Origin of the sequence: Amycolatopsis sp. NPDC049253 (genome assembly GCF_040678995.1) — a bacterium.
In the GTDB taxonomy this organism is placed as follows: Bacteria; Actinomycetota; Actinomycetes; order Mycobacteriales; family Pseudonocardiaceae; genus Amycolatopsis.
In genome coordinates this window covers 1-212094 of sequence record NZ_JBFAQX010000013.1, presented here as the reverse complement: position 1 = coordinate 212094, position 212094 = coordinate 1, and the positions used below count along the sequence as shown (strand labels likewise).

General features: G+C 70.8%; 221 protein-coding genes and 2 tRNA genes. 135 read left to right on the top strand and 88 right to left on the bottom strand.

Features of this window, described 5'->3' with window-relative positions:
* Positions 1-180: 180 nt before the first annotated feature.
* Both AB0K15_RS27990 and AB0K15_RS27985 read right to left on the bottom strand, forming a co-directional pair.
* Positions 181-831, bottom strand: coding sequence for an NAD(P)H-dependent oxidoreductase (locus AB0K15_RS27990; protein WP_364056569.1), 651 nt, complete (start codon positions 829-831; stop codon positions 181-183).
* Positions 832-851: 20 nt separating this feature from the next.
* Positions 852-1544 (bottom strand): DsbA family protein, encoded by a 693-nt coding sequence (locus AB0K15_RS27985; RefSeq protein ID WP_364056565.1) that lies wholly within the window; start codon positions 1542-1544, stop codon positions 852-854.
* Between the two features lie 110 nt (positions 1545-1654).
* Here AB0K15_RS27985 and AB0K15_RS27980 point away from each other — a divergent pair, with 110 nt between their 5' ends.
* Positions 1655-2086, top strand: coding sequence for a helix-turn-helix domain-containing protein (locus tag AB0K15_RS27980; RefSeq protein WP_364056562.1), 432 nt, complete (start codon positions 1655-1657; stop codon positions 2084-2086).
* A 31-nt stretch (positions 2087-2117) separates the two neighbouring features.
* Here the strand turns inward: AB0K15_RS27980 and AB0K15_RS27975 are convergent, their stop codons facing one another.
* Positions 2118-3305: an MFS transporter gene (locus AB0K15_RS27975; protein WP_364056558.1), complete on the bottom strand. Its 1188-nt coding sequence runs from the start codon at positions 3303-3305 to the stop codon at positions 2118-2120.
* Positions 3306-3425: 120 nt separating this feature from the next.
* Between AB0K15_RS27975 and AB0K15_RS27970 the strand changes: the two genes are divergently transcribed.
* Positions 3426-3746 (top strand): transcriptional regulator, encoded by a 321-nt coding sequence (locus AB0K15_RS27970; RefSeq protein WP_364056556.1) that lies wholly within the window; start codon positions 3426-3428, stop codon positions 3744-3746.
* A 24-nt stretch (positions 3747-3770) separates the two neighbouring features.
* Here AB0K15_RS27970 and AB0K15_RS27965 read toward each other — a convergent pair whose 3' ends face one another.
* From AB0K15_RS27965 to AB0K15_RS27955, 3 genes are all read right to left on the bottom strand, one after another.
* A complete protein-coding gene (locus AB0K15_RS27965; RefSeq protein ID WP_364056553.1) occupies positions 3771-4208 on the bottom strand; it encodes a helix-turn-helix domain-containing protein in 438 nt (145 codons plus the stop codon).
* Positions 4209-4678: 470 nt separating this feature from the next.
* Positions 4679-5260: an NAD(P)H-binding protein gene (locus AB0K15_RS27960; RefSeq protein WP_364056550.1), complete on the bottom strand. Its 582-nt coding sequence runs from the start codon at positions 5258-5260 to the stop codon at positions 4679-4681.
* A 39-nt stretch (positions 5261-5299) separates the two neighbouring features.
* Complete coding sequence (locus tag AB0K15_RS27955; RefSeq protein WP_364056546.1) at positions 5300-6535, bottom strand: MFS transporter; 1236 nt, start codon at positions 6533-6535, stop codon at positions 5300-5302.
* Positions 6536-6654: 119 nt separating this feature from the next.
* Here AB0K15_RS27955 and AB0K15_RS27950 point away from each other — a divergent pair, with 119 nt between their 5' ends.
* Positions 6655-8127 carry a PLP-dependent aminotransferase family protein gene (locus AB0K15_RS27950; RefSeq protein WP_364056543.1) on the top strand — a complete coding sequence of 491 codons (1473 nt, stop codon included), beginning with the start codon at positions 6655-6657 and terminating at the stop codon, positions 8125-8127.
* Here the strand turns inward: AB0K15_RS27950 and AB0K15_RS27945 are convergent.
* Positions 8122-8940: an HAD hydrolase family protein gene (locus tag AB0K15_RS27945; protein ID WP_364056540.1), complete on the bottom strand. Its 819-nt coding sequence runs from the start codon at positions 8938-8940 to the stop codon at positions 8122-8124. The genes AB0K15_RS27950 and AB0K15_RS27945 overlap by 6 nt on opposite strands.
* A 146-nt stretch (positions 8941-9086) precedes the next feature.
* Between AB0K15_RS27945 and AB0K15_RS27940 the strand changes: the two genes are divergently transcribed.
* Together AB0K15_RS27940 and AB0K15_RS27935 are read left to right on the top strand one after the other, a co-directional pair.
* Positions 9087-9569: a carboxymuconolactone decarboxylase family protein gene (locus tag AB0K15_RS27940; RefSeq protein ID WP_364056537.1), complete on the top strand. Its 483-nt coding sequence runs from the start codon at positions 9087-9089 to the stop codon at positions 9567-9569.
* Between the two features lie 79 nt (positions 9570-9648).
* Entirely contained in the window at positions 9649-10605 is a 957-nt protein-coding gene (locus AB0K15_RS27935) for an SDR family NAD(P)-dependent oxidoreductase (RefSeq protein WP_364056534.1), read from the top strand.
* A gap of 4 nt (positions 10606-10609) precedes the next feature.
* Here the strand turns inward: AB0K15_RS27935 and AB0K15_RS27930 are convergent, their stop codons facing one another.
* The gene (locus tag AB0K15_RS27930) at positions 10610-11086 is read right to left on the bottom strand and encodes a DUF2000 domain-containing protein (protein ID WP_364056530.1); all 477 of its coding nucleotides are present in this window, start codon (positions 11084-11086) and stop codon (positions 10610-10612) included.
* 113 nt (positions 11087-11199) lie between these two features.
* Between AB0K15_RS27930 and AB0K15_RS27925 the strand changes: the two genes are divergently transcribed.
* Positions 11200-11658, top strand: a complete 459-nt coding sequence (locus tag AB0K15_RS27925) for an Lrp/AsnC family transcriptional regulator (RefSeq protein ID WP_360594616.1) — start codon at positions 11200-11202, stop codon at positions 11656-11658.
* 27 nt (positions 11659-11685) lie between these two features.
* On the opposite strand, the gene AB0K15_RS27920 is transcribed toward AB0K15_RS27925, so the two are convergent.
* A complete protein-coding gene (locus AB0K15_RS27920) occupies positions 11686-11832 on the bottom strand; it encodes a CGNR zinc finger domain-containing protein (protein ID WP_364056598.1) in 147 nt (48 codons plus the stop codon).
* 443 nt (positions 11833-12275) lie between these two features.
* Between AB0K15_RS27920 and AB0K15_RS27915 the strand changes: the two genes are divergently transcribed.
* Together AB0K15_RS27915 and AB0K15_RS27910 are read left to right on the top strand one after the other, a co-directional pair.
* Positions 12276-12770 carry an NAD(P)H-dependent oxidoreductase gene (locus tag AB0K15_RS27915; protein WP_364056525.1) on the top strand — a complete coding sequence of 165 codons (495 nt, stop codon included), beginning with the start codon at positions 12276-12278 and terminating at the stop codon, positions 12768-12770.
* 89 nt (positions 12771-12859) lie between these two features.
* Complete coding sequence (locus AB0K15_RS27910; protein ID WP_364056522.1) at positions 12860-13669, top strand: polysaccharide lyase family 7 protein; 810 nt, start codon at positions 12860-12862, stop codon at positions 13667-13669.
* A gap of 315 nt (positions 13670-13984) precedes the next feature.
* Here the strand turns inward: AB0K15_RS27910 and AB0K15_RS27905 are convergent.
* A tRNA-Arg gene (locus tag AB0K15_RS27905) sits at positions 13985-14057 on the bottom strand.
* A 116-nt stretch (positions 14058-14173) separates the two neighbouring features.
* Between AB0K15_RS27905 and AB0K15_RS27900 the strand changes: the two genes are divergently transcribed.
* The 4 genes from AB0K15_RS27900 (at position 14174) to AB0K15_RS27885 (ending at position 18065) form a co-directional block, all read left to right on the top strand.
* Complete coding sequence (locus tag AB0K15_RS27900; protein WP_364056519.1) at positions 14174-15298, top strand: epoxide hydrolase family protein; 1125 nt, start codon at positions 14174-14176, stop codon at positions 15296-15298.
* A 175-nt stretch (positions 15299-15473) separates the two neighbouring features.
* On the top strand, positions 15474-16394 hold the full coding sequence (locus tag AB0K15_RS27895) for a cation diffusion facilitator family transporter (RefSeq protein WP_364056516.1): 921 nt from the start codon (positions 15474-15476) through the stop codon (positions 16392-16394).
* Between the two features lie 174 nt (positions 16395-16568).
* Positions 16569-17384 (top strand): MBL fold metallo-hydrolase, encoded by an 816-nt coding sequence (locus AB0K15_RS27890; protein ID WP_364056513.1) that lies wholly within the window; start codon positions 16569-16571, stop codon positions 17382-17384.
* 75 nt (positions 17385-17459) lie between these two features.
* The gene (locus AB0K15_RS27885; RefSeq protein WP_364056510.1) at positions 17460-18065 is read left to right on the top strand and encodes a flavin reductase family protein; all 606 of its coding nucleotides are present in this window, start codon (positions 17460-17462) and stop codon (positions 18063-18065) included.
* 45 nt (positions 18066-18110) lie between these two features.
* Here AB0K15_RS27885 and AB0K15_RS27880 read toward each other — a convergent pair whose 3' ends face one another.
* On the bottom strand, positions 18111-18830 hold the full coding sequence (locus tag AB0K15_RS27880) for a DUF305 domain-containing protein (RefSeq protein ID WP_364056507.1): 720 nt from the start codon (positions 18828-18830) through the stop codon (positions 18111-18113).
* A 7-nt stretch (positions 18831-18837) separates the two neighbouring features.
* Complete coding sequence (locus AB0K15_RS27875; RefSeq protein WP_364056595.1) at positions 18838-19662, bottom strand: DUF3105 domain-containing protein; 825 nt, start codon at positions 19660-19662, stop codon at positions 18838-18840.
* 249 nt (positions 19663-19911) lie between these two features.
* Here AB0K15_RS27875 and argS point away from each other — a divergent pair, with 249 nt between their 5' ends.
* The 8 genes from argS to prfA all read left to right on the top strand — a co-directional run bounded on the left by argS (position 19912) and on the right by prfA (position 30376).
* Positions 19912-21576 carry an arginine--tRNA ligase gene (gene argS, locus AB0K15_RS27870; protein WP_364056504.1) on the top strand — a complete coding sequence of 555 codons (1665 nt, stop codon included), beginning with the start codon at positions 19912-19914 and terminating at the stop codon, positions 21574-21576.
* Between the two features lie 3 nt (positions 21577-21579).
* A complete protein-coding gene (gene lysA, locus AB0K15_RS27865; protein WP_364056501.1) occupies positions 21580-23010 on the top strand; it encodes a diaminopimelate decarboxylase in 1431 nt (476 codons plus the stop codon).
* A 12-nt stretch (positions 23011-23022) separates the two neighbouring features.
* A complete protein-coding gene (locus AB0K15_RS27860) occupies positions 23023-24333 on the top strand; it encodes a homoserine dehydrogenase (RefSeq protein WP_364056592.1) in 1311 nt (436 codons plus the stop codon).
* An 11-nt stretch (positions 24334-24344) separates the two neighbouring features.
* Positions 24345-25400, top strand: a complete 1056-nt coding sequence (gene thrC / locus AB0K15_RS27855) for a threonine synthase (RefSeq protein WP_364056589.1) — start codon at positions 24345-24347, stop codon at positions 25398-25400.
* Positions 25397-26305, top strand: coding sequence for a homoserine kinase (gene thrB, locus AB0K15_RS27850; RefSeq protein ID WP_364056498.1), 909 nt, complete (start codon positions 25397-25399; stop codon positions 26303-26305). The genes thrC and thrB overlap by 4 nt, the downstream gene beginning before the upstream one ends.
* A gap of 419 nt (positions 26306-26724) precedes the next feature.
* Positions 26725-28758: a transcription termination factor Rho gene (gene rho, locus AB0K15_RS27845; protein ID WP_364056495.1), complete on the top strand. Its 2034-nt coding sequence runs from the start codon at positions 26725-26727 to the stop codon at positions 28756-28758.
* 220 nt (positions 28759-28978) lie between these two features.
* Positions 28979-29203: a 50S ribosomal protein L31 gene (rpmE, locus tag AB0K15_RS27840; protein WP_220243829.1), complete on the top strand. Its 225-nt coding sequence runs from the start codon at positions 28979-28981 to the stop codon at positions 29201-29203.
* 102 nt (positions 29204-29305) lie between these two features.
* Entirely contained in the window at positions 29306-30376 is a 1071-nt protein-coding gene (prfA, locus tag AB0K15_RS27835) for a peptide chain release factor 1 (RefSeq protein ID WP_364056491.1), read from the top strand.
* A 51-nt stretch (positions 30377-30427) separates the two neighbouring features.
* Here prfA and AB0K15_RS27830 read toward each other — a convergent pair whose 3' ends face one another.
* The 4 genes from AB0K15_RS27830 to AB0K15_RS27815 form a co-directional block, all read right to left on the bottom strand.
* On the bottom strand, positions 30428-31879 hold the full coding sequence (locus tag AB0K15_RS27830) for a hypothetical protein (RefSeq protein WP_364056488.1): 1452 nt from the start codon (positions 31877-31879) through the stop codon (positions 30428-30430).
* Between the two features lie 92 nt (positions 31880-31971).
* Positions 31972-33234, bottom strand: a complete 1263-nt coding sequence (locus tag AB0K15_RS27825) for a hypothetical protein (protein WP_364056485.1) — start codon at positions 33232-33234, stop codon at positions 31972-31974.
* Positions 33231-33668 carry a GtrA family protein gene (locus AB0K15_RS27820; protein ID WP_364056482.1) on the bottom strand — a complete coding sequence of 146 codons (438 nt, stop codon included), beginning with the start codon at positions 33666-33668 and terminating at the stop codon, positions 33231-33233. Before AB0K15_RS27820 ends, AB0K15_RS27825 begins: the two co-directional genes overlap by 4 nt.
* A complete protein-coding gene (locus AB0K15_RS27815; RefSeq protein ID WP_364056479.1) occupies positions 33668-34714 on the bottom strand; it encodes a glycosyltransferase family 2 protein in 1047 nt (348 codons plus the stop codon). The genes AB0K15_RS27820 and AB0K15_RS27815 overlap by 1 nt, the downstream gene beginning before the upstream one ends.
* A 217-nt stretch (positions 34715-34931) precedes the next feature.
* Between AB0K15_RS27815 and prmC the strand changes: the two genes are divergently transcribed.
* The 17 genes from prmC to AB0K15_RS27730 all read left to right on the top strand — a co-directional run bounded on the left by prmC (position 34932) and on the right by AB0K15_RS27730 (position 49915).
* Positions 34932-35798, top strand: a complete 867-nt coding sequence (gene prmC / locus AB0K15_RS27810; protein ID WP_364056476.1) for a peptide chain release factor N(5)-glutamine methyltransferase — start codon at positions 34932-34934, stop codon at positions 35796-35798.
* Between the two features lie 41 nt (positions 35799-35839).
* On the top strand, positions 35840-36238 hold the full coding sequence (locus AB0K15_RS27805) for a VOC family protein (RefSeq protein WP_364056473.1): 399 nt from the start codon (positions 35840-35842) through the stop codon (positions 36236-36238).
* A 200-nt stretch (positions 36239-36438) separates the two neighbouring features.
* A complete protein-coding gene (locus AB0K15_RS27800; protein WP_364056471.1) occupies positions 36439-38445 on the top strand; it encodes a M6 family metalloprotease domain-containing protein in 2007 nt (668 codons plus the stop codon).
* A 64-nt stretch (positions 38446-38509) separates the two neighbouring features.
* Positions 38510-39160: an L-threonylcarbamoyladenylate synthase gene (locus tag AB0K15_RS27795; RefSeq protein ID WP_364056468.1), complete on the top strand. Its 651-nt coding sequence runs from the start codon at positions 38510-38512 to the stop codon at positions 39158-39160.
* Positions 39161-39267: 107 nt separating this feature from the next.
* Complete coding sequence (locus tag AB0K15_RS27790) at positions 39268-40425, top strand: MraY family glycosyltransferase (protein WP_364056465.1); 1158 nt, start codon at positions 39268-39270, stop codon at positions 40423-40425.
* Between the two features lie 215 nt (positions 40426-40640).
* Positions 40641-41012, top strand: a complete 372-nt coding sequence (locus AB0K15_RS27785; protein ID WP_364056462.1) for a hypothetical protein — start codon at positions 40641-40643, stop codon at positions 41010-41012.
* Positions 41013-41226: 214 nt separating this feature from the next.
* Complete coding sequence (locus AB0K15_RS27780) at positions 41227-41676, top strand: hypothetical protein (RefSeq protein ID WP_364056459.1); 450 nt, start codon at positions 41227-41229, stop codon at positions 41674-41676.
* A 511-nt stretch (positions 41677-42187) separates the two neighbouring features.
* Positions 42188-42973 (top strand): F0F1 ATP synthase subunit A, encoded by a 786-nt coding sequence (gene atpB / locus AB0K15_RS27775; RefSeq protein WP_364056456.1) that lies wholly within the window; start codon positions 42188-42190, stop codon positions 42971-42973.
* Positions 42974-43030: 57 nt separating this feature from the next.
* Positions 43031-43285 carry an ATP F0F1 synthase subunit C gene (locus AB0K15_RS27770; protein WP_364056453.1) on the top strand — a complete coding sequence of 85 codons (255 nt, stop codon included), beginning with the start codon at positions 43031-43033 and terminating at the stop codon, positions 43283-43285.
* A 32-nt stretch (positions 43286-43317) separates the two neighbouring features.
* Positions 43318-43872: a F0F1 ATP synthase subunit B gene (locus AB0K15_RS27765; RefSeq protein WP_364056450.1), complete on the top strand. Its 555-nt coding sequence runs from the start codon at positions 43318-43320 to the stop codon at positions 43870-43872.
* A gap of 7 nt (positions 43873-43879) precedes the next feature.
* Positions 43880-44704, top strand: coding sequence for a F0F1 ATP synthase subunit delta (locus AB0K15_RS27760; protein ID WP_364056447.1), 825 nt, complete (start codon positions 43880-43882; stop codon positions 44702-44704).
* Between the two features lie 63 nt (positions 44705-44767).
* The gene (atpA, locus tag AB0K15_RS27755) at positions 44768-46405 is read left to right on the top strand and encodes a F0F1 ATP synthase subunit alpha (RefSeq protein ID WP_364056444.1); all 1638 of its coding nucleotides are present in this window, start codon (positions 44768-44770) and stop codon (positions 46403-46405) included.
* 11 nt (positions 46406-46416) lie between these two features.
* On the top strand, positions 46417-47352 hold the full coding sequence (locus AB0K15_RS27750; protein WP_364056441.1) for a F0F1 ATP synthase subunit gamma: 936 nt from the start codon (positions 46417-46419) through the stop codon (positions 47350-47352).
* Positions 47352-48779, top strand: a complete 1428-nt coding sequence (gene atpD / locus AB0K15_RS27745) for a F0F1 ATP synthase subunit beta (protein ID WP_364056438.1) — start codon at positions 47352-47354, stop codon at positions 48777-48779. Before AB0K15_RS27750 ends, atpD begins: the two co-directional genes overlap by 1 nt.
* 128 nt (positions 48780-48907) lie before the next feature.
* Positions 48908-49273: a F0F1 ATP synthase subunit epsilon gene (locus AB0K15_RS27740; protein WP_364056435.1), complete on the top strand. Its 366-nt coding sequence runs from the start codon at positions 48908-48910 to the stop codon at positions 49271-49273.
* Positions 49274-49298: 25 nt separating this feature from the next.
* Complete coding sequence (locus AB0K15_RS27735; protein ID WP_220243810.1) at positions 49299-49733, top strand: DUF2550 domain-containing protein; 435 nt, start codon at positions 49299-49301, stop codon at positions 49731-49733.
* A gap of 20 nt (positions 49734-49753) precedes the next feature.
* Entirely contained in the window at positions 49754-49915 is a 162-nt protein-coding gene (locus AB0K15_RS27730; protein WP_285972848.1) for a hypothetical protein, read from the top strand.
* A gap of 6 nt (positions 49916-49921) precedes the next feature.
* Here AB0K15_RS27730 and AB0K15_RS27725 read toward each other — a convergent pair whose 3' ends face one another.
* Complete coding sequence (locus AB0K15_RS27725) at positions 49922-50488, bottom strand: cob(I)yrinic acid a,c-diamide adenosyltransferase (protein WP_360594672.1); 567 nt, start codon at positions 50486-50488, stop codon at positions 49922-49924.
* A 61-nt stretch (positions 50489-50549) separates the two neighbouring features.
* On the opposite strand from AB0K15_RS27725, the gene murA reads away from it, so the two are divergent.
* The gene (gene murA, locus AB0K15_RS27720) at positions 50550-51824 is read left to right on the top strand and encodes a UDP-N-acetylglucosamine 1-carboxyvinyltransferase (protein WP_326565740.1); all 1275 of its coding nucleotides are present in this window, start codon (positions 50550-50552) and stop codon (positions 51822-51824) included.
* On the opposite strand, the gene AB0K15_RS27715 is transcribed toward murA, so the two are convergent.
* The gene (locus AB0K15_RS27715) at positions 51825-52427 is read right to left on the bottom strand and encodes a TetR/AcrR family transcriptional regulator (protein ID WP_364056429.1); all 603 of its coding nucleotides are present in this window, start codon (positions 52425-52427) and stop codon (positions 51825-51827) included.
* Positions 52428-52518: 91 nt separating this feature from the next.
* Here AB0K15_RS27715 and AB0K15_RS27710 point away from each other — a divergent pair, with 91 nt between their 5' ends.
* Entirely contained in the window at positions 52519-53736 is a 1218-nt protein-coding gene (locus AB0K15_RS27710) for an alpha/beta fold hydrolase (protein ID WP_364056426.1), read from the top strand.
* Here the strand turns inward: AB0K15_RS27710 and AB0K15_RS27705 are convergent.
* Positions 53733-54359 carry a LysE family translocator gene (locus AB0K15_RS27705; RefSeq protein ID WP_364056423.1) on the bottom strand — a complete coding sequence of 209 codons (627 nt, stop codon included), beginning with the start codon at positions 54357-54359 and terminating at the stop codon, positions 53733-53735. The genes AB0K15_RS27710 and AB0K15_RS27705 overlap by 4 nt on opposite strands.
* A 20-nt stretch (positions 54360-54379) precedes the next feature.
* The gene (locus AB0K15_RS27700) at positions 54380-55006 is read right to left on the bottom strand and encodes a LysE family translocator (protein WP_364056420.1); all 627 of its coding nucleotides are present in this window, start codon (positions 55004-55006) and stop codon (positions 54380-54382) included.
* Positions 55007-55128: 122 nt separating this feature from the next.
* Between AB0K15_RS27700 and AB0K15_RS27695 the strand changes: the two genes are divergently transcribed.
* The 8 genes from AB0K15_RS27695 (at position 55129) to ehuA (ending at position 60345) form a co-directional block, all read left to right on the top strand.
* Positions 55129-55659, top strand: coding sequence for a hypothetical protein (locus tag AB0K15_RS27695; RefSeq protein ID WP_364056417.1), 531 nt, complete (start codon positions 55129-55131; stop codon positions 55657-55659).
* A gap of 71 nt (positions 55660-55730) precedes the next feature.
* On the top strand, positions 55731-56264 hold the full coding sequence (locus tag AB0K15_RS27690) for a hypothetical protein (protein ID WP_364056414.1): 534 nt from the start codon (positions 55731-55733) through the stop codon (positions 56262-56264).
* Positions 56265-56328: 64 nt separating this feature from the next.
* Entirely contained in the window at positions 56329-56862 is a 534-nt protein-coding gene (locus tag AB0K15_RS27685; RefSeq protein WP_364056411.1) for a hypothetical protein, read from the top strand.
* 3 nt (positions 56863-56865) lie between these two features.
* The gene (locus AB0K15_RS27680; RefSeq protein WP_364056408.1) at positions 56866-57168 is read left to right on the top strand and encodes a DUF6191 domain-containing protein; all 303 of its coding nucleotides are present in this window, start codon (positions 56866-56868) and stop codon (positions 57166-57168) included.
* Between the two features lie 137 nt (positions 57169-57305).
* Entirely contained in the window at positions 57306-58199 is an 894-nt protein-coding gene (gene ehuB, locus AB0K15_RS27675) for an ectoine/hydroxyectoine ABC transporter substrate-binding protein EhuB (protein ID WP_364056405.1), read from the top strand.
* Between the two features lie 13 nt (positions 58200-58212).
* On the top strand, positions 58213-58923 hold the full coding sequence (gene ehuC / locus AB0K15_RS27670; RefSeq protein ID WP_364056402.1) for an ectoine/hydroxyectoine ABC transporter permease subunit EhuC: 711 nt from the start codon (positions 58213-58215) through the stop codon (positions 58921-58923).
* Positions 58920-59576, top strand: coding sequence for an ectoine/hydroxyectoine ABC transporter permease subunit EhuD (gene ehuD / locus AB0K15_RS27665; RefSeq protein WP_364056399.1), 657 nt, complete (start codon positions 58920-58922; stop codon positions 59574-59576). Before ehuC ends, ehuD begins: the two co-directional genes overlap by 4 nt.
* A gap of 4 nt (positions 59577-59580) precedes the next feature.
* Positions 59581-60345, top strand: a complete 765-nt coding sequence (ehuA, locus tag AB0K15_RS27660; RefSeq protein WP_364056586.1) for an ectoine/hydroxyectoine ABC transporter ATP-binding protein EhuA — start codon at positions 59581-59583, stop codon at positions 60343-60345.
* On the opposite strand, the gene AB0K15_RS27655 is transcribed toward ehuA, so the two are convergent.
* Positions 60342-60884: a cysteine hydrolase family protein gene (locus AB0K15_RS27655; RefSeq protein ID WP_364056396.1), complete on the bottom strand. Its 543-nt coding sequence runs from the start codon at positions 60882-60884 to the stop codon at positions 60342-60344. The two genes, ehuA and AB0K15_RS27655, sit on opposite strands and share 4 nt — an antisense overlap.
* Before the next feature lie 71 nt (positions 60885-60955).
* Here AB0K15_RS27655 and AB0K15_RS27650 point away from each other — a divergent pair, with 71 nt between their 5' ends.
* Both AB0K15_RS27650 and AB0K15_RS27645 read left to right on the top strand, forming a co-directional pair.
* The gene (locus tag AB0K15_RS27650) at positions 60956-61954 is read left to right on the top strand and encodes a helix-turn-helix domain-containing protein (protein WP_364056393.1); all 999 of its coding nucleotides are present in this window, start codon (positions 60956-60958) and stop codon (positions 61952-61954) included.
* Complete coding sequence (locus AB0K15_RS27645) at positions 61927-62700, top strand: enoyl-CoA hydratase-related protein (protein ID WP_364056390.1); 774 nt, start codon at positions 61927-61929, stop codon at positions 62698-62700. The genes AB0K15_RS27650 and AB0K15_RS27645 overlap by 28 nt, the downstream gene beginning before the upstream one ends.
* 36 nt (positions 62701-62736) lie before the next feature.
* Here AB0K15_RS27645 and AB0K15_RS27640 read toward each other — a convergent pair whose 3' ends face one another.
* Positions 62737-63276, bottom strand: a complete 540-nt coding sequence (locus tag AB0K15_RS27640; protein ID WP_364056387.1) for an NUDIX hydrolase — start codon at positions 63274-63276, stop codon at positions 62737-62739.
* A gap of 37 nt (positions 63277-63313) precedes the next feature.
* On the opposite strand from AB0K15_RS27640, the gene nucS reads away from it, so the two are divergent.
* The 7 genes from nucS (at position 63314) to dhaM (ending at position 69659) form a co-directional block, all read left to right on the top strand.
* A complete protein-coding gene (gene nucS, locus AB0K15_RS27635) occupies positions 63314-63973 on the top strand; it encodes an endonuclease NucS (RefSeq protein WP_360594697.1) in 660 nt (219 codons plus the stop codon).
* Between the two features lie 276 nt (positions 63974-64249).
* Positions 64250-65950, top strand: coding sequence for a sodium:solute symporter family protein (locus AB0K15_RS27630; RefSeq protein ID WP_364056383.1), 1701 nt, complete (start codon positions 64250-64252; stop codon positions 65948-65950).
* Between the two features lie 14 nt (positions 65951-65964).
* Positions 65965-66261 (top strand): hypothetical protein, encoded by a 297-nt coding sequence (locus tag AB0K15_RS27625; RefSeq protein ID WP_364056380.1) that lies wholly within the window; start codon positions 65965-65967, stop codon positions 66259-66261.
* A gap of 47 nt (positions 66262-66308) precedes the next feature.
* Entirely contained in the window at positions 66309-67289 is a 981-nt protein-coding gene (locus tag AB0K15_RS27620; RefSeq protein ID WP_364056377.1) for a hypothetical protein, read from the top strand.
* 71 nt (positions 67290-67360) lie between these two features.
* The gene (dhaK, locus tag AB0K15_RS27615; protein ID WP_364056374.1) at positions 67361-68362 is read left to right on the top strand and encodes a dihydroxyacetone kinase subunit DhaK; all 1002 of its coding nucleotides are present in this window, start codon (positions 67361-67363) and stop codon (positions 68360-68362) included.
* On the top strand, positions 68362-68988 hold the full coding sequence (gene dhaL, locus AB0K15_RS27610) for a dihydroxyacetone kinase subunit DhaL (protein WP_364056371.1): 627 nt from the start codon (positions 68362-68364) through the stop codon (positions 68986-68988). Before dhaK ends, dhaL begins: the two co-directional genes overlap by 1 nt.
* The gene (gene dhaM, locus AB0K15_RS27605; RefSeq protein WP_364056368.1) at positions 68985-69659 is read left to right on the top strand and encodes a dihydroxyacetone kinase phosphoryl donor subunit DhaM; all 675 of its coding nucleotides are present in this window, start codon (positions 68985-68987) and stop codon (positions 69657-69659) included. Before dhaL ends, dhaM begins: the two co-directional genes overlap by 4 nt.
* A 329-nt stretch (positions 69660-69988) precedes the next feature.
* Here dhaM and AB0K15_RS27600 read toward each other — a convergent pair whose 3' ends face one another.
* Both AB0K15_RS27600 and AB0K15_RS27595 read right to left on the bottom strand, forming a co-directional pair.
* On the bottom strand, positions 69989-70444 hold the full coding sequence (locus AB0K15_RS27600) for a transposase family protein (protein ID WP_364056365.1): 456 nt from the start codon (positions 70442-70444) through the stop codon (positions 69989-69991).
* A gap of 430 nt (positions 70445-70874) precedes the next feature.
* The gene (locus AB0K15_RS27595; RefSeq protein WP_364056362.1) at positions 70875-71054 is read right to left on the bottom strand and encodes a hypothetical protein; all 180 of its coding nucleotides are present in this window, start codon (positions 71052-71054) and stop codon (positions 70875-70877) included.
* 157 nt (positions 71055-71211) lie between these two features.
* On the opposite strand from AB0K15_RS27595, the gene AB0K15_RS27590 reads away from it, so the two are divergent.
* Entirely contained in the window at positions 71212-71973 is a 762-nt protein-coding gene (locus AB0K15_RS27590; RefSeq protein WP_364056359.1) for a hypothetical protein, read from the top strand.
* Here the strand turns inward: AB0K15_RS27590 and AB0K15_RS27585 are convergent.
* A complete protein-coding gene (locus AB0K15_RS27585) occupies positions 71876-72361 on the bottom strand; it encodes an Lrp/AsnC family transcriptional regulator (protein WP_285972876.1) in 486 nt (161 codons plus the stop codon). The genes AB0K15_RS27590 and AB0K15_RS27585 overlap by 98 nt on opposite strands.
* A gap of 60 nt (positions 72362-72421) precedes the next feature.
* On the opposite strand from AB0K15_RS27585, the gene AB0K15_RS27580 reads away from it, so the two are divergent.
* A complete protein-coding gene (locus tag AB0K15_RS27580) occupies positions 72422-73534 on the top strand; it encodes a PLP-dependent transferase (protein WP_364056356.1) in 1113 nt (370 codons plus the stop codon).
* Positions 73535-73537: 3 nt separating this feature from the next.
* Here AB0K15_RS27580 and AB0K15_RS27575 read toward each other — a convergent pair whose 3' ends face one another.
* Positions 73538-73741: a zinc ribbon domain-containing protein gene (locus AB0K15_RS27575; RefSeq protein ID WP_220243781.1), complete on the bottom strand. Its 204-nt coding sequence runs from the start codon at positions 73739-73741 to the stop codon at positions 73538-73540.
* 44 nt (positions 73742-73785) lie between these two features.
* On the opposite strand from AB0K15_RS27575, the gene AB0K15_RS27570 reads away from it, so the two are divergent.
* Both AB0K15_RS27570 and AB0K15_RS27565 read left to right on the top strand, forming a co-directional pair.
* The gene (locus tag AB0K15_RS27570; protein ID WP_364056353.1) at positions 73786-74907 is read left to right on the top strand and encodes a nucleotide pyrophosphatase/phosphodiesterase family protein; all 1122 of its coding nucleotides are present in this window, start codon (positions 73786-73788) and stop codon (positions 74905-74907) included.
* Between the two features lie 99 nt (positions 74908-75006).
* Positions 75007-75312, top strand: a complete 306-nt coding sequence (locus AB0K15_RS27565) for a hypothetical protein (RefSeq protein WP_364056350.1) — start codon at positions 75007-75009, stop codon at positions 75310-75312.
* 306 nt (positions 75313-75618) lie between these two features.
* On the opposite strand, the gene AB0K15_RS27560 is transcribed toward AB0K15_RS27565, so the two are convergent.
* Positions 75619-76158 carry a GNAT family N-acetyltransferase gene (locus AB0K15_RS27560; RefSeq protein WP_364056347.1) on the bottom strand — a complete coding sequence of 180 codons (540 nt, stop codon included), beginning with the start codon at positions 76156-76158 and terminating at the stop codon, positions 75619-75621.
* Between AB0K15_RS27560 and AB0K15_RS27555 the strand changes: the two genes are divergently transcribed.
* Positions 76157-76885: an alpha/beta hydrolase gene (locus tag AB0K15_RS27555; RefSeq protein ID WP_364056344.1), complete on the top strand. Its 729-nt coding sequence runs from the start codon at positions 76157-76159 to the stop codon at positions 76883-76885. The genes AB0K15_RS27560 and AB0K15_RS27555 overlap by 2 nt on opposite strands.
* On the opposite strand, the gene AB0K15_RS27550 is transcribed toward AB0K15_RS27555, so the two are convergent.
* Positions 76882-77709 carry a phosphotransferase gene (locus tag AB0K15_RS27550; protein WP_364056341.1) on the bottom strand — a complete coding sequence of 276 codons (828 nt, stop codon included), beginning with the start codon at positions 77707-77709 and terminating at the stop codon, positions 76882-76884. The two genes, AB0K15_RS27555 and AB0K15_RS27550, sit on opposite strands and share 4 nt — an antisense overlap.
* 136 nt (positions 77710-77845) lie before the next feature.
* Between AB0K15_RS27550 and ctaD the strand changes: the two genes are divergently transcribed.
* Positions 77846-79618, top strand: coding sequence for a cytochrome c oxidase subunit I (ctaD, locus tag AB0K15_RS27545; protein ID WP_360594725.1), 1773 nt, complete (start codon positions 77846-77848; stop codon positions 79616-79618).
* An 81-nt stretch (positions 79619-79699) separates the two neighbouring features.
* Here the strand turns inward: ctaD and AB0K15_RS27540 are convergent, their stop codons facing one another.
* A complete protein-coding gene (locus AB0K15_RS27540) occupies positions 79700-80083 on the bottom strand; it encodes a hypothetical protein (protein ID WP_364056338.1) in 384 nt (127 codons plus the stop codon).
* 290 nt (positions 80084-80373) lie between these two features.
* Between AB0K15_RS27540 and serB the strand changes: the two genes are divergently transcribed.
* The 3 genes from serB (at position 80374) to AB0K15_RS27525 (ending at position 82847) form a co-directional block, all read left to right on the top strand.
* Complete coding sequence (gene serB, locus AB0K15_RS27535; protein ID WP_364056335.1) at positions 80374-81603, top strand: phosphoserine phosphatase SerB; 1230 nt, start codon at positions 80374-80376, stop codon at positions 81601-81603.
* Complete coding sequence (locus AB0K15_RS27530) at positions 81600-82364, top strand: peptidyl-tRNA hydrolase (protein ID WP_364056332.1); 765 nt, start codon at positions 81600-81602, stop codon at positions 82362-82364. Before serB ends, AB0K15_RS27530 begins: the two co-directional genes overlap by 4 nt.
* A gap of 78 nt (positions 82365-82442) precedes the next feature.
* Positions 82443-82847, top strand: a complete 405-nt coding sequence (locus AB0K15_RS27525; protein ID WP_364056329.1) for an OsmC family protein — start codon at positions 82443-82445, stop codon at positions 82845-82847.
* Between the two features lie 58 nt (positions 82848-82905).
* Here AB0K15_RS27525 and AB0K15_RS27520 read toward each other — a convergent pair whose 3' ends face one another.
* From AB0K15_RS27520 to AB0K15_RS27510, 3 genes are all read right to left on the bottom strand, one after another.
* Positions 82906-83238, bottom strand: a complete 333-nt coding sequence (locus AB0K15_RS27520; protein ID WP_354885329.1) for a hypothetical protein — start codon at positions 83236-83238, stop codon at positions 82906-82908.
* Positions 83239-83296: 58 nt separating this feature from the next.
* Positions 83297-85348 (bottom strand): ATP-dependent DNA helicase, encoded by a 2052-nt coding sequence (locus AB0K15_RS27515; RefSeq protein WP_364056326.1) that lies wholly within the window; start codon positions 85346-85348, stop codon positions 83297-83299.
* Positions 85349-85428: 80 nt separating this feature from the next.
* Positions 85429-86019 (bottom strand): biotin transporter BioY, encoded by a 591-nt coding sequence (locus AB0K15_RS27510; RefSeq protein ID WP_360594733.1) that lies wholly within the window; start codon positions 86017-86019, stop codon positions 85429-85431.
* Between the two features lie 178 nt (positions 86020-86197).
* On the opposite strand from AB0K15_RS27510, the gene AB0K15_RS27505 reads away from it, so the two are divergent.
* Complete coding sequence (locus AB0K15_RS27505; RefSeq protein ID WP_364056322.1) at positions 86198-86869, top strand: hypothetical protein; 672 nt, start codon at positions 86198-86200, stop codon at positions 86867-86869.
* A gap of 46 nt (positions 86870-86915) precedes the next feature.
* On the opposite strand, the gene AB0K15_RS27500 is transcribed toward AB0K15_RS27505, so the two are convergent.
* Entirely contained in the window at positions 86916-87500 is a 585-nt protein-coding gene (locus tag AB0K15_RS27500; RefSeq protein ID WP_364056319.1) for an isochorismatase family protein, read from the bottom strand.
* A gap of 13 nt (positions 87501-87513) precedes the next feature.
* Positions 87514-88818: a nicotinate phosphoribosyltransferase gene (locus AB0K15_RS27495; protein ID WP_364056316.1), complete on the bottom strand. Its 1305-nt coding sequence runs from the start codon at positions 88816-88818 to the stop codon at positions 87514-87516.
* Positions 88819-88892: 74 nt separating this feature from the next.
* Between AB0K15_RS27495 and clpS the strand changes: the two genes are divergently transcribed.
* Genes clpS through AB0K15_RS27480 form a run of 3 tightly spaced genes read left to right on the top strand, consistent with a single transcriptional unit; the run spans position 88893 to position 90735 of the window.
* The gene (gene clpS / locus AB0K15_RS27490) at positions 88893-89192 is read left to right on the top strand and encodes an ATP-dependent Clp protease adapter ClpS (RefSeq protein ID WP_220243765.1); all 300 of its coding nucleotides are present in this window, start codon (positions 88893-88895) and stop codon (positions 89190-89192) included.
* Entirely contained in the window at positions 89189-89746 is a 558-nt protein-coding gene (locus AB0K15_RS27485; protein WP_285972895.1) for a DUF2017 domain-containing protein, read from the top strand. The genes clpS and AB0K15_RS27485 overlap by 4 nt, the downstream gene beginning before the upstream one ends.
* On the top strand, positions 89743-90735 hold the full coding sequence (locus AB0K15_RS27480) for a P1 family peptidase (protein WP_364056313.1): 993 nt from the start codon (positions 89743-89745) through the stop codon (positions 90733-90735). Before AB0K15_RS27485 ends, AB0K15_RS27480 begins: the two co-directional genes overlap by 4 nt.
* On the opposite strand, the gene AB0K15_RS27475 is transcribed toward AB0K15_RS27480, so the two are convergent.
* The gene (locus tag AB0K15_RS27475; protein WP_364056310.1) at positions 90732-90986 is read right to left on the bottom strand and encodes a hypothetical protein; all 255 of its coding nucleotides are present in this window, start codon (positions 90984-90986) and stop codon (positions 90732-90734) included. The genes AB0K15_RS27480 and AB0K15_RS27475 overlap by 4 nt on opposite strands.
* A 200-nt stretch (positions 90987-91186) precedes the next feature.
* Between AB0K15_RS27475 and AB0K15_RS27470 the strand changes: the two genes are divergently transcribed.
* The 11 genes from AB0K15_RS27470 (at position 91187) to rdgB (ending at position 99307) form a co-directional block, all read left to right on the top strand.
* Positions 91187-91603: a M67 family metallopeptidase gene (locus AB0K15_RS27470; protein WP_364056307.1), complete on the top strand. Its 417-nt coding sequence runs from the start codon at positions 91187-91189 to the stop codon at positions 91601-91603.
* Between the two features lie 66 nt (positions 91604-91669).
* Positions 91670-91948 (top strand): MoaD/ThiS family protein, encoded by a 279-nt coding sequence (locus tag AB0K15_RS27465; RefSeq protein ID WP_220243760.1) that lies wholly within the window; start codon positions 91670-91672, stop codon positions 91946-91948.
* A 4-nt stretch (positions 91949-91952) separates the two neighbouring features.
* On the top strand, positions 91953-92903 hold the full coding sequence (locus AB0K15_RS27460) for a cysteine synthase (RefSeq protein ID WP_364056304.1): 951 nt from the start codon (positions 91953-91955) through the stop codon (positions 92901-92903).
* The gene (locus tag AB0K15_RS27455) at positions 92900-93610 is read left to right on the top strand and encodes an aspartate/glutamate racemase family protein (RefSeq protein ID WP_364056301.1); all 711 of its coding nucleotides are present in this window, start codon (positions 92900-92902) and stop codon (positions 93608-93610) included. The genes AB0K15_RS27460 and AB0K15_RS27455 overlap by 4 nt, the downstream gene beginning before the upstream one ends.
* 130 nt (positions 93611-93740) lie before the next feature.
* The gene (locus AB0K15_RS27450) at positions 93741-94901 is read left to right on the top strand and encodes an NAD(P)/FAD-dependent oxidoreductase (protein WP_364056298.1); all 1161 of its coding nucleotides are present in this window, start codon (positions 93741-93743) and stop codon (positions 94899-94901) included.
* A 10-nt stretch (positions 94902-94911) separates the two neighbouring features.
* Complete coding sequence (locus tag AB0K15_RS27445; protein WP_364056295.1) at positions 94912-95247, top strand: HEAT repeat domain-containing protein; 336 nt, start codon at positions 94912-94914, stop codon at positions 95245-95247.
* A 411-nt stretch (positions 95248-95658) separates the two neighbouring features.
* A complete protein-coding gene (locus tag AB0K15_RS27440; protein WP_364056583.1) occupies positions 95659-96306 on the top strand; it encodes a rhomboid family intramembrane serine protease in 648 nt (215 codons plus the stop codon).
* Entirely contained in the window at positions 96303-97109 is an 807-nt protein-coding gene (gene murI / locus AB0K15_RS27435; RefSeq protein ID WP_364056292.1) for a glutamate racemase, read from the top strand. The genes AB0K15_RS27440 and murI overlap by 4 nt, the downstream gene beginning before the upstream one ends.
* Positions 97110-97119: 10 nt before the next feature.
* Complete coding sequence (locus AB0K15_RS27430; protein WP_364056289.1) at positions 97120-97887, top strand: MBL fold metallo-hydrolase; 768 nt, start codon at positions 97120-97122, stop codon at positions 97885-97887.
* A gap of 38 nt (positions 97888-97925) precedes the next feature.
* Positions 97926-98702, top strand: a complete 777-nt coding sequence (rph, locus tag AB0K15_RS27425; protein ID WP_285972903.1) for a ribonuclease PH — start codon at positions 97926-97928, stop codon at positions 98700-98702.
* The gene (rdgB, locus tag AB0K15_RS27420) at positions 98699-99307 is read left to right on the top strand and encodes an RdgB/HAM1 family non-canonical purine NTP pyrophosphatase (protein ID WP_364056284.1); all 609 of its coding nucleotides are present in this window, start codon (positions 98699-98701) and stop codon (positions 99305-99307) included. Before rph ends, rdgB begins: the two co-directional genes overlap by 4 nt.
* Positions 99308-99381: 74 nt before the next feature.
* Here rdgB and AB0K15_RS27415 read toward each other — a convergent pair whose 3' ends face one another.
* The 4 genes from AB0K15_RS27415 to AB0K15_RS27400 are packed head-to-tail and all read right to left on the bottom strand — an operon-like array spanning position 99382 to position 102900.
* Positions 99382-99924 (bottom strand): hypothetical protein, encoded by a 543-nt coding sequence (locus tag AB0K15_RS27415; RefSeq protein WP_364056281.1) that lies wholly within the window; start codon positions 99922-99924, stop codon positions 99382-99384.
* Between the two features lie 11 nt (positions 99925-99935).
* A complete protein-coding gene (locus AB0K15_RS27410) occupies positions 99936-101147 on the bottom strand; it encodes an ABC transporter permease (RefSeq protein WP_364056278.1) in 1212 nt (403 codons plus the stop codon).
* Positions 101144-101827, bottom strand: coding sequence for an ABC transporter ATP-binding protein (locus AB0K15_RS27405; RefSeq protein ID WP_364056275.1), 684 nt, complete (start codon positions 101825-101827; stop codon positions 101144-101146). Before AB0K15_RS27405 ends, AB0K15_RS27410 begins: the two co-directional genes overlap by 4 nt.
* A complete protein-coding gene (locus AB0K15_RS27400; protein ID WP_364056272.1) occupies positions 101824-102900 on the bottom strand; it encodes a peptidoglycan-binding protein in 1077 nt (358 codons plus the stop codon). Before AB0K15_RS27400 ends, AB0K15_RS27405 begins: the two co-directional genes overlap by 4 nt.
* Before the next feature lie 182 nt (positions 102901-103082).
* On the opposite strand from AB0K15_RS27400, the gene AB0K15_RS27395 reads away from it, so the two are divergent.
* On the top strand, positions 103083-103781 hold the full coding sequence (locus AB0K15_RS27395) for a response regulator transcription factor (protein ID WP_364056269.1): 699 nt from the start codon (positions 103083-103085) through the stop codon (positions 103779-103781).
* Positions 103771-105537: a HAMP domain-containing sensor histidine kinase gene (locus tag AB0K15_RS27390; RefSeq protein ID WP_364056266.1), complete on the top strand. Its 1767-nt coding sequence runs from the start codon at positions 103771-103773 to the stop codon at positions 105535-105537. The genes AB0K15_RS27395 and AB0K15_RS27390 overlap by 11 nt, the downstream gene beginning before the upstream one ends.
* 241 nt (positions 105538-105778) lie before the next feature.
* Here the strand turns inward: AB0K15_RS27390 and bcp are convergent, their stop codons facing one another.
* The 3 genes from bcp to AB0K15_RS27375 all read right to left on the bottom strand — a co-directional run bounded on the left by bcp (position 105779) and on the right by AB0K15_RS27375 (position 107271).
* A complete protein-coding gene (gene bcp, locus AB0K15_RS27385) occupies positions 105779-106255 on the bottom strand; it encodes a thioredoxin-dependent thiol peroxidase (protein WP_364056263.1) in 477 nt (158 codons plus the stop codon).
* 116 nt (positions 106256-106371) lie between these two features.
* Positions 106372-106908: a hypothetical protein gene (locus AB0K15_RS27380; protein WP_364056260.1), complete on the bottom strand. Its 537-nt coding sequence runs from the start codon at positions 106906-106908 to the stop codon at positions 106372-106374.
* Positions 106909-107088: 180 nt separating this feature from the next.
* Positions 107089-107271, bottom strand: a complete 183-nt coding sequence (locus AB0K15_RS27375; RefSeq protein WP_220243744.1) for a hypothetical protein — start codon at positions 107269-107271, stop codon at positions 107089-107091.
* 74 nt (positions 107272-107345) lie between these two features.
* Here AB0K15_RS27375 and AB0K15_RS27370 point away from each other — a divergent pair, with 74 nt between their 5' ends.
* Positions 107346-108668: a DUF3089 domain-containing protein gene (locus AB0K15_RS27370; RefSeq protein WP_364056257.1), complete on the top strand. Its 1323-nt coding sequence runs from the start codon at positions 107346-107348 to the stop codon at positions 108666-108668.
* 177 nt (positions 108669-108845) lie between these two features.
* On the opposite strand, the gene AB0K15_RS27365 is transcribed toward AB0K15_RS27370, so the two are convergent.
* The 3 genes from AB0K15_RS27365 to AB0K15_RS27355 form a co-directional block, all read right to left on the bottom strand.
* A complete protein-coding gene (locus AB0K15_RS27365) occupies positions 108846-109220 on the bottom strand; it encodes a Fic family protein (protein ID WP_364056254.1) in 375 nt (124 codons plus the stop codon).
* Entirely contained in the window at positions 109217-109420 is a 204-nt protein-coding gene (locus AB0K15_RS27360; protein WP_364056251.1) for a hypothetical protein, read from the bottom strand. Before AB0K15_RS27360 ends, AB0K15_RS27365 begins: the two co-directional genes overlap by 4 nt.
* Before the next feature lie 1175 nt (positions 109421-110595).
* Positions 110596-111501 carry a LysR family transcriptional regulator gene (locus tag AB0K15_RS27355; RefSeq protein WP_364056248.1) on the bottom strand — a complete coding sequence of 302 codons (906 nt, stop codon included), beginning with the start codon at positions 111499-111501 and terminating at the stop codon, positions 110596-110598.
* Positions 111502-111608: 107 nt separating this feature from the next.
* Between AB0K15_RS27355 and AB0K15_RS27350 the strand changes: the two genes are divergently transcribed.
* Both AB0K15_RS27350 and AB0K15_RS27345 read left to right on the top strand, forming a co-directional pair.
* The gene (locus tag AB0K15_RS27350; RefSeq protein WP_364056245.1) at positions 111609-112352 is read left to right on the top strand and encodes an SDR family oxidoreductase; all 744 of its coding nucleotides are present in this window, start codon (positions 111609-111611) and stop codon (positions 112350-112352) included.
* 23 nt (positions 112353-112375) lie between these two features.
* Positions 112376-113386: an alcohol dehydrogenase catalytic domain-containing protein gene (locus AB0K15_RS27345; protein WP_364056242.1), complete on the top strand. Its 1011-nt coding sequence runs from the start codon at positions 112376-112378 to the stop codon at positions 113384-113386.
* Between the two features lie 26 nt (positions 113387-113412).
* On the opposite strand, the gene AB0K15_RS27340 is transcribed toward AB0K15_RS27345, so the two are convergent.
* Positions 113413-114348, bottom strand: a complete 936-nt coding sequence (locus AB0K15_RS27340) for a TetR/AcrR family transcriptional regulator C-terminal domain-containing protein (RefSeq protein ID WP_364056239.1) — start codon at positions 114346-114348, stop codon at positions 113413-113415.
* A 119-nt stretch (positions 114349-114467) separates the two neighbouring features.
* Here AB0K15_RS27340 and AB0K15_RS27335 point away from each other — a divergent pair, with 119 nt between their 5' ends.
* The 3 genes from AB0K15_RS27335 to AB0K15_RS27325 all read left to right on the top strand — a co-directional run bounded on the left by AB0K15_RS27335 (position 114468) and on the right by AB0K15_RS27325 (position 120490).
* Positions 114468-115589 carry an FAD-dependent monooxygenase gene (locus AB0K15_RS27335; protein ID WP_364056236.1) on the top strand — a complete coding sequence of 374 codons (1122 nt, stop codon included), beginning with the start codon at positions 114468-114470 and terminating at the stop codon, positions 115587-115589.
* Positions 115590-115793: 204 nt separating this feature from the next.
* A complete protein-coding gene (locus tag AB0K15_RS27330) occupies positions 115794-117986 on the top strand; it encodes a PQQ-binding-like beta-propeller repeat protein (RefSeq protein ID WP_364056234.1) in 2193 nt (730 codons plus the stop codon).
* A gap of 47 nt (positions 117987-118033) precedes the next feature.
* Positions 118034-120490, top strand: a complete 2457-nt coding sequence (locus tag AB0K15_RS27325) for a CehA/McbA family metallohydrolase (RefSeq protein WP_364056231.1) — start codon at positions 118034-118036, stop codon at positions 120488-120490.
* Positions 120491-120530: 40 nt separating this feature from the next.
* On the opposite strand, the gene AB0K15_RS27320 is transcribed toward AB0K15_RS27325, so the two are convergent.
* Together AB0K15_RS27320 and AB0K15_RS27315 are read right to left on the bottom strand one after the other, a co-directional pair.
* A complete protein-coding gene (locus tag AB0K15_RS27320) occupies positions 120531-121091 on the bottom strand; it encodes a GNAT family protein (RefSeq protein ID WP_364056580.1) in 561 nt (186 codons plus the stop codon).
* A 131-nt stretch (positions 121092-121222) separates the two neighbouring features.
* Entirely contained in the window at positions 121223-122020 is a 798-nt protein-coding gene (locus AB0K15_RS27315; protein WP_364056228.1) for an IclR family transcriptional regulator, read from the bottom strand.
* Between the two features lie 105 nt (positions 122021-122125).
* Here AB0K15_RS27315 and AB0K15_RS27310 point away from each other — a divergent pair, with 105 nt between their 5' ends.
* The 3 genes from AB0K15_RS27310 (at position 122126) to AB0K15_RS27300 (ending at position 125509) form a co-directional block, all read left to right on the top strand.
* Complete coding sequence (locus AB0K15_RS27310) at positions 122126-123313, top strand: FAD-dependent monooxygenase (protein WP_364056225.1); 1188 nt, start codon at positions 122126-122128, stop codon at positions 123311-123313.
* Between the two features lie 112 nt (positions 123314-123425).
* Entirely contained in the window at positions 123426-124013 is a 588-nt protein-coding gene (locus AB0K15_RS27305) for a TetR/AcrR family transcriptional regulator (RefSeq protein ID WP_364056222.1), read from the top strand.
* 86 nt (positions 124014-124099) lie between these two features.
* Positions 124100-125509 carry an amidase gene (locus AB0K15_RS27300; protein WP_364056219.1) on the top strand — a complete coding sequence of 470 codons (1410 nt, stop codon included), beginning with the start codon at positions 124100-124102 and terminating at the stop codon, positions 125507-125509.
* 60 nt (positions 125510-125569) lie between these two features.
* Here the strand turns inward: AB0K15_RS27300 and AB0K15_RS27295 are convergent, their stop codons facing one another.
* The gene (locus AB0K15_RS27295; RefSeq protein WP_364056216.1) at positions 125570-127438 is read right to left on the bottom strand and encodes an FAD-dependent oxidoreductase; all 1869 of its coding nucleotides are present in this window, start codon (positions 127436-127438) and stop codon (positions 125570-125572) included.
* Between the two features lie 1184 nt (positions 127439-128622).
* A tRNA-Leu gene (locus tag AB0K15_RS27290) sits at positions 128623-128696 on the bottom strand.
* A gap of 122 nt (positions 128697-128818) precedes the next feature.
* On the opposite strand from AB0K15_RS27290, the gene AB0K15_RS27285 reads away from it, so the two are divergent.
* Complete coding sequence (locus tag AB0K15_RS27285) at positions 128819-129040, top strand: DUF3618 domain-containing protein (protein ID WP_285972933.1); 222 nt, start codon at positions 128819-128821, stop codon at positions 129038-129040.
* A gap of 114 nt (positions 129041-129154) precedes the next feature.
* Here AB0K15_RS27285 and AB0K15_RS27280 read toward each other — a convergent pair whose 3' ends face one another.
* Together AB0K15_RS27280 and AB0K15_RS27275 are read right to left on the bottom strand one after the other, a co-directional pair.
* Positions 129155-129559, bottom strand: coding sequence for a hypothetical protein (locus tag AB0K15_RS27280; RefSeq protein ID WP_364056212.1), 405 nt, complete (start codon positions 129557-129559; stop codon positions 129155-129157).
* A gap of 220 nt (positions 129560-129779) precedes the next feature.
* Positions 129780-130373 carry a TetR/AcrR family transcriptional regulator gene (locus tag AB0K15_RS27275; protein ID WP_364056209.1) on the bottom strand — a complete coding sequence of 198 codons (594 nt, stop codon included), beginning with the start codon at positions 130371-130373 and terminating at the stop codon, positions 129780-129782.
* Between the two features lie 70 nt (positions 130374-130443).
* Here AB0K15_RS27275 and AB0K15_RS27270 point away from each other — a divergent pair, with 70 nt between their 5' ends.
* Complete coding sequence (locus AB0K15_RS27270; protein WP_364056206.1) at positions 130444-131904, top strand: NAD(P)/FAD-dependent oxidoreductase; 1461 nt, start codon at positions 130444-130446, stop codon at positions 131902-131904.
* 235 nt (positions 131905-132139) lie between these two features.
* Here AB0K15_RS27270 and AB0K15_RS27265 read toward each other — a convergent pair whose 3' ends face one another.
* From AB0K15_RS27265 to AB0K15_RS27245, 5 genes are all read right to left on the bottom strand, one after another.
* The gene (locus tag AB0K15_RS27265; RefSeq protein WP_364056578.1) at positions 132140-132634 is read right to left on the bottom strand and encodes a helix-turn-helix domain-containing protein; all 495 of its coding nucleotides are present in this window, start codon (positions 132632-132634) and stop codon (positions 132140-132142) included.
* Between the two features lie 183 nt (positions 132635-132817).
* Positions 132818-134245, bottom strand: a complete 1428-nt coding sequence (locus AB0K15_RS27260; protein WP_364056575.1) for an LCP family protein — start codon at positions 134243-134245, stop codon at positions 132818-132820.
* 448 nt (positions 134246-134693) lie between these two features.
* Positions 134694-136853 (bottom strand): phospholipase, encoded by a 2160-nt coding sequence (locus AB0K15_RS27255; RefSeq protein WP_364056203.1) that lies wholly within the window; start codon positions 136851-136853, stop codon positions 134694-134696.
* A gap of 237 nt (positions 136854-137090) precedes the next feature.
* Complete coding sequence (locus tag AB0K15_RS27250) at positions 137091-138317, bottom strand: GGDEF domain-containing protein (RefSeq protein WP_364056200.1); 1227 nt, start codon at positions 138315-138317, stop codon at positions 137091-137093.
* 738 nt (positions 138318-139055) lie between these two features.
* Positions 139056-140270, bottom strand: coding sequence for an MFS transporter (locus AB0K15_RS27245; protein ID WP_364056197.1), 1215 nt, complete (start codon positions 140268-140270; stop codon positions 139056-139058).
* 381 nt (positions 140271-140651) lie between these two features.
* Here AB0K15_RS27245 and AB0K15_RS27240 point away from each other — a divergent pair, with 381 nt between their 5' ends.
* Positions 140652-141545: an SDR family oxidoreductase gene (locus AB0K15_RS27240; protein WP_364056194.1), complete on the top strand. Its 894-nt coding sequence runs from the start codon at positions 140652-140654 to the stop codon at positions 141543-141545.
* 45 nt (positions 141546-141590) lie between these two features.
* Here AB0K15_RS27240 and AB0K15_RS27235 read toward each other — a convergent pair whose 3' ends face one another.
* On the bottom strand, positions 141591-143438 hold the full coding sequence (locus AB0K15_RS27235) for an AMP-dependent synthetase/ligase (RefSeq protein ID WP_364056191.1): 1848 nt from the start codon (positions 143436-143438) through the stop codon (positions 141591-141593).
* Between the two features lie 197 nt (positions 143439-143635).
* Here AB0K15_RS27235 and AB0K15_RS27230 point away from each other — a divergent pair, with 197 nt between their 5' ends.
* From AB0K15_RS27230 to AB0K15_RS27200, 7 genes are all read left to right on the top strand, one after another.
* Positions 143636-144316, top strand: a complete 681-nt coding sequence (locus tag AB0K15_RS27230) for a transcriptional regulator (protein WP_364056188.1) — start codon at positions 143636-143638, stop codon at positions 144314-144316.
* Entirely contained in the window at positions 144313-145494 is a 1182-nt protein-coding gene (kynU, locus tag AB0K15_RS27225; protein WP_364056185.1) for a kynureninase, read from the top strand. The genes AB0K15_RS27230 and kynU overlap by 4 nt, the downstream gene beginning before the upstream one ends.
* A 217-nt stretch (positions 145495-145711) precedes the next feature.
* Positions 145712-146035: a hypothetical protein gene (locus AB0K15_RS27220; RefSeq protein ID WP_364056182.1), complete on the top strand. Its 324-nt coding sequence runs from the start codon at positions 145712-145714 to the stop codon at positions 146033-146035.
* A 462-nt stretch (positions 146036-146497) separates the two neighbouring features.
* Positions 146498-148930, top strand: coding sequence for a nitrate- and nitrite sensing domain-containing protein (locus AB0K15_RS27215; protein ID WP_364056179.1), 2433 nt, complete (start codon positions 146498-146500; stop codon positions 148928-148930).
* Entirely contained in the window at positions 148930-149346 is a 417-nt protein-coding gene (locus AB0K15_RS27210; protein ID WP_364056176.1) for a roadblock/LC7 domain-containing protein, read from the top strand. The genes AB0K15_RS27215 and AB0K15_RS27210 overlap by 1 nt, the downstream gene beginning before the upstream one ends.
* Positions 149343-149714 carry a DUF742 domain-containing protein gene (locus tag AB0K15_RS27205; RefSeq protein ID WP_360594819.1) on the top strand — a complete coding sequence of 124 codons (372 nt, stop codon included), beginning with the start codon at positions 149343-149345 and terminating at the stop codon, positions 149712-149714. The genes AB0K15_RS27210 and AB0K15_RS27205 overlap by 4 nt, the downstream gene beginning before the upstream one ends.
* Positions 149695-150291 carry an ATP/GTP-binding protein gene (locus tag AB0K15_RS27200; protein ID WP_364056172.1) on the top strand — a complete coding sequence of 199 codons (597 nt, stop codon included), beginning with the start codon at positions 149695-149697 and terminating at the stop codon, positions 150289-150291. Before AB0K15_RS27205 ends, AB0K15_RS27200 begins: the two co-directional genes overlap by 20 nt.
* Here the strand turns inward: AB0K15_RS27200 and AB0K15_RS27195 are convergent.
* The gene (locus tag AB0K15_RS27195; RefSeq protein ID WP_364056169.1) at positions 150285-150743 is read right to left on the bottom strand and encodes a DoxX family protein; all 459 of its coding nucleotides are present in this window, start codon (positions 150741-150743) and stop codon (positions 150285-150287) included. The genes AB0K15_RS27200 and AB0K15_RS27195 overlap by 7 nt on opposite strands.
* 110 nt (positions 150744-150853) lie before the next feature.
* Here AB0K15_RS27195 and AB0K15_RS27190 point away from each other — a divergent pair, with 110 nt between their 5' ends.
* The gene (locus AB0K15_RS27190; protein WP_364056166.1) at positions 150854-151309 is read left to right on the top strand and encodes an NUDIX domain-containing protein; all 456 of its coding nucleotides are present in this window, start codon (positions 150854-150856) and stop codon (positions 151307-151309) included.
* Here the strand turns inward: AB0K15_RS27190 and AB0K15_RS27185 are convergent.
* The 4 genes from AB0K15_RS27185 to AB0K15_RS27170 form a co-directional block, all read right to left on the bottom strand.
* Positions 151306-151959 carry an HAD-IA family hydrolase gene (locus AB0K15_RS27185; RefSeq protein WP_364056163.1) on the bottom strand — a complete coding sequence of 218 codons (654 nt, stop codon included), beginning with the start codon at positions 151957-151959 and terminating at the stop codon, positions 151306-151308. The two genes, AB0K15_RS27190 and AB0K15_RS27185, sit on opposite strands and share 4 nt — an antisense overlap.
* Positions 151960-151991: 32 nt before the next feature.
* Positions 151992-152792 carry an alpha/beta hydrolase gene (locus tag AB0K15_RS27180; RefSeq protein WP_364056160.1) on the bottom strand — a complete coding sequence of 267 codons (801 nt, stop codon included), beginning with the start codon at positions 152790-152792 and terminating at the stop codon, positions 151992-151994.
* Positions 152793-152806: 14 nt separating this feature from the next.
* Positions 152807-153382, bottom strand: coding sequence for a DUF998 domain-containing protein (locus tag AB0K15_RS27175; protein WP_364056157.1), 576 nt, complete (start codon positions 153380-153382; stop codon positions 152807-152809).
* Positions 153383-153833: 451 nt separating this feature from the next.
* Positions 153834-154970 (bottom strand): metallophosphoesterase, encoded by a 1137-nt coding sequence (locus tag AB0K15_RS27170; RefSeq protein WP_364056154.1) that lies wholly within the window; start codon positions 154968-154970, stop codon positions 153834-153836.
* Positions 154971-155406: 436 nt separating this feature from the next.
* On the opposite strand from AB0K15_RS27170, the gene AB0K15_RS27165 reads away from it, so the two are divergent.
* Positions 155407-155670, top strand: coding sequence for a hypothetical protein (locus AB0K15_RS27165; RefSeq protein WP_364056151.1), 264 nt, complete (start codon positions 155407-155409; stop codon positions 155668-155670).
* Between the two features lie 449 nt (positions 155671-156119).
* Here AB0K15_RS27165 and AB0K15_RS27160 read toward each other — a convergent pair whose 3' ends face one another.
* Genes AB0K15_RS27160 through AB0K15_RS27135 form a run of 6 tightly spaced genes read right to left on the bottom strand, consistent with a single transcriptional unit; the run spans position 156120 to position 162525 of the window.
* A complete protein-coding gene (locus AB0K15_RS27160) occupies positions 156120-157478 on the bottom strand; it encodes an FAD-dependent oxidoreductase (protein WP_364056148.1) in 1359 nt (452 codons plus the stop codon).
* Positions 157475-158164, bottom strand: a complete 690-nt coding sequence (locus tag AB0K15_RS27155) for an isochorismatase family protein (protein WP_364056145.1) — start codon at positions 158162-158164, stop codon at positions 157475-157477. Before AB0K15_RS27155 ends, AB0K15_RS27160 begins: the two co-directional genes overlap by 4 nt.
* Positions 158161-159573 (bottom strand): amidohydrolase family protein, encoded by a 1413-nt coding sequence (locus AB0K15_RS27150; protein WP_364056142.1) that lies wholly within the window; start codon positions 159571-159573, stop codon positions 158161-158163. Before AB0K15_RS27150 ends, AB0K15_RS27155 begins: the two co-directional genes overlap by 4 nt.
* A complete protein-coding gene (locus tag AB0K15_RS27145; RefSeq protein WP_364056139.1) occupies positions 159570-160457 on the bottom strand; it encodes an oxaloacetate decarboxylase in 888 nt (295 codons plus the stop codon). Before AB0K15_RS27145 ends, AB0K15_RS27150 begins: the two co-directional genes overlap by 4 nt.
* A 5-nt stretch (positions 160458-160462) precedes the next feature.
* Positions 160463-161179 carry a GntR family transcriptional regulator gene (locus AB0K15_RS27140; RefSeq protein WP_364056136.1) on the bottom strand — a complete coding sequence of 239 codons (717 nt, stop codon included), beginning with the start codon at positions 161177-161179 and terminating at the stop codon, positions 160463-160465.
* A gap of 26 nt (positions 161180-161205) precedes the next feature.
* Complete coding sequence (locus AB0K15_RS27135; RefSeq protein WP_364056133.1) at positions 161206-162525, bottom strand: MFS transporter; 1320 nt, start codon at positions 162523-162525, stop codon at positions 161206-161208.
* Between the two features lie 249 nt (positions 162526-162774).
* Here AB0K15_RS27135 and AB0K15_RS27130 point away from each other — a divergent pair, with 249 nt between their 5' ends.
* Complete coding sequence (locus AB0K15_RS27130) at positions 162775-164637, top strand: CocE/NonD family hydrolase (protein ID WP_364056130.1); 1863 nt, start codon at positions 162775-162777, stop codon at positions 164635-164637.
* Here AB0K15_RS27130 and AB0K15_RS27125 read toward each other — a convergent pair.
* Positions 164627-165031 carry a DUF1992 domain-containing protein gene (locus AB0K15_RS27125; RefSeq protein WP_364056127.1) on the bottom strand — a complete coding sequence of 135 codons (405 nt, stop codon included), beginning with the start codon at positions 165029-165031 and terminating at the stop codon, positions 164627-164629. The two genes, AB0K15_RS27130 and AB0K15_RS27125, sit on opposite strands and share 11 nt — an antisense overlap.
* Before the next feature lie 126 nt (positions 165032-165157).
* Here AB0K15_RS27125 and AB0K15_RS27120 point away from each other — a divergent pair, with 126 nt between their 5' ends.
* Positions 165158-165976, top strand: coding sequence for a TetR/AcrR family transcriptional regulator (locus AB0K15_RS27120; RefSeq protein WP_364056124.1), 819 nt, complete (start codon positions 165158-165160; stop codon positions 165974-165976).
* Here the strand turns inward: AB0K15_RS27120 and AB0K15_RS27115 are convergent.
* Together AB0K15_RS27115 and AB0K15_RS27110 are read right to left on the bottom strand one after the other, a co-directional pair.
* Positions 165942-167099 (bottom strand): acyl-CoA dehydrogenase family protein, encoded by a 1158-nt coding sequence (locus AB0K15_RS27115; RefSeq protein WP_364056121.1) that lies wholly within the window; start codon positions 167097-167099, stop codon positions 165942-165944. The two genes, AB0K15_RS27120 and AB0K15_RS27115, sit on opposite strands and share 35 nt — an antisense overlap.
* Entirely contained in the window at positions 167099-168157 is a 1059-nt protein-coding gene (locus AB0K15_RS27110) for an alcohol dehydrogenase catalytic domain-containing protein (protein WP_364056118.1), read from the bottom strand. The genes AB0K15_RS27115 and AB0K15_RS27110 overlap by 1 nt, the downstream gene beginning before the upstream one ends.
* 115 nt (positions 168158-168272) lie before the next feature.
* Between AB0K15_RS27110 and AB0K15_RS27105 the strand changes: the two genes are divergently transcribed.
* Complete coding sequence (locus AB0K15_RS27105) at positions 168273-170261, top strand: dehydrogenase E1 component subunit alpha/beta (protein ID WP_364056115.1); 1989 nt, start codon at positions 168273-168275, stop codon at positions 170259-170261.
* Positions 170262-170339: 78 nt separating this feature from the next.
* Complete coding sequence (locus AB0K15_RS27100; protein WP_364056112.1) at positions 170340-170783, top strand: hypothetical protein; 444 nt, start codon at positions 170340-170342, stop codon at positions 170781-170783.
* A gap of 67 nt (positions 170784-170850) precedes the next feature.
* On the opposite strand, the gene AB0K15_RS27095 is transcribed toward AB0K15_RS27100, so the two are convergent.
* Both AB0K15_RS27095 and AB0K15_RS27090 read right to left on the bottom strand, forming a co-directional pair.
* Positions 170851-171510, bottom strand: a complete 660-nt coding sequence (locus AB0K15_RS27095) for a TetR/AcrR family transcriptional regulator (protein WP_364056109.1) — start codon at positions 171508-171510, stop codon at positions 170851-170853.
* Positions 171511-171542: 32 nt separating this feature from the next.
* Entirely contained in the window at positions 171543-172319 is a 777-nt protein-coding gene (locus AB0K15_RS27090) for an enoyl-CoA hydratase-related protein (protein ID WP_364056106.1), read from the bottom strand.
* Positions 172320-172455: 136 nt separating this feature from the next.
* Here AB0K15_RS27090 and AB0K15_RS27085 point away from each other — a divergent pair, with 136 nt between their 5' ends.
* The 8 genes from AB0K15_RS27085 to AB0K15_RS27050 are packed head-to-tail and all read left to right on the top strand — an operon-like array spanning position 172456 to position 180932.
* Positions 172456-172722: a hypothetical protein gene (locus AB0K15_RS27085; RefSeq protein ID WP_360594845.1), complete on the top strand. Its 267-nt coding sequence runs from the start codon at positions 172456-172458 to the stop codon at positions 172720-172722.
* A 29-nt stretch (positions 172723-172751) separates the two neighbouring features.
* The gene (locus tag AB0K15_RS27080) at positions 172752-174782 is read left to right on the top strand and encodes a hydantoinase/oxoprolinase family protein (RefSeq protein ID WP_364056102.1); all 2031 of its coding nucleotides are present in this window, start codon (positions 172752-172754) and stop codon (positions 174780-174782) included.
* 3 nt (positions 174783-174785) lie between these two features.
* On the top strand, positions 174786-176714 hold the full coding sequence (locus AB0K15_RS27075; RefSeq protein WP_364056099.1) for a hydantoinase B/oxoprolinase family protein: 1929 nt from the start codon (positions 174786-174788) through the stop codon (positions 176712-176714).
* 10 nt (positions 176715-176724) lie between these two features.
* Positions 176725-177120, top strand: a complete 396-nt coding sequence (locus AB0K15_RS27070) for a carboxymuconolactone decarboxylase family protein (protein WP_364056096.1) — start codon at positions 176725-176727, stop codon at positions 177118-177120.
* Complete coding sequence (locus AB0K15_RS27065; protein ID WP_364056093.1) at positions 177117-177875, top strand: SDR family NAD(P)-dependent oxidoreductase; 759 nt, start codon at positions 177117-177119, stop codon at positions 177873-177875. The genes AB0K15_RS27070 and AB0K15_RS27065 overlap by 4 nt, the downstream gene beginning before the upstream one ends.
* Positions 177876-177898: 23 nt before the next feature.
* A complete protein-coding gene (locus tag AB0K15_RS27060; RefSeq protein WP_364056090.1) occupies positions 177899-178687 on the top strand; it encodes an SDR family NAD(P)-dependent oxidoreductase in 789 nt (262 codons plus the stop codon).
* Entirely contained in the window at positions 178687-180192 is a 1506-nt protein-coding gene (locus tag AB0K15_RS27055) for a long-chain fatty acid--CoA ligase (protein ID WP_364056087.1), read from the top strand. The genes AB0K15_RS27060 and AB0K15_RS27055 overlap by 1 nt, the downstream gene beginning before the upstream one ends.
* Positions 180189-180932, top strand: a complete 744-nt coding sequence (locus AB0K15_RS27050) for an SDR family oxidoreductase (RefSeq protein WP_364056084.1) — start codon at positions 180189-180191, stop codon at positions 180930-180932. Before AB0K15_RS27055 ends, AB0K15_RS27050 begins: the two co-directional genes overlap by 4 nt.
* Here AB0K15_RS27050 and AB0K15_RS27045 read toward each other — a convergent pair.
* Complete coding sequence (locus AB0K15_RS27045) at positions 180904-182151, bottom strand: carboxypeptidase regulatory-like domain-containing protein (protein ID WP_364056081.1); 1248 nt, start codon at positions 182149-182151, stop codon at positions 180904-180906. The genes AB0K15_RS27050 and AB0K15_RS27045 overlap by 29 nt on opposite strands.
* A gap of 136 nt (positions 182152-182287) precedes the next feature.
* On the opposite strand from AB0K15_RS27045, the gene AB0K15_RS27040 reads away from it, so the two are divergent.
* On the top strand, positions 182288-182875 hold the full coding sequence (locus AB0K15_RS27040) for a TetR/AcrR family transcriptional regulator (RefSeq protein ID WP_364056078.1): 588 nt from the start codon (positions 182288-182290) through the stop codon (positions 182873-182875).
* Here the strand turns inward: AB0K15_RS27040 and AB0K15_RS27035 are convergent, their stop codons facing one another.
* Together AB0K15_RS27035 and AB0K15_RS27030 are read right to left on the bottom strand one after the other, a co-directional pair.
* On the bottom strand, positions 182876-183784 hold the full coding sequence (locus AB0K15_RS27035; RefSeq protein WP_364056075.1) for an SDR family NAD(P)-dependent oxidoreductase: 909 nt from the start codon (positions 183782-183784) through the stop codon (positions 182876-182878).
* A gap of 80 nt (positions 183785-183864) precedes the next feature.
* Entirely contained in the window at positions 183865-184716 is an 852-nt protein-coding gene (locus tag AB0K15_RS27030; protein ID WP_364056072.1) for an NAD(P)H-binding protein, read from the bottom strand.
* Positions 184717-184830: 114 nt separating this feature from the next.
* On the opposite strand from AB0K15_RS27030, the gene AB0K15_RS27025 reads away from it, so the two are divergent.
* The gene (locus AB0K15_RS27025; RefSeq protein WP_364056069.1) at positions 184831-185211 is read left to right on the top strand and encodes a helix-turn-helix domain-containing protein; all 381 of its coding nucleotides are present in this window, start codon (positions 184831-184833) and stop codon (positions 185209-185211) included.
* A 55-nt stretch (positions 185212-185266) separates the two neighbouring features.
* On the opposite strand, the gene AB0K15_RS27020 is transcribed toward AB0K15_RS27025, so the two are convergent.
* Together AB0K15_RS27020 and AB0K15_RS27015 are read right to left on the bottom strand one after the other, a co-directional pair.
* Positions 185267-186517 (bottom strand): lytic murein transglycosylase, encoded by a 1251-nt coding sequence (locus AB0K15_RS27020; protein ID WP_364056066.1) that lies wholly within the window; start codon positions 186515-186517, stop codon positions 185267-185269.
* A 147-nt stretch (positions 186518-186664) separates the two neighbouring features.
* Positions 186665-187165 carry a GNAT family N-acetyltransferase gene (locus tag AB0K15_RS27015; RefSeq protein WP_364056063.1) on the bottom strand — a complete coding sequence of 167 codons (501 nt, stop codon included), beginning with the start codon at positions 187163-187165 and terminating at the stop codon, positions 186665-186667.
* Positions 187166-187240: 75 nt separating this feature from the next.
* Between AB0K15_RS27015 and AB0K15_RS27010 the strand changes: the two genes are divergently transcribed.
* Positions 187241-187825 (top strand): TetR/AcrR family transcriptional regulator, encoded by a 585-nt coding sequence (locus AB0K15_RS27010; protein WP_364056060.1) that lies wholly within the window; start codon positions 187241-187243, stop codon positions 187823-187825.
* Here AB0K15_RS27010 and AB0K15_RS27005 read toward each other — a convergent pair whose 3' ends face one another.
* A complete protein-coding gene (locus tag AB0K15_RS27005; RefSeq protein WP_364056057.1) occupies positions 187826-188791 on the bottom strand; it encodes a helix-turn-helix domain-containing protein in 966 nt (321 codons plus the stop codon).
* Positions 188792-188843: 52 nt separating this feature from the next.
* Here AB0K15_RS27005 and AB0K15_RS27000 point away from each other — a divergent pair, with 52 nt between their 5' ends.
* The 5 genes from AB0K15_RS27000 to AB0K15_RS26980 all read left to right on the top strand — a co-directional run bounded on the left by AB0K15_RS27000 (position 188844) and on the right by AB0K15_RS26980 (position 192064).
* Entirely contained in the window at positions 188844-189239 is a 396-nt protein-coding gene (locus AB0K15_RS27000; protein WP_364056054.1) for a cupin domain-containing protein, read from the top strand.
* A 52-nt stretch (positions 189240-189291) separates the two neighbouring features.
* Positions 189292-189804, top strand: a complete 513-nt coding sequence (locus AB0K15_RS26995; RefSeq protein WP_364056051.1) for a helix-turn-helix domain-containing protein — start codon at positions 189292-189294, stop codon at positions 189802-189804.
* A gap of 88 nt (positions 189805-189892) precedes the next feature.
* Positions 189893-190405 (top strand): SRPBCC family protein, encoded by a 513-nt coding sequence (locus AB0K15_RS26990; protein WP_364056048.1) that lies wholly within the window; start codon positions 189893-189895, stop codon positions 190403-190405.
* Positions 190405-191442, top strand: coding sequence for an LLM class flavin-dependent oxidoreductase (locus AB0K15_RS26985; RefSeq protein ID WP_364056045.1), 1038 nt, complete (start codon positions 190405-190407; stop codon positions 191440-191442). Before AB0K15_RS26990 ends, AB0K15_RS26985 begins: the two co-directional genes overlap by 1 nt.
* Positions 191443-191512: 70 nt before the next feature.
* Positions 191513-192064, top strand: coding sequence for a dihydrofolate reductase family protein (locus AB0K15_RS26980; RefSeq protein WP_364056042.1), 552 nt, complete (start codon positions 191513-191515; stop codon positions 192062-192064).
* On the opposite strand, the gene AB0K15_RS26975 is transcribed toward AB0K15_RS26980, so the two are convergent.
* Together AB0K15_RS26975 and AB0K15_RS26970 are read right to left on the bottom strand one after the other, a co-directional pair.
* Positions 192061-193587, bottom strand: a complete 1527-nt coding sequence (locus AB0K15_RS26975) for an AMP-binding protein (RefSeq protein WP_364056039.1) — start codon at positions 193585-193587, stop codon at positions 192061-192063. The two genes, AB0K15_RS26980 and AB0K15_RS26975, sit on opposite strands and share 4 nt — an antisense overlap.
* Positions 193588-193678: 91 nt before the next feature.
* Positions 193679-194488, bottom strand: a complete 810-nt coding sequence (locus tag AB0K15_RS26970) for a LuxR C-terminal-related transcriptional regulator (RefSeq protein WP_364056036.1) — start codon at positions 194486-194488, stop codon at positions 193679-193681.
* A 108-nt stretch (positions 194489-194596) separates the two neighbouring features.
* Here AB0K15_RS26970 and AB0K15_RS26965 point away from each other — a divergent pair, with 108 nt between their 5' ends.
* The gene (locus AB0K15_RS26965; RefSeq protein ID WP_364056033.1) at positions 194597-195484 is read left to right on the top strand and encodes a hypothetical protein; all 888 of its coding nucleotides are present in this window, start codon (positions 194597-194599) and stop codon (positions 195482-195484) included.
* Positions 195485-195708: 224 nt separating this feature from the next.
* The gene (locus AB0K15_RS26960; RefSeq protein WP_364056030.1) at positions 195709-196806 is read left to right on the top strand and encodes a DNA alkylation repair protein; all 1098 of its coding nucleotides are present in this window, start codon (positions 195709-195711) and stop codon (positions 196804-196806) included.
* A 25-nt stretch (positions 196807-196831) separates the two neighbouring features.
* Here the strand turns inward: AB0K15_RS26960 and AB0K15_RS26955 are convergent, their stop codons facing one another.
* The 3 genes from AB0K15_RS26955 to AB0K15_RS26945 form a co-directional block, all read right to left on the bottom strand.
* Complete coding sequence (locus AB0K15_RS26955) at positions 196832-197563, bottom strand: pyrimidine reductase family protein (RefSeq protein WP_364056027.1); 732 nt, start codon at positions 197561-197563, stop codon at positions 196832-196834.
* Positions 197563-198432, bottom strand: coding sequence for a dihydropteroate synthase (gene folP / locus AB0K15_RS26950; RefSeq protein ID WP_364056024.1), 870 nt, complete (start codon positions 198430-198432; stop codon positions 197563-197565). The genes AB0K15_RS26955 and folP overlap by 1 nt, the downstream gene beginning before the upstream one ends.
* A gap of 117 nt (positions 198433-198549) precedes the next feature.
* A complete protein-coding gene (locus tag AB0K15_RS26945) occupies positions 198550-198849 on the bottom strand; it encodes a hypothetical protein (protein WP_364056021.1) in 300 nt (99 codons plus the stop codon).
* Positions 198850-199063: 214 nt separating this feature from the next.
* Here AB0K15_RS26945 and AB0K15_RS26940 point away from each other — a divergent pair, with 214 nt between their 5' ends.
* Positions 199064-199957: a hypothetical protein gene (locus AB0K15_RS26940; protein WP_364056572.1), complete on the top strand. Its 894-nt coding sequence runs from the start codon at positions 199064-199066 to the stop codon at positions 199955-199957.
* Here the strand turns inward: AB0K15_RS26940 and AB0K15_RS26935 are convergent.
* A complete protein-coding gene (locus AB0K15_RS26935) occupies positions 199933-200496 on the bottom strand; it encodes a TetR family transcriptional regulator (RefSeq protein ID WP_364056018.1) in 564 nt (187 codons plus the stop codon). The genes AB0K15_RS26940 and AB0K15_RS26935 overlap by 25 nt on opposite strands.
* Before the next feature lie 72 nt (positions 200497-200568).
* Between AB0K15_RS26935 and AB0K15_RS26930 the strand changes: the two genes are divergently transcribed.
* Positions 200569-201192: an SDR family NAD(P)-dependent oxidoreductase gene (locus AB0K15_RS26930; RefSeq protein WP_364056015.1), complete on the top strand. Its 624-nt coding sequence runs from the start codon at positions 200569-200571 to the stop codon at positions 201190-201192.
* Here the strand turns inward: AB0K15_RS26930 and AB0K15_RS26925 are convergent.
* Positions 201167-202717 carry a helix-turn-helix domain-containing protein gene (locus tag AB0K15_RS26925; protein WP_364056012.1) on the bottom strand — a complete coding sequence of 517 codons (1551 nt, stop codon included), beginning with the start codon at positions 202715-202717 and terminating at the stop codon, positions 201167-201169. The genes AB0K15_RS26930 and AB0K15_RS26925 overlap by 26 nt on opposite strands.
* A 166-nt stretch (positions 202718-202883) precedes the next feature.
* On the opposite strand from AB0K15_RS26925, the gene pucL reads away from it, so the two are divergent.
* The 8 genes from pucL (at position 202884) to AB0K15_RS26885 (ending at position 211055) form a co-directional block, all read left to right on the top strand.
* Positions 202884-203756 carry a factor-independent urate hydroxylase gene (pucL, locus tag AB0K15_RS26920; RefSeq protein ID WP_364056009.1) on the top strand — a complete coding sequence of 291 codons (873 nt, stop codon included), beginning with the start codon at positions 202884-202886 and terminating at the stop codon, positions 203754-203756.
* Positions 203757-203769: 13 nt separating this feature from the next.
* The gene (locus AB0K15_RS26915; protein WP_364056006.1) at positions 203770-204654 is read left to right on the top strand and encodes an FAD binding domain-containing protein; all 885 of its coding nucleotides are present in this window, start codon (positions 203770-203772) and stop codon (positions 204652-204654) included.
* Positions 204645-205115, top strand: coding sequence for a (2Fe-2S)-binding protein (locus tag AB0K15_RS26910; protein WP_364056003.1), 471 nt, complete (start codon positions 204645-204647; stop codon positions 205113-205115). Before AB0K15_RS26915 ends, AB0K15_RS26910 begins: the two co-directional genes overlap by 10 nt.
* Positions 205112-207421 carry a xanthine dehydrogenase subunit D gene (gene pucD, locus AB0K15_RS26905; RefSeq protein WP_364056000.1) on the top strand — a complete coding sequence of 770 codons (2310 nt, stop codon included), beginning with the start codon at positions 205112-205114 and terminating at the stop codon, positions 207419-207421. The genes AB0K15_RS26910 and pucD overlap by 4 nt, the downstream gene beginning before the upstream one ends.
* A 22-nt stretch (positions 207422-207443) precedes the next feature.
* Positions 207444-207926, top strand: coding sequence for a nucleoside deaminase (locus AB0K15_RS26900; protein WP_364055997.1), 483 nt, complete (start codon positions 207444-207446; stop codon positions 207924-207926).
* Positions 207927-208107: 181 nt separating this feature from the next.
* Positions 208108-209550: an NCS2 family permease gene (locus AB0K15_RS26895; protein WP_364055994.1), complete on the top strand. Its 1443-nt coding sequence runs from the start codon at positions 208108-208110 to the stop codon at positions 209548-209550.
* A 30-nt stretch (positions 209551-209580) separates the two neighbouring features.
* A complete protein-coding gene (locus AB0K15_RS26890) occupies positions 209581-209958 on the top strand; it encodes a gamma-glutamylcyclotransferase (RefSeq protein WP_285973005.1) in 378 nt (125 codons plus the stop codon).
* A complete protein-coding gene (locus tag AB0K15_RS26885; RefSeq protein WP_364055990.1) occupies positions 209955-211055 on the top strand; it encodes a glycerate kinase in 1101 nt (366 codons plus the stop codon). The genes AB0K15_RS26890 and AB0K15_RS26885 overlap by 4 nt, the downstream gene beginning before the upstream one ends.
* Before the next feature lie 175 nt (positions 211056-211230).
* Here the strand turns inward: AB0K15_RS26885 and AB0K15_RS26880 are convergent.
* On the bottom strand, positions 211231-212094 hold an 864-nt coding region (locus AB0K15_RS26880), incomplete at its 5' end, for an IS701 family transposase (RefSeq protein ID WP_364055987.1).

Genomic DNA, 212094 nt, shown 5'->3' with positions numbered 1-212094 from the left:
CGTCCGAAGCGACTGCCCCGGTCACTCAGCGGAGGACAGCGCCGCGAACTGTGCCCGCAAATACCCCAGCCGATCCGGATCCGCGACCGTGAGCACCCCGGCCGCGGTAGCGTGGCCGTGCGGCCGGGGTCGTAGCCGGCGGCACGCAGGCTCGCGCCGGCGCCGGGAGCCGGCTCGTGACTACCCGTGACCGACCGGCTGGTTGAGCTTCTCGGCGTGCCGGCGCGCGAGGTCGTGGGATTCGGCGAGGGACGCCTCGTGCAGGTGCAGCAGGGGGCGCAGCTGGTCGACAGTGGGGGCGAAGGTCAGCTCCGGCGTGATGAAGTGCACGTCGAGTCCGAAGAGGACGGTGTCGCTGAGGATGGTCCGCAAGGCCGGGACGAGGTGGTCCTTGCCGTGCTGGGGTGCGCCCGGGCCGTAGCCGCCGCCGCGGGCGGAGACGACGATCGCGGTGCGCCCGGCGGTGGGTGCGGCGCCCGGGCCGAGCCCGATCGTGCGGCCGGGGACCATGACCTGGTCGAGCCAGGCCTTGAACACCGACGGGATCGAGTAGTTGTACATCGGCACCGCGAACAGGTACGCGCTCGCGCCGAGGAACTCTTCGACGAGCTCGTCCTGCAGCGCCGCCGCGGTGGCCTGTGCCGCCGTGCGGTCGGCAGGGGCGGTGGCGCGCGCCGTGATGCCGGCTGCGTCGAGGTGGGCGACGGGGCTGTGGGCGAGGTCGCGGGTGACGACCTCGCCGGCCCAGGTCTCGGTGAAGGTGTCGGCCACGCGCCGGGAAAACGACGTGTCCGGGGTCGCGGAAGCGTTGACGCGCAAAAGGTACGACATGGTCTCTCCAGAGGGGGCGGTCAGGCGGACGGAGCGGCGCAACCGTCGGGGGTGCACCCGTCGCCCACGCCCAGTGGCGCCGGCCGGCGGGCTTCCCAGGCCGTGCGCAGGGCCGACACGAGGTCGTCGGTGGCGACGGCGCCGGCGAGCGCGTGGGTGCCGCCGAGGACCAGGAAGGGGGTGCCGCGCGCGCCGAGCCGCTGGGCCCTCTCCTGGTCGGCCAGCACACGGGCGCGGTAGCGGCGGCTGTCCAGCGCGTCTGCCGCGGCGTCGACGTCCAGGCCGGCGTCGGCCGCGAAGTCCAGCACTTCCGCGCGGGTCCACAGCTTGCGGGCCTGGCCGAAGTGGGCTCGGAACACGGCGGTCCAGATCTCGGCACCGCGGCCTTGCTCGGCGGCGAAGGCGAGCAGCTCGTGCGCCAGGTCCGTCGGCCCGAGCGTGCGGTCGAGGACGCGGTACGGCGTGAGGCCCTCGGCCTGCGCGAGGAGTTCCAGCGGCCGCAGGACATCGTACTCGACCTGCGGAAGACCGTGCTCGACGAGCAGCTGCCGCTGGCTGACGCCTTCGCGCGGCAGGTCCGGGTGCAGCTGGAACGAACGGTGCACCAGGCGCACCTCGGCGCCGTGCTCGAACCGCTCGAGTGCGGTGTGCAGCCGGTGGTCCATCAGCCCGCAGTACGGGCAGACGACGTCCGACCAGAATTCGACGTCCACTGTGGTCCCTTCGAGATCTGCTTTCCACCGATGGTGCAACAGAAACGAGGGGCTCACAAAAGGCACATCGATGTGCGTGGCAAGGCGGAGCCGGGAGCTACTCTGGAGGGGTGAGAACTGTGGGAACCGACGTGCGGCTGAGGGTCGCGCGAGTGCCCGAGCCCTGTGTGCACTGGGCGAACCGCGACGCGGACTTCGTGCGTGAAGTGCTCGACCTCGTCGGTGACAAGTGGAGCGTGCTGCTGCTCGGCACGCTCTCGAGCGGCCCGCTGCGCTACTCGGACCTGATCGCGGCCGTGCCGGCCATTTCACAGCGAATGCTGACCTTGACGCTGAAACAGCTGCAGCGCTGCGGGTTCGTCGAGCGCACGTCGCACCCGGAGGTGCCGCCGCGCGTGGAGTACACCCTCACGGACCTGGGTTCGTCGCTGCTGGCGGCGGTGCTGGCGTTGGGCACGTGGTCGACCGAGCACCAGGCGCAGATCCGCGGGAACCAGGCCGCGTTCGACGCGGAGTCCCAGGAGACCGAGCAGCCCGGTTGACCCCGCACGGTCGCGGGGTCAACCGGACGTCTCAGCGCTCGACCACGGCCGGGACCGGCGCTGCCGTGGCCGGTCGGCGGGTGTGGACGAACCGGGCCGACACGATCGACGCGACCAGGCCCAGTGCGAGGAAGATCAAGCCGAACGGGCCGAGGTTGTAGGTGCCGAACGCCGCGATCCCGGCCGCGCCCGTCAGCCCCGAAGCGGCCGTCGCGAGGTAGGTGGCGGAGGCGTTGAGGCCGATGCTCACCGGCGCGTGCTCGGGCGAGACCTCGATGAGCCGGTGCTGCAGCGGCACCAGCGTCGCCCAGCCGCAGACACCCCAGACGAACAGTGCGACGGCCGCCGTGGCGAAGGTGCGGCTGCTGAAGGGAAGCAGCGCGAAGTCGATGCCGACGACCACGACCGCCACGGCGATGATGCGCTGGCCGGAGATGCGGTCGGTGAGGTGCCCGGCCGTCACGCTGCCGACGGTGGCGCCCGCGCCCCAGAGGAACAGCAGGGCGGCCAGCGCGAGGCCGTTGCCGCCGGTCGCGCGGTCGAACGACTCGCCGACGAACGTGTAGTTCGTGAACAGTCCGGTGAACACCAGCAACGTCGTGAGCAGCGTGAATCCGATGCGCGCGTCCTTCATGGTCGCCAGCCGTTCGCGCAGGCCGGCGACCTGGGCGGCGGAGACCGCGGGCAGGAGCACGGCGACGCCCACGGCACCCAGCACGGCGAGCGCGGCGACGAACCACAACGTCGTCTGCCAGTTGGTCTGCGCACCGATCACGGTGCCGATCGGTGCGCCCAGCGCGGTCGCGGAGCTCAGGCCGGCCATGACGACGGCCAGGGCACGCCCGCGCTGGTGGGGCTCCACGAGCGACGCCGCCGTCGCGCTGGCGGTCGGGGTGAACATCCCGGCACCGAGGCCGGCGATCACGCGGCTGGCGAGCACCAGCCCGTAGAGCGGCAGGGTGGCGGTGAGGACGTTGCCGACCGCGAGGATCAGCAGGCCGGCGATCAGCAGCCGGTTGCGCGGCCAGTGCGCGGTGGTGGCGGCGATGATGGGCGACGACACCGCGTAGGTGAAGGCGAACATCGTCACCAGGAGGCCGGTGGCGGCCGCGTTCGTGTGCAACGAGCGCGAGATCTCGGGCAGGATGCCCGCGATCACGAAGCCGTCCGTTCCCACGGCGAACGTCCCCAGAGCGAGAACGAGCAGGCGTCGGTACACGGGAGAATCCCTTCGAGGAAGGTTTGATGTACGTCAAACCATAAGAAGTCGAAAAGGATTCCGTCAAGGACGGTTTGATGAATCTGGTACCGTTGTGACCGAGGTCGCCGAGGAGGTGCTGTGGCTCGCTACCTGGAGGAACCGGATGTCGCCGACATCCGGTTCGACGACGTGCTCAACGCGGTCGCGGACGACGCGCGGATGCGCGTGCTGGTCACCCTTGCCGACGGTGAGTTCCACCCGTGCGGGCCGGAAGGTCTGCTGGCCGCGCTGCACAAGTCGACGTTGTCGCACCACAAGAAGGTGCTGCGCGAGGCCGGGCTGACGCGGACGAAGCTGGAGGGCCGCAACTACTTCGTGTGCCTGCGCCGCGAGGATCTCGACGCGCGGTTCCCGGGGTTCCTCGACGCCGTGCTCGCCGGGCTGGCCGAGGTGTACTGATCCGTCCGAAGTGGACGGACTGCGTCACCTGAGTGCACGCGTGTCGCCGGCGTGGACCGGTGTGCCGTCGGGCGTGACGTAGGTGAGCCGCGGGATCGGCTCCTCCGTCTCGCGGTCCACGAGCAGCACGTGGTCTTCGCCCGGTTCGTACGCGTGGTCGCGGCCCCACTGCCGCAGGCTCACCACGAGGTCGAACAGGTCGTCGCCGCGTTTCGTCAGCACGTACTCGCGGTAGGCGCTGCCGTCCGAGGCGGGTTCGACCGACAGCACGCCGACGTCGACGAGGTTGCGCAGCCGGTCGGCGAGGATGTTCTTGGCCACCCCGAGGTTGCGCTGGAACTGCCCGAACCGGCGGATCCCGTCGAACGCGTCGCGGATGATGAGCAGTGACCACTTGTCGCCGACGAGGTCCACCGTCCGCGCGACGGGGCACCGCGGGCTCGTCCACGTGCGCTCGCTCACCGTGGCACCTCCGGTTGCTGTTCGGAACCACCCTGGCCAGTCTGGTTGCAGTTTACTGCCGGTTGGCGAGGTGGCGTCTTTCCGCCACGGCCTCGGTCGCCGACCACGAACACCGACGGAACATCGAGGGCACGCAACGAACTTTCGGCCTCCTGGCCGACGGCGGCCGCCACGAAGGAACTCGGTTTCGGCGGGCCGCGGGGCGAGCACATCGTGTCCGGCGCGGTGCCCGGCGGCGAGGCCGACTCGCGCGCCGAGGCCCTCGCCCTGCGCCCGGCCGGCCACGACCACCTACACCCGGGCGCCGATCACGGCCACGCCCGCCCGTGCCCCGGCGACCGCGGCCGGCAGGATCACGACCGGCCAGTGCCGGTAAGTCGCGCACGCGAGCGTTGCCAGGACACCGGCTGCCCGTGGACGACGCCGGCCGGGCTTTCCCGGCCGGCGTTCTCCCGGATCAATTGCCCAGGTCAATCGACGATCGTCACGACACCCGTGGGCGCGTCGAGCGCTTCGACCGTGAGTTCGGCCGCGCGGTCGATGTGCACGCGGGGCTCGGCGGGCAAGGCGCCCTCGTTGTAGGTGCCGGGGCCGTAGAACTGGCCGTAGCTCAGCACCACGCCGCCTTCGGCCAGCACCGACTGTTCGAGGTCCTTCACCGCGACGGCGTCGGGGCCGTCCGGCAGCTGCCACGCCACGCTCTGCGCGAGGATCTTCGGCGCGCCGGCCGCCTGCGCGGCCGCGATCAGGTTGTGGTTGCCCTCGGTGCGGATGCGGGCGTTGCGCTCGGCGTGCTCGCCGATCTTGGTGACGTCGTCGGGCAGGTCCGTGAGCTCGTTGAGCACGACGTCCGGCTTGAAGTCGCGCACGGACTGCACGAGCGCGTCGCGGTCGAAGACGTCGCACAGGATCGCGACGGCGCCGAGGTCGATCAACGATTCCATCTTGGCGGCCGAGCGCGTCATGGCGCCGACCTCGTGCCCGGCCTCGACCAGCCGCGGGATCAGCCGCTGCCCGAGCACGCCGGAGGCACCGGCGAGGAATACCTTCATCATTTCTCCTTGGTTGTTGTGTAAGTCCACAGAGGACACTCAGGCCGCGGCCGGAGCGAAGCGGGCCGAGCGGGTCGAGGACAGCCGGTCCGCGCCCCACACCAGCAGGGCCACCAGGCTGAACCCGGCGCCGAGGACGCAGACGGCGGTCCAGCCCCACGCGCTGTACACCGTGGTCGCCGCGACGGCGCCGCCGCCGAAGCCCACGGAGTAGTACGCCATGTTGCTGCCGATGAGACGGCTGCTCGCGTTCGGGTCGAGGCCCACGATGAGGTGCTGGTTGGTCACGTGGATGGCCTGGCCGGCGAAGTCGATCACGATGATGCCGATGATCAGCGGGATCAGCGACTTCGGCAGCCACGCGATCGGCAGCCAGGACACCGCGAACAGCACGAGCGTGATGCCGGTGACCCATTGCGCGCGGCCGCGGTCGGCCAGTGAGCCGGCGCGGGCGGCGCCGAACGCGCCCGCCGCGCCGACGAGGCCGAACAGCCCGACCGCCGAGGTCGACAGGTTCCACGGCTCGGCGGAAAGCGGCAGCGCCATCGAGCCCCACAGCGCGCCGAAGCCGGCGAACATGAACAGCGTGATCAGGCTCCGCACGCGGAACACGCGTTCGCGCACGGTCAGCGTGACGATCGACGTGATCAGCTTGCGGTAGGAGACCGACGGCCGGTCCGGCAGCTCCGGCGGCAGTCGCAGGCCGAGCACGACCGCGACGGCGAGCATGAGCACCGCGGAGACGACGAACACCGAGCGCCAGCCGAACGCGTCGGCGAGCAGGCCGGCCACGGTCCGCGCGAGCAGGATGCCGATCACGACGCCGCTGGTCACGATGCCGAGCACGCGGCCGCGGGATTCGGGGCTGGCGAGCACGGCGGAGTAGGCGATGATCACCTGCTGCACCACCGTCGCGAGGCCGACCACGCCGCTGGCGATGAAGAACAGCACCGGTCCGGGTGACACGGCCACGCCGAGCAGTGCCAGCGCGGCGATCACCGAGCCGACGGGGATCAGCACGCGGCGGTTGAGCAGGTCGCCCAGCGGCACCAGCAGGATCAGGCCGGCGAAGTAGCCGACCTGGGTCACGGTCGTCACGAAGCCGAGCCCGGCCGCGCCGACACCGAGGTCGTGGCCGATGTCCTCCAGCAGCGGCTGGGCGTAGTAGATGTTGGCCACCGCGATGCCGCAGACGATCGCGAGCAGGACGGCGAACCCGGTGCTGATGCCGGGGCGTGGTGGTCCGGGGGTTTCCCGGACGTCGAGGGAGGTCATGGCGTTCCTCAGGTGTATCGGGCCGTAGTGGTAGTGAATGGCAACCAGATTGGTGGCCCGCGCGCTGGGCTCAAAACCCACGCTAGGCGGCGATTGGGCCAGGTGTATGGTCCATTTCCATGGCGGGAACACGGGCCACTTCACCCGAGGGCAGGCGCTCCGCCGAGGGCCTCGGCGCTGATCTGCACCTCGATCACCTGGACCTTCGCGGCCGTCACGGGCTGCGGACGTCGCTGATGGACGCGTTGCGCGAAGCCGTGCGCACGGGCCGGTTGCTGCCCGGCGCGCAGCTGCCTTCGTCGCGCACGCTGGCGGCTGACCTGTCGATCGCGCGCAACACCGTGGCCGACGCGTACGCCGAGCTCGTGGCCGAAGGCTGGCTCACCGCGCGGCAGGGTTCGGGCACGCGCGTCGCCCGCCGGGCGGAGCCCCGCCGCACGCCGACGGCCGGCGCCGACCGCGTGGCCCTCCGCCGTCCGACGCCGATCCGCACCCCGGACACGCGGTTCAGCCTGCTGCCCGGCAACCCGGACCTGGCGAGCTTTCCGCGCGCGCAGTGGCTCGCGGCGTCCCGGCGGGCGATCATGGCCGCGCCCCACGAAGCCCTGGGCTACGGCGAACCGCGCGGCCGCGTCGAACTCCGCACGGCGCTCGCCGACTACCTGGCGCGCGCCCGCGGCGTTTACGCGTCGCCCGAGCGCATCGTGATCTGCGCGGGGTTCGTGCACGGGCTGCGGTTGCTCGGCAGTGTGCTGCGGGCGCGGGGAGTCCGGACGGTCGCCGTCGAGACCTACGGCGTGCCGCAGTACTACGACCTGCTCACCGAAACCGGCCTGGAGACCCCGGCTCTGCCGCTGGACGAGGACGGCACGTGCACCGAAGGGCTGCGTTCGCTCGACGCCGGCGCGGTCCTGCTCACGCCCGCGCACCAGTACCCGACCGGCGGCGCGTTGCGTCCGGACCGGCGCGCCGCCGTGGTCGACTGGGCCCGGTCGACGGGCGGGCTGGTGCTCGAAGACGACTACGACGGGGAGTTCCGGTACGACCGCCAGCCCGTCGGTGCGTTGCAGGGCCTCGATCCTGAGCGCGTCTGCTACTTCGGCACGGCGAGCAAGTCGCTGGCGCCGGGGCTGCGGCTCGGGTGGCTGGTGCTGCCGCGTGCGGTGACACACGAGGTGATCGCCGCGAAGGGGCACGTCGACTGGGCGCCGGGTTCGTTCGACCAGCTGACGCTCGCCGAGTTCCTCACGTCCGGCGACTACGACCGGCACGTCCGCGCGATGCGGCTGCGCTACCGGCGGCGTCGGGACCAGTTGGTGGCCGCGGTCGCGGAGCACGCACCGGGGATCCGCGTCTCGGGGATCGCGGCCGGGTTGCACGCGGTGCTCGACCTCCCGCCGGGCACCGAACGGTCGGTGATCGCCGCGGGTGAGCGGGTGGGCCTGGCGCTGGACGGGCTGGGGGATTTCGCGCACCCGTCGGTGCGGGAGGACGGCGGGCGTGACGGGCTCGTCGTCGGGTATGCGACGCCGTCGGACAGCGCGTGGTCGGGGGCGTTGGCGGCGTTGTGCTCGGTGCTGCCGCGGTCATAGCGTCGCGAGCACCTGCGCGAGGCCGTCTTCGAGCACGGTGCCGGTGAGCTCGCCCGCGGCGGCGATCAGCTCGGCGGGGGACTGTCCCATCGCGACACCACGCCCGCGCTCGGCGGCCCAGGTGAGGAGCTCGATGTCGTTGTGGCCGTCGCCGACGGCGAGCACGCGGTGCCGGGGGATCGCGAGCTCGGCGCGGACGCGTTCGGCCGCCGCGGCCTTGTTCACGCCCTCGGCGGCGAGGTCGAGCCACGGGGTGCAGGCGAGGGCGAAGCTCACCTTCCGCAGCTGCATTTTCGTTACCAGGGCGAGGAAATCGTCCATGTCGTGACCCGGCGCGAACGCGACCACCCGGGTGGCGTTCCCGGTCAGCAGCGCCTCGAACGGCACCGCGGCCCGCGCGTCGTCGAGACCGGTCGTGCCGTCAGGGAACGGTTCGGTGCAGCGGTAGCGGCCCAGCTCGTCCTCGACGGTGAAGCGGGCGTTCGGCAGGTACGTGCGGATGGCGCGCAGGACCTCGGCCGGGTCGAACGATTCCACGTGGTGGCGCCGGAAGCCCACGCCGGATCGGCGCAGGGTGACGGCGCCGTTGGAGCAGACCAGGAACCGCGGCGTGATGCCCAGGCGGTCGAGCACGGGGATGGTGCTCACGGCCGAGCGGCCCGTGGTGAGCACGACGTGGTGCCCGGCCGCGTCGAGCCGGCGGACCTCGGTGACCACGGCGTCGCTGAGGGACCCGTCGTCGCGGATCAGGGTGCCGTCGATGTCCAGCGCGGCGAGCCACGGTCCGGTGTCCTTCCAGGACGGTGCGGTCATGACGGGGATCCTCCAGAGGTCGGTTCTTCTCACTGTAGGGACGTTTCCGGGGCTGTCCACTGTGCACTGCGCCATAGGCGATTGGCCCACGATCGGCGGCCGGAATTGGACCACGTGCGCGCGGGACCGGCGCTTAGCGTGGTCTCATGACGACTGAACGCCTGCCTGAGCACACACCGCGCCTGGACTGGATGAAGCTCGCCCCCGACGTGTTCAAGGCGATGCTGCGCCTGGACACCGCGGCGAAGAAACACCTCGACGAGGGCCTGGTGAACCTGGTCAAGATCCGCGCGTCGCAGCTGAACCACTGCGCGTTCTGCCTCGACATGCACAGCAAGGACGCGCTGGCGGCCGGCGAGTCGGCGAAGCGCGTCCTGCAGCTGGGCGCGTGGGCCGAGTCGAAGCACTTCTACACCGCGCGCGAGATCGCCGCGATCGAGCTGACCGAGGCCGTCACCGTGCTCACCGACGGCTTCGTGCCCGACGAGGTCTACGCGAAGGCGGCGCAGCAGTTCGACGAGACCGAGCTCGCCCACCTCATCGCGGCGATCTCGACGATCAACGCGTTCAACCGCTTCGGTGTGTCGACCCGGATGGTGCCGGGCCACTACACGCCGAACGCGTCCTGACGCACCGGCTCGCTTCCGTCTTCCCCGCGGAAGCGAGCGCTCTCACCGTCCACACTGGACCCCGTCCGCGAAGGACCCCATGACTGCCCTCACCACCCCGTTCGGCGCGCGAGCCACGGCCGCCGAAGTCCTCGCCGGAGTGGACCTGTCCGGCCGCCGCGTGATCGTCACCGGCGGCGCTTCAGGTCTCGGCGCCGAGACCGTCCGCGCCCTCGCCACGGCCGGCGCGCACGTCACCATCGCCACCCGGACGCCGGCGCACGCCAAGCAGCTCGTCGAGGAGTTCCCGCGCGTCGACGTCGCCGCGCTCGATCTCGCCGACCTCGGTTCGGTGCGGACGTTCTGCGCGCAGTGGGACGGACCCGTCGACGCACTGGTCGCCAACGCCGGCGTGATGGCGCTGCCCGAGCGCGAGGTCACCGCCGACGGCTGGGAAATGCACCTCGGCATCAACTTCCTGGGCCACTTCGCACTCGTCACCGGTTTGTGGGACGCCCTGCGCTCCGGCGGCGGCGCCCGCGTCGTCGTCCTCAGCTCCGGCGCGCACCTGCTGACCGACTTCTCGTTCACCGACCCGCACTTCGAGCGCCGGCCCTACGACCCGCTCGTCGCCTACGGACAGTCGAAGACGGCCGACGTGCTGCTCGCCGTCGGGATCAGCCGCCGCTGGGCCGGCGAAGGCATCTACGCCAACGCGTGCGCCCCGGGCGTCATCCGGACGAACCTCCTGCGCCACCTCGCTCCCGACGCCCTGCGCCTGCTCGGCGCCCTCGACGCCGACGGCAACGCCACCACCCCGGCCTACTTCAAGACCCCCGGGCAAGGCGCCGCCACGCCCACGTTGCTCGCGGCGTCGCCGCTGCTCACCGGCGTGACCGGCCGCTACTTCGAGGACAACCGGGAATCGCCCACCATCGACGGCGGCGCGCACCTCACCGCCGGCGGTGTGGACGCGATGGCGGGCGTCGCGCGCTGGGCCCTGGACCCCGTCGCGGCGGACCGCCTGTGGGACTACGCCTCGGCGGCCGTGCGCTAGCCGGTCACGCGAGCAACGGCAGCTTCCCGACGATCTTGCCCACCCGGTTGCGCGGCCCGACGATGCTCACCGCGTAGTAGTCGAGCCCCTCGCCGCCGGCTTCCTTCACGCCGGCGAGGTAGTCGGCGTACACCAGCGTGTGCTGCGCCACCACCGGCATGTCCGCCACGAAGCACCCGGGCGACGCCGCGGCCTTGGCGCGGATGGCGCGCAGCGTGGGTCCGTCGGCGGCCAGCACCGAGCACCCCGTCCACGGCAGCCCGGGATGAGTCTGCCCGTCGGCGTCCACGGCGTCGTCGCCGAGCAGCCCGGTGATGTTCGGCGCCGTCGCCGCGGCCGCGCAGATCGCCGCGTTCACCGCGCGACCCGGCGGCAGACTGCCGTCGACCACGACCACCCACTTCAAGCGAGCCGCCCGCGTCGACACGGTCGGATCGAACTCGCCCGGAGCGAACCCGATCGGCGAACTTTCCTCGGTCAAAGCCGGACCTCCCTGACTGTTCGTACTGTGCTCAGGTCTCCAAGCTAGATGAACCGTCAGTAGAATCGCCTATTATCCGTATAAGTATCGGCCAAAGCGGCTCGGAGGCGGACGTGGACGAACTTGATAAGGCGATCCTGCGGGAACTGCAGTCAGACGTCCGGAAGACCAACCGTGACGTCGCCGCCGCCGTCGGCGTCTCACCCACCACGGCCCTCGACCGCACCCGCGCGCTTCGCCGCCGCGGCATCATCCAGGGCGCGACCCTCGACGTGAACCTGCCCGCCATCGGGCGCTCGGTGCAGGCCCTCGTCGCGGTCCGCGTGCGCCCGCCGTCGCGCCGCGTCATCGAAGGCTTCCGCAACTGGGTCACCACGCTGCCGGACATCCTCGGCCTCTACGTCACGACCGGCACCGAGGACTTCATCCTCCACGTCGCGGTCCCCGACAACGCCAGCCTGTACGCCTTCGTGATCGACAAGCTCACCGCGCGCCCCGAAGTGGCCGACGTCCGCACGTCGATCGTCTACGAACACCTCCGCAACACCCGCATCACGCCGGTCGAGCGCTGAAACGGCTCGCTCGTCGGTGATCCGCGGTTACGGAACGTCCTTTGTGGTCCGAGCCCTGAAGCCACGCACTTTGGCGCGGTTCCCGCACGTCGCCATGGAGCACCAGCGGCGACGGTGCGCTTTGGTGCGGTCGTAGAACCACCGAGGGCACTCGGGTCCCTCGCAGTTGCGCACCAGCGCGCGGTCGCCGTGGACGAACAAGTCGGCCGCGGCTTCCGCGACGGGCGCGAGGAGGGAACGGGGGCGGTCCACGTCCACCGGTCCTCCAGGTCGAGGTCGGCGCCCGCCCACGCCCGGACCACCGGACACAGCCGCTCGCGCAGGTCGACCGCTTCGAGTGCCGCGGCGTCGAGTTCGGCGGCGAACCGGCCGAGCACCGCGTTCCGGTCCCGTTCGTCGATCAGCCCGGTCCCCTCGAGCCACTGCGCGAAACCCGATCCGCCGGGGATCAGTTCGGCGCTGGCCGCGGCGTTCCTGGAGGCGTACCAGGACGCCCACCCCGGTACGGTCGTGAAGACGCTGGACCTCTGGGACGGCTCGCTGCCGCAGTTCGGACCGGTCGGTGCGAGCGCCAAGCTCGCCGTGTTCGCAAGGCACCCGAAGGCGAGCAGGCCGAGGTGTGGGCGCAGGCCCAGGCGCTCGCCGATCAGTTCACCTCGGCCGATGCCTACGTCTTCAGCGTTCCCATGTGGAACTCGGGCGTGTCGTACGTCTTCAAGCAGTGGGTCGACATCATCACCCAGCCCGGCATGGTCTTCGGCTTCGACCCGGCGGCCGGTTACTCGGGCCTGGTCCACGGAAAGAAGGCCGCCACGGTCTACACCAGCGGCGTCTACTCCGAGGGTGTCCCGATCGAGTTCGGCGCCGACTTCCACTCCACGTACGTGAAGGACTGGCTGCGCTTCGTCGGCGTCACGGACGTCACCGAGGTCCGCTTCCAGCCGACCATCCTCACGGGCACCCCGGACCAGGACCTCGAGGCGGCCCTGACCGCCGCCCGTGACGCGGGCAAGGCGTTCTGGCTTGTTCCGGTAATCGGAACTCGGCGGTCCGTCGCTCTGTGGGGACGGGCCGCCGACGCGTCCGGCGCATCATGTCAATCCTTGACTTGATGCGATCACAACCTTAACGTTTCCTTTCGCCGCCGGGTTTCCGCAACATTATTTCACATATCTGAATAAATGGCACAGAGGTCCCCACCGTGCGAAAGGAAACTGCGATGCGCATGCGCGCCGCGCTCGTCGTGCTGGCTATTCCCGCTTTTGTGGCTGCTACCGCGTTGTCCGCCGAGGCGGCGCCGGCCACGGGCCAGTCCGTGCTGGGCAGCCCGTCCGTGGCTCCTGGCGGCAACTTCGACCTGTCGACCTGGCAGCTCCAGGAGCCGGTCGGCTCACCGGGCTCGCCGACCACGATCTCGTCGTCCCGGCTGCAGGGGCCGAACGGCTTCCAGGACAGCTATTTCTACACCGACACGCGCGACGGCGCGATGACGTTCTGGGCGCCGGAAAAGGGTGTCACCACGCCCAATTCGAACTACGCCCGATCCGAGCTGCGCGAGATGAACCGCGACGGTTCGGCCGCCAACTGGTCGCTGAGCGGATCGCACAAGCTCAACGCCACGCTGCGCGTGGTGTCGGTGACGTCGAACGTGTGCGTCGGCCAGGTCCACCTCGGCACCGGCGGCTCGTCGACGAAACCGTTGCTGGAGCTGTACTACCGCTCCAGCGGCGACATCGTGCTGGGCACGGAGAACTCGCCCGACGGCGGCCAGACCCTGCACACCGTCGGCCACGTCGCGGTGGGCAAGACCTGGAGCTACACGATCGGGATCTCGGGCGGCAACACCATCGACCTCACCGTGAACGGCAGCACGACGCACTACAGCATCCCGTCGTCGTTCAAGGCGTACAAGCAGTACTTCAAGGCCGGTTCGTACAACCAGTCCTCGTCGAGCAGCACGACGAAGGGCGCTCGCGTCGCCTTCTACGGGCTGACGATCTCGCACAGCTGACCGCTCGGAACATCGGCGCCGCCGGGGTGAACTCGCCCGGGCGGCGCCGCCGGCTCGGCAGCCTTCCCGGCGACGAAGACCCGGCGGAAGCTGTCGAGGTGGCCGGCAAGACCGACCCCCGCGCAGGTCCGGCCGATCCTCGTTGCCGCGAGGGCCCAGCCGCTCGCGCCCGGCCTCGACAAGCCGCGGCGCGACCGGCTGCGGCTGACGCGCGTCAACACCGCGCTCGAAACCCACGGCGGTTGACGGTGGCACAAAAAAAATCGGCGGTTCTCACTCGCGAGTGCGAACCGCCGATTCGTGATGTCGAGAATGTGCCCTTGGCAGGATTCGAACCTGCGACACCTGCCTCCGGAGGGCAGTGCTCTATCCCCTGAGCTACAAGGGCGCATCGCTGCGCGACCACGTCAGCTTAGCGCACCCCGGTTCGCCCGGTGTTGCGCAGGGGGTCACCTTCGGGGTCGACACTGCTAGCGTTGATCTTGCCGACGGAGGGAGCATGAGGTGGCAGCGGAACCGTTCGAGGCCCACGTGACCGAGGCTGACATCGCGGACCTGCGGGAACGGTTGCGCCGCACGCGGTGGCCCGAGGCCGAGACGGTGGACGACTGGTCGCAAGGCCTGCCGCTGGCCTACGCGCAGGAGCTGTGCCGCACCTGGGCCGAGGACTACGACTTCGGCTTCGCCGAGCGGCTGAACGCGTTCCCGCAGTTCCGTGACACCGTCGACGGGCTCGGGATCCACTTCCTGCACGTCCGCTCGCCCGAGCCGGACGCGTTCCCGCTGGTGATCACGCACGGGTGGCCCGGCTCGGTGCTCGAGTTCCTCGACGTGCTGGGCCCGCTCACCGATCCGCGCGCCCACGGGGGAGACCCGGCGGACGCGTTCCACGTGGTCGCGCCGTCGCTGCCCGGGTACGGGTGGAGTGACAAGCCGGCGAAGACCGGGTGGGGTGTGGAGCGCACGGCGCGGGCCTGGGACAGCCTGATGGTCTCGCTCGGCTACGAGCGCTACGGCGCGCAGGGCGGCGACTGGGGCTCGGCCGTCACCGGAGCCTTGGGCGAGGTCGCGCCGGAGCGGGTGGCGGGGGTCCACGTGAACATGGCGGCCGCGCCGCTGGGGCAGTTCGACGACCCGACACCCGAGGAGCAGGCCGCGCTCGCCGCGGCCAAGGAGTTCGGCCGCACCGGCCGCGGCTACTCCGGCCAGCAGTCCACGCGCCCGCAGACGCTCGGCTACGGCCTCACCGACTCGCCCGCCGGCCAGGCCGCCTGGATCGCCGAGAAGTTCTGGGCGTGGACCGACAACAACGGCCACCCGGAAGACGCGCTCACCCGCCGCCAGATCCTCGACGCGATCTCCGTGTACTGGTTCACGGCCTCGGCCACGTCGTCGGCGCGGCTGTACTGGGAGAGCTTCGGCTCGGGGTTCCGGGGCAAGGTCACCGCGCCGTCCGGGATCTCGTTGTACCCCAAGGAGATCACGCGGCCCTCGCGCCGCGAGGCCGAGCTGCGCTTCACCGACCTGCGGTGGTTCGAGGAGCTGCCGCACGGCGGGCACTTCGCCGCGATGGAGGAGCCGGAGTCGCTCGTCGAGCAGGTGCGCGGGTTCTTCCGTCTGGTGCGCTGATCCCACCAGACGGGAGTGCTCATCCGGGGGATGGGTATCCGCCTGTGTGCCCGATTACAGTGAACTTAGGCTTGCCTGTATTGCACGTATGCGCATGCGACTATATATTGCGATGAGGGCCCGGCGACAGGCCCTGTACCGGTGGTGACCTGCGGAAACGACGGGAGGCGAAGCCATGGGCCACGGCCACGGACACGGGCACACTGCCGCCCCGGTCAGCGCCTCCGGCCGCTACCTGCGCGCGTTGCTGGTCGCTCTCGTCATCGGCGCGGGCTTCATGGTGCTGGAGTTCGTGGTGGGGTTCACCACGGGCTCGCTGGCCCTGATCTCCGACGCCGCCCACATGTTCACCGACGTCCTCGGCGTCGGCATGGCGCTCACCGCGATCGTCCTGGCACGCCGCAGCGGGCCGACGCTCAGCCGCACGTTCGGCATGTACCGCGCCGAGGTGCTGGCCGCGCTGGGCAACGCGGTACTGCTCTTCGGCGTCGCCGGGTACGTGCTGGTGGAGGCCATCGGCCGCATCACCGACCCGCCCGAGGTGGCGGGTCTGCCGGTGCTGCTGGCCGCGGGCGCCGGCCTGGTCGCCAACATCGTGGCCTTCTTCGTGCTGCGCTCCGGTGCGCGCGAAAGCCTCAACGTCCGCGGCGCGTACCTCGAGGTGCTCGCCGACCTGATCGGCTCCGTCGGCGTGCTGATCAGCGGCGCGATCACCCTCACCACGGGCTGGCGCTACGCCGACCCGATCATCGGTGTCGCCATCGGCCTGTTCGTGCTGCCCCGCACGTGGACCCTGGCGCGCCGCGCCTTGCGCATCCTGTTCCAGCACGCGCCGAACACCGTCGACGTCGGCGCGATCAGCACGGAGCTCGCGGCCCTGCCGGGTGTCTCCGACGTGCACGACCTGCACGTCTGGACCCTCACCTCCGGCATGGAGGTCGCCTCGGCGCACCTCACGATGGACGACGAGGTCGAGCAGTCCACCGTGCTCACGAAGGCGCAGGACCTGCTGGCCGCCCGGTACTCCATCAACCACGCGACGCTCCAGGTCGAAGGACCGCAGTGTGCGCGCCGGTGCCAGGAGCTGTCCTGGTAGCCGGGTTTCTCCCGGGATGGGCGAACGCCTGCCGTGGCGCTGAACCGAATTCGACGGGATCTGACCCGGTCACCGGTGGCCGGGTCCCGCGGTTCGGGGCAATCTTCAAGTGGCGCGAAGGACAAGCAGGCGGGCATGAGCGCGCCCGCCGGCAGATCACCGAGGGGAATGCTCGTGAGTGAGCGCATCAGTTCGCAGCGGCAGGAGTTCGGGATCGGCGTGATCGGCGGGCCGACCACCGTCGTGGACATCGCCGGCCTGCGGTTCGTGGTGGACCCGACGTTCGACGAACCGGGCTCGCACGCCTACCTGACCAAGCTCGAAGGTCCCGCCGTCGACGAAGCCGCGCTCGGCGACGTCGACGCCGTGCTCGTGAGCCACGCCGCCCACCCCGACAACCTCGACGTCAGGGGCAAGGAATACGCCCTCGCCGCCAAGACGGTCCTGACCGGCGCCAACTCCGCGAAGCTGCTCGGCGCCAACGCCCGGGGCCTCGTGGCCTGGGAGACGGTCACCATCCCCCGCGGCGACGGCGGCGGCGAACTGACCGTGCAGGCGGTTCCGGCCGAGCACGGCCCCGCCGACGGCGACCGCGACGACAGCGGCTACATCAACTCCCAGGTGATCGGCTTCGTGCTCGCGGGCACCGGCCTGCCGACGGTCTACGTCAGCGGCGACAACGCGTCCGTCCGCGTGGCCGCCGAGATCGCGGCCAAGGTCGGCCCCATCGACGTCGCCGTCCTCTTCGCCGGCGCCGCCCGCGTCGCGGCGAAGTTCGACGGCCGCCCCCTCACGCTGACCTCCGAGCGCGCCGCCGCCGTGGCCGCGGTGCTCGGCGCGAAGACCGTCCTGCCCGCCCACATCCAGGGCTGGGCCCACTTCTCCGAGGGCATCGACACCTTCCGGCCCGCCTTCGAGGACGCCGGCCTGGCTTCCGTGCTGGCGATGGCGGAGCCGGGCGAATGGAACGTCGTGGGGCTCCCGTCCTGACGGCTTCTGGTCTCCGAGCGCCAGCCGGTAGCGGTGGACGAGGGTGCACCACGGCCACCTGGTAGACCAAAGGGCATGCGCAAGGACTTCGACCCCGCCGACGTCGCCCCGTTCGCCTTCTACCGGCTGCTGACCGCCACCGTGGTGCCGCGGCCGATCGCGTGGGTGTCGAGCACGTCGGGCGGCGGGGTGGACAACCTGGCGCCGCACTCGTTCTTCACTGTGGCGTCGGCCGCGCCGCCGGTGCTGCAGTTCACCTCGGTGGGGCGCAAGGACACGCTGCGCAACGTGGAGGCCAGCGGGCAGTTCGTGGTGAACCTCGCGCCGGAGCACCTCTTCGAGAAGATCAATGACACGGGCACCGACTTCCCGCCCGACCACAGTGAGTTCGACGCGACGGGGCTCACGCGCGAGCCCAGCACGAAGGTGAAGCCGCCGCGGGTGGCGGAGTCGCCGGTGGCGTTCGAGTGCGAGCTGCACAGCACGGTCGGCTTCGGCACGTCGACGGTGGTGTTCGGCCGGGTCGTGCACGTCGCGGTGGCCGAGGACGTGCTCGACGGCGACCACCCCGTGATCGGGCGGCTGCGGCCGCTGGCCCGTCTCGGCGGCGACGAGTGGGGCACCGTCGGCGACGTCAAGGAGATCCCGCGCATCCGGTTCGCCGACTGGAAGCAGCAATGAAAAGGGCCGCTCTCGACACGCGAGAGCAGCCCCGGAGCAGGAAACTCAGGACGCCGGAAGCGGAGCCGCTCCGCGCGCCTGCAGCATCAGCTTCATCTGGTTGATCTCCGCGCCCTGCGACACGAGGATGCTGCGGCACAACGCCTTCACCGCGGGCATGCTCGTGTGGTCCTGCGCGTACTCCGCCATCGCCGTGCCGCCCTGGTGGTGGCGCAGCATGAGCTGCAGGAAGTCGATGTCCATCGCGCGGCCGGTCAGCGAGCGCAGCTTGGCGATCTCCGCGTCGGTGGCCATGCCCGGCATCGGGGCGCCGTTGGCCGGCGAGCTGGTGGGCATCTGCATGCCCGCGTGGCCCATCGGCTCGGTCATCCACGTCATGTACGCGCCGGGCGCCTGCTCGGGCTGGTCCCACAGCATGAGCCAGCCCTTCATGCGCCCGACCTGCTCGGTCTGGGACGACTCGATGTCGAACGCGAGCTGCCGCACTTCGGGGTCCGTGCTGTGGTCGCGGGCCCAGCTGGCCATGGTCACGGCCTGCAGGTGGTGCGTCGACATGTCCTGCGCGAAGCCGACCTCGACCGAACCCGCGCCGGGGGTCGCCGGCGCGGCGTCGCTGCCGTCGGTGAGCCGCGAGGCGAACACGCCGATCGCCACGCCGATGAGCAGCACGGCGAGCATCGACCCGCCGATGACGACCCAGCGAGACCACGTGGGGCGCTCGCCGGGCTCGTCGACGTCCGGTTCGAGGTCGGCTTCGGTACTCACCGTGAGATCACTGTCCCGCCGGAGCCGACGGCGCCGTCGCCGGAGCGCTGGGCTGGCCGGGAGCGCCCGGCATGCCGCCCTCGGGCACGGCTCCGGAGCTGCCGCCGTAGTTCATCGGCTTCGCGTCGGGGCCCGGCTTGCTCGGGTCGAACGGCGGCGGGTTGCTCGGGTCGAACTGGCCCGGGCCGAGCGCGTCGCACGAGGCGCCGATCTCGGGGTACACGCCGTTGGGGTTCGTCCGCAGCGCGGCGATGAACTCGTCGATGCGCGGGTCGTCGGCCTTGTCCAGCTTGAGCTGGTGGCCCCACGACTGCAGCGAGATCGGCTTGTCCAGGCCGGGGTAGGGCGACATCGAGATGTAGGTCTTGCCCTTCACGCGAGCGGCCAGCAGATCCACCTGGTCACCCTTGACGAGGTCCGGGTTGTAGGCGATCCAGATGGCGCCGTGCTCGAGCGTGTGGACCATGTTCTCGGTGCGCACCGCGGTCGGGTAGACGACACCGTTGCAGGCTGCCCAGTTGCCGTCGTGCGGGCCGCCGAAGGGCGGGCTGTGGTCGTACGCCACGCGCTCGGTCGGCAGCACGTGCACCGAACCGGTGTAGGTCGCGGTGATCACGCCCGGGATCTTCTTGGACGGGTCCGGGTCACTGGCCGTCGGCGCGAACGACGACGCCGCCTCCTCGCGGGACTTCTGGTCGCGCTGCGGAGCGGATTTCACCATGTAGTAGGTGACGACGCTGGCCAGGAGGGCCACCACCACGACGACACCGACGATGGTGCCCCACGGAGTGCCCTTTTTGCCGACGACGGACTTGCCGCGCGCGGCCTTCACCGCGTTGGCGGACTTGCCCCGCGAGCCGGCGGACGTCCCCTTCTTACTGGTTGTCCCTTTCGTCATGGTTTGCCGCGATCTCCTCGTGAGATGATGGAGGGATCCGGACGGACCCTGCCCGTCGGCCAGTGTAGAGACCGGACGTCTGATCACCGTGAACGCCTCTCACGATCACTCCCGGGTGATGTGCGGCAACCGCAGGTCGGACCGGCGTAAGCGTCCGACCTGGGCACACCTAGAATTCAGCGAGTGACTCCCGCCGCTCTCGCCGACCTGGTCCGCGCCTCCGCCGTGCAGGTGCTCGACGCCCGAGGCGTCGACGCCGCCGTGCTGCCGGAGCAGGTGACCATCGAACGCCCGCGCAACCCCGACCACGGCGACTACGCGACGAACCTCGCGCTCCAGGTGGCCAAGAAGGCGGGGCTCAAGCCGCGGGAGTTCGCCGAGGCGCTGGCCGAGGTCGTGGCGGCCGCCGACGGCGTCGACGCGGCCGAGGTCGCCGGTCCGGGGTTCCTCAACTTCCGCCTCGCCGCCGACGCGCAGGGCGAGGTCGTGCGCCAGGTGCTCGCCGCGGGGGAGGCCTACGGCCGCGGCGACGCGCTCACCGGTCGCAAGATCAACCTCGAATTCGTCTCCGCCAACCCGACGGGCCCGATCCACCTCGGCGGCACGCGCTGGGCCGCGGTCGGCGACGCGCTGGGCCGGGTGCTCTCCGCGCAGGGCGGCGACGTCACGCGCGAGTACTACTTCAACGACGCCGGCGCCCAGATCGACCGGTTCGTCCGCTCCCTGATCGCCGCCGCGAAGGGCGAGCCCGCTCCCGAGGACGGCTACGCCGGCGGCTACATCAACGACATCGCCGCCGAGGTCCTCAAGCAGGAGCCCAGCGCGCTGTCGTTGCCCGAGGCCGAGCGGCACGAGACGTTCCGCAGCGTCGGTATCGAGCTGATGTTCACCGAGATCCGCCAGAGCCTGCACGAGTTCGGCACCGACTTCGACGTGTACTTCCACGAGAACTCGCTGCACGAGTCCGGCGCCGTCGACGCCGCCGTGCAGCAGCTCAAGGACTCCGGCAACCTCTACTTCGCCGACGGCGCCTGGTGGCTCAAGTCCAGCGAGTACGGCGACGACAAGGACCGCGTCGTCATCAAGAAGGACGGCAACCCGGCCTACATCGCCGGCGACCTCGCCTACTTCAAGGACAAGCGCAACCGCGGCTTCGACCTGTGCATCTACATGCTCGGCGCCGACCACCACGGCTACATCGCGCGCCTGAAGGCCGCCGCGGCCGCGTTCGGCGACGACCCGGACACCGTCGAGGTCCTCATCGGCCAGATGGTGAACCTCGTCAGCGACGGCAAGCCCGTGCGCATGTCCAAGCGCGCCGGCACCGTGATCACGATGGAGGACCTCGTGGAGGCCGTGGGCGTCGACCCGGCGCGCTACGAGCTCATCCGCTACTCCGTCGACTCCACTTTGGACGTCGACCTCGACCTGCTGCGCAAGCACAGCAACGACAACCCGGTCTACTACGTGCAGTACGCGCACGCCCGGCTGTCTTCCTTGCAGCGCAACGCCGCCGATCTCGGCCTGAAGTCCGAAAAGGACAGCGCGGACGTCGATTTCGGACTTCTCGTACTCCCCGCCGAGGGCGACCTGATCCGCACCATCGGCGAGTTCCCCGCCACCGTCCGCCGCGCCGCCGAGATGCGGGAACCGCACCGCGTCGCCCGCTACCTCGAGGAGCTGGCCGGCGCCTACCACAAGTTCTACACGGTGGGACGGGTGCTGCCGCAGGGTGACGAAGAGGCCACCCCGCTCACGTTCGCACGGCTCGCGCTGTGCGAGGCCGCGCGCCAGGTGCTGGCGAACGGCCTGTCCTTGCTCGGTGTCTCAGCTCCGGAACGGATGTAAGAAATGGCGCACCCCGCGGGCCCCCGCCACGCCGACGTCTACCCCCATGCCGACGCCTCCGGGTTCCCGCCCGCGAGCGCCGACGAGCTCGACAAGCTGCCCGCGAAAGTGTGGCCGCGCAACACTTATCGCGCCGGCGACGGCATCGTGCGCATCGCCGGCATGGACGTGCGCGACCTCGCCGAGACCTACGGCACGCCGCTGTTCGTGGTCGACGAGGCCGACTTCAAGTCCCGCTGCGCCGACTACGCCGAGGCGTTCGACGACCCGGCGCTGGTGCACTACGCGTCGAAGGCGTTCCTGTCGATCGAGATCGCCCGCTGGGTGGCCGAGCAGGGCCTGAGCCTCGACGTGTGCAGCGGCGGCGAGCTGGCCGTGGCGCAGCGCGCGAACTTCCCGGCCGAGCGGATCACTTTCCACGGCAACAACAAGTCGCTCGCGGAACTCGACGCGGCGGTCGAGGCCGGTGTCGGCACCGTGGTGGTCGACTCGTACTTCGAGATCGCCCGCCTCGCCGAGATCGCGGCGCGCCGCGAGGTCGTGCAGGCGGTGCTCGTGCGCGTGACGGTCGGCGTCGAGGCCCACACGCACGAGTTCATCGCGACCGCTCACGAGGACCAGAAGTTCGGCTTCTCGCTGGCTTCCGGCGACGCGGCCGAGGCCGTGCGCCGCGTGCTCAACGCGCCGTCGCTCAAGCTCGTGGGCCTGCACAGCCACATCGGCTCGCAGATCTTCGACGCCGACGGCTTCGAGGTCGCCGCGCGCCGCGTGGTCGGGCTGCTGGCCGACCTCGCGAAGGAACACGGCCGTGAGCTGCTCGACCAACTCAACCTCGTGGACCTCGGCGGTGGCTTCGGCATCGCCTACACCGAGAAGGACAACCCGCCGCCGCCCGCGCAGATGATCACGCAGATCCGCGAGATCGTGCGCAAGGAGTGCGCGTACGCCGACCTGCCCGTGCCGCGCATCGCGGGGGAACCGGGCCGGGCGATCGCCGGCCCGGGCACCATCACGCTCTACGAGGTCGGCACGATCAAAGACGTCGCACTGGGTGACAACAGCACCCGCCGCTACGTGAGCGTCGACGGCGGCATGAGCGACAACATCCGCACGGCGCTCTACGACGCGGTGTACGACTGCCGGGTGGTTTCGCGCTCCGCGAGCGAAGGTGACGAGCCCGTGCTCGCCACTTTGTCCCGAGTCGTGGGAAAACACTGTGAATCCGGCGACATCGTCGTCCGAGACTGCTGGCTACCCGACACTCTTGCTCCCGGCGACCTGCTCGCCGTCGCGGCGACCGGTGCCTACTGCTACTCGATGGCGAGTGGGTACAACCGGCAGCCGCGCCCGGCGGTGGTGGCCGTGCGCAACGGCAGCGCCCGCGTGCTGCTGCGGCGGGAGACGACGGACGACATGCTGCGCCTGGAGGTTTGAGAAGTGTCCACAGTGTCTCCATGGGACGGACGGGCGGTCAGGGTCGCCCTCCTCGGCTGCGGCACGGTCGGCAGCGAGGTCGTCCGGCTGCTCACCGAGCAGGCGGACGAGCTGGCGGCGCGCGCCGGGGCCGCGGTGGAGCTGGCGGGCATCGCCGTGCGCCGCCCCGACAAGCACCCCGAGCTGCCGCAGGAGCTGGTGACCGACGACGCGGCCGCGCTCGTGGTCCGCGACGACGTCGACGTGGTCGTGGAGCTGGTCGGCGGCATCGAGCCGGTGCGCGGCTGGCTGCTCGCGGCGCTGAGCGCCGGCAAGGCCGTGGTCACGGCCAACAAGGCGCTGCTCGCCGAGCACTCGGCGGACCTGTTCGAGGCCGCCGACGCCGCGGGTGTCGACCTGTACTTCGAAGCCGCCGTCGCCGGCGCCATCCCGCTGCTGCGCCCGCTGCGCGAATCGCTGGCCGGCGACCGCATCACGCGCGTGATGGGCATCGTCAACGGCACCACCAACTACATCCTCTCCGCCATGGACACCACGGGCGCGGGCTACGCCGAGACGCTCGACGAGGCCGGCCGCCTCGGGTACGCCGAGGCCGATCCGACGGCCGACGTCGACGGTTACGACGCCGCATCCAAGGCCGCGATCCTCGCGTCGCTCGCGTTCCACACGCGCGTGACGGCGAAGGACGTGCACCGCGAGGGCATCGCCGACGTCACCGCAGCCGACCTGGTCGCCGCGCGCGTGCTGGGCCGCACGGTGAAGCTGCTGGCCATCTGCGAACGCGTGACGGCCGACGACGGCGCCGAGTCCGTCTCGGCGCGCGTGCACCCGGTGATGATCCCGCGCAGCCACCAGCTCGCGGGCGTCAGCGGCGCGTTCAACGCCGTCTACGTGGAAGCCGACGCGGCGGGCGAGCTGATGTTCTACGGCCAGGGCGCCGGCGGCGCCCCCACGGCGAGCGCGGTGCTGGGCGATCTCGTCGCCGTGGCCCGCAACCGCGTGGTCGGCGGCCGCGGCCCGCGCGAGTCCGCGCACGCCGCGCTGCCCGTGCGCCCGATGGGCCAGACGCCCACGCGCTACCACGTGAGCCTCGACGTCGCCGACCGCGCGGGCGTGCTCGCGCAGGTGGCGCAAGCGTTCGCGGGCCACGGCGTGAGCATCGCCGCCGTGCGCCAGCGCGACGCCAACGACACGGCGAGCCTCGTGGTGGTCACCCACCTGGCGCCCGACGCGGCGCTGCAGTCCACTGTGGACGAAATCGCGAAGCTCGATGTGGTGCACCAAGTCGTGAGCGTGATGCGGGTGGAAGGCGAAGATCAGTGACTGCAGCCGGATTGACTGCGTGGCCGGGGATCATCGAGGCGTACCGCGACCGCGTCCCCGTGCCGGAGGGCGCGCAGGTGGTGACGCTCGGGGAGGGCAACACTCCGCTCCTGCCCGCCGCGCACCTGTCGCAGCTCACGGGCTGCACCGTGTACCTCAAGGTGGAGGGCGCCAACCCCACCGGCTCGTTCAAGGACCGCGGCATGACCGTGGCCATCACCCACGCACTGGCGAGCGGGCTCAAGGCCGTGATCTGCGCGTCGACGGGCAACACGTCCGCGTCGGCGGCCGCCTACGCCGCGCGCGCCGGGCTCACCTGCGCGGTGCTCGTGCCGCAGGGCAAGATCGCGATGGGCAAGCTCGCGCAGGCCGTGGTGCACGGTGCGCGAATCCTGCAGGTCGACGGCAACTTCGACGACTGCCTCGAGCTCGCGCGCAAGACCGCCGCCGACTACCCCGTGACACTGGTGAACTCCGTGAACCCGGTGCGCATCGCGGGTCAGAAGACCGCCGCGTTCGAGGTCTGCGACGCGCTCGGCCAGGCACCCGACATCCACTGCCTGCCGGTGGGCAATGCGGGCAACATCACCGCCTACTGGGCCGGGTATTCGGAGTACGCCGAAGACGGTGTGGTGAAGAACACCCCGCGGATGTTCGGCTTCCAGGCGGCCGGCGCCGCGCCGCTCGTGCTGGGTGAACCGGTTTCGGACCCCGACACCATCGCGACGGCGATCCGCATCGGCAGCCCCGCTTCGTGGGGCGGCGCGGTGAAGGCGAAGGACGAGTCCGACGGCCTGTTCGAGGCGATCACCGACGCGAAGATCCTCGAGGCCTACCGCCTGCTGGCCGGGCGCGAGGGCGTGTTCGTGGAGCCCGCGTCGGCGACCAGCGTCGCCGGCCTGCTCGCCACCGCCGCGGACGGCCGGCTGCCGAAGGGCAGCACGGTCGTGTGCACCGTCACCGGCCACGGCCTCAAGGACCCCGCGACCGCGCTCGAGGGCAACGTCGAGGTCGAGCCGCTCGCCGTCGATCCCACGGCGGTCGCCGCAGCCCTGGACCTGCGGTGACGGGCTCCTCGGGCCTGCCGGTGGGCGCGTCGTTCCGGGCCGTGGTGCCGGGTTCGACGGCCAATCTCGGCCCGGGATTCGACGCGCTGGGCCTGGCCCTGGCGCGCCACGACGTCGTCGAGCTGCAGGTGATCGAGGACGGCCTCAAGATCGAGGTGGTCGACGCCGGCGCCGGCGGGGTCGCCGACGTCCCCACCGACGAAACGCACCTCGTGGTGCGGGCGATCCGCCGCGCGTGCGCGCACTTCGACGTGCGTCCGCCGGGTCTGCACCTGCGCTGCTTCAACAAGATCCCGCACGCGCGCGGGCTCGGCTCCTCGGCCGCCGCCGTGGTGTCCGGCGTCGCGCTGGGTTACGCGCTGGCGGGCGTCGCGCTCGACGACGAGGCTTTGCAGCTCGCGGCCGAGTTCGAGGGCCACGCGGACAACGCGGCTGCGAGCCTGCTCGGCGGGCTCGTGGTGGCGTGGTGTGAAAACGGGCGCTTCCACGCCGAGCGCGTCGAGCCCGGCACCAAGATCCGTCCGGTGGTGGCGATTCCGGCGCTGAAGTCGTCCACGGACGCCACGCGCGGCCTGCTGCCCCAGCACGTTCCGCACGCGGACGCGGCGCACAGCGCGGGCCGCACGGCGCTTTCGGTGCTCGCCATGACGACGAGGCCCGAGCTGCTGCTGGCGGCGACGGAAGACCGGCTGCACCAGGAATACCGGGCCAGTGCGTACCCCGCGAGCGCCGAATTGGTGCGCACGCTCCGTGCGCACGGTGTGGCGGCGACGATCTCCGGCGCCGGTCCCACGGTGCTCGCCCTCACCACGACGGGAATATTGCCGCCGGAATGCGACGTTGAGGGGTTCGACGTTGCCGAGCTGGGCGTGGACCTGACGGGTGTTCAGGTTGCGGCTCAGTAAAGCCCCGGTCACGTGGCGGGCGGAACCTGCGCCACGCGGGGGGTGGTTGTTGCACCCGCCCACAGGGCGGTCTACCCTCGGGGGCGTTCGATCACCGTGCGTTTCCGCACCCGATGCCGGTCCTGTTCGCTCCTCGCGAGCCTCCGGTCCGCATCCTTCGTCGATCCGCCAGATCCGCTCCGCCTGGCAAGCGGGACGCGGAGGGACGCAGGCGGGTTTCCGGTTTCGGCGCGGTGCCGAATTCCGTTTCCTCCGTTTGGGGGAGGCAAACACCCCTGTGCTGGCGACGCTCTCGCTGTGTTCCGCACGGCTAGGCGCGACTCGCCCGCATCGGAAGCAAATGCCGTTTCGCGATCAGACGCGATCGGCGGCAGTCCGCTGATCCACCTGGAGGCGTGGATCGGTCAGGAAGGACATGTGTGAGCAACACCGATCTGTTGAGCGGCGACGTGGAGACCCCCGCCGCGGCCGCTGAGACGAATGGGGCCGCGGCCGCTCCGAAGCGCCGCACCGGGGGCCTGTCGGGGATGGTCATCGCCGAGCTCCGCCAGCTGGCGGGCGAACTGGGTGTGGGCGAGACCACGGGGATGCGCAAGGGTGACCTGATCGCCGCGATCCGCGAGCGGCAGGGCAAGACGAAGAAGCGCACCGCCACGGCGGAGACTCTCCCGCTCGACGGTGTCGGCGACGCTCCGGCTCCCAAGGCCTCGAAGGCCGCGAAGACCGAAGAGCCGGCCCGGGCCGAGAAAAAGCGCGAGGAGACCCCGAGCGCCGAGGCGGCGCCGGCTCCCCAGGCCGAGACCAACGGTTCGGCTCCCGTGGCCGAGGCGCCGGCCGAGAAGCCCGCGCAGAATGACCATGGCAGCCAGCAGAACTCCGACGGGCAGCAGGAGGAAGGCGGCCGCAGCCGTCGCCGCCGTGGCTCGAACCGCGCCGCGGGCGCGCCCGACGGCCAGCGTGAGCCGCGCGAGCAGCGTGACGGTGGCCAGCAGCGTGACGGCGGCCAGCGTGGCGACCGTGAGCAGCGTGGTGACCGTGGCGACCGTGAGCAGCGTGGTGACCGCGCTGACCGCGCCGACCGTCAGGGCGGCCGCGACAACAACCGCGGTGGCTCGGACAACCGCGACAACCGCCAGCGCAACAACCAGCAGGACGGCGGCAACCGCGGCCAGCAGGACAACCGTTCGCAGGGCCCGGAGGACGACGAAGAGGGCGGCCGTCGCGGCCGTCGCTTCCGCGACCGCCGTCGCCGGGGCAGCGGGGGCGGTCGCGCCGAAGGCGGTTCGCCCGACACCGAGATCCGCGAGGACGACGTCCTGCTGCCGGTCGCCGGCATCCTGGACGTGCTCGACAACTACGCGTTCGTCCGGACCTCGGGTTACCTCGCCGGGCCGAACGACGTGTACGTGTCGCTTTCGCTGGTCCGCAAGTACGGCCTGCGCCGCGGTGACGCCATCACCGGTGTCGTCCGTCAGCCGCGGGACGGCGAGCAGCAGCGGCAGAAGTTCAACCCGCTGGTGCGCGTCGACTCGATCAACGGGCTGGAGCCGGACGAGGCCAAGCGCCGTCCCGACTTCACCAAGCTGACGCCGCTCTACCCCAACGAGCGCCTGCGCCTCGAGACCGAGTCGTACAAGCTCACGACCCGCGTGATCGACCTGATCATGCCCGTCGGCAAGGGGCAGCGCGCCCTGATCGTGTCGCCGCCGAAGGCCGGTAAGACCACGATCATGCAGGACATCGCCAACGCGATCACCACGAACAACCCCGAGTGCCACCTCATGGTCGTGCTGGTCGACGAGCGGCCGGAAGAGGTCACGGACATGCAGCGGTCCGTGAAGGGCGAGGTCATCGCCTCGACCTTCGACCGCCCGCCGGCCGACCACACGTCGGTCGCGGAGCTCTCGATCGAGCGCGCCAAGCGCCTGGTCGAGATGGGCCACGACGTGGTGGTGCTGCTCGACTCGATCACCCGCCTCGGCCGTGCCTACAACCTGGCCGCGCCGGCGTCGGGCCGGATCCTGTCCGGTGGTGTCGACTCGACCGCGCTGTACCCGCCGAAGCGTTTCCTGGGTGCCGCGCGCAACATCGAGAACGGCGGCTCGCTCACCATCTTCGCCACGGCGATGGTGGAGACGGGTTCCACGATGGACACGGTGATCTTCGAGGAGTTCAAGGGCACCGGCAACGCGGAGCTCAAGCTCGACCGCAAGATCTCCGAGCGCCGCGTGTTCCCGGCGGTCGACGTCAACCCGTCCGGCACCCGCAAGGAAGAGCTGCTGCTCTCGCCGGACGAGCTCGCCGTCACGCACAAGCTGCACCGCGTGCTCCACGCGCTGGACTCGCAGCAGGCCATCGACCTGCTGATCTCGCGCCTGCGCAAGACGAAGACCAACATCGAGTTCCTCATGCAGGTCTCGAAGACGGCCCTCGGCGCGAACGACGAGGACTGAGCTCCACTGGTTCACCGTCCGTGAAGGGCGCCGTGAGGGAATCCGATCCCCCCGCGGTGCCCTTCACGGCGTGAAGGGGCTGACGGCTCCTGGACCGAGGAATACCAGGCCAGGAGGGTTGGTTGAACTCATCGTCAGCCCGTCTGGCACAATGACCCGCTGAAGTCCGGCACCGGTTCACCCCGATCCTGGGGACCCGGGGCCAACGAGAGAGGACACCATGAAGAGCGGTATTCACCCTGAGTACGTGACGACTCAGGTCACCTGTAACTGCGGGAACAGCTTCACCACCCGCAGCACCAAGGACTCGGGCGCGATCCACGTCGAGATCTGCTCGAACTGCCACCCGTTCTACACCGGCAAGCAGAAGATCATGGACACCGGTGGCCGGGTTGCGCGCTTCGAGAAGCGCTACGGCAAGCGGCAGAAGAACGACGCCAAGTAGCTTCGCCCACGGCGCCCACTCGCACGTGCGAGTGGGCGCCGTTTGCTGTCTGTCGGTGAAATTCTGTCGTTGGTGGTACTAGGCCCGGAAGAAGGCACGGAAGTGGATTCGACTTCGCTCAAGGGGCTGCTCGCCGAGCACGCCCAGCTGGAAGAGCAGCTGGCGGACCCGGCCGTGCACGCCGACCAGGCCAAGGCCCGGAAGCTGGGCCGCCGCTACGCGGAGCTGAGCCCCGTCGTGCGCGCGGTGCGGGAGCTCGACCAGACGCGGGACGACCTCGCCGCGGCCAAGGAGCTGGCGGCCGAGGACTCGGCGTTCGCGGAGGAGGCCGACGAGCTGGCCGCGAAGATCCCCGACCTCGAGTCCCGCCTCACGGAGCTGCTGCTGCCGCGCGACCCGTATGACGGCTCCGACGTGGTCATGGAGATCAAGTCCGGTGAGGGCGGCGAGGAGTCCGCGCTGTTCGCGGGCGATCTGCTGCGCATGTACCTGCGCTACGCCGAGCGCCACGGCTGGAAGGCCGAGGTCCTCGACTCCACCGACTCCGACCTGGGCGGTTTCAAGGACGTCACGCTGTCGATCAAGAGCAAGACCGCCGACGTCGACGGCGTCTGGTCGCGCCTGAAGTTCGAGGGCGGCGTGCACCGCGTGCAGCGCGTGCCGGCGACCGAGTCGCAGGGCCGTATCCACACGTCCGCCGCCGGCGTGCTGATCTACCCCGAGCCCGAAGAGGTCGAGGTCGAGATCGATCCCAACGACCTGCGCATCGACGTCTTCCGCTCCTCCGGCCCCGGCGGCCAGAGCGTGAACACCACCGACTCGGCCGTGCGCATCACGCACCTGCCGACCGGCATCGTCGTCTCGTGCCAGAACGAGAAGTCGCAGATCCAGAACCGCGCCCGCGCGCTGCAGGTGCTGCAGGCGCGCCTGCAGGCCATCGCCGAGGAAGAGGCCGCCGCGAAGGCCTCGGACGCCCGCCGTTCGCAGGTCCGCACCGTCGACCGCTCCGAGCGCGTGCGCACCTACAACTTCCCCGAGAACCGCATCTCGGACCACCGGGTGAACTACAAGGCCTACAACCTCGACCAGGTCCTCGACGGCGACCTCGACGGCGTCCTCGACGCCCTGGCGACGGCCGACCGCGAGGAGCGCCTGGCCGCCCAGTCCGGCTGAGCCGGTCCGGCCGTCTCGGCGGCCTCGAACACCTCAGCCGCCTCAGACATCTCAGCCGCCTCGGACGACGGCCGCGATCTTCTCGGTCAGCGGCTCTTCGTCCTCGGGTTCTCGCTGCGGCTTCTGGGGCCCTTCGGCGCGCGGCAGCAGGCTGAGGATCGCGAAAGCGAGCGCGAGCACGGTCGGGAACAGCGTGAGCAGCTGGTGCTTCACGCCTTCCACGCCTTCGCCCAGCGCGGACAGCCCGAGCTGCCCGACGGCGAAGAACGTCAGCATCAGGACCACGAGGCCGTACTCGCGCCGCCTCCGCCGGAAGGCGCGCACGGCGGCCCAGATCATCAGCAGCCACAGGGGGACCAGCACGAACAGTCCCGCGGGCGCGGTCAGCGCGGCGAGCCCGGAGAACAGCGGCACGCGGTACTCCTTCGACAGCCACGCCTGGCCCGAGAGCTCACCGAAGCTGCCGAGGTTGTCCGGCCGCGCGGTGAGCGTGTTCACGCCGCCCTGCTGCAGGATCTGCGCGACGCGCACGGGGTGCGATTCGTAGTACGCCAGCACGTTACGGCGGCTGATCTTGTCGCGGTACCGCGGGTAGAGCGGGTCGGTCTTGGCCGCGCCCGGGGTCCACCAGCCGGTGCCGATGTACTTCGCGAACGATTGTGGCAGCCCGAGTGCGGCCAGATCGGCGTTCGTGTCGTGCCTGCCGTCCACAATGGAGTCGAAGATCGCGTTGTACACGTTGGCCTCGCGGTACTCCGCGTTGGCCGGGTCGCCGTGCGACTGCACCGCGAACGTTCCGCCGCCCACGAGCACGAGCACCGCGAGCGGCAGCGCCCAGCGGGCCCCGCCGCGCGCGCCCTGGGGTTTCACCAGCAGCACGGCCAGCACGAAAAGGGGGATGAGCAACAGGGTCTGCGATTTCGCGTTGATGCCGATCAGTCCGCCGAGGACGGTGATGACGGCGCCGGCGTAGCGCCGGGCGCGGTCGCGGTGCATCAGCACGAGGCCGCCGGCGATCAGCAGCATGCCGAGGAAGGCCGCGCCCTCGCTGAGCGTGGAGGCGAAGTAGCCGAAGAACGCGGAGTCACCCATCACGAGCAGCAGCAGGACCGTCGCGACGACCTTGCCGCGGCGGCCCAGGTCGAGGCCGGTGACCGCGGCGGTGATGGCCACCGCGACGAGCACGCAGGTACCGACGCCGAGGACCAGCAGGTTCAGGATGGCGCTCGAGCCGAAGAGGTGACCGGCTTTGCTCGCGAGCCAGTCGAGCCAGGTCTGGCTCGAGACGTAGTCACTCGTGCACGGGTCCCCGGCGCCGTAGCTGAACCGGACGAAACCTTCCGCCGGGCGGTCGAGCTGCTTGCCGCCGAGTTTGCAGAGCAGCCGCCAGCCGTCGCCGTTGTCGGCCATGCCGATGGGTCGGGGCACGAGGAAACGGACCAGGAGCAGAGCGAGGGAAGCGCCGAAGATGGCGAGACCGAAGCGGAGGTCTTTGGTTCGCACCCGGCCGAGTGTAGGCAGCGCGGTGCCGGGCCGCAGTGTGTGCGGGAACCCCGGTCACCGCCACCGGACCGGTGCCGGGGCGCCGGGCGCGGTCAGCCCGCCCAGTACCCCGACACGAAGCGCAGGAAGATCAGCGCGCCGATCGTCGTGTTCGCGTACAGCACGCCGTAGACCACGCCGCGCAGCTTGGGACGGCGCTCGGCGAACAGCACCAGCGCGATGTACATCACCAGGCACGGCAGCAGGTAGCGGTGCACCGACACCACGTTGTTGTTGATCGTCAGCATCACGATCGACGCGATGCCGAACAGCGCGAGCGGGATTCCCTTGGCGCGCAAGGCGACGAAGATGTACACGGAGGACACGAGCAGCAGCACCAGCCCGAGGGTGGGCAGCACGTGGCTCATCAGCGTCCACCCGTCCATCGGGATGTCGCCGAGCAGCGCGTGGGCTGTCAGCTTCGCCTCGGTCCAGCCGGTGGCGAAGATGTTCGGGTTGAACTTGTGGTACGACCAGGTCGCCACGCCCTTGAGCGCGTTGAAGCTCGCCATGGCACTGCCGGTCTGGATCTTCATGTACACCATGTGCGCGCCGAGGCCGAGGAACGCGGCGGGGAACCACAGCAGCCGCCAGTTCAGCAGGCCGCGCACCTTCCAGTCCTTCGAGCGCCAGAACTCCAGGAAGCACAGGCCCACGAACACCGCCGCGGTGATCCGCGCGGCCGTGAGCGGGATCAGGCACAGGCCCATCCACAGCCACTGGCGCCGCAACGCGAACAGGTAGGCCCAGAAGCCCAGCGCGCAGAAGACCGCTTCGCTGTAGAACGAGTGCAGGAAGAACGCCGTGGGCGCGGTGAGGAACGCGGCGACCACGAGCCACTGGGCGCGGGCGCCGGTGAAGTAGAAGCGGGCGATCTTGAGCAGCGCCGTGGTGGCGAGCCACGTCGCGACCACGTTCACGAGGAAGCCCGCGACGAGGATCCCGATCAGGTGGAAGCTGATCGTCTGCACGAGCCACACGCAGATCGGGAACACCGGGTAGAACGCGCGCAGGGGCACGTAGCTGCTGGTGTAGGCGTGCTGTGCGATGTCGCCGTAGTTGCCGGCGTCCCAGCGGTAGGTGTGCGAGAGCAGGCTCCAGGTCGAGCCGATGCCCGTCTTCGGCACGCCCTCGCTCACCGGGGACGACGGGCCGAACAGCCACGCCACCGCGATCAGCACCACGTTCCACGCGAGCACCACGGCCAGCACGCGGGCGAAGTCGCCGGTGAGCCAGCGCGGCACGCGCGAAACCGCGACGGGCTGCTGGGGTTCGTCCTCGGAGGTGAGCTCCTCGGCGGTCACCGTGGCGGTCATACCGTGCCTCCCGGCTGTTCGGTGGCGGCAACCGGGACCGGGGTCCGCTGCCGGAAGACGACTTTCTGGTACAGCACGTAGTTCCACACCAGACCCACGGCGATGCCGGCGAACTTCGGCACGAGCACCGTGACGTGGGGCAGCAGCGACCCGACCGCGAAGATCACCGCGGCCTGCACCACCCACAGCCCGAACGCGGTGATGGTGAAGAACAGCACGACCTGCTTGCGGACGTCGCCGTCCTTGGCGCGGAAGGTGAAGTTGCGGTTGAGCACGAAGCTCAGCAGCATGCCCGCGGTGGTCGAGCACAGGTTCGCGATGAACAGCGGCAGCCCGACGCTGGAGTACAGCAACGCGAAGCCGACGGCGTCGACGAGGGTATTGGCGACGCCGACCACACCGAAGCGGATCTGCTGCGCGGTCAGGAGCTTCATCAGGCCCTGCTCTCCGCCTGGACCGCGTCGACGGTGTCCACTGTGTCCACGGTCGCGTCCGCGGTGATGCGAGCGTCGGGGGCGAGACCCGTGCGCACCGAGGCGACGCCGTACAGCGGGCGGTTCTGCACCTGCGAGTACGTGCGGCCGATGTAGCTGCCGAGCACGCCGAGCATGATGATCTGGATGCCGCCGAGGAAGAACATCGCGATCGTGATGAACGCCCAGCCGGGCACGGCGGTCGCCGGCGCGAACAGCTTCACGCCGATCACGTAGAGCACGCCGAGGAAGCTGAGCGCGGAGATCAGGTAGCCGAGGCGGCTGATCATGCGCAGCGGCGTGACGGAGAAGCCGAGGATGCCGTCGGCGGCGAAGCGCAGCATCTTGCGCAGCGGGTAGCCGGTGACGCCCGCGTGGCGCTTGTCGCGGTCGAACAGCACCGCGGTCTGGCGGAACCCGATGTAGGAGACCAGGCCGCGCAGGAAGCGGTCGCGCTCCCGGTACTTGCGCAGCTCGTCCACGACCTTGCGGTCGATCAGCCGGAAGTCGCCCGTGTTCTTGGGGATGTCGACGGCCGCCATCTTGCGCAGGAACCAGTAGAACGCGCCGGCGGTGAACTTCTTGAACGCGCTGTCCTGCCGCGAGCGGCGCTGCGCGTAGACGACGTCGTAGCCCTCTTCCCACCGCTCGATCAGCTCGAGCGCGACGCGCGGCGGGTCCTGCAGGTCGCTGTCCATGATGATCGTCGCGTCGGCGTCGACCAGGTCGAGGCCCGCGGTCACGGCCATCTGGTGGCCGAAGTTGCGCGCGAGCTCGATCACGGTCACCCGCTCGTCGCGCCGGGACAGCTCGGTGAGCTTCTCCAGTGACGTGTCGCGGCTGCCGTCGTCGATGTAGAGGAAGCTGAAGTCGTAGCGGTCCGCCAGGGGAGCGGTGACCTCGGCGACCGTGCGGTGCAGGAGGTCGATGTTCCCCTCTTCGTTGTAGATCGGGAACACGAACGCGATCCGGCGTCGCTGGGGCGGCGTGAGCGGGCTCGTCGGCACTGGGTCTCCGGGTGTTCGGCGAAGCGGGCGAAGGGCCCTTGATCCGCGGCCCGGGGAACATCGGCATCTTAGGAGATCTCCGGGAACCGGTTTCCGGGACCCGCGTTGCCCGCTCCTGGTCACAGGCCCCGGGCCGGCCTTCCCGGCCCGGCGCCACCGTCGCGGGCCGCCGGGTGGATACGCTGGACACCAGGCTCGACGACGTGAAGGACGACTAGTGAATCGGCAGCCGCTGCGCCTGGCCATCATGGAGGCCACCCGGATCCTCACCGAGGCGGGCGTGGAGTCGCCGCGGACGGACGCGGACCTGATCGCCGCGCACGTGCTCGGGGTCGATCGGGGGCGGCTGCCGATGGTGCCGCTGGTCGACCCGCCGGTGATCGAGGCGATCGGGCAGCTCGTCGCGCAGCGCGCGAAGCGGATCCCGCTGCAGTACCTCACGGGGTGGGCCGCGCTGGGCAACATCACGGTCAACGTGGGCCCCGGCGTCTTCGTGCCGCGGCCGGAGACCGAGCTGCTGCTGGACTGGGGCCTGAAGTTCCTCCAGGGGCGCGAGTTCCCCGTGGTGGTCGACCTGTGCACCGGATCCGCCGCACTCGCGCTCGCGGTCGCCCACGAGCGGCCGGACGCCGTGGTCTACGCCGTAGACGTCGACCCGCAGGCCCTCGCTTGGGCCCGCCACAACGCCGACGTGCACTCCGACGCCGGCGACACCCCCGTGCGGTTGTATTCGGGCGACATCGCCGACCCGACGATGTTCGCCGAGCTCGACGGCCTCGTCGACCTGGTGCTCTGCAACCCGCCGTACGTCCCCGAAGGCACGCCCGTGCCCCCGGAGGTCGCCGAGCACGACCCGGCGCGCGCGGTGTTCGCCGAGGAGAGCGGCCTGGCGGTGATCCGCCACGCCATCGCGGCCGGCGCCCGGCTGCTGCGCCCCGGCGGCGGTCTGGCCATCGAGCACGACGACACCCACGGGTCGGCCGTGCCGGCACTCGTGCGGGCCCGCCGCGTGCTCACGGGCGTCGAGGACCACCCCGACTTCACGGGCCGGGCCCGCTTCGTCACGGCCCGCCGCCTGGGCTGAAGCCGGGCGAAAACGGCGCGGTTCGCCGTAGTCTTTCGCGCATGGCCTGCCGGATCACCGAACTCGTCATCGACTGCGCCGACCCCCAGCGCCTGGGGGACTTCTGGTGCGAGGTCCTCGGCTACGTCGAGCTCGGCTGGGACGGCGACGACCTGGAGATCGGCCCGCCCGGCGGCTTCGGCGGGCCGCTGCCGACCCTCGTGCTCAGCCGCAGCGACGAGCCCAAGCGAGGGAAGCTGCCGCTGCACCTCGACGTCAACCCGACCGACCGCGACCAGGACGCGGAGCTCGAGCGCCTTCTCGCCGCCGGGGCCCGCCCGGCCGACGTCGGCCAGACGGGCGAGGAGTCGTGGCACGTGCTGGCCGACCCGGAGGGCAACGAGTTCTGCCTGCTCTGCCGCCGGGTCGACGCGGTGGACAGTCCGAGCACCGCCGGCTGAACCAGCCGCGAGCACGCCCGGCTCGTCCCCGTCTGCCGTTCGAACGACCCGTTCGGCCGGTACGGCACCTCCGTCCGACTTTCGTCGTGAGGCAATGGGGCGGATTTCGTTCGCAACCCTAACGATCCGCGGTCGACTGAATACCGTCGATCTTCGGGCCCGCCCGCCCCGGGGCGGCCCGATCGTGAAGGGGAGTGTGGATGAGACCCTCCTGGATCCCTGTCCGGCGCACGACGAGGCGCGTCTCGAAGGTGGCCGCGGTCGTCGCGGCCGTCGCCTTGCTGCCCGGGCTGACCGCCGGCACGGCGAACGCCGACACGTTCACCCGCGGCTGGCCCGCGCCGCTGGACTCCGCGCACTGGGCCGACCAAGCGGCCATGACGTGGAACGACTACCGCAACGTCCCCGGCACGAACTGGGCCGACCCGTCGCTCAAGCCGACCGAGCGCACGTTCAAGGGCGCCGTTGTGCTGGCGGACTACCCGGACGAGGACTTCGTGGTCACGAAGCCGCCGCACTCGACCGTGTTCGGCAACCCCGGTCCGTCGGCCAGCAATCTCGCGCGCGAGAACGTGGCGCAGTACTACCAGGACTTCCTCAACAAGCCCGAGACCCTCAACCACGGCCACACCATCAACGAGTACTGGATGGAGGACTCCGGCGGCCGCTTCGGCGTGGACCTGACGGCGTTCGGGCCCTACCGCATGCCGGGCAAGTCCTTCGAGTACGGCATGGAGTTCCAGGACAACGCGTGCCCGCAGGGCTCGACGTGCGACCGCGACCTGCGCACCGACGCGCGCGCCGCGTGGAAGGCCGACGTCGGCGCACTGGCCGACCAGTTCGACTTCGTCTTCTTCCTGTCCGCGGGCCAGGACGAGAGCTCGACGTGGCAGGAGTTCGGCGAGATGAAGTTCGGCAGCCAGGACGCGGTGCCGGACGAGTTCGGCCCGCCCGGCGACGAGAGCCTGCCCAACTGGGCCGACACGCGCTACGTCCCGTGGACGTCGTGGGCCTCGGCGTCGAGCATCTGGCCGAACGCGCAGAACGGCTCCTCCACGCAGGCCGAATCGTCCGGACAGGGCACCTACGCCCACGAGTTCAGCCACATCCTGGGTATCGGCGACAACTACAACAACCCGTTCGGCGTCCCGCCGCAGCGCGCGTACACCGGCCCGTGGGAGATGCTCTCGCGCGGCAGCTTCAACGGTCCCGGCGGCCCGCACACGCGCTGGCAGATCCCGGCCACCGAGGGTGGCTCGATGGGCGCGCACCACATGCTGCGCAACAAGCTCAAGCTCGGCATCGTCGACCCCGCCGACGTGCTGCAGCTCGACCGCGACCAGCTCGCGAAAACGGGCCCCGTGACGGCGCGGATCACCGCGCGCGAGGCGGCGCCGCAACCGGGCGCGTACACGGGCTTGAACATCGCGCTGCCGGGCGGCGACAAGTCCGCGAAGTGCGACCGCAACACCGACCCGCTGTGCGACGGCGGCGGTTACGACAACTACACGCTCGAGGTCGTCGACCGGATGGGCTCGGACTCCTTCGCGCCCGACTCCGGTGTGCTGCTGGCCAAGACCAAGAACAAGGACGCGGCGCCGTTCGAGTGGATCGTCGACGCGAACCCGCAGGACATCGGCCTCACCGACTACGTGCAGCCGGACGGCACGCCGGTGAAGATCACCGTCGGCGACTACCGGCAGCTCAACGATGCGGCGTTCAAGGCCGGCACGGGCTCCTCGGGCGCGTACGAGTACACCGACGAGGCCAACCGGCTGCACTTCCTCGTCACCGACCTCGCGCGTGACCGCCGCGGGGTGCTGTCGTACACGGTCACCGTCGCCTCGCTCGACGGTTCGGGCCCGCAGGCGCGCGGTGCGCACCTGTGGCCGGCGCTGCCCGCGTTCACCAAGGGCGGGCTCGCCACGTGCGACTTCCGGCTGCTCAACACCGGTTCCGCGCGCGGGGCGAAGGCGCCGTACGACAGCGACACCTACCGCCTGAGCGCGAGCACCGACGCGAAGGGCTGGGAGGTCCGGCTGCCCAACGAGCTGGCAACGGCGAAGTTCGGGCAGACCGCCCAGATCGCCGCCTACGCGAAACGGACACCGGGCGCGTCGTACACGGCGCGGGTCAAGCTCACCGCCACGTCGGTGAGCGACCCGGCGAAGACGAGCACCACCACCTGCACGGCCATCGGGTTCTGACTCGGCGTCCCCGGCACCTGACCACCGCATTCGGGTGCCGGGGACGAGGGCTAGGCTTCGCAGCATGAGTGCGGTGTACGACTGCAGCAAGCGCGAGTCCCGGGCCGAAGGGCTGGCCGCCGCGGCGTCAGCGGTGAGGTCGAGCCGGCTGGTGGTACTGCCCACCGACACCGTCTACGGCATCGGTGCCGACGCCTTCGACGCGGGCGCCGTGCAGGCGTTGCTGCGTGCGAAGAACCGCGGCCCCGACATGCCCGTGGGCGTGCTCGTCGGTTCGTGGTCCACAGTGGACGGTCTCGTGCTCGGCCTGACGCCGCAGGCGCGGGCGCTCGTGGAGGCGTTCTGGCCGGGCGACCTGTCGATCGTGCTCCCGCACGCGCCGAGCCTGCAGTGGGACCTCGGACAGTCGCGCGGCACCGTGATGCTGCGGATGCCGCTGCACCCGGTGGCGCTGGAGCTGCTGCGCGACGTCGGCCCCATGGCCGTGTCGAGCGCCAACGTCTCCGGCCGCCCGCCGGCGTCCACCGCGGCCGAGGCGCAGGACCAGCTGGGCGACTCGGTGTCGGTGTACCTCGACGGCGGTTCGAGCGGCGAGGCCGTGGCGTCGTCGATCGTGGACCTCACGGGCGAGAATCCAGTGGTGCTGCGCGAAGGCGCGGTCACCCGCGCGGCGATCGCCGAGGTCATGGGCGTGCCCGTCGAGTCGCTCGCCTGAGCGGTCCACAGTGGCCCCGCGGACGGGAGGCTCCGTTGAACGGCGTGACACCCGGTCGCGGTAGCGTGACGCGGTGACTCGGACCCCCCGGCAGGCGTGACGCGGTCATGCCCCCTGTGCAAGGACTTCTCCCCATCCGGGAGTACCTCCTCGTCGCGCTGACCGCGACGGCGGTGACCTACCTGCTCACCGGCGTCGTCCGCCGCGTCGCGATCCGCATCGGCGCGATCGCCAACCCGCGTGCCCGCGATGTCCACGTGACGCCGATCCCGCGCATGGGCGGCGTCGGCATCTACCTGGGCGTGGCCGCGGCGATGGGCCTGGCGCACCAGCTGCCCGCGCTGAGCCACGGTTTCGACGCCTCGCTCGACTCCGTCGGCGTGCTGCTGGCGGCCGGCGTCATCTCGCTCATCGGCGCGCTGGACGACCGGTTCGAGCTCGACGCGTGGACGAAGCTCGCCGGCCAGGTGATGTGCGCGGGGATCCTCGTGCTGTTCGGGGTGCAGTGGGTGTCGTTCTGGGTGCCCTGGGGCGGCACCGGCGACTCGTTCGGCTCGGTGCTCGTGCTGGACAAGAACCAGGGCGCGCTGCTGACCGTCGTGATGGTCGTGGTGATGGTCAACGCGATGAACTTCGTCGACGGCCTCGACGGCCTCGCCGGCGGCCTCGGCTTCATCGCCGCGACGGCCACGTGCGCCTTCTCGCTGGGCCTGCTCGACAGCACCGGCGGCGACTTCGGCACCTACCCGCCGGCCCTCATCGCGGCGACCCTGGCCGGCGCGTGTCTGGGCTTCCTGCCGTACAACTTCCAACCCGCCAAGATATTCATGGGCGACTCCGGCTCCATGATGATCGGCCTCATGCTCGCCGGCGCGACCACGTCCGCGAGCGGCCGCGTCAGCTACACCCGCTTCTCGGCCTCCGACGCGCTGGCGCTGCTGTCGCCGTTGGTGGTGGTCGTGGCGGTGCTCTTCGTGCCCGTGCTCGACCTGGTGATGGCCGTCATCCGCCGCACCCGCCGCGGCGAAAGCCCCTTCGCGGCCGACAAGATGCACCTCCACCACCGGCTCCTCGAGATCGGCCACTCCCAGCGCCGCGCCGTCCTGCTCATCTACTTGTGGGCCGGCATCCTGGCCTTCGGCGCGGTGTCGGTGACGCTGTTCGACGACACGGCCGTGTTCTGGGTCATCGGGGCGGGTCTCGTGGTGGCCGTGCTGGTGTCCTTGGTGCCGAGGTTGCGGGCGCGGCACCGCTCTGCGGGCTGAGGGTTCGCGAATTCGGTTCGCTTTTCAGGAATGGCTCCCCGATCGGGGAATGCCGGCGAAGTGTCGACCATGATCACTTCGGGCGGCTAATCTCCGATGCGAGGGGTTTTGAGGGGACTGGGGAGTCCGAGGGTGCCTTTTCGGCGCGTCTTCGGCGTGTTTTAGTTCTGTTCTTTTCGCCTCATTTCGGTTGTCGAATGGGGAGGGAAATCGAAGTGAAGAACGTGTCCAAGGCTGCGCTGGGTCTGCTCGCTGCCGGCGCGATGATGATGGCTGTTCCTGCTGTCGGATCGGCTGCCACGTCGGCGGAGGCCAACCCGGCGTCGAACCTGAGGAACGGGATCGTTTCCTACGTGTCCTCCGATGGTCGCGGCTGTGGGGCGACCGTGGCGGGCTGGGACCGCTACTACCACCACTGCACGAACGACGGACGGTCGATCCAAGTCCTGGCGCGTTTCGTGTTCGTCGGCAACACCATTGCGTGTGTCGGCCCGGGTCAGACGGTGACGGTCAAGGTCACCAGCACCTACAGCATGGACTGGACCGGTCAGACGTGCACCAACCCGGGTCAAACGTGGGCGGCTTGATTTAGGTTGCACGAATTTTCGTGAATCGGTGATCCAAGGAGACCTTCGAGGAAATATCTCGCCGGAAATCGGTCGAATTCGATGAGGCTGCCCCGGGTTCGTGTTTTCGCGAATCCGGGGCAAGCCCCGTCCGCCGGAAGCTGCAGGTTGGGGGCTTGGCTCGCCGCTCACCAGGGTCTCTACACTCGATGCCGAACCGAGTAGGGAGCCAGCTGTGAGCGAAACCGAAACCTCGACCGACGCGACGGAGAACCCGCACGCCAAGGTGGTGCTGCAGGCTGCTCGCGCGATGACGAAGGCTTCGCTGCTGGTCACGCCGCCGGCGGTGATCGTGTGCATCATCGTCTTCAGTATCGTTTTCGGGCTGCACGGCTTCCTCGGGTCGCTGGTCGGCGCGGTGCTCGCGATGCTGGCGGCCCTGTCGACGCTCGGGCTCATGCGCTTCAGTGCGGGTCAGGACCCGATGTTCGTCATGGTGATCGCGCTCGGTGGGTACGTGGTCAAGGTGGTGGTGCTGTTCGCCGCGCTCACGCTGCTCAAGGGTGTGACCGCGCTGCACCCGCTGTCGCTCGGCATCACCATGATCGTGGCGATCCTGGTGTCGGCCGCCGCCGAGTTCGCGGCCTTCCGCAAGACGAAGATCCCGACGATCATCCCGTCCTGAGCCCGTCGGCTACTGGCGGTGAAACCGCACTGCGGCATGTGGGTGTGACCTGAAACACGCGTGCGTGCTTTCGGGTAAGCGTCAACCGGTGCCGAAGCCCCGACCTGTGGTGTTGTGGAACCGGTCGCGCAGGTCCCGGACTTGGGTCCCGGACCGGCCCGGGACCTAAGTCCTGAGCTGATCGGCTGGTGTGGAGTACGCCTGTACGGCACCGAATAACCTGCTGGTATGGTCCGCCTCAAGGGTGGCGGCCTCGGCCGCGCGCTCCCTCAGACGAACCGCGATCAGCAGTGTGGCGACCGTTTGGTTCCGCCGCCGACTGCAGGTCCGAAGTAGACCGCAGGGCAGTGTTCACGCGAGAAAACTCCCGTGCGCAGAACGTGAAGTCGGGTTCAGCGCACGGTGGGTAAGCCGCCTCAGACGTCCCGGTACGTATCGGGTACGTTAAGTCCAGATCGTGACGATTCCCCCGGCGGAGTGAACGCCGGCCGGGAGAACCGGAAGGAGCGCAGTGAGCGCGCTGGTACTGGCTGACGGCGCGGTGTTCGCACCGCCCGGCGCCGAGAGTTTCGAACTGCCGCCGTTGTTCGGCTTCGTCACCAAGCCGATGCTGCTCGTCGTGCTGTCGGTGATCCTCATCGCCGGGTACTTCCTGCTGGCCACGCGCAAGCTCAAGGTCGTGCCGGGCAAGGGGCAGTTCGTCGCGGAGTCGATCTACGACTTCAGCCGCAACAACATCGCGCGCCAGCAGATCGGCTCGAAAGACTTCAAGCCGTTCATCCCGCTGGTTTTCGCGATGTTCACCTTTGTGTTGCTGAACAACCTTTACGGGATCATCCCGGTCCTCCAGTTCCCCACCATGGCGCGTTTCGGCTTTCCGCTCGCGCTGTCGGTCCTCGTCGTGTACCCGGTCTACCACTACGTCGGTTTCAAGCGGCACGGTTTCACGGGCTACTTCAAGAAGGAACTCGCACCGCCGTCGGTGCCGAAGGCGGTCCTGCCGCTGTTCGCGCTGATCGAGTTCGCGGAGAAGTTCGTCCTGAACCCGCTCACGCTCGCCATCCGTGTTTTCGCCGCCATGTTCGCGGGTCACTTGATCCTGGCGGTGTTCACTCTCGGTGGGACGTTCCTCCTGACCGAGACCTCGAGCTGGGCGCTGAAGCCGGTCTCCCTCGTGGCGTGGATCTTCGCCATCGGGCTGACCTTCCTCGAGGCCTTCATCCAGGTCCTGCAGGCCTACATCTTCGCCCTGCTGGCAGCTGGGTACATCGGCGCCGCGCTGGCGTCGGAGCACTGAGAAAACCACAAGCCCCGATCCGCGTGAGTGCGCGGACCGAAGTGAAGGGAAATGCACGTGAGCAGCATCGTTCTTGCCCAGGCCGCCGCGCCCGCCAACATCAACGCCGGCCTCGCCGCCATCGGCTACGGCCTGGGCGCGATCGGCCCCGGCATCGGTGTGGGTCTGATCTTCGCCGCCGTCATCAACGGCACCGCTCGTCAGCCGGAGGCCCAGGGCAAGCTCCAGGGCATCGGCTTCTCCACCTTCGTGCTCACCGAGGTTCTGGCGCTGATCGGCATCGTCATCTACTTCATCGCTTCTGCGGCCTGAGTCATCCCACTCTCGCCATCTAAGGAGACGTTGTGCTGAAGACAGCATTGGTGTTGGCGGCCGAAACGGAGCACGTCAACCCGATCATTCCGGATATTTCGGAACTGATCATCGGCATCATCGCCTTCCTGATCCTGCTGTTCATCCTCTGGAAGTACGTCGTCCCGCGTTTCGAGACTGCGTACGAGGAGCGGGCGCAGAAGATCGAAGGCGGCATCGAGAAGGCCGAGAAGGCCCAGGCCGAAGCCGAAGAAGCGCTGGCCGAGTACAAGGCGCAGCTGACCGAGGCCCGGTCCGAGGCCGCGAAGATCCGCGACGACGCCCGGCTCGAAGCCGAGCAGATCAAGGCGGAGCTGCGGGCCGAGGCCGAGTCCGAGTCCCAGCGGATCGTCGCGCAGGGGCAGGCCCAGCTGCAGGCCCAGAAGGCGCAGATCATCGCCGAGCTGCGGGCCGACATGGGCCGCAACGCGGTGGAGCTGGCGAGCCGCATCGTCGGCGAGTCGCTCGAGGACGAGGTGCGCCGCCGCGGCACCGTCGACCGGTTCCTCTCGGAGCTGGAGACCGCCACCAACGGAGCGGGGAAGTAGACCAGAGATGACGCTGCATGCTGCGAGCCGTGAAGCGCTCGACCTCGCCGAGACCCGTCTCGGCGAGGTTCTGGCCGACGCGGGTGCCGACCCCGCGACGGTCGGGGACGAGCTGCTCTCGGTCGTCGACCTCCTGGACCGCGAAATCGGCCTGCGCCGTGCGGTCAGCGACGCTTCGGCCAGCCCGGAGAGCCGCCAGGGCCTCGTCCGCCGCCTGTTCGACGGCAAGCTGAGCGAGCCGGCCCTGAAGGTTCTCGACACCGTGGCGGGCAGCCGCTGGTCAAGCCCTCGCGAGCTGGTGGACGGGATCGAGTCCCTCGGCCGCTCGGCGCTGCTCACCTCCGCCGAGAAGACCGGGAACGTCGAGACCGTCGAGTCACAGCTGTTCCAGGTCGCGCGGATCGTCTCGGGCTCCTCGGAGCTCGAGGCCGCGCTGTCCGACCTGGCCGCTCCCGCCGACGCCAAGCGGACCCTGGTCCGCGGGCTGTTCGCGGACAAGGTCGACGTGGTCACCGAGACCCTCGTCGAGCAGGTCGTGCGCCGCGCCAAGGGGCGCGGGGTCGGCAACGGGCTCGACAAGCTGGTTGCGCTGGCCGCGGAACGGCGTGAGCGTTCGGTCGCGTACGTGACCAGCGCCAACGCCCTCACCGACGAGCAGCAGGCCCAGCTCGGGTCGAAGCTCAACGGGATCTACGGGCGGACCCTCGCGCTGCACGTCGAGGTGGACCCCCGGCTGGGCGGCGGGCTCGTCGTCCGCGTCGGCGACGAGGTCATCGACGGCAGCACGGCCGGCCAGCTGGCGGCGGTGCGCCGCAGGCTGAGCCGCGCCTGACGGGTGCGCCCGGCACCACAGACTTTGCACACTGGACAGAACAGAAGCGAGAGCGGGAACGAAATGGCGGAGCTGACGATCTCCTCGGACGAGATCCGCAGTGCGATCGAGAACTACGTCTCGAGTTACGCCCCGGATGTGAACCGGGAAGAGGTCGGCGTGGTCGCCGACGCCGGTGACGGTATCGCCCACGTCGAGGGCCTCCCCTCGGCCATGGCCAACGAGCTGCTCGAGTTCCCGGGCGGCGTCCTCGGTGTGGCGCTGAACCTGGACGCCCGTTCGATCGGTGCGGCCATCCTCGGCGACTTCGAGACGATCGAAGAGGGCCAGCAGGTCAAGCGGACCGGCCAGGTCCTGTCCGTGCCGGTCGGCGACGGCTACCTCGGCCGGGTCGTCGACCCGCTGGGCGCGCCCATCGACGGCCTCGGCGAGATCGAGACCACGACCCGGCGTCCGCTGGAGCTCAAGGCCGCCTCGGTGGTCGAGCGCCAGCCGGTGTCCGAGCCGCTGCAGACCGGCATCACCGCCATCGACGCGATGACGCCGATCGGCCGTGGCCAGCGCCAGCTGATCATCGGTGACCGCAAGACGGGCAAGACCGCCGTCGCCGTGGACACGATCATCAACCAGAAGGCCAACTGGGAGACCGGCGACCCGAAGCAGCAGGTCCGCTGCATCTACGTCGCGATCGGCCAGAAGGGCTCCACGATCGCGTCGGTCAAGAAGTCGCTCGAGGACGCGGGCGCGATGGAGTACACGACCATCGTCGCCGCCCCGGCCTCCGACTCGGCCGGCTTCAAGTGGATCGCCCCCTACACCGGCTCGGCCATCGGCCAGCACTGGATGTACGAGGGCAAGCACGTCCTGATCGTGTTCGACGACCTGACCAAGCAGGCCGACGCCTACCGCGCGATCTCGCTGCTGCTGCGCCGCCCGCCGGGCCGCGAAGCGTTCCCCGGCGACGTCTTCTACTTGCACTCCCGTCTCCTCGAGCGGTGCGCCAAGCTGTCGGACGAGCTGGGTGCCGGCTCGCTGACCGGCCTGCCGATCATCGAGACGAAGGCCAACGACGTGTCGGCCTACATCCCGACGAACGTCATCTCGATCACCGACGGCCAGTGCTTCTTCCAGTCGGACCTGTTCAACGCCGGTCAGCGCCCGGCCATCGACGTGGGCATCTCGGTGTCCCGCGTGGGTGGTGCCGCGCAGGTCAAGGCGATGAAGTCGGTCTCCGGCTCGCTCCGCATCGACTTGTCGCAGTACCGCGAGCTGGAGGCGTTCGCCGCCTTCGCCTCGGACCTCGACGACGCGTCGAAGGCGCAGCTCGAGCGTGGTGCGCGCCTGTACGAGGTACTCAAGCAGCCGCAGTACTCGCCGATCCCGGTCGAGGAGCAGGTCTGCACGGTGTGGCTGGGCACCAACGGCCACTACGACTCGGTCCCGACCGAGGACGTGCGCCGCTTCAACCAGGAGTTCCTGGACTCGGCCCGGCGCAAGCACGCCGAGGTCCTCGGTGCGATCCGCGACAGCGGCAAGTTCGAGGACGACACCCGTGACGCGCTCGTGGCCGCGGTGAACGAGTTCAAGAAGGAGTTCACCACCTCCGAGGGCAAGCCCCTGGAGTCGAACGCCGACGCGATGGACGCCGACAAGGTCGGGCAGGAGACCGTCAAGGTCAACAAGCCCGCCCCGAAGAAGTGAGCTGATAGCTCATGGCCGCACAACTCCGGGAACTTCGGTCGCGCATCAAGGCGACCAAGTCGATCGGCAAGATCACGAAGGCGATGGAGCTCATCGCCACCGCGCGCATCACGAAGGCGCGCGCGAAGGTCGCCGCTTCCCGGCCGTACGCGGACGAGATCACCAAGGTGCTCTCGGCGCTGGCCGGTGCGGCGGCGAACCTCGACCACCCGCTCCTGGTCGAGCGCCCCAACCCGAAGCGAGCCGCGGTCCTCGTCGTCACCAGCGACAAGGGCCAGTGCGGTGGGTACAACACCAACGTGCTGAAGGCGACCGAGGAACTCCTCGCCCTGCTCCGTGAGGAGGGCAAGGAGCCCGAGGTCTACGTCACCGGCAACAAGGGCCTGAACTACTACCGGTTCCGGGGCCGCGAGGTCGTCGACAGCTGGACGGGCTTCTCCGACCAGCCGTCGTACACCGACGCGGTCGCGGCGGCGGAGACGCTGGTGGAGTCGTTCCTGTCCGGCACCGACGCGGGCGCGCCCGGCGCGCTCGCCGGGGTCGACGAGATCCACGTCGTCTACACCGAGTTCGTCTCGATGCTGACGCAGCGCCCGATCGCCAAGCGGGTCGCCCCGCTCGAGGTCGAGTACACCGAGGGTGAGGAGCAGAAGCCCGCGGGCGAGCTGCTCCCCAGCTACGAGTTCGAGCCGAGCGCCGAAAAGCTGCTGGGCGCGCTGCTGCCGAAGTACATCAACACGCGCCTGTACTCGGCGCTGCTGGAGTCGGCGGCGTCGGAACTGGCAGCCCGCCGCACGGCGATGAAGGCCGCGTCGGACAATGCGAACGACCTGGTGAACACGCTGACGCGGGAGGCGAACCAGGCCCGCCAGGCGCAGATCACCCAGGAGATCTCCGAAATCGTCGGTGGCGCGAACGCGCTCACCGCAGCAGGAAGTGATGACTGATGACCAGTACTGAAGCCCCGCGCGCCAAGGGGCGCATCGTCTCGGTGACCGGGCCGGTCGTCGACGTCGAGTTCCCGCGCGGTTCCGTTCCCGACCAGTACAACGCGCTCAAGGTCGACATCGAGTTCGAGCAGCTGCGCAAGACCGTGACCCTCGAGGTCGCCAGCCACCTCGGTGACAACCTCGTCCGCACGATTTCGCTGCAGCCGCAGGACGGCCTCGTCCGCGGTGCCGAGGTCACGAACACCGGCGGCCCCATCACGGTGCCGGTGGGCGACAAGGTCAAGGGCCACGTCTACAACGCCCTCGGCGAGTGCCTCGACGAGCCCGGCTACGGCGAGGACCTCGAGCGCTGGGGCATCCACCGCAACCCGCCGGCCTTCGACCAGCTCGAGGGCAAGACGGAGATGCTGGAGACCGGCCTCAAGGTCGTCGACCTGCTGACCCCGTACGTGCAGGGTGGCAAGATCGGCCTGTTCGGCGGTGCCGGTGTGGGTAAGACGGTGCTCATCAAGGAGATGATCACCCGCGTCGCCCGGAACTTCGGTGGTACCTCGGTGTTCGCCGGTGTCGGCGAGCGCACCCGTGAGGGCAACGACCTCTTCCTGGAGATGTCCGAGGACGGCGTCATCAACGACACCGCCCTCGTGTTCGGTCAGATGGACGAGCCGCCGGGCACGCGTATGCGCGTCGCCCTGTCCGCGCTGACGATGGCGGAGTACTTCCGCGACGTGCAGAACCAGGACGTGCTGCTCTTCATCGACAACATCTTCCGGTTCACCCAGGCCGGTTCCGAGGTCTCGACCCTGCTGGGCCGCATGCCTTCGGCCGTGGGTTACCAGCCGACGCTGGCCGACGAGATGGGTCAGCTGCAGGAGCGGATCACCTCGACGCGTGGTCGTTCGATCACCTCGATGCAGGCGATCTACGTGCCGGCGGACGACTACACCGACCCGGCCCCGGCGACGACGTTCGCCCACCTGGACGCCACCACCGAGCTTTCGCGGTCGGTGTTCCAGAAGGGCATCTTCCCGGCGGTGGACCCGCTGGCGTCGACGTCGACGATCCTCGACCCGGCCATCGTCGGTGAGGACCACTACCGCGTGGCCTCCGAGGTCATCCGGATCCTGCAGAAGTACAAGGAACTGCAGGACATCATCGCGATCCTCGGGATGGACGAGCTCTCGGAAGAGGACAAGCTCACCGTTCAGCGCGCGCGCCGCATCGAGCGGTTCCTGTCGCAGAACATGCTGGTCGCCGAGGCGTTCACGCAGATCCCGGGCTCGACCGTGCCGCTGGCGGAGACGATTGAGTCGTTCGACCGCATCTCGAAGGGCGACTTCGACCACTACCCGGAGCAGGCGTTCCTGGGTATCGGTGGCCTCGAGGACCTCGAGAAGAAGTACAAGGAAATCACCAAGAAGTGATTCGTTAGAAGACGCAGTCCGAGCGCGGCGGGGGCAGTGTCCATTATGGACACCCGCCCCCGCCGTTCTCGTAACCGAAGCCGGACCTATTACACTCGGTGGTGACACCCCGAGCGAAGGAGTGCTACGTGGCTGAGATGTCCGTGGAGCTGGTGGCCGTTGAGCGCCGGCTCTGGTCGGGTACCGCCACCTTCGTGGTGGCGCAGACCACCGAGGGCGAGATCGGCATCATGCCCGGCCACGAGCCGGTGCTGGGCCAGCTCGTCGAGGGTGGCGTGGTGAAGGTGACCACGGTCGACGGCGAGATCCTCACGGCCGCCGTGCACGGTGGTTTCCTGTCGGTGACCGCCACCGGGGTGAGCGTGCTCGCCGAGAGCGCCGAGCTTTCCGACGAGATCGACATCGACGCGGCCAAGGCGGCCCTGACCGCGGACGACGAGGCGGAGCGCACCAGGGCAACGGCTCAGCTCCGCGCGGCCGGTCAGTCAGTCTGATCGAGCGACGAGCAGGAGCCGGGCCGTGAAGATCGCCATCGTGGTGCTGGGGCTCCTGATCGTGCTCGCCGTGCTGGCGGCCTGGTACGGCCAGCGGTGGATCCGGATGCGCCGCGGCGGTGGCGTGAGCGTCGCGCTGCGGTGGCGTCCGGACAACCCGCGCGCCAGCTGGCACCTCGGGCTCGGGCGCTACGAAGGCGACGAGTTCGTCTGGTACCGCGTCTGGAGCCTCCGCAGCGGCCCGGACCGCGTGTTCCAGCGCGAGAGCATGCAGATCGCCGACCGGCGGGACCCGTCCGGCACGGAGGCGTACGCGGTGCCGGAAGGATCCACTGTCCTGCGGTGTGAGTCGCCCACGCAGGAAGCGATCGAGATCGCGATGGGGCCCGGTGCGCTCACCGGGTTCCTGTCCTGGCTGGAGTCGGCTCCGCCGGGACGAATGCTGCCGCACGCGTCCTGAGCAGCGGTTATTCTGGGCCGATGGAGCCCGAGGAACAGGCCGACCGCAAGCGTCGCTGGGCGAAGCTGCCCGAGCACGTGCGGCTCGAGGACATGACCACGGCCCAGGACGTCGAGCCCGGGGCCGATTCGACGTGGGACGTCGACTACGAGCGGTACTGGACCGCCCGGGAGATGCGCTGACGCAGCTCAGCCGCCCGGCTTCCACAGCACGTCGCCGTCCGGGTTGGCCAGCCGGCCGAGGATGAACAGCAGGTCGGACAGCCGGTTGAGGTACTTCACGGCGATCGGGTTGGTCGTGTCCGGCTCCGCCTCCACGAGCGCCCACGCCGACCGCTCCGCGCGCCGCGTGACGGTGCGCGCCTGGTGCAGGTAGGCCGCGCCAGGCGTGCCGCCCGGCAGGATGAACGACGTGAGCTTCGGCAGCCGCTCGTTGAACTCGTCGCACCAGCCCTCCACGCGCTCGAGGTAGGCCTCGGTGATGCGCAGTGGCTCGTACGGGGGGTTTTCCTGGATCGGCAGGCACAGGTCAGCGCCGACGTCGAACAGGTCGTTCTGCACGCGCCTCAGCACGGTGGCGATCTCGTCGCTCAGGGAACCCATCGCAATGGCCAGCCCGATGACGGAGTTGGCCTCGTCGGTGTCGGCGTAAGCGCCCAGGCGGGGTGAGGTTTTGGGGATCCGCGAGCCGTCGCCGAGCGCCGTGGTGCCGCTGTCGCCGACCTTCGTGTAGACGCGGTTGATGCGAACGACCATGCGCCCGACTCTACCGGCCCCGCGTGTGCCGAAACTGGGCGAGAGGGCATGATTGGCGGCCATGAGCGAGCACTTCGACGTGCACGGCGGGGCACGGCTGGTCGGCGAGGTCGACGTGGTCGGAGCCAAGAACAGCGTGCTGAAGCTGATGGCCGCGGCCCTGCTGGCCGAGGGCACCACCACCATCACGAACTGCCCGCAGATCCTCGACGTGCCCCTGATGGGCGACGTCCTGCGCAGCGTCGGCTGCGAGGTCGAGATCGACGGCGACACGGCGCGCATCACGACGCCCGCCGAGCTGTCGCACCGCGCGGACTCGGCGGCGATGGGCAAGCTGCGCGCGTCCGTCTGCGTGCTCGGGCCGCTGGTCGGGCGGCTCAAGAAGGCCGTGGTCGCGCTGCCCGGCGGTGACGCGATCGGCTCGCGGCCGCTGGACATGCACCAGAACGGCCTGCGCAAGCTCGGCGCCACGAGCACGATCGAACACGGCTGCGTGGTGGCCAACGCCGAATCCCTCGTCGGCGCCCAGATCTGGCTCGACTTCCCGAGCGTCGGTGCCACCGAGAACATCCTGATGGCCGCGGTGCTGGCCGAGGGCACGACCGTGATCGACAACGCGGCGCGCGAGCCCGAGATCGCCGACATCTGCACGATGCTCGTCGAGATGGGCGCGAAGATCGAGGGGGCCGGCACGTCGACGCTGACCGTGCACGGCGTCGAGCAGCTGCGCCCGACCGAGCACCGCGTGATCGGCGACCGGATCGTCGGTGCCACCTGGGCCTTCGCCGCGGCGATGACGCGGGGCGACCTGACCGTGCGCGGTGTCAACCCGCACCACCTCGACCTGGTGCTGGACAAGCTGCGGCTCGCAGGCGCGGACGTGACCACGTTCGACGAGAAGGGCTTCCGCGTCGTGCAGCCGGAGCGGCCGAAGGCGGTCGACTGGGTGACGCTGCCCTACCCCGGCTTCGCCACGGACCTGCAGCCGTTCGCCGTCGCGCTTTCGGCCGTGTCCGAGGGCACGTCGATGATCACGGAGAACGTCTACGAGGCGCGGTTCCGCTTCATCGAAGAGATGATCCGGCTTTCCGGAGACGCCCGCACCGACGGCCACCACGCCGTGGTCCGCGGGGTCGAGCAGCTCTCCAGCGCGCCGGTCTGGGCCTCCGACATCCGCGCCGGCGCGGGCCTCGTGCTCGCCGGCCTGTGCGCGGAGGGCGTCACCGAGGTCTGGGACGTGTTCCACATCGATCGCGGTTACCCGCATTTCGTCGAGAACCTCAACCGCCTCGGCGCGCGCATCGAGCGCGTGGCAGGCGAGCCCGAGCGCGCATAGTCAGTCCACGGGGCGGGCGTCGAGCGCGCGGAGCACGTGCTCGACGACCCGGTCCAGAAAATCAGGGCCCGGGGGCTCCCGGCGCACCACCAGGCGCCAGTAGATCGGCGCCGCCAGCAGGTCGAGCCCCAGCTCCACGTCCGTGTCGGCCGGTAGCTCGCCGCGCTCGACGGCGCGCTCGAACAGCGGGCGGGCGAGGTCGCGGCGGGGGCCGCCGATGCTGCTGCGCAGGTCCTCAGCCGGCTCCGGGTCGCGGGCGCCCTGCGCGATGAGGTCCGGCAGGATCCGGGCGAACCGCTGGTGCGTGAGCCAGTCGTACACCGCCTGCACCGATTCGCGCAGGTCACCGCGCAGCGTGCCCGTGTCGGGTTCCGGCGCGCGGCTCACGCTGAACTCCGAAACCACCGCCGAGATCATCTCGTGCTTCGAGCGCCAGCGGCGGTACAGCGCGCTCTTGCCGACGCCCGCGCGCTTGGCCACGGCCTCCATCGACAGCCGGCCGTAACCGACTTCGGCGAGCTCGTCGAGCACCGCTTCGGTGATGGCCTGCGTGACGTCGGGCTGCAGCACAGCCGCCCCGGTGGGCGTGCGGCGAGGTGTCATGATCGCATCCTAGCGGGTGGACGAGACGGTACCGTTCCGTGTAACTTCGCGACGGGACGGTACCGTATCGTCCTATGTCAAGGAGGGCCCGATGAAGCAGCTGCTGTTCGAGGACGACCCCCAGTTCTGGTTCGAGACGCTCCGCGTGTTCGGCCACGCGAGTTACGGCGGATCGGACTTCGGCGAGGTCGTCGCCACCGCTTCGCGCATCAAGCCCGGCGACTACGACAGCTGGCACGACGAATGGCTCGCCGCGGCCGAGCGCCTGGCGGCCGAGGCGGACCGGGTTGCCGCCGCGCATCCGATCAGCGCCCGCGACGCCTACCTGCGTGCGTCCACCTACTACCGCTCGGCCGAGTTCTTCCTGCACGGGCTCCCCGCCGACCCGCGCATCGCCTACGCCTACGACCGCAGTGTCGACTGCTTCCACCGCGCGATCGAGGGGTTCGCGGGTGTCGAGCGCGTCGAGATCCCGTATGAGGGGCACGTGCTGCGCGGCTACTTCTACCGCGCGCCCGGCACCGGACCTCGCCCGATTCTGGTGGCGCACAACGGTTTTGACGGCAGTGCGGAGGAGGTGCACTTCTTCGGCGCCGCCGGGGGACAGGAGCGCGGCTACCACGTGCTGGCGTTCGACGGCCCCGGCCAGCCGAGCGCGATCCACCGCGACGGGCTCGCCTTCCGGCCCGACTGGGAGCACGTGGTGGGCCCGGTGCTCGACTTCGTGCTCGCCGACCCGGGCGTCGACCCGGACAAGGTCGCGCTGCTCGGCCTCAGCCTCGGCGGCATGCTCGCGCCGCGCGCCGCGGCGTTCGACGAGCGCGTCAAGGCGGTCGTCGCCGTGGACGGCGTGTTCGACGCCGGCTCGGCGGTCACGGCGTTCCTGCCCTGGGACCGTGCGGAGATCGAGCGCCGCGCCAACGCGCCGCAGGACGAGGAGCTCGACAAGCTGCTGGCCGCCGGGCGCGCCGCGAGCCCCACGCTGCGCTGGGCCACCGACCACGGCCGGTACGTGATGGGCGCGGCGACCGACCGCGAGTTCCTCGCGAAGTACCTGACCTACACGCTCGACGGCGGCGTCGCCGAGCGCATCAAGTGCCCGACGCTCGTCTGCGAGGCCGCCGACGACCTGTTCTTCAACGGCGACGGTGAAACCCAGCCCGAACCCCGCCGGCTCTACGAACGGCTCACCGGGCCGAAGACGCTGCTCTCGTTCACCGCCGAGGAGGGAGCGGACGCCCACTGCCACGTCGGCGCGCAGCGGCTCGCCACGGCCCGCGTCTTCGACTGGCTCGACGAGACGCTCTAGGCCTCGACAGCCAGGCCCACGCCGAAGCCGATCAGGACCGTGCCGGTCACGCCGTCGAGGGTGCGGCGCACGCGGCGGCGCTCGAGCCAGCCGCGCACGCGGTGCACCAGCAGGAGCAGCAGGATCTGCCAGACCGCACCGACCGCGGCGACGGTGTAGGCGAGCAGCAGGGCGTCGCCGGTGGTGGTGACCCCGGGCGTCAGGAACTGCGGCAGCACCGAGAGGTAGAGGACCAGCACCTTCGGATTGGTCACGTTGGACAGGAACCCCTCGCGCCAGCGGCGGAACGCGCTCTGCCGGGCGCGTTTCGCCTCGGCGAGCGACTGGTAGTCACCGCGCCAGGCGCCGCGCAGCGCCTGGAAACCGAGGTAGCAGAGGTAGGCGACACCGAGCCACTTCACGGTTTCGAAGATCGGGCGCGAGTTCGTGATCACGGCCCCGAGGCCGAGCGCGGCGAGAGTGCCCTGCAGGAAGTTGGCCACGGCGATCCCGGCGCACGCCCACGCGCCACCGCGGGCGCCGCCCGACAGTGCGTTCTTCAGCACGACCATGCTGTCGGGCCCGGGCGCCACGGCGAGCACCACCATCATGGCGAGGAACCCGCCGTACACACCCCACGTCATGCGGCGAACGTTAACCCGGGTCAGGACTCCAAGGCCAGGGCCGCCCCGAAGCCGACCAGGGCGGTGCCGGTCACACCGTCGAGCGCGCGGCGCACCTTGCGCTGCTTGAGCCACGCGCGCACGTGGTGCACGAAGAACAGCAGCACCAGCAGCCACACCGTGCCCAGCACCGCGACGGTGTAGGCGAGCACGAGCGCGTCCCACGTCGTGGTGCGCACGGGGTCGAGGAACTGCGGCAGCACCGACAGGTAGAGGACCAGGACCTTCGGGTTGGTCACGTTGGACAGGAACCCCTCGCGCCAGCGGCGGAAGCCGCTCGCCCGCTTGCGCTGCGTCTCTTCCACGGTGGCGTAGTTGCCGCGCCACGCGCCGCGCAGAGCCTGGAACCCGAGGAACACGAGGTACGCCGCGCCGAGCCACTTGAGCGTGATGAACACCGGCTGGGACCGCGCGATGACCACCCCGAGCCCGAGTGCCGCCGCCGTGCCCTGCAACGCGTTGCCGGCGAAGATGCCGGCCGTCGCGAGCAGCCCTCCGCGGGCGCCGCCGGACAGCGCGTTCTTCAGCATCACCATCGTGTCCGGTCCCGGCGCCAGGACGATGAGGACCACGATGACGAGATAACTGCCGTACCCACTCCAAGTCACGTTGTTCCACGGTAATCGCCGCTCACGGCGGAGTCTTGCGGATTTCGGTCACAGCACTTCGCCGCGCGGGGCAACCCCGGCGAACCGGACGACGTGCTCATCTCCGGGAGAGGGAGGGCACGATGAATCCGATCGACGACGGTCAGACGGTGTTGTGGCGCGGCGGGCCGCAGCGCCGCCACCGGCGCTTCCGCGACTGCCTGCCGTGGGCGCCGGCCGTGGTTCTGGTCGTGGGTTTGGGCCTGCTGGTCGCGTTCTACCCGGACCACGAACTGTGGATCAGCTGGTACTTCTCGAGCGTCCTGGCGATCGGCTTCGCGGCAAACGCCGGCTCGGCGCGGTCCAAGCGGTTCGCCGCGCTCTCGTACACCGTGACCGACCGGCGGCTGATCCTCGTGCTGCGCTGGTCGCACGGCGACGATTTCCGCTGGGTCCCGATCGGCCTGCTCGGGTCGCCGCGGGTGCACGAGCTGGGCGACGGGGTCGGCACCGTCGCCTTCGACCGGTCGGTGACGCGGTGGACGCGCCGGCGGGACCCGTGGCGGTCCCCGGGTCTGGCCCCGATCCATCCGGAACTGGTGGCCATCCGCGACGCACAGCAGGTCGCCGAACTCATCTCGCGCAACGCGGAGCAAGCCTCGGCCGTCGGGTGAAGGGAGAAAGTTCGCCGCGCGGGGCAACCCCGGCGAACCGGACGGCGTACTCACCACCGGGGGGAGGCGCGATGTATCCGATCGAGCCGGACGAGACGGTGCTGTGGACAGGCCGCCCGGAGCGGTACTGCTGGCGCTACCGCGACTACCACTGGTTCGTGGTGGTCCTTGTGGTCATCGTCGTCGGGGTCGTCCTGACGAGCATCTTGGCGGCGCCGGAGTACGGCGTCCCGGTCATGGCCGTGGTGGTATCGGGCAGCGTCGGCTCCGCGATCGCGCGGCACCGGGAGCGAGCGAGCCGGGTGGGGGCGACCACCTATGTCGTGACCGATCGGCGCCTGGTGTTCGCCACGTACTGGCCACAGGGCGCGGAGTTCCGCTGGATCCCCTTGGCGTACCTGCGCCGGCCGCGGGTGCGTGACATCGGCGGCGGGCTCGGCATCGTCGACTTCCGGCCGACCGTGGCGCAGTGGCTGAAGGACCAGGGGTACCGGCCGCGGCCCGTGTGGTACCCGAAGCTGCCCGAGCTGATGGGGATCCGCGACGCGCAGGAGGTCGCCGAGCTCATCTCGCGCAACGCGGGGCACTCCTCGGTCCTCGGGTGAGTTCGCCGCGCTGGGCAACCCGGGCGAACCGGGCAGCGTGCTCATTCCGGAAAGGCAGGGCGCGATGTATCCGATCGAAGAGGGCGAGACCGTGTTGTGGTCCGGCCGTCCGCAGCGCTACCACCGGCGGTTTCGCGACTACTACTGGTGGGTCGTGCTCGCGGTCCTCGTGGTGGGCGGGAGCTTCGTGATCGCCGTGCTCGACGTGCTGGACGTGGCCCTGTATCCGTGGGTCATCGTGATCGCGCTCGTGGCCGGGTTCGCCGTCGAACGCCCGAAGGAACGCCGCGCGCTGCTCGCCGTCACGACCTACTTCGTCACCGACCGCCGGCTGGTGTTCGTCGCCCACGGCGGGTCGGGCTCGGAGTTCCGCTCGGCGGCGCTCGCCGGCCTCCGTCCGCCGCGGGTCCACGCCCTCGGCGATGGGCTCGGCACGATCGACTTCCGCCCGACCTGGTGGGAGTGGGTCAAGGACCAGGAGTACCGGCCGCGGCCCGCGTGGCACCCGTTCCTGCCCGAGCTGGTCGCGGTGCGCGACGCTCAGCAGCTCGCGGACCTGATCGAGCGGAACGCGGCCCGCCGGTCGTTCGTTGGGTGAGACGTGCAGATCATCATGTCGATCGCCTTGCCGGCCGCGACGCTGCTGCTGGTGATCGTGGGCGCCTGGGAGGTGCGGCCGGGCCGCAAGCCGTCGCGGCTGAAGCGGCGGCTGTCCTCGACGTACCTCGACGAGGTGACTTCGTTCCTCTACGGAACCAAGCGCAACGAGCTCGAGCACCGCGACTCCGTGGAGATGACCCTCGACCAGGACGCCCAGGGCGCGCCGCCGCTGGGGATGATCGACCTGGACCGCGGCGTGGCGATCGTGCGGCCCGCGAACCAGGACAAACGGGCCACGGACTGAAAGCTTTCGAACACGCATTGTTCCGGCCGGTCAATTTACGGTAACGGCTGACGCTTATCGGCTGCACTTGACGTGCCTCCTTCCCGGTCGGCACCTACGTTCGACGCACGGAAATGTGATCGAAACGAGGTGCTGGGATGAAGCACGACGAATGGTCGCGAAGGCAGTTTTTCCGGGGATCCGTACTGGTGGGAGCAGCCGTCCTGGGTGGCCCGGTGTTGCTTTCCGCATGTACGTCGACGTCGTCCGGTGACACGTTGCAGGCGGCTCAGTCCGCCAAGAAGATCAAAATCGGAATCGCGAACGAATCCCCCTACGGATTCACCGATCAAAGCGGAAAAGTCACGGGCGAGGCCCCTGAAGTTGCGCGAGTCGTATTCCGGAACATGGGGATCGACACCGTCGAGGCGAGCGCGGTCTCCTTCGACCAGCTGATCCCGGCACTCAACGCGAAGCAGTACGACGTCGTGGCGGCGGGCATGAACATCACCGCGAAACGCTGCGGCCAAGCCGCGTTCTCGATCCCTGACTACTCGGCGCTGACCGCGTTGCTGGTGCCGGCGGGCAACCCGCAGCAGGTGCTGAAGTTCGAGGACATCGCAGCCAAGAAGGTGAAGGTCGCGGTGCTCTCCGCCGCGGTGGAGAAGGGCTACGCCACCAGCGCCGGCGTGCCCGAGAGCCAGATCGAGACCCTGGACTCCCAGGACAACATGCTGCGCGCCGTCGTCGACGGCCGCGTCTACGCCGCGGCGCTCACCGACATCTCGCTGAAGGACGTGCTGAAGAAGAACCCCGGCGCGGCCGCCGAGGTGACCCCGGGGTTCGACCCGGTCGAGAACGGCCAACCGGTGATCTCGGCGGGTGGGTTCGTCTTCCGCACCGGCGACAGGACGCTGGTCGACGCGTTCAACACAGAACTGAAGAAGCTGCACGACAGCGGGGAGTGGACGAGGATCGTCGCACCCTTCGGCTTCACGCAGGCGAACCTGCCGAAGCCGGACGTGACCACCGAGAAGCTCTGCGCCGCGTGACGGGTGGTGCGCCGTGTCGAACGTGCCGCACATCGTCTCGGCGATCCTCGCCGGCCTGACCACGACGATCGAGGCCGCGGTCGGCGGGATCCTCCTCACGATCGTCCTCTCGCTGATCGCGGGGCTCGCGCTGCTTTCGCCGAGGCGGTCCGTCCGCGGGGTCGCGCGGGTGTACGTGGAGGTCTTCCGCGGGACGTCCGAGGCCGTGCAGCTGTTCTGGCTGTTCTTCGTGCTGCCGGTGCTGGTCGGCTTCCAGCTGGTGCCGTTGTTCGCCGGCATCCTGGTCCTGGGGCTGAACCACGGGGCGTACGGCGCCGAGGTCGTGCGTGGCGCCGTGCGGTCGGTGCCGCGGGCGCAGTTCGAAGGGGCGGTCGCGCTCAACCTTTCGCCCACGCAGCGGATGGTGCGGGTGCTCCTGCCGCAGGCGTTCGCCGAGATGCTGCCACCGTTCAACAACCTGTTCATCCAGCTGCTGAAGAGCACCGCGCTGCTGTCGTTCATCTCGGCGGGCGAGATCACCGAACGCGGTGAGCTGCTCCGGCCGGTGTTCGGCGCGGACATCGGCTGGATCTACGGCACCGAGCTGGTGCTCTACCTCCTGCTCGCCATCGTGATCACGACCGGCATGCGGGCGCTGGAGCGCTGGGCCGCGCGCCGGCTCGGCCGGACGCCGGTGCGGCGCACGGAGCTGGACCTCACCGTGGGCGGGGGAGGTGCCGGGTGAACTGGGACTGGCAGGCCGCCGCCGACGCGATCCCTCTGCTGCTGGAGGGATTGCTGGTCACGGTGGAGCTCACGCTGCTCGGGTCCGCCCTCGCGTACACGCTAGGCCTGGTACTGGCGTTGCTGCGCCGGGCGCGGATCCCGGTGCTGTCGCGGGTGGCGTGGCTGTTCATCGAGTTCGTCCGCAGCACGCCGTTGCTGATCCAGGTCTTCGTGCTGTACTGGCTGGTGCCGCCGTTGACCGGGTTCACGATGTCGGCGTTCCTCACGGGTGTCGTGGCCCTCGGGGTGCACTACGCGACCTACACCGCCGAGGTGTACCGGGCCGGGATCGAAGCCGTCCCGAAAGGACAGTGGGAGGCGGCGACCGCGCTGAACCTGCCGCGGTCAAGGGTGTGGACGGCCGTCGTGCTGCCCCAGGCGATCCCGCGCGTGCTGCCCGCGCTGGGCAACTACACGATCTCGATGTTCAAGGAAACGCCGCTGCTGCTGGCGATCGGCGTGCTGGACGTGCTCAACCGCGCCAAGGAGGTCGGCGCGGAGACGTTCCGCGTCGTCGAGCCCTACACCCTGGCCGGGGTGCTGTTCCTGCTGGTGAGCCTGCCTGCCTCCGTGCTGGTCCGACGATGGGAACGCCGTGCCGAACGAGTCTGACGCGATGATCCGGTTCTCGGGTGTGGTCAAGAAGTTCGGGGATCACGTGGTGCTCGACGAACTCGATTTCACCGTGGCACCGGGGGAGTTCGTCTCGCTGATCGGCCCGAGCGGGTCCGGCAAGACGACGATCCTGCGGCTGCTGATGACCCTGGAGCGGGTGAACGCCGGCACCATCGACGTCGGCGGCGAGTGCCTGAGCCACGTGCGCCGCGGCGAACGGCTGGTGCCGGCCGACGAGAAGCACCTGCGGGTGATGCGGCGCCGGATCGGGATGGTGTTCCAGCAGTTCAACCTGTTCCCCAACATGAACGTGCTGCGCAACATCACCGAGGCCCCCGTCCGGTCGCTCGGCGTGGCACCGGCCGAAGCCGAGCGGCGGGCCCGTGACCTGCTCGGCCTCGTCGGACTCGAGGACAAGGCGGACGCGCACCCGACGCGGCTGTCCGGCGGGCAGCAGCAGCGGGTCGCGATCGCCCGGGCGCTCGCGATGCGCCCCGACGTGCTGCTGCTCGACGAGGTCACGTCGGCGCTCGACCCGGAGCTCGTCGCCGACGTCCTGCGGGTGCTGCGGAACATCGCGTCGACCACGGACATCACCATCCTGTGCGTGACGCACGAAATGCAGTTCGCGCAGGACGTCTCGGATCGGGTGATGATGTTCGACCACGGCCGGGTGCTGGAGGAGGCGCCACCGGAGAAGCTGTTCACCGCTCCCGAACACGAACGCACGAAGGAGTTCCTCCGTGCCGTGATCGATCGTCGTTAGCCCAGGATCTCCTTCGTGGTCTTCACAGTGGCGAACTGGTTGTGCAGGTTCGCCGCGGTGACGCGGGCGAGCTCGTCGGCCGGCACGGTGGTGCCGTCGACGGCGGGCAGGTCGAACGTGAAGGTCGCGTCGAGCGCGAAGGTCACGTCGTAGCCGAGGTTGCCGCCCATGCGGGCCGTGGTCTCGCAGCAGAAGTTGGTCTGGATCCCGGCGAGGACGAAGCTCGTGATGCCGTGGGTCTTGAGCCACGCGTCGAGGTCGACGTCGCCGAGGAAAGCCGAGTTCACCTTCTTGCCGAAGACCAGGTCGGGGCGGGCGCCGTCGAGCTCGGGCAGGAAGTCGTTGCCCGGCTGGCCGGGCCGCAGCGGCGAATCGGCGTGCACGGAGTCGTGGTGCACGAGGACGACGGGCAGGCGGCGCTGCTGCCACGCGTCGAGCAGGGCCTTGATGTTGGCCTCCGCGCCGGGGTTGTTGCGCGGGCCCCAGTACTGCTCGTCGGAGAACCCGCGCTGGACGTCGATGAGGATGAGTGCGGTCATGCCGTCGAGTCTTGCCGGGCCGCCGGCGTCGAGGGAGTGGCAGAAGGCGCGCGATCCGGTACTTTTCTGCCATGCGGACGATCGGGGTGCTGCTCCTGCCGGGTACGCGCGCGTTCGACCTCGGGGTGATCGCCGAGGTCTGGGCGCAGGACCGCAGCGAGAGCGGGATCGGCCCGTTCACCGTGCGGCTGTGCGGGGCGGGCCGGCGGCGCACCTCGTTGTCCCCCTTCGGGGAGGTCACGCCGACGCACGGGTTGACCGGGCTCGACGGCTGCGACCTCGTGCTCGCGCCCGGCCGCGACGATCCGCACGCACCGGTGCCGCCCGCCGCGTCGGCCGCGTTGCGCCGGGCCCACCGTCGCGGCGCGACGGTGGCGGGCCTGTGCTCCGGCGCGTTCACCCTCGCGGCCGCGGGTTTGCTCGACGGCCGCCCCGCGACCACGCACTGGTGGGACCTCGACGCACTCGCCGTCGCCGCGCCTCTCGCTCAGCTGCACCGCGATGTGCTGTACACCGAATCCGGCGGCGTGCTCACCTCGGCGGGTGTGGTCGGCGGGCTCGACCTCTGCCTGCACCTCGTGCGCCGCGACCACGGCGCCGACGTCGCCGCGAAACTCGCGCGGCGCCTCGTGATGCCGCTCGCACGCGAGGGCGGCCAGCGCCAGTACGTCGAGAACCCCTTGCCCGCGGCGCCTTCCCGGCCGGGTCTGTCGTCCACTATGGACTGGGCGCTGGCCCGGCTGGCCGAGGAGATCGGCGTGGCGGACCTGTGCGGCCACGCCGGGATGAGCGAGCGGACGTTCCACCGCGAGTTCGCCGCGGCCACGGGCGTCACGCCGGGGCGGTGGCTGCGCGGGCAACGGGTGCGGCTGGCGCAACGCCTGCTGGAGACCACCGAGCTGCCGGTGGAGCGCGTCGCGCAGCGGTCGGGGCTGGGTACGGCCGCGAACCTGCGCCGGCGGCTGCGCGTGGAGGTCGGCGTCGGGCCTGATTCGTACCGGCGCACGTTCCGTTCCGCGCCCGGCGGCGTTACGGTCGGGGTATGGCCGAGTACGAGCACCTCCTCGTGAAGCGCGACGGCGACACGATCACCATCACGATGAACCGCGCCGCGCGGCGCAACTCGCTGTCCGCCGACCACCTGACCGAGCTGCTCGCGGCGTTCCGCGAAGCGGGCACCACCGACGCGACGGGCATCGTCCTCGCCGGCGCCGGTCCGGTCTTCTCCGCGGGCCACGACTTCGGCGACGTCGCCGCACGCGACCTGATGGGCGTGCGCGAGCTGCTGACGTTGTGTACCGAGCTGATGCGCACCATGCAGGCCCTGCCGCAGGTCGTGGTCGCGCGCGTGCACGGCCTGGCGACCGCGGCGGGCTGCCAGCTCGTGGCCTCGTGCGACCTCGCCGTCGCCGCGGCGTCCGCGGGTTTCGCCCTGCCCGGCGGCAAAGGCGGCTGGTTCTGCCACACCCCGGCCGTCCCGGTGGCGCGCTCGATCGGCCGCAAACGCCTGATGGAGCTGGCGTTGACCGGCGATGTCGTCGACGCCGCCACCGCGCTCGACTGGGGTCTGGTCAACTCCGTCGTCCCGGACGAGGAGCTCGACGACGCTGTCGCCACCCTGCTCGCGCGGGCCACGCGCGGCAGCCGGGCGAGCAAGGCCATGGGCAAGCAGACGCTGTACGCCCAGCTCGACCGCCCGGAAGCCGACGCCTACGCCATCGCGCTGGAGGTCATGGCCTCGGCGTCGCAGCTGCCGGGCGCGCGGGAGGGCATGGCGGCGTTCCTGGAGAAGCGCAAGGCCGAGTGGCCGGACTGAGCGGGCTCGGCGTCGCGGCTTTCAACGGCGCTGCTTTCAACGACGCTCGTGCAGCAGCAGAAGCGTGTACGCGGCGATCGACTGCGCGTCGGTGATGCCACCCGCCGAGATCATCTTCTCGACCTCGGTGCGGGTGAACCACGCGGTGGTCATGTCCTGTTCTTCGAGCTCGCGTTCCGGTTCGCCCTCGGTGAGGTCGGTGGCGAGGTAGACGTGGCCGCGCTGGCTCGACATGCCGGGCGCGACTTCCAGTAGCCCGATCTCCGTCACGGTCTCGGCGCGCAGGCCCGTCTCCTCGCGCAGCTCGCGGCGGGCGAGCTCGGCGGGCGGCGTCTCGGCGAGGTCGGGGGCCGTGCCCTGGCAGAACTCCCACCGGCGCTCGCCGACGGGGTAGCGGAACTGGTCGACCAGCAGCACGCGGTCGCCGTCCATCGGGATGATCAGGGCGTAGGTCGGTTTGTCGACCACGCCGTAGATGCCTTCGCTGCCGTCGGCGCGGCGGATGGCGTCCTCGCGCACCGTCATCCAGTTGTTCCGGTACACCTTGCGGGTCGCGACACGCTGAATGGGGTCCACTCGCCCAGTATCGCCGAGCCTGTCCTACCCTCGGCGGGTGCGTCTCGTGATCGCTCGCTGCCAGGTCGACTACGCCGGCCGCCTCACCGCCCACCTGCCGATGGCCACGCGCCTGCTCCTCGTCAAGTCGGACGGTTCGGTGTCCGTGCACTCGGACGACCGCGCGTACAAGCCCCTGAACTGGATGAGCCCGCCCTGCTGGCTCATCGAGGACGGCAAGCTGTGGATCGTCGAGAACAAGCAGGGCGAGAAGCTCGTGATCTCGATCGACGAGATCTACCACGACCACGAGCAGGAACTGGGCGCCGAACCGGGCCTGCAGAAGGACGGCGTGGAAGCGCACCTGCAGGAACTGCTCGCCGAGCACATCAAGACCCTCGGCGACGGCTACACCCTCGTGCGCCGCGAATTTCCCACCGCCATCGGCCCGGTCGACATCATGGCCCGCGACGCGGACGGCAAGTCGGTCGCCGTGGAGATCAAGCGCCGCGGCGAGATCGACGGCGTCGAGCAGCTCACGCGCTACCTCGAGCTCCTCAACCGCGACCCGCTCCTGGCCCCCGTGCAGGGCGTCTTCGCCGCGCAGATCATCAAGCCCCAGGCCCGCACCCTCGCGGAAGACCGCGGCATCCGCTGCCTGACCCTGGACTACGACGCCCTGCGTGGCATCGAATCGGACGAGTTCCGCCTGTTCTGAGCCGCCGGGGCCGCGCGCGGCGACCGTCCTCAATGGACCCCATTGCCGGCCCGTGAGCAGGCCTGCGCGTTTGTGAGGTTCCGGTCATCGGGGCGCGAGCCGTCGAGATCACACTCGCCGGCCGGCGGCGTTTCCCCAGCTCACCGTCGTGAGTCGAAGGGTTTTTCCTGGATTCCCCGTGTCGGGGTGCCGCCTCGGAATCCATGCAGTACTGTCCGGATCTAACAGGACGCTGGTGTTTCCTGTGGGAAATTGTTTGATTCGGAGGTGGCTCGCGTGGAGGTCCTTGCCGACGCGAACCTGCGGCTCGACGCGAGTGCGATCGACTACATCGAGCTGGCGTTCTATTTCGTGCTGGTGCTGGGCATCGGCTATCTCGCCCGCAGGCAGGTGTCGAGCAGTCTCGACTTCTTCCTCTCCGGGCGCTCGCTCCCGGCGTGGGTGACCGGCCTGGCGTTCATCTCGGCCAACCTCGGCGCGATCGAGGTCATGGGCATGTCCGCCAACGGCGCCGAGTACGGGCTGCCGACGGCGCACTACTTCTGGATCGGCGCGATCCCCGCGATGCTGTTCCTCGGCGTCGTGATGATGCCGTTCTACTACGGCTCCAAGGTGCGCAGCGTTCCCGAGTTCATGCTCCGCCGCTTCGGCCCGACCGCCCACTGGGTCAACGGCGCCAGCTTCGCGCTCGCGCAGATCCTCATCGCCGGCGCGAACCTGTACCTGCTGGCCAGCGTCGTGAACCTGCTGCTGGGCTGGCCGATCTGGGTCTCGATCATCATCGCGGCCGTCATCGTGCTCACCTACACCGCACTCGGTGGCCTGTCGGCGGCCATCTACAACGAGGTGCTGCAGTTCTTCGTCATCCTCGCGGCGCTGATCCCGCTCACGATCGTCGGCCTGTACAAGGTCGGCGGCTGGAACGGCCTCATCGAGAAGGTGACCAACAGCCCGGGCGGCATCGCGCAGACGCACTCGTGGCCCGGCAACCAGCTGACCGGGTTCAGCAGCAACTTCCTGTCGGTGCTGGGCCTCGTGTTCGGTCTCGGGTTCGTGCTCTCGTTCGGTTACTGGACCACGAACTTCGTCGAGGTCCAGCGCGCGATGGCGTCGAAGAGCATGTCGGCCGCGCGGCGCACGCCGATCATCGGCTCGTTCCCGAAGATGTTCATCCCGTTCGTGGTGATCATCCCCGGCATGGTCGCCGCGATCACCGTGTCCGAGCTGCAGGGCGCGAACAAGCAGGCCCTGCTCGACGGCAAGCCCGCGCCGAGCGGCGCGACGTTCAACGACGCGCTCCTGCTGCTGATGCGCGACGTGCTGCCCAACGGCATCCTCGGCGTCGCGATCGCGGGTCTGCTCGCGTCGTTCATGGCCGGCATGGCGGCGAACCTGAGCTCGTTCAACACCGTGTTCACCTACGACATCTTCCAGACCTACATCGTGAAGAACCGGCCGGACAAGTTCTACCTGAACACCGGCCGCGTGGTGACCATGGTCGCGACGGTCCTGGCGATCGGCACGGCGTTCATCGCGTCGACGTACTCGAACCTGATGGACTACCTGCAGACGCTGTTCTCGTTCTTCAACGCGCCGCTGTTCGCCACGTTCATCCTCGGCATGTTCTGGAAGCGGATGAGCAAGGCGGCCGGCTGGTCGGGCCTGGTGTTCGGCACCATCGCGGCCATCGCGATCTTCGTGATGAGCAAGCTCGAGGTGTTCACGCTGCCGGGACAGGGCGTGAGTTTCGTGGCCGCGATCGCCGCGTTCGTCGTCGACATCGTGGTGAGCGTGGGCGTCACGTACCTGACGCCGCCCAAGCCGGAGTCGGAGCTGGTGGGCCTGGTCTACTCGCTCACGCCGCGCGATTCGCTCAAGCACGAGACCACCGGTGAGGACGCGGGCTGGTACCGCAAGCCGGTGCTGCTGGCCGGCATCGCCGCGGTGATCACCATCATCCTGAACTTCGCCTTCTAGGGAGGATGACCGTCATGGCAACGGAATCCACGCCGCGCTCGCGCAAGGCCGGTGCGTTCGACATCCGCCTGATCATCGCCCTGCTGACCGGCGTGTACGGCATCATCCTCACGGTGATGGGCGCGGCGTTCGACACCGAGGCCGACCGTGTGAAGTCGGCCGGGGTGAACATCAACCTGTGGGCCGGCATCGCCCTGCTGATCTTCACGGCGCTGTTCGTCCTGTGGGCGCGGCTGCGCCCGATCGTCGTGCCGACGCAGACCGAGCAGCCCGACGAGGACGAGACCACCGAACCGCCGTCCGCCGGATAGGCGGGTTGTCCGGACAGCCGGGGCCGGCTGCCGCTACCGTGCTCCGCGTGGCGCACGATCTCAAACTCGGCCGGTTGTTTGCCCTGGTGGTGGCCGGTGTCCTCGTCCTGACGGCCTGTGGCGGCCCGCAGCTGGGCAAGGAGAACCTCCCCCGCACCACCGTCCCCTCCGCGAGCGGGGACGGTGGCAGCGGGCCGATCACCGACGCCTCGGTCACCGCGGCCGCGCTGCGCCCGGTGCTGCCGTGCCAGTTCCTCGACAACACGGCACTCTCCGCGCTGGGCACGCCCGAGGGTGAGCCCTCGGCGTCGAGCGTCCGGTTCGACGAGTGCAGCACCAAGGTGCGCGACGCGGGCGGCAAGGAACTCTCGGTCGACGTGCAGCTCGGGGCGATCGTGTTGTTCGCCTCGGACAAGACCACGGGCCAGGTCGGCGGCCTGCCGCAGGTCGAGGTGCCCGACACGACGGGCGGTTCGTGCGAGGTCAGCGCGCTCACCTCACGCGATCCCAGCCTCGGCATCGCGTTCGAGATCGATTACCCGGGTGGCGATCCGTGCCGTGCTGGACGAACCTTGCTCGCTCCCGCCGTGGACAAGCTGCACAACTCCCCGCAGAAATACCCGGACGTCAAGGGATCCGTGCTCACGGCCGACGCGTGTGCGGTGCTCGACCAGTCCGCCGTGGACGCCGTGCTGAAAGGCACGAAGGGCGGGGCGACCGGGCTGCACAGCTGCCAATGGGGCGACAGCCCGAACATCACGGTGATGTTCTTCCCGGCCTTGCCGCCGCTGGAGGGCGACGGCTGGCTGAAGGCCGACGTCGGCGGCGCGAACCAGGCGTACGCGAAGAAGAGCAGCGCCGGCACGGACTGCAAGGTCGAGTGGCAGCACCGGCCGTGGCAGGGCGACCACGTGGAAGTGGTCCAGGTGGGATTCACCGACTACGACCTCAAGCCGGGAACGGGCGACCCCTGTTCGACGGCGACCACGCTGGCGAAAAGCGTCGTGGGGAACCTCCCGCGGCCCTGAAGCTTGGCGGCAGGCCGGTGTCGGCGGCTAGGTTGGGAGCACCCACCACGCCGACGTGACGGAGGCCCGCCATGAAGAAGATCATCAACGATCCGGCGACAGTGGTCGCGGACTCCTTGAGAGGCCTCGCCGTCGCCCACGCCGACATCCTCCGCGTCCGGGACGACCCGGCCGTCGTGGTGCGGGCCGACGCCCCGGTGCCGCGCAAGGTCGCGGTCATCTCGGGCGGCGGCTCCGGCCACGAGCCGCTGCACGGCGGGTTCGTCGGGCGCGGCATGCTCGACGCGGCCGTCCCCGGCGCGGTGTTCACGTCCCCGACCCCGGACGCGGTCCAGGCCGCGGTCGCCGCGACGACCGGCCCGTCCGGTGCGTTGCTGATCGTGAAGAACTACACCGGCGACGTGCTGAACTTCGAGACCGCCGCCGAGCTGGCCGCGGCCGAGGACCTCGACGTGCGCAGCGTCGTGATCGACGACGACGTCGCGGTGAAAGACTCGACGTACACCGCCGGCCGCCGTGGCGTCGGCGGGACCGTGCTGCTGGAGAAGATCGTGGGCGCGGCGGCGGAACGCGGCGACTCGCTCGACGCCGTGGAGGCGCTGGCGCGCAAGGTCGTCGGGCAGGTGCGGTCGATCGGGGTGGCGTTGAGCGCGCCGATCGTGCCGCACGTCGGCGAGCCGAGCTTCGACCTGGGGCCGGACGAGATCGAGTTCGGCATCGGCATCCACGGCGAGCCGGGTCGCGAGCGCATCCCGGCCGAGCCGGCCGACGCGCTGGTGGCGCGGATGGTCGAGGCCGTCGTTTCGGACCTGCCGTACGAGTCGGGCGACAAGGTGCTGCTGTTCACGAACTCCATGGGTGCCACGCCGTTGGTGGAGCTCTACCTCGCGCACGGCATCGCCGAGCGGCTGCTGGCCGAGCGTGGGATCGTGGTCGAGCGCAGGCTGGTCGGCCCGTACATCACGAGTCTCGAGATGCAGGGGATGAGCCTGACGCTGCTGAAGCTGGACGACGAGCTGACCGAGCTGTGGGACGCGCCCGTGTGGACGCCCGCGCTGCGGTGGGGGATCTGATGGGTTGTTCTTCCGAAGGAATCGCGGCCGCGCTGCGAGCCGCGGCCGAAGTCGTGGCCGAGCACCGCTCCGAGCTGGTGGAGCTCGACCGCGCCATCGGCGACGGTGACCACGGCGAGAACATGAGCCGCGGGTTCACCGCGATCGTGTCGGCCCTGGAGACGGAGGTGCCCGCCACCCCGGCGGGCGTCGCCAAACTGGCGGCCACCACGTTGATCTCGAAGGTCGGCGGCGCGGCGGGACCGTTGTACGGCACGGCTTTCCTGCGCGCGTCGACCCGCCTCGGGGACGCGGCTTCGGTCGACGTGCCGCTGCTGGTGGCCGCGCTGCAGGCCGCTTTGGACGGTGTGCAGGCCCGCGGCAAGGCGGTGGGCGGCGACGCGACGATGGTCGACGCCTTGATTCCGGCCGTCTCCGCGGCCGCCGCCTGCCCCGCGGACACTTCGATCGCGGACGTGCTGACCGCGGCGGCCGACGCGGCCGACCGCGGTGCTGAGTCCACAGTGGACCTGGTGCCGCGCAAGGGCCGGGCTTCGTACCTGGGCGAACGCGCCGTCGGCCACATGGACCCCGGCGCCCGCTCCACGGCGCTGCTGCTGCGCGCGTTCGCGGAGGCCGCCCGGTGACCGTGGGTATCGTGCTCGTCTCGCACAGCGCCAAGCTGGCCGAAGGCCTGGCCGACCTGGCCGCCCAGATGGCCCCCGACGTCCGCATCATTCCCGCCGGCGGCCTACCCGACGACGGCGGCATCGGCACCGACTACGACGAAGTCGTGGCCGCCACCCAACGCGCCGACTCCGGCGACGGCGTGGTGCTGCTGTACGACCTGGGCAGCGCGCAGATGACGGCCGAGCTGGCCGTGGAGTCCCTGTCGGGTGGCCCCGCCGCCCTGGTCGCCGACGGCCCCTTGGTCGAGGGCGCCATCGCGGCCGCCGTCGCCGCCCAGGGCGGCGCGGACCGCAAGGCGGTGGCCGCCGCGGCTGCCGGTGCCGGCCTGGCTCCGGACCTCGCCGCCGTGGACTCTCCCGGCGACGCCCAGGAGAAGGAACTCACACTGACGAACGAGGTCGGCCTGCACGCCCGCCCCGCCGCCGTCCTGGTCCGCAGCCTGGCCTCTCTGGAAGCCGAGGTGACCATCCGCCTGGGCGACCAGGAAGCCGACGCCCACAGCGTTCTGGCCCTCATGTCCCTCGGCGCCCGCCAGGGCGACCACATCGTGGTGCGCGCCCGGGGACCGGAGGCTTCGGCCGCGCTCGCCAAGGTGACTGATCTGGTGGAGTCGAATTTCGGGGAGTAGGGGTGCGCGGGCGGGTGACCGGAGCTGTTGAGCACCACGGCTCAGCAGGCCCGGCAGAAACACCCCCGCTCTCCCAAGGCAGGGGAACTCGATCGTGGGGTACCGAGGAAATCGCCGAGGGGTGCGAGTCGGGTGGTGCGGTGTTCGGCCGCGGTCGCGGTCGTGGGTGGTGTGGGCCGGGATCTCGTGCCAGGGCAGCGTCTGGAGCAGGCCGTGGAGGCGGTGCTGGTTCTGTTTGACGGTGAACACGTAGTAGGTGCTGCGGGTGGGCAGGTAGCGGGCGTGCGCGGCGGTTGTGTGCAGGGCATCGGCGGTGACCACTTTCCCGGTCAGGTCGAGGTGTCCGGTAATGGCTGGAACCAGCTGATTTCGCCGGCCCCGGGCGGGACTTGGCGTTGCCCGAGCACGATGGGGTCCTCGTGGGTGATGGCGGCGAGCAGGTGCACTCCGGCTCCGCCGGTGCGGGCGAAGGTGCCGCCAGGGACTTGCCGTCCACCGCGATCGCTGTCGGTAGCACGTCGGACTTCGGGTTCGGGCTCGGCGCGGTCCTGCCTGTTCAGCCAGGCACCGATCACGTCAGCGAGGACATCACCGTCGAGCCGGCCGGTCACCCGGCGCACCGTCGCCTCGTCCGGGGCGACATACCGGCCCTGACGTGGATCAAGCCGGGCTCCCAGCAACGCCAGCAGGTGTTGCGGGGCATCCGCGGCCCATGCCCCGATCGCAGCGAACGAGCGTGCTCCGGCGACGACCGCGACTGCGGCCAGGGCCAGGATCGAGGCCACGGAATGGCGGACACCGCGCCGGTCTCGCGGGTCTGGCACTTGACGCAGGAATTCGCGCGGGTCCGTGGCCCATTCTGGATCCGTGTGCGGGTGATGCGCGGGGTCAGGCGATCGAGGATGGCGGGGACCAGGCACGGTGGCACAGCGGACTCGGCTCTCTCAAACGATCACGGGGCCTGGACACTCCCATGATCAACGGGAACCGTGCCCGCCCTGCAACCAGGCCACGAGACTGTGCCGGAACCCTGCCCTCCCAACGGGTGGCGTGCCCATCTCCATTCTATCGGCCCACCCCGACAAAATCGGTGACCGAGCGCCGGATCGCTTCAGTTGTCCACACCTCGGCATACCTGTGGACAACTGAAGCAACCCGGCGTTCTCGGCCACTGATCACTCACGCATTCCGGCAATTCACAAACCGGAACACCCCTCACGACGCCAATGCGATCCCCAGCCAGATCGCCCCGATCACGGCCGCCCCGCACAGCGCGGCGAGCAGCAGCATCACCGTGCTGATCCGCCCCGGTTGGCGCGGCAGTCGCATCGGTTGCGTCGGTGGGCCCCAGTAATCGTGGGAATTCTGTGCGGCCGGCCCGGTCGTGCTCGTCATGGCGCTTCCTCCGTCCCTCGACCGGCGAATCCTTTGTGGTCCGGACGTCGGGCCTGCCGCGATTTCCGTTACCGGAATCCGAAGTGGGTTTTTTGACCGAGTTCCGATCGAGAGAAATCGTCGCGGTCGGTATTCGCGCTGTTCTCCGGAGTTGTCGGTGCCGAGCGATACCTTCGTGCGGCGAATCTCCCCGCCGAGTTCGGTGCTCTGGCCGAGTACGCGCACCGCGGTGCGCCTGTACCCCGCGCAAGGCGAGCCCGCCGTGGTCGAAAGCCACCTTCGTGGCCTGCTGCTGTGGCCCACGGATGAGCCGTGGCCGACGTGCCCCGTCACCTGGCCGCCGAAGCCCGAGGCGACCGACGACGGCTGGACCGGCGGCCACCCGGACGACGAGCCCCTGCCGGCGATGGTCGGCGCCGCGCAGCTGTACCGCCGCGACTTCCCGGAGCTGCCGTTCCCCGACGGCAGTGATCTGGCGCAGGTGCTGCTGTGCCCGACCTTTTACGCGAGCAAGCACCACTACGGCCCCGCCGTGCGGTCTGGCGCGACTCGAAAACCGTCGGCGAAGTCGCCGAGCCGCGATGACGTCGAGTACGAGCTCGGCCAGTTCTCGAAAGTCGGCGGCTGGACGGCTTGGTACGCCGGGGATCCGCAAGACCTGAGCTGCCGCGAGCGCCTGCGTCAGGCGGTCGCGCCGGCGACGCCGGAGGACGAGGTGCCCTGCGGGTGCGGGCGGCGAGGCGACGAGGAAGCCGGCTGGGAGTTCGGCGAGCCGGGCGCGCTGAACATCTTCCTGCGCCCCACCGACCCGCGGCACCCGGTCAAGGTGCGGACGGAGTGGGCGGCAACAACGGCCCGCCACTCCAATGCTGGAACACCAGATTCGTGTGCACGCGCGCGACCTCGTCGCGGGCCGTGAGCTCGTCCAGCACCAGGCGCTGGAGTTCGGCGGCCGAGCTGGTGGCCACGTGCGCCAGGAAGTCGTCCGGGCCGGTGAGGTGGTAGACGGCGCGCACCTCGGGTAGGGCGAGAAGGTCGGCGACGAAGGGGTCCACGAGCTGCCGCCGGTGCGGGCGGACCTGCACGAACAGGAACGCCTCCAGCGGCCGCCCGAGCTTGGCGGCGTCGACCTGCGCGTGCTGGCCGGTGATCACGCCCGTCTCGCGCAGGCGCGCCACGCGGTCCAGGCACGTGGACGGCGCGATGCCGACGGCGGCGGCGAGATCCTTGTTCGACGTCCGGGCATCGTTCTGCAGCACACGCAGAATCTCGAGGTCGACCGGGCTCAGTTCGACGGATCCAGTCACGCCCCGAATGATATCCGAAACCATTGCACCGAATCCGCATGATGACCGAACCTTCGGACCATGACGAACGCGCTGCGCACCCGAGCCGTCCACGCCGGCCGCGACGACCTGACCGACCTGGGCCTGCACGCCGTACCTCTCGACTTCTCGACGACGTACCCGTCCCGCGACAGCGCCGCCGAGGCCCTGCGGATCGACGAGTTCTCGACCGGCGGCGAGGTCTCCGGCATCTACGGCCGCGTCAGCAACTCGACCGTCGAGCGGTTCGAGCGTGCCTTGGCCGAGCTGGAGGGGTTCGACCACGCGGTGGCGTTCGCGAGCGGGATGGCGGCGGTGTCCGCGTGCCTGCTTTCCGCGGCGTCGCAGGGAAAGCGGCACGTCGTCGGCGTCCGGCCGTTGTACGGGTCGACCGATCACCTGCTGACGTCCGGGCTGCTCGGCACCGAGGTCACGTGGGCGGCGCCCGGGGAGGTGGCGGCGGCGCTGAGGCCGGACACCGGTCTCGTGTTCGTCGAGACGCCCGCCAATCCGACACTCACCGAGCTGGACGTCAAAGCCCTCGCCGACGCGTGCGGCGATGTGCCCGTGCTCGTCGACAACACCTTCGCCACGCCGGTCCTGCAACGCCCCGGCCGCCACGGCGCGCGCCTCGTGCTGCACAGCGCGACGAAGTTCCTCGGCGGCCACGGCGACGTGATGGGCGGCATCGTCGCGTGCGACGCGGAGGAAGCCGCGCGGTTGCGGGGAATCCGCTTCGCCACGGGTGCCGTGTTGCACCCGCTGGCGGGATACCTGTTGCTGCGCGGGCTTTCGACGCTCCCGCTGCGCGTCACAGCCGCTTCGGCGACCGCGGCCGTGCTGGCGGAGCGGCTCACGCGGCACGAAGCGGTGCGCGCCGTGCACTACCCGAAGCTGGGCGGGCCGCTCGTCGCGTTCGAGGTGGCGGGGGACCCGCACGCGCTGATCGCCGCCGTCCGGCTGATCACGCCGGCGGTGAGCCTCGGCAGCGTCGACACGCTCATCCAGCACCCCGCGTCGCTCACGCACCGGGTCGTCGCCGAGAGCGACCGCGAGGAGGCGGGCATCACCCACGGGCTGATCCGGCTCTCGGCCGGGCTCGAGGATGTCGAGGACCTCTGGTACGACCTCGACCAGGCGCTGAAGGCCTGCTGACCGTCAGCCGCCGCAGCACCCGCCGCCGCAACAGCCACCCGAGGGCGCGGGGCTCGCGGCGGAGCCGGTGAGCGCGACGGTGGTCAGCAGCTTCACGGTGTCGGTGTGCCCCTCGGGACACGGCGCCGGCGCGCCGGACTCGCTCATCGGCCGTTGCAGCTCGAACGTGTCGGTGCAGTCGCGGCAGCGGTAGGCGTAAGTGGGCATGCGTCGATTATCGCTGCCGCGCAGGCGGGTGGGAAGCTGTCTTCGTGGACGTTCCCCAGATCACGGACCTCCCGCACCTCGGCCAGGTCGTCCCCGCGGTGCTGGGCGCGCTCGGTGTCCCGGGTGAGGCGGGTTCGCTGGCGCTGCCGGCGGCTCGCAGCGCGTGCGTGCTGCTCATCGACGGTCTCGGCTGGCAGCTCCTCGCCGAGCACGCGGCCGACGCGCCCGTGCTCACCGAGCTCGCGAAGAGCCCCCTGCGCGTCGGCTTCCCGTCGACGACGGCGGCCGGCGTCGCCGCGATCGGCACCGGCCTGGCGTCGGGGGAGCACGGGATGGTCGGGTACACGTTCGAGGTGCCGGGCACGGGCGTGCTGAACGCCCTGCGCTGGCGCTCCCACGAAGACGGCAGCGACCTGCGCGGCGCCCTCCCGCCCCGCTCGGTGCAGCCGCTCCCGACGACTTTCGAACGCGCCGCCGCGGCCGGCCTCGACGCCGCCGTCGTGTCGTCGGCCCAGTTCGCCGACACGGCCCTGACCCGCGCCACCCAGAGCGGCGCGCGCTACGCGGGCGTCCACGCGCTGGGCGACCTCGCCGCGCGGACGCTGGAGGTGCTCGCGGCGCGGTCGTTCTGCTACGCCTACCACAGCGAACTCGACCTGCTCGGCCACCTCTACGGCCCCGGCTCCACCGCCTGGCGCATGCAGCTGCGGCACGTCGACCGCCTCGTGGAGTCCATTGTGGATGGCCTCCCCGAGGGTGCGCTGCTGGCCGTCGTCGCCGACCACGGCATGGTGACCGTGGACGACAAGCTCGACCTCGAGGACGCCCCGGAGCTGCTGGACGGCGTCCGCGCTTTCGGCGGCGAGGTCCGCGCCCGCCACGTCTACACCGAACCGGGCGCGGCTCCCGACGTCCTGGCGGCCTGGCAGTCCGTGCTCGGCCCGCGCGCCTGGGTCCTGCCCCGCGACGAGGCCATCGCGCAAGGCTGGTTCGGCACCGTGAGCGACCGCGTGCGCCCCCGCATCGGCGACGTCGTCGCGGCGGCCCAGGGCACGTTCGGCATGGTCCGCGGCCTGGCCGAAGCCGTGGAGACGTCGCTTATCGGCCAGCACGGCTCGCTGACGGAGGCCGAGCAGCTGGTGCCGCTGGCCCTCGCCCAGGGCTGACGCGGCCGACGCGCCCTTTTTTGCCCGAGCCGCCAGGTCACCGCGGCAAGGTGGACCACGCTCAGCAGCCCACCGATCGCTCCGGTTAACGTGGTTCCCGTGCCCCGACACAATCGCCCCGGCCGAGACCGGCACGGTCGTGCCGAGCAGCCTGACCTCGGCGCGATCAGCGGCTGGGCACACGCCGAGTCCGGCCCCGACGGCGAGTGGCTGGTGCGCACCGTGCCCGGCTCCCACGCGACCAAGACGTACCGCTGCCCCGGCTGCGACCACGAGATCCGCCCCGGCACACCCCACGTCGTGGTGTGGCCCGCCGACGAAACCGGTTCCGTCGCCGACCGCCGCCACTGGCACCGCACCTGCTGGGACGCCCGCGCCCGCCGGCGCCCGAACCGCCGCTGGTAGCCCGGGAGGGGTGCGGCTAGCGGGTGCCTTGATGAACTCGGAGCCAAGGGGAACTCGCTGCGTTGCCTGCTTCGAAGCCACGGCCCGGATCGGCGCCGGATAGCCCGAGCCCGGTCGCGACCAGAGGACGCGTGACGCGAAGCCCGCCAAGTGGCGCCTGCCTGTCCGCGCCGGCATCGACGAGCCGGGTGCCCGCACTGGATGCGCAACGCCGAGCCGGCGCTGTGGCCCGGAGCGGTGTGAGCCGGTGTGTGCACCCTGCACCCGTCGCCCGAACCAGCTCGGTGACCGCACCGACCCCAAGCCTCACCGGCGGAAATGCCGCGAAACCGCCCCCTCGTACACCTCCTCCTCGAACCGCGTGAACCCCAGCCGGTCCGCCACCCGCAGTGATGGCGCGTTCGTCGCGTTCACGCTGATCAGCACCGGAATCTCCGGCAGCTCCCGTTCGGCCCACTCCACGGCGGCGCTCGCGGCCTCCACGGCGTACCCCCGGCCCCACGCCGACGGCGCGAAGCGGTACGCCAGGTTCAGCATCCGCTCACCCCGGAACAGCCGCAGCCGCACCCCCGTCAGGCCGAGCACCTCGGCGCCGCCTTGCTTTCGCACGGCGCAGTAGCCGAAGCCGTGCTCGGTCCAGTGGGCGAGCCACGAGTCGAACAGCAGGTCGCCGGTCGGGGTGTTCGGTGGGTCCGGGTTGAAGCGGTTCGTCGCCGGGTCGGTCTGGATGGCGACGACGGCGGCGCGGTCCTCCTCGGTGAACGGGCGCAGCACCAGCCGCGAAGTCACGATCTCCCTCAGCACACCCCGCACGCTAGCGGCGGGGTCCGACAGAATCGCCGTCATGACCGAACTGCCGCTCCTGCTGCTGCACGCCTTCCCCCTCGACGCCCGCATGTGGGACCCCGTCCGCGCGCCCCTGGCCGAGCGCCTGCGGCTGATCACGCCGGACCAGCGCGGCCTGGGCCGCAGCCCGCTGCCGGAGACCGGCCGCGAACCGAGCCTCGACGACGCCGCGCGCGACGTCCTGGCGCTGCTCGACCGGCTGGAGCTCGACGAAGTGGTGCTGGGCGGCTGTTCCATGGGCGGTTACCTCGCCCTCGCCCTGCTGAAGGCCGCCCCCGAACGCGTCGCCGGGCTCGTGCTCATCGACACCAAAGCCACCGCCGACACGCCCGAAGCGGCGGAGAACCGCCTCAAGGTCGCCGAACGCGCCGAGGCCGAGGGTGTGCGGGGCTGGCTGGCCGACGCGAACCTCCCGAACCTCCTGCGCAACCAGGAACCCGCCGACCGCGTGCGCGAGCTCATCGACGCCCAGCCGCCCGCCGGGGTCGCGTGGGCGGCGCGCGCGATGCGCAACCGGCCCGATTCGCTCGACGTGCTGCGCAAGTCCGACGTGCCCGCGCTCGTCATCGTCGGCGAGGAGGACAAGCTCACCCCCGTCGAGGAAGCCGGCAAGATGGTCGACGCCCTCGACGTAGCCACGCTCGTCGTCCTGCCCGGCGCCGGGCACCTCACGCCGCTCGAAGACCCGGCGGGCGTCGTCGAGGCCATCCTGGGCTGGTACGCCTAGAAGTAATCCGCCAGGGCCGCTCGCGCTTCGCCGAGGCGTGCGGGCCAGCGCAGCGCGACCAGATACCGCCACACCACCACGAACAGCTCGCGCAACCGAAGACACGCCTCGATGGACGTCGCGTCCACCACGTCCGGATACGCGGCCGAAAAAGACGGTCCGCCTTGTTTCGCCAGGATCGCGAGGTCCCAGGCGAGCGGTCCGCGCCAGGTGTCCTCGAAATCCAGCCAGCACGGCCCTTCCGCGGTCGCGATGACGTTGCCCGGGTGCGCATCGCCGTGCAGGGCCTGGACCCGGTCCGCCGGCAGCGCGGCCGCGAGCCGCAAGGCCTCCGTGCGCAACGAATCCGCGGCACCGTCCATCCTGGCCCCGTGCCGGTCGAGGGCGCCCAGGAGCTCGTCGACGGGCCCGCGCACGGGAAGTTCACCCGGATAGGCCGCCAGTGCCGCGTGGACGGTCGCGAGTGAACCCGCGACCTCGCCCGGGGTGTGCCGATGGTCCGGATCGTGCGGCGTCCAGTGCCAGAGCGTCACCGGCAGCCCGTCGGCGAAATGGGGCCCGGCCGGGGGATCCGTGGTGGGTGAGACGACGAGCACACCACTCTGCGTGAGGTGCCGGGAAACGGCGACGTCGCGCTCGAGCCAGGCCGTCGCGTCGGGTCGCAGCAGGCGCGTCGTCCCGGGCACCCTCGCGACGACGGAACCCAGTCTCACCAGCACGTTCGAGCGTTCGTGGAGGACCTCGGCGGACTCCGTCGCGAGGCCGACGCGGCGAGCCACCGAGAGCGCCGCGGCGAGTGCGGAAGCCGTGTACGAGTCGGCCATGCGGTGATCTAACCAGCCGGTGCGAGCGACGGTGGGTAGCGAGGGCTACCATCCCTCTAGCCGTCGGATCGGGCCCGTCCCGACCCCCGGCGACCCGGACGATGACCACCACAAGGTTTCAGTGTTGGAGGCAGGAGTGACGGCCGTAGCCCCCAAGCCGATCGCAACGCGCCCATACCCCGCGCGCGAGACGGTTAAGGGTTCGTACCTGCTGCGGTTGTTCCGCACGACGGACCACAAGCAGATCGGCATCATGTACCTGGTCACCTCGTTCGCCTTCTTCATGGCGGGCGGAGCGATGGCCATGCTGATCCGCACGGAGCTGGCCCGGCCGGGCCAGCAGTTCCTGTCGCAGGAGCAGTACAACCAGCTGTTCACCATGCACGGCACGGTGATGCTGCTGCTGTACGCGACCCCGATCCTCTTCGGGTTCGCCAACTTCGTGCTGCCGCTGCAGATCGGTTCGCCCGACGTCGCGTTCCCGCGGCTCAACGCGTTCTCGTACTGGCTCTACCTCTTCGGTGGCCTGATCGTCCTTTCCGGATTCCTGACGCCGGGTGGCGCCGCCGACTTCGGCTGGTTCGCCTACACCCCGCTGTCGGACGCGATCCACTCGCCGGGCGTCGGCGCCGACCTCTGGATCTCGGGCCTGATCGTCTCCGGTCTGGGCACGATCCTCGGTGCGGTCAACATGGTCACCACCGTGGTCTGCCTGCGCGCGCCGGGCATGACGATGTACCGGATGCCCATCTTCACCTGGAACATCCTGGTCACGAGCATCCTGATCCTGCTCGCCTTCCCGATCCTGACCGCGGCCCTGTTCGGCCTGCTGGCGGACCGGCATCTCGGGGCACACGTCTTCGACCCGGCCAACGGCGGGGTGATCCTCTGGCAACACCTGTTCTGGTTCTTCGGTCACCCAGAGGTGTACATCGTCGCGCTACCGTTCTTCGGGATCGTGTCGGAGATCTTCCCGGTCTTCAGCCGCAAGCCGGTGTTCGGTTACAAGGGCCTGGTCTTCGCGACGCTGGCGATCGCGGCCCTGTCCGTGGCGGTGTGGGCCCACCACATGTACGCCACCGGCGCCGTGCTGCTGCCGTTCTTCTCCTTCATGACCTTCCTGATCGCGGTCCCGACCGGTGTGAAGTTCTTCAACTGGATCGGCACCATGTGGAAGGGCCAGCTGTCCTTCGAGACGCCGATGATCTTCTCGATGGGCTTCATCGTCACGTTCCTCTTCGGCGGTCTGACCGGCATCCTGCTGGCCGCGCCGGCCATCGACTTCCACGTGTCGGACAGCTACTTCGTGGTGGCGCACTTCCACTACGTCCTCTACGGCACGATCGTGTTCGCCACCTTCGCCGGCATCTACTTCTGGTTCCCGAAGATCACGGGCCGGATGATGGACGAGAAGCTCGGCAAGTGGCACTTCTGGACGACGTTCATCGGCTTCCACGGCACGTTCCTGGTCCAGCACTGGCTGGGTGCCGAGGGCATGCCCCGCCGGTACGCGGACTACCTGGCCAGCGACGGGTTCACCACGCTGAACACGATCTCCACGATCGGCGCGTACATCCTCGGTGCGTCCACGCTGCCGTTCATCTGGAACGTGTTCAAGAGCTACCGCTACGGCGAGATCGTCACCGTCGACGACCCGTGGGGCTACGGCAACTCCCTCGAATGGGCCACGTCGTGCCCGCCGCCGCGGCACAACTTCACCGAGCTGCCGCGCATCCGCTCCGAACGTCCCGCGTTCGAGCTGCACTACCCGCACATGGTCGAGCGCATGCACGCCGAAGGCGAGATCGGCTTCTTCGGCAAGCCGCGCCACCAGGCCGCACCGTCGCAGAAGCTGGTCGACGCGACCATGCCGGGTGACCACAGCAACGACAACTCGGGCGAGCAGTAAAGCCCGTCTGACCATCAGGGGCGCGTGCCCGGCTTGTGCGAAGCCGGGCATGCGCCCTTTTTGCTGGTCCGGGGTGTCGAGCTACTCGTCGGCCTCGGCCAATGCTGCGTCGGCCTGATCGCGCAGCGCAGCGGGGAGCACCTCCGCCTCCGCCGCCGAGCTCAGCAGGTCGGAGACGAGGCGAGAGTCGAAGGACGGCAGAGGCGCCATCCGGATCAACCACGGCACAGCCAGCGCCATCCAATACGGCCGGCGGCGCTCGCACGCGGAGGCCACCGTCAGCTCGACCAACCTGTGCGGGCTGGAAACTCCATGTCCGCCGAGAAGGTGCCAGGAACGCGAAAATTCGTCGAGGCACGCGTCGAGACTTCTCTCGAGGAACGGCCACATCGCCACGTAGCCGGATCCCTCCAGCGTGGCCCTGCCTTCGTCCTCCGTGCCGATGCCGAGCATTTCCTCCGGCATCACACCCAGCCATGCGCCACAGCACCTGTACAGGACTGGATTCCACTCCGTACTGGCCCCCGGGGATCGGTGCACGAATCGGACTCTACGCTCGGGAGCCAGTGCAATTTTCCTCTCCGGCCTCGGTGAAGCGGACAGGTCCTCCGTGCCGGCGGCGCCCACTCCGTTCCCGGCCAGGTCCCTCGTTCGGGCCCGGGCTTGTGTGAAGCCGGGCACCCGCCCTTTTTGCGCCCGGCGTTCCGCGCCAGACTGATCGTGCTCGCACAGCGCCGAACGAGGGATAGAGCCCAGTGACCCAGACGCCCGTCCTGATCACCACGACCGGTCCCGACAAGCCCGGTGTCTCCTCCGTGTTGTTCGCCGTGCTCACCCGCCACGACGTCGACGTGCTCGACGTCGAGCAGGTCGTGATCCGCGGACAGCTCGTGCTGGGGGTCCTGGCCGGCGTCTACCGCGACCCGGAGGGCCTGCAGGAGTCCGTGGAGCAGGCGATGGCGACCGTCGGCATGCAGGTGGAGGTGAAGATCGGCGACGCGATCGGCGCCGACCCGTTCGCCCTCGGCAAGCAGGACTCGTCCCACGTGCTGGTGATGCTGGGCCGTCCGGTCACGGCGCGGTCGTTCTCCGAGGTCGCGGCGCGGCTGGCCGCGCTCGGCGCGAACATCGACTCGATCCGCAGCGTCGCCGACTACCCGGTGACCGGGCTGGAGCTGTACGTCTCGGTCCGCGAGGACACCGAGGCCGCCGACGCCGAGCTGCGCGAGGTGCTGGCCGACGCCGCTTCGACCGCCGCCGTGGACGTCGCGGTCGAGCGCGCGGGCATCAGCCGGCGCGCGAAGCGGCTGGTGGTGTTCGACGTCGACTCGACGCTCGTGCAGGGCGAGGTCATCGAGATGCTCGGCGCGCACGCCGGCGTCGAGCCGCAGGTCCGCGAGATCACCGAGGCCGCGATGCGCGGCGAGCTGAACTTCACCGAATCGCTCGAACGGCGCGTCTCGCTGCTGGCCGGGCTGCCCGCGACGGTGCTCGACGAGGTCGCGGCCTCGATCGAGCTCACACCGGGCGCGCGCACGACCGTGCGCACGCTCAAGCGCATGGGCTTCCGCTGCGGCGTGGTCTCGGGCGGGTTCACGCAGGTCATCGACCACCTCGTGGACGAGCTCGGCCTCGACTTCGCGGCGGCCAACGAGCTGGAGATCGTAGACGGCAAGCTCACCGGCCGCGTCGTCGGCGAGGTCGTGGACCGCGCGGGCAAGGCGAAGGCGCTTCGCCGCTTCGCCGACGACTACGGCATCCCGCTGGGCCAGTGCGTCGCGGTCGGCGACGGGGCCAACGACATCGACATGCTGTCGGCGGCCGGCATGGGCGTGGCGTTCAACGCGAAGCCCGCGCTGCGCGAGGTCGCGGACACCGCGCTTTCGCACCCCTACCTCGACGCCGTGCTGTTCGTCCTGGGCGTCACGCGCGCCGAGGTGGAGGCCGCCGACGCCGCCGACGGGCTGGAGCTGGTCAGGCCGTGAACCACGTGCTGGAGCCGCTGGGCAGCCGCTACGCCTACTGGCTGGGGCTGCCCGCGGAGGACACGTCCGACACCTCGGACGAGGACCCGGCCCAGGTACGCGCGATGCCGGTCATCCTGCGCATCGAACGCGCCGAGCCACCCGGCCGCACGCCGCTGCTCGAGGCGGCGGCCGCCGCGGCGCTGGCCGTGTGCCTCGACGAACGCTCCGAGCCCGGCGGCGAATGGGCCGAGCCGATGCACGCGTGGCTCGACAACCGCATCCGCAAGGTCGCGCGGCGAGCCCGGGGCACGCACTGGCAGGCCGTGCTGGACCTGCCGGGCATCACGGTCGAGGTCGACGGCGCCGAGGCCCGGGCGCTGGTGCCCGGGCTGGTCAGCGAGACGCCGAAGGAGGTGTCTCGCCTGCAGATCTCCGGCAGTGAGCTGCCGCCCGACACCCCGGGACCGGCGCCCGAGGGCGTGCCGCTGCTGCTGCTCAACCCTGAGGTACCGATGACCGTCGGCAAGGCCTCCGCGCAGGTCGGGCACGGGACGATGATCCTGGCCTCGCTGCTGTCGGACGCCGAGCTGGCGGCCTGGGCGGCGAAGGACTACCGCGTGGCCGTGCGGACGCCGTCGCCCGCGCGCTGGAAAGAACTGTGCCCGGTGGACGACCCCGAGGCCGGCTGGCGCGAGGACCGCGTGATCGCCGTCCGGGACGCGGGGTTCACCGAGGTCGATCCCGGCACGATCACGGTCCTGGCGCAGTACCCGGCGTGAGTGCGGTGCGTCTCGGCACGGAACACCGGTGTGCCGCGCGCGGTTGGTGATCAGTAGGAACGTCGGGAGGAGCGGGCGATGACCCTGGAAGTGCAGCGCGAAGGCGAGCACCGGTTCGTGGGGCGCAATGAGCGCGGCGCGGAGGTGCGGATCGGGCGCACGGGAGCCGAAGGCGCGTTCTCACCGGCCGAGCTGCTGCAGATCGCGACCGCGGGCTGCTCGGCCGTGACCGCGGAGAACCTGATCACGCGCCGCATCGGCGAGGACTCGAAGTTCCGCGTCGGCGTCACGGCTGATCGCCGTGAAGGCGCTTCGGAGCTGGACGGCGTGCACGTGACCTTCGACGTCGACGTGTCCTCCCTCGACGCGGAACAGCGCGAAGCTCTCGCGGCCGCCGTGGACCGCGCGATCGACCGCCTGTGCACGGTGAGCCGGACGCTCAAGAAGGCCATCCCCGTCACCGAGTCCTTCCCGACCGCCTGACGCAGCGAGAGCCGAGGCCCCTACGCGTGGGCCTCGGCTCTGCTCTGTGCGGGGAAAGTCAGCTCTGCCAGACCACGTACGCCTGGTCGGCGTCCGTGGTCATGGCCTCGATGAACTTCTCGTTGTCGAAGCCGGGCAGCGACTGGAGCCGCTCGATGAGGGCGTCGGCCGCCGGGTCGCCGCTGGGGACGGCCGTGCCCTTGCCGTCGTTGCCGACGAGCATGAAGAACACGTCCTCGTTCCACGGGCCGTCCGGGATCACTCTGACCATCACGGACGAAAGCTCCGCCCACTGGACGGCCTCTTCGCTGCCATCGGCGAGGCGGCGCCGCACCCCGGTGTCGTCGACACTGACGGTCCGGGATCGTGCGCTGGACGAATCCTGGGTCAACCGGTGCTCCCTGTCGTGTTCGTTCTCTTCACCGTACCCGCCCGGGTTGTGCCCGCCGTCACGCGGGCGCCGCCGCGTCGAGCCGCTTGAGCGCGTCGCGTGCGACCTGGGGATCCGTGGTGGGCCAGAAGGGCGGCAGTGACGCGCGCAGGAATCCGCCGTACCGCGCGGTGGCCAGGCGTGAGTCCAGCACGGCGACCACACCGCGGTCGGAGGTCGAGCGGTGCAGCCGGCCCGTGCCCTGCGCGAGCAGCAGAGCCGCGTGCGTGGCCGCGACCGTGAGGAACCCGTTGCCACCACGGGCTTCCACGGCCCGCTGGCGGGCCGACAGCACCGGGTCGTCGGGGCGCGGGAACGGGATCCGGTCCACCACCACGAGCTGCAGCGACGGCCCCGGCACGTCGACGCCCTGCCACAGCGTGAGCGTGCCGAACAAGCACGTGCGGGGCTCGTCGGTGAACTGGCGCACCAGCGTGGGCATGGAGTCGTCGCCCTGGCACAGGATCGGGTAGTCGAGCCGCTCGCGCATCGCCTCCGCGGCCTGCTTGGCCGCGCGCATCGACGAGAACAACCCCAGCGTGCGCCCACCCGCGGCCTCGACCAGCCCGGCGAGTTCATCCATTGTGGACTCGGCAAGCCCGTCGCGGCCCGGCGGCGGCAGGTGCTTGGCCAGGTAGAGGATCCCGTTGCGCCGGTGGTCGAACGGAGAGCCGACGTCGAGGCCCGTCCACTTCGGTCCCTTGTCCTCGTCGGCCGGCGCTTCCTTGTCCGTGGCCGCACCGGGCGCCTTCGTCACGCGCGCGCCGCCCGGCGGCAGGCCCCATTGACGCGCCATGGTGTCGAACTCGCCGCCCAGCGTCAGCGTCGCCGAGGTGAGCACCGTGGTGTTGAGGTTGAACACACGCTCGCGCAGCAACCCCGCGACGCCCAGTGGTGCCACCTTCAGCGCCGGCGGCCGCGGGTTGGCCGAATAGCGGTCGCCCGTGAGCCACACGACGTCGCGCTGGTGGGCCAGATCCTCGTCGTACGCGTCGAGCAGGCGCGCGGCGGTGTCGTGCACCTCTTCGAGCAGCGACCGCGCCAGTTTGCGCGCGGTGGCCCCGTCGACGTCTTCCTTGCGGTCGGAACCCAGCGCCGTCAGGCAGGCCTTCGCGGCGTCGCGCACCGCGGGAATCGCGCCTTTCAGCGCCTGCGGCAGCGAATCCAGCCGTCCGGCCGGGAGATCGTCGAGGATCAGCGCGAGGCCGTCGCTCGCTTCCAGCAGGCGGTCGGCGACATCCGCGTCGATCAGCCGCCCGCAGCGGCGCGCGGCGGCGGAGACCATGGCGCTGGTCAGCTCGCCCGTGGCGACGGATGTGACGCGGTCGACCAGATCGTGGGCCTCGTCGATGATCACGAGGTCGTGGTCGGGCAGCACCTGGTAGCCCTGCAACGCGTCGATGGCCAGCAGCGCGTGGTTGGTCACGACCACATCCGCGCGCCCGGCCTCGGCCCGCGCGCGTTCGGCGAAGCAGTCGGTGCCGATCGGGCAGCGCGCCGCGCCGAGGCATTCCCTGGCCGTGACGGAAACCTGGCGCCAGGCCTGGTCGGAGACACCCGGCACGAGCTCGTCGCGGTCACCGGTCTCGGTGTCGGAAGACCACTCGTGCAGCCGCGTGACCTCCTTGCCCAGCCGGGAAACGGCGAACGGGTCGAACAGCTGCGCGTCCTCCGGCTCGTCGGGCGCACCCGTGTCCAGCCGGTGCAGGCACAGGTAGTTGCGACGGCCCTTGAGGATCGCGAAGGTCGGTTCGCGGCCCAGCGGCTTCTTCAGCGCCTTCGCCAGGCGCGGCAAGTCGCGGTCCACGAGCTGGCGCTGCAGCGCGATCGTGGCGGTGGAGACCACGACGGTGGCTTCCTTCTCCACCGCGTGGCGGATCGCAGGCACCAGGTACGCCAAGGACTTCCCGGTTCCCGTACCCGCCTGCACGGCGAGGTGTTCACCGGTGCGGATGGCGTGGCCGACGGCGTCGGCCATCTTCACCTGGCCCGGCCGCTCGGCTCCGCCCACGGACTCCACAGCGTGGGTGAGGAGTTCGAGGACGCCGGGGAAATCAGTTCGAGCGGGCACAGCGATACACGATAGCCGCCGGGGGCGACAAGTTCGGCGCTCCGGCCCGAACGGGCCGCTCGTGCCGGAGCGCCGCGCGCTCAGTCTTCCTTGTGCAGGCGCGCCACCGCGGCCCACGCGAGCGGCAGGACACCCGCCGCCACCACGATCTTCAGCGCGTCGCCGATCAGGAACGGCACCACGCCCTTGGCGAACGCCGTCGAGAAGTCGAAGCCGGCGGCGGCCATCAGCCACGGCACGCCGAACGCGTAGATCACGACGTTGCCGAGCACCATGGTCCCCACCGTGCGCAGCGGGGTGCGGTCACCACCGCGGCGGGCGAGCGCACCCACGAGCGCACCGGCGAACACGAACCCGACGACGTACCCGGCCGAAGCTCCGGACAGCCCCGACGTCGCGCCCTGGAACCACGGCACGCCGGCCGCGCCGACGAGCAGGTACAGCAGCATCGAGGCGGCGCCCCGGCGCATGCCGAGCGAGGCGCCCACGAGCAGCGCGGCGAACGTCTGGCCGGTCATCGGCACCGGGCTGCCCGGGACGGGGATGACCAGCTGCGCGGCCGCGCCGGTGAGCAGCGCACCGCCGGCGACCAGAGTCAGGTCGCGCACCAGGGCGCCGGGCACGAGGTCGGCCAGCACCTGGCGGCGGCCGGTGAGGGACAGCGACGACACGGAGACCTCCCACGATCGAAAACGGACGTCCGAGGAGGTTAACGCTCGTTACCCCGGGTTTCCCCGACAAGTTGCGTTCCTCACCACACCACTCGTCCGGGTGGTGTAGGGGTTGTGACGTTTCGCGGGGGTGCCTCGCTGCCGAGGATGCAACCACAGGTCGAAGGGAGCACGGGTGATGCGCGGACGGGTCTTGGTCACGGCGACGGCACTGCTGGGCGCGGCCGCGGCGGGACTACCGGCCCCGGCCCTCGCCGACGGCCCCACCTCCACCGGCTGGGGCTCCTCGGGCAGCGTCGACGTGCTGGTCGACAACCAGCACGTGGTCACCGGCGACCTCGCCCGCTGCGACGCCGACGGGCCCACCACCGCGCGCACCACGGGTGGCGACACCGGCGACGTGGCGGTGTTCGGCCTCGGCGCCACCACGTGCGCCCGCGACGGCGCCGTGGCCACCGTGGCGGCCGGTGGCCAGCGGTTCGAAGCCGACGTGCTCAAGCGCTTCGGCGGCCCCGCGATCACCGTCCGCACCTATTCGGCTGGCTGCTCGACCACGAAGAACGGCAGCAGCGGCACGGTCTCGATCGGCGAGGTCGGCGGGTTCACCGTGCCGTCGTCGATCCCCGCGAACTACCGCGTGCTGATCCCCGGCGGCGAAGCCGGCACGGCGCTGGCGGCGATCACGATCAACGAGACCGTGACCCCGCAGCCCGCCGACGGCAGCCTCGTCACGCACGCCGTGCACATCCAGCTGTTCCCGCAGGGCGGTCCCGCCAGCGGCAACATCTACCTCGGCACCGCCGCCTGCAACCCGTTCGGCAAGGGCGGGGCGCCGCAGCCGCCGGCCTGACGGCACCGGCCCACCCCCGCGCCCGGTCGCGGTCTACTGAGGACGGTCAGGACGCGGCGGGCGGCGGCACCACCGCGGTGCCGGTGTACGTGACACCGGCCTTGTCGAAGTCGGCCAGCGTCGCGTCCACGGTCGGCTGCGAGCCGCCGACGGTGAGGTCCAGCAGCACCTTCACGCCGAACCCGGCCTGCGCGGCGTCGAGCGCCGTGGCGCGCACGCAGAAGTCCGTGGCGATGCCGACGACCTCGACGTCGGTCACGTCATGGGCGTGCAGCCACTCGTCCAGCGAGCGGCCGTCGCCCGACTTGCCCTCGAAGCCCGAGTACGCCGCGGTGTACTCGCCCTTCGAGAACACGGCCGTGATCGGCACGACGTCGAGCGACGGGTGGAACGACGCGCCCGCGGTGCCCGCGACGCAGTGGCGCGGCCAGCTCGTGGAGAAGTTCGGCGTGTCGCTGAAGTGGTCGCCCGGGTCGATGTGGTGGTCGCGGGTGGCGACCACGTGGTCGTAGCCCCCTTCGGCGGCGTGGCGGGAAATGGCCTCCGCCGCGGCCGCGCCGCCGGGCAGGCCCAGCGAGCCGCCCTCACAGAAGTCGTTCTGCACGTCCACCACGATCAGCGCGGTTCCCATTTCTCGGCTCCCTCTACAGAAACGTCGTCGGTATCGCGGGCTCGCCGTGCGAGAGCTTGAGCCCTTCCCACGGCAGGCTGATCTGTGCGCGCCGCAACCGGGCCCGCGCGTCGTCCAGCGTGGGCAGATCATCCACCGCGCGGCCGCCGCGCACCAGGGGGATCTGCAGGTCAAGATCGTGTTCCTCGGGCTTGGGGCGGCCCGAGGCCTCCGTCCACACGACCTCTTCCACGGCCGTGCCGGTGGAGCGGTGCCGCCGCAGCGAGTGCTTGCGCCCGCCGCGGGATTCCTTGTGCGCGCTGCGTTTCGCGACGGGCCGGCCGTCGACCTCCACCAGCTTGTAGACCATGCCGGCGGTCGGCGCGCCCGAGCCGGTGACGACGGAGGTGCCCACGCCGTACGCGTCCACCGGTTCCGCGCGCAGCGCCGCGATGGCGTGCTCGTCGAGGTCGCCGGAGACGACGATGCGGGTGTCCTTCGCGCCGAGGGAGTCGAGCTGGTCCCGCGCCTTGCGCGCGAGCGGGCCGACGTCGCCGGAGTCGATCCGGATCGCGCCGAGCTCGGACCCGGCCACGCGCACGGCGGTCTCGATGCCGGCGGTGATGTCGTAGGTGTCCACGAGCAGGGTCGTGTCCGGGCCCATCTTGTCCACCTGGGCGCGGAACGCCTGTTCCTCGCTGTCGTGCAGCAGCATGAAGGCGTGGGCGACCGTGCCGCGCGTGGGAATGCCGTAGCGGCGCCCGGCCTCGAGGTTCGACGTGGTCGCGAAGCCCGCGATGTACGCGGCGCGCGCGGCGGCGACGGCGGCGTACTCGTGGGTGCGCCGCCCGCCCATCTCGATGATCGGGCGCCCGTGCGCGGCGCCGGCCATGCGCGCGGCCGCCGAGGCGACGGCGCTGTCGTGGTTGAGGATCGACAGCGCCAGCGTCTCCAGCACCACGGCCTCGGCGAACGTGCCGCTCACGGTGAGGATCGGCGAGCCGGGGAAGTACAGCTCGCCCTCGGGGTAGCCCTCGATGTCGCCGGAGAACTCGTAGTCGGCCAGCCACGACAACGTCGGGTCGTCGACCACCGCCGTCTGCTCCAGCAGGGTCAGCTCGGCGTCGGTGAACCGGAAGTCGGCGATCGCGTCGAGGACGCGCGCGGTTCCGGCGACGACGCCGTAGCGCCGCCCGTCGGGCAGCCGGCGCGCGAAGACCTCGAACACGCAGGGCCGCTCGGCGGTCCCGTCGGCCAGCGCGCTGCCCAGCATGGTCAGCTCGTAGTGATCGGTGAGCAGCGCCGTGCTGGCGCTGGTGACCGGCTCGGGTGCACCCATGGGGCCAGCCTATTCACCCACATGGCCGGACCTGGCGCGGCGTACCCCGTGACCCCCGTGACACCATGGGGTGCATGTCCACGCCTGTCGCATCCGAACAGACGCAGGTTGATCCACTCGGGGCAGAGGTCGCCGAGGAGGACAAGCCCTGGCGGACCGTCGTGTGGAACGATCCGGTCAACCTCATGTCGTACGTGACGTACGTGTTCCAGAAGCTGTTCGGCTACAGCCGGGACCACGCCACGAAACTGATGCTCGACGTGCACCACAAGGGCAAGGCGATCGTGTCGTCGGGGTCCAAGGAGAAGGTGGAGACGGACGTGGCGAAGCTGCACGCCGCCGGGCTGTGGGCGACGATGGAACAGCCCTCGTGAAGGCGTGGCGGCGCAAGGGCGACGTGATCCTCGCGGGGTTCGAGCAGCAGGAGGCCGCCGTGCTGCGCGGCCTCGTCAGCCAGCTCGAGGACATGCTGCGCGCGCGGGCCGAGGAGGCGCCGCAGGACGAGCTGGCGGAGCTCACCGGCATCCGCACCGGCCCGTCGGAGTCGCCCGACGACCCGGTGCTCTCGCGGCTGCTGCCCGATTTTCACAAGCTCGACCCCGACAACCCCTCCCGCGAGGACCTCGACTCCGCGGCGGCCATGCGTTCGCTGCACGAGCCCGAGCTGCTGGAGACGAAGGTCGGCGTGGCGAAGGTCGTGCTCGACACGCTGCCGCGCGACGGCGGCGACGTGCACCTGGACGTCGAGCAGGCCGACGCGTGGCTGGGCGCGCTCAACGACGTGCGCCTCGCGCTCGGCACGGCGCTCGACGTCACCGAGGACATGCCCGACGAGCTGCCCGACGACGACCCGCGGGCCCCGCACCTGGGCGTGTACCACTGGCTGACCTGGGTGCAGGAGACGCTGATCCAGGCGCTGACCGCGTGATCACCGACGTTCCCGGTGTCCTTGTCGGGCACCACCACCGCCTCGGCGACGGCTGGGCCACCGGCACCACCGTGGTCCTCGTGCCCGACGGCGCCACGGGAGCGGTCGACCAGCGCGGCGGCGCGCCCGGGACGCGCGAGACGAACCTGCTGGAGCCGGAGAACCTGGTGCAGCGCGTGAACGCCGTGTGCCTCTCCGGCGGCAGCGCCTACGGGCTGGCCGCGGCCGACGGCGTGATGCGCTGGCTTTCGGAGCGCAATCTGGGTTTCCCCGTCGGGCTCGAGCCGCACGAGGTCGTGCCCATCGTGCCCGGCGCGGTGCTGTTCGATCTTCCCCGCAGCGACTGGGGCAACCGGCCGGACTCGGCTTTCGGTTACGCGGCTTGCGAAGCGGCCTCGAAGACGTTCGCCTCGGGCACGGTCGGCGCCGGTACCGGGGCCGTGGTCGGGTCGCTCAAGGGCGGCATCGGCTCGGCGAGCGAAGTGGTCGACGGCGTGACGGTCGGGGCGCTGGCGGCCGTGAACGCCGGCGGCGAGGCCGTGGACTTCGCGACCGGGCGCGCGTTCGCCGCGGACCACGAGGTGGCGGGCGAGTTCGGCGTCCGCTGGCCTTCGCGGCCGGGCGAGGTGCCGTCCGCCCGGACCGACCTGAACACCACGATCGGCGTGGTCGCGTGCGACGCGGCGCTGTCGAAGGCCGAGGCGCGCCGGCTCGCGGTCGCCGCGCAGGACGGCCTGGCCCGCGCCGTGCGCCCGGCGCACACGATGTTCGACGGCGACACCGTCTTCGCGCTGGCCACGGGCGCTCGCGAGCTGCCCGCCGGCGCCGGCACGTTCGCCGACGGGCAGCGGGCGGCGGCGCTCGACGCGTTGTGCTCGGCCGCGGCGCGGGTGTTCGCCCGCGCGATGGTCCACGGGCTGCTCACGGCCACCGCGGCCGGGGGAGTGGTGGCGTACCGGGACGTGTGGCCCGAAGCGTTCGAGGGTTAGAGGTCCGGCAGCGGGTCCCGCGGCGCCCACGCGCCGTCGCGTTCGAGGTCGGCGGCCCGGACCGCGACGATGTCGGCCTCGTCGATCTCCAGCACGAGGTCGGCGAACGAGATCGTCGGCCCCAGCGAGGGGTGCTCCTCCACCGGCCCCAGCTCGGTCGAGCGCGGCAGCACCTCCCACACCGACTTCGGGCGCAGCCGCCGCAAGCGGCCGCACGCGAGCACGACCACGCGGCGGTCGGTGACCACCACCAGGAAGCCCTAGAGCGCCGCCATCCCGTTGAGGTAGAGCGAGTTGCCGGCGAACACGTACTGGATCCGGTCGCCTTCGGGCAGGAACGGCAGGCAGCGGTCGCGGACCTTTGTCGGCACAGGCACGCCCGAAATTGTCCCCGACCAGGTGCCTGAGCGGAAGGTCTCACAGTCTGGACAGGGTGGGTCCACCACCTAAGATGTCCCATGTGCTCCGGATCCGCCGTGAATTCGTCGACGAGATCGTCGCCCACGCCCGCCGTGACCACCCCGACGAGGCGTGTGGGGTGATCGCCGGTCCCGTGGGCTCCGACCGTCCCGAACGGTTCATCCCGATGCTGAACGCGGCGCGGTCACCGACGTTCTACGAGTTCGACTCGGGTGACCTGCTCAAGCTCTACCGCGAGATGGACGCGAACGACGAGGTGCCCGTGGTGATCTACCACTCGCACACCGCGACGGAGGCCTACCCGTCGCGCACCGACGCGAACATCGCCGCCGAACCCGACGCGCACTACGTGCTCGTCTCCACGAAGGACCCCGATTCGCACGAGTTCCGCTCGTACCGGATCGTGGACGCCGAGATCACCGAGGAGCCGGTCGAGATCGTCGACTGAGCTGCCGGAATAAGGGCTGCGTCTCGCGCGTCAGCTTCACAGAACCCACTTCGGAGGTAGAAACCCATGGCCGTGACCGTCTCCATCCCGACCATCCTGCGCACGCACACCGGCGGCGAGAAGTCCGTCGAGGCGGCGGGCAAGACCGTCCTCGAGGTGATCGACGACGTCGAGTCGCGCCACTCCGGGCTCAAGGCGCGCCTGGTCAAGGAGGAGAAGCTGCACCGCTTCATCAACGTCTACGTCAACGACGAGGACGTGCGCTTCGCCGGCGGCCTCGCGGCCGAGGTGAAGGACGGCGACACGCTCACCATCCTGCCCGCCGTGGCCGGCGGCGCGCGCTAACCCCATGGCCCGCTACGAGTCCCTGCTCGACGCGCTCGGCGGTACGCCGCTCGTGGGGCTGCCCCGGCTTTCGCCCACCCGCGACGTGCGGTTGTGGGCGAAGCTCGAGGACCGCAACCCGACCGGTTCGATCAAGGACCGGCCGGCGCTGGCCATGATCGAGGCCGCCGAGCGGGAGGGCCGCCTGCGGCGCGGCTCGACGATCCTCGAGCCGACGTCGGGCAACACCGGCATCTCGCTCGCCATGGCCGCGAAGCTCAAGGGCTACGGCCTGGTGTGCGTGATGCCGGAGAACACGTCCACCGAGCGCAAGCAGCTGCTGCAGGCCTACGGCGCGCGGATCGTGTTCTCGCCGGCGGCGGGCGGCTCGAACGAGGCCGTGCGGCGGGCCAAGGAGCTGGCGGAGCAGAACCCCGACTGGGTGATGCTCTACCAGTACGGCAACCCGGCCAACGCCGACTCGCACTACCGCGGCACGGGCCCTGAGCTGCTGAAGGACCTGCCGACGATCACCCACTTCGTCGGCGGCCTCGGCACGACGGGGACGTTGGTGGGTGTCGGGCGGTACCTGCACGAGGCGAAGCCGGGCGTGCAGATCATCGCGGCCGAACCGCGGTACGGCGAGCTCGTGTACGGCCTGCGCAACCTCGACGAGGGGTTCGTGCCGGAGCTGTACGACCCCAGCGTGCTGAACGGGCGCTATTCCGTCGGCGCCTACGACGCGCTCCGGCGGACGCGGGAACTGCTGGAGCACGAAGGCATTTTCGCGGGTATCTCGACGGGCGCGGTGCTGCACGCCGCGCTGGCCGTCGCCGAGAAGGCCGCCGCTCGGGGGGAGACCGCGGACGTCGCCTTCGTCGTCGCGGACGCCGGCTGGAAGTACCTGTCCACGGGCGCGTACGCGGGTTCGCTCGACGAAGCCGCCGCGCGGCTGGACGGGCAGCTCTGGGCGTGAAGACGATCGGGCTCCTGGGCGGCATGAGCTGGGAGTCTTCGGCGGAGTACTACCGCTTGGTGAACGAGCGCGTGCGGTCGACGCTGGGTGGCTACCACTCCGCGCGGGTGGTGCTGTACTCCGTGGACTTCGCGGAAATCGAGGCGCTGCAGGCTTCGGGTGACTGGGCGGCGGCGGGGGAGCTGCTGGCCACCGCCGCTTCGGCCTTGGCGGCGGCGGGCGCGGACGTGATCGTGTTGTGCACCAACACGATGCACAAGGTGGCGTCGGCGCTGCGGACGCGGGTGCCGTTCCTGCACCTGGGGGACACGACGGCCGCGGCGGTGCTCTCCGCCGGGGTTTCCTCGGTCGGTCTGCTGGGGACGGCGTTCACGATGAGCCAGCCCTTCTACCGCGAACGCCTTGCGGCGCACGGGCTTTCGGTGCTGGTTCCGTCCGAAGTGGACCAGGAGCTGGTGCACCGGGTGATCTACGACGAGCTGGTGCAGGGTGTGGTCCGGCCGTCGTCGCGGGCGGCTTACCGCGAGGTGATCGCGCGGCTGGTCGAAGCCGGCGCGCAGGGCGTGGTCTACGGCTGCACGGAGATCGAGCTGCTCGTAGACCAGTCCGACAGCTCGGTCCCGGTCTTCCCGACCACGCGGCTGCACGCGGAGGTGGCAGTGGACTGGGCGCTGGGGCTTCGGGAGCTGCCGGCGGCTCCGGCCTGAGCTTCTGGCAGCGTGCTGGCAGGCCGTGCCAGGCGGGTGGCAGCGCGGTGTGCGCGCCGTGCCAGTGGATCACGGCACCCTTCGGTTCGAGAGCGGCTCACCGGGCCGCTCCGAACCCGAAGGAGCCACCATGAACACCGTCACGATCATCGGCGCCGGCCTGGGCGGCCTCACCCTCGCCCGCGTCCTGCACGTCTACGGCATCCCGGCTGCGGTCTACGAAGCCGAGGCGTCCGCGGGTGCGCGGGCGCAGGGCGGGATGCTCGACATCCACGACTACAACGGCCAGATCGCCATCGAGGCCGCCGAGCTCATGGACGAGTTCCGCGGACTCATCCTCGAAGGCCGCCAGCAGACGCGGTTCCTGGACCGCGCGGGCACCGTGCTGTTCGACAAGGCCGACGACGGCACCGGAGGCCGGCCCGAAGTCCAACGCGGAGAGCTGAGGCAGCTGCTGCTCGACTCGCTTCCCGCCGGCACGGTTCGCTGGGGCCACAAGGTTCTCGAGGCCTGCACCCGGGAAGACGGCCGTCACGAAGTCACATTCACCGACGGCAGCGTCGTCGTGAGCGACCTGCTGGTCGGCGCCGACGGCGCGTGGTCGCGCGTCCGGCCGCTGCTCTCGTCCGCCGTTCCCGAGTACGCCGGCACCGCGATGGTCGAGACCTACCTCTACGAGGCCGACACCCGCCACCCCGCCACGGCCAAGGCCGTCGGCGGCGGCTCGATGGGCGCGGTCGCGTCGGACGAGGGCATCATGGCCCACCGCGAAAGCGGTGACACCATCCACGCGTACGTGTCGCTGACGCGGCCGCCGGACTGGTTCGCGGCCATCGACTTCACGGACCCGGCTGGTGCTGCCGCCCGCGTCGCGCAGGAGTTCGCCGGCTGGGCCCCGGAACTGACGGCGCTCATCACCGACGGCGACACCCCGCTCGTGCTGCGCCCGCAGTACCTCCTGCCGCTGGAGCACCGCTGGGACCGCGTGCCGGGCGTGACCCTGATCGGCGACGCGGCCCACCTCATGCCCCCCAACGGCGAAGGCGCCAACCTCGCCATGCTCGACGCCGCCGAACTCGCCCAGGCCCTCGCCGCCCACCCGGGCGACGTCGAGGCCGCGCTCTCCGAGCACGAGCAGGCGATGTTCCCGCGCAGCGCCCGGATCGCGATCGGCAGCGCCGAGTTCGAGGCGGCCATGGCCGGCCAGACCGAGGAGGCGACGGCGGAGCACCTCATCAAGGTCTTCTCGGAACTCACGGCGGGCCAGAGCCCGGTCGACCTCAGCCACTAGCCTCGATCCCGTGCCCGGCACCTTCGAGACCGCCATGCGGATGATGCGGCGCCACAACCCGCAGACCCGGGAAGACGGCTTTCAGCTGCTGCTCGCCGAGGTCACCGAGCACGTCGAGGCGCTGATCGCGGAGTTCGAGCGGGAGACCGACCCGGGCCTTCGCCGCTGGCTGCTGGAGCTGATCGGCGAGGCGCAGGCGCCCGAGGCGCTGCCCGTTCTCGCCGCTCAGCTCGACAGCCCCGACGAATCCTTGCGCTCGTGGGCAACCCGCGGCTTGGAACGCCTCGACACACCCGAGGCGCGAACGGCCCTCTGGCGCGCCCGCGCCAACGGCACGATCGCGTAGGTCGGCCTCGGGCGGACGGCGTCGGCGAGGCTCGGGGTCGGGCGGTGGACCGCCAGGCCGCGACCGGCCGTGGCGGCGCCTGGCCCGGACCACCACGTCGCAACGCTTGCCCGCCAGGGCCCGCCGGGTGCCGCACCGGACCAGCACGTCGCAACGCTTGCCCGCCAGGGCCCGCCGGGTGCCGCACCGGACCAGCACGTCGCAACGCTTGCCCGCCAGGGCACGCCGGGTGCCGCCGGCCGAGGCCGCGCCGCCGTGCCTGCCTCCGGCGTGGTGGTCCGGTGCGGCAGCCGAGCAAGCCCCCGGCACCGTCGCGACGACCCTGAGCAGCAACATCAGGGAATTCACCCGAGGCCACCCGCACCGGACGGACGTAACCTGGAACACGTGAGCACACTCCCACCGCAGCCCATGCCGTTCGGGGACCAGCCGGCGGACAAGGCGAAGACCACCGATGTGGCGAAGCGCATCCTGCCGCCCAACCCCAAGGCGGCGGCGATCGTCGCGGTGGGCTTCACGCTCGTGCTCTACCTGGTGGAGCTCGTGGACGTGATCCTGCCCGCGAACCTCGACCACGGGGGCATCGTGTCGCGGCAGCTGTCGGGGCTGGACGGGATCCTGTGGGCGCCGCTGCTGCACGCCGGGTGGGGGCACCTGCTCTCGAACACCGTGCCGGTGCTCGTGCTGTCGTTCCTGGCGATGGCGGCGGGGATCGGGCGCTGGGCGGTGGTCACGGCGATCATCTGGATCGTCTCGGGCGTGGGGGTCTGGCTGGTCGGGCCGTCGAACACCTACACCGTGGGCGCGTCCGGGCTGGCGTTCGGATGGCTGGCGTTCCTGCTGGTCCGTGGCATTTTCAACCGGGCGTTCGGGCAGATCGTGGTGGCGGTCGTGCTGCTGGGCGTGTGGAGCGGGATGTTGTGGGGCCTGCTGCCCGGCAACCCCGGCATCTCCTGGCAGGGCCACCTGTTCGGGGCGCTCGCCGGTGTCCTCGCGGCCTGGCTGACGGCGCGGGGCGACCGCCCCAAGAAGAAGGCGGCCGGTAGCCTCGAGGTGTGAGCACCCCGACCGCCGACGCGCCCATCGGGGTTTTCGATTCCGGCGTCGGCGGTCTCACCGTCGCCCGGTCGATCCTCGAGCTGCTGCCGGCCGAGCAGCTGCGCTACGTCGGCGACACCGCACGCAACCCGTACGGCCCCCTCCCCATCGCGACGGCCCGTCAATACGCCCTCGAAGCCCTCGACGACCTCGTCGAAGGCGGCGTGAAAGCCCTGGTCATCGCGTGCAACACGGCCTCGGCCGCCTGCCTGCGCGACGCCCGGGAGCGCTACGACGTCCCCGTCATCGAGGTCGTCCTGCCCGCCGCTCGCCGCGCCGCGTCGGTCACGCGCAGTGGCCGGGTGGGCGTGATCGGGACCGAGGGGACCGTTCGCTCCCGCGCCTACGACGACGCGTTCGCCGCGGCGCCCGACGTGCGGCTCACGAGCGTCGCCTGCCACCGGTTCGTCGACTTCGTGGAGCGCGGCATCACGTCCGGCCGCCAGATCCTGGGCCTCGCGCAGGGTTATCTGCAGCCGCTGCTCGAAGCCGAGGTCGACACGCTCGTGCTGGGCTGCACGCACTACCCGCTGCTTTCCGGCGTGCTGCAGATCGTGATGGGACAGGACGTCACGCTCGTCTCCAGCGCGGACGAGACGGCCAAGGACCTCTACCGCGTGCTCACCGAGCTCGACCTGCTGGCCGACCGCGACACGGCGCCGCAGCACGAGTTCCTGGCCACGGGCTCGCCGGAGCCGTTCACGCGGCTGGCGGCGCGGTTCATGGGGTTCGCGCCGGGTGTCCTCGCCCCCACCAGCGCTTAGGCTGAACCACGTGCGACTGACGATCCTCGGCTGCTCGGGCAGCGTCCCCGGCCCGAACGCCGCCGCGTCCGGATACCTGCTGGAAGCGGAGGGGTTCCGGCTGGGCCTCGAACTCGGCAACGGCGCGTTCGCCCAGCTCCAGACGGTGCTCGACCCGTTCGACCTCGACGCGCTCGTCCTGTCGCACCTGCATTCGGACCACTGCGCCGACGTCAACTCGCTCACGGTGCTGCGCCGCTACCACCCGGCGCCGCCGTACCCGGCCCGGCCGCGGCAGCTGCCGCTCTTCGCACCGGCGGACGCCCCCACGCGGCTGGCCCACGCGTACGCCGCCGACGCCGACGAGCGCGCCGCCGTGGACCTGTCCGACGTCTACGCCTTCCACACGCTGCGTGAGGAAACGGTGCGGATCGGGCCGTTCGACGTGACGGCCGCTTTGGTGCAGCACCCGACGCCGGCGTTCGGCCTGCGGATCTCCTACGGCGGCGCCATCCTCGCCTACACCGGCGACACCGGTCCCTGCACCGCGCTGGGCGAGCTGGCCGACGGCGTCGACGTGCTGCTGTCGGAGGCCTCGTGGACGGACGCCGCCGACCGGCCCGACGGCGTGCACCTGTCCGGAAAACAGGCCGGTGAGCTGGCGAAGGACGCTCGCGTCGGGCGGTTGCTGCTCACGCACATCGCGCCGTGGACCGACAGCCGCGCGGTGCTCGCGGAGGCCGCGGCGGTGTTCCCGGACACCGAGCTCGTGACGCAGGGCGCCGTCTACGAGATCTGAGCGGCGGACTGTCGGGGCGAGGCCTTAAAGTGCACCCCGTGACGAGGAAAGATGGCAGGAACGACGACCAGCTCCGCGACATCAAGATCACCCGCGGGTTTCAGAAGTGGCCTGCCGGTTCGGTGCTCATCGAGTTCGGCAACACGCGCGTGCTGTGCGCCGCCAGCGTCACCGAGGGCGTGCCGCGCTGGCGGGCGGGCTCCGGGCTCGGCTGGGTCACGGCGGAGTACGCGATGCTTCCGTCGGCCACCAACACCCGCGGCGACCGCGAAGCCGTGAAGGGCCGCATCGGCGGCCGCACCCACGAAATCTCCCGGCTGATCGGCCGGTCGCTGCGCGCGTGCATCGACCTCGCGGCGCTGGGCGAGAACACGATCGTGATCGACTGCGACGTGATCCAGGCCGACGGCGGCACGCGCACGGCCGCGGTCACCGGCGGCTACGTCGCGCTGCGCGACGCCATCACATGGCTCGGCGCGGCCAACCGGCTCAACGACCCGCAGCCGCTGTCGTCCTCGGTGGCGGCGGTGAGCGTCGGCGTGGTCGACGGGCGCGTGCGCCTGGACCTGCCGTACGAGGAGGACTCGCGCGCGGAGGTCGACATGAACGTCGTCGCCACCGACGCCGGCACGCTCATCGAGGTGCAGGGCACGGGCGAAGGCGCCACCTTCGCGCGGTCTACTTTGGACACCATGCTCGACCTGGCGCTCGCCGGCTGCGCGACGCTCACGCAGCTGCAGAACGAGGCCCTGGCGCTGCCGTACCCGGGTGAGCTGCCGCAGCCGCGCCCGGACAAGAAGAAGGGTGCGAAGTGACGAAGCTGCTGCTGGCCACGCGCAACCAGAAGAAGCTCGGCGAGCTGCGGCGGATCCTCGAGGCCGAGGGCATCTCCGGCATCGAGGTGCTCGGCCTCGTCGACGTCGACGAGTTCCCCGAGGCCCCGGAAACCGCGCCGGACTTCGAGGGCAACGCCGTCGCCAAGGCCCGCGACGCCGTGGCGGCCACGGGTTTGCCCGCCGTCGCCGACGACTCCGGCCTGGCGGTCGACGCGCTCAACGGCATGCCCGGCATCCTGTCCGCCCGCTGGGCCGGCCGCCACGGCGACGACGACGCCAACCTCGACCTCGTGCTCGCCCAGCTCACCGACACCCCCGACGATCGCCGCGGCGCGGCCTTCGTCTGCGCCGCCGCCCTCGTGCTCCCGTCCGGCGAGGAAACCATCGTCCGCGGCGAATGGCGCGGCACCCTGCTCCGCGAACGCCGCGGCACCAACGGCTTCGGCTACGACCCCATCTTCGTCCCGGACGGCGAGTCCCGTTCGTCGGCGGAGCTGCAACCGTCCGAAAAGGACGCGGCTTCCCACCGGGGCCGCGCGTTGCGGGCTCTCCTTCCGGCCCTGCGCGACCTCGCCAACGCCTGACGGCTCGGTCCCGAGCACCCCACTGTGGCGTTCGATGCACTGAACGCACCGAACGCCGCATGGGGCGCGGCCGGCTACTTGTCGCTCGGTCCCATCACCTGGACCTCGCACCCCTGCTCGATCTTGTCCGAGTCCGGCGGCTGGTTGTTGCTCGTGTAGTGCCACGGGGACTCGTCGTCGTCCGGGTCTTCGGCGACGTGCATGCCCTGCGACGTCATGCATTCGACCCAGCGGTGCAAGTTGTCCTTGTACGCCGGGTTCGCCGGGTCCTCGCCCCAGGGCAGCAGGGGCAGCTTGGACCGGCACGCGTCACCGGCGGCCTGGTGGTCCTTGGACCACTGTTCGGCGCCCGCGATGCTGTGGGGCTGCTGGTCGACGTCCGCGTCGTGGTCCTTCATGCAGGTGCGCCACGGTTCGATGAGCCGCTGGGAGTCTTCCGGCGACTCGTCGACGCGGTGGCGGGGGCGGCCGCCGTCGGCGTCGGTCGAGGGGGGCGCCGAGGACGACGCGGGAACCGAAGGCGTACCCAGCGAAGCGACCGACGGGCCAGGATCAGCGGGCGACGAACACGCCGCGAGAACCAGCGCCAGCCCCGCCAGCCAGACCACTTTGGACATTCGAAGCTCCCTCACGTCGTCGCCAGCGCCTGCGTCGGGGTGAGCCGCGACGCGCGGATCGACGGGTGGATCCCCGCCAGCGCGCCCACCACGAGCGCGCCCGCCACGCCGCCGGCCACGGACAGCGGCGGGATCACGGGCGGCCACCCTTGGTATGTCGTGTAAAGCAGCGTCACGACGATCCCCAGCACCGTCCCCGCCAGGCCGCCGAGCCCGGACAGCGCCACCGCTTCCGTGAGGAACTGCCCGCGGATCTGCCCCCGCGTCGCCCCCAGCGCGCGCCGCAGGCCGATTTCGCGGCGGCGTTCCAGCACCGAGATGAACATCGTGTTGGCCACGCCGACGCCACCGACCAGCAGCGCAACGCCCGCCAGCCCCAGGAACAGCGCGGAGAACGTCGTCTGGCTCGCCTGCTTGGCCGCCAGCGCGTCCGACGGCCGGCTCACCGAAACCAGCCCCGGCAGCTGCGGGTACAACGTCGCGGGCAGCACGGCGCGCACGTCCGGGATCGCGTCCTCGCGGGCCTTCACGTAGATCACCGTCGGGTGGCCGTCGAAGCCGAGGAACTGCTTGGCCGAACCCCAGCCGACGAGCACCGCGCGCTCGATGTCCGGCGCGAGCGGCATCGGCGCCAGCACACCGGTCACGGTGTACCACTGCTTGCCGATCATGACGATCGGCGCGGGCCGCCCGGGCGTGACCGCGGGAATGCCGAGCCGTGACGCCGCGACGTAGCCGAGCACCACCGCGGGCAGGTTCTGCGTTGCCGCGTCGAGGAACTTGCCGCTCTGCACGGTGCCGTTGAGCGCGGACAGCAGGTCCGGGCTGCTCGCCAGCACGGCGAGGCCGGAGCCGTCCAGCGGGTCGGTCAGATCGGAGCGCCGCACGGTCTGGTGCGTGTTCGCGACGGCCGCCGCCGTGGTCACCGGTCCGATCCGCGCGACGCTGCCGACGGACGACTCCGGCAGCAGCACGGGCGGCGTCTGGTTCGGCTGCGGTTCGGCGCGCAGCATGTTCGTGCCCAGCGCCGTCAGCTTGTCCAGCAGCGCGGCCTGGCTGGAGGCGGGAATGCCGGTGACCACGATCATCGTCGCGATGCCGAGTGAAATCCCGAGCGCCGACAGGGTCGCGCGCAGCCGCCGGGTGCTGATGCCGAGCAGGCCGAGGCGCAGGACGTCGCGCAGGCCCAGGCGCACCGGGCGCGTGTCGAGTGCGGTGCTCACGCGGCACTCACCACGAGGTCCTGCACGATCCGGCCGTCGCGGAACTCGATGCGCCGCGGCAGGCTCGCCGCGATGTCGCGGTCGTGCGTGATGATCGCGATGGTCGTGCCCTCGGCGTTGAGGCCGTGGAGCAGTTCCAGCACGGCGCGGCCGTTGGCGGTGTCGAGCGCGCCCGTCGGCTCGTCGGCGAGCACGAGCGCGGGGTCGTTCACCACGGCCCGCGCGATGGCCACCCGCTGGCGCTCACCACCGGAGAGCTCGTGCGGCCGGTGGTCCACGCGGTGCGCGAGGCCGACCCGCCCCAACGCCTCCAGGGCCAGCGGACGACGTTGCTTGCGCGGCACCCCGGCGTAGAGCAGGCCGGTGGCCACGTTCTCCGCCGCGCTGAGGCCGTCGGTGAGGTGGAACTGCTGGAACACGAACCCGAGCCACCGCCCGCGCAATGCGGACAGCCGCCGGTCGCTCAGCTGCGTCACGTCCTGGCCGCCGAGCTCGACGGTGCCGGAGGTCGGCAGGTCGAGCGTGCCGACGATGTTCAGCAGCGTCGACTTGCCCGAACCGGACGGTCCCACGATCGCCAGCAGCTCGCCCTCGGCGACGGCCAGCGACACGTCGTCGAGCGCCTCCACACCCCCGGGGTAGTGCTTGCTCACCCCGCGCAGGGCCAGCACCGGCGTCACGAGGTCGTCACCACCCGCAGGCCCTCGGTGATGCCCGGGCCGCTGATCTCCACCTGGTCGCGGGCGAACATGCCCGTCTTCACCGGCACGAGCTTCCCGCCCTGCAACTGCACGGCGTAGCCGCCTTCGCGCAACGCGACCAGCGCGGCGATCGGCACGGCCAGCACACCGCTGTGGGTCTCCGTGGCCACCTCGACCTGCACCGACGCCGAGTCGAGGTCGGCGACGTCGGACGCGTTCACGGGCACCACGGTCACGTTGATCTTCGGCGGCCCCTGCGTCGGATCGCCGCCCGACGGGTCGCCGCCACTCACGGCGGTGCTCACCGAGGTGACCTTCGCCGGGATCTCGTTGCCGTCCGGGCGCACCATCGTCACGCTCATGCCGGTCTTCACCGAGCCGACCTCCGCCGCGTCGACGGGCGCGACCACGACCTTCGACGTCGGCGTCGTGGTGAGCAGCGGGCCCGCGGCGGGATCGCCGAGCTGGGCGGTCACGCTGTTCACGCGCGCCTCGCCGGGCAGCACCACGACCTGGCCGACGTCGAGCGTGCCCGTGTCGGGCAGGCCGGCCTTCTTCTCCCACTTCTTCAGGGCGTCGGCGAAGGTGAACTTCGCCTTCTGCGGGTCCTTCGCGCGAGCGCCGACGGAGTAGCCGAGACGGGCGAGGTTTTCGGCCACCGTGGCGACGTCCGGGCCGGTCAGGTCGGGGTTGTCGAGCTTGCGGAACAGCGGGGTGTCGCCGAAGAACACCGGCACCGGGAGGCCGTTCACGGAGTACAGGGCCTTTCCGCGCTGGGCCACGGTGCCGATGTCCGGCAGCTGCGTGACCACGCCGGCGCCCGCGCCCTTGAGCGGCTCGGGCGTGCCGAAACCGAGGGTACCGGTGAACGTCCGCGTGTTCGACAGATCGGTCTTGGCCACGGCCACGGTGGTCACGGCGGGCGGGGGAGCCGCGGCTTCTGCCGTGCCGCGGCCGTGGTCGATGGCCACGTACGCGCCGACGCCGAGCAGCACCACCACGGCGGCCGAGGCTGAGACGGCGATCGCGCGCCGCCGGGACTTACCGGCCACTGACGGCCTCCATCATCGCTTCTCCGCTTCCACTCATCCGGCGCGTCCGAAGTGGACTGAGCCGGCGGGTCCGGAGGCCACTATCGCGGCGAATTGTCAGGAACCCGTCAGGAAGCGGTGCTGATCCGGTGTTCCCGCCGCGCTGGGTCGCCCGCTCCGGCGGAGATCCTTATGCTCGCAGCATGTGCGCAGACATCGTGCTCGCGGAGGACGACCCGAAACAAGCGGAGCTCGTCCGCCGTTACCTCGAGCGGGAACGCCACTCGGTGGTGGTCGTGCCCGACGGCCGCGAGACGCTCGACTTCGTCCGCCGCCGCCCGCCGGACCTGCTCGTGCTCGACGTCATGCTGCCCGGCATGGACGGGCTCGAGGTGTGCCGGATCCTGCGAGCGGAGTCCGACGTGCCGGTGCTGATGCTGACCGCACGGTCCACAGAGGACGATCTGCTGCGTGGCCTTGATCTCGGGGCGGACGACTACATCACCAAGCCGTACAGCCCGCGCGAGCTGATGGCCCGTGTGCGGACTTTGTTGCGCCGCACCAAAAGTACCGTGCCCTCGGGTGGTCCGCTGCGCGTCGGTGCGCTGACGGTGGATGTCGGCCGGCACGAGGTGGCCGTGTCCGGGCAGCTGGTCGAGACCACTCCGGGGGAGTTTCGGTTGCTCGAGGTGATGGCCGCGCACCCGGACCAGGTGTTCACGCGCGGGCAGCTGCTGGAGCACCTGCACGGCTTCGACCGCTACATCACCCAGCGCGCGATCGACGTCCACGTGATGAACCTGCGCAAGAAGATCGAGGCCGCGCCGCGCAAACCCCAGCGGCTGCTGACCGTGTACGGCGTCGGCTACAAGCTCACGGCGGGGCCGCCCGATGCGGCGTAGCCTGCTGGTCCGGCTCATCGCGGTGTCGGCGCTGGTCGCGGTGTGCGCGATCGCGGCCACGGCGTGGCTCGCAGCGCGCACCACCACGGGCGCCATCCGGCAGGAGCAGGGCCAGGTCTTCGCCGACGACGGCACCATCTACCAGGGCCTGCTCGGCTACGCGGCCACGCACCCGAACTGGGACGGCGTCGGCAAGGTCGTGCAGACCTACGCGGAGGGCACCGGCCGGCGCGTGGTGCTGGCGACGCCGAAAGGCCAGGTGATCGCGAGCTCCGACGCCGATCCCGGGCGGTTGCCGCCGCAGCCGTCGGTGGTGATCGACCCGCTGTCGGTCGACCCGGGGCTGGGGGTGCAGTCCACGCCGGACCGGATCGATCCCGCGGCGGTGGGTCCGTATGCCTTGCCACAGAACGAAAAGACGGAACTTTCGGCCATCGCGCAGCGGGTGCTGCGGTGTGTGCAGGAGCGCGGGAGCCTCGGCAGCATCGAGAGGTCGCCCGGCGGGCACCCGCGCGTGGTGGCCCAGGACCCGTACGCGCTGACGCGGTGCAACGGCGCGACCCTGGAGCAGCCCACCGACACCGAGCAGGCGGCGCTCGACAAGCTGTCGGATCTCGTCAACGCGTGCCTCGGCCGCAGCGACAAGAGCGAGCCGGCAGCGCAGCTGTCCCTGTCGTGGACGTTCGTCGGGCCCGAGACCGGCGCGACGGACAACACGACTCAGGCCTGCGTGACCTCCGCGCGTCGCGAGCAGCTGACGCCCTACGTCGCGCCTGCCGCGTGGCTCTACATCACCGAGAAGGGCAGCGACCAGCCGCCGAGCGGGTTCACGCTGTCGTCGGACAACCAGGTGCGCCTGGCCGAGGTGGCGGGCGCGATCCTCGTGCTCACGGTCGTGGCCACTGGGCTCGCGTCGATTCGGCTCATCCGGCCGCTGCACGCGCTCACCGGGGCGGCGCAGCGCATGGAGGCGGGTGAGGCCGGCGCGCGCGTGAAGGTCAAGGGCAAGGACGAGATCGCGCGGCTGGCGCGGGCGTTCAACGACATGTCGGAGGCGCGCGAGAAGCTGGAGACCGCGCGCAAGGCCATGGTCAGCGACATCGCGCACGAGCTGCGTACGCCGCTGTCCAACATCCGCGGCTGGCTGGAGGCCACGCAGGACGGCGTGAGCCGGCTCGACGACGAACTCGTCGCGTCGCTGCTCGAAGAGGCGCTGCACCTGCAGCACATCGTCGACGATCTGCAGGACCTCGCCCTCGCCGACGCCGGGGCGCTGCGCGTGCACCCCGAGCCCATCGACGCCAACTCCCTGCTCACCCAGCTCGCCGCGGCCCACGCCGCCCGCGCCGGCGCGGCGGGCGTGCGGCTGGTGGTGGAGCCGATGCCCGACCCGGCCGTCACGGCGGACCCCGTGCGCCTGCGCCAGGCCATCGACAACTTCGTGTCCAACGCCGTCCGCCACACCCCCCGCGGCGGCTCCGTCACGGTCAGCGCGACGCGTGTCGATGCGGACGTCGTGTTCTCCGTGACGGACACCGGCGTCGGCATCGCCGCCGACGACCTGCCGCACGTCTTCGACCGCTTCTGGCGCGCCGACAAGGCCCGCACGCGCGGCTCGAGCGGCGGCAGCGGCCTGGGCCTCGCCATCGTCCGCAACCTGGCAACGGCCCACGGCGGGACGGTCTCGGTGCGGAGCACGCTGGGTGAGGGATCGACGTTCACGCTGCGCTTCCCCGCCGCCGGCCCGCCCGGGTGAGCCCCCGCACCCGGCGGAGGGGTGGTGTCAGGCGACGATGCCGAGGTCGCGGATGAACTTCGCGACGTGACCGGTCGCCCGGACGCCGGCGTCGCCTCGCGCCGGGTGCCCGCGGTCGTGCACCCGGTTCCGTTGCGTTGGGGTGGCGTGCGCGTTTCTGCGAAGAGCGGCGTCGCGTTGAGCTCGGGTGGTCGTGCAGCCGAGGTCTCGCCCCGGGACCGGAGCCCGAGGCGGGCTGGCGTCAGGCGGCGATGCCGAGGTCGCGGATGAGCTTCGCGACGTGACCGGTCGCGCGGACGTTGTAGAAGGCGTGCGCGATCTTGCCGTCCGCGTCGACGATGAAGGTCGAGCGGATGACGCCCTGGTAGACGCGGCCGTAGTTCTTCTTCTCGCCGAAGGCGCCCCACGCGGCGAGGGCGTGCTTGTCCTCGTCGGAGAGCAGGGGGAAGGTGAGCTGCTCGTTCTCGACGAACTTCGCGAGCTTCGCCGGCTTGTCCGGGGAGATGCCGAGGACCTGGTAGCCGGCGTCGTTGAGCTGGGCGAGGCTGTCGCGGAAGTCGCAGGCCTGCTTGGTGCAGCCGGGGGTGCCGGCGGCCGGGTAGAAGTACACGACGACGGACTGGCCGCGGAAGTCACTGAGGGACACGCTCTTGCCCGTGCTGTCGGGCAGGGTGAAGTCGGGGGCGGCGTCGCCGGGGGAGAGTCGCTGCTCGGTCATGAACGCAGCGTACTGCGCCGATCGTTACTGATCCGACCACAGCCACGGCCGAATGGCTTCGTAGCAACGGTTACGTGCCGCGCGGGGGCCGGCCTGCTCTGGGCCGGATCAGCAACTCAGACGGCTCCGCAGTACGTGGCCACGGCGGGCTCGCCGGCGCTGGGTCGCAGCTGCACCGTGAGCTGCGTGGTGCGGTCGGGCACGGCGAACGCGAGCGTCAGCTGCGCCGAGCGGCCCTGCTGCAGGTCTTTGCCCGCGTCGGTGATGCCGCCGAGGCCCTGTGTGGCGTCGACGACCTGTTTGGTCGGGCGGCCGTCGATCATCGCGACGACGGTGAGGCCCGACAGCCGGTAGGAGTCCGCGCCGTTGTTGGTGATCTCGATGCCGAACGACGCCGCGCGCGAGCTACGCGGGTACGCCGCAGGGCTGGGCTGGAACGACTGCGGAGCGGAAACCGAGATCGTGATGCCGCTGGCGAACCGGTGTTCCGCGCCGAACTGCAGGTCACGCGGTGTCTGCGCGGCCGCGGCCTTCGCGGGGGCGCCGCCACCGCCGAGCGCCGCCGTGCCTTCCTGCGCGTCGACCCCGCAGGCCGCCACCGCCATCAGCAGACAGGCGGAAAGCAACAGCTTGGGGGTGCGCGCGGGCGCCATCTCGGTTTACTCCAGTCGGGGCGGGGGCTCGGGCCGTTCGGCGTAGTGACCGAAGTCGACCCGCTCCACTGTCCCTGCATGTGCACGTGCGCGCGCACGAAGACGCGGACCTGGTGTACAGCCGTGGCCGATCCGTGACCGAAAGGGCACTCCGGGTGACAGTCGTCACCGATGTGCCACTTAAACGGCGAAGGCGAACAAGAGGATGAAGATCGCCACGCCGGCGCCCCACGCGACCATCAGCCACCCGAAGTCACGCACCGGGTCGACCGCGCGGCTCTCCTCACCCGGGATGTACACGCCGCGGTTTTCGAACCAGTCCGTCCACTTGCGCAGCAGGCGCAGCGGATTGCGTGACGGCACGACTCACCTCCCGGATCGGCTCCCCTCCTGCCAGCCTACGGGGGACTCGCCCACCCGGTGAAGGAGCGTCGAGCGTGCGGAAAAGCGTGATCCTGCTGGCTCTCACGGCCGTGTTCGGCCTCGCGGCCGCCGTCCCGGCCAACGCCGCGACCCCGCCGGGGACGGCGCCGCTCGACCACCCGGTGTGGGTGTGCCTGCCCGGCATGGCCGCGAACCCGTGCAACCAGAACCTGGCGGGTGACCCACAGGTCGCGACGCCCGGTGGCAGCTTCACGGTCGGCTACCCCGCGTCGCCTGGCCGGGTGACGTTCGACACCACTCGGGTGGAGTCGGGTGCAAGTGTGGTGGAACCGTTCGAGCCGCCGGCGGCCCCTCCGGTGGACTGCTTCTTCGTCTACCCGACCGTCGATCTGCTCTCGAACCCGGCGCTGCAGATCGGCTCGCTGCCACCCGGCCCGGACGACGCCGCGGCCGCCGTGACCTACGCCCAGATCGGTCCGCTGCTCAGCCACTGCCGGGTGTTCGTGCCCGCGTACCGGCAGGCGCCGCTGGCCGCGCACATCGTCAGCGTGCTCACCGGCACGGCGCCGGACTACGCGCTGGGCCTCGAAGACGTCGAACAAGCGTGGGACACCTACTGGCGCGACTACAACATCGACCCGGTCACGCACCGTCGCCGCGGGGTGGTCGTGATCGGCCACTCGCAGGGCGCCGCCGACGCCGCGAGCCTCCTGCGCGACCGCGTGGACGGTCACCCCGACGTACAGCCCTCCTTGGTGAGCGCGCTGCTTCTCGGCGGCAACGTCCAGGTCCCCATCGACCGCCCGGACGGCGGCGGCTCCGATCCGAACGCGGCTTTCCAGTACCTGCCGGTGTGCGCTCGCGCTTCGGCCGAGGTGCCCGTGCCGATCGGCTGCGTGGCCGGTTACTCGTCGTACAAGCAACCGGCCGGAACGGTCCCACCGCCCGGCTCCACCTTCGGCCTCTCCTCGACGCCGGGCCACCGCATCCTCTGCACCAACCCGGCCGCCCTGCTGACCGGCGCCGCCCCCGAAGCGACGACCCCGCTCGACACCCGGCTCCCCACCCGTACTTTGGTGCAGGGCAACGCTCTTCTCCCCAACGGCCACCTCACCGCCGTCCTGCTCGGCACCTCGCTGCCGACGTTCCCCACCGGCTTCGCCCGTTATCCGGGCGAGTTCAGCGGCGCGTGCGAGTTCCGCACCGTCCCCGGCGGCACCGCCTCGTGGCTCCAGCTCTCCGGCGGCGACTCCTTGGTGGGCCCGCCGAGCAGCGGCGGCCTCGGCCTTCACGTCGACGACTTCTCGCTGACGCTGGGCGACTTGACGGCTCTGGTCGACGCGCAGACCGCACAGTGGGAGGCGGTCTCGCGCTGAGCCGTGGCCGGGTTCGGTTCGGTCCCGCTCGGCTGGGACTCTCTCGTGCCGCCGCTCGGCAGAAGTCCGGCATTGCGGGGGCGAAGCCGTGACTTGCCTGGGGCCGGGGTTTTACGGCCGGCGGTTTGCCCGGGCTGGTGCCGGGAGTTCCGCGCGCCCGTCGTTCGGGCCGGGCGGCTAGGCGAAGTCGGCCAGGCGCGCGGCGATGCGCGGCAGGTCGAGGCGGCCCTGGACGACGTCGTGGACGAAGGGCTCGGCCGCGTCCTCGTCGAGGGGCGTGCGGAGGGGTTTGTCGTTGAGGCCGAGGAAGAACCAGGTGGCGGTCCAGGCGAGGCGTTTGTTGCCGTCGATGAGGGGGTGGCCGCGGCCGAGCGACTCCATGAGGGCGGCCGCCTTCTCCCACACGCTGGGGTAGGCGTCCTCGCCGAACACCGACGTCCGCGGCCGCGCCGCGGCGGCCGCGAGGATGCCCGTGTCGCGCACCGCGAGCTCGCCCCGCACCACCCGGCGCGCGACGACCATCAGGTCGTGGATCGTCAGGTACTCGGTCATCGCGCCAGCCGCTCGTTGAGTCCGGCGCTCGCCTCCAGCACGCGGTCGAGCACCGTCGCGCGCTGCTGGGCGCGCGAAGTCACGGCGGTCATCAGCGTCTCGCGCACGTACTCCTGCAGGCTCCGCCCCTCGGCGGCCGCCTGCCGTTCGATCTCCCGCACCTCGCCGTCACTGAACTCGACCGGCAGTACCTGACTCATGCCTCGAACCATAAGGCCTCACGCCGCCTGGCGAACCCTGGTTTACCCGGCCTGATTTCGCTCAGTGGGGCGGCGGCGGATACGGCCCGGCCGGCGCGTAGTGCTGCTGCGGTGCCTCCGGTCCGGCGGAACCCGGCATCGGCTGCCCTGGCGGCACCGGGCCGGCCGACTCCCGCCCGGGCGGAGCGGCCTTATCCGAGGAGAAGCCGTGCCGCGCTTGCCCGGGCCGCACCGCACCTTGCCTTGCTGCGCGGCGGCGGGCTTCTCGCGGCGGCTGTTCCGGCGGCTAGGTTCCCTGCCCATTCGGCGAGCCGGAACCCTGCGCCGGTCGGCCGGCTTCAGCCGGACCCGGCCACGGCTGCCCGGGAACAGGGCCTTGCACCGGCGGACCGTAGCCCTGCCACGCCTGTCCGGGCTGGCCCTGCGCCGGGGCGTCACCGGACCGCGCTTGGCCGGGTGGCACTGAGTCGGCCGTTTCCTGTCTGGGCTGGCTCTGCGGCGGGGCGGCGCCGGACTACGCCTGCCCCGGTGGCACCGAGCGGGCCGTCTCCTGTCCGGCCGGCCCTGCGCCGGCGGGGCGTCACCGGACCACTCCTGGCCGGACGGCGCCGACCCCTGCCACCCCGGTGTCGTGCTGCCCTGCCGGGCTGGCCCGGCTTCGCCGGCGCCCGGCCAGTGGTGCGCGGGAACGGAGCCTGGCATCGCCTGTCCCGGCGCCGCGCCGGCCGGCCATGCTTGCCCGGTTCCACCGGCACCCGCCCACCCGGGGGAGCCGATCCGGGCATCGCTTGCCCAGGAGTCCCTTGCCACGGTCGCCCGGGAAGCGGTCCGGGCATGGGTTGCCCCGGAGCCCGCTGCCGCTGCTGGCCAGGAACCGAACCGGGAATCCCGGCACCCGGCCAACCGGCTGGTCCGCCGTAGCCCGGCTGCCAACCCGGCCCGTCGGCGAGACGCGGCATCGCCTCCGGCAGAGCGACCGCCACCGCGGGCACAAGAAGCAGCACCGCGATCACCGCCGCCAAGCCGGCCGGCAGGAAGACGTCCCCACGCTGGGCGACAACCGAACGGAAGAGCCGACCTCGGGCCGGCACCACAGTCCGAAAAGGACAGTTCCGGCGAGCAAGCGACGATCATCGCAACGGGAGCGCCGGGCTTCGCCGCACCCGCAGGCCGACTCACGCCGGCGTCGGCCGGGTCACCCGCTTGCTCTCCGCCAGGAGCAGATCCAGCAGCGGGTTCGAGTTCTCCCGCAGCCAGATCAACGCCAGCCCCAACGGCAGCGCGTCCTCCAGTGGCAGCCACACCAGCCGCGGGTACGGGAAGTACGCGGCCGTCGACGCCGGGGCGATCCACGACCCGCGCCCGGCTGCCACGTGGTGCAGGCACTCCTCCGGCGTCCGGCCCTGCGGTCCGTAGACGGCGCGGGTGCCGTCGGGCCGAGGGTCGATGAACCAGAACTTCACCACCGCCTCGGGCATCCCGTCGCGAGGCCCGACGATCGGCTCACAGGCCAGGTCGGACACCTTCAGCGACGTCCTCGTGGCGAGGTGGTGCCCGGGCGGCAGCGCGACCCAGCGCGGCTCGTCGAGCAGCCAGTGCGTGACGAACCGGCGATCGTCGCCGATGGGCAGCCAGAGGAACGCGGCGTCGGCAGTGCCCGCGACCAGGGCGTCGAGCTCGTCGGGCAAGGTGTGGACGGCGAGGGCTTCGACCTCCACGTCGGGCGCGACCCGGCGCAGCGACGACTCGACGTCCGGCAGGAAGTGCGCGGTGCTCTGCGCCTTGAACGCGATCCGCAGCCGCCCGGACAGCCCCGAGCCCACGAGCCGCGCCTCTGCGACCATCGCCGAACACGCGGTGAGGAGTTCGCGCCCCTGCTTCAGGAACACCTGCCCCGCCGCGGTGAGCTCGACGCCGGAGGACCGGCGCCGGACCAGCGGGGTGCCGGCCACGCGCTCGAGCTGCCGGATCTGCCCGCTGACCGCCTGCTGGGTCATCATGAGCCGCCCGGCCGCGCGGGTCATGCTGCCCTCGTCGGCCACGGCTTCGAGGGCTTTGAGCAGGCGCAGATTCAGGTCCACCGCCCGATCCTCGCCACAACGGTTCGTTGTGGCAACCACAAGGATCCGGTGTTTCCCTTTCCCGCGCCCCGGCCGGACCATATCTGTATTGACACAGGGGAGCACCTATGAATCTAAGCGGTAAAGTTGCCCTCGTCACGGGATCGTCGAAAGGCCTGGGCAGGGCCATCGTGCTGCGGCTGGCGGAGCAGGGCGCCGATGTGGTCATCAACTACTCCCGCGACGCGTCCGCCGCGGAAGAGGTGAAAAAGGCCGCCGAGGCCCACGGTGTGAAGGCACTGGTGCACGCGGCCGATGTGTCTCAGGTGGACGGGATCGTCGACCTTTACGACGCGGCCCTCGCCGAGTTCGGCAAGATCGACATCGTCGTGGCCAACGCGGGAATGGAAAAGGTCAACATCCCCGTCACGGACGTCACCGAAGAGGACTTCGACCTCCTCTTCCGGGTGAACACCAAGGGTCCGTACTTCGTGCTCCGCGAGGCCGCCCGCCACATCTCCGACGGCGGCCGCATCATCACCATCTCCTCGAACACCACGACGGTTCCGCAACTGGGCGTCGGTCTCTACGGCACCAGCAAGGTGGCCACCGGTTACCTCGTGAAGGTGCTCGCGATGGAGCTCGGCCCGCGCCGCGTCACCGTGAACACCGTGGTGCCCGGACCGATCGACGGCGCCGGGATTTTCACCGACCCGGCCAACGACGAATACAAGCGCAGTTTGATCGAAATGGTCCCGATCGGGCGACTGGGCACCACGGAAGACGTCGCCGGTGTGACGGCGTTTCTCGCCGGAGACGAAGCCGCGTTGATCACCGGCCAGCAGCTCGTCTGCGACGGCGGAATGCACTGACCATCGAAAGGAATTGTGAGAAAATGACAGGGACAATGCGCGCGGCTCAGGTTCAGCAAGCGGGTGGCCCGTTCGTGCAGGTCGAACTCCCGATCCCCGAGCCGAAGCCGAACCAGGTGCGGGTGAAGGTGCACACGTGCGGCGTGTGCGGTGGCGAGATCATCCCCCGCATGGCGCTGTTCGGCACCAAGCTGCCGCGCGTGCCCGGGCACGAGATCGCGGGTGTCGTCGACGCGGTCGGCGAGGCCGTGACCCTGTGGAAGGTCGGTGACAAGGTCGGGGTCGGCTGGTCCGGCGGTGTCGACTTCACGTGTGAGTACTGCCGCCGCGGTGACTTCGTCAACTGCGAGAACCGCACGATCACGGGCACGTCCTTCGACGGCGGGTACGCCGAGTACATGGTCGCCCCCGAGGACGCGGTCGCCCGGATCCCCGAAGGCCTGACGTTCGCCGAGGCCTCCCCGCTGATGTGCGCCGGCATCACCGCCTTCAACGCGCTGCGCCACGCCAAGGCCGGCCCCGGCGATCTCGTCGCCGTGCAGGGCGTGGGCGGCGTCGGCCACCTCGCCGTCCAGTTCGCCAACAAGATGGGCTTCCGCACCGTCGCGATCAACCGCGGCCGCGCCAAGGAAGAGCTGGCCCGCAAGCTCGGGGCGGACGAGTACATCGACAGCAACGAAGGCAGCGTCGGCGAGTCGCTGAAGAAGATGGGCGGCGCCTCGGTGATCCTCGGCACGGTCGACCGCGCCGAGATGCAGTCGGAGCTGATCAACGGCATCCGCCCCAACGGTCAGGTGATCGTGCTCGAAGGCCAGAACCCGATCCAGGTCACCGGCCACACGCTGGCGGACTACCGGCTGAACCTCTCCGGCTGGTACAGCGGCGTGGCCCGCGACAGCGAGGACACGCTGAACTTCGCCGTGCTGCGCGGGATCCGGCCGGTGTACGAGGTCTTCCCGCTGGAGAAGGCCGAGGAGGCCTACCAGCACATGCCGAAGGCCAACATCCGCGTGGTGCTCCAGATCGCGGACTGACGCCCCGGTCCGAAAACGCGCCCACCTCACCCCGAGGGTGGGCGCGTTTTCCCGCTTGAGCGCAACCGAAGCGCGACGCCGTCGAGCAGTGAGCGCAGGCCGAGCTCGAACAGCTCGTCCAGGTCCAGGTCGTAGCCGTCCTCTTCGAGCGTCGTGAGCATCCGCGTGAAGACGGGGTGGCGCCCGCCGGCCATGATCGCCGTGTGGCCCGGCGCCTGCGTGGCCAGCCACTCGTCCTCGGTCAGCCCGGACGTGCCGGCCGCGTGCCGCTCGCGTTCGAGGTGGATGGCGATGCCCTGGATATAGCTGAAGAACAGCACGTGCAGGTCGCACAGCTGCGTGGCGGACAGGCCGAAGCCGTCGAGCGCCGAGAGTGCCTCCTCCGCGTGGGTGGCCAGGTTGGCCAGTGGCAACGGGCGCGTGATCGGCGACAGCTGCGCGAGCCAGGGGTGCCGCCGGTACAACGACCACAGCGTGCGGCCGGTGAGCTCGAGCCGTGCCCGCCAGTCGCCGGAACGCCGCGCCGGGTACCCGCGTTCGCCGAACGCCGCGTCGGCCATGAGCAGCACCAGCTCGTCTCGCCCGGCGACGTAGCGGTAGGGCGCCATCGCCGCGACACCGAGGCGCGCTGCCACTCCCCGCATGGACAACGCGGCGAGGCCCTCTTCGTCGGCGATCGTGATGGCCGCCCGGACGATCCGCTCGCGCGACAGGCCCGGCGGCCGCGGGCGGGCCTTCGGTTCGGTCTTCCGACCTGCGACGACGGTGCCTGACCGCGGTTCGGCGCGCACCAGCCCTTCCTGACTCAGCGCCGCGAGCGCCTTGGCCGCGGTGACCGTCGCGACGCCCCACTCGACGGCGATCCGGCGCGTCGACGGCACCTTCGCCCCCGGTACGAGCTCGCCTTCGGTGATCCGGCGGCGCAGCTCCGCGGCGATCTCCAGGTAGCGCTGCTCGGCCATCCCCGGCTCCGATCTGTACCAGTACAGCTGACCATCTGTACTAGGTCAGTTTTGGCATGGTTGCCTGGCCGAAGCCAGTGTGTGGTCCGTAAGGATACGACGAACACCTGGAGGAAACCATGCGCAACGTCCTCGTCTCCGGCGCCGGCATCGGCGGCCCGACACTGGCCTACTGGCTGCGCCGGGCCGGGTTCTCCGTGACCGTGGTCGAGCGCTCGCCCGGCCTGCGGGAGGGCGGCCAGGCGGTCGACGTGCGCGGGGTCGCGCTCGACGTGGTCGACCGGATGGGCCTCGGCGAGCAGGTGCGCGCGGCGCGGACGCGGATGCGCGGAATGTCCGTGGTGGATGGTTCCGGCACGGAGCTGTTCCGCTCGGAAGAGCACACCTACAGCAGCGGCCGCCTGGACAGCGCCGACGTGGAGCTGGTGCGCGACGACCTGATTTCCTTGCTGTACCAGGCAACCGAGCACGACGTCGAGTACGTCTTCGACGATTCCGTCACCGCTTTGCAGCAGGACGAGCACGGTGTGCGCGTGGAGTTCGAGCGCGGCGGCTTCCGCACGTTCGACCTCGTCGTCGGCGCCGATGGGCTGCACTCCGCGGTCCGGCGGCTGGCGTTCGGCCCGGAGGAGCGGTTCGCGCAGCACCTGGGGCAGTACCTGGCGATCTTCCCGACACCCAACCTGCTCGGCCTGGACAACTGGCAGATGTGGTTCCGCGACGGCGAAACCGGCGGCGCCGTGTATCCGGTGCGCGACAACACCGAGCTGCGGGTGACGCTCGGGTTCGCGTCCGCGCCGCTGTCCTACGACTACCGGGATGTCCCGGCGCAGAAGGAGATCGTGGCGAAGCGGCTGGCCGGCGCGGGCTGGGAGGTGCCGCGCCTGCTGTCCGAAATGGCCACCGCGCCCCACTTTTACTTCGACGCGATGCAGCAGATCCACCTCGACTCCTGGAGCACCGGCCGCGTGACCTTGCTCGGGGACGCGGGCTACTGCGCGTCGCCGCTCTCGGGCCAGGGCACCAGCCTCGCCCTCGTCGGCGCCTACGTGCTCGCCGACGAGCTCGCGCGCCACGACGACCACGCCACCGCGTTCGCCGCCTACGAAACGCGGCTGCGCCCGTTCGTCGCCGCGAACCAGGCGCTGGCGACGGAGAACCCCGGCGGGCCGGCGGCCGAGGAGTCGGTGGATCGCGCCAAAAACGCGATCAGTCTCACGTACTGTGCCGATCGTCACTGATCCGACCACAGTCACGGCCGAATGGCTTCGTAGCAACGGTTATGTGCCTCGCGGGGGGTCGGCCTGCTTTTGGCCGGATCAGTAACGCGCGCAGGCCCGGCAGAGCTTGGTCCGGCGTTCAACCTCCCCACGGCGGTACGTCAATTCGGCGTTACCCAATCAGGTGAAGGTTGGCAGGTTCAGCTTCACGAATGGAGGAACCTGATGGTCGACGAGCCCTGCCGCCACGACGGACTGCACCGAAGGGCGTTCTTCGGGCTTGCCGCGGGGGCGGTGGCGGCACCGGCGCTGGCCACGCTGCTGGGCGCCGCGCCGGCGGACGCCGCGCCCGGGCGGCCGGATCAGCCGGGGCATCGCCTGAAGTTCGCCGCCGTGTCCGACACGCACGTGAACACCACGAGCCCGCAGTCGACCACGTGGCTCACGCAGGTGTACGCCTCGATCGCGCGCCGCGACCCGGACCTCGTGCTGCACTGCGGCGACATCACCGACACCGGCCTGCCCGACGAGTACGAGCAGTACGGCAAGGTGCTGCCCGCCGCGCTGCGCGGGAAGATCCACTACTCGCCGGGCAACCACGAGACGCGGTGGGACCCGTCGGCCAAGGAGGAGTTCCACAGCCACTTCGGCCCGACGCCGTACTCGTTCGACGCCGGCGGTGTGCACTTCGTCGGCTTCGACCCGACGCAGGTGCTGCAGGAGCCCGGGCACTACGGGCCCGCCGGCCTCGACTGGCTCGAGCGCGACCTGCGCCAGGTGCACCGGGACACGCCGGTGGTGCTGTTCCAGCACTTCCCGTTCGGCAACCAGTTCTACTACGTCGACGACCAGCCGGCGGTGCTCGACGTGCTGGCGGAGCACAACCTGCGCGGTGTCATCGCGGGCCACGTGCACCGCGAGGACGTCACCCGGTTCAACGGGCTCACGCAGGTGACGCTGAACGCCGTGCGCAACGGCCCGATCTACTACTGGGCCGAGCAGACGACGGCCGCCGACGGCACCGCCGTGCTCGACGTGCGGCGCGTGACCGTCGCCGCGGACGGGGCCGACACCGAGGCGCCGTTCGCGACGGTGCCGCTGACCGGCGGCGGGCAGGGGCGCGAGCAGCGGCCGCGATACGTCCACGTGGGCAAGGTCTCCGGTGGTTCGCTGCCGGTCGAGGTGCGCGCTTCGGCCACGCAGCAGGTCGGCGTGCAGCCGTACCCGCAGGCCGTGTTCGGCGGCACGAGCCCCGGCGCGTGGTCGCCGCTCGCCGGTTCGGGCGACCGCTGGACCGGCAGCGTCGACGTCTCGGCGCTGGCGCCGGGACGGCAGCGGCTTCAGGTGCGCGTCAATGCGGCCGACGGCAGCTGGTGGGAGCAGGTCGCCCTGTTCACGGTGCCCGCGGTGGCCGGTGACCCGGTCGGCCGGTGGCAGCAGCAGCTTTCGGGTTCCGTGCAGGGCGGCGTGACCCTCGCGGACGCGCGCAGCGGTCTCGTGCTCGCGGCTTCGTCGGCCGGTGAGGTGACCGCATTGCGGCGCGGCGGCCACCGCGAGTGGCGTACGCAGCTCGGCCCGGTGTACCGGCGTCCGGCGGTGAGCGGGACGCTGGCTTTCGTCCCCTCGGCCGACCACCACCTGTACGCGCTGGATGTCCGGAATGGCCGGCGGGTGTGGGCGTTCGACGCCAAGACCCCGGTCGTCAGCGCGCCTCTGGTCTCCACTGTGGACGGACACGAGCAGGTCGTGTTCTCCGCCGGGCAGGCGTTGTTCGCGGTCGGCACCGACGGCCGCCGCCGCTGGTCCGTGCCCGCGCGCGGGTTCTCCTCCGGCCAGGCCGCGAGCGACGGCGAGCGCGTGTACACCTCGGCGGCCGACGGTTACGCCCGGGCGCACGACGCGCGCACGGGCAAGGAACTGTGGGCGTACCAGATGGTCTCGGGTGTCGAGAACCACGTCGCGCTGTACAGCGGGTGGGACACCGTGGTGGCGCTCGGGGGTGACGTGGTCGTCGTCGCCACCGTGTCGAGTGCGCTCGCGCTGGACCGGGCCACGGGTGCGCTGCGCTGGACGGTGGCCGGCAGCGCCATGTACGCGCCTCCGCTGATCGTCGGCACCAGTGTGCTGCTGACCACCGAGTGGGGCGTGCTGACCCTCGTGGACCTCGCCACGGGGAAGCCGTTGTGGACGACCAACCTCGCGCTGCGCGTGTTCAACGCCGGCGTCGCGATCAGCGACGGCACGGCGTGGGTGCTGACCGTCGACGGCAAGGTGATCGGCGTGCGGCTCGCCGACGGTGCCCGGCTGGGCTGGCTGCAGCAGAGCCTCGTCTACACCTTCGGCCGGCCGGTGATCGACGGCCGGACGCTCGTGGCCGGCGACCAGAACGGTGTCGTGCACGGGATTTCCCTCCCTTGAGTTCCACCGGCGCCCGAGCGGTTCCGGTGCCCGGAAGAAGGACAGAGATGGGCCTCACTCGAAGACAGTTCATCGTGGCGGGCGGCGCGGTCGCGGCGTCCGGCCTCGTGGCCACGCCGGCCGTCGCCGCGACCCAGGGACTCCCGTTCGGCGGGTTTCCCTTCGGCAGTGGCGAACCCCAGGGCCAGTGGCTCGTCGGCGACACGCACGTGCACGACGATCACTCGTCCGACGGCAGCCTGCCGCGCCAGACGTCGAAGCAGGCGCTGCCGGGCAACCTGCCCGTCGGTGACCAGATCGGCCAGGCGGAGAAGACCGGGCTGGACTTCCTACCGCTGACCGACCACCGCACGTACGACCAGCACTGGGATCCACAGTGGACGTCGGACCGGCTGCTGCTGATCCCCGGCGAAGAGGCCAACGGCTCGCCGCACGCGATCGTGCTCGGCGCGGTGGACAACGTCGTGGACGGCGCGAACCCGCCCGGCTCGGCGGCGTTCCGGCACGTGCAGCAGTCCATCTGGGACGCTCGGTCGCAGGACGCGGTGTGGCACATCGCGCACCCCGACGACGGTGAGTACAGTGCCGCGGGCGGCCCCAACGACAACGCCAGCGTGCAGGGCATCCACAACATCGAGGTGCTCAACGTCTCGACGAACCCCGATGCGCAGCTGGACTTCGCCGAGACGCGCTGGAACCGCGGCTACGTCACGGGCGTCACGGCCGCGAGCGACTGCCACTTCCGTGAGCTGTGGGACATCGCGGGCCCCGGCCAGCCGGCCACGCGCGTGTTCGCCGGCGACCGCAGTGTCCGCTCGATCCTCGACGCGCTGAAGGCCGGCCGGACGACCGTGTCCTCCGGCGTGTCGGGACCGTTCGTGACGATCGAGGCCGACCTCGACGGTGACGGCCGGTTCGAGGCCATCGGCGGCGACGAGACGGTGGTCCGTTCGCGGAAGCTGCCGCGGCGCGCGTCGCTGCGCGTGCGGGTCCGCCAGGGTGCCGGGACGCGCCTGCTCGTGTACGGCACGCCGGGCCGCTCCGCCGAGGCCCTGCTGGACACCACCGTGCGGGGGAACGACGACACACGCACTCTGCCGTTGAGCCTGTCCGGCGACCACGTGTGGTTCCGCGCCGAGGTGCGCTCGCCCGGCAGCGCGTCCGGCGCCGACGCCGACCCGACGCTGCCCGACCAGCTGCGCGCGGCGACGTCGCCGGTGTTCGTCTCCGTCGGCCGCGTGGCCACACCCACGCCGGAGATCCCGTTGCCCGCCATGCAAGCCGGGCACGACAACGCGACGGCGGTGCTCGGCGGGACCGGTGAGTTCACAGGGTTCGCCGACGTCGCGGTCACCGGCAACGACGTGCACGTGGTCGCGCAGCGGCACTCCGACGGCCGCAGCCGGATCGTCTACAAGCGCGTGGACCGCCGCGGCTTCGGTCTGTTCGAGGTCGAGCTCTCCAGCGGTTCGGGCACGGCCACGGCGCCGCGCGTCGCCGCTTCCGGGCGCGACGTGTGGGTGGTCTGGCAGGACGAGCGCGGCCACGAGCAGCCGCACCGCCCGGCGATCTACCTGCGCCACAGCAGCACCGGCGGCCTGCTCTTCGGACCCGCGCAACGGCTCGACGCCGGCACCGGCCGCGCCGTGCACCCGGCGATCGCGCTGCTTTCCGGCGGACAGCCCGTCGTCACCTGGGCCGACAACTCCGGCGGCGCGTTCGACGTCTACGCCCAGGTGGTCGGCGTCGACCCGAAGCCGGTCAACCTCTCGGCCGCGGGCAAGACGGTGAGCGCCGGCAACCGCGCGGCCGACGCGCGCTCGCCGCGTTACCCGGCTTCGGTGTTCCCGACGGTCGCGGTGGGCCACGGTGACCGCATTCTCGTTGCGTGGCAGGACGACCGGTACGACCCGGATCCACTGTGGACGGGCCACACACCGCCCGCCGGCCAGGCCGCGTCGGGGGGCACGGACCCGGACAACTGGCAGATCCTCGCCGCCACCAGGGCGGGCACCCGTGGCGGCTGGGGCGCTTCGGCCCAGGTCAGCGCCACCACCGACCGCGCCGACCGCCACCCGAGCGCGGCCGTCGACCACTCGGGCGCCTTCGTCGTCGCGTGGGACAGCGGCGCTTTGCAGAGCTCGGGCGCGAACCTGTCCCTGCGCTCGGCCCGCTCCGCCGACGGCCGGACGTGGTCGGCGGCCACGCCGTTCGCCCTGGAGCCGGCCGCGATGAGCCAGCGGCCCCGCCTGAGCCACGACCCGGACGGCACCGTTCGCGCCGTCTGGTACGACTCCCGCGCCACGGACTGGCGCTGGAAGGTCTTCACGTCGCGCCTCACGCCGGCCGGCTGGGCGGCGCCGGTCCAGCTCACGAAACCGGGCAACGCGACCTACCCCGCGGTGTCCGCCGGCCTCGTGGCTTTCGTCACGGACCGCAATGCGGTCGGGGGTCAACGCGACACTACGCAGCAGATTTGCCTCGTGGACACGGGCGGCCGCTGACGTGGTTGCCGGCCCGGTCGCCGTCCGACGGCGGCCGGGCTCAGTACCGCACGCGAGTCCGCCAGTGGCGTCCCCGTCGCCGGGTTCGCGAGTGCCGGCCCGTCCAAGGGCTGTCGGCGCTGTCCAGGCGCCGGGCGGCGAACGTGTCGGCGGTGAGGCCCATCAGCACCGGGTACGTGATCTGTCCGTGGAGTGCCTCGGTGTCGCGCACCCGGCCTTCTTCGCGGAACCCGAGCCGGGCGTGCAGGGCGAGCGAGGCGAAGTTGCGGCCGTGCACGCTGACCTCGCACTTGCGGTAGCCGCCCGGCCCGAACATCGTGGCGAGCAGCGTCGTGACGGCGTCTTCGGCGTACCCGCAGCGCCGGTGCTGCGCGCCGATCCCGACGCCGTAGCTGAACCGGCTCGCCGCGGGGTCCGTCCGGACCCAGATCGACCCGACGAGCGCGCGGCCGTGCAGCGTCTCGATCGCCAGGTGGCGATCTCCGCCGGACCCGGCCACTTCCGCGCGATGCGTTGCCCAGTGCCGGTAACCACCACCGCCGTCGCGATCGAACCCGACGAGGGCCCGCCGGTCGTCGGGACGGATCTCGCGCAGCCGCACCTGCCGCCCGACCCAGTTCTCCCGCACGGCGGCACGGCTGCCGGACAGCACCGGACGGGCGAGGTTGGCGGTCATCGGTACGGCACGGTACCGGGTTGCGCACTGACGTCTCGCAGGGCCGGCCGGTGTGGTCAGCCCGGTAGCGGGAGGTCGGCGTCGCGCACGTCGAGCCCGGGCCGCCAGCCCAGGCGGCGCGAGATGCTGAACGCGCTGGCCAGCACCGGAGCGACGACCGTGGCCAGGTCGAGCGAGCCGGTGCGCACGACGACCGACAGTGCCGCGACGACGCGGCCGTGGCCGTCGGTGATGCGGGCGCCCACCGAGTCCGCGCCTTCGGTCATCTCGCCGCGCACGGTGGCGGTGCCGGACCGTCGGCAGGCCGACAGCTCGGCCCGCAGGTCCGCCGGGTCGGTCACGGTCCGCGCGGTGAACCGCGCCGGCCCGGCCGCGAGGTAGGCCTCGATCAGGGTCCGGCCGGCGTGCGCGAGCAGCACCTTGCCGACCGCCGAGCTGTGCAGCGGCAGCCGCCCGCCGACGTGGGAGGCCAGGTCGACGGCGTCGCGCGCGGAGAAGCGCTCGATCACCACGGCCTCGTGCCCCTCGCGGACGGCGAGCTGCACGTGCTGGCGGAGCGCGGCGTGCAGGTCCTCCAGGAACGGCAGCGCGACCGTGCGCAGCGGCACCGACCGCGGAGCCAGGGTGCCCAGCTGCCACAGGCGCAGGCCGACGGTGAACCGGCCGTCCGGCGTGCGGTCGAGGGCGCCGGCGATGAGGAGCTCGTGGGCGAGCCGCCGGACCGTCGCGTGGGGGAGCCCCGTGCGGTGGGTCAGGTCCGCGAGGGTCAGGGCGCTGTCCTCGGGCGTGAACGTGAACAGCACCCGCAACAGCCGCGAGCTGACGCTGCGGCCGGGTTCGTTCGTGCGGGGCATGGTGCTCGCAGCCTACGGCGATGTCCATTGGACGAACATCGCCGTTCCTGGACGGCCTCGTGCGCGGTCATGCTCACCGGTACCCGAGACAAGGAGGGAACGCCGGTGCCCGAACTGCGGATCGCCGTCGTCGGAGGGGGAATCGGGGGACTGGCCACCGCCGCGTTCCTCGCGCGGGCGGGGCTGGCGTGCACGGTCTACGAGCAGGCCGCCGAGCTGGGCGAGGTCGGGGCGGGGCTCGTCGCCGGCCCGAACCTGGTGCGCCTGCTGCGCCGCCTCGGTGTCCTGGACGAACTGCTCGCGCGAGCGGTGGCGATCGACGTCGGGTGGGAGTTCCGGCGCTGGGCGGACGGGAGCGTGCTGTCCGCGGAGAACCTCGCCGAGTCGTGCGAACGGCTCTACGGCGAGCGCACGTACACCGTGCACCGGGCCGACTTGCTGAGCGTCGTCCAGGCCGCGGTGCCGCCGGCCGCGCTCCGGCTCGGCGCGAAGTGCGTCGGCGTCGAGATCGCCGACGACCGCGCGGTCCTGTCGTTCGCCGACGGCACCACCACGACCGCCGATGTCGTGATCGGAGCCGACGGCGTGCACTCGACGATCCGCAACGCCCTGCTCGGCCCGTCGCCCGCGACGTTCTCCGGCCTGTGCGCCTTCCGCGCCCTCGTGCCGGCCGCCGCGGCGCCCGCGTTCGCGCTGCGCAAGGCCCACACGCTCTGGCTCGGCCCCGGCCACCACCTCGTCCACTACCCGATCTCGGCGGGCGAGCTCATCAACATCGTCGCGTTCGCCCCGGCCGGTGAGGACGTCGTCGAGTCCTGGACCGCCACCGCGACCCACGCGGAGTTCGCCGCCGAGTTCGACGGCTGGGACCCGCGCCTGCGCGAGCTGATCGCCGCCGCCGGCACCCCGGGCCGCTGGGCGCTGCTGGACCGCGCACCGCTCGCGCAGTGGAGCCACGGCCCCGCGACCTTGCTCGGCGACGCCGCGCACCCGATGTTCCCGTTCTTCGCCCAAGGCGCGGCGCAGGCGGTCGAAGACGCGGCCACCCTCGCGCTGTGCCTGGCCGCCGACACCACCGAACCGGCCCGCGCGCTGCGCCGCTACGAGTCGGCCCGCCGCACCCGCACCGCCCGCCTCCAGACCGTCTCGCACGAGCGAGCTCACCTCAACCACCTGCCCGACGGACCGGCCCAGCAAGCCCGCGACGCGTCGTTGTCCGGGCAGGACCCGCTGGCCGCGAACGCCTGGATCTACGGGCACGACGCGGAACTCGTCCCTCCTTTGTGGACCTGAACGTGCCGGAGCACGGACCTCTTCGCCGTGGGGCACACCGTCGGGCAACGCTCAGAGGGGCGTCCGTAAGACCCTCTAGACGACCGGTCTAATCAGCTGCTACGGTCATGCCATGCCGACCACCAAGACGGAAACACGCCAGAGCATCCTGGACACCGCTCGCCGGATCGTCCTGGCGAAGGGGTATGCCGCGGTCGGTATCAACGAGGTGCTCGCCGACGCCGGGGTGCCGAAGGGGTCGTTCTACCACCACTTCGAGTCCAAGGACGCCTTCGGCGAGGCGATGATGAAGAGCTACTTCGACGATTACTTCGCCACCATGGACCGGATCGTCGCCGACACGGCGAAGACCTCGGGCGAGCACCTGATGCAGTACTGGCAGTACTTCTACGACACGCAGGCCGCGGACAACTGCCAGGGCGGGTGCCTGGTGGTCAAGCTGGGTGCGGAGATCGCCGACCTGTCGGAAGCGATGCGGGTCACGACGAAGGCCGGGACCACGGCGATCGTCGACCGGCTGGAGCGGATGATCACCGACGGTGTCGCGGACGGGTCCGTGTCCGTCGACGACAGTCCGCGTGCGACGGCGGAGAGCCTCTACGACCTGTGGCTCGGGGCGAGCATGATCGCGAAGATCCACGGCAACCCCGGCCAGCTCGACCGCGCCATGGCGGTCACGCGCCAGGTCCTGCACGTCTGACCAACCGAACTCCCTGAGACGTCGGTCTCGGGCGAGATATGGAGTAGACCGGTCTAATGAAGTAGACCGGTCTAGGAGAGGAAATCATGTCCACCGAGCTCACCCGGTCCGACGCGACCGAACTCGCGGAGCTGATCCGCACCAAGAAGGTCTCCTCCGTCGAGGTGGTGCAGGCGCACCTCGACCGCATCGAGGCCACCAACCCGAAGGTCAACGCCATCGTCACGTTGGCCGAAGGTGCCCTGGAGGCCGCGAAGGCAGCGGACGCCCAGCTCGCGTCCGGGGTCGAGGTCGGGCCGCTGCACGGCGTGCCCTTCACGGTGAAGGACTCGTTCGACACCGCCGGGGTGCTCACCCAGCGCGGTTCGCCGATCTTCGCGGGCCGTGTCCCGGCCACGGACGCCACCGCGGTGGCGCGGTTGAAGAACGCCGGCGGAGTCCTGCTGGCGAAGACCAACCTCCCGGAGTTCTCCTACGCGGTCGATTCCGACAACCTCCTGACGGGCGACACGAACAACCCCTGGGACCTCAACCGCACGGCCGGCGGTTCGAGCGGCGGGGAGGCGGGGGCGATCGCGTCCGGCATGTCGCCGATCGGGCTCGGCAGCGACCTGGCCATCTCGGTGCGCGGCCCGGCCGCCAACACCGGCATCGCCGCCCTCAAGCCCACGCACGGGCGCATCCCGATGACGGGTGCCTGGCCCCGTGAACCGCGCCGTGACTGGCACGTCGGCCCGATGGCCCGCACTGTCCGCGACCTCGCCCTGGCCTACTCGTTCCTCGCCGGACCCGACGGTGCCGACGGGTTCTCCTCCACCGTCCCGGCCGCGTTCGACGCCGGCCTGGGCACGGCGCCGACCCGGCCCGTGCGCGTCGGCTGGCTGGTCGACTCCGGGCTCGGCCCGGTCGACCCCGAGGTCGCGGCAACCGTCGCGGCGGCCGCCGAAGCACTGCGCGGCGCCGGGGCGCAGGTCGACGCCGTGAGCATCCCGGCTATCGAGCGCGACACCCCCCTCGAGCTGTTCAACCTCCAGCACGTCATGGAGGTGAAACCGGCCTACGCCGACGCGACCGCCGGGCACGAGGACCAGATGTTCATGGCCACCAAGTTCATGCGCGACGCCCCCGCGACGGCCATCAAGGACTACGTCTCGGCCGAGCAGGGCATCGAGCGCCTCCGCGACGGATTCGCGTCGTACTTCCAGCAGTACGACGCACTGCTGCTCCCGGTGACGACAGTGCCCGCGCACCGGCACGGGACCACGGAACTCACCCTCGACGGCAAGACGCTCAGCATCTTCCACGTCATGTCGACGACGGTGCCGTTCAACCTCACCGGGCTCCCGGCCCTGTCCATGCGGTTCGGCACGACCACCGACGGCTTGCCGATCGGCGTGCAGCTGGCCGCCTCCTGGCACGCGGAGTCGACCATCCTGCACCTCGCCTCAGTGCTGGAAACGCTGAGCCCGGTGCGGGACCAGCACCCCACGCTCTGACCTCGCGGCGCCCTCGAGGAGTTGCCGGCTCCTCGAGGGCGCCCGGGTGCGTTCCGCGCGTCAGCCCTGAGGCTGGTCATCGGTCAGCCGGCCCACCACTTCGCGCAGCTCCGGCAGATGCTTCTCATACACGCCGCGAGGCGTGGTCCCGTGTTTCTTGCAGAGGAAGGCGGCGGCCGCGGTCGCGATCGCGTGCTGGCCGCCGTTGGACATGAACTTGGTCGAACCGCCGGCGACGTGAGTGACGCTGATGTGCTTGCCCGCCATCATGAGGTTCGCGATGTCGGCCGAGTACAGACACCGGAACGGGACTTCGTACGGCAGCCCGTCGCGGGTGTCCCAGGTCCAGTTCTTGAGGCGGAAGTCGTACTTCCGGTTGCCGGCGTGGTGCAGGCAGAACGCACCCGAGTTCAGGACGACGCCGTCGTCGAACGACGTGTGGGCGCGGATGTCGTTCTCGGTGAGGATGTAGTCGCCGAGATAACGGCGGTACTCGCCCTTGGCCGTGACGTGGGCGACCCAGTCGAACTCCAGGTTGGCGTAGGTCACCGGCTCTCGGTCCTTGATGTTGGCCAGCGTGCCGTACAGGGCGCAGAGCAGGTGATCGCGGACGTGCTCGCCACTGGTGTACGGATCGAGCCGCTGGCCGTACTCCCAGAAGTGCGTGCCGGGGAACCGGCCCATGGTCAGGCGGGCGCGCAGCCGGTCCGGAAGCTTGCGCATCACCTTGCCGACTGTTTTCCGGTACGGCGCGCCCTTTTCGGCCGTCCTGGCGAACTGCGCTTTCAGGCTGTTGCCGGCGATGGGGCCGGGGTGGTTGTCGACTCCGGGCCGCGCGACCTGCCCCGTGAGCTTGGCGAAGTCCTTCGCCACCTTCCGCGCCCACGGCACGTCGGGGAAGCCGACCGGGGCGTCGGCCAGGTGGGTGCGGAAGAACAACGTGTTGCCGTGGTGCGACGCGACCCGTTTTCGCGGCGCGAGCGGTTCGCCGAACTCGCTCCGGGCTTCTTGCCCGAAGAGGGTCCGGGCTCCGGTGAGCAGGCCGAGGATCGCGGTACCGGTGCAGTCGATGAACACCGGCGCCCGGTACCGCGACTCGGCGCCGGTGCGCGCGTCCCGGGCGTCGACCGAGGTGATCCGTGAGCCGTCGGACCTCGCGTCGAACACCCGGTGTTCCAGGAACACCGAGACGTTCGGCTCGGTATCGAAGACCTTCGCCGCGTGCAGGTCCCCGTCGTCGGAGCGCTCGACGAGCTCGATGATCAGCGGCGCCGGCCTGCCCTGCGGGGTGAGGCCGATTTCCTTGCTGGCGTTGCCGCCGAGCAGGGGCCGGTCCTGGAGCAGCGCGACCCGGCAGCCCAGCCGTGCGGCCGCGAGCGCCGCGGCGCACCCGGTGACTCCGCCGCCGACCACAACGACGTCGAACTCGCCGCGGTCACCCGGCTCGGGCGGCAGTCCGAGCAGCTGCTTGCGCCACGGGCGTGGAGCCTCGTCGGGTGGCGGTTCGCCGGTCAGGCCCAGGAAAATCGCGTCGCAGCGCCCGTCGAAGCCGGTCAGGTCGTGCAGCGCCAGCCGCACTTCGCCGCGGCGGAGCTCGACGGTGCCGCCAGGCTGCCAGGACCAGTCCCGGCCGTGCGCCCCGAACTCCGCATCCAGCCGGGTCCCGTTCACGGTGAGGGCGAACCGTCCCGGGTGGTGGTCGGGCACCCAGTCCTTCGTGCGGACCCACACGTGGTACCGGCCGTCCTCGGGCACGGCGATCGTCGTGGCCGCGTCGGCGACCGGCCGCCCGAGACCGTGCGCGAGCAGGTACGGCGACCCCATTTCGGACTCGAACTGCGAGTCGACCGTCCAGCCACCGTGGTCGTCGAAACCTTCGGCTTCCACGAGGACCCCGAGCGGGTTCTCGCGGGAGGGCGCGTCCGTCATCGGTGCCGGCTCCCTTCGCAACTCTGCGGGCTCGCAGCGGTCTGACGAGTTTAGTTGCACAACAGGACGGACTGTCAATCGCGACGACGCGCTCACCTGACCTCGGTCACACGGCCGGGAAAACGAAGTCACGCCGAGCTTCGCGTGGGCGCGGCCGGGTCGCCGTGGCGGTCGAGAGCCGCGAAGACCCCCTGTGCAGAGCGGGATCGGGGGTGGGCGAAGATCAAGAAGGCCTTGCCTCGGCGGCCGCCGGTCTGCGAGCGACCGGGTCCGCGCCAGCCCCGGTGGACGTTGCGGCGTAGTAGCCCGTCACCGGGGAATCCACGGGTTGGCCACAGTGCGCCGGCTACCGATGCGTTCGGGGTGTGGGCGTAACACAACGCAATCCGAACTCGTCGATCTTGGTTGAGGGTCCTGAGATCGTCATCAAGGCCGCGGCCGTTCACCCTCGGGCAGTGCGCGTGCGGCTTGTAGCCCTCGCGCCCGGTGCACCGGCGGCTCGTGCTCGGCAGCGGTTGCTCGTCTACGCCGGTGACGCCGGACCCCGGTGATCAGCAGTCCTGTCGCGCGCACGGCCTCGCCCCCGGCGATGGTGGTGTTTGATCTCGTCCCAGCCTGCAACGATCGAGAAGGGTCGGTGCCCGCGCGGCCCTTCTCCCCTTTTGCAGGTCATCCCAAGTCGGGTTGCGGATCTGGTTCGGTGGGGCTCGCGGTGATGGATGCCGGCCACTGCACGGTGATCAGACCGGTGACGAAGATCCCGTGCTCGCCGATCTGGGTGGCGAAGTCCAGTTCGATCCGTGTCGTGGTCTGTCGGAGCCGGTGGGTTTCTCGGAAGCCGTAGCGCCAGGTCCCGCAGCCGCACCGTCGTGATCTCCTCTGCCACAAGGGTGGGTGTGGCGTCGCGGTGTGCGGTGCAGGAGGCGACGAGAAGCTGGTCGTGTTCACCAGCTGCTGTGAGCGGCCGATTGGGACGGATATGAGGCGATGCGGGACCACAGAACTCGCGCCCGGCCAGGCGCACAACCAGCCCGGTGAGGCAGGAGGTGCTCCTCGGACCGAGGAGACTCGCCCGGCGCGATGTTCGTGTCGTGTCACGCTTCGCGCGTTCCGGCCGGCAACCCCTTCGAGTCGCAAATCAGCAGGTGAAGAGACTCGAAGGGGCTACCGATACTGGGGGATTGTGGGGCCGGAGAGACTCGAACTCTCACTGGCACGGACCTAAACCGTGTGCCTCTGCCAATTGGGCTACGGCCCCGGGAAAGCCGGGGGAATCGTAGCGCGCGCCACGTTCGGGGTGGCTCGGCGTGGCCAGTGGCCGTGGTGGGGGTGTCGTCCTCTAACGTGGGCGCCTACAGTCCGACGCGGCGAGGAGGGCACGTGGCTCGCGACCCCGAGACCATCGAGCGTGAGATCGAGCAGGCCAGGACGGCGCTGGCGGCGACGCTCGACCAGCTGGGCACCAAGGCCAACCCCCAGAAGCTCGCGGACCAGGCCAAGAACGGCATCCGCGCGAAGCTGGACGACCCCAAGGTCAAGTACCCGCTCATCGGCGTCGGGGCGTTGATCCTGGCGTTGCTGGTCCGCAAGCTGTTCCGCTGATCCACCCACACGTCTGAGCGGGCCCGGGGAACCGGGTCCGCTCAGACGTATCGGGGTGTGAAAGATCGACAAAGCGACAGCCGGCGTGTCGGACAAGGCCGGCTGAACGCGGTGTCAGGCGCGCGGTGAGACTGTCGGCTTCGAGGCCGGGACGGCGGGCGTCTCCTCGGCCTTGCGGTCCTCGACTTCCTTCGGCAGCTGCTTGCTCGGCGGGAGCTGAGGCTTCGCCGCGGCGGCCGGCTTCGAGGACCCCGAAGGCGGCACCTCCAGCGGCTCGATGTCCGGCAGGGTGAGCCGCGCGGCCATGTAGGAGCTGGTGAACTCCAGGGCGCTCCCGTTGAGCAGGTGCACGACCGTGGGTCGCCCGTCCGGGGCGAGCTCGTCGACGAGCTGGTCCGCACGGTCACGCGCGGCGATGATGCCCGGCGCCTTCGCGGTCCGTTCCTCGCCACGGCCGCTGACGGTGATCGTCCAGTCGTCGTTTTCGTGCGCGTACGTCGCTGTGATCGTCTCCACCACTACCTCACCCCTCTCGCCATCAGCATGCGTCACTGGCCGAGACTCGGCCACCGCACGCTCATGACGCGATTTCTGCGCCCCCGCGCAACCCGCGACTGTCCATCAGTCTTTCTACAGGGTTCTCGATACCGTAAAGAAACTCTGTGTCACAAGACACGGGAGGGGATTCGCACTGAGTGACGACCGAATGGCCTAATGCGCGTGCATGTTCACGCGCACCTCAGCGGGCCCGTCGTGACAGTCCGGACCAGAGCATGTCCATGGCGTAGTCGGTCGCCATCTCGGGTGTCACGTCCGGGAAACGCTCACACCAGATCGCGAGCCGCTCGCACGCGCCGACGACGAACTCGGCCGAGGCCTCGGCGCGGAGCTCGTCGTCGAAGTACTCGCTCATCACCGCCACGATCAGGTCCGTCTGCTGCCGCCGCGTCTGCTCGATCTCGTCGGCCGCAGGCGTGCCGATCAAGGCCATCTCGTGCCGCAGCAGCGACCAGGCCTCCCGGCGCTCGCGGATGAAGACGAAAAACGCCAGCAGCCCGCGGCGCAGCGCGTCCTCCGCCGAAACCGCGCCCACCGTCGCCTGCTCGGTCGCCTCGCGCAGGGCGGCCCGCGACTGCCGGATGCACGCCAGCAGCAGGCCTTCCTTGGAGTGGAAGTACTCGTACAGCATCGGCTTCGACACGCCCACGAGCTCGGCGATCTCGTCCATCGACGCCGCCCCGTAGCCCCGCTCGGTGAACACCCGTTCGGCGACCTCGATCATCTGCCGTTCGCGCTCGGCCCGGGGCACGCGCTTGCGTTTCGCGGTGGTCACCAGAACACTCTACCGCCAGTAACCTACTCGAAGTAGGATGGACTTCGAGTAACACTAAACGGGAGGGCGCATGGGCAACCGCACCGAGACCGGCGTGATCGTGGTCGGGACCGGGTTCTCCGGCCTGGGCATGGCCATCCAGCTGCGCAAGGACGGCCGCGAAGACTTCGTGATCCTCGAGAAGGCCGACGACGTCGGCGGGACCTGGCGCGACAACAGCTATCCCGGCTGTGCCTGCGACATCCCGTCGCACATGTACTCGTTCTCCTTCGAGCAGAACCCCGGCTGGTCGCGCGCCTACTCGCCGCAGCCCGAGATCTGGAGCTACCTGCGCGGTGTCACGGAGAAGTACGGCCTGCGCCGCTTCCTGCGTTTCGGTCAGGAGATGACCGGCGCGCGCTGGGACGCCGAGGAGAACCGCTGGCACGTCACCACCAAGTCGGGCGACGAGTTCGTCGCCAAGGCCCTGGTCGCGGGCGTCGGCGCGCTGCACCGGCCGCAGATTCCGCACCTGCCCGGCATCGAGGACTTCGCCGGCCCGGCGTTCCACTCCGCGCAGTGGGACCACGGCGTGGACCTCACCGGCAAGCGCGTCGCCGTGATCGGCACGGGGGCGAGCGCGGTGCAGTTCGTGCCCCGGATCGTCGGGCAGGTCGCGAACCTGACGCTCTTCCAGCGCACCCCGCCGTGGGTGATGCCGAAGGCCGACCACGACATGCCCGGCTGGGCCCGCGGCCTGTTCAAGGCGGTGCCTCTCGCGCAGCGCGCCTACCGCGACGTCCTCTACTGGATGCTCGAAGCCCGCGCCATCGGCTTCAACGGCCAGCCGTGGGTGATGCAGCTCGGCCAGCGGATCGCGAAACGCAACATCGACCAGGCCGTGGCCGACCCCGCGCTGCGCGCCAAGCTGACGCCCGACTACACCATGGGCTGCAAGCGCGTGCTGATCTCCAACGACTACTACCCGGCCCTGGCCAGGGACAACGTCGAGGTGGTCACCGATGGCGTCGCCGAGGTCCGCGAGCACAGCGTGGTCGACGCCGCAGGTGTGGAGCACGAGGTCGACGTGATCATCTACGGCACCGGCTTCCACGTCACCGACGCGTTCGACACGCTCGAGATCGTCGGCCGCGACGGGCGCAACCTCGCCAAGGAGTGGGCGGCCGAGGGGATGCGCACGCACCTCGGCATCACCGTCAACGGGTTCCCGAACCTGTTCTTCCTGCTCGGCCCCAACACCGGGCTCGGCCACAACTCCGTGGTGTTCATGATCGAGTCCCAGATCTCCTACATCGCGCAGGCGTTGCGGCTGGCCGGCGACCGCGCCATCGACCCGCGCCCGCAGGCGCAGGCGGCGTTCAACGCCGACGTGCAGCGCAAGCTCAAGAAGGGCATCTGGACACAGGGCGGCTGCAAGAGCTGGTACCTCGACGCGAAGGGCGTGAACCGCACCATCTGGCCCGGCTTCACGTGGCGGTACTGGCTGGACACGCGCACGGTCCGCCGGGAGGACTACGAACTGCTGGGCTGATCGAGCACGGGTCGGCAAAGGGGTACGAAGGGGACTTTCGCGGCAGGGGAGGAGGCGCGAAAGTCCCCTTCGTAGTTTGTGGTGAGGGCAGGAAGGCGCGCCGGACAAGCCCACGGACGGCCGTGGGCGTGCTCGGGTCAGGGATGAGGCGTGGCGGGGGCTTTCGCGACCCTCGACAGCGCGAAAGCCCCCGGCCGGGACCGGCGAAACGGCCCGTGTCGGCTCCGCCCGTGGCTCAGGCGGGCGCGAGTTTGCGCAGGTGGCTGATCAGGTCGACGACCGGCAGGTCGCACAGCTCGGCCATCCGCTCGAGCGCGGGCAGGTCGAGCGACACTTCGGCCGGGCCCGAGCTCAACGTGGTCGCGCCCGCTCCCGGATCGCCGCGGCGCAGCCGGTCCTCGGCCCAGCGGCGCAGCGGCAGCAGTTCGGGCGAGGCCTCGGCCACCACTCTCCGCAGGTCCACCCGCACGCGTCCGGGCTCTTCCACGAACACGCGCCGGTGCACCTTGGCCAGCAGGTCCTGGGGCAGTTCGTCCATCGCGACGCACAGCTCGACCAGGCGCACCACGGAACACTGCCGGGTGCCCAGCTCGTACGTCGCCAGCGTCTGCAGGGAGATCTCACTCTGCAGATGCGTGTTCAGCTCCTTGCGCGTCCAGCCTCGCCTGCGCCGGAGCTTGCGGAGCTCGTCACCGAGTATCCGCTGGTAGTGCTCAGCGTCGATCACCACTTCCTCGTCCCCTGCCCTGCTCACGCTCTCACACGCGGCGTTCGCTCTCGTGACTGCGAACGCGTGCGCGTCTCACGTGTATGAAAGTGGGCAGTGCGCTTTTCCTTACGCGGTTTCGGCCAAGTCTTTGGTGACGATTTCGCAGGCTGCTCCGAACGGAGGAACCACGGTGCGCTGAACAGGTCAGTTGACGCAGGGGACGCCGTCGGCCGTGATCGGCTTCTGGTCGTCGCCGGCTGCCGGCGGCGGTGCCGCGGGCGAAGACGCGGGTGCGTTGGCCGAGCCGGCCGGCGCGCCGGAGCCGGCGTTGTCGGCGCTCGGCTGGTAGTCCGAGCCGAGGAAGACCATCACGTGCCCGGCGTCGACGCTCTTGTCCTCCTGCACCGTCGCCTTGGTGCCGAGGGCGTCGGCCACGGCGTTGCCGGAGTCCTCGCCGCCGGAGGGCACCCAGATCACGGTGGTCTTGCGCGAGGTCGCGTTGGCCGTGTCGCCCGGGGTGAAGCCCTTGCCGCTGAGCTGCTTCGACACGCTCGCGGCCAGGCCGGTGCGGCCCGAGGCGTTGCGGACGTCGACGGTGATGGCCTTGTTGGCGTCGTTCGCCGGCGGCGGCGCGGCCTGCTGACCGGGCTGCGGACCGGCGAGGCCCTGCACGAACTTCTTCACGGCCTGCGGGTCGACCTCGATGGCGTCGCCGTCGCTGGGCGTCTTGTACGCGACGTTCTCCACCGGGATCGTGCGGAACTCGAGCTGCCCGCCGGTGAGGCCCTTCATCTGCTGGGCGAAGCTGAAGATGTCCCAGTTCTGGTTGAGGACCACCGACTTCTTGATGGCTTCGATGAGCGCGTTGAGCTTGCCCGGGTCGGTGAGCGTGCCGGCCGAGAGCACCTTGCGGGCCATGCCGGCCATGAACACCTGCTGGCGCACCACCCGGTCGAGGTCACCGCGCGGCAGGCCGTGGCGCTGCCGGACGAACTCCAGCGCCTGCACCCCGGAGATCGTGTGCACGCCCTTGGTGAACTTCGCGCCGGAGTAGGAGTCGTCGACGTTGTTGTTGAGGCACACGTCGACACCGCCGATGGCCTGCGTGATCTCGCTGAAGCCGAGCAGGTTGATGGCCGCGTAGTTGTCGATCGTCGACCCGGTGAGCGCCTCGACGGTCGCGATCAGCTCCTTCGCGCCGGCCTGGTTGGCCTTGACGTCGAGCTCCTTCGGGTCCGTCACGCCCTGCTGCTGCAGGTCCTTGCGCGCCTGCAGCATCGCGCGGGCGTACGCGGAGTTGATCTTGTGCTGGCCGTAGCCAGGAATGTTCACGTAGGAGTCGCGCGGCAGCGAGATGGCGACGGCCTTGCTGCCGTCGTTCGGGATGTGCACGAAGATCAGCGAGTCGGTGTTGAGCTCGCCGTCGGCTTCGCCCGCGCGCAGCTGGGCGAGCAGCTGCGGGGACAGCGGGTTGCCCTGCGCGTCGGTGCGGCTGTCGAGGCCGACCAGGAGGATGTCGCGCGCGCCGTCGGCGGGCTGCTCGCCACCCGACTGCGGGTTGATCACGTCGGCATAGTTCAGGCCGTTGACCAGGCCCTGCAGTGACGCCCACGCGTAGCCGGTGAAGGCCATGACCAGCAGCGACACCACGGCGAGGGTGATCTTCGCGCCCCGGTGCGAGCCGCGCCGGCTCGAGCGGCGCGGCGGCGGGCCGGGCCGGCGTTGCGGCGGACGCGACGGGCGGTGCTCGGCGTCGCGGGGGCCGCGCGGCTCCGCGCGGTCACGCGCGGGTGGCGGCACCCGGCGTCCGCTCGCGCGCCCCGGCGGGTCCTGCCAGGGGCGGGCGGGGCGTCGGCCGCCTTGCCCGTTCCGAGGCGGGTGATCCACGCGGTCCGCTCCTTCTGCTCGTCCGTCTGCCTGCCACTGTCCGGTCCCCCGGACCTGAAGACGCATGGTGCCGGGGCGGGGTTGCGGCGGGTGCGCACCTCCCCCGGCCGGTGTGGCCTGCACCACCCATGGTCCGCCACACCGGGCGCATTCGCCCAACCGGCGGTGTGCGTGTCGCGGTTCGAGTTTCTCGTCAAGAAGTCGCGCTCGCAGCGCGGCGCCGGGGAACCAGACACGAAACGGCCGCGACCAGCGCAAACACCGCCGTAGCCGCGTGCAGGACCACGGTGGGCGGGCCGGCCGGCGTGACCATCAGCGCCGGCCCGCAGGCGAGCGCGCACACGAACCACGTGCCCGCCGACGCGGTGGCGCCCGTGCGGACGGTGTGCAGCAGGAGCACGCCGAGCAGCAGGTGCACGAGGCTCTGCACAGGATCGAGGTGCAGGCCGAGGAAGTCGGCGTCGGCGGCGACGTCGCCGAAGCGGGCCAGCGCGAGGCCGAACACGCCCAGCGTCGCGTAGCCGATGCCGAGCGCGGCGGCCGCTCTCGTGAGCAGCACCGGGTGCCAGCCGGTGGCCGTGCGCGGTCTCGACAGGGGCGGCGCGGGTTCGCCGTGGCCGCGCGGGTGGCGTTCGAACCACCAGAACACGCACCCCGCCGGGACCAGCAACAGCGCGATCGCCATCGCGGTGCGCGGCTGCACGAGCCAGCTCAGCCCGTCGGCGATCGGCCCCGGCAGATAGACGACGGCGACGAGCAGCAGCATCGCCGCCAGGAACGCCAGGTACAGGCTCATCGGCGTCCGCAGCACGAACCCGGCCGCGCGGCTGACCCGCGGCCGCGCCGCGACGCGCACCAGCCGTCCGCCGAGCAGCCCCGCCAGGCCGAGCTGGGTCACGCCGAGCAGCAGGATCTCCCACGGCGGTGCCGACAACGCGGCCGGCGCGCCCGGGCTGCCCAGCAGGATCGGCGACGCGCCGAGCGCGAAGGTGGCCACGGCCAGCACGCCCACCCCGGCCACGGCGGCGCCCGCCAGCACCGGCCTGGACAGGCGCACGCCGTCGGCGTGGGCGAACGCGATCTGCTGGGCCAGCAGCGCGAGCGCCAGCGTCGCGCCGTAACCCGGCAGCGGCGAGCCGGACCACGCCGCGGCGGCCTCACCCGCGACGACGAGCGCCAGCAGCCCGGCCACCGACCACAGGCGCGTGCGCCGGTAGAGCGCGAGCAGCGCGGGTGCGCAGACGATCGTCAGCAGGTACACGCCCAGCAGCCACAGCGGGTGCAGCGCGATCCGCATGACGGTCGCGTTCGTGCCGGCGGGGATGCCGAGCAGCTCCAGCGCCAGCGGGACGAGCAGGGCGACCACGGCGAAGATCGACGCCGGCCGCAGCAGCGGGCTCGCGCGTTCGGCCAGGTAGTGGCGGTAGCCGCGGTCGCGTTCGGCCGGCCAGCCGGTGACGTTCGCGTAGCCGCCGGCGAAGAACAGCAGCGGCGTGAGCTGCGCGAGCCAGGTCAGCGGCCACCACGCGGACTCGGGCGCGCCCGCCCAGTCGGCCAGCGCCGTTGCCGATTCGCCGAGCACCAGCAGCACGGCCGAGGCGGCGCCGAGCACCGCCCAGCGCGTGGGGGGACCGGTGGGTGCGCGGGCCGGTCGCGGCGTGGTGCGCCGTGCCGTGTGCCAGCCGCGCAACCGGAACACGAGCAGGCAGCCGATCACGAGGACGCCGGCGACCAACGGCCCGATCGGGTCGGCGACAGGCGGTCCCCAGCGCTGGTGCCACGAGTTCATGACGAGCCCGGCGGAGTACAGCGTGGCGACGACCTGGCAGGTGCCCGGCGAGCCCATCGGGTTGACCACGCACGCGTGGTGCATGTCCTGCGAAAGCCGCGCGTCCAGCGAGGCCCGCACGCTCTGGTCGAGCGGGTGCCCCTTCTTGTCCGCGTAGCGCAGCAGGTCGTAGCCCAGGTCGTGGGCCTTGCACGGCACCGCGTAGTCCCACTTGGTGTTGTCGTCGCCCCACGGGGTGGAGCACCCGCCGTCGACGTGGACGGCGCGAACGGTCCCGTCGCGCGCCCGCAGCGCACCGGGCGTCACGCCGCTGACGGCGGTGAAGTCCTTGGGCAGGAGCGCGAGCGCGGTGGGTTGCGGCCCGGGGTGGGTCAGCGCGGCGATGGCGTTCTGCGCGGCCAGCACGTCGCCGGTCGGCGGCCCCTGGTCCGGCGGCGAGGCCGGGCGCGAGGCGATGAGCCCGAAGCCGAAGACGACGAAGAGCACCAGCAGCAGCCAGCCCGACGTCGACCACGGACGGCGGACGCGAGCGGCGGCCGGAGGACGGTCGTCGGTGGCTGGCATGCGCTCAAGGGTGCCAGCCCCGCCCGGGCGGCGGCATGGGGATGACCCCCGGAAGGGGTGGGGGATCTCCCGGGTTCGACCCGGTTGCGGCATTTCAGAGGGAGGTGAATTGCATCACAGTCCATTTTCCGCGTCTTCCGGTCACGGAGAGCGAGCCCCAGCTGAATTCGCTGTCCGTTTTCGAAGGACCGTTCACCCAACGCGATTAATCGCAATTGGGGCGGGCGGTGATTTCGCTCAGGCCACGCGGGGTGGCGGATCCGCGTCGGCGAACCGCACTTGATTCCGGCCGCCTTCCTTCGCGGCATAGACGGCGGCGTCGGCCGCGTGCAGCAACTGTTCCACCGTCGATCCGTTCGGCCCGAGCAGCGCCACTCCGATCGACGTGGTCCGGCCGGTGATGCGGGCGCGCCCGCCGCGTTTGTCGGTGGTCACGATCTGTTGTTCGGCGATCGCGAGGCGGATCCGTTCGGCCGCGACCTTGGCGGCCGTTTGGTCCACGTCGGGCAACAGGATCAGGAATTCCTCGCCGCCGAAGCGGCCGATGATGTCCCTGGGGCGCGTGATGTCGTCCAAGGTCTGGGCCACCGTGCGCAGGACGTCGTCGCCCGCGGGGTGGCCGTAGGTGTCGTTGATCCACTTGAAGTGGTCGAGGTCGATCATCAGCAGTGCCAGCATTTCGTTGCCGCGCGCGGCTCGCGTGAGGGCGCGGTCGGCTGATTCGGACCACCCGCGCACGTTGAAGATGCCCGTCTTCGGGTCCGTGCGGGCCTCGGACTGCAGCTGGTTGATTTCGGCGAGCCGGTTGCCGAGCACGGTGATGAGCACCAGGATCACGATCGCCGGCGGGAAGTTCACCAGCAGGATCGTGGCGATGGTGCCGAGGCCGATGGTCGAGAGCTCCAGCAGATTGTCGTCCTTCGTGCCCAGCACGTTGCTCAGCGTGGGCGCGGAAGTTCCGCCCAGTGCGAGCAGGCTGCCGATGACGATCGCCTGCAGTGCCGCGTAACAGAAACCGACCAGCATGAGGATGCCGAAGAGCTTCAGCGAGTTGCCGGGCGTGAGGTTCTCCAGCTCCGCCGAGGCGAAGGTCTGGTAGAGCTCGTGCGCGGCCAAGGCCGACACGGCGTGCGTGAACGAGGTGAACACGAACTTGTGCGGAGGCCGGCGCGAGTTGAACCAGCGCTGCACGCGGACGATGACGATCAGCAGCAGGGTCAGGTGGATCGGTAGCAGCAGTGCGCCGGGGAACACCCAGATCCCCGACAGGTCGATGTGGACGGCCGTCACGCGGTTGCGCCGCCGTTCCTCCTGCCGGCGCGTGAGCTGGATGTGCACCGTGGCGCACACGGCGAGGATGCCGAACCGGGCCCAGTCCAGGACCGTGGTGGGCCCGCCGGTGATGATCCCGAACGTCAGCAGGCCGACGGCAAGCGCTTCCCAGGAAAGCAGGAAAACGATCATCCCCCGTGGCTTGGTCCACAGATCCCACGACCGCACGGGATTGCTGGAAATCAACTCACCGAGCCGTTTGCCGACACCCTGCGACCGCGTGGTCGCGTTTTGTGCATCACCGCGTGCATCACCGCGTGCATCGCCGGAAGAATCATGGAACTTCGGCGCGTGATCATGGGAAGGTGTGGGTACCCCGCGATTGGAGTCCGTCGGTTCACCGTGCGCGTGTCCCTTCTCGGGCATCGGGCTCGGCCTCCTCCGGTCTCTCGGGTGGTTCGGGTCTGGTGGTATCCACTGTCGTGCTGTTATCGCTTACCGGTATCATCGCACTCACCGACTTCCCGGCGGTGAGCCCTCCACGAGGGCTGAATTCGTGTTCCGTCCAACCGTGCGCCTCTTCCCCGGAGGTGCCTTCCCCCGATGGCTGGTGAACCCTGAATGCGAATTGCAGCACCAGTCACTGAGCTGTGCCCTCCAGGAGGTGTTTTCCCGATGCGCGACCGCGAAGCCTGAATCGTTCTTGTCTGATTGCCCGGAAATTGTCAGTGCTCTCAGTGCGAGGAGGTGTCCCACCGTGCGTGACCGCGAGGCGTGATTCCGGTGACCGGCAACCGAGAGTTCGTGACAGCGTGAGCAGAGGAGAGACGCGATGCGTGACCGCGAAGCCTGAGAACGAGTGGCACCTCGAGACTTCGATCCGGATTCCAGTACCGGATCGCCCCGGCCGGTGAACGAGCCGGCCACGACTCAGAGCCCGGTATCGGCTGCGACCGCGTGCCGCACCCGGGTCCACGAGAAGGCGGTGGGGATGGCCAGCGCCACGCCGAGCAGACCGGCGAGCGCGATGGCGGTGATCGCGGACCCGGTCACCTGGGCGACCACCCCACCCAGCGCGACCCCGACTCCCTGCGCGACCCGCAGCCCGGTGCGGTAGAGCCCGCCGGCGCCACCGCGCAGCTCGTTCGGCACCCAGGTGGCGAACGTCGCGGTGACCGTGATGATGTACGCGCCCATCGCACCCGCCAGTGCGAGGAGCACGAGAGCCAGCGCCAGGTTCGGCTGGAGCAGGAACAGCGCGAGCAGCGCCAGCGACGTCGTCGCGAGGATGCCCAGCAGGCGCAGCCTGACCTGTGCGGACGCGAACTTCGAGAGCAGATAGGCGCCGGCCACGAACCCGAGCGGGTCGGCAGCCAGCAGCCAGCCGACGGCCGCGGACGACGCGCCGAGCTGCTGCGCCAGCGGAGCCGCCAGCCCTTCGGGGACCACCGCGAGCCCGACCAGCCACGACAGCGCGATCAGCACCCGCAGCCGGCGCTGCCCGAACACGAACCGAGTGGCCCCGAACCACGTCGACTGCTCGCCGCCGGCGGCCGGGCGATCGTGCACCCACACGCGCACGATGACCGCGGCGACGGCAAAGCTCACGGCGTCGACCGCCAGCGCCCACGACGTGCCCACGAGTGTCACGAGCAGGCCGCCGCCCGCCAGCCCCAGCAGCATCACCGTGTTGGTGGTGATCCCGCGCAGGTCCTGGCTGCGCAGGTAGATCTCGTCGTCGGTGAACACCTCGCGCGTGATGGCGTTCTGCGCGGCGTTGGCGGGTGACGCGGCCAGCTGCACGGCCACGAGCAGGCTGCACAGCACCACCAGCGGCATGCCCGGCAGGCTCATGAGTCCCACGAGCACCGCCTGCACCGCGGCGCTCGCGCTCAGCACCGCGCGCCTCGGGTAGCGGTCGGCGAGGAAGGACAGCCCGAGCCCGCCCGCCAGCGCGGGGAGGAACGTGAGGGCGTAGACGACGGCGGCCCAGAGGGCCGAGCCGGTGCGGTTGTAGACGAGGATGGCGAGCGCCACCTTCGCCAGCTGGTCGCCTGCGCTCGAGATGGCCTCGGCCGCCCACAGAACGCGGTACTCGACGTTCCGCAGTGGCGCCGTCAGCCGTGGCGTGGCGTGGGTCGTCACAGGGTGACCACTTCCCCCTCCCCGATCGGGTGAACGTGTGCGGTGGGCATTCTGCCTGGGCTGTGACGGTGACCCCGAGGGAGTCACAGTTCCCGGGCGGTGGGACAACAATCAGTATGCCGCTGATTACGCGCGAGCGAACAGTGGTTACGAGCGTTCTCCCCTGCTGGGCCGTTCAGGGGAGGCGGCCCGGACCCACTCCCGGTCGGTGCTGACCTGTCCGGAGGTACCGGTGGGCTGATCGTGCGTCACTCGCTCGGCGCATGACGGCCACCGTTCGTCGCCGTCGCCCTGCCCCGTGCATTGAATGGCCCAACACTGGAAAAGAGCGCGGCGGAGCGGTCCCTCGCCCCGCCGTCGCCGGGCAGTGGGGAGAGGGTTATGGACAGGCTCATGCAGGACAAGGCCGTGGTCGTCACCGGCGCCGGCCGGGGACTCGGCGAGGCGTTCGCCGTGCACGTGGCCCGCGCGGGCGGGGCCGTGGTGGTCAACGACGTCGACGCCGGCCTCGCCGAGCGGACGGCGGAGAACATCCGGCAGCACGGCGGACGGGCCGTCGCGAGCGGGCACAGCGTGGCCGACCCGGCGCAGGCCCAGGCCATCGTGGACCTGTGCGTGGGCGAGTTCGGGCGGATCGACGGCCTGGTCAACAACGCCGGCCTCAACTACGAGGCCCTGCCGTGGGACGACGACGTCGACCAGGCCAGGGAGCTGGTCGAGGTCAACGTCCTGGGTGTGATGTACACGGGCCTGGCGGCGATCAAGGCGATGGTCGCCGGGGGGATCCACGGGTCCATCGTGAATATTTCGTCCGGCGCTTCGCTGGGGCAGCGCAAGCTCGGCGTGTACGCGGCTTCGAAGGGTGCAGTCGCTTCGCTCACGTACTCGTGGGCGCTGGACCTGGAGGAACACGGGATCCGGGCCAACGCCGTGTGCCCGGTGGCGCACACGCGGATGGTGTGGAAGTCGGAGCGGGCGCTGCGGGCGTGCCCGCCGGAGCGCACGCCGTCGCGCATCGCGCCGGTGGTGCTGTTCCTGCTCGGCGACGGATCGGCCGGGATCACCGGGCAGATGATCCGGTGCAACGGGCCGCAGCTGCACGTGATGGGACAGCCGTTCCTGAAGCAGCCGATCCTCGAGCGGCAGGTTTGGGACACGGAGACGGTGCAGAACGCGTTCGACGAGGTGTTCTCGGCGCACCTGGAGAACTACGGCCTCGAAAAGCGCGTGCCGCCCCGCCTTCGCAAGTGGACGGACAGCAGCCGCATCGCCTGACGGCCCACCCCGGGCGGCTCACCTCGGACCGCCCGGGGCCGGCGATCAGGACGCCGGGCTGGCAGCTGCGTACAGGTCCTTGATCGCGGCGTCGTAGCGCTCGTTGATGACGCGGCGCTTGAGCTTCAGCGTCGGCGTCAGCTCGCCGGTCTCCGGGGTCCACGCCTGCGTGATCAGGTGGTAGCGCTTGATCTGCTCGATGCGCGCCAGCCGGCTGTTGGCCGATTCCACCGCGCGTTCGATCTCGGCGAGCACCTGCTCGTGGGCGGCCAGCTCGTCGATGCCGGACGCCTCGATGCCGTGAGCCGTGGCCCAGCCGGGCGCGATCTCGTCGTCGAGGACGATCAGGGCCGTGACATACGGGCGGTCGTCGCCGATGGCGACGGCCTGGCCGATGAGCGGGTGTTCCTTGAGCAGGCCCTCGATGCGGGTGGGGGCGATGTTCTTGCCGCTCGAGGTGATGATCAGTTCCTTCTTGCGGTCGGTGATCCGCACGAAACCGTCTTCGTCGATGGTGCCGATGTCGCCGGTGGCGTACCAGCCCTCGGCGTCGGTCGCGTCGGCGATGGAGCCGTCTTCCTGCAGGTAGCCGAGGAAGACGATGGGGCCGCGCACGAGCAGCTCGCCGTCTTCGGCGACCTTCACCTCGACGCCATCGAGCGGCTTGCCGACGGTGCCCGCGCGGAAGCCGCCGGCGCTGTTCGACGTGGCCGCGCCCGTGGTCTCGGACAGGCCCCAGACCTCCTGGATCTCGACGCCCAAGCCGGCGATGAAGTACAGGACCTCCACCGGCAGGGCCGCCGCACCGCTGGAGGCGACGAGCACCTTGTCCAGACCGAGCAGTGCGCGCACGGGGGCGAGCACGGCTTCGTCGGTCTTCGCGATGCGCTCGGCGAGCTCGGCGGGCACCTCTTTGCCGTCGGAGCGCAGCTTGTAACCCTCCTGCAGCAGGGCATTGGCCGAGAGCAGCGCCTCGCGGCGGTCCTCGGGCACGCCGCCGAGCATGTTCTTCATGCCCGCCACCATCTTTTCCCACACGCGCGGCACGCCGAAGAAGCTCTCCGGGTGCACCTGCCCGAGCGCGGCGACGACACCGGCGGCGTCGGCGACGGTGTGCACGTGGCCCGCCCACAGCAGCGGCAGGTAGATCGACAGCTCGCGCTCGGCGATGTGCGCCAGCGGCAGGTAGGCGATGTTCCTGGCGTGCATGGGAGCGTCGTGCAGGTTCTGCACCGCGAGTCCTTCGTGGACGGCGTTGCGGTGCGACAGCACGACACCCTTGGGGTCGCCGGTGGTGCCGGAGGTGTAGATCATCGCGAGCGGGTCGTCCGGCTGGATCGCCTGCCACGAGGCTTCGAACGCGGCGGGGTCCTCGGCGAGCGCCGCGCGTCCGGCCTCGCGCACTTCGGCGAACGAAACGAACCGTTCGTCGCCGGCCGGGATCGCGCCCGCGTCCATCACGACGACGTGGCGCAGCACGGGGAGATCGTCGAGCACCGGCAGCCAGCGCTCCAGCTCACCCGCGCCGCCGAGGACGACGACGGGCGCGGCGCTGTGGCGGGCGACGTAGCGGATCTGGTCCGGGCTCAGCGTCGCGTACGCCGTGCACGGGATCGCGGCCAGGTGCACGGCGGCGAGGTCGGCGATCAGGTGGTCGGGACTGCTCACGGCCATGATCAGCATGCGGTCGCGCTTGCCGAGGCCGAGCCCGGCCAGGCCACGCGAGAACTCGGCGATCGCGGTGCGGAACTCACTCCAGCTCAGCGTCGGGTGACCCTCGAGGTCGAGCGAGGTGACGGCGGGGTGTTCGCCGTACTCAGTGGCGTTGCGGTGTAGCAGGCGGGGGATCGTCTGACCCTCGGCCTGTGCGGCTGCGGACTGCGGGGTGGTCAACGCTGGCCCTCCTCCAGTGGTGCTGATGACCGACCACTGTAGGGGCTCCCGGCCGGTGTGGATAGAGAATCGCGGCCACTCCGCGTGCCTGCGTGGACCTGACCGCGAACTGCGCAAAACAGTCGATTCCCCACCTGGTGAGGAAAGATCCACTTCAGCGGTCCTGCTTGAATGGAAGCCCCGTCGAAGGAGAGCCTGTGCCCGCTCCTGATGCCTCCGCTCGTGAACTGCTCGCCGCGATCCAGCGTGAGCTCGCGCCGCGCGACGAGGACAACCGGCTCTTGCCGCTCGTCGCTTCCGGCTCCGCGCCGCGGGCGGTGTTCGCCGCGATCGCCGCCGAGGAGCGGTGGATCGTGCGCAGTGACTGGCGCAGCTTCCACGCGCTGGCGGCCCGTGCCGACGAACCGCGGGCGCGTGAGTTCTTCGGCGGCCTCGCGCCGGGGGAGCAGCTCGCGCTGGGCAAGCTCGACGCGTTGGCGGCCGCGGCCGGGGACGATCCGGGGACCGAGCTGCCGCGCGCGGGCTGTCAGGCGTATCCGGCGTATTTCGCGTGGCTGGCGCTGAATGGTGAAGCGGCTGAAGTCGCTGTCGCGATCTTCGCGAACTTCGCCGCGTGGGGCCGGTACTGCGCCGCCGTCGCCACGGGGATGCGTGAGCACTACTGTTTTCAGGACGGTGGCTTCTCCGACGACGCGTGCGCGTTCTTCGACTTCTTCGCCGCCGACGTCCCGGAAATCGAAGAGCGGGCGCTCGCCGCGATCCAGGCCGGGCTCGACGCCGGGCGGCTCGATCCCGGCCGTGCGCGGACGTACGCCCGGCTGTTCCAGAGCTACGAGCTGATGTTCTGGAACACCCTCGCCGACGAGTTCCCGGCATGACGCTCGTCCGCAGGGAACTCGGCACGGAAGCCGCCGCCCTCGACGCCGCCGACCCGCTGGCCGCCAAGCGCGCGGAGTTCGACCTCGACCCGGCCGTCGCGTACTTCGACGGCAATTCCCTCGGCGCCCCGCCGCGGCACGTCGCGCAACGGCTCGCCGACGTGGTCCGCGATCAGTGGGGCGGCCGGCTGATCCGGTCGTGGACCGACGGGTGGTGGGACGCGCCGGAGCGGGTCGGCAACCGCATCGCGCCGCTCGTCGGCGCGGCGCCCGGGCAGATCGTGGTCGCCGACTCGACGAGCGTCGACCTGTTCAAGGTGCTCGTCGCCGCCGTGCGCGCGAACCCGGGGCGCGGCGAGATCCTGCTCGACGCCGCGACCTTCCCGACCGACGGCTACGTCGCCGAGCAGGTCGGGCGCCTCACCGGACACGCCGTGCGGCGCGTGCCGGTCGCCGAGCTGCCCGCCGCGTGCGGTGCGGCGACGGCGGCGGTGCTGGTGAACCACGTCGACTACGTGTCGGGCCGGCTGCACGACATGGGCGCGATCACCGCCGCGGCGCACGCGGCCGGCGCCGCGGTGGTCTGGGACCTCTGCCACAGCGTCGGCGCGATCGAGGTGCGGCTCGACGAGCACGAGGTCGACTACGCGGTGGGCTGCACCTACAAGTTCCTCAACGGCGGGCCCGGCGCGCCCGCGTTCGTCTACGTCGCGAGCCGGCGGCAGGAGTCGTTCGACCAACCGCTCGCGGGCTGGGCCGGGCACGCCGATCCGTTCGCGATGGAGGCCGGCTACCGCGCGGGCGCCGGGATTTCGCGAGCGCGCGCGGGCACCCCGGACATCCTGTCGCTGCTCGCGCTCGACGCTGCGCTGGACGTGTGGGACGACGTCGATCTCGCCGTCGTTCGGGCGAAAGGCTTGGCACTGGGCGATTTCTTCCTGCGCTGCCTCGACGAACTGCTGCCCGGCGCCGACGTCCCGACGCCGCGCGACCACGCCCGCGGCCACCAGATTTCGGTGCGCGTACCGGACGCGCCGCGCACGATGGGGGCGTTGCACGAACGCGGTGTGCTCGGCGATTTCCGTCCGCCCGACGTGCTGCGGTTCGGGCTCGCGCCGCTCTACACGCAGTACGCGGAAGTGCTGCGTGCCGTCACGGCGTTGCACGAGCTGAGCTGAACGAAAAGGCGAACCGAATTCATGGAAAATCGCGGTTTTCGCGGCTGAATGGATCCACGAATAGCCCCTTCGGGTGAGCGACGGGGACAGTTCCGCGTGGTTGCCCGCTATGATCGGAGCCTGCTTTTCCGCTGGTGGACGCACCGCGGACGGCGCGATCCCGTGCTCGTGCGGTGCGGGGAAACGTCGGCGCGGTTTCCGGGCGAAGGGGGCGGCGATGGCCGGAGCACGGGTTCGCGAGGTGCCGCTTTCGTATGTCGGCACACTCCTGGTCGGAGTGGTCATCGGAATTCTGCTCGCCGAATTCGGTGGCCTGTTCGTGCGCTTCCCGGTGGAATCCGTGCTCGTGCTGGTGCTGGTCTGCTCCGTGGCCGTGCTCGGCTGGGCGTGCCGGGAGATGCTGCGCGATCTCGTCCGCCGGGGCCGGCGCCGCGGCTCCGCTCGCGAAGCCGACCACGAAGCCGACCTCGACTGGCCCGACGGGCCGCGCTTGATCCTGCATCGCGAAGGCGCCTCGCGTCCGAACGGCGTTCGGCGCTGAAAAGTGGTAATCGCACCGGTTCGAGCAGCGATTCCGCGGCCGGTGTAGCCCATTTCACGCCTTTTCGTCCTCGCGGGGAGTCCGCGGCCGCACGTAAGGTGGCCGTCACGGTCCGTCGGTGCCTTCGGTGATGGACCTCACCGAATGATTTCGGTGTTCCTCACACCTCGTTCACCTCGCCAATAGCGCGTCGCAGGTCGCGGCGGCACCGCCGTCCGGCCCATTACCCGTGCGACCAAGCTCACCCCTCGCGTGGTGGATTTTCCAAAGTACTGCTGGGAGTTGTGAGTGGATCACGGGAACGTGACCTTGATTCGCATCCGGACTTGACGTTGCTGCCCGGCCTGCCTAACGTCGTCGCGGGCGATGGACCACGGTGAGTTGATCCGGCTGGTCGGAACCGGGTGAGAAAACCCTGGGAGACCCGAATACTTTGTACTGCCGGAAGGAAAACGGACCACGGTGAAGCAGAATTCTGTTCGTCGCAGCCGCGGCTCGTCGATTCGGTCACGCGTGCTCGCGATCGCGTTGATTCCGAGTCTCGCTCTCCTGCTCGTCGGCGTCGCGCTGGCCGGCTACCTGATCACCGACGCCCTGCAGGCGCGGGACTACGCGCGGAAGATCCGCAGTTCGGAAGGCCCGGGCATCCCGTTCATCCTCGCCGCCGAGCAGGAGCGGCAGCTGTCGATGAGCGTGCTGGCCGGGCAGGCCGACGCGCGCCAGGCGCTGCAGGCCGCGCGGCCGAAGACCGACGCGGCGGCCGCGCAGATCAGCTCGATCCTCGAAGGCAACTTCGCCGACGACGACACCGTGCCTGCGAGCGTGAAGCAGAACATCGCCACGTTCGCCGGGCTGTACTCGAAGGTGCCGCAGGTGCGCCAGCAGGTGGACGCCGGGCAGCTTCCGCTGCTGCAGACGTTCACCTTCTACAACCAGATCATCGACCAGTTCACGCAGGGCGTCGCCGGGCTCGCGCAGGCCGCGCGAGGTGCGGAGAACGCGTTCGCGCGCCTGTCGGCGATCCCGATCTTCAACGCCGCCGAGGAGATGCAGCGCAGCGACGCCCTGTCGGCGGCCGGGCTCGCCTCGGGCGGCCTGAGCGGCGACGAACAGCGGGCGTACATCGGGCAGATCGGCGCGTACCACGCGCAGCTGGAACAGTCCGTGCCGCAGATGCTGCCGCAGGTGCGCGCGAGCTACGACAAGCTCGTGGCCGGACCGGACTGGCGCACCGTCACGCAGGTCGAAAACGCGTTCCTGGCGGGCGAAAAGCAGCTGCCCGTGCCGCAGCAGCAGTGGCGCGACGCCGCGCACCAGGTCGCCACGACGCTGATGACGATGTTCGTGACGCAAAGCTCGGCCGCCACCAACGCGGCGATCGCCGACGCCGACACCACGCTGACCAACTCGATCATCGCCGGCGCCGCCGCGCTGCTCATCGCGATCATCGTGGTGCTCATCGCGCTGCGCCTGTCGCGCCGGTTCATCGCGCGCCTCGCGCGGCTGCGGGAGGACACGCTCGACGCGGCCGAGGTCCGGCTGCCGGAGCTGGTGGAGCGCGTGCGGGCGGGCGAGCCCGTGGACCTCGAAGAGGGTGGGCACTTCCTCGACCACGGTGACGACGAGATCGGCGAGGTCGCCGAGGCGTTCAACAAGGCGCAGCAGGCGGCCATCGCCGCCGCCGTCGAAGAGGCGAAGACCAGGGAGGGCACCAAGACGGTGTTCCTCAACATCGCCCACCGCAGCCAGGTCATCGTGCACCGGCAGCTGAAGGTGCTCGACGCGGCCGAGCGCAAGCAGGAGGACCCGGACCAGCTGGACACGCTGTTCCAGCTCGACCACCTCTCCACACGCGCCCGCCGCAACGCCGAGAACCTGATCATCCTCGGCGGCGGCCAGCCCGGCCGGCAGTGGCGCAACCCCGTGAGCCTCGCCGAGCTGGTGCGTGGCGCGGCGGCCGAGACCGAAGACTTCTCGCGCGTGAAGACGGCGGCGCTGCCTTCGGTGGCCGTGCGCGGCCCGGTGGTCGGCGACCTCGTGCACCTGCTGGCGGAGCTGATCGACAACGCGACGTCGTTCTCGCCGCCCGAGGCGCGTGTCGAGCTGCGCGGCAACGTCGTCGGCAAGGGCGTGGTGATCGAGGTCGAGGACCAGGGCCTCGGGCTGGAGAAGGAGCAGGCCGACGAGTTCAACGCGATGCTCGCCGACCCGCCGGACTTCGGGATCATGGCGCTGTCGGACGAGCCGCGGCTGGGCCTGTTCGTGGTCGCGCGGCTCGCGTCGCGCCACGGGATCTCCGTGCACCTGCGGGAATCGGCCTACGGCGGCACGCGCGCGATCGTGCTGGTGCGCAGGGATCTGCTGGCGCCGCTGAGCGAGGCGACGCCGGACGTCGCCGAGGAGCAGACCCCGGTACCGGTGCCGGTGCCGGTGCCCGAGCAGCCGGTGCAGGACCCCGTGCGGATGAGCCGGGTCGGACGGCGTGCCGCGCGGCTGCGGCCGGAAGCGGCTCCCGTCGCGCAGGTGGAACCGCCCGCGTACGAACCGCCCGCGCCCCCGGTCGAGCAGCCCGCTCCGCCGCGTGCCGCGCGGCCGCCTCGCCCGCCGCAGCCGGCGTGGCCCGCGCACGAGCCGCGCCCGGCGCCGGAGAACGGCCGCCCCCAGCAGCCGTACCGGCCGGAGGCCCCCGGGCGTCCGCCGCTGCCTCAGCGCCGGCGTCAGCAGAACCTCGTGCCCCAGCTGCGCGAAGACCGTCCTGCGCACGAGCTCCAGGACGCCCGGGAGGACACGCCGGAACTCGCCCGCAACCGCCTCACGGCGTTCCAGCAGGGCACCCGGCGCGCCCGGGAGACGGAAGTCGACTACGACGACAACAGGTACGGAGATCGCGACTGATGGCCAACAACGGCGTCAACGAGCTCGACTGGTTGCTCGACGACCTCGTCAGGCGGGTCGCCGGTGCCGAGCGGGCAGTGGTGCTCTCGTCCGACGGGCTGCTGATCGGCCGGTCGAGCAACCTGTCCGAAGAGGACGGTGAGCACCTTTCGGCCGTCGCTTCGGCGTTCCAGAGCCTCGCGAGGGGCACCGGGCGCCACTTCGGCGGCGGCAACGTGCGGCAGACGATGGTGGAGATGGACCACGCGTTCCTCTTCGTGACGGCCGCCGGCCGCGGCGCGTGCCTCGCGCTGCTGGCGAGCGCCGACGCGGACATGGGGCTCGTGGCGTACGAGATGAACCTGATGGTCAAGCGGGTCGGCGCGGTGCTCACGGCGGCACCGCGGGCCGGAGTGGTCCAGCGGACTTCGCCATGAGCGGCCGGCACGAGTCCTGGTTCGACGACGAGGCCGGGCCGCTGGTCCGCTCCTACGCCGTCACGGGCGGGCGCACCCGCTCGGATACGCTCGGGCTGGACCTGATCACGCTCGTGGTCGCCATGCGCACCGCGCGCGAGGTGGCCGCGATCGAGCCGGAGTACGCGCGGATCCTCAGCCTGTGCCAGAAGCCGACGTCGGTCGCCGAGGTGGCCGCGCGCGTGGACCTGCCCCTGCCTGTGGTCAAAGTTCTGCTGAGTGATCTGATCGAGCAGAACCTGGTGCTGTTCCGCACCGCCGCACCACCGACCGAAGCCCCGAACAAACACGTACTCCAGGCGGTTCTCGATGGCATCCGGAAACTCTGAACCCCGGCGCGCGCTGACCGCGACCGCGGTCAAAGTGCTGATCGCCGGCGGGTTCGGGGTCGGCAAGACCACGATGGTCGGGTCGGTCAGCGAGGTCGCCCCGCTGCGCACGGAAGAGGTGATCACCACCGCTTCCGAAGGTGTCGACGACCTGTCGGGCGTGGAGCAGAAGACCACCACCACTGTCGCGCTGGACTTCGGCCGCATCACGATCAACCCCGATCTGATCCTGTACCTGTTCGGCACGCCCGGGCAGGACCGGTTCTGGTTCATGTGGGACGAGCTGGCCGAGGGCGCGCTGGGCGCCGTGGTGCTGGCCGACACGCGGCGGCTGGAATCGTGCTTCGCCGCGGTGGACTTCTTCGAGCGGCGCGGCCTGCCGTTCATCGTGGGCGTGAACTGCTTCGACGGTGCGTACCGCTACGGCACGGAAGAAGTCCGGGCCGCGTTGGACCTCGACCCGGACGTTCCCCTGTTGCTGTGCGACGCCCGCGAGCGGGAGTCCACCAAGCAGGTGCTGACGATCCTCATGGAGCACGTGATGAAGCACAGCGACCTGGCGGCCGCGGGCTACTGACGGGCCTTCTTGGCGCGGTTGCGCAGGTTGCCGAGTGCGAAGGCGCCCGGGCCGGTGGCGGCGATCGTGAGGAAGATCCAGGAGTACAGCGCGGCCGGCTCACCCATGTTCTGCATCGGCAGCAGGCCCATCGGCGCGTGGACGGTGAAGTAGGCGTAGGCCATCACGCCGGACAGCACGATCGCGGCCGGTCGCGTCGCCACGCCCAGCAGGATCAGCACGGCGCCGACGACCTCGATCACGCTGGCCCAGAAGCCGGGGAAGCTGCCGAACGGCACGGCCCCGCCCTGGCCGTCGATGCCGCCGAAGAAACCGAAGCCGGCCAGGCCGTGGATCAGGAACAGGGCCGACGTGACGACCCGGAACAGCCCCAGCACGACGGGGCGGGCGCGCTCGACGAGCTGCGGCTTCGTGGTGGACGGGGTGATCTGGGTGCGGGTGATGGTGGTCATTTCCGGTTCCCTCCGGGTGTTTTTCCCTTTTGCCGATGCGTCGAACCGGCCCGGCGCGGATCGACACGGGTGCGGAATCTTTTTCGGACGGGTTCCGGCAGACTGTCGCGATGGCTGCCAAACACAGTGCCGGGCTGCTGCTTTTCCGCCGGCGCGACGAGGTCGAGGTGCTGCTCGCGCACATGGGTGGGCCGTTCTGGGCGAAGAAGGACGAGGCCGCGTGGTCGCTGCCCAAGGGCGAGCTCGAGGACGGCGAGGAGCCGGTGGCCGCCGCCCGGCGCGAGTTCGCGGAGGAGCTCGGCCTGCCCGCGCCCGACGGCGAGTGGCTCGCGCTGGGTGACGTGCGGCAGTCGGGGAAGGTCGTCACGGCTTGGGCCGTAGAGGCGGACCTGGACCCGGCGGCGGTCGTGCCGGGCACGTTCGAGCTGGAGTGGCCGCCGCGCTCGGGGCGCAAGCAGGAGTTCCCGGAGGTGGACCGCGTCGAGTGGTTCGGGCTGGACGACGCGCGGGTCAAGCTCGTGAAGGGGCAGCGGGCGTTTCTCGACCGGCTGTCGGAAGCGGTTTAGCCGAGCAGGTCGAGGACCTCGGCCAGCGGTTTGGCCGTGAACGACGGCAGCACCAGGTCGGCGTGGCCGAAGTCGAGCACGGTGGTGATGGCGTTCGGCACGGCGACCGTCGGGATGCCCGCGGCCTTCGCGGCGCTGACGCCGTGGGGCGAGTCCTCGAAGGCGATCGCCTGGTCGGCCGGGACATCGAGCGTGGCCAGCGCGGCGAGGTAGGTGTCGGGGCGCGGCTTGGCGGCGTGGCGGTCGCCGGTCTCGACGGAGCCGAACCGCTCGGCGAGGCCGAGGCGGGCGAGCTGGCCGTGGACCCAGGTGCCCGACGAGCTGGACGCGACGCCGAGCTTGAGGTTCCGGTTCGCGGCTTCGTCGAGGTAGCCGAGCACCCCTTCGCGCGGGCCTTCGGCTTCGAGCAGCTGGTGGACGCGGGCGCGCATGCCTGGGCGCAGCTGTTCGGGGTCGATGTTCGCGACGCGCTCGGCCAGCAGCTCGAACATCGTGGCGGCCGTGTTCTGCGTGCCGATCACGGTGTGCCAGACCTCCAGGGGGAGCTCCGTGCCGTGGTCGCGGAACATCTCCTGCCACGACTGCAGCACTGCGGCTTCGGTGTCGGCCAGCGTTCCGTCGAAGTCGAAGATCAGCGCTCGCGTGGCCACCCGGTCAGCTTGCCGTACGGCCGTTCACGGTGTCAGCGAGGTGTGAAGAACTCCGCAAGCACCGGGGCGAGGGCCTTCGCCTTCACGAGGTGCGTCTGGCCGGGGAGGGTGCGGTAGGTGGCGTCAGGCAGCGTCTCGGCGAGCTGGGCCACGCCGGTGCGCATCCACCGGGGACTCTTGCCGCCGTCGATGACGAGGGCCGGCGCGGTGATGCCCGACCAGCGTCCTTCGGGGAGCGGCCGGCCGGCCTGGGTGCCCTCCATCAGGGCGTTGTCGTAGGGGAGCGTGTGGGCGACGCGCTTGAGCTTCGGCCAGGCGGGCATGAGGCGCATCATGGCGACCATGGGGGCGGGCAGTTCGATACCGACGCGCATGAAGAGGCGGACGGCTTCCGCGCGGTTGTTTTCTTCGACGGCCCGCTCCAGCTTCTCCGTGTAGTCGCGTTCGAGCGGCTTGCGCGACCCGTCGACGACGAACGGCGGCTCGTACACGGCGAGCTTGTTCGTCGGCACCCCGCGGTGCGCCGCTTCGAGCGCGAGCGCGGCCCCCGAGGAGATCCCGAAGAGACCGGCTTCCCCACCTGCCTCCTTGACGACGGCGGCGACGTCTTCCACTTCCCGCTCCACGTCGTAGGGCAGCGTGTTCCCGCTCTCGCCCCGGCCGCGGCGGTCGAAGGTGAACACGGTGAAGTGGCCGGCGAGCTCGTTCGCGATGGCGTCGTTGGGCGTCGAGCCGCGGTAACACATCGCCCCGTCGACGAGCACCAGCGACGGCCCGGTGCCGATGCGGGTGTAGCCGAGGGTGGTGCCGTCGGCGGAAATGGTGGTGGGCATGGGTTTTGCTTCCTTCAGTCGTTGATGGTGCGCTTGGTCTGGACCGCTGTCACGGCGAGCCACGCGAACGCGAGCGCGACGGCCACCCAGAACCCGGCCACGACCACGGGGCTGGCCGACCCGGTGGCGACGCCGGCGAACCCGGCGAGGAACGCGATCCCGGTGCCGCGGGAGTAGCCGGATTTACGGGCGAGGCACGCGGCGGTGAAGGCGAGGAAGCCGATGCCGGCGGTGCCGACGTGGAGCGCTCCGTGCCAGGAGATCGCCGTGCCGGCGGGGTCGGCCACGAAAACGCCGGCCGCGATGAGTCCCGCACCGAAGGTGGCGACCAGCTTGCTCTTGAGGCCCACCGCGCAGGCGATGACGAGCAGACCGGTGACGACGAAGTTGGCTATCTGGATCCAGCCGTTCGGCCCCACGGCGAGCAGGCTGACGTCCGTTCGCGCGGGGTCGAACCCGGGGCGGGTCAGGGCTTGGGCCAGCGCGGTCACGAGGTAGACGGGTCCGGCGGCGACCCCTGCGCTGAGGAGGGCGCGGGTTGTGTTCGCGCTGGTCGGCCGGGCGGCCGGTCGGTGCTCGACGGTGGTCATGGCGGCCTTCTCTGCGGCGGGGACTCCTGGGGTGGGCTGCTGCGGAGTAGGTTGTCACCGATGGTTGTTATTGTCAAGACAAAAAAATTAGTCGGTGGTGCGGATTGGTGGGGTGACCGGGGTCGGCGTGAGTGATTTCGGGCGAAGGTGCGGCAGGTTGCGCGTGACGAGGTCGTGTGCGGCGCGGCTGATTGCTGGGCCGCGCCGAAGCGTTCGCCCGACCTGAAGTTGCTCGGGTCGGGTCGGGGGCCGGTGCTGCTCAGGCCGGGTTGAGGGTGCCGGGCTGCGAGGGCGACGGGCCGTCGCACTTGCCCGGTCTGATGCTGCCCGCGTTGGACCGGGCGGTCGGCGTGCTCAGGCCAGGCGAGGTGGCGGGGTTCGGGTCGTCCAGAGCGCGCCGGTCAGGTGTCGCGATGGGCCGGCGGGTCGCTCCGAACGCGCCCCGCCCAGGTCAGGCGGCGCGGCGCAGAGTCAGAAGGCTGATCTCATTGGGCGCGAACACGCGGAACGGCGGGCCCCAGAAGCCGGAGCCGCGGCTGTTGTAGAGCTGGGTGCGGGGGCCGTGGGGCGTGAGGCCGGAGAGGGTGGGCTGGTCGAGGCGGACGAGCAAGTGGAACGGCCAGATCTGGCCACCGTGGGTGTGGCCGGAGATCTGCAGGTCGACACCGCCTTCGCGGGCTTGCTTGACCTGCTTGGGCTGGTGGGCGAGGAGGACGACGGGGACGTCAGGGTCCGCGCCGGCGAGGGCGGCGGGCAGGTCGGGGCCGTGGCCGGGCAGTCCGGAGGCCGCGCCGGTGGGGTCGTCGATGCCGGCGAAGAGGATGCGGTCGCCGCCGCGTTCGACGAGGGTGCTGCGGTTGTGGAGGGTGTCCCAGCCGAGGCTCTCCATGTGGTCGAGCCAGGCCTGGGCTTCGCCGAAGTACTCGTGGTTGCCGGTGATGTAGAAACGCCCGAGGCCGGCCTGGACGCCACCCAGCGGGTCGACCTGCTTGCGGCGCTTGGCGACCGACCCGTCGGCGAGGTCGCCCGCGTGGCAGACGACGTCGGCCTGCAGCCGGTTCACCTCGGCGACCAGCTTTTCCGACCACTTGGTGCGGTCGAGGGGGCCGTAGTGCGTATCGGTGATGACCGCGATGCGCAGCCCGTCGACGCCCGCGCCCAGCCGCGGGATCACCACGTCCACTTCCTTCACCGGCGGCACCCGCATCGCGACCCGGTTGCCGACGACGAGCAGCACCACCGACACCGCGAGGCTCGCCGCCGCCACGATCCGCGGCCGCGCGGGGTCGTCGACACCCGCGACCAGCAGCGCCAGCCGCAGCACATGCCCGAGGACGCTCCATGTGAACAGCACCCAGACGGTGCCCAGCATGACGTCCCCGGCCCGCGCCGCCGCGTCACTCTGCCGCGGCCCGTGGCCCTGGAACATCAGCACCGGGAACGCCACCATCGCGCCCGCGAACACCACCGTCCCCGCGACGGTCCCCGCCGCCGGCCACCCCGGCAACAGCACGAACACCGACCAGGGCTCCCCGAACAACAACAGCAACGCAACAACCAGGGCGGCCGCCCGACGAACCCGACGCATCACGGTCGCCATCCCTTCGACATGGTCTACCCAGAGTAGCCGGACTCGGAGGCTAACGGCCCAATGGGCTGTTAGGGCTGTTTCGAGCCGCTGGACCAACAGGTCGTCGAGCCGTCGAGCCGCCGGGGCGCTGGGTCCTCGGGTCGGCAGAGTCGAACCGGCCGAGCTGGCGAACCAAGCAGAGCCGAGGCCGCGAACCGAGCCGGCCGAGCCGGTCGAATCGATCGAATCGGCCGACTGGGGCTGAGCGGGCTGAGGGTCAAGTTGGCCGAGCGGGCCGAGTGAGTCGATCGACTGGGTTGAGCGGGCCGAGTGAGTGGAACCGTTCTGGCCGAGTCGAGCCAGTTGTGTTGCCGCTGCTGATCGAGCGACCCGTTCCGAGACCACCCGATTCAGCGACTGCGCTATCGATCAAGTGTTCGATAATGTTCTCGACATGAAGTCATCCACTGCTCACACGGCTACCGAGATCTCCCGACGTCTGTCCCTGTCCCATACTGAAACCGAAGCCGTCACGGCCCTCCACGCCGCCCTCGCTGCCCACCTGCCGACCACCCTCTCCGCCCTGCGCGACGGCACCATCGACGTCATCACCGCCGCCGGGCTCGCTTACCTCGCAGGATTTCTCTCGGCCACGCAAGCTCATCTCGCCACGGAGATCCTCACGCCCGGCCGCCACGAATGGCGGTGGGTCACCTAGCTCCCGGCTGGACCGCTCTCTTGTGGACACTGTGGCCGGCCACAGTGTCCACATGGGAGTGTCGCGCGAATCCCGGGCCATAGCTCGTTTCGCCCAGGGTTGTGAGGGGTGGCGAGGGTGGTGGCCGAACGGGAACCGGCGGGGTCAGGAGAATCGATCAACTCCGAGGATGAGCAAGCGCGCGAATGGCCGCCAAGCCTGCCGGAGTGGCCCTGCGGGTGGGTTTCGCGATGATGTCCCGGTGCGAGAGAGGAGTGGGTGGAGCTGTCGAGAATGTCATCAACGGAGGTGTCAACGAGCTGGACGGAGGTGGTACGGACGAAGAAACGGCGCCGGGAAGACCGGTGAGCCAGCCGGAGGAGTTTTCGCGGCTTTCAGGCGAAGCTCGCGATGGCCCGTCTACGCGATTGGGCCGGCCGAGCGGTGGGGAGGGAAGACATGGGAACTCCTCATCGCAGGAGGGAACCGGCGTGGGTGCCGGCGAGGCGGCCGAGGCCAAGGGCGGCCAGGAGGCCGTTGCCGGAGCTGTAGCCGGCGCCGCCGCTGAAGCCGCTGACGCCGGTGGCGACGCCGCCGACGGCGTAGAGGCCCGGGATGGGGCCGGTTTCGGTCGTCGGCCGGGCGTGCTCGTCGACGAGTACTCCGCCCTGGGTGTGGAACAGGCCGGGGACCGACCGGACGGCCACGTAGGGCGCGTGCAGGGGGCCGAAGCCCCAGTCCGTGCGGCCCCACTCGTCCTTGGTGTCGCCGGAGGCCGCCGACGCCGCCGAGGCCAGAGTCCCCGACAGAGCCGAAGCGTCGACGCCGCAGAAGGTGGCCAGGTCGTCCACCGACGCGCATTCCCGCGCGCCGCCCATGGCCACGAGCTCCGCGAACTCCTCCTCGTTGCCGGCCACGTAGTCGCGGATCTTCGTGTCGAACACGACGTGCCAGGGACCGGGCGTCCCGAGTACGGCGTCGGCGTAGCCGGAGTAGCCGCGGGATTCGTCGCCGAAGCGGTGGCCGGCGCCGTTCACGAGCACGCCGCCCATCTCCACCGTCGTCCAGGACGTGATGGAGCCGTGGGGATACGCGACGGCCGCGTAACCCTGGTACGCCGTCGGGTTGCCCAGGCGGGCGCCCAGGTCGAGCGCCCACTGGAGAGACTCGCCCGTGCTGCCGTAGGCCCCGAAGTACTCGAAGCCGGCGATCGCCGGGGCCCACTCGCGCAGCAGGGCGCGGTTGGCCGCGAAACCGTTGCCGGCCAGCACGACGGCGTGGGAGGTGATCTCGTACGTGCCACTGCGCGGGCCGGAGACCCGCACGCCCGTGACCCGGCCCTCGTCGTGGAGCAACGTGGCGACCGGCGTGTGCACGAGCACCTCGGTGTCCGTCGCCCGCACCGCGCGCAGCAGGTCGGCGACGAGGTCGCGGCCCTTGCGCGAAGGCGGCGCGTGCAGGCGCGGCACGGAGTGGCCGACGTGCTTGTAGTCGGTGATCAGCCGCAGGTCGACGCCGTGCGTGTCGATCAGCCACTCCACGAGCGCGGCCGAACCCCCGGCGAGCAGGCGGGCGAGGTCGTCGGCGTCGTGGCTGCCCGACTGGGCCCGCAGGTCCGTCGCGAGGCGGGCCGCGGAGTCGTCGATGCCCGCCGCCGCCTGGAACCGCGTGCCCGCGCCGGGTACGGAACCCGTGGACAACGCGGTGTTCCCACCCGCGTTCTCCGCCTTCTCCAGCACGACCACACTGGCGCCGGCGTCGTGGGCCGCCAGTGCGGCGGTGAGCCCGCCGCCGCCGGCCCCGACCACGATCACGTCGACATCTGTCATGCCGAGACCTCCGAGAGGGCCGCGAGGATCCGGTCGGTGCTGGCGACGTCCGCGTACTTCTGCGCCATGTCGAACAAGTTGGCCTGGTGCACGGTCGGCGTGCGGTCGTACACGGCGTCGTGCGGCACGGCGACGCGGAAGTTGTACGCGAACGCGTCGACCACACTGGACCGCACACACCCGCTGGTCGTGCACCCGGTGACCACCAGCGTGTCCACGGCCCGGTCGATCAGGTAGGAGACCAGCGGCGTCCCGAAGAACGCGCTCGGGTGTCGCTTCGGCAGCAGCACGTCGCCCTCGGCCGGCGCGACCTCCGCGACGAACTCGTACCCCTGCGAGGGAACGTCCATGATGGACGGAACCTTCGCCCCCAGTCGTCCCGAGTCGTACGAGGCTTTCGGGGCCACATAAGGGTAGAGAACCGGCCAGCCCTGGGCGCGGAACGTCGTCAGCAGCCGGCTGATGTTCGCCACCGCGTCCCAGCCGGCCTGGCCACAGCTCGTGCGGTAGTCCTCGGCCACCGACTGGAAGAACGGCTTCGGCGAGTTCCCGACGGTGCGGTACTGCACGTCGATGATCAGCAACGCCGGCCGCTCGCCCAGGCCGGCGGGCTTGCCGAACCCCGCGGCCTCGTAGCGGGCCTCGTCGTCGGCGGTGATCACGTCGGACCACGGACGGTCGCTCACGCCGAAACCTCCTGCTTCGCACCGACAGCCAGCGCGGCGCGGCCGCTGTTGCGTCGCACCAGGAACTGCCCGCGCGGACCCTGCACCTCACCGTCGCGCACGGTGAACTCACCGCCGAGAATGGTGTGCTGCACGCTCACCTTCGACTCCCAGCCCTCCCACACCGAGTACGCGGCACCGGAATGCTGCGTCGCCGCCGCGACCGTGCTCGGCCGGTTCGGGTCCACCACGGCGAAATCGGCGTCCGCGCCGATCCGGATCGCGCCCTTGCGCGGCCAGAGGCCGAACAGCTGCGCCGGACGCGTGGCGGTGAGGTCGACGAGCCGCTCCACCGGAATGCCCCGGTTGAAGTGACCTTCACTCAGCAGCAGCGGCAAAAGCGTTCCGGTGCCGGGGAAACCGGCCGACGCGCTCCACAGGTCCTTGTCCTTCGCGCTGAAATGCCGGGGCACGTGGTCCGAGCCGATCACGTCGACGCGCCCGTCGGCCACGGCTTCCCACAACGCTTCCCGGTCGTCACGCGTACGCAGCGGCGGGTTGACCTTGCCGCGCGAGCCGAGCCCGGAGTCGATGCCGAGCGTGAGGTAGTGCGGGCAGGTCTCCACGAACACGTCGGGGTACTCCACGCGCTGGCGCTCCAGCGCCGAAAGCGCTTCCCGGCTCGTCACGTGCACCGCGTAGCTGGACGCGCCGACCACGCTCGCGAGGTACGCGACCCGGCCCTCGGCCTCGGCCTCCACGTACGGCGGACGCACGGCGTGCCAAGCGTCCAGGCCGGCGTCGGGGTCCTTGCTCAGGCGCTCGCGCAGCCGCCACACGAGCTCGATGTTCTCGGCATGCTGGGCGATCATCGCGCCGGAGTCGGCGGCGGCCTGCAGGGCGTCGAAGAGGAATGAGTCGTCGTTGCCGGGCAGGTTGAGGTACGCGCCCTCGTTGCCGCGGAAGTTGGTGAACACCTTGAAGCTCGACACGCCGAGGTCACGCGCGTAGTGCCCGATGTTCTCGACGTGCTCGGGCGTCACCACACAGAAGTGGAAGCCGAAGTCGGTGTGCGCGTGCTCGGCCATCAGGTCGCGCGCGGCCGGGAACAGCTCGTCGTAGGGCTGCGGGCTCATCAGGTACGCCAGCATCGTGGTGACGCCGCCCGCCGCGGCCGAAGCCGTCTCCAGCGCGGCGTCCTCGACGGTCTTGGGCACGGAGAGGTCCTGGCCCAGGTGCACGTGGGCGTCGATGGCGCCGGGCAGGACCCAGCGGCCGGTCACGTCGACGGTCTCGGTGGCGGGCAGCTCGTCGGACGGCGAGCAGATCGCGGCGATCTTCCCGTCGCGCACGCAGACGTCGACCTCGCTCAGGCCGGTGCCGGGCAGCACGACCCGGCCGCCGTGGAGTCGCAGATCGTAGGGCTTCATTCGGTGGTCCTTCCCGCGTACTTCTCGTCGAGGGCGTCGAACAGCGGCTTGCGCACCAGGTTCTGCCGGTCGGCCCAGCTGATGATCCGGTCGCCGATCTCGGTGGTGTCGCCGTGCTCCTTGAGGTGGCGCAACGCGATCCGCATCCCGGCGACCGCGCCGCGCATGGCCGTGTTGGCGTAGAGGGCGACCGAGAAGCCCAGCGCGCGCAGCTCCTCCAGCGGCAGGATGGGCGTGAGCCCGCCCTCGACCATGTTGGCGATGTGCGGGCCGGGCACGGTCCGCGTGATCTCGGCCAGCTCCTCCGGCGAACCGGGCGCCTCGACGAACAGGATGTCGGCGCCGGCTTCGCGGTAGAGGTTGGCGCGCTCGCACGCGGCGGTGAGCCCGACCACGGCGCGCGCGTCGGTGCGTGCCACGATCAGGAAATCCTCGGTGGCGCGGGCGTCGACCGCGGCCTGGATCTTCCCGACCATCTCGGACGCCTCGATCACCTCTTTGCCGGTGAAGTGGCCGCACCGCTTGGGGGCGACCTGGTCTTCGAGCTGGATCGCGGTGGCGCCGGCGCGTTCGAGCATGCGCACGGTGCGCTGCACGCCGAGCGCGTTGCCGAACCCGGTGTCGGCGTCGACCACGAGCGGTAGGGACACCGCGTCACGCGTGGCCTCGACGTGGCCGGCCAGCTCGGGCAGCGACAGCAGGCCGACGTCGGGGGCACCGAGGTAGGTGTTGGTGATCCCGGCACCGGAGAGGTAGACGGCTTCGAACCCGGTCTCTTCCGCGACCCGGGCGGTGAGCGCGTTGGGCGCACCCGCCAGGAGCAACGGGGCTTGGTCGCGCGCCGCCACCCGCTCACGCAACCGGGCACCCAGAGAGCTTGTCACAGGGTTTACAACTCCTCGTCTTCCAGCCGCCCCGCCAGCCCCTTCGGGCTGTCGGGCACGGTGTTCTCGAACAGGGACAGGGCGTTTTCGAGCGAGTGCTGCAGGTGCTCGTCCATCAGGCGAGCGGCCACGTCGGCGTCGCCGGCGGCCAGCGCGCGCAGGACCTCGCGGTGCTCCTTGAACGCGTCGCGGGCGCGCCGGGGCTGGCGTCCGGATCGGGACCGGGCCAGCTGGATCTGGTTGTTGGCGTCGGCGAAGGCCCGCAGGATGGACTGGTTGCCCGACAGCGCGACCACGCGGTGGTGGAAGTCGAGCTCACCGGGGTACGCGGTGTCCACATCGGACTCCAGGACCTCTTCGGTCGCCCGGAGGAGGTCGTCGAGGTCCCGCAGGTCCTCGTTGTCCGCGCGCCGGGCCGCGAGCCGCACGGCGTGGGTCTCCAGCGCGGTGCGCAGCTCGTAGAGGTCGCGCAGTTCGTCGGCGTCGAACGTGCGCACGTACGCGCCGCGGTGGGGGACGACGTTGAGCAGGCCCTCACTGGCCAGCCGCTGGATCGCCTCGCGCAGCGGGCCGCGGCTGATGCCGAGCGCGCGGGCGAGCTCGACCTCGTTGAGCCGCTGCCCTGGCTGCAGCTGCCCGTCGCGCACCATGCCGCGCAGTACGTCGAGGCTGCGGCCGGCGTAGGTGTCGGTGCGTCGTTCCAGAGGGGGCGGTGTCGCCATGTCCTGCCTTCTTCGGTTGTCGTGGTTCAGCTGTCGCGCAGCGCGGTGCCGCGGGTTTCCTTCATCCGCGCCGCTGCCGCAAGTGTGATCAACGCTGTCACGAGCAGGAAACCGGCCGGGGCCAGGCTGCTGCCCGTGCGGGCGATCAGCCAGGTGCAGATGTAGGGCGCGGTGCCGCCCACGGCCGTGCTGGCCAGGTTGAACCCGAGCGCGATGCCGCTGTAGCGCACGCGGGTGGTGAACAGCTCCGCGAACGTCGAGAACGCCACCGCCATCAGCGCGGACTCGGGCAGTCCCAGCACGATCTGGGCGAGCAGCGCCGGCACGTAGTGACCCGCGTTCATGACCATGAACACCGGCACGGTGAGGATCAGCGTCGCGATCGTCGCGCCGAGGAACACCGGGCGGCGCCCGATCCGGTCGGACAACGCGCCGAAGAACGGCATCGCCGCGCACGAGACGATCAGCGTCACCGTGGTCGACCAGAACGCCTGCTTCGGGCTGAACCCGCCCACGCGCTGCAGGTGGATCGACGCGTACACGTAGACCACGTAGTAGAGCGCGAACAGCAGGATCGAGAGGCCGAGGGTGCGCACCAGCGCCCCGCGGTGCGCGGAGAACAGCTCACGCACCGGCGCCTTCGCGACCTCACCCTGGGCGGCCAGGTTGTGGAACTGCCGCGTGTCTTCGAGTTTGATCCGGATCCACACGCCCACGGCGCCCAGCGGCAGGCTGAGCAGGAACGGCAGGCGCCAGCCCCAGTCGGTCATCTGCTGCTTGGTGAGCACGGTCGTCAGCGTCGTGACCACGGCCGACGCGAGCAGCGCGCCGCCGAGAGCGCCGAACTGGACGGTGGAGCAGAGGAAGCCGCGGCGGTGCGCGGGGGCGTACTCGGCGACGTACGAAGCGGCACCGCCGACCTCGCCGCCGGCCGCGACACCCTGCACGCACCGGGCCGTGACCAGCAGGAACGCCGCCGCGCTGCCGATCGCCGCGTAGGTGGGCAGCACGCCGACGGCGAAGGTCGCGGCGCACATGGCGAGCACTGTGGTGGCCAGCATGCGCTTGCGGCCGAGCCGGTCGCCGAGGTGACCGAAGATGAGGCCGCCCAGCGGACGCAGCGCGAACGCGGCCGCGAAGGTGGCGAGCGTGGCCAGCAGGGACGCGGTCGGGTCGACGCCGGAGGCGAAGAAGACGACGGCGAGCACGGTCGCGAGGTAGCCGTAGATGCCGAAGTCGAAGTACTCGACGATCGAGCCGACCAGCCCGGCGGCCACGACCCGGCGGTCGATGCTCGCCGGGCCCGCCGAGGCGGCGGTGCCGACCGCTGACGTGCGGTTTTCCATGATTTCCGCCTTCCAGGCAGAACCGGGGGACTCGGATGCGAGAACGATAAGGAGCGTCCTGTCTGCTGTCAACAGTTTGCAGCCGACAGGGGTGGCGCAAGGGGCGCTCTACGCCGGCGGACGGGGTGCGCGCGGGTGAAAAGCATCGGATCCGTTGCCCTGGCGGGAAAACTGCCGCCCACGATCGGTCGACGGCGGCTCACCCCGGCGGCGGTGCCCCGTCCGCCGGGGCCGGCGTTGACTGGCCGCATGCGGCGTTCGACGGCGTTCTTCGGCCTGCTCGTCCTCCTCCTGACCCAGCTCGTCTCCCCGGCACAGGCGGCCACCTGGGAACCAGGCCCGGCCCGGTTCGCCGTGACGGAGGCGAACGACGTGCCCGTCCCGATGGCCGACGGCACCGTGATCAAGGCCGACGTCCTGCGCCCCGACGCGCCCGGCACGTACCCCGTCCTGCTCGCGCAGACGCCGTACGGCCGCGCCGACCTGCACGAAGACCTGTCGTACTTCGTCCGGCGCGGATACGTCGCGGTGATTTCCGACGTCCGCGGCACCGGCGGTTCGGGCGGGCAGTGGGTGCCGTTCGCGCCGATCGAACGGCAGGACGGCGCCGCGCTGGTCCGGTGGGCGGCGGCGCTGCCCGGCAGCGACGGCGACGTCGGCCTCAACGGCGGTTCGTACGTCGGCATCAACCAACTGACCACCGCGGCGGCCGTCGGCCCGAACTCCCCGCTCAAGGCGATCTTCCCCGTCGTCGCGGGCAACGACCTCTACCGCGACCTCGCCGCGATGGGCGGGCTGCCCAACGCCGAGTTCATGCCGCTGTGGGAGCTGCTCACCGGGTTGCGCACCGTCACCCAGCCCGTGCTCGACGCGCTCAACAGTGGCTCACCCGCCGCGCTGCTGGCGGCGCTCACCACCGAGCTGCAGCACCTCGGCGGACTCGGCGCCGGCACGGTGCCCCTGCTCACGGGTGAGTTCACCGGCGGCGAGCAGGCGTTCGACGAGGACTACTGGCAGTCGCGCAACCCCGCGAACGTGCTGGGTGACGTGGTCGCGAACGGCATTCCCGCGTACCTCGTCGGCGGTTGGAACGACCTTTTCCAGCGCGGTGCCCTGATGAACTACGCGGCGCTGCAGAACGCGTGGGCCGGCCGGCCCGTGACCGCGCCGATGGCTCCCGGCCAGGCGGCGACCAGCCGCTACCAGCTCTTGATGGGTCCCTGGTACCACGACCCGACGGGTGAAATCGACCTCCACCCGATCGAGCTGGCCTGGTACGACCACTGGCTCAAAGGCGTCGACACCGGCATCACCGACACCACGAAGCCCCTGCACGCCAACGTGTTCGGCACCGGCGACTGGGTCGACACCGCCACATACCCCTTCACCGGCGCACAAGCCACCACCTACTATCTCGGCGCCGGGCGCACCGGCACCGCACCGCGCTCGGCCAACGACGGCACGCTGACGACCAGCCCGCCCTCGGGCAGCGGCACCGACTGGATCACCTGGACACCGACGTCGAGCACCTGCACGCGGTCCACTGCCCAGTGGCTGGGCGGATTCCTGCCCAACCCCGCCTGCGACACCACGAACCTCGACCGCGAACAGGGCCCCGGCTCGCTCGTCTACACGTCCGCGCCGCTGACCCAGCCGAGCGTGCTCGCCGGGCCGATCACCGCGTCGATCTCCGCGCAGGCCAACACGTTGGACACGATGTGGGTGGTGACCGTGACCGACGTCGGCCCGGACGGTTCGTCCCAGCCGCTCACCGAAGGCGCGCTGATCGGTTCGCAGCGGGAAACCGACTCCTCGCGCAGCTGGTACAGCCCGAACGGGAAGCTCCTGATGCCCTACCACCCCTACACCCGCCAGTCGGAGAAGTGGGTGGTACCGAACGAGATCACGCGGTACGACGTGGAGGTGTTCCCCACGTTCGCGCAGCTCGCGGCCGGGCACCGGATCCGCGTGGTCCTGACCACGGCCGACACCCCGCACCTCACGCCGACGCTCACCCAGCTGCCCCGCCTGCTCGGCGGCATCTACCAGGTGAAGACGCCCGCGTCTTCGATCACGCTGCCGCTGGCGCCGCTCTCGGCGTTCACCGGGTGACGCGCCAGCTCTCCACGACTTCGTCGACGTCCAACGGCATCGCGCGCAGCGGCGGGCCTTCTTGCGGCCGGCGGTGGGTTTCGCGGATGCGCTCGTTGAGGTCTTCCACGATCTCGCGCACGCGCTTCTCGGTGCGCACCTTCGCCAGTTTCGCCGGCAGATCCTGGATCTCGCGCGGGATCGCGAGTGACGGCGGCAGGAACGAGCCCGTGTCCAGGTCGCCTTCGCGGGCGCGGCGCAGGGCCCAGTCCGTGGCGGCGTCGCGGCCCGTCGAGGGTGGCAGCGGCTTGCCGGCGCCGGACAGGTCGTCGAACTCGCCGCGGGACTGGGCGGCGGAGATCAGGCGGTCGACCCACGAGCCGAAGGACACGCCGGGGGGTTTGCGCTCGGTCACTCGAACACCTCCGATCCCCACCCAGCGTAGCCGCGCCCGGAGCGTCGCGGATGGGTCGAAGGTCCCGAACCGGCAGGTAGGATCCCCCGCAACCGATCAGCGCCGGGGAGGGGAGGGGCTGCGACGATGACCGTCGAGCAGAACAGCGACGACCGCGCCGCGGAGGCTGAGCAGATCGACCGCACGCTGGCGTTGTTGTGGCGCGAACGTTCCACGCCCGCCGCCGAACCCGCCCGCGGGCGGAGGCCGACGCTCACCGTCGGGCAGATCGTGGCGGCGGCCATCACCGTCGCCGACGCCGACGGGCTCGTGGCCACGTCGATGCACCGCGTCGCCAAGGAGCTCGGCGCAGGGACCATGACGCTCTACACCTACGTGCCCGGCAAGACCGAGCTCGTCGACCTGATGGTGGACGACGTGCTCGTCGAACGCGGCCTGCCCGGCCCCGGGCAGCCCCGGACGGGTGACTGGCGCGCGCAGGTCCGGTTCTACTCCGAGCGCACGCGCGAAGCCCACCGCCGCCACCCGTGGCTGCGCGAGATGTCGCGCGTGCGCCCGGCGCTCGGCCCGGGCCAGCTCGCCGGCCAGGAGTACGTTCTGTCCACTGTGGATGGTCTGGGACTCGCGCCGCGCGAAACCGTGGCCGCCGCCAACAGCATCACGGCCTACGTGGACGCCAACGCGGCGCTCGAGGCCGAGAGCATCCACCTCGAACGCAGCACCGGCCAGTCGAACGACGCGTGGTGGGACCAGCGGTCTTCCTTCTGGGGCAAGTACTTCGACCTCACCGCGCACCCGGCGATGAACCGCGCGTGGCTCGGCGGCGGCTTCGACCAGGGCGCCGGCGAGCAGGCGGCCGAGGCCTACGAGTTCGGCCTCGACCGGCTGCTCGACGGCATCGAGCTGCGGGTCAAGCGGTGCCGCGCGCCAGAGCCCGAGCGATGACGTTGCGCTGCACCTCGCTCGTGCCCTCACCGATTTCGAGGATTTTCGCGTCGGCGTAGAACCGAGAGATGGTGGACTCGCGGATGAAGCCGTAGCCGCCGTGGATCTGCACGCTCTGGCTGGCCGCGCGGTTCGCGACCTCCGACGCGTACAGCTTCGCCATCGCCGCCGCCGTGCTGAACGGCCGGCCCTGGTCGCCGAGCCACGCCGCGTTGTAGACGAGCCAGCGCGCCGCCGCGATCTCCGTGGCCATGTCCGCGAGCTTGTGCCCCACGGCCTGGAACCGGGTGAGCGGCTGGCCGAACTGCTCGCGCTCGCCCGCGTGGCGCACTGCGAGGTCGAGGGCCTTCTGCGCCAGCGACAATGACAGCGCGGCCACGCTGATGCGCCCGCCGTCGAGGACCTCCAGGAACTGGCGCAGGCCGTTGCCCTCCTCGCCGATGAGGTGGTCGTCGGGCACCCAGCAGCCGGAGAACACCAGTTCGCGCGTGTCGAGCGCGTGCCAGCCGAGCTTCTTCAGCGGCTGGCCTTTGGTATAGCCGGGGGTGCCTTCGGGGACGAAGAAGGTGCCGTAGCGCTTGGCGCCGCCGTCGTTCTCGCCGGTCAGGGCCAGCACGGTGACCCCGAGGCTCATCTCGGTGCCGGCGTTGCTGATGAACATCTTCGTGCCGTCGAGCAGCCAGCCGCCGTCGGCTCGTCGTGCGCGCGTGCGGATACCCGCCGCGTCCGAGCCGGCCGTGGGTTCGGTGAGGCCGAACGCGCCGATCGCTTCGCCCGACGCGAGCGGTCGCAGCCAGCGTTCCTTCTGCTCGTGGGTGCCGAACGTGGCGAGCGGGAGGGTGGCGATCGTCGAGTGCGCGTTCCACGCCGACGCGATCGACTGGTCGGCCGCGCCCAGCTCCTCCATCGCAGCCACATAGGACACGAAGCCGGCGTCAGCGCCGCCGTACTTCTCGTCCACGAGCATGCCCATCAGCCCGAGCTTGCCGAGGTCGTGGAACACCTCCGTGGGGAAGTGGCTGCGCTCGGACCAGTCGGCGGCGTAGGGCGCGATCTCCTTCGCGGCGAAATCCCGGCAGAGCTGTTTCAGTGCGACGGTTTCCTCGGGCAGGTCGAAGTCCATCAGTGCTCCTCGGGCTTCAGCAGGATCTTGAGGTGGCTGCCGCGGTCGGCTTCGAGCTCGGCGAACGCGTCGCGCCCGGCCGAGAGCGGCCGCACCCCGGTGAGCATCGGCGTCGCGTCGAGGCGGCCCGTGGCCATGAGATCGAGCACGCGCGGAATGTCGAAGTTGTAGCCGAGCGAGCCCAGCACCGTGCGCTCGAACGGCACGATCTGCGTGATCGGCAACGACGCGCTGGCCCCGCTGATCCCGCACAGCACCGCGCGCCCGCCCCGGCGCACGGTGTGCACGGCCAGCTCCACCAGCTCCGGCCGGCCGGTCGCCTCCACCACCACGTCGGGCCCGACGCGGCCGGTGCGCAGGAAGACTTCGCGCCGCACGTCGGTCTTCGCCGGGTCGTACACCTCGGTCGCGCCGATCTCGGCGGCCTTGCGCGCGCGATCGGGCACGGGCTCGCTCACGTACAGGCCCGCGGCGCCGGCGAGCTTCGCGGCCAGCAGCGCGGCGATTCCGATCGGACCGGCGCCGAGCAAGAGGACGTGGTCACCCGGCTGGACGTTCGCGCGCCGGACGGCGTGCAGGCCCACGGCGAGCGGCTCGGCCAGGGCCGCGAGCTCGTCGGAGACGCCGTTGGGGATCGGTACGAGGCCCTCGACGGGCACGGTGACCTTCGATGCGAACCCGCCGTCGGCGGCGAGGCCGATCGAGCCGCCCTTCGCGCAGATGTGGTACTCGCCGTGCGTGCACCAGCGGCACACGCCGCAGCGCAGGCACGGGTCGACGGCCACGCGCGTGCCGATGTCGACTCCCGGCACGGCAGAGCCGAGCGCCACGACCGTGCCGCTCATCTCGTGGCCGAGGGTGAACGGCGGTTCGAGACCGGTCAGCGGGTGCGGCCCGGTGCGGATGAGGTTGGGGCCGTGCGCGAACTCGTGCAGGTCGGTGCCGCAGATCCCGCAGTACGACACGGCGATCACCGCTTGGCCCGGCGCCGGCGCCTGCGGTTCCGGCACGTCGTCGAGGCGCAGCTCGCCCTTGGCGTGCCAGCGCAGCGCGTGCACGCGACCACCTCCGAACTGGAGTTGTTTTTTCGAACAGTCGGTACAAGAATCGTGGTTCCCGGCGCGATGTCAAGGGCAGGGGAGAAAACCGGTGAACGGCAAGGGCAGGAGCGTGATGACTTCCACCCGGGTGAGCGACCTGGCAACGGCATTCGACGGCGACCCGAGCGCATTGGCCGAGATGTACCGGCGGATGCGGCTGATCCGGCAGTTCGAGGACCGGGCGTCGAGGCTGTACCGGAACAACGAGATCCCCGGCTTCCTGCACCTGTCCATCGGGCAGGAAGCCTCGGCGGTCGGCGCGTGCCGGCCGCTGGACGACCGAGACGTGATCACGTCCACGCATCGCGGGCACGGCCACTGCATCGCGAAAGGACTCGACGTCGAGGGCATGTTCGCCGAGCTGATGGGCAAGGAGACCGGCACGTGCCGGGGCCGCGGCGGGTCGATGCACATCGCCGACCCGCGCAAGGGGATCTTCGGGGCCAACGGGATCGTCGCGGCGGGGCTGCCGATCGCCGTCGGCGCGGGCACCGCCGCGCAGCTGCGTGCTCAGGGCGGTGTCGTGCTGGCGTTCTTCGGCGACGGCGCCGTGGCCCAGGGCATGTTCCACGAAGCGGCGAACCTCGCTTCGGTGTGGCGGCTTCCGGTCATCTTCTTCTGCGAGAACAACAAATACGCCGAGTTCTCGCCGATCGCCACGCAGACGCGCGCGTCGCTCGAAGCTCGCGCACCGGGGTATGCGATGGACTACCACCACGTGGACGGCAACGACGTCGTCGCCGTCGCCTCGCTCGTCGACGGCTTGGTGAGTGAGCTCCGTGAGGGCGGCGGGCCCGTGCTGGTCGAGGCCGACACGTACCGCTGGCACGGCCACTACGAGGGCGACCCGGAGAAGTACCGCGAGCCGGAGGAGCTGGCGGAGTGGAAGGAACGCGACCCGTTGGTGCGGCTGGCGGCGCGGCTGCGTGAGCTGGGCACGGACGTTGCCCCGATCGATTCCGAGGTGGACGCCCGGATCGAGGCGGCGGTCGAGGCCGCGCGCGCCGCGGACGAGCCGTCGCCGGACACGCTGCACCACTTCGTCGGCGTGCCGCGGGAGCCGGTGCCGGAGCCGGCCGAGGCGACGGGCGAGGTCTTCCGGACGATGGATGCGATCCGCGGCGCGCTGGAGTACGAGCTGGCCGCGGACGAGTCCGTGTTCGTGGCCGGCATCGACGTCGGCGCGGGCGGCAACGTCTTCGGGCTGACCAGGGGACTTGCCGCGAAGTACCCGGGCCGCGTACGGGACACGCCGATCTCGGAAAGCGCCATCATCGGCGCCGGCGTGGGCGCCGCGATGGCCGGGCTGCGGCCCGTGGTGGAGCTGATGTACTTCGACTTCGTCGGTGTGTGCCTCGACCAGCTCATGAACCAGGCCGCGAAGCTCCGCTTCATGACCGGCGGCGCCGTCAGCCTGCCCCTGGTCGTGCGCACGCAGTTCGGCGCGGGGAAGTCGTCGGGGAGCCAGCATTCGCAGAGCCTGGAGGCACTGCTGGCGCACATTCCCGGCCTGACCGTGGTGATGCCGTCGACGCCGGCGGACACCTACGGCCTCCTGCGCGCCGCCATTCGCGATCCGAATCCGGTGGTGTTCGTGGAGAACCGGCTGATGTACGGGCGGAAGGGACCGCAGCCGCCGCCTGCGCACCTGGTGCCGCTGGGCCGCGCCGCCATCCGCCGCCCGGGCACGGACGTGACGCTGGTGTCGTACTCGAAGCTGGTGCACGACTGTGTCGACGTGGCCGCGGAGCTGCAGGCCGAGGGGATCAGCGTCGAGGTGATCGACCTGCGGACCATCGCCCCGCTGGACACCGGCACGGTCCTGCGGTCGCTGGCCAAGACGGGCCGGCTCGTGGTGGCGCACCAGGCTGTCGGCGACTTCGGCGTGGGCGCCGAGCTGGCCGCCGTGGCCGCCCGCGAAGGCTTCTGGACGCTGGACGCCCCCGTGATCCGCGTGGGCGCGCAGGGAACGCCGGCGCCGTACGCACCTTCGCTGGAACGGGTGTGGCTGCCGTCGAAGGAACGCATCGCCTCGGCGGTCCGGGAATCGGCCCGCGCGTGACCAGGCTGCCCGCATGGAGTCCGGCCAGGTCTCGGTGTGGGTCCCGATCGTCGTCGCGGTGCTCGGCCTTCTGGGGTGGTGAGCGGTCAGCTGATCAACGTCTGGCGCGAGGAACGCCGGCGCGACATCGACGCCCACTGGCGCGAGGAGCGCTTCGACGTGCACATCGCGGTGCTCGCGGCCTTCCGCGACTGGGAGCGTGCGCTGGAGAAACCCGTCGCAGCGCGCGAGACCGGCCACGAGCCCGGTGGCCTCGACGAGCTGCGCGCGCTCGACGACCGCGTGCAGCAGGTGCTGTCCGGCCTGATGATCTTCGGCCCGCACACGCTCGCCGCCGCGGCCGACGACGTCTACCTCGAGTTCCGCCAGTGCCACGACTACGCGCTGGACCTGCGGGATTTGCGGGCGCCGGTGAAGAAGCAGCGCTACCTGGGCGTCCTGCTGCTGGGCCTGCGCCAGCAGGTCCGCGAGGCGCTGCAGATCACGGCGGGGCCGGACGTGGAAGTACCCGTCCGCGTGTGACCGAAACCGTGCGTGCCGGTGGTCGGCCGCCGGCACCCGCGAGCGAGCGATCAATCAGCCCGGCAGGTCAGGCGGGCACCCGCGCCCGGAACGCGGCCACCCGTTCCTCCAGGTCCGCCACGTCGTACCCGGGGCTGCAGAACCCCGAGATCAACGTCGCGCAGTACTCCCGCGACAGGAACGCCGCATCCCACGGTCCGTCCGGACGCGCCCACTGATACGTGTGGTTGTGCAGGTTCAGGAACTGCAGCATGGCCAGCCGCGGATCGAGCCGCCGGAACGCGCCCGAGTCCATCGCCGCCGTCAGGAGATCCAGCACGATGCGCTCGAACTCGCGACGCTGACGCAGCAGGCGGGCGCGGTTGGCGCCGCGCAGGTGGCGGTAGTCGTGTTCGTACACCCAGATGTGGTCGAGGCGCGCGAGGATGATGTCGAGCAGCGTCTCCGACAGCAGGCGCAGCCGCAGGACCGGGTCCTCGTCGAGGGTGGCGATGCGGCGGGCGGCGGTGAGCAGCGGGCGCAGCACGCGGTCCTGGATCTCGACCAGGAGGTTCTCCTTGGACCCGATGTAGTAGTACAGCGCGCCCTTCGCGAGGCCCGCGACCTGACCGATCTCGGCGATCCCCGTGGCGGCGTAGCCCTGCTTGGCGAACAGCGCCGCGGCCTGGTCGATGATCTCCTGGCGCTTGACCTCGTAGCCGGGGCCGTGTCCCGGTGGTCTCGGCATGCTTCCCCTCCGCTGCTGGCAGACACACCACTCTAGGCGTCACGGTCGAACGTGGCCTTGCCCGGTCCGTCGCGCAGGAACGACGCCATGCCGGTGTCGCGGTCGCGCGTGGCGAACAGGCCGGCGATGAGCGAGCGTTCCAGGGCCAGGCCTGTCGCGATCGAGGAATCGAGCCCGTGGTCCACGGCCTCCTTCACCGCCTGGATCGCGAACCGGGGCCCGGCCGCGAGAACCCGCGCGTAGTCCAGAGCCGCCGCGAGCGGATCGTCGGCGACCCGATCCACGAGCCCCAGGGAGAGCGCTTCCGGAGCCCGCACGCGCCGTCCGGTCATCAGCAGTTCCTTCGCCCGCGAAGGGCCGATCAGCCGCGCCAGCCGTTGCGTGCCGCCGGAACCCGGGATGATGCCGAGCAGCACCTCCGGCTGGCCGAGCACCGCGCCGGGCGCCGCCACGCGGTAGTCGGCCGCCAGCGCGAGTTCCATGCCGCCGCCGAGGGCGTAGCCGTTGACGGCCGCGACGACCGGCATCGGCAGTTCGGCGAACCGGGTGAACGCCTTCTGCAGCGCGCGGTTCCAGCCGAGCACCTCTTCGAACGAGAATCCCGCCAGCTGCTTGATGTCCGCGCCCGCGGCGAACACCTTCTCGCCGCCGTGCAGCACCACCGCGTGCACGTCGTCCGCGTCCGCCAAGCGCGCCGCGGTGTCGGCCAACGCGTGGCGCATCTCGGTGTCGAAGGCGTTGAGGGGCGGGTGGTCCAGGCGGACGGTCGCGACGCGGCCGGCGGTTTCGACGTGTAGCCGTTCAGTCATCACCGAAGCTCCTCAGCTCACCCGGTCCGGGCTTGTCAGGCCGCGATCAGGGTCCTACAGTGCTTCCCATCACGGTTTCTTAGACCGATTGGTACACGAAACTCGGCAGCGGCACAACACACCGGAGTGATGGCCCATGGACGCAGTCGAATCATCCGTCCCCGAAGGACTTTCGGTAACCCGGGAAGAGGTCACCGAGGCCGATCTGCAGGCACTCGGCGTGAACCTCGAGCGGGATTTCCCCGGTTCCACCGCAGCGGACTTCCGCCGCTACCCGGTGCTCTCGGAAGGCGGTTGGTTCACCGTCGTCAAGCACCAGAAAACGCTCGAATCGGTGAGCCGTGAAACCGGCCCGCTGCTCGGTCCCATCGTCCTCACCTCCGACGGCCTCGACGTCAACTGACCACGAATCACCGAAAGGCGGGTAGTTCCATGATCGGAGTAGACGTCGGCGGCACGTTCACGGACGTGGTGGCGATCGCCGATGGCGAGATCAAGACCGTCAAGGTCGCCACGGACGTGCGCACCACCGAACGCGGTGTGCTGCGCGGTGCCGAAGAGGTCGGCGTGAGCGCGTCGGCGGTGTTCAACCACGCGAGCACCCACGGCCTCAACGCGATCATCACTCGGCGGCTGCCGAAGATCGCGTTCCTGACCACGCTGGGACACCGGGACATCCTCGACATCGGCCGCACCTGGCGCCCGGTCGAGGGCCTGACGAACCCCACGTGGCGCCGCTCCTACGGCGACGCGAACCGGCCGCTCGTGCCCCGGTACCTCCGGCGCGGCATCCGCGAGCGGCTCACCGCCGACGGCGGCATCCTCATCCAGCTCGACGAGGACCACGCTCGCGAAGAGCTGGCCGTGCTGCGCAAGTGCGGCGTCGAAGGCGTGGCCATCTGCCTCATCAACGCGTACGTGAACAACCATCACGAAGAGCGCCTGCGCCAGCTCGTGCACGAAGAGCTCGGCGACATCCCGGTGTCCATCTCCAGCGAGGTCTCCCCGCTCGCCAAGGAATTCGCCCGCGCCTCGACCACGGTCATCGACGTCTTCATGCGCCTGACCTACGACGCCTACACCCAGCGCCTCGACGCCGGCCTGCGCGACCTCGGCTTCACCGGCGACCTCAACTTCGCGGACTGCGCCGCGCAGCTCGTGCGCTCCGACGTCGCGATGGAGCACCCGTTCCGCATCGTGTTCGCCGGTCCCGCGGCGGGAACCGTGTCCAGCGCCCACTTCGGCGGCCTGATCGGCGCCGGCAACCTGCTGTGCGCGGACGTCGGCGGCACCTCGTGCGACATCAGCATGGTCAGCGACGGCAAGCCGTTCGTGAACACGACGTTCGAACTCGAACACGACCTGATCGTGAACGCACTGTCCAACGAGGTCTCCAGCATCGGCGCCGGCGGCGGCAGCCTCGTGACGATCAACCCGGCCGGTGAGCTGAAGGTCGGCCCGGGCAGCGCGGGCGCCGACCCCGGCCCCGCGTGCTACGGCCTCGGCGGGCAGCAGCCGACCACCACCGACACCTGCCTGCTGATGGGCATCATCGACCCCGACGGGTTCGCCGGCGGCCGCATGAAGCTCGACCCGGACCTCTCCCGGCAAGCCTTCGAGGCGCTCGACTCGAAGCTGTCGTTCGAGCAGCGCGTGAGCTACGCGTTCAACATCGGCGTGAACAACATCGCCGAGGGTGTTGTGAACATCGCCATCCAGCACGGTGTCGACCCGCGTGACTACAGCCTCGTCGCCTACGGCGCGGCCGGCCCGATGCTGTTGCCGGCGGTGCTCGACCTGGTGCACGCGGCCGAGGTCATCGTGCCGCCGCACCCGGGCCTGTTCTCCGCGCTGGGCCTCGTCAGCTCCGACCTCGTCTACGCCGACAGCCGCAGCGCCTACACGCTGCTCACGTCGGAAGCGGCCGAGCAGGTCGACAAGGTCTACCACTCCATGGAGGAGCGGCTGCGCGAACGCCTGCAGGAGAAGGACCGCGACAACATCGAGTTCGTCCGCAGCTTCGACGGCCGGCTGGCGGGCCAGACGTGGGAGACGCCGTTCATCGGCGTGCCCGCCGGCACGATCGACGCGGAAGCCGTCGCGACGATGGTCGCGAACTTCCACGAGGCCTACGCCGAGCGCTCGGGCAACAAGTTCGAGGCGCTGCCCGTGCAGGGCGTCACCTACCGCGTCCAGGCCGTCGCGAAGGCCGACAAGGTCGAGTACCCGAAGATCCCGGAACGCGCCGCGGGCGAGATCCTGCAGCCCACTCGCACCCTGAAGATCCGCTACCTCACCGACGACGTCCTCGACGCCGGCGAGTACCAGCGCGCCGACCTGCGCGTCGGCGATCAGGTTCCCGGCCCCGCGGTCGTCCGCGAACCGCTGTCCACCACGTTCCTCGTCCCGGGTCAGATCGCGACCGTCGGGACCTACGGCGAGCTGCGCATCCGGAAGGCGTGAACCATGACCTCTCTGAAGGACCTCGACGACGCCCAGTTCGCCGAGCTGTACGGCTCCGACCGCTTCACCGCGTCGGTCCTGTCGAGCCGCATGCGCTACATCGTGCAGCACATGTGCACCGGCCTGCTCAACAACGCGTTCTCCCTCATCCTGCGCGACTGGTACGACTTCGCGGCGACGATCTCCGGCCCGCCGGAGCAGAACTACCCGATGTCCTCGGTGAGCAACAGCCTCGCGATGTTCCTCGGCACCATGTCCGAGGCCGTCCGCAACACCATCGAGGAGTACGGCCCGGAGAACCTCGAGCCGGGTGACGTGATCATCTGCAACGACCCGTACCGCGCGGGCAACCACGTCAACGACATCTGCTTCATCCGCCCGGTGTTCCACGACGGCAAGCTGATCTCGCTCGTCACGCTGCGCGCGCACCAGCTCGACATGGGCGGCGTGATCCCGGCGGGCTTCTCCGGCACGAAGCGCAACGTGTACGAGAACGGCCTCGTGATCGCGCCGATGCAGCTGTACAGGAACGACAAGCCGGTGAAGTCGGCGTTCCACCTGATCTTCGACAACGCCCGCTACTGCGCGCTGCTGCTGCCCGACATCAAGACGATCTACCAGAACCTGCTGCTGGGCGAGAAGCTGATCAACGAGAGCGTGGAGCGCTACGGCGTCGACGCGTACCTCGGCGCGATCCGCTACTCCACCGACGTGTCGGCCGAGTCGATGAGCAGCGCGCTGGCCGAGCTGCCCGACGGCGTGTACGAGGCCGAGGAAGGCATCGACTGCGACGGCGTCGACGACACCGTCGAGTACAAGATCCGCCTGAAGATCACCAAGGCCGCCGACCGGATGGAGCTCGATTTCTCGGGCACCTCGCCCCAGGCGCGCACCTCGATCAACGCCGGCATCCTCGACACGAAGACCGCCGTCGGCGTCGCGCTGAAGTTCCTCATCGACCCGGCCACGCCGTTCACCTCGGGCGCGTACCGGCCGATCGACATCGTGCTGCCGGCCGGCACGTTCATCAGTGCCACGCCACCGGACGGCGCGGTGTTCCTGTACTGGGAAAGCACCGGGCCGGTGCTGCTGGCGGTGTTCCGCGCGCTGGAGAAGGCCCTGGGCCGCAAAGCCGTCGGCGGTGACTACGGTTCGCTGAACATCCACAACGCCAACGGGGTACTGGCCGACGGCACCCCGTGGGTCACCACCGCGCAGTGCGGCGGCGAGCACGGGCCGTGGGGCGCCACGGAGGCCGGCGACGCGGACAGTTACTCCGTGGTCTACCAGGCCAACAACCTGGACCCGGCCACGGAAGCGATCGAGTCCGAGCTGCCGGCCGTGGTGCTGCGCAAGGAATACGCACCCGACAGCGGCGGCGCGGGTGACAACCGCGGTGGCGCCGCCGTGCTCAAGGACACGCTGTACCTGACCGACGCGGAACACTGGTCGAGCCCGTTGCACACCAAGACCGCGAGTGGCGTCGGGGTCTACGGCGGCGAGGCCGGCGCGCTCGGCGCGACCTGGGTGTTCCACCCGGACTACAAGAACGTCACGAAGGACAAGGACCTCATCGGCACGGAACCCGAGGTCTACGCGGGTGCCACGCCGGTCGCCGGGATGCTCGACCCGGAGACCAAGACGGTGGACCCGAACGGCGAGTACTTCTACTTCGCCAGCACGCCGGTGTGGCACACCAAGCCCAACGCGGTGTTCCGCTACCTCACCAACGGGGGCGGGGGCTGGGGTTCGCCGCTGCAGCGCGATCCCGAGCGCGTGTGCCGCGACGTGCGCGACGAGTACGTGACCATCGAGGGCGCGTACCGCGACTACGGCGTGGTGATCTCCGGCGACCCGCACGGCGATCCGGAGAACCTCGAGATCGACCTGGAAGCCACCGCCAAGCGCCGCGCCGAGCTGGCCGCGAAGTAGGGAGGATCCGTTGTCCGAGAACGGGGCGGTCGTCGACCGGCAGAACAAACTCAGGGATACCTTCCTCGCCGAGCGCGGGTACTGGAACACGTTCTGGGAAGGGCTGCTGAGCCTCGACCCGGACTTCTTCGAGGCGTACCTGAACTTCTCGGCCGTGCCGTGGCGCAAGGGCGTGCTGGAGCCGAAGGTCAAGGAGCTCATCTACACCGCGATCGACGCCTCCACCACGCACCTCTACGAGCCCGGGCTGCGCCAGCACATCCGCAACGCCCTCGGGTACGGGGCCACCAAGGAGGAGATCATGGAGGTGCTGGAGCTCACGAGCGTGCTCGGGATCCACACCTGCACCCTCGGGGTCCCCGTGCTGATGGAGGAACTGGCGGCGCACGAGCAGAAGTCGGCGTGAGCCACGGAGTACTCGACCCGCGCGGCCCGGCCTCCCTGGCCGGGGCGCGCGCGGTCGTGACCGGCGCGGCGCGCGGGATCGGCAGCCGGATCGCGGTCGAGCTCGCGCTCGCCGGGGCCCACGTCACGGTGCTCGACGCCCGGGATCCCGCCGCGACCGTCGCCGAGATCACCGAGGCCGGCGGTTCCGCCGCCGGCCTGGTGGTCGACGTCGCCGACCGCACCGCCGCCGCCTCGGCCATGGCCGAGGCGGCGGGGCCGGGCGAACGGCTCGACGCGCTGGTGACGTGTGCGGCGGTCTACGGCGAGACGATGCGCCTCGACGAGCTGCCGGAGTCCGAAGTGGACGCGGTGCTCGGCGTGAACGTCAAGGGCACGCTGTGGTGCATCGGCGGCGCGCTGCCGTTCCTGCGCGGCCACGACGCGCGGGTCGTGTGCATCGGCTCCGTGGCGGGCAAGGTCGGCGGCGTGCTCGCCGGCCCGCACTACGTGGCAAGCAAGGGCGCGGTCCACGCCGTGGTGAAGTGGCTCGCGAAAACCGAGGCGCGCAACGGGATCATCGCCAACGCCGTGGCGCCGGGCGTGGTGGACACGGACATGATCGTGGGCAAGGGGTATTCCGACGACTACAACCCGCTCGGCCGCCTGGCGCGGCCGGAGGAGATCGCGCGCGTGGCGGCCTTCCTGGCCTCGCCCGCGGCGAGCTACATGACGGGTGCGGTGGTCGACGTCAACGGGGGTTACGCGATGGGCTGACGCCCCGCGGAAGGAGGTCCACTGTGGACAAGACAGGCTGCGCGGTCGTCACCGGGGCGGGCTCCGGGATCGGCCGCGCCTGCGCGCTGCGGCTCGCCGAGGACGGCCGGCCGCTCGTGCTGCTCGACTCCGACGGCGCGGCGGCCGAGCGCACGGTGAAGGAGCTTTCCGTGGCCGCGGCGGCGTTCGCGGTCGACGTCACCGACGAAGCGGCCGTGGCCGACGCGGTGCACCAGGCCGTGGACCGGTTCGGCCCGCCGAAGGTGCTGGTCAACGCCGCGGGGATCATCATCCGCAAGAAGCTGCTGGAGTCCACCGTGGGCGAATGGCGGCGGGTGCTCGACGTGAACCTCACCGGGTACTTCATCCTGCTCAAGCAGGTGATCCCGGCGATGGCCGCGGGTGGCGGCGGCTCGATCGTGCAGATCGCGTCGATCGCCGGTCACACCGGGTACGGCTTTTCGTCCTACACGGCGGCGAAGGGCGGTGTGCTGGCGTTGACGAAGCAGCTGGCCGCCGAGCTGGCCGTGGACGGGATCCGCATCAACTCGGTGAGCCCCGGAGTCGTCCACAGCGGACTGAACCGCGACACGCTGGGCAACGAGAACATCCGCGCGGCGACGGTGGCCAACACGCCGCTGGGCCGCATCGGCGAACCGGACGACATCGCCCGCGTGGTGGCGTTCCTGGCCGGGCCGGGCGCGGACTACGTCACCGGCACCGACCTCGTCGCCGACGGCGGCATGATCAGCACCATCCACTGGGGATCGGCCGGAGGCGAGCTGCACAGCTTCCACGCACAGGAGCGCTGATGTCGAACTTCGCCACGGTCCTCGACCACAACACCGGCCGCTACCCGGACAAGGTGGTGCTCAGCCAGGGTGCACGGTCGTTGACGAACCGCGAGCTGCTCGGCCGGGCCGACGCTTTGGCGTCCGGGCTCGCGGAGCTGGGAATCGGGCGCGGGGACGTCGTCGCGCTGCTGCTGTACAACCACCTCGAGTTCCTGGAGGCGGTCTTCGCGGTGAACCGGATCGGGGCGGCGTTCCTGCCGCTCAATTACCGGCTCTCACCCGAGGAATGGCGCTACGTCCTCGACCACTCGGGCGCGGTGGCGCTGCTGACGGAGCCGGAGTTCCAGCCGTCGGTGGACGCCCTGCCGTTGCCGGGTCTGAAGCAGCGGCTGCTGCTCGGCGGCAGTGCTTCGGGCTGGACGACGTACGAGGACCTCGTGGTCTCGAACCTCGGCCGTTCGGTGTCGCCGGTGTCGGTCGGCGCGGACGACCTGCAGCGGCTGATGTACACGTCCGGCACGACGTCGAGGCCCAAGGGCGTGCGGATCACGCACGGGAACCTGGCGTGGAAGAACCTCGGCCACCTCGTCGAGTTCGGCATCACGGCCGAGGACGTGACGCTGGTGTGCGGGCCGCTGTACCACGTCGGCGGGTTCGATCTGCCCGGTGTCGGGACGCTGCACGCGGGCGGTTCGCTGATCGTGCTCCGGAAGTTCGACGCGGCCGAGGTCGTGGACACGATCGAACGCGAGCGGCCGACCAACATCTGGCTGGCGCCGTCGATGATGAACGCGATCCTGCAGCTGCCCGACATCCTGGAGCGCGACACGTCGTCGATCCGGTTCATCATCGGTGGCGGGGAGAAGATGCCGGTGCCGTTGGTGGAGAAGATCCTCGCCGCGTTCCCGAAAGCGTGGTTCTCCGACGCGTACGGCCTCACCGAGACCGTGTCGGGCGACACCTTCAACGACCCGGAGCACATGCTGGCCAAGGTCGGTTCGGTCGGGCGGCCGGTGGTGCACCTGGAAGTCCGGATCGTCGACGAGTCCGGGGCGCCGTTGCCCCCGGGTGAGCTGGGCGAGATCGCGTTGCGCGGGCCCAAGGTGAGCCTCGGGTACTGGCGTGACGAGGCCGCGACGGCGAAGGCGTTCCGCGACGGCTGGTTCCACACCGGCGACGTCGGGCGGCTCGACGAGGACGGGTACCTCTACGTCGAGGACCGCAAGAAGGACATGATCGTCTCCGGCGGCGAGAACATCGCGACACCCGAGGTGGAGCGCGTGCTGTACGAGCACCCGGACGTCGTCGAGGCGGCGGTGGTCGGGATGGGCCACCCGCGGTGGGGTGAGGTGCCCCAGGCGTTCGTCGTGCTGCGTCCGGGTGCGGCACGGGATCGAGACGCGCTGGTGGCGTTCTGCCGCGAGCGGCTGGCGAAGTTCAAGGTGCCGGCGGACCTGGTGTTCCTCGACGAGCTGCCGCGGACGCCGTCGGGCAAGGTGCTGAAGAGGAACCTGCGCGGATGAGCGAGTTCGACCTGACGGGCAAAGTCGCCTGGGTCACGGGCGCGGGCAAGGGCCTGGGCCGGGCGATCGCGGTGGCGTTGGCCGCGGCCGGGGCGAGGCTGGTCGTGACCTCGCGGACCGAGGCCGACCTCACGTCACTGGCGGCGGAGGTCGGAGGAGCGCTGATACTGCCGGGTTCGGTGTCGGATCCGTCCTTTGCGGACAGTGCGGTGTCGCGGATCGTGGCCGAGCACGGACGGCTGGACGTCTGCGTGACGGCGGCCGGGATCAGCCCGACGTTCCGGCGCAGCGAGCAGGGCAGCGACGACGACTGGGCCCACGTGCTCGACGTGAACCTGTCGGGCACCTACTACTGCGCCCGCGCGGCCGGGCGGCAGATGCTCACGCAGGGGGCGGGGTCGATCATCACGGTGTCTTCGGTGCACGCGCGCACCGGTTTCGACCGCATTGCCGCCTACGCGGCGAGCAAGGGCGGCGTCGAGGCGCTGTCCCGCGTGCTCGCCGTGGAGTGGGCGCCGAAGGGCGTGCGCGTGAACGTGCTGGCGCCGGGCTACTTCCACACCGATCTGTCCGAGGGCCTGGTCACGAGCAAGTGGGGCGAGCGGATCCTGGCGAACATCCCGCAGCACCGTGTGGCCTCGCCACCGGAACTCGGTGGTGCGGCGGTGTACCTGGCTTCGGACGCGTCTTCGTACACGACCGGCTCGACGCTCACCGTGGACGGTGGCTGGACGGCGTGAGCGCCGGCTCCGGGGCGAGCACGAAGTCTTCGCGGCGGAAGACGCCTTCGCGGGAGAACGTCCGGCGTGCCGTGGGCTGCCGCCCGGGCGCGGTCACCACGAGGTCCACGAACTGCTCGGGCAGTCCGCCGACGGCGAAGGCACCCTCGTCGTCGGCGGTGGTCCGTACGAGCTGCCGGCCTTTTCCGTCGGTGACGGTGAGGATCGCGCCGCCGACGCGTTCGCCGGTCGTGGCGCGGACAGTGCCGATCAGCATGGGCACGAGCTCGCCGAAGCGTTGGCCGTGGGTCGGGAGTGCGGTGGGCCGTGGCATCTCGAGCACGGGATCTTCCACAGGCGGTTGGGATTCCGTCGCGGCTTGCCGGCGAACCCACAGCGCGTGCCCAGCGTTCAGGGCGATGCCCAGCGCGAGCCAGGCGCACAGCACCAGCACGTGTCCGCCGACGCCGGCGCCGTGGAAGTAGAAGACGCCGCGCAGTGCGTCGTTGAGGTTGCCCATCGGCAGGATCGGGTGCAGGGCGCGGAACAGCGCGGGCTGCATCTGCGGCGGGATGATGCCGCCGCTGGACGCGGAGCTCAGGATGACGAACAGCGTGACCGCGACACCGGGGAAGAACTGCTTGAAGATCGGCACGAGGCCTTGGGAGACCAGGGAAACCACGAGGCTCGACAGGAACGCGAGCGGGATCGCGGCCGGGTCGCCCGGGATCACGTCCATGGCGTGGGCGATGAGGAAGCCCGCCACGGAGAGGAACGCGGCCCAGCCGACGAACGTGAGCATCCGCGCGCGGCGGCTGAGCCCGACCGCGCGCAGCAGCATCATGACCGCGAAGTAGCTCGGCAGGCCCCACGCGATCAGCAGGTAGAACAGCCCGTTGCCCAGCGGGTCGCCCGCGACGGTCGGGGCGAGGTCGACCACGGTGAGTCGCCCGCCGGCGAGCGGCGTGAACGTCTGGGTCAGCAGGGACTGGAGGGTGAAGCCGTTGGCTTTGGCGACGTAGAGCACGGGGTGCTGTGCGTCCGGTGCGTAGGCCCCGCCGGCGGTGCGGTCGAGGACGGCCTGGCGGGCCGCCTGTGCGTCGGGCACGGCGACGATGTGGAACCCGCCGGGGCTGACCTCGGCCAGCCGGCTTTGGACCTGCGTCGCGGCCGCCGGATCGGCGACGGCCACCGGCACCTCGTGCGGCTGCGGCCGGTGGAAGGCGGCCAGGTAGACCACGGCAAAACCGAGAAAAGGACAACGGGGAACCAAAGGTTCTCGGCGAGGGTGCGAGTGGTCGAGGGTTTGGCCAGTTCGTCCGCCATGGTGGTCACCGTATCTTGCAGTACTGCAAAAGTGCAGTAGTGTAAGAAATATGACAGGGGCGGGACTTCGCGAGCGCAAGAAGGAAGCGACCCGGCAGGCGATCCGCGCGGCTGCCGTCGCGCTGTACCGTTCGCGCGGGCCGCACGAGGTGACCGTCGACCAGATCTGTGACAAGGCCGGCGTCTCGGCGCGCACGTTTTTCAACTACTTCGACAGCAAGGAAGCCGCGGTCTTCTCCCTCGCGCTCACCCCCGACGGTGTCCGCGCGGGCGTCGCCGCGCGGCCCGCGTCGGAACGTCCACTCGCGACCCTGCGCGCGGTCTTCACGGAGCGTTTCACGGAGGCCTCCGCCGATCCCACCTTCGGCGAGCGGGCCCTGATGCTCCGCGAATACCCCGAGTTGTGGGGGCGGCTCGCGCAGGTGAACAAGCTCGTCGAGGAGGCTGCCCTCGAGTCGATCGCGGCGCGGACCGGACTTTCCGCCGACGACCTCTACGTGCGGCTCACGGTGGAGGTTGCGTTCGCCGCGAACCGGGCGGCGTTCAAGAGCTGGTACCCGGGGAGCGACCCCGACCTGGTGGCGTTGCTGAACCAGGTGATGGACGTGCTCGACTCGGGCCTCGAACCGCCGAGTTGATCAGCGGACGTCGAACGTCGTGCCCGTCAGCTTTTCCGACCAGGTCCACAGCTTGGCCGCGCGACCGGGGTCCCGGTCGACCTCGACGGCCGTCTTGGGAACGGGGCGGCCGACGCCGCCGCGGGCGGGGCCGTAGAACTGGCCCCCGGTGGCTTCCGGGTCGACGGCGGCGCGCACGGCGGGCCAGGCGCCGCGGTCCTTGCCCTGGGTGATGGGCGCGAACAGGTGCATCAGCGGCTTCGGGTCGGTGATGCCGTCGCGCCGGGGGCTGGCGCTGCCGAGGCTGAAGCCGGGGTGGGCCAGCACGCACGTGACCTTCGAGCCGGCCGCGCGCAGCCGCCGGTCGAGTTCGAAGCCGAAGGACTGCACGGCGTGCTTGGACTGGGCGTAGGCGCGGAACTCCGAGTACTTGCGTTCGGTCTGCAGGTCGTCGAGGTCGAACGGCTGCAGCCGGGTGATCAGGCTGCCCATCGGCACGACCCGGGCGCCGGACGCGGTGAGCACCGGCATCGCGAGCGCGGTGAGGGCGAAGTGGCCGAGGTGGTTGGTGCCGACCGCGAGTTCGAAGCCCTGCCGCGTCGTCCGGCGTTCGCGGCCGGGGGAGGTGGAGCCGGCGTTCTCGACCAGCCCGTCGATGCGGTCGAGCCGGTTGAGTTCCTCGGCGGCCTCCGCGACGGACTCGAGGTCGGCCAGATCCAGGCGGATCGTGCTGATCTCGGCGTGCGCGTGGTGGTTCTTGATGGCCTCGGCCGCCGTCGTCAGCCGCGCCGGGGTGCGCCCGAGGATCACGACGTGCGCGCCGGCGCCGGCGAGCTGTTCGGAGATGAAATAGCCGATCCCCGCGTTCCCGCCCGTCACCGCGTAGGTGCGACCGGACAGATCGGGCAGCGCTTGGGGGTTCCAGGACACGTTCGCTCCTCGGGCTCGGACCGCGTGCAGCTTATAGCGGTCTCGGCCGGTTCCCGAGGCGGGAGCGCGGGGGACCGGGCTCAACCGAGGAGCTTCGCGATCGTCTCGGCGATCGGTGTCGTCGGGCGGCCGAGGAGCTTCGCCAGCTCGCCGGGGGTGCCGGCGAGGCGGCCGCGGGAGATGGCGTCGCCGACGTCGGCCAGGATCGTCGCCAGCAGCGCCGGCACGCCGCCGCCGGTGAGGACCGCTTCGTACTCCGCGCTGGAGACGGTGGTATGGACCACTGGACCGCCGCTGAGGCGCGCGAGCTCCGCGGCGAACTCGCCGAATGTCCACGCGGTGTCGCCGCCGAGCTCGTAGGCGACGCCGAGGTGGCCGTCGGTGTGCAGGACCGCGGCGGCGGCCGCGGCGTAGTCCTCGCGCGGCGCGGTGGCGATGCGCGCCTCGGCGAGGACGTTGTTGACGACGGCGCCGCGGGCGAGCGAGCCCGTGATGTCGTAGACCGCCATCTCCGAGTACCAGTTGTTGCGCAGGAAGGTATACGGCAGCCCGGAATCGAGGGTGCGCTGCTCGGTCGCGAGGTGCTCGTCGGCGAGGGTGAAGTCGGCGTCCGGCCCGCCGAACACGCTCGTGTACGCGAGTTGCGCGACATCGGCGGCCTTCGCGGCGTCGATGACGGCGGAGTGCTGGCCGACGCGCTTGCCCAGGTCCGTGCCGGACACCAGCAGCACGCGGTCTCCGGTGGCGAACGCTCCGGCGAGCGTCTCCGGCCGGTCGTAGTCGCCGACGTGCACGCGCACGCCCAGGTCGGCCGCCTTCTCCGCGCTGCGCGCCACGGCCGTGATCTCACCCGCGGGCACGCCGGCCGCGAGGAGGTCGGCGACGACCTGACGGCCCAGCAGCCCGGTGGCGCCGGTGATGACGATGCTCATGTTCTTCCTTCGGGTCGGTGGATCTCCTGCCACTCACCGTAGGACTGTTACTCTCTATTGGAAAGTACCCACTTCAGAGTAAGGTACTGGTGTTCGAGTAATGAGGAGGGTGACATGACCGAAGCACTGTCCGAGGCGCCCAACGTCAACCGCGCGACCTGCCCGTCGCGCATCGTGCTGGAGCACGTGACGAGCCGCTGGGGCATCCTCGTGCTCGCCGCCCTGCTCGACCGGTCGTACCGGTTCAGCGAGCTCCGCCGCGAAATCGGCGGCGTGAGTGAAAAAATGCTGGCTCAGACGCTGCAAACCCTCGAGCGCGACGGTTTCGTCAACCGCGACGCCAAGCCCGTCATCCCGCCGCGCGTCGACTACTCGCTCACCTCGTTGGGCCGCGAGGCCGCCGAGCAGGTCTGGGGCCTGGCCCACTGGGTCGAACGCCGGCTGCCCGCCGTCACCGAAGCCCGCGACGCCTACGACGAGGCTCGCGCTTCCTGACGCATCCGGACTCCGTGGGTGGCAGAGCCCGGCTCCGCCACCCACGGCACGGGAATCAGCTGGTCGGCGTGGTGCTCGTCGTCTCCGGGGGCGTGGTGGTGTCCGAGCCCGTGGCGGAGGACGAGTCCGAGCCGGACGAAGACGTGGTGGTGGTCGGTGTCGTGGAGTCGGACGGCGGGGCCGAGCTGTCCGCGGGCGGCGGGGTCGAGCTGTCCGAGGTTGGCGGGGTGGAGCTGTCCGAGGTCGCCGGGGTCGAGCTGTCGGACGGCGGCGTTGTGCCGCCGGAGTCCGACGGGGTGGTGCTGGAGTCCGTGGGCGTGGTCGACGGCGTGCTGCTCGGGGTGGTCGACGGCGGGAGCTGCGTCGGGGAGCCCGGCGGCGTGACGACCGGGGCCGGCGGCGGGGCCGGGTTGCCGAGAGGGCTGCCGGCGGCGGCCGCGATGGCGTCCGGGCCCGGGGGCGCGCCGATGGGGACCTGGCTGTCGGGCAGCTGCGACACGCCGCCGCGGTAGGCCGCCGCGTAGGCCATGACCGTGTCCACATAGGACTGTGAGTTGTTGTACCGCCGCACGGCCACGCGCTGCATCGCGTCGCTGGAGAGGTCCAAGCCGCCCGAGCACAGGTAGCGCGCCGTGGCGAGGGTCTCGTCGTAGATGTTGTTCGGGTCGGACACACCGTCGCCGTTGCCGTCGGAGGCGTAGCCCGCCCAGGTCGACGGGATGAACTGGGTGGCGCCCACGGCGCGGTCCCACACCGCGTTGCCGTCGAACTCGCCGCCGTCGGTGTCGCGGATGGCGGCGAACGGGCCGGACCCGTCGAGTACCGGGCCGAGGATCGGCTCGAGCGTGTTGCCCTGCGCGTCGACGTAACCGCCGCGCGCGTGGTTGGACTCGATGCGCCCGATGGCCGCGATGAGCTGCCAGTCGAGGTGGCAGCCGGGCTGCTCGCGGGACATGATGTCGGCCGCGTTCCGGTACGCCTTCAGCATGCTGCCCGGAATCCCCAGTGGACCGGACGGCGTGGCCGAACCGGCGCTCACGTGGTAGCCCGGCACGGTCAGCGGCAACGGGGTCGGCGGCTGCGGCAGGCTGCCGTCGACGGCGACCGGCGGGAGCACGATGTTCGGCGGGAGCCACGGCACGGCCAGCGGCGGCAGCGAGGTGTCCGAGGCCGCCGGGGCCGGGGCGGGGAGCGGAACCGGCAGACCCGACGCGGCCACCGTCGGCAGCACCACGAGCGCGCCACCCGCGAGGGCGGCCGCAGCCTTGCCGCGGACAGACTTCCGGCGTGGCCGGTGTTTCGCCATCGTTGCTCCCCGTTTCGCCTTTCGGACCCTCTCTTCCGTCAAGCTAGTCGAAGACAGCCGCCTTTTGTGAGGGCCTGCGCCATATCTGTCGGGACAGCGAGGTCTTGTCCATCCACGCTAAATCCGTAGTTGGCCGATCGGACATTTTCACCGGGGTTTAACAGGACATGCGGGTCGGTTCTTTGCCGACTGCGCCGAATGGAGTAATCGCGCGAAGCATCGGGCCAGCGGATCACTGCCGTACGCGCCGAACGCCGGGATCGGTTCGTAGCCTTCCCGCTGGTAGAAGCGGATCGCGTCCGGCTGGCGGACGCCGGTTTCCAGCAGCAGTCGCGTGATGCCGTGCGAGACGGCCTCCTCTTCGAGCGCCCGCAACAACGCCGTCGAAACGCCGGTGCCGCGCGAGGTCGGCACCACGTACATCCGTTTGACCTCCGCCTCGCCGGGCCCGAGAAACCGCAGGCCACCGCAGCCGACCGCGGTGCCGTCGGACCACGCGATGACAAAAACAGCCATACTTTCGGCGGTTGGCGCCGGGCCGGCTTCATGATCGTCGGTCTCGTACCGGGCGTCCAATTCGGCCCGTTGTGCCGCCCGCAGCGCCACCGCCTCCGGCGCGTCCCACTCCGAACGCAGGATCTCGATCACCGGCAGCCCCCAAAATTTCACCCGTGGTTTCGGAACAAGTGTTACCGTAACCGATGTTACGGAATGGAGGCCCGCATGCCAAGACAGCGTGACGTCGGTGCCCAGCGCGAACTGCTCTCGGGCGCGGTCTGGCAGGTGCTGGCCGCCGAGGGGCTGCCCGGCCTCACCGTGCGCGCCGTCGCCGAGCGCGCGGGCTGCACCACGGGCCTGGTCATGCACGCGTTCCCGACCAAGCGGGCCCTGCTCCTGCACGCCCGTGACCTGCTGCACCAGCGCACCGCCGAACGCGCCGACGCCGCCGAAGCCGCCGGCGGCCCACCCGCCGCCGTGCTGCGCGACGTCCTCTGCCACGCCGCCACCCTCACCGCAGAAGCCGCCGACGAAGCGCGGGTCTGGGTCGGCTTCCTCGCCGCCGCGCTGGCCGACCCCGAGCTGGCCGAGCGCCACCGCGCGCACAACCGCTCGTTCGTCAACCGCGTGACGCGTCTCGTCGGCGCGGGTCACCCCCGCTGGGCCCACCCGCGCCGCGAACGGGCCGCGAAACGCCTCATCGCCCTGGTCGAAGGCCTCAACGTCCTGACCGCGGCCGACCCCGCCACCTACCCCCCGGCCGTCCACCGCGACGCGATCGCCGCCGCCCTGCGCGAGCTCGAAGGCTGATCAGGCCGCCGGCCCGAACCGCCGCCGGTACTCCGACGGGCTCAGCCCCGTGTGCCGCCGCAGCTGCGCCCGCAGGTTGGCGGCCGTCCCGAACCCGCACTCGGTGGCCACGCGGTCGAGCCGCAGCTCACCCCGTTCCAGCAGCCGGCACGCGAGGCTCACGCGCTCGGTCGTCAGCCAGGTCAGCGGCGTCGTGCCCAGCTCGCCGCGGAACCGCCGGTGCAGCGTCGCCTGGCTGGTCGCGGCCCGCGCGGCCAGGTCCGCGACGGTCAGTGCCCGGTCGAGATTGCCGCGCGCCCACTCCAGCACCGGCGCCAGCGACGCGTCCGGCACCACGGGCACCGGCCGTTCCACGAACTGCTGCTGCCCGCCGTCGCGGTGGCCGGGGAAGACCAGCCGGCGGCTCACGGCGTTGGCGATCTCCGCGCCGTGGTCGCGCTGGATCACGTACAGGCCCAGGTCCATCGCCGCCGCGCTGCCCGCCGCGGTGAGCACCGTGCCCTCGTCGACGAACAACACGTCGGGCTCCAGCCGCACGTCGGGGTAGCGCTCGCTGAACTCGGCCGCCCACCGCCAGTGCGTCGTCGCGCGCAGTCCGTTCAGCACACCCGCCTCGGCCAGCGTGAACGCACCCGTGCAGAAGCTCATCAGCCGCGCGCCACGCGCGTGGGCCCGCCGGATCGCGGCCAGCACCTCCGGGTCGGCGGGCACCTGCGGATCCGGCCGGTTCGGCACGATCGCTGTGTCCGCGTCGTCGACCGCGTCGAGCCCCGCGACGCCCGAGAGCGTGAACATCCCCAGGTGCATGCCCACGCGCTCGCGCGCCGAGGCCAGCGTGAACGCGTACCACTCCCGCCCGAGCTCCGGGCGGCGCAGGCCGAACAGCTCCGTCGCGACGCCCATCTCGAACGGGTTCGAGCCGTCGTCCACGACCATCACCACGTGGTGCGAGGATCCTTGCGACATGTGCTATTCCTAGCACTCCCGGTGGCCCGGGGACAGGACGACGATCGATCGCATGAACCAGCCCATCGATCTGCAGACCGTGCTCGACGGCTTCGACGCCGTGTGGAGCCCGCGCATCGTCGCGAACATCAACGACTACGACATCCGCCTCGCCCGCTTCTCCGGCGAACACGTGTGGCACGTCCACGAGAACACCGACGAGTTCTTCCTGGTCCTCGACGGTGAGATCCAGATCGGCCTGCGGGAGCCCTCCGGCGAGCGCGTGGTCACGGTGGGGCGCGGCTCGGTGTTCGTGGTGCCGCGCGGGACGTTCCACAAGCCGTCTTCGAAGGACGGCGCGGCCGTGCTGCTCGTGGAGCCCGCGGGCACGCTCTCGGTGGGCGACGAGCACGACGAGGTGCCCGGCCATGTGGACGTGACCGTCGGCCACCGCGTGGAAATCGCCTGATCACAGCTGCCAACAGCTGAGTTTCAGACTGAGACGGCGTACTCTCCCGTCCATGAAACGGACTTCCTTCGCGCAGTGGCCGTGCTCCATCGCGCGGACCATGGACCTGCTCGGGGACTGGTGGACGCCGCTCGTGCTGCGCGACGCGTTCTACGGCGTCACGCGCTTCGACGAGTTCCAGCAGGCGCTCGGCATCGCGCGCAACACCCTCGCCGACCGGCTGCGCCGGCTGGTCGACGAGGGTCTGCTGGAGAAGGTGGCGTACCAGACCGAGCCGGTGCGCTACGACTATGTGCTCACCGACAAGGGCAAGGACTTCTTCGGGGTCCTCATCGCGATGACGGCGTGGGGGGACCGCTGGCTCGCCGGCGAGGCCGGCCCGCCGATCACGACGCACCACGAGAGGTGCGGCCACGACACGCACGCCGAGGTCGTCTGTGCGCACTGTGGCGAGCCGCTCACGGCCGAGGACACGCGGATGCGCCGCGGCCCCGGCTTTCCCGAGAAGATCGCGCACCGGCCCGACGTCGAGGCGCGGTTCGCGAAGCAGGAAGCCGCGCGCTGAGCCGACCTCGCGTTGACACGAGGGTCTCACTACGAAACTATCGTGGTCAGAGGCATCTTGACGGTCGAAGCTGAGGAGGCGCACCACGATGGAGTGGACCGGCGCGCGGTACGCGGACAAGCCCACGGCCGAGGCGGCCACCTGGATCGACGGCGCTCCCGAGGCGGTCTGGCCGTTCGTGTCCGACGTGGCGCGCATGCCCGAGATGAGCTCGGAGCTGCAGCGCGTCGAGTGGTGCGACGGGGCGACCGGCCCGAAGGTCGGCGGCTCGTTCGTGGGCTACAGCAAGCACGACGCGCTCGGCGAGTGGTCGACGACGTCGTTCATCGTCGAGTGCGAGGAGCCACGAGTGTTCGCGTGGGCGGTGGCGGACCCGGAGACGCCCACGGCGACCTGGCGCTTCACGCTCGAGCCCGAGAACGGCGGCACGAAGCTCACGCAGTGGATGCAGATGGGGCCGGCGCGGTCCGGCCTGTCGTTCGCCATCGACCGCATGCCGGACAAGGAGCAGAAGATCGTGTTCGTGCGCATGCGTGAGTTCGAGAACGCGATGATCGCCACCGTCGCGGCGATCAAGGACCGCGTCGAGGCGGCGCGCTGATGCGCACCGCGACCACGGTCGAAGGCTCCGGCGGCTGGCCGGAGACGCTGGAGTTCGTGCTGGAGGCCGAAAAGCTCGGTCTCGACGTGTGCTGGGTCGCCGAAGCGTGGGGCTCCGACGCGCCGTCGGTGCTCGGGTTTCTGGCCGGGCGCACCTCGCGGCTGCAGCTCGGCTCCGGGATCATGCAGGTCGGTGTGCGCACGCCGGTCGCGGTGGCCCAGGCGGCGCTGACGCTCGCCGACATGTCCGGTGGCCGGTTCTCCCTCGGCCTCGGGCCGTCGGGTCCGCAGGTGATGGAGGGGCTGCACGGCGTGCCGTTCGCGAAGCCGCTCACGCGGATGCGCGAGACGGTGGAGATCGTGCGCAGTGCGTTCGCGGGGGAGAAGATCTCGTTCTCCGGCAAGGCTTTCGAGATCCCGCTGCCGGGCGAGGCGCGGCCGATGCGGCTGTCGTCCAAACCCAATGAACACATCCCCATCTACCTGGCCACGCTGTCGCCGAAGATGCTCGAGCTCACCGGCGAGGTCGCCGACGGCTGGCTCGGCACCAGCTTCGTGCCCGAAGGCGCTTCGGCGTACTTCAGCCACCTCGACGCGGGCCTCGCTCGATCCGGCCGCGTGCGCGGTGACCTCGACGTGTGCCAGGGCGCGGAAGTCGCGTTCGCCGCCGACGAGGACGAGCTGCGCACGATGGTCGCCGGCCGCAAGAAGGAACTCGCGTTCTCCCTGGGCGGCATGGGTTCCGCGAGCACCAACTTCTACAACGACGCCTACAGCCGCCAGGGCTGGGCCGAGGTCGCCGCGGAGGTCCGCGACCGCTGGCAGTCCGGCGACCGCGACGGCGCCGCTTCGCTGGTGACGGACGAGATGGTCCTGGGCACCACGCTCATCGGCACCGAGGACATGGTCCGCACGCGGCTGCGCGTCTGGCGCGACGCCGGCGTGGACACGGTCCGCCTCTACCCGTCCGGCGACTCGCTCGACGCGCGGCTGGCGACGCTCGGCCGCGCGCTCGACCTGGTACGGCAAGTGGGTTGATCGTTCGGTTTGTCTGCGCGATCCCGGCCGTCTCCGGGATAGTGGGGCTCCCCGAACGAGGAGCCCTCCGATGCGCAAGATCGTGTCCACGTTGTTCGTGTCGCTCGACGGCGTAGTCGAGGCGCCGGACCGCTGGTCGCTGTCGCACTGGACGCCGGAGCTCGAACGCATCGTCGGCGCCGGCATGTCCGACGCCGACGCGATGCTGCTGGGCCGCGTGACGTACGAGGGCTTCGCCGAAGCGTCGCCCGGCCGCTCGGACGACCCCGGCGCGGAGTTCATGAACAACGTCCGCAAGTACGTCGCCTCCACCACGCTCACCGCCGTCGGCTGGCAGCACAGCACCCTCCTGCCGCGCGACCTCGAACCCGCGATCCGCGACCTCAAGGCCGCCCCCGGCGGCTCCATCCTCACCAGTGGCAGCGCGACGTTCGTGCGCTGGCTGCTCGCCCGCGGCCTCGTCGACGAGCTGGTCCTCCTGCAACACCCCGTGGTCGTCGGCGCGGGCCGCCGCCTCTTCCCGGCCGACGGCCCGCACCTGGACTTCGCGCTGGAACGGTCGAAGGTGTTCGGCAACGGTGTGGTGCAGCTCGTCTACCGGCCGGCCGAACCCCGCGGCTAGTTCACCTGCCGGTCCTGGCCTTCCCAGAACGGCTTGCGCAGCTTGAACTTCTGGATCTTGCCGGTCGCCGTGCGGGGGAGCTCGTCGAGGAATTCCACGCGCTTCGGGCACTTGTAGCCGGCCAGGTGCCGGCGGCAGTGCGTGATCAGGTCCTCGGCGGTCGCGGGCGTGCCGTCGGTGACGACCAGGGCCGTGACGAGCTCGCCCCACTTCGTGTCCGGGATGCCGATCACGGCGGCCTCGCGCACGGCCGGGTGGGAGTTCAGCGCGTCTTCCACCTCGATGGACGACACGTTCTCGCCGCCGGTGATGATCACGTCCTTCTTGCGGTCGGCGATGGAGAGGTAACCGTCCTCGAACCGGCCGCCGTCGCCGGTGTGGAACCAGTTGCCCTCCTGCACGCGGGCGGTTTCCTCCGGGTTCTCCCAGTAGCCCTCGAGGTTCATGTTCGACTGGACGAGCACCTCGCCGTCGGCGTCGATCGACACGCGCACGCCCAGCGCCGGCGCGCCCGCGCGGCCCAGGAGCTTCGCCTGCTCGTGTGCATCGAGGCCCTCCCACTCCGAGCGGAAACGGTTGACCGTCAGCAGCGGCGACGTCTCGGTGAGGCCGTAGATCTGGATGAACTCCCAGCCCAGCTCGGCCCGCACGCGCTCGATGGTGCGGGTGGGCGGCGGCGCGCCCGCCACGACGATCCGCACGCGGTCGCGGCCGGGGATCTCGCCGTCCCACTTCGCTGCGCCGTCGAGCGCTGCGGTGACCACGGCGGGGGCGGCGCACATGATCGTGACGCCGTGTTCCTCCACGCGGCGCAGGATCTCCGTGCCGTCGACCTTGCGCAGCACGATGTGCCGCGCGCCGAGGCCGGTGACGGCATACGGCATGCCCCAGCCGTTGGCGTGGAACATCGGGAGGGTGTGCAGCAGCACGTCGTTGTCGTTGAGCGTGGTGTGCAAGGCGAACGTGGTGGCGTTGAGCCAGAGGTTGCGGTGCGTCAGCTGCACGCCCTTGGGCCGCGCCGTGGTGCCCGAGGTGTAGTTGAGCGTGGCGGTGGCCGATTCGTCCGGCGTCCACGGCCGTGGATCGCCGTCGCCGCCGAAGATCTGCTCGTCGTGCTCGCCGAGCACGAACACGTGCTTCGCGGTGACGGAGTCGAGCAGCGGTTTGAGCTCCGGGTCGATCATCACGACGTCGGCGCCCGAGTGCTCCACGATGTAGCGCACCTCCGCCGGCGCGAGGCGGAAGTTCACCGGCACCAGGATGCGGCCCCAGCCCGAAACCCCGAAGAACGACGTGAGCAGCCGCGCCGAGTTGTGCGAAACGATCGCGACGCGCCCGCCGGCGGGCACGCCCAGCGCGTCGAGGTTCGCGGCCTGCGCGCGGGCCCGCCGGGCCAGCTCGCGGTAGGTGATCGCGCCCCACGACGCCGCGGGCTGGTCGGGTTCGTCCACCACCGCGATCCGGTCCGGGTACACCGTTTCCGCGCGGTCGAGGAAATCGCGGACAGCGAGGTCGTAGAACACGTGCCGATCCCTTCGCGTCGAACGGGCAGCGCTGCCCGTGCGGCGATGATGCCCTTGCCGTGACCACCCGGCCACCCCACAAAGAGGGTGCTCAGCCGAGCAGGCCGGCCGCGCGGGCCCGGTTCACCGCCTGGATCCGGTTGCTGACGTCGAGCTTGCGCATGGCGTGCTTGAGGTACGACTTGACCGTGTTGGGCAGCAGCCCGAGCCGCTCGGAGATCTCGTCGTTGGTGCAGCCCTCGCTCACGTGCCGCAGCACGTCGAGCTCGCGCGGCGACAGCGTGACCCCCCGCGGTGCCTCGGCCGGACGCAGGCGTTCGCACACTTCGAGCAGCCGCGCGCGGGCCTCGTCGTCGTGCATCGACCCGGCGATCGCGAGGAGCTCGGCGTGCAGGTCGTGGTGCCCGCCCGGCGGCGGTGTGCTCACCCGGCGCCGGACTTCTTCCTCCACCTCGATGTCCCGCTCCAGCCGCGCGACGACGGCGCTCGCCGCGCGCAGGATCCGGTCACCGAACGTGATCGAGTCGCGCGTCGCCGCGTACAGCACCGCGCGCGTCGACGCGCCGACGCGCACCGGCAGCGCGACCATCGCCCGCAGCTGCTCCGGAGCGACGGCGCGGTCGTATTTGTGGGTGATGCCCTGCGCGTTGAGGTAGTCGACGACCGTCGACGGCCGCCCGAGCGCCACGGCCTTGCCGCCCAGCCCGGCGCCGGTGTCGACGCGGAGGTGCTGCAGCGAGCCCGTGGCCGTGCCGCGCAGCTGGTCGATCACGAGCGTCCGCGACCCCGCCGACACGGGCCCGCCCATCGCGACCGGCAGCCCGGTCACGCGCTGGAGCGCCTGCAGTGCGCCGGCGACCAGGGGGCTGGCCGTCAGCGCGAGCCTGCCCGATGGCGTCATGGGCACCGTCCCTGGACCTGTCGCTTGACCTGCGGCTTGCGGCATTGCCGAGGCATCCACCGTACGTGATACGTCGCGTTCGGACTACCGGTGTGGTTCCGTGGTGCGGTGGACTTCGACACCGTCGCCGATGACCTCTACGCGGGTGAGCCCGCTGACTTCGTCGCGTCGCGCACCGCCGCGGCCCGTGCGGCCAAGAGCGCGGGCGACGCCGAGCTCGCCCGCCGCATCCAGGCGCTGCGCAAGCCGACGACCGCGGCCTTCTTCGTCAACCGGCTGGCCCGCGACGGTTCTTCGGCGCTGGAAGAGCTGGCCGACCTGGGCGACCGGCTGCGCGCCGCCCACGCGAGCCTCGCCGGCGAACAGCTGCGGGAGCTGGCGCAGCGGCGGGCCGAGCTGGTGCGCGGGGTCCTGCGCGACGCACCGGACCTGAGCGACTCCGTCGCGCGCGAGGTGGAGGAGACCTTGGAGACGGTCGTGGCCGACCCGGACGTCGCACGGCTCGTCCTGGCAGGGCGGCTGACGTCGGTGGCGCATCAGGATGCGGATCAGTGGCTGTCGCTGCCTGCTGCTGCGTCGGGTCGGAGGAAGAAGCCTGCCGTCGCTGCGGCTGCGGCTCCGGCTCCGGCGAAGAAGGCCGCTCCGGCGAAGGAAAACACCCGCCGCAAACAGGCCGACGAGAAGGCCGCTCGCGAAAAGTCCGAAAAGGACCGCGCGGACCGCGAACGGCAACGCGCCGCCCGCGAAGAGTGGCAACGCAAGGCCTCCGCCGCCACCCGCGAACGCGCCGAAGCCTCCCGAACCCTCGTCCGCACCGAACGCATCGCCGAACAAGCCGACGCCCGCCTGGCCGAACTGCGCGAACGTCTGGCCGACGCCGAAGAACGCGCCGCCCGCGCCGCCAAGGACCTCTCCGCCGCGCGCGCGGCCTTCGACAAGGCCGACGAGGCCGTGCAGCAGTTCGCTCACACGAGCACCCCGGCGAGCCGCCGGTAGCCCGTCAGCGGGTCCGGGCCCGGGACGACCGCCTCGTTCCGCGGGCGCCTCCGCCCTCGACCGCGCGGTTTTTGTCGGTCCTCTCCACATACTGGGTGAAGCCGGAGGTGATCACGGCGTCGAGAAGCCGGGCTGCTGCCGAGACCAGCCGGCCCTTCGCGCCGGTGTCCGGCCGGACAAGAACGAATGCGGCACTCCGGTGCTGTGCAGGAGGGGAGAAGCGGATGCCGCTGGCCGACGAGATGCTCAACGACGCCGTCGTCAGGGGGCTGCTCGCGTCGATGCAGGCGGCGGCGCCCGGTGTCGCCTTCGGGGAGCTTCGCCGGGTCCGCCTGGGTGGGCTCGGGCTGCGGCAGCGCACGGACGCCGTGCGCGACGCGCTGCTGGCCGACCTGCCGGGCGGCTACCGCGAGCTGGAAGACGTGGTGCAGCGGGCGCTGGCCGACGAGGCCTTCACCGGCTGGATGATCTGGCCGGTCTCGGAGGCGGCTTCGGCGCGGGCGCTGGCCGACGGCGGGCCGGTCGCGTTCGACGCGGCGTTGGATCTGCTCGCGGCCCTGACGCCTCGGCTGACGGCCGAGTTCGCCATCCGGCCGCTGCTCGACGCGGATCTCGACCGGGCGTTGCCCAAGGTGCTGACCTGGACTTCCGACCCGTCGGAGCACGTCCGCCGCCTGGCTTCGGAGGGCACCCGGCCGCTGCTGCCGTGGGCGCGCCGGGTGGGTGCGATCACCGCCCGGCCGGGGGTCACGGCGCCGATCCTCGACGCGCTGCACCGCGACTCGTCGGCGTACGTGCGGCGATCGGTCGCCAACCACCTCAACGACGTGAGCCGCGCGCGTCCTGACGTGGCGGTGGCCGCGGCCGGTCGCTGGATCGGCGCTTCCGGCGACAAGCAGACCGCGCAACTCGTCCGCCACGGCCTGCGCACGCTGGTCAAACAGGGCAACCCGGGCGCGTTGGCGCTCCTGGGCTTCACGCCACCGTCCGGCATCACCTTCGACGGTCTCGTGCTCTCGGCGCCCTCGGTGTCCATCGGCGACGAGCTGGGCTTCACCGGCACCCTGCGCAACACGGGCGACGCACCGATGAACCTGGTCGTCGACTACGTCGTGCACCACCGCAAAGCCAACGGCACCACCACGCCGAAGGTCTTCAAACTCACCACGCGCGTCCTGGAGCCGGGCGCCGAGCTGCTGCTGGACCGCACCCACTCGTTCCGCGTCATCACCACCCGCGTCTACCACCCGGGTGCGCACGCGCTGGAGATCCAGGTGAACGGAACTTCGTTGGGGAAGGCGGATTTCGAGCTGCTGGCGTGAGGTCCACGCTCCACTGTGGACTGGATCAGTGGAGCAGGTACCGCATCATCAACGTCCCGTCTTCCTCCAGTACCGAGGCCAGCCGGAGCCGCGCGGGGTCGATGGTGTCGCCGAACGCCGCGCGCGGGGCGAGGCCCGCGACGAGGAAGGGGGCGATCGTCAGACGCAGCTCGTCGACGGCGTCGGCGGCCAGGAGCGACGCGAACAGGCGCGGGCCGCCCTCGCAGTCGATGCGGGTGAGGCCGCGGGAGGCGAGCGTGGCGACAGCGGAGCGGAGGTCGACGGCGTCCGCGCCGGCCACGAGCACGTCGGCGCCCGCGGCGGTCCAGGCGGCGCGCAGGTCGGGGTCGGTGCCGCCGTGGGTGATGACGATGGTGGGCACCAGGGCGTGGGTGATCACCGGGGCGTCCGGGCGCAGGGACCGGCCCGAGGTCACGACGGCGATCGGGGCGATCGGGGCCAGGCCGTGGCGGCGGCGCCGGTCGGCGGAGTGCTCGTCGGGGCGCATGCCCTGAAAGCCCTCCAGCAGGGCGGTGCCCGCGCCGACGAGCACGACGTCGGCGAGGTCGTTGCCCAAGCGGTAGATCACGCGGTCGGCGGGCGTGGACAGCGAGGCCGAGCGGCCTTCGACGGTGACGGCACCGTCGGCGCTCGACACGAAGTTCACCGCCAGCCACTTGCCGGGCGCCGGGTACGCGTAGAGGGCCTCCAGGTCGGCCTCGGCCAGGTCGCGCGCGCCCGGGAAGATCTCGCGCATCAGACCGACCGGACCACGTGCGCGGGCGGGCGCGTGCCCACGATGCTGGCCACCATCTCCGCCACCTGCCGCGTCTCCACGACCTGGTGGGCGCGGAACATCGCGGCCCCGTGCAGTGCCGCGACGGCCGTGGCCGCGAGCGTGCCGATCACTCGCTCGCCGACGGGCACGTCGAGCGTCTCGCCGATCACGTCCTTGTTCGACAGTGCCATCAGCACCGGCCAGCCCGTGTCCACGAGCGCCTGCGTGTGCCGCATCAGCTCCAGCGACTGGTAGGAGTTCTTGCCGAAGTCGATGCAGGGGTCGATCATGATCCCCTCGCGCGGCACCCCGCGCTCCAGCGCGCGCTTCGCGAGCTCCGTGGTGCCGTCGATCACGGCGCCGACCACGTCGTCGTACTGCGGCTTCGCGGCTTCGGTGCGCGGCGTGAGGCCGTTGGTGTGGGAGCAGATGTACCCCGCGCCGTGCTCGGCCGCGACGTCGAGGATCTCGGGCTCGAAGGCCGCCCAGTTGTCGTTCACGATGTCGGCGCCGGCGCGGCAGACGGCGTTCGCGACCTCGGCGCGGTAGGTGTCGACGCTGATCACGAGGTCCGGGAACGTCTCGCGCGCCCACTCGACGGTCGGGACCACGCGGGAGATCTCCTCCGCCGTGGTGACCTCGGGGCCCTTGCCGGCCGGCACGCCGCCGATGTCGATGAGGTCCGCGCCCTCGGCGCACGCGCGGCGGATGGCGTCCTGCGCGCGCGTCTCGAGGTAGGTCGCACCATTGTCGTAGAACGAATCGGGGGTGCGGTTGACGATGGCCATCACCAGCGCGCGATCGCTGGTGAGGCGGCGGCCTCGGAAGACGAGGTCGGGCGTGTGCATGGCTTCTCCCGTACCGGAACGTCGGTTGCCGCGATCATAGGCGAGCGCACGACGGTGATACGGCGGGCAGGTGGCGGGCAACACCGCCGAAGGCCACCTGCTCCCGGGCCGGCGACTTCAGGAGGCGAGTGCCTCGTTGATGGCGTGGAATTCGTGGGCGGTGCGAGTGGCGGAGAATTCGATCACGGTGTAGTGCGCGAGGCGCTGGACGACGAGCGGGTCGGTGGCGAGCACGGCGTCCAGCTTGCCGCGCACGCACGGGCGGGTCAGGATGACCTGATCGTGGTCGGTGTCCCCTTTTCCGGAAACCAGGAACAATCCGCGGGAGAAGTGCGTGCGCAACCACTCCGCGTGTTCCGCCAGTGCGTAGTCGACTTCGTTTCGAGGCGCCGTGTAGGCGAGCAAGGCTATGTACATGTCTTCAGAGTAGAACTCACTCACGGCAATCGCATCCTCCTGCCGAGTGGCGACGCCCACGCGTTATCCCGGAATTGCAATGGGTCCTTTACGTGCTCTTTTTTCGCGTTTTCACAGTGGACGGCGTACGTAAATCTGCGTACGCGGGTGTCGACACCGAGCCGACGACGAAACGTTGTCGCAGCACCAAACTGACGTCATGACTCAGCCGGTGATGGACGCCGTGGGCCGCATCTGGCGGGACGGCAGACGCGTGGAACGCGTCGCGTACGTGGTGGGGGCGGTGCTCTTCGCGAGCGGCGTCGTGAACGCGGTGGTGCTGCTGGCCAGTGGCGGCACGTGGCTCGGGCCGGTGTCGCTGCGCAAGGCGGTCACGTTCGGGTTGTCGTTCGGTCTCACGCTGGCGTCGGTGGCGTGGGCGACGTCGCCGTTGGTGCTGCGGCCGCGGGCGCGGGCCGGGTTGCTGGGTGCGTTCCTCGTGGCTTGTGTCGCGGAGGTCGTGCTCGTGACGATGCAGGCGTGGCGAGGGGTCCCGTCGCACTTCGACTTCGAGACCGGCTTCGACACGGTGGTGTCGATGTCGCTCGCGGCCGGCGGCGGCGTGATCGTGGTGACGGCGCTGGGCTTCACGGCCGCGGCTTTCCGTTCGCCGGGCCGGATCGCGCCGAGCATGCTGGTCGCCGTGCGCTTCGGCCTGCTGGTGCTGATGGTCGCCCTCGCCACCGGCGCGGTGATGATCGCCCGCGGTGTGGTCGAGGCGCGCGGCGGCTCACCCGAGCTGGCCTACACGACCGCGGGTTCGCTGAAACCGCTGCACGCGGTGGCGATGCACGCGATCCTCGTGCTGCCCGGGCTCGCGTGGCTGCTGCGCTTCACCGCGTTGCCCGAACGCGCTCGCCTGCGCGTGGTCTGGCGCGCCGTGGCGGCCGACGCCGTGCTCACCGCGGTGATCGGCATCGAGGCCTTCGCGGGAATTCCGCCCTTCGACGCGCCTTGGTTCTTACTGGCGCTCTCGGCACTGGCGTCTCTCGTTCTGGTCGGCACCGTTGTTTTTTCGTTAATTCGCGGGAAAAGCCGCGCCGGCTATTCCACCGTGAGCAATCCCTGAACCGCGTCGACGAGCGTCCGCCGCCTCGCGGCGCGGGCGCTCGGCAGGTGCGGCCCGAGTTCCGGGTTGGTGCTGTGCCACGCCGCGGAAAGCGCTTGGATGAGCACGAGCAGCTGCACGGGCGAAAAGTGGCCCGCGATCTCGCCTTCGCGTTGCGCCCGCCCGATTTCCCGCAGGCGCGCGTCGTTGACCTCGGTGATGGCCGCGAGGTGCTCGGCGTCCGACCGCTCGAGCCGGTACCACGTCGAGAGCCGCAACGTCTCCGGGTGCTCGTCGAAGTAGTCGAACGCCCGCCCGGTGTACCCCGCGAGATCCCCGGCGTCGAACGGCACCGCCTCGAAGAACGCCGCCGTCCGCTCATCGAACGCGGCGTCGAACAGCCCCTCCTTGCTGCCGAAGTACGAGTAGATCATCGCCTTGTTGCACCCGGCCGCCGCGGCCACCCGATCCACCCGAGCCCCCGCGATCCCGTATGCGGCGAACTCGCTGATCGCGGCTTCGAGCAGCCGCTGCTTGGTCTGTTCCGCGTCGCGCGCCATGGGGTCAGGCTACCAACCAACTGGTCGGTGGGTTGAGATTCGGTCACCTACGTCACGCGCTACCGTCGGCTCATGGCAGGAATCGTCGTGATCGGGGCGGGGCCGGGGATCGGGGCGGCGGTCGCGCGGCGGTTCGCGCGGGAGGGGTTCGGCGTGGCGTTGGTGGCGCGGCAGCGAAGGGACCTCGGGGTCGACGCGGTGACCCACGTGGCCGATGTCGGAGACGAGGCGTCCCTGCGCCGGGCGCTCGACGCGGTGACGGAGGACCAGGGCTTGCCCGACGTCGTGGTCTACAACGCCGCCGCGGTCCGCCGGGACGCGCCCGGGGAGCTCGGCACCGCGGAGCACCTCGGCTTGTGGCGCGTCAACGTCCTCGGCGCCTACACCGCCGCCGCGCACCTCGCGCCGAGGATGGCCGAGCGCGGACACGGGACGTTCCTCACCACGGGCGGGATGCCCGCGCCGAAAGCGGCCTACACCAGCCTCTCCCTCGGCAAAGCCGGCCTCCGCACGGTGACGGCGCTGTTCGCCGAGCAGTACCCCACGCTGCACTTCGCCACGGTCACCGTCGGCGGCACCGTGGAGAAGGGCACGGCGTTCGACCCGGACGGCATCGCCGAGCACTACTGGCGCCTGCACACCCAGCGCACCTGGGAGCGGGAAGTGCTGATCACGACCAACCCCAGTCCTGCGTGAAGCAGCCCGCCAGGTAGAGGTCCACCCGGTCCGCGAACCGGCCCAGATCACGGCCCGTCAGCTCCGAAATCCGCGAGATCCGGTATCGCAGGGTGTTCACGTGCAGGTGCAGCGCCCCCGACGTCTGGGTCCACGAGCCCGAGTGCTCCAGAAACGCCTTCAACGTCGCCACCAGCTCCGAACCGTGGGCGGCGTCGTACGCCACAACCGGCCCGAGCACCTTCTCGCCGAACGACCGGCGCAGGTCGTCGGGGACGGCGGCCAGCAGCAGCAGGTGCGACGCCACCTCGTCACCGGCCAGCACGGCCGCGCGGCCCGGCGAAAGGGCGGCCAGCGTGCGGGCGTGCCGCGCCTCCTGGAGGCCGGAGCGCAGGCCGGTCGCGTCGGGCGCGCGGCTGAGGCCGACGGACAGGCGGGCGGAGCCGAGGGCCGGTTCGACCGCGCGGACGGACTCGCGCAGGGCCCCGGCGAGGCGGCCGAGCCGATCGTGCGCCGGGAACAAGCCGAAGGTCTCGCCGTCGACGGTGGCCACCAGCGTGGGGGCGGGGGCCGAAGCGAGCAGCTCCTCCACCAGCACCTGGGTGAGGCCCGGCCCGCCGCCGTCGACCGCGGCCGAAAGCGTCACCACCTGCGCGGACGGCGGGAAGTCCAGCGCCGCCAGCCGCGCGGACAACGCGGCCGGCGAAGTGTCGTCGGAGAGGGCCAACCGCAGCAGAGGCTCGGCCGCCCGGTTCTCGATGCGCTTGGCCTCGTCGACGCGGGAGCGCTCCAGCCCGATCAACGGCGCCAGCTCCAGCGCCAGCTCGCGCCGGGAAACCGCCCAGCGGCCGATGTCGCCGGAGGCCACCAGGAACCAGCTCGCCACGCGGTGGCCCGAGCGGCTGGCGGCGGCCAGCAGCGTGACGGGACCGTCGTCGCCCGGCACGGTCAACGGGAGGCGGTCCGCGCGGAGGAACCGGCGCGCCAGCGCGGCCCGCCGCGCATCGGAAGGCGGCGAACCCGTGCCCGCGATGAGCCGGCCGGTCGCGCTCAGCACCCAGCAGTCCACGCCCAGTTCCGAAGCGCCCGCGGAAACCAGCGCCGGCAGGCCATCACCGCTGGTCACGGCCGCGACCAGGCGCCGGTGTGAGTCGTGCGCGGGGGCCGAACGCTCGGCGGCCAGGCCCAGGATCACGCGCTCGGTCACCGTCGCGAAGGACACCGAAAGCGGGACCTCGAACAGCGGCAGTCCCACCCGCCGGCAGGACTCCACGAGGTGCTCGGGCACGGGACCGCCGACCTCCGCCGTCCCGGCACCCAGCGCGACCACGCCGGCCGCCGCCAGCACGCCGACGAATTCTTCGGCCTCGGCGGGCCCGGGCAGCCAGCGCATGCCGCACAGCACGATCTCGCCGCCGCTGAGGTACCGCGTCGGGTCCTGCAGCGTCGCCTGGAAAACGCGCCCGAACTCGCGATCCAGCGCCGACTCGCCGGTGAGCAGGGTCAGCCCGAGCTCCGGCGTGTCCAGCAGCGCACTCAGCCGCACGCGGCACCTCCTTCCCGGCTCAAGTAGCGCACACGCGAAGGCCTCCGTCGTTTGGAGGAACCTACGAAAAACCACCCTCGACGCCCACCCGGTTTCGGTGGATCTGCCGTGGTCCGCGCCACGTCACGGCGTGTGTACTGACCGACGAGCGAAGGGAAGGAACACCATGGCGATCGTTCTGGGCGACAACCGCTACGGAAAGGCGGAGAACCGGGTCGTGCGCGTCGACCGCGACGGCGACGAGCACCGGATCACCGACCTCAACGTCAGCGTTTCGCTGTCCGGCGACATGAGCGACACCCACCTCACCGGCGCCAACGACAAGGTGCTGGCCACCGACACGCAGAAGAACACGGTGTTCGCGTTCGCCCGCGACGGCATCGGCGAGATCGAGGACTACGCGCTGCGCCTCGCGCGCCACTTCGTCACCACCCAGGAGAGCATCCACGGCGCCCGCGTCCGTGTGGAGTCGTTCCCGTGGCAGCGCCTCACGGTCGGCGGGCAGCCCGCCCACCACTCGTTCGCCCGTTCGGGTGGCGGCACCCGCACCACGACCGTGCACTACGACGGCCGGCAGGCCTGGGTGCTCGGCGGCGTCGAGGACCTGACGGTGCTCAACTCCACCGGTTCGGAGTTCTGGGGCTTCCCGCGCGACGGCTACACGACGCTGCCGGAGACCAAGGACCGCATCCTCGCCACGGCCGTCAACGCGACCTGGCGCTTCGCCGGTGAAGACGTCGACTGGGCCCGCGCGTACGACACGGCTCTCGCCTCGCTGCTCGACGCCTTCGGCGGAACGCACAGCCAGTCGCTGCAGCAGACGCTCTACGCGATGGGTTCGCGGGTGCTCGAGACCGTGCCCGAGATCGCGGAGGTACGCCTGTCGCTGCCGAACAAGCACCACTTCCTCACCGATCTGTCGCCGTTCGGCCTCGACAACCCCGGTGAGGTCTTCCACGCCGCCGACCGGCCGTACGGGCTGATCGAGGGCACCGTGCTGCGCGACGACGCGCCGGCCGCCGGGCCGGCCTGGTCCTGAGACGGAGGCCGAAGTGGAGTTCCTGCGCCCGACCACACTCGCCGAGGCTCTCGAGGCCAAGGCGGCGCACCCCGATGCCGTGCCGATCGCGGGCGGCACCGACGTTATGGTGGAGATCAACTTCGACCACCGCCGCCCGCCGGCGCTGCTCGACCTCAACCGCGTCAGCGAGCTCTACGGCTACGACGTCGAGGAGGGCCGCATCCGCATCGCCGCCGCGACGCCGTACACGCGGATCATCGCGGAGCTGGGCGACCGGCTGCCCGGTCTCGCGATGGCGGCCCGCACGGTCGGCTCGCCGCAGATCCGCAACCGCGGCAGCGTCGGTGGCAACCTCGGCGCCGCGTCGCCCGCGGGTGACTCGCACCCGGCGCTGCTCGCGGCCGATGCGGAGGTGGAGATCGCGTCCACCCGCGGCACCCGGCGCGTGGCGGCGAAGGACTTTTACGTTGGTGTGAAGCGGAATGTGCTCGAAAAGGACGAGCTGATCACGGCCGTCCACTTGGCACCGGCGAGCGGGCCGCAGCAGTTCAGCAAGGTGGGGACCCGCAACGCGATGGTGATCGCGGTCTGCGCGTTCGGCCTCGCGGTGCACCCGGCCGAACGCCGGGTGGGCACGGGCGTCGGCTCGGCCGCGCCGACACCGCGCCGCGCGTTCGACGCCGAGGAGTTCCTCGCGGGCGAGCTGGCGGCCGACGACCAGTGGGACCGCCCGCGCGCGCTCGCCGACTCGGTGAAACGCCGCTTCGGCGAGCTGGTGGCCGCCGCGGCCGCGCCGATCGACGACGTGCGCGGCAGCGCCGACTACCGCCGGCACGCACTGTCGGTGCTGGCGCGGCGCACGCTCGGCTGGGCCTGGACCGAATTCTGCGGAGGGAGGCGCACGGAATGCGCGTGAACGTGATCGTCAACGGCGAGCAGCGCCAGGCGGACAACGTCTGGGAGGGCGAAAGCCTGCTCTACGTGCTGCGCGAACGGCTCGGCCTCGCCGGCTCGAAGAACGCGTGCGAGCAGGGTGAGTGCGGCTCGTGCACGGTGTACCTCGACGGCGTGCCGGCCTGCGCCTGCCTCGTCGCGGCCGGGCAGGCCGAGGGCCGCGAGGTGCGCGCGGTCGAAGGTCTCGCCGACGGTGAGAACCTGGACCCGATCCAGGAGTCCTTCGTGGAGCGCGGGGCCGTCCAATGTGGCTTCTGCACGCCCGGGCTCCTGGTGACCGCCCACGATCTCATCGCGCGCACCGAAAACCCGAGCGACGCCGAGATCCGCGAGGCTCTGGCCGGGAACCTGTGCCGCTGCACCGGGTACGAGAAGATCCTCGACGCGGTCCGGCTCGCCGCCGCGCGGAAGGAGCACGCATGACGCGCCCGGCCCCGGCCCGGTCGTCGCAGGAGCTGGCCGACACCGTCACCGGCGGCATCGGCACGAGCCCGCTGCGGCCCGACGGCACGCTCAAGGTGCGCGGCGAGTTCGCGTACTCGTCCGACCTGTGGCACGAGGACATGCTGTGGGGCGCGACGCTGCGCAGCCCGCACCCGCACGCGCGGATCGTGCGCCTCGACGTCTCCCGCGCGTTGGCCCAGCCCGGCGTCCACGCGGTGCTGACCCACGAGGACGTGCCCGGCGAGAACCGCTACGGCCTCAAGTACCAGGACACGCCGGCGCTGGCCGAGGACCGCGTGCGCTACCAGGGCGAGCCGGTCGCGATCCTCGCCGCCGACCACCCGGAGATCGCGCGGCAGGCGCTCAAGCACATCGTGGTCGAGTACGAGGTCCTCGAACCGGTCACCGATCCCGAGCGCGCGGCCCACGACGAGACCCTGCCGAAGCTGCACCCCGGCGGGAACCTCGTGCGCTACCAGCGCATCGTCAAGGGCGACCCGGCCGCGAAGGCCGACGTGGTCGTGTCCGGTGTCTACGAGATCGGCATGCAGGACCAGGCCTTCCTCGGCCCGGAGTCCGGCCTCGCCGTGCCCGACGACGACGGTGGCGTGGACCTCTACCTCGCCACGCAGTGGCTGCACGTGGACCAGAAGCAGACCGCGCGGGCGCTCGGCCTGCCGCCGGAGAAGGTGCGGCTCACGCTCAGCGGCGTCGGCGGTGCGTTCGGCGGACGCGAGGACCTGTCGATGCAGATCCACTCGTGCCTGCTCGCGCTGCGCACGGGCCGGCCCGTGAAAATGGTCTACAATCGCGAGGAGTCGTTCTTCGGCCACGTGCACCGCCACCCTGCGAAGATGTACTACGAGCACGGCGCCACGCGCGAAGGTGATCTCGTCTACGTGCGCGCCCGGATGTACTTCGACGGCGGCGCCTACGCGTCCAAGACGCCGGTGGTGGTCGGCAACGGCACCACGCTGAGCGTCGGCCCGTACAACGTGCCGAACGCGAAGATCGAGGGCTGGGGCGTGTACAGCAACAACCCGACGTGCGGCGCCATGCGGGGCCTCGGCGCGGTGCAGCCGACGTACGCGTACGAGTCCCAAATGGACAAACTCGCCACGGCGCTCGGCATGGACCCCGCCGACCTGCGGATCCGCAACGCGATGAGCGAGGGCTCCACCAACGTCACCGGTCAGCTCATCGACTTCCCGGCGCCCGTGGCCGAGCTGATCCAGCGGCTGAAGGACATGCCGTTGCCACCGGAACGCGGTGAGAACGCGGACATCCGCGACCTGCCCGGCGGAGCGTCCAATGTGACCCACGGCGAAGGCGTCGTGCGCGGGGTCGGGTACGGCGTGACCATCAAGAACATCTCCTACGCCGAGGGCCTCGACGACTACTCGACCGCCCGCGTGCGGCTGCAGGTGGTCGGCGGCGAGCCGGTGGCGATGGTGCACACGGCCGCGGCCGAGGTGGGCCAGGGGCTCGTGACGCTGCAGCAGCAGATCGCGCGCACCGAGCTCGGCGTGCCGCGCGTGACCGTGCACCCGGCCGACACGAGCGTCGGCGACGCGGGTTCGAGCTCGGCCTCGCGGCAGACCTACGTGACCGGGGGTGCCGTGCGCAACGCGTGCCGCGCGGTGGCCGACGCGGTGTACGCGCTGGCCGAACGCCGGTTGGGCCGCGATGCCCAGGGGATGTCACTGGCCGGCGGCAAGATCGTGGCCGCCGACGGTGAGGTCGTCGTGTCCCTGGCCGACCTCCTCGGCGAGGAGATCCTTGAGGAGACGCGGGAGTACCACCACCGCAAGACCTACCCGCTCGACCCGGAAACCGGCCAGGGCGACGCCCACGTGCAGTACGGGTTCTCCGCGCATCGCGCCGTGGTGGACGTCGACGTGGAGCTGGGCCTGGTCAAGGTCGTGCAGCTCGACTGCGCGCAGGACGTGGGCAAGGCCATGAACCCGGACGCGGTGATCGGCCAGATCCAGGGCGGGTCCGCGCAGGGCCTCGGCCTGGCCGTGATGGAGGAGATCCAGGTGGTGGACGGGAAGGTGCGCAACCCGTCTTTCACCGACTACCTCATCCCGACCGTGCTGGACATGCCGCCGATGCGCATCGACGTGCTGGAGCGGCCCGACCCGCACGCGCCCTACGGCGTGCGCGGCGTCGGCGAACCGCCCACGATCTCCTCGACGCCGGCGGTCGCCAACGCCATCCGCGCGGCGACCGGCCTCGAGCTGCCCCGGGTTCCGATCCGGCCCGAGCACATCACCGGTACCTGAAAACGTTGGGAGAACAAGCGAAGTGACTTTGTCCATCGAAGCCGAGCGCGAGTGGCTCCTGGAGAGCGTGCGCATCGCGACGAGCAACGTCGCCGACGGCGGCGGCCCGTTCGGCGCGCTGGTCGCCAAGGACGGCCGGATCATCTCGACCGGGGTCAACCGCGTCACGCCCTCGCTCGACCCGACCGCCCACGCCGAGGTGGTCGCGATCCGCGCGGCCTGTCAGGCGCTCGGCACGTTCAAGCTCGAGGGCTGCGTGCTCGTGTCCTCGTGCGAGCCGTGCCCGATGTGCCTGGCGTCGGCGCTGTGGGCGCGGGTCGACCGCGTGGTCTTCGCGGCCGACCGCCACGACGCGGCCAAGGCCGGGTTCGACGACCGCGCGTTCTACGAACTGTTCGAGAAGTCCCGCGAAACCTGGGAAGTACCCGTTTCCCGGCTGTCCCTCAAGGACGGCTTCGCCCCGTTCGACGCCTGGCTGGACCGGCCGGACCGCGTCGACTACTAGGCGCGCGGGGCCGGCGGTTCTCCCCGGTCCGGCCCCGTTCTCGCCCGTCACCGGAAGCCCGTACCCGGGCACATCCCGGTGCTGACCGGAGCACCGGAAAAACCGAACTCGTCAGGCTTCTTCACGCCCTCGTCCGAATGCGGGGCGCGGTGAAGCACACCCACCGGCAAGGGGACGACGCATGACCCAGGTACACATCGACGACGCTGTGACCCCGGCCCCAGGACCAGCTCGCAAGTCCGTCCTGGACCGGCTCTTCGACATCACGGCCCGCCGCACGACCGTGGGCCGCGAGGTGCGCGGCGGTATCACCACGTTCGTCGCGATGGCCTACATCGTACTGCTCAACCCGCTCATCCTCGGCGCCTCCGCCGACATCACCGGCGCGAAGCTCAGCGCCGCCCAGGTCACCACGGCCACGGCGCTGGCGGCCGCGGTGATGACCATCCTCATGGGACTCGTCGGCAACGCGCCGCTCGCGCTGGCCGCGGGGCTCGGGATCAACGGCATCGTCGCGTTCCAGATGGCGCCGGCGATGACGTGGCCGCAGGCTTTCGGGCTCGTGGTGCTCGAAGGCGTCTGCATCGTGCTGATGGCCGTGAGCGGGATCCGGGAACGGATCATGAACGCGATCCCGGCACCGTTGAAGATGGCCATCACGGTCGGCATCGGGCTCTACATCGCGCTCGTCGGCCTGGTCAGCGCCGGGTTCGTCACGCGGACGCCGGACTCGGCCGAGTCCACCGTGCCCGTTCGGCTCGGCTTCGACGGCCACCTCGACGGCTGGCCGATCGCGGTCTTCTGCTTCGGCCTGTTGCTGATGACGGTGCTGATGTCGCGCAAAGTCCCGGGCGCGGTGCTGATCAGCATCGCGGTGTCCACGGTGCTCGCCGTCGTGCTGCACGACGGTTTCCACGTGGGCGACTGGGGTCTGACCACCCCGACGCTGCCGAGCCACGTGGTGGCGGTACCCGATTTCGGGCTGCTCGGTCACATCGACTTGTTCGGCGGCTTCGCTTCGGCGGGTGCGTTGACCGCGACGATCTTCCTGTTCACCCTGGTGCTGTCCGGCTTCTTCGACGCGATGGGCACGATCACCAGCGTGTCGGCGGAAGCCGGGCTGTCGAAGGACGGCCGCGTGCCGCGGATGGGCCGGATCCTGTTCGTCGACGGCGCCGGCGCGATCGCCGGCGGGCTCTCGGGTTCCTCGCCCAACACCGTGTTCCTCGAATCGGCGGCCGGCGTGGGCGAGGGCGCGCGGACCGGGCTCGCGAGCGTGGTCACCGGCGCGCTGTTCGCCGCGACGCTGCTGTTCACGCCGATCGCGGGCATCGTCCCGGCGCAGGCCGCGGCGCCGGCGCTCGTGGTGATCGGCGGGATGATGGTGGCGCAGTGCCGCAACATCCCGTGGCAGGACAGTGATTACACGATCCCGGTCTTTCTCACCGTCGCGCTGATCCCGTTCACGTACTCGATCACCAACGGCGTGGGCGCGGGCCTGATCGCGTTCGTGCTCATCAAGACGTGCAAGGGCAAGTGGCGTGAGGCCGGCTGGATCCTCACGGTGCTGGCGCTGGTGTTCACCGTCTACTTCGGAATCGACGTCGTCAAGGCGGTCTTGTAGCAGTTGCAGCTCGGAGGGAAAGGACCTGCTGTGACCCTGATGTTCCTCAATGGCGGCGCCATGCGCGGCGAACCGCTGCACCACCTGCTCGACGGCGCGCCCCTCGTCGCGTCGACCACCACGGCGCCCAAGTACCGCTTCTACTCCGTGGGCGGCCAGTGCCCGGCTCTGGTCCCGGTCGCCCACGGCGGCGGCGCGGTGGCGGGCGAGGTGTACGAGGTGTCCCTGGACGCGCTGCGGGACCGGGTGCTGCCGGCGGAACCGCCCGAGCTGGAACTGGGTGTGATCGAGCTGGCGGACGGGAGCTCGGCGTTCGCGATGCTGCTGCGCCGGCCGCAGACGTCACACGTGCAGCTGCGCGACATCACCGAGATCGGTGACTGGCGTGCGTTCCGGTCCCGGTCATGACGGTGCTGGTCGCGCCCGACAAGTTCAAGGGCTCGCTCACGGCGGCGCAGGTCGCTTCGGCGGTCGCCGCCGGCGTGCGTGAGGTCGCTCGGGACGAGCCGGTGGTCGAGCTCCCGGTGGCGGACGGCGGAGACGGCACGGTGGCCGCCGCCGTCGCCGCCGGGTTCCGCCGGGTGCCGGTGCGCGTGTCCGGGCCGACGGGGCGGCGGATCACGGCGTTCTTCGCGCTGCGAGGCGACGTGGCCGTCGTGGAGCTGGCTGAGGCTTCCGGCCTGCACCGGTTGCCGGGTGGGTTGCCGGCGCCGCTGACCGCGTCGAGTTACGGCACGGGGGAGCTGATCGCGGCCGCGCGGGCGGCTGGTGCGTCGCGGATCGTGCTGGGGGTCGGCGGGAGCGCGTGCACGGATGGTGGCGCCGGGATGCTGACGGCACTGGGGGCGCGGGTGCTGGATTCGTTCGGCACCGCGGTGGCTCTGGGCGGGATCGGGTTGGGTTCGGTGTCTGCTGTGGACTTGTCCGGAGTGTCCGCTGTGGACATCGAGCTGGCGTGCGACGTCGACAATCCCCTGCTCGGTCCTTCGGGGGCGGCGGCGGTGTACGGGCCGCAGAAGGGCGCGAGCCCGGAGGATGTTGCCGTGCTGGAAGCCGGGCTGCGCCGCTGGGCCGCGGTGCTGGGTCCTTCGGCCGCCCAGGTCGCGGGCGCCGGCGCGGCGGGCGGGGTGGGCTTCGCGGCGCTGGCGGCGCTGGGTGCTCGGATACGGCCGGGTATCGCCTTGCTGCTCGACCTGCTGGGCTTCTCCGCCGCGGTCCGCGACGCCCGCCTCGTCATCACCGGCGAGGGCTCCCTCGACACGCAGTCCCTGCACGGCAAGGCCCCCGTGGGCGTCCTGCGCGCGGCCACGAGCGCCGGCGTCCCGACGGTCGCCGTGGCCGGCCGCTGCCTGCTACCCCCGGCGGAGTGGCGGGCGGCCGGCTTCACCGCCGTCCACGCCCTCACCGACCTCGAACCGGACCCGGCGCGCTGCATGACGAACGCGGCGCCGTTGCTGCGCCGCCTCGCCGAACGCCTGGCCCGCGACCACGCCGACGCCCCCTAGTACTGCAACGGCAGTTAGGTGAGTGGGTAGCCGCGTCGTTTGTAGTGGCTGAGGCGGGCTTGGTGTTGTCGTCGGCGGCGGAAGCGGGACCAGGCCCAGATGTGTTCGACGGCGTCGGCGACACGCAACACCAGCTTGGTGAGCAGGCGCCGGATCTCCGGTAGCGTGAATCCGATCATGCCCGCCTTGACGGCGTCAGTTCCCCTTTTGTGACAAGGGATCGTGAGACGGCGAGCCAGGCGTGGGCAAGCATGGACAGCGTGATGTGGGCATACCATGCCCGCCACGACCGGACCTGGTAGTGATCGAGTCCGGCTTCGTTCTTGGCCTGCTGAAAGCACTCCTCGATCCGCCAGCGGGCCCTGGCGATCCAGGCCAGGTCCAGCAGCGTCGAGCGGCGGGGCCCGTAGCAGACGTAGTAGGCGATCTCGGACGGATCCGAGAGTGAGCGGCGGGCGAGCACCCAGTGGCCTCGCCCGGCCTGCCAGCCGATCCGGATCGGCACCCGCGCCCAGTCGTACTCCCGCGGCCCGTGGGCCCCGGCACCGACTGACAGCCGCCGCCACGACCGGGCCGGCAGGTCCGCGATCAGCTGGTCGGCTCTGGCTTCGCGACCGCCGGTGGTGACCAGGGTGTCGTTGACCTTGGTGGCCAGCACATGCGCGGCATCGTGGGCCTCCAGCCCCAACCGCAGGTACTTGACCTGCCCGTATGCCTCATCGGCGGTCACCCACGCGAACGGCACTTTCGCGGCGAACGCCCGCGCCAGCATCGCCATGGCTTGGCGCGGCTTGGTCTCGAACCCGGTCCCTTCCGGGATTCCCGCCCGCCGGCACCGCTGCTGGTCGGCGATCCACGGCTCGGGCAGATACAGCTCTCGGTCGATCAGCGCATGCCCACGAGGCGAGGCATAAGCCAGGAACGTGCCGATCTGGCAGTTCTCGATCCGCCCGGCAGTGCCGGAATACTGCCGCTGCACCCCGGCCGACATCGTGCCTTTCTTCAGGAACCCGGTGTCGTCCACGATCAGCACGCCACC

Excerpts from the sequence above, each read along its gene's own strand:
- AB0K15_RS27730 (WP_285972848.1), top strand. The coding sequence starts at position 49,754 with ATGGAGCCCGAGGAACAGGCCGACCGCAAGCGTCGCTGGGCGAAGCTG.
- AB0K15_RS27495 (WP_364056316.1), bottom strand. The coding sequence starts at position 88,818 with ATGGGTGCACCCGAGCCGGTCACCAGCGCCAGCACGGCGCTGCTCACC.
- AB0K15_RS27040 (WP_364056078.1), top strand. The coding sequence starts at position 182,288 with ATGACAGGGGCGGGACTTCGCGAGCGCAAGAAGGAAGCGACCCGGCAG.
- AB0K15_RS27250 (WP_364056200.1), bottom strand. The coding sequence starts at position 138,317 with ATGATCGTTTTCCTGCTTTCCTGGGAAGCGCTTGCCGTCGGCCTGCTG.
- AB0K15_RS27345 (WP_364056242.1), top strand. The coding sequence starts at position 112,376 with ATGACAGGGACAATGCGCGCGGCTCAGGTTCAGCAAGCGGGTGGCCCG.
- AB0K15_RS27790 (WP_364056465.1), top strand. The coding sequence starts at position 39,268 with ATGCCCCCTGTGCAAGGACTTCTCCCCATCCGGGAGTACCTCCTCGTC.
- AB0K15_RS26935 (WP_364056018.1), bottom strand. The coding sequence starts at position 200,496 with ATGGCGCGCGACGCGGAACAGACCAAGCAGCGGCTGCTCGAAGCCGCG.
- AB0K15_RS27020 (WP_364056066.1), bottom strand. The coding sequence starts at position 186,517 with ATGGCGAAACACCGGCCACGCCGGAAGTCTGTCCGCGGCAAGGCTGCG.
- AB0K15_RS27800 (WP_364056471.1), top strand. The coding sequence starts at position 36,439 with ATGAGACCCTCCTGGATCCCTGTCCGGCGCACGACGAGGCGCGTCTCG.
- pucD (WP_364056000.1), top strand. The coding sequence starts at position 205,112 with ATGACGCGCCCGGCCCCGGCCCGGTCGTCGCAGGAGCTGGCCGACACC.
- AB0K15_RS27000 (WP_364056054.1), top strand. The coding sequence starts at position 188,844 with ATGAACCAGCCCATCGATCTGCAGACCGTGCTCGACGGCTTCGACGCC.
- AB0K15_RS26940 (WP_364056572.1), top strand. The coding sequence starts at position 199,064 with ATGGACGCCGTGGGCCGCATCTGGCGGGACGGCAGACGCGTGGAACGC.
- AB0K15_RS27330 (WP_364056234.1), top strand. The coding sequence starts at position 115,794 with ATGGTCGACGAGCCCTGCCGCCACGACGGACTGCACCGAAGGGCGTTC.
- AB0K15_RS26970 (WP_364056036.1), bottom strand. The coding sequence starts at position 194,488 with ATGACGCCATCGGGCAGGCTCGCGCTGACGGCCAGCCCCCTGGTCGCC.
- AB0K15_RS27725 (WP_360594672.1), bottom strand. The coding sequence starts at position 50,488 with ATGGTCGTTCGCATCAACCGCGTCTACACGAAGGTCGGCGACAGCGGC.
- AB0K15_RS27210 (WP_364056176.1), top strand. The coding sequence starts at position 148,930 with ATGGCCAACAACGGCGTCAACGAGCTCGACTGGTTGCTCGACGACCTC.
- AB0K15_RS27560 (WP_364056347.1), bottom strand. The coding sequence starts at position 76,158 with ATGACGGCGATTCTGTCGGACCCCGCCGCTAGCGTGCGGGGTGTGCTG.
- AB0K15_RS27500 (WP_364056319.1), bottom strand. The coding sequence starts at position 87,500 with ATGGGAACCGCGCTGATCGTGGTGGACGTGCAGAACGACTTCTGTGAG.
- AB0K15_RS26910 (WP_364056003.1), top strand. The coding sequence starts at position 204,645 with ATGCGCGTGAACGTGATCGTCAACGGCGAGCAGCGCCAGGCGGACAAC.
- AB0K15_RS27350 (WP_364056245.1), top strand. The coding sequence starts at position 111,609 with ATGAATCTAAGCGGTAAAGTTGCCCTCGTCACGGGATCGTCGAAAGGC.
- AB0K15_RS27945 (WP_364056540.1), bottom strand. The coding sequence starts at position 8,940 with ATGACCGCACCGTCCTGGAAGGACACCGGACCGTGGCTCGCCGCGCTG.
- AB0K15_RS27525 (WP_364056329.1), top strand. The coding sequence starts at position 82,443 with ATGACCCTGGAAGTGCAGCGCGAAGGCGAGCACCGGTTCGTGGGGCGC.
- AB0K15_RS27005 (WP_364056057.1), bottom strand. The coding sequence starts at position 188,791 with ATGTCGCAAGGATCCTCGCACCACGTGGTGATGGTCGTGGACGACGGC.
- AB0K15_RS27135 (WP_364056133.1), bottom strand. The coding sequence starts at position 162,525 with ATGGAAAACCGCACGTCAGCGGTCGGCACCGCCGCCTCGGCGGGCCCG.
- AB0K15_RS26955 (WP_364056027.1), bottom strand. The coding sequence starts at position 197,563 with ATGCGCGAGATCTTCCCGGGCGCGCGCGACCTGGCCGAGGCCGACCTG.
- AB0K15_RS26945 (WP_364056021.1), bottom strand. The coding sequence starts at position 198,849 with ATGTACATAGCCTTGCTCGCCTACACGGCGCCTCGAAACGAAGTCGAC.
- AB0K15_RS27750 (WP_364056441.1), top strand. The coding sequence starts at position 46,417 with ATGGCCGCACAACTCCGGGAACTTCGGTCGCGCATCAAGGCGACCAAG.
- AB0K15_RS27080 (WP_364056102.1), top strand. The coding sequence starts at position 172,752 with ATGATCGGAGTAGACGTCGGCGGCACGTTCACGGACGTGGTGGCGATC.
- AB0K15_RS27645 (WP_364056390.1), top strand. The coding sequence starts at position 61,927 with ATGGCCGAGTACGAGCACCTCCTCGTGAAGCGCGACGGCGACACGATC.
- ehuB (WP_364056405.1), top strand. The coding sequence starts at position 57,306 with ATGAAGCACGACGAATGGTCGCGAAGGCAGTTTTTCCGGGGATCCGTA.
- AB0K15_RS27695 (WP_364056417.1), top strand. The coding sequence starts at position 55,129 with ATGAATCCGATCGACGACGGTCAGACGGTGTTGTGGCGCGGCGGGCCG.
- AB0K15_RS27595 (WP_364056362.1), bottom strand. The coding sequence starts at position 71,054 with ATGACGAGCACGACCGGGCCGGCCGCACAGAATTCCCACGATTACTGG.
- AB0K15_RS27085 (WP_360594845.1), top strand. The coding sequence starts at position 172,456 with ATGGACGCAGTCGAATCATCCGTCCCCGAAGGACTTTCGGTAACCCGG.
- AB0K15_RS27540 (WP_364056338.1), bottom strand. The coding sequence starts at position 80,083 with ATGCCGGAGGAAATGCTCGGCATCGGCACGGAGGACGAAGGCAGGGCC.
- AB0K15_RS27505 (WP_364056322.1), top strand. The coding sequence starts at position 86,198 with ATGCGCGGACGGGTCTTGGTCACGGCGACGGCACTGCTGGGCGCGGCC.
- AB0K15_RS27625 (WP_364056380.1), top strand. The coding sequence starts at position 65,965 with ATGGCAACGGAATCCACGCCGCGCTCGCGCAAGGCCGGTGCGTTCGAC.
- AB0K15_RS27705 (WP_364056423.1), bottom strand. The coding sequence starts at position 54,359 with ATGACGTGGGGTGTGTACGGCGGGTTCCTCGCCATGATGGTGGTGCTC.
- AB0K15_RS27550 (WP_364056341.1), bottom strand. The coding sequence starts at position 77,709 with ATGGCCGACTCGTACACGGCTTCCGCACTCGCCGCGGCGCTCTCGGTG.
- AB0K15_RS27010 (WP_364056060.1), top strand. The coding sequence starts at position 187,241 with ATGCCAAGACAGCGTGACGTCGGTGCCCAGCGCGAACTGCTCTCGGGC.
- AB0K15_RS27955 (WP_364056546.1), bottom strand. The coding sequence starts at position 6,535 with ATGACCTCCCTCGACGTCCGGGAAACCCCCGGACCACCACGCCCCGGC.
- AB0K15_RS27450 (WP_364056298.1), top strand. The coding sequence starts at position 93,741 with ATGAACACCGTCACGATCATCGGCGCCGGCCTGGGCGGCCTCACCCTC.
- murA (WP_326565740.1), top strand. The coding sequence starts at position 50,550 with ATGAGCGAGCACTTCGACGTGCACGGCGGGGCACGGCTGGTCGGCGAG.
- AB0K15_RS27260 (WP_364056575.1), bottom strand. The coding sequence starts at position 134,245 with ATGGCCTTCACCGGCTACGCGTGGGCGTCACTGCAGGGCCTGGTCAAC.
- dhaL (WP_364056371.1), top strand. The coding sequence starts at position 68,362 with ATGGGTTGTTCTTCCGAAGGAATCGCGGCCGCGCTGCGAGCCGCGGCC.
- AB0K15_RS27470 (WP_364056307.1), top strand. The coding sequence starts at position 91,187 with ATGTCCCATGTGCTCCGGATCCGCCGTGAATTCGTCGACGAGATCGTC.
- AB0K15_RS27580 (WP_364056356.1), top strand. The coding sequence starts at position 72,422 with ATGACGAACGCGCTGCGCACCCGAGCCGTCCACGCCGGCCGCGACGAC.
- AB0K15_RS27335 (WP_364056236.1), top strand. The coding sequence starts at position 114,468 with ATGCGCAACGTCCTCGTCTCCGGCGCCGGCATCGGCGGCCCGACACTG.
- bcp (WP_364056263.1), bottom strand. The coding sequence starts at position 106,255 with ATGACCGAGCAGCGACTCTCCCCCGGCGACGCCGCCCCCGACTTCACC.
- AB0K15_RS27180 (WP_364056160.1), bottom strand. The coding sequence starts at position 152,792 with ATGCCCACCACCATTTCCGCCGACGGCACCACCCTCGGCTACACCCGC.
- atpD (WP_364056438.1), top strand. The coding sequence starts at position 47,352 with ATGACCAGTACTGAAGCCCCGCGCGCCAAGGGGCGCATCGTCTCGGTG.
- AB0K15_RS26995 (WP_364056051.1), top strand. The coding sequence starts at position 189,292 with ATGAAACGGACTTCCTTCGCGCAGTGGCCGTGCTCCATCGCGCGGACC.
- AB0K15_RS27415 (WP_364056281.1), bottom strand. The coding sequence starts at position 99,924 with ATGTCCAAAGTGGTCTGGCTGGCGGGGCTGGCGCTGGTTCTCGCGGCG.
- AB0K15_RS27885 (WP_364056510.1), top strand. The coding sequence starts at position 17,460 with ATGCGCAAGGACTTCGACCCCGCCGACGTCGCCCCGTTCGCCTTCTAC.
- AB0K15_RS26885 (WP_364055990.1), top strand. The coding sequence starts at position 209,955 with ATGACGGTGCTGGTCGCGCCCGACAAGTTCAAGGGCTCGCTCACGGCG.
- AB0K15_RS27895 (WP_364056516.1), top strand. The coding sequence starts at position 15,474 with ATGGGCCACGGCCACGGACACGGGCACACTGCCGCCCCGGTCAGCGCC.
- AB0K15_RS26985 (WP_364056045.1), top strand. The coding sequence starts at position 190,405 with ATGCGCACCGCGACCACGGTCGAAGGCTCCGGCGGCTGGCCGGAGACG.
- AB0K15_RS26990 (WP_364056048.1), top strand. The coding sequence starts at position 189,893 with ATGGAGTGGACCGGCGCGCGGTACGCGGACAAGCCCACGGCCGAGGCG.
- AB0K15_RS27760 (WP_364056447.1), top strand. The coding sequence starts at position 43,880 with ATGACGCTGCATGCTGCGAGCCGTGAAGCGCTCGACCTCGCCGAGACC.
- AB0K15_RS27685 (WP_364056411.1), top strand. The coding sequence starts at position 56,329 with ATGTATCCGATCGAAGAGGGCGAGACCGTGTTGTGGTCCGGCCGTCCG.
- ehuA (WP_364056586.1), top strand. The coding sequence starts at position 59,581 with ATGATCCGGTTCTCGGGTGTGGTCAAGAAGTTCGGGGATCACGTGGTG.
- folP (WP_364056024.1), bottom strand. The coding sequence starts at position 198,432 with ATGCACACGCCCGACCTCGTCTTCCGAGGCCGCCGCCTCACCAGCGAT.
- AB0K15_RS27820 (WP_364056482.1), bottom strand. The coding sequence starts at position 33,668 with ATGAAGCTCCTGACCGCGCAGCAGATCCGCTTCGGTGTGGTCGGCGTC.
- AB0K15_RS27150 (WP_364056142.1), bottom strand. The coding sequence starts at position 159,573 with ATGAAGCCCTACGATCTGCGACTCCACGGCGGCCGGGTCGTGCTGCCC.
- AB0K15_RS27380 (WP_364056260.1), bottom strand. The coding sequence starts at position 106,908 with ATGGCGCCCGCGCGCACCCCCAAGCTGTTGCTTTCCGCCTGTCTGCTG.
- AB0K15_RS26960 (WP_364056030.1), top strand. The coding sequence starts at position 195,709 with ATGCCGCTGGCCGACGAGATGCTCAACGACGCCGTCGTCAGGGGGCTG.
- AB0K15_RS27360 (WP_364056251.1), bottom strand. The coding sequence starts at position 109,420 with ATGAGTCAGGTACTGCCGGTCGAGTTCAGTGACGGCGAGGTGCGGGAG.
- AB0K15_RS27175 (WP_364056157.1), bottom strand. The coding sequence starts at position 153,382 with ATGACCACCGTCGAGCACCGACCGGCCGCCCGGCCGACCAGCGCGAAC.
- AB0K15_RS26895 (WP_364055994.1), top strand. The coding sequence starts at position 208,108 with ATGACCCAGGTACACATCGACGACGCTGTGACCCCGGCCCCAGGACCA.
- dhaK (WP_364056374.1), top strand. The coding sequence starts at position 67,361 with ATGAAGAAGATCATCAACGATCCGGCGACAGTGGTCGCGGACTCCTTG.
- AB0K15_RS27025 (WP_364056069.1), top strand. The coding sequence starts at position 184,831 with ATGACCGAAGCACTGTCCGAGGCGCCCAACGTCAACCGCGCGACCTGC.
- rpmE (WP_220243829.1), top strand. The coding sequence starts at position 28,979 with ATGAAGAGCGGTATTCACCCTGAGTACGTGACGACTCAGGTCACCTGT.
- AB0K15_RS27305 (WP_364056222.1), top strand. The coding sequence starts at position 123,426 with ATGCCGACCACCAAGACGGAAACACGCCAGAGCATCCTGGACACCGCT.
- atpA (WP_364056444.1), top strand. The coding sequence starts at position 44,768 with ATGGCGGAGCTGACGATCTCCTCGGACGAGATCCGCAGTGCGATCGAG.
- AB0K15_RS27390 (WP_364056266.1), top strand. The coding sequence starts at position 103,771 with ATGCGGCGTAGCCTGCTGGTCCGGCTCATCGCGGTGTCGGCGCTGGTC.
- AB0K15_RS27715 (WP_364056429.1), bottom strand. The coding sequence starts at position 52,427 with ATGACACCTCGCCGCACGCCCACCGGGGCGGCTGTGCTGCAGCCCGAC.
- AB0K15_RS27255 (WP_364056203.1), bottom strand. The coding sequence starts at position 136,853 with ATGCCAGCCACCGACGACCGTCCTCCGGCCGCCGCTCGCGTCCGCCGT.
- AB0K15_RS27030 (WP_364056072.1), bottom strand. The coding sequence starts at position 184,716 with ATGAGCATCGTCATCACCGGCGCCACCGGGCTGCTGGGCCGTCAGGTC.
- AB0K15_RS27940 (WP_364056537.1), top strand. The coding sequence starts at position 9,087 with ATGACGACTGAACGCCTGCCTGAGCACACACCGCGCCTGGACTGGATG.
- AB0K15_RS27325 (WP_364056231.1), top strand. The coding sequence starts at position 118,034 with ATGGGCCTCACTCGAAGACAGTTCATCGTGGCGGGCGGCGCGGTCGCG.
- AB0K15_RS26930 (WP_364056015.1), top strand. The coding sequence starts at position 200,569 with ATGGCAGGAATCGTCGTGATCGGGGCGGGGCCGGGGATCGGGGCGGCG.
- AB0K15_RS27140 (WP_364056136.1), bottom strand. The coding sequence starts at position 161,179 with ATGGCGACACCGCCCCCTCTGGAACGACGCACCGACACCTACGCCGGC.
- AB0K15_RS27240 (WP_364056194.1), top strand. The coding sequence starts at position 140,652 with ATGGACAGGCTCATGCAGGACAAGGCCGTGGTCGTCACCGGCGCCGGC.
- AB0K15_RS27170 (WP_364056154.1), bottom strand. The coding sequence starts at position 154,970 with ATGCGTCGGGTTCGTCGGGCGGCCGCCCTGGTTGTTGCGTTGCTGTTG.
- AB0K15_RS27200 (WP_364056172.1), top strand. The coding sequence starts at position 149,695 with ATGGCATCCGGAAACTCTGAACCCCGGCGCGCGCTGACCGCGACCGCG.
- AB0K15_RS27295 (WP_364056216.1), bottom strand. The coding sequence starts at position 127,438 with ATGACGGACGCGCCCTCCCGCGAGAACCCGCTCGGGGTCCTCGTGGAA.
- AB0K15_RS27690 (WP_364056414.1), top strand. The coding sequence starts at position 55,731 with ATGTATCCGATCGAGCCGGACGAGACGGTGCTGTGGACAGGCCGCCCG.
- AB0K15_RS27460 (WP_364056304.1), top strand. The coding sequence starts at position 91,953 with ATGGCCCGCTACGAGTCCCTGCTCGACGCGCTCGGCGGTACGCCGCTC.
- AB0K15_RS27075 (WP_364056099.1), top strand. The coding sequence starts at position 174,786 with ATGACCTCTCTGAAGGACCTCGACGACGCCCAGTTCGCCGAGCTGTAC.
- AB0K15_RS27115 (WP_364056121.1), bottom strand. The coding sequence starts at position 167,099 with ATGGACTTCGACCTGCCCGAGGAAACCGTCGCACTGAAACAGCTCTGC.
- AB0K15_RS27120 (WP_364056124.1), top strand. The coding sequence starts at position 165,158 with ATGACCGTCGAGCAGAACAGCGACGACCGCGCCGCGGAGGCTGAGCAG.
- AB0K15_RS27650 (WP_364056393.1), top strand. The coding sequence starts at position 60,956 with ATGCGGACGATCGGGGTGCTGCTCCTGCCGGGTACGCGCGCGTTCGAC.
- AB0K15_RS27130 (WP_364056130.1), top strand. The coding sequence starts at position 162,775 with ATGCGGCGTTCGACGGCGTTCTTCGGCCTGCTCGTCCTCCTCCTGACC.
- kynU (WP_364056185.1), top strand. The coding sequence starts at position 144,313 with ATGACGCTCGTCCGCAGGGAACTCGGCACGGAAGCCGCCGCCCTCGAC.
- AB0K15_RS27300 (WP_364056219.1), top strand. The coding sequence starts at position 124,100 with ATGTCCACCGAGCTCACCCGGTCCGACGCGACCGAACTCGCGGAGCTG.
- AB0K15_RS27365 (WP_364056254.1), bottom strand. The coding sequence starts at position 109,220 with ATGACCGAGTACCTGACGATCCACGACCTGATGGTCGTCGCGCGCCGG.
- AB0K15_RS27805 (WP_364056473.1), top strand. The coding sequence starts at position 35,840 with ATGGCCTGCCGGATCACCGAACTCGTCATCGACTGCGCCGACCCCCAG.
- AB0K15_RS27960 (WP_364056550.1), bottom strand. The coding sequence starts at position 5,260 with ATGAAGGTATTCCTCGCCGGTGCCTCCGGCGTGCTCGGGCAGCGGCTG.
- pucL (WP_364056009.1), top strand. The coding sequence starts at position 202,884 with ATGGCGATCGTTCTGGGCGACAACCGCTACGGAAAGGCGGAGAACCGG.
- AB0K15_RS27270 (WP_364056206.1), top strand. The coding sequence starts at position 130,444 with ATGGGCAACCGCACCGAGACCGGCGTGATCGTGGTCGGGACCGGGTTC.
- AB0K15_RS27195 (WP_364056169.1), bottom strand. The coding sequence starts at position 150,743 with ATGACCACCATCACCCGCACCCAGATCACCCCGTCCACCACGAAGCCG.
- AB0K15_RS27935 (WP_364056534.1), top strand. The coding sequence starts at position 9,649 with ATGACTGCCCTCACCACCCCGTTCGGCGCGCGAGCCACGGCCGCCGAA.
- AB0K15_RS27990 (WP_364056569.1), bottom strand. The coding sequence starts at position 831 with ATGTCGTACCTTTTGCGCGTCAACGCTTCCGCGACCCCGGACACGTCG.
- AB0K15_RS27710 (WP_364056426.1), top strand. The coding sequence starts at position 52,519 with ATGAAGCAGCTGCTGTTCGAGGACGACCCCCAGTTCTGGTTCGAGACG.
- AB0K15_RS27090 (WP_364056106.1), bottom strand. The coding sequence starts at position 172,319 with ATGACTGAACGGCTACACGTCGAAACCGCCGGCCGCGTCGCGACCGTC.
- AB0K15_RS27050 (WP_364056084.1), top strand. The coding sequence starts at position 180,189 with ATGAGCGAGTTCGACCTGACGGGCAAAGTCGCCTGGGTCACGGGCGCG.
- AB0K15_RS27655 (WP_364056396.1), bottom strand. The coding sequence starts at position 60,884 with ATGACCGCACTCATCCTCATCGACGTCCAGCGCGGGTTCTCCGACGAG.
- AB0K15_RS27055 (WP_364056087.1), top strand. The coding sequence starts at position 178,687 with ATGTCGAACTTCGCCACGGTCCTCGACCACAACACCGGCCGCTACCCG.
- AB0K15_RS26980 (WP_364056042.1), top strand. The coding sequence starts at position 191,513 with ATGCGCAAGATCGTGTCCACGTTGTTCGTGTCGCTCGACGGCGTAGTC.
- AB0K15_RS27205 (WP_360594819.1), top strand. The coding sequence starts at position 149,343 with ATGAGCGGCCGGCACGAGTCCTGGTTCGACGACGAGGCCGGGCCGCTG.
- AB0K15_RS27395 (WP_364056269.1), top strand. The coding sequence starts at position 103,083 with ATGTGCGCAGACATCGTGCTCGCGGAGGACGACCCGAAACAAGCGGAG.
- AB0K15_RS27465 (WP_220243760.1), top strand. The coding sequence starts at position 91,670 with ATGGCCGTGACCGTCTCCATCCCGACCATCCTGCGCACGCACACCGGC.
- AB0K15_RS27315 (WP_364056228.1), bottom strand. The coding sequence starts at position 122,020 with ATGCCCCGCACGAACGAACCCGGCCGCAGCGTCAGCTCGCGGCTGTTG.
- AB0K15_RS27220 (WP_364056182.1), top strand. The coding sequence starts at position 145,712 with ATGGCCGGAGCACGGGTTCGCGAGGTGCCGCTTTCGTATGTCGGCACA.
- AB0K15_RS27950 (WP_364056543.1), top strand. The coding sequence starts at position 6,655 with ATGGCGGGAACACGGGCCACTTCACCCGAGGGCAGGCGCTCCGCCGAG.
- AB0K15_RS27160 (WP_364056148.1), bottom strand. The coding sequence starts at position 157,478 with ATGACAGATGTCGACGTGATCGTGGTCGGGGCCGGCGGCGGCGGGCTC.
- AB0K15_RS27825 (WP_364056485.1), bottom strand. The coding sequence starts at position 33,234 with ATGACCGCCACGGTGACCGCCGAGGAGCTCACCTCCGAGGACGAACCC.
- clpS (WP_220243765.1), top strand. The coding sequence starts at position 88,893 with ATGTCCACGCCTGTCGCATCCGAACAGACGCAGGTTGATCCACTCGGG.
- AB0K15_RS27105 (WP_364056115.1), top strand. The coding sequence starts at position 168,273 with ATGACTTCCACCCGGGTGAGCGACCTGGCAACGGCATTCGACGGCGAC.
- lysA (WP_364056501.1), top strand. The coding sequence starts at position 21,580 with ATGGCGCACCCCGCGGGCCCCCGCCACGCCGACGTCTACCCCCATGCC.
- AB0K15_RS27340 (WP_364056239.1), bottom strand. The coding sequence starts at position 114,348 with ATGGCCGAGCAGCGCTACCTGGAGATCGCCGCGGAGCTGCGCCGCCGG.
- AB0K15_RS27555 (WP_364056344.1), top strand. The coding sequence starts at position 76,157 with ATGACCGAACTGCCGCTCCTGCTGCTGCACGCCTTCCCCCTCGACGCC.
- AB0K15_RS27795 (WP_364056468.1), top strand. The coding sequence starts at position 38,510 with ATGAGTGCGGTGTACGACTGCAGCAAGCGCGAGTCCCGGGCCGAAGGG.
- AB0K15_RS27440 (WP_364056583.1), top strand. The coding sequence starts at position 95,659 with ATGCCGTTCGGGGACCAGCCGGCGGACAAGGCGAAGACCACCGATGTG.
- AB0K15_RS27190 (WP_364056166.1), top strand. The coding sequence starts at position 150,854 with ATGGCTGCCAAACACAGTGCCGGGCTGCTGCTTTTCCGCCGGCGCGAC.
- AB0K15_RS27165 (WP_364056151.1), top strand. The coding sequence starts at position 155,407 with ATGAAGTCATCCACTGCTCACACGGCTACCGAGATCTCCCGACGTCTG.
- AB0K15_RS27575 (WP_220243781.1), bottom strand. The coding sequence starts at position 73,741 with ATGCCCACTTACGCCTACCGCTGCCGCGACTGCACCGACACGTTCGAG.
- AB0K15_RS27095 (WP_364056109.1), bottom strand. The coding sequence starts at position 171,510 with ATGCCGAGACCACCGGGACACGGCCCCGGCTACGAGGTCAAGCGCCAG.